The following is a 229,589-nucleotide window of genomic DNA, read 5'->3' as shown; positions in this document are numbered from 1 at the left end:
GAGCCGGGCGAGCTGGTCGTCATCGACGAGAACGGGTTGCGGACGCACCGCTTCGCGCCGGCCCAGCCCAAGGGCTGCGTCTTCGAGTACGTCTACCTCGCTCGCCCCGATGCGGTCATCAGCGGCAAGGTCGTGCACGAGGCGCGGGTCGACATGGGTCGCCAGCTGGCCCGTGAGCACCCGGTCGACGCCGACCTCGTCATCGGGGTGCCGGAGTCGGGCGTGCCGGCGGCGGTGGGCTACTCGCAGGAGTCGGGCATCCCCTTCGGCCAGGGCTTCGTCAAGAACGCCTATGTGGGCCGCACCTTCATCCAGCCGTCGCAGACCCTGCGCCAGCTCGGCATCCGGCTCAAGCTCAACCCGCTCGAGCACACCATCCGGGGCAAGCGGCTGGTCGTCGTCGACGACTCGATCGTGCGGGGCAACACCCAGCGGGCCCAGGTGCGGATGCTGCGCGAGGCCGGGGCCGCCGAGATCCACGTGCGCATCTCGAGCCCGCCCATCACGTGGCCGTGCTTCTACGGCATCGACTTCGCGACCCGGGCCGAGCTGATCGCGACCGGGCTCGGGGTGGAGGAGATCTGCGCCGCGATCGGGGCCGACTCCCTCGGCTTCATCTCGGAGGAGGGGATGACCGCCGCGACGCAGCAGCCGAGCGACCAGCTGTGCACCGCCTGCTTCACCGGCACCTACCCCATCGCCCTGCCCGAGGACGGCCGGATCGGCAAGCACGTGCTCGAGACGCTGCCGATCTCGGTGCGCACGGGCCACGACACCGATCTGCACCTCGGCGACGCCGAGGGCGTCTCGCTCGGGGTGGCCGGCGGCGCCGAGAACGCCCTGCTCCACCCCTGAGCGCCGTACGTCGGCGCTCCACCGTTGAGCCTCAGACGTGGGGAGCGTGCGGGCCGCCGGGAGTCGGCGTTTTACCCCTCTAGGTCAAGGGGGTGAAAGGTCGCTCCAGGCAGCGACGTTTTACCCCGGCGCCGTTTTACCCCGCCGCTTAGGGGGTAAAACGCGGCTCCTGAGGGCGACGGATCACCCCGCTGTGGCCCCGAAGCGGTGTCGTCCCCATCCTCCCTGCTCGGTGAGGCCGTCCACAGGGTCGAACGGCGGGGCTGGCACGAGTACCGTCGGCCTGGGCACGCTGCCCCGCATGGGAGAGGGACTCACACGGCGCGCAGTCGCTGCCGCTGTCGCGAGACCGTATGGGGACGTGCTGTCCCGCCGCCTGCTGAGGGGGCTGGGGATGACCCACGACCACGTGCGCCACGAGGTGGAGGCGGAGCGGTGGCGCCCGCTCGGCCACCAGACCGTCGCGCTGCACCGGGGCCCCGTGGATGACGTGGCCCGTCGGTGGCGGGCGGTCTGGGAGGTGGGACACCGGATCGCGGTCCTCGACGGAGTCACCGCGCTTCAGCATGCCGGGCTCAGCGGCTTCAGCAGCCCGATGCTGCACGTCTCCATCCCGCACGGGTGCCGGCCCTACCGTGTCTCCGGGGTCGTCACCCATACCGTTCCCGTCCGCATGAGCGACGAGGTCGTCGGCTCGGGCCTTCCGCGGACCGCCCCCGACGTCGCCGCGATCAGGGCTGCGCACTGGGCGGCCAGCGACCGTCAGGCGGCGTTGATTCTCTGCCTGACCGTCCAGCAGCGGCTGACCACGCCCGAGAGGCTCCTCGCGGCGGCCGAGAGCCTGCGGATCAGGGGTCGGGCGCGGCTGGTCGCCACCCTTGTCGCAGACCTCGCCGACGGTGTCCAGTCACTGGGTGAACTCGACTTCGCGAGGCTGTGCCGCGCGCGGGGGCTGCCGGAGCCGACTCGGCAGGCTGTTGTGCAGACGGCCACGGGCCGCGCATACCTCGACGTCCGCTGGTCCGGGATCGGGCTCGTGGTCGAGATCGACGGCCCGCAGCACCGCGAGGGTCTCGCCGTGAGCGAGGACAACCTCAGTCGCAATGAGATCGTGGTCCTCGGCGACTCGCTGCTGAGGATCGACCTCGTCGGGTTGCGGCTGCAGACCGCCGCCTTCATGGACCAGGTCTGTCGGGCCCATGCACGCCTGAGCGCCAGATCCGCGGCCTGACCCCGCTCCATCCGGGGCCCGTCGGACAACGGGGTGATCCGTCGCTCCCTGCCGCGACGTGTCACCCCATTGGCGCAGCGGGGTAAAACGCCAGCAGCGGGGTAGAACGCCACCGGCGGTGCGGGGCACGTGGATGCCCGACCCTCCCTCCGCCGATACCCTGAGCGGGTGACTGACGCTGCGCCCATCACCTACGCCTCCGCCGGAGTCGACGTCGAGGCCGGTGACAAGGCAGTCGAGCTGATGAAGGCCGCCGTCGCCCGGGCCCAGCGGCCCGAGGTGCTCGGCGGGCTCGGCGGCTTCGCCGGGCTCTTCGACGCGAGCGCTCTGACCCGGATGACCCACCCGGTGCTCGCGACCTCGACCGACGGGGTCGGCACCAAGGTCGCCATCGCGCAGGCGCTCGACCGGCACGACACCATCGGCTTCGACCTGGTGGGCATGGTCGTCGACGACATCGTCGTGTGCGGCGCCGAGCCGCTCTTCATGACCGACTACATCGCCACGGGCAGGGTCGTGCCCGAGCGCGTCGCGGCCATCGTGGGCGGCATCGCCGCGGCCTGCCAGCAGGCCGGCGTCGCCCTCGTCGGTGGCGAGACCGCGGAGCACCCGGGCCTGCTCGCGCCCGACGAGTACGACGTCGCGGGCGCCGCCACCGGGGTGGTGGAGCTCGCCGACATCCTCGGGCCGGGGCGGGTGCGTAGTGGAGACGTCGTGCTCGCGCTCGCCTCCAGTGGCTTGCACTCGAACGGCTACTCGCTCGTGCGCCGGGTCGTCGCGCAGGCCGGATGGGCTCTCGACCGCGAGGTCCCCGACTTCGGCCGCACCCTCGGGGAGGAGCTGCTCACCCCTACCCGGGTGTATGCCGCCGACCTCCTCGCGCTCGTGCGCACCGACGGGCTCGACGTGCACGCCCTCAGTCACGTCACCGGTGGCGGACTGGCCGCCAACCTCGCCCGCGTCCTGCCGGCCGGCCTGAGCGCGCGGATCGACCGGGCCACGTGGACGCCGCCCGCGGTCTTCAGCACGATCGGGGCCCTCGGCCGCGTGCCGCGGGCCGATCTCGAGCGCACCCTCAACATGGGGGTGGGCTTCGTCGCTCTCCTACCCGCCGACCAGGCCGACCGAGCCGTGGAGGTCGCGAGGACCCGCGGGCTGTCGGCCTGGGTAGCCGGTGGGGTCGGCGTCGAGGCCGACATCGCTCACGAGCCGAGCCACGAGGTGGTCCGTGGCGCCAAGGGCGTCGACGGAGGCGCGGTGCAGGTCGTCGGCGAGCACCCCTCCGCGAGCTGACCCGCTGACCGCCTGACGACCTGACGTCCGGACTCGGTCACGAGTCCGGACGTCAGGCCATGAGGCATCGGTGCGCGAGGCGGGCCGTGCGCTCGAGGGAGCGGAGTCCGTTCTCGTCGACCAGGGACCGGACCCCTGTCGGGGCGCCAGCCAGCGCACCACGGGTCACGTGGTCACGCATGAGGTGAAGTCAGGTGGGAGGAGCGAGGGCGTCAGCCGTCGCCCGACGCCCACTTGCTGTAGTCGTCGTGCTCTTCGACGTCATCGACATCCGACCGGTGGTCGGTGTCTCTGGACGTCGAAGTGTGGAGTTCTCGCTCAAGCGAACTGAAGTCGGTGTTGGGAGAGAAATACTTCAGCTCCCGAGCGACCTTGGTCTGCTTGGCCTTCGCCCGGCCGCGCCCCATGGCGTGACCCCCTCATGCGTCTGCCGGGGCGGCGGCGCGGCATCGGACGGCACAGGGCCGTTCGATGTCCCGCGAAGCGGCCCCGGGAATCGTGTGTAATCGTGTGGCTAACGCTACCTCAGCGCCAGACGATCTGCGCACCAGACCGGCAAGCCCGCCGACAGGACCACCCCACGGACGGCCGGGGCAGGCTGCCGGAGGTGGGGACGGCTCAGGGCCCAGGGTGCCGTGGCGTCACCCAGATCAGCCAAACGGTGGACATTTCGACACAGATGTACTAAATTGACCGATGTGGGGCGGACCCCCTAGGCACATCTCGTGCTCGTCCGCTGGGTCGTATGGGGACCTTGGAACTTATGGCGACATAAGCCTCCTTCTTCCACTTTGTCGATGTACGGTGGGTCCGGGGTAAGTCTGGTGGGGGCACCGGGTGATGGATCCGATGAGAGATGCGGGGAGAACAACCATGGCGATGGCCATTGACACACAGGAACACGAGAAGCTGCTGACGCCAGCAGAGGTTGCGGCCATGTTCCGCGTGGACCCGAAGACGGTCACACGCTGGGCGAAGGCAGGCAAGCTGACGGCGATCCGCACCCTCGGTGGACACCGGCGATACCTCGAGAGCGAGGTCAGCCGGCTGCTCGGTTCCCACTGAGGACGAGCAGAGCACGTTCGCGAGAAGCGGCCGGACCCGGGGGTGGGTCCGGCCGCTTCTGCGCGGGGAGCCCGGCGAACTACGCTGGCCTGATGAGTCCTGACGCCCCACGCCGTCCGATGTGGATCGCGCTCACGCCCGCGTCGGCCAAGCGCACCGCGACCACCGCGATCCTGATGGTGGCGGCGCTCCTGCTCGGGATCTGGGCCTTCGGGGCGCTCAGCTCGTTCCTCTTCCTGATCGTGCTGGCCTGGCTGCTGTCGATCGCGATGGAGCCGCCGGTGATCTGGCTGCTGCGCCACGGTGTGCGCCCCCGCGGTCTCGCCACGGGCATCGTCATGGTCGGGCTGCTCGTCATCGTCGTCGCCGTCCTCGCCCTCTTCGGCCAGGTGTTCTACATCCAGGCCACCGCGCTCGGCGAGCAGTTCCCGGCGTCGATGACCCAGGCGGTGGCGTGGATCAACCACCGGTTCGACACCGAGTTCGACCTCACCAAGATCCGCACCACGCTCGACCTGACCCCGACCAAGATCGGTGACCTGGCCGGGCGCTACGGAGGCGGTCTCCTCGGTGTCTTCGGCTCGCTGCTGACCTTCCTCTTCGACTCGCTGACCATCCTGGTCTTCGCCTACTACCTCTCGGCCGACAGCCCCAAGCTGCGTCAGAGCATCGGCTCGTGGCTGCAGCCGCGCTACCAGCTGGTGCTGACGCGGGTCTGGGAGATCGCTGTCGAGAAGACCGGTGGCTACGTGATCTCCAAGGTCGTGCTGGCCTCGCTGTCGGCCATCTTCCACGCTGGGTTCTTCTGGGCCATCAACGTGCCCTTCTGGCTGCCCCTGGGTCTGCTCGCCGGCATCGTCGGCCAGTTCATCCCGACCATCGGCACCTACATCGGCGTGCTGCTCCCGGCGCTGTTCACGCTGCTCGACAAGCCGATCAACGCGCTGTGGATCGTGCTCTTCGCCACCGTCTACCAGCAGATCGAGAACTACGTCTTCACCCCGCGCATCAGCCGTCGCACGATGGACGTCCACCCGGCCATCGCCCTGGCCGCGGTCTTCATCGGAGCCGCCCTGTTCGGGCCGATCGGGGCCATCATCGGCATCCCCGTCGCCGCGGCGGCGATCACCATCACCGACACCTTCCGGCGGCGACACGAGCTGCTGCCGGCCTTGGCCGAGCTGCAGGGAGGGCCACCGCCCGAGTCGCAGGAGGACGAGCCACCGCTCGAGCCACCGCAGCACCTGCCGACTCTCGGCGCGCCGGAGCCGTCCGGCTCAGCCTCCTGAGAGCCGCGCCCCCAGTGGAGCGGGAGCCTGGGGTCGCACCGCGTCGGGCAGGTTCGTCCACCAGGTGAGCGACGAGTGCCACTCGTGGTCCCGGCGCTCCGACGTCAGGTGCAGCAGGTCGGCGACGAGGTCGAACCGCCCCCGCATGCCCAGGGCGTAGGACACGCCCCAGGCGTTGCCGGCCGGCGCGGTCGGGTCGGTCCGGCGCGCCATGACCTGGGCGGCGGCATACGCCGCGAGGTCTGCGTCGAGTGCTTCACGGGCCAGCCCGGCCTCTTGCGTCGTGTTACCCACGGCGGCCCCCGCCTGGGCAGCCATCTCGAGGTCGCCTCCGCGTCGACCCATCGCGACGTCGCCGAGCAGCGACAGGTCCTCGGGCTGCGGGAGCCACGACAGCATGCTCACGTCGGACCCTGCCCGCCCGAGGTCGCGCGCGTGCAGGGCGCCGTCGAGGTCTTGGGCCAGCACCCGGCCGAGGGTGCGGCCCTGGGGGGAGAGGAGCAGGACAGCCAGGGCGGTGTCCCGCACGTCGAGGTGCGGCTCGCGCAGGGCGGTGTGCACGAGGGTGGACAGCGCGGCGTCGTCGGCGTCGGCGCGCTGGTCGCGGACGAGCTCGTCGATCGTGGCGGCGTGGATGCTGTCCTGTCGCTCCTGCTCGAGGGTCGTCCAGCTGAGCACCTCGTTGACCCTGCGCCGGTCGGCCGCGCCCAGCCGCAGACGCTTGAGCCCGCGGGAGGTGGCCGACCGCAGGGCTCGGCCGTCTGCCCGGAGGGCCGTGCTCGCCGCTGCCCGTCGGGTGCGCGTGGACACCTGCTCGTCGGCGAGCACCTCGAGCGCGACGGGCAGGACTGCTGCCGTGTTCTCGTGGCTCAACATGCCGTGGCGCACCAGGGTCGCGATGGTCGAGAACGAGGCCCACTGGGCCCGTCGGTTGGGGGGCGCGGTGATGGTGCGCACGAGGATGTCGTGCCCGCGGGGGTCGGAGCAGAACCGCAGTAGGTTGGCGTAGTCGGAGTAGACCTGCTCGCGGTCGTCGCTCAGCGCGGTCTCGATGAGGTCGATGACGACGTCGGTGACGTGCGGGTTGCTGACGATGCGCGCCGCGGCCTCCCACCGGTGCACGTACTCCAGGCCGGTGCTCACCGCGGTCTCGACCGAGAGCCGGTTCACCAGCGTGGCCCAGTCGCGCGACCGCACCAGCACGTGGGGGGTGAGCGCCATGAGCGTGGTCAACCGGTCCCACTGGAGCCCGGTCATCGACTCGTAGACGAGGGCCCGCTCGAGCAGCGGCATGGCCTCGCGCACGACGTCGGGCGAGGTCGGCGGAGGGACCGCAGGGAGCGCCATGAGGGGCGCGTCCTCGCGGGCCATCAGGTCGATCGCCCTCAGCAGCAACCCTTCCGGCAGATCGAGGGCCGACTCGTAGCGCCGGACCAGACCGTGGGTGAGGGCGACCCCGCCGCCCTCCCAGCGCTTGACCTGAGAGCGGTGGGGCTCGTCGGGAATCTGACGCACGAAACCGGCCGCCGAGCGGCGGTCGCGGTCAGCGGCGTGCAGGCGGGCGTTGCGCAGCACCCAGTGGAACGGCCCGATCACCTCTCCACCCCCTGCTCGGCCGCACGAACCACTGCCTCGATTGGCTCGAGCAGGTCGTCACCCCCGATCCCGTGGCGACCGCCACAGTATGGCGGTCCGGACACCTGCGCGTCCCACGGGGCGGAGAAATTCTCCGGAGACAGGGCGGGGGAGGGGGGAAGGCGGCGGCGGCATACGGCACAGTGGGGGCATGCATCTCGTCGGCGTCGATCTCGCCTGGGGTGGCCGTCGCCCCACGGGTCTTGCGGTGCTCGACGGCAACGGGCACCTCGTCCACCTCTCGTCCACGGTCAGTGACAAATCCATCGTGGCGAGCCTGCGGCCCTTCACCACGGGCGACGTCGTGGTGGGCTTCGACGCCCCGCTCGTCGTGACCAACCCTGCCGGCCGTCGCCCCGCGGAGGCTGCGTTGGGTGCCGACTTCGCCCGCTTCGACGCGGGCGCCCACCCGGTGAACACCTCGCGCCCCGGGTTCGAGGACACGCCACGCGCCAGCCAGCTCGCGGCCGCGCTGGGGCTGGCCGTCGGGGGCTCGTCGGCGCGCCGCGCGGTCGAGGTCTACCCCCACCCGGCGACCATCTCGCTCTTCCGCCTCGGGCGGGTGCTGCGCTACAAGCAGAAGCCCGGCCGCACCTTCGAGGCTCTGCGCACCGAGCTGCTGCGTCTGACCGGCCTGCTCGAGGGCCTGGCGGAGGCGAGCCCTCCGTTGCACCTGCAGGGGTCGGCGTCCTGGTCGGCGCTGGTCGAGAGGATCAGGGCCGCCGGTCGCAAGAGCGAGCTGCGGCCGGCCGAGGACGAGGTCGACGCCGTGGTGTGCGCCTACGTCGCCCTGCTCGCCGCCCGGGCGCCAGAGCGGGTCACGACGTACGGCGACCCGCGCACCGGTGAGATCCTCACCCCCACCCTCCCCGCAGGCCACGTGCCCACGCCGCGAGAGCCTCGCGAGATCGCCTCCGCTACAACGGTATCCGCGGATCCTACTCGGGTCGCCGTCGAGGCGTATGCCGCTCGCCACTCCTCGCTGTCCGCGGCCACCGAGTTTTTCGTCGACGTGGTGACCGGCCAGCTCGACGAGGCGGGCATCAACTACCTCAGCGTCACCGGGCGGGCCAAGGCGGTGACGTCGTTCGCGGGCAAGGCTGCTCGCACCCGGACCGACGGATCACCGCTCTACGCCGACCCGCTCATCGAGATCACCGACCAGGTGGGGCTGCGCGTGATCACCTACCTGCACGAGGACGTCGAGGCCGTGGCCGACCTGCTGACGGACGAGTACGTCGTGCTCGACGACCGGGACCTCGGCCGCGAGACTGCCGACGAGGGTCGCTTCGGCTACGCGAGCCGGCACCTGCTGGTGACCACCGACGCCGTCGAGGCCGACTCCGCGGCGGGACAGGCTCTCGGGGGGATCGCAGCGCAGGTCCAGATCCGCACGGTGCTGCAGCACGCGTGGGCGGAGTTCGAGCACGACATCCGCTACAAGGGGTCGGTGCCGCCCGAGCACGTCAGCGACCTCGACCGCCGGTTCACCCTGGCCGCAGGGCTGCTCGAGCTGGCCGACCGCGAGTTCTCCGCCATCCGGGGACGCCTGCTCAGCGGCTCGGCCGAGGTGCCTCACGAGGACGACACCACCGCGGAGGACCCGCGCATCGCGACCCAGGACCTCGCGAGCTTCCTCAGCGGCCGGTTCGCCGGAGCGGGCTGGTCGCGCACCGACCACTACGAGTGGATCGCGGGTCTCCTGCTCGAGCTCGGGATCACCTCGCTCGACGAGCTCGGCGGGCTGCTGTCCACGCTCGACGCCGCGTCGATCGACGACCGCATGGGCTACCGTTACCCGCCGGGTGCCGTGCGCCGTCTCGACGACGCCCTGCTCGCGATCTACGACGAGCGCTACGTGCACCTCCACGGCAACGTCCACCGCGTCGACCTGCTGGTTGCCCGACGCGGGCGTCTCCGTAGCGACGCCTGAGGCCTCAGCGCCTCGCGTCGAGAGGGGAGACGGTGCCGGTCCACTGACCGCGGGCGACCAGCACATCACGCAACAGGTCGGGGCGGTCGGTGATGACGGCGTCGACACCGCGGTCGAGCACGTGGTGCATGGTCGGGGCGTCGTCGACGGTCCACACGGCGATGCGCACCCGCAGCGCCGCCGCCATGTCGACGAGACGGGGCAGCACTCCCGGCCGGCGGACGAGCGCCCATGGCACGTGGGCGAACTCGCCGGTGGACAGCGCAGAGCAGGGTCGTATGCCGGTGCGCGCGGCGAGCACGAGTGCCGACAGGGCACTCCATCCGAGCGCCGTGGTCACCCCGGGCAGCTCACGCCGCACCTCGCGCAGCCACGGGTCCCAGGCGCCGGCGACGCAGACGCGGTCCGCGGCGCCCGCCCGCCGGATCGCCTCGACCAGCGGGCCGACCGCGTCGCGGTCCTTGACGTCGACCATGATCCGCCGGTCGGGGAACCAGTCGAGCAGCTCGTCGATCGTCGGGATGAGCTCACGGCGCGCGATGCGCAGGCGACGCAGCTGCTCGACCGAGTGCGACCGCACCCGACCGGGAGCACCGGTCACGCGCTCGAGCCGGGTGTCGTGGAAGCACGCCAGCCGCCCGTCGGCCGTGAGCCGCACGTCGGTCTCGAGGTACCTGACTCCGAGGGCGACCGACAGCGAGAAGGCTGCGTGGGAGTTCTCGGGGCCGAGACCCGCGCCGCCCCGATGAGCGACGGCGAGGGGTCCCGTCTCGGAGCCGTAGCGGGTCATGCGGCGGCGCCGTGGAGGGTGAGGAGCGCTGCGGTCGTGCGGGTCCAGGGGAACTCCTCGGCCCGGCGGCGCGCTGCTGCCCGCCGCTCGTCCTCCGGGAGCCCCAGGACGTGCGCGATGCCCGCAGCGACCGCCGCGCCCTCCGGAGCCACGAGCGCCCCGGCGCGGGGGACGACCAGCTCGGCGAGCGCCGAGGTCCGCGAGGCGACCACGGGCGTGCCGCAGGCGAGGGCCTCGAGCGCGGCGAGCCCGAAGGTCTCGATGGGTCCGGGCGCCACGACGACGTCGGCAGCGCCCAACAGGTGCGCCACCTCGCTGCGGACGCGTAGGTGGCCGACGAAGTCGACCGGCAGACCGCGCGCCATCCGCTCGAGCGACCGCCGCATCGGGCCGTCGCCGGCGACGACGAGGCGGGCGTGCACCCCCCGGGCGGCGAGGTGGGTCAGCGCCTCGACCGCGAGGTCGGGGCGCTTCTCGCGCGAGAGGCGGCTGCACAGGACCAGCAGCGGCTCGTGGGCCGGGCGCGTGACCCGCGACGGAGGCGGCGAGAAGCGCTCGAGGTCGACCCCGAGGGGCACGTGCAGCGAGGGGGCGCCGATGCGCTCGAGCTCCTGTGCGGCATACCGGGTCGTGGTCACGACGGTGTCGAAGCGCTCGACCGTGCCGGCGTTGTGCCGGTCGACCACCGCGCGCCAGCGCGTCGGGCCGAAGGGGGAGAAGGCGGCCAGGACCCCGGCGAGCTGCTCGTGCAGGAAGACGGTGGAGGGGATGCCGACCGAGCGGGCCCACGGTCCGAGGGCGCGCAGCGTCAGTCGGTCCGAGACCTCGAGCCGGTCGGGCTGCAGGGCCGAGAGCGCCTCACGCACCGGCGCGAGACGCGTGAGGGCACGGTAGCCGCCGGACCCGGGCACGGGGGTGCCGGTGAGCTCGACGTGCCTGCCCCAGTCGGACGACGACTCGCCTCCGGCTTCCCCGGGGGTGACGAGGACGAACTCGTGCCCGGCGGCGAGGTAGCCGCGACCGAGGGCACGCACGGCGGTGCGGATGCCACCACTGTGGGCGGCATACGCGTTCGCGACGTGGACGATACGCATCAGGTGCGCCGGGCCCTCACGGAGCGGACGGCCTCGTAGTGCTCGACGAGGTCCGCGCAGACGCTCTCCCAGGTGCGGTGGCGCACCGACTCGTGCGCGGCGGCGCCCATGGCCTCCCGCTTGCGCCGGTCGCCCGCGAGGTCGGCGACGTGGGCCCGTAGACCCCCGAGGTCGCCGGGCTCGTAGAGCCAGCCGGTGCGGCTGTTGTCGACGAGGTCGAGCAGGCCGCCGGCACCGACGGCGACCACGGGCACGCCGCTGGCCATGGCTTCCTGGGCGGCCTGGCAGAAGGTCTCGTGCGGGCCCGTCTGCACGGCGATGTCGAAGTCGGCGGTCTCCCGCGAGAGCTGGGCCCCGGTGAGCAGACCGGTGAACCGCGCTGTGGGCAGGGCCTGCTCGAGCGACTCGCGCTCTGGACCGTCGCCGACGACGACCAGCTCGACACCGGGGAGGTCGGCGACGGCGGCGAGGTGCTCGACGTGCTTCTCGAGCGCCAGGCGTCCGACGAAGCCCACGCGCACCGGCGGGGCGGGTGCGTCGCGCCGACGACGGCCGGGGTGGAACGCCTCGGTGTCGACCCCGCGGGGCCAGACCTGCACGCGAGGAACGCCGTGAGCCTCGAGGGAGCGAGCGACGGTCGCGGTGGGGGCCAACGTGACCTCCGCACGCTCGTGGATCGAGACGACGCGGCGCCAGGCCGCACCGGTGACGGCGGCGACGTTGTACTGGGCCGCGTAGCCGGGGATGTCGGTCTGGTAGACGGCGACGACGGGGACGTCGAGGGCGGCTGCCGCCCGCACCACCGGGCCGCCCAGCACGAACGGCGATGCGAGGTGGACGACGTCGGGTCGCAGGCGGGTCAGCTCACGGCCGACGCGGGTGGCCGTGGCGAGGGACACCCGCACCTGCGGGTAGCCGGGCAGAGCGAGCGACGGGAGTCCGGTGACGGGCACCCCCTCGCACGAGAGCGGGGGGTCGCCCGGTGTGAGCACATGGGCCTCGTGGCCTGCAGTGACCAGGTGGCGCAGCACCTGGATCACCGACCGGGTGACGCCGTTGACATGGGGCAGGAACGACTCGGTGACGATCGCGACCTTCACGCCGCCCATGACATCAGGGGCGGCCCCCCCGGACGGTGGTCAGCGGATGACTCCGCGGCGGCGGGGTCGTGAACGCTGTGCGTCGGGGTCAGGCGACGCGCCGGGACAGGTCGTCGAGGGGGGCGGGTCCGAACCGGGCCGGCGTCTCGCGGTCGAGCTGGTCGAGCAGGCCGCTCTCGGGGTGCGGGTCCATGGCGACGACGTTGCGAGCCCACCATCCGCGCAGCCCACGCTCGGCGCGGGCGGTCGGGACGGAGACGAGGTGGGTCGGGGTGGTGGTGCGAAGACGGAGAGCGTGAGGCATCGGGTCGTCCTTGGGTCGGGAAGGGGTCGAGCAGGATCAGGGTCGCGGGCCGCTGTTCGGAGGCGCTGTGGGGAGCCTGCGAGTGGGCGGTGGACGTGGCCGGTAAGGAAGACGCTACTGACTTATAAGTCCGAAATGATAGGTATAACCCGATAAGCGGCCGTTCGGATGAGGGGGTCTCCCGATCGGATGATGGAGTGTGAGCCCGCTGTCCGCGGCGCAGAGACGGGCTTGACGGCGCGAGGATGCTGGCGGGAGACACCACACCGTCCGGCCCGAGCGCCGGAGAATGCGAGGAGCCATGGCGCGCGTCGACATCCTGGTCACCGGCTACGTCCGCGAGGGGACGGGCGGCGCGCCGGTGCAGGGCACGATCTCGCTCGTCCGCTCGGGCGACGTCGTCATCGTGGTCGACCCCGGGCTGCTGCGCGACCGGGGTGACCTGGTGGCTGGGCTGGCGCAGCACCAGCTGGAGGTCGCGACGTCAGCCACGACTTCCTCACCCACCACCACGTCGACCACACGCGCAACGTCGGCATGTTTCCTCGGGCGGTCGTCGTCGACAGTGCCTCCACCTACGAGGGTGACCTCTGGGGCGAGCACTCGGGCGACGAGGGCGCGCTCGAGGTGAGCCGGCGACGCATCCTGACGCTCGCCGACGTCGTCGTCCCGGGGCACGGAGCCCCCTTCACGGTCGCCGCCTCCGATCGGCCGCCGTCGTGACCCGCGCGGCGTCGGGCGCGTCGGGCGCGTCGGGCGAGTCGGGCGAGTCGAGCGAGCCGAGCCCGACCCGGCGGGTGGCCGCCCTCTTCGACGACCTGGCCGACACCTACGACCAGGTGGGGGTCGACTTCTTCGTGCCCATCGGTGCCGGCCTCGTGCAGGCGGTGGACCCGCAGCCTGGCGAGCGGGCGCTCGACCTGGGCTGCGGACGCGGAGCGGCCCTGCTCCCGCTGGCCCGCGCGGTCGGGCCCGAGGGCCACGTCGTGGGGGCCGACCTGTCGGCGCGGATGGTGTCGCAGTGCCGCCGCGTGGTGGAGTCAGCGGACCTGCCGGGCGTCGACGGCGTCAGCCGGGTCGACCTCGTCGTGGCCGATGCCCAGGATCCCGCGTGGGGCGAGGCCGACGTCGAGGGTCTCGACGTCATCGTCTCGTCGCTCGTGCTCTTCTTCCTCCCGGACCCGCCCATCGCGCTCGTGCGGTGGTCACGCCTGCTGCGACCGGGGGGTCGCCTCGGCGTGGCCACCTTCGGCAGCCCCGACCTCGCCTGGTCGCGCGTCGACGAGGTGTTCCGCCCGTTCCTCCCGCCGGGCATGCTCGACGCCCGGACGAGCGGTGTCGCCGGCCCCTTCGCCTCGGACGAGGGGATGGAGCGGCTGCTGACCGGGTCGGGCTACGTGCAGCCGCGCACGAGCCACCTCGCGCTCGCGGTCGAGTTCGCCGACGCCGAGCAGTGGTACCGCTTCTCGATGTCGGTCGGCCAACGGGCCATGTGGCTGGCGGTGCCGGCCGGGCAGCGCGCCGAGGTCAAGGAGCAGGCCCTCGCCCGGCTCGCGGAGACCGCCCGCCCCGACGGGTCGCTCGGCTTCGTCCAGGACGTGCGCTACACCGTGGCCCAGAAGGCCGACTGAGGGTCTGTGGAGTCGCTCGGGGTGCGCGTCACTTCCCAGGACATCGCTGGGGCCCGCACATCCTGCCGACAGTCTGGGCGGCGATGGTGAGGACGACACCAGGGGCCGGCGCCATGCCAGCCCCGACCCCGGAAGGACCTATTCCCATGTCTCTCAAGAAGATTGGCATCGGAGCCGCACTCGCCGGCTCGGCCGTCGCCATCGTCATCGGTGGCTCCACCCTCGCGAGCGCCGGCACCCCCGCCACGGGCGCCGTCTCGTCGACGTCCGGCTCCTCCTTCGGTGCTGGCGCCCCCGGTGGGTCGTCCGACACCGCGGTCTCGGGGGCCGAGCTGACCAAGGTCACGGCGGCGATGACGGCCAAGGACCCCACGGTCACGGTCACGGCCGTGCGCCAGGACGCCGACGGCTCCTACGACGTGCTGGGCACCAAGGCCGGCGCCAGGGTCATGTACGACGTCAGCGCCGACCTCGCGACCTTCACCGCTCACACCGGGGGACCCGGCGGCGGCGGTCACGGTGGACCGGGCGGGTCGTCCGACACCGCGGTCTCGGGGGCCGAGCTGACCAAGGTCACGGCGGCGATGACGGCCAAGGACCCCACGGTCACGGTCACGGCCGTGCGCCAGGACGCCGACGGCTCCTACGACGTGCTGGGCACCAAGGCCGGCGCCAGGGTCATGTACGACGTCAGCGCCGACCTCGCGACCTTCACCGCTCACACCGGAGGACCCGGCGGCGGCGGTCGCGGCCACGGCGGTCCGGAGGGCGGCACCACGGGCACGCCCCCGGGGTCGAGCGGCACGGCGACGCCGTCGGCCTGAGGTCCGGACCCGCACCGGGGAGTATGGAGCCCCGGCGCCGCGGCGTCGGGGCTCCATACGGTCTCGTCCGACTGGTTCGGGTCGGGAACACTGGGCCATAATCCGTTGTTATGGGTTCCATGAAGTCAGCATTCACCTTTCCCTCCGTGGTCAACGAGAAGGCGGCTCGGGTCGTCGCGTCGGGGGTCGTCGTGCTCGCGGTCGTCGCCCTGGCCACCGGATGGCTGTGGCTGACCGCCCTGATGGCCGTCGGCTTCGCGCTCCGGGTGGCCAACGGGCCGCGCTGGAGCCCGCTGGGCCGGCTCGCCGCGACCGTCGTCGCGCCGCGTCTCGGGGCGCCCCGCATGGTGGCCGGTGCCCCCAAGCGCTTCGCCCAGGCGGTGGGGCTCACCTTCACCGTGGGCGCCTCCCTGGCCCTGGCCCTCGGGGCCCCCGTGGTGACGGTGGTGCTGCTGTCGGTCCTGCTGGTCTTCGCGGCGCTCGAGGGGGGTCTGGGCTTCTGCGCCGGGTGCTACGTCTTCGGGCTGCTCATCCGCGCCGGGGTCGTCTCGGACGACACGTGCGCAGAGTGCGCCGACATCTCGCTGCGACGCCGGCCGGGCGTCACCGTCTGACGGCCCTGAACTCCTTCGGGGTCACGCCGTACTCCCGACGGAACTGCCGGTTGAAGTTCGACAGGTTGGTGTAGCCGACCTCGTGGCTGATGGAGGCGACGGTGGCGTCGCTCTGCTGGAGCAGCCGGCAGGCCTGGGACAGGCGCAGCTGTCGCACCAGCTCGGTGAAGGTCAGGTTGCCCGCCCGCACCACCAGCTTGGAGAAGGCCGAGTCGCTCAGGCCCGCCTGCCGGGCCAGCGGGCTCATCCGGATCTCGCCGCCGAGGTTGGCCACGATGTATCTCAGTGTCAGGTCCATCACCTCGGCGGCACGGTCGCCCCGGGGGGTGAACCACTCGTGGGCGAGCGTCTTCCGGTCGCCCGATGGTGCGGTGGCGAGGATGGCGAACAGGTGGAAGAAGTGGGCCAGTCGACGTGGGCCGGTGCTGGTCCCCATGGCCTCGAGGTGCTCGGCGGCCTCAGCGGCCGCGTCCCCCGAGAACTCGATGCCGCGACTGGCCTGGTGGACGAGGCGTTGCACGGCGTCCAGCTCGGGGAGCACCGCCTGGCACGAGCGCAACCAGTCCTGCTCGAACTGGAGCACGGTGTCGCGCTTGTGCTGGGTCTGACCGGGCTCGAGGTCGCTGATCCACTCGTGCGGGAGGTCGGGACCGACGAGCACGAGGTGCCCCGGGCCGAAGGTCCCGATGCGATCCCCCACGATGAAGCGGCCCGTCCCGTGCCGGATGAGGTGGACCTCGAGCTCCGGGTGGTAGTTCCACTGGGCCTGCGGGTAGGGGTAGTCGTGCTGGTGCCAGCGCACCGAGCTGTCCGGGTCGGTGATCACGACCTCCCGCCCGGCCGGGCGGCCGACCAGCTGCTCGGCGACGAGCGTCGGCCGGGAGAGGTGACGGGCGCTGGTCATGTGGTCTCCTCCATCCCGCAGCGGGACCCGTCCACGCTCGGAGCGGGTGTCGACGGGAATCTGAGTACCACACTGCGGCACGGCGCACGCTAGCCGCCACCCAGAGCCGTGACTAGCCTGAGTCGATGGTGGTCGTGGCCGATCCGGGTCACTGCCCGCGACCGAGCAGCGCCGAGAAGGGGGCAGGCATGTCGGATCCTCACGGACAGAGCCCCGTCAGCGCGCTGCTCATGCTGGAGGGGCTGGCCTGGGCCCTCGAGCAGCTGGCCGCCCCTGCTCCGTCCCGGGAGAGGCGGTTGCGCGCCCATCTGGCCAGCGACGCCCGGGACGCTGCCCGCGCGGTCATCGACCAGCACGAGGAGTGGAGTGTCGAGCAGCTCCTGCGGGCCCGGGCCTGCAGCGGCGGCGAGTGGGGTCGCGAGATCCTCCGTGCGCTCTCGGGTGCCGATGGAGTCGACGGCCGCCTCCGGCACCCCTCCACCCACTGGACGTCCTGGTCGGTCGTGACGCCGGACTGACCAGACCCACACCCATTCGCCGCAGGGCACCCGCCCTGCGCCCGGACCGACAGGAGACGACGATGCGGGCCAGTGTGCTGCACGGGGTGAACGACCTACGGATGGAGGAGCGACCGGACCCGGTCGCTGGAGCGCGGCAGGTGGTGGTCAGGGTCGAGTCGGTGGGGGTCTGCGGGTCGGACATCCACTACTACGAGCACGGTCGCATCGGCAGCTACGTCGTCGACCGGCCGATGGTGCTCGGTCACGAGGCGGCGGGTGTCGTGGCGGCAGTCGGTGCCGGGGTCACGCGGGTCACGGTGGGCGACCGGGTCTCGATCGAGCCCGGCGTCCCCGACCTCGTCTGCTCGGAGTGCCTGGCCGGTCGCTACAACCTCTGCCCGGCCATGCGGTTCTACGCCACCCCCCCGTATGACGGCGCGTTCGCCGAGCTGGTGATCGCCCACGAGTCCTTCACGCACCCCGTGCCAGACGACATGGACCTCGACCGTGCCGCGCTGCTCGAGCCCGTCTCCGTCGCGGTGTGGGCCTGCCGCAAGGCCGGCGTGACGGCGGGGGACCGGGTCCTCGTGACCGGAGCCGGGCCGGTCGGGCTCCTGGCCCTGCAGGTGGCCCGCGCCTTCGGCGCCACCGAGACGGTCGTGACCGATGTCCAGCCCGCACGGTTGGCGGTGGCCTCGGCCCTCGGAGCCACACGGGTCGTCGACACGCGGTCGGACGACGGGGTCCCGCTCGGGGGAGGGCCCGAGCCGACGGTGCTGCTCGAGTGCTCCGGGCACCCCACAGCCGTCGGCCTCGGGCTCCGCTCGCTGGCCCGCGCCGGCCGGGCCGTCCTCGTCGGCATGGGCGGCGACGAGGCGACGCTGCCCGTGTCACGCATCCAGGAGCGCGAGCTCACGGTCACGGGGACCTTCCGCTACGCCAACACCTGGCCGACGGCCATCGCGCTCGTCGCCTCGGGCCGGGTCGACCTCGCGCCGCTCGTGACCGGGCACTTCCCGCTCGCCGAGGCCGAGTCGGCGTTGACGGCCGCCCGCACCGACCCCGGTGCCCTGAAGTCCGTCGTCCGCCCGCAGGAGTGAGGGCGGCTCTCCGTCCGAGACGATGGGCGGGGCGTCAACAGTTTGGTAGCTTCGCGGCTGACCCCCATCTGAGTCCAGGAGGCGACAGTGTCCCTCGCACTCCCACGGCCCGACGATCCCGCGGGTCGGGCGCCTCGGGCGATCGTGGTCGGAGCCGGCTTCGGCGGGGTCGCGGCAGCCGTGCGCCTCAAGCAGGCCGGGGTCGAGGACCTCGTGGTGGTCGACTCGGCGCAGGCCGTCGGCGGGGTGTGGCTGGCCAACCGCTATCCGGGCTGCGCCTGCGACATCCCCGCGCCGCTCTACTCGTTCTCGTTCGCTCCGAACCCGCACTGGTCCAGCCGATTCCCCCCGGCCGACGAGATCCAGGCCTACCTCGAGGCGGTCGTCGACCGCTTCGACCTGCGCCGGCACCTCGCACTGGGGACCGAGGTCGTCCGGGCGGTCTGGCACGAGGCGTCGACGACCTGGGCGGTCGAGACGGCCGACGGGAGGGTGCTCGAGTGCGACCTGCTCGTCACGGCCGTCGGCCAGCTGAGCAAGCCCGCCGTGCCACAGATCAAGGGTCTGGAGACGTTCGGCGGCCCGGTCGTCCACTCGGCCCGGTGGACGCCCGACCTCGACGTGGCTGGTCGTCGGGTCGCCGTGATCGGCTCCGGGGCGAGCGCGATCCAGATCGTGCCGGTGATCGCCGGCCCGGCCGAGCACGTCACGGTGCTGCAGCGCTCGGCGCCGTGGACGCTGCCGAAGCCCGCCCGTCGCTACGGCCGGGTGTCACGCGCCCTCAAGCAGCGAGTGCCGGCATCGATGCACATCGGCCGTGAGACGACCTGGCGGGTGACGCAGCTGATGGGGCTGGCGGTGACGGGTAACGCGGTCGCGAGCGGAGCGCTCCGGCTCGCCTCCACCGCCCAGCGCCGGATCCAGCTGCGTGACCCCGAGCTCAGGCGGCGCGCCACGCCCGACCACCGCATGGGCTGCAAGCGGGTGCTGTTCACCAGCACGTGGTTCCCCGCTCTGGCTCGCCCGGACGTCGACCTCGTCACCGAGGCCATCGACCGCGTCGAGGAGGAGGGGGTGCGCACCGCCGACGGGCGCCTGCACCGGGCCGACGTGCTGGTCCTGGGCACGGGGTTCGCGGCCACCGACCTCGTCGCGCCCCTCGAGGTCGTCGGTCGCGCAGGCACGAGGCTCGCCGACGCCTGGGCCGGTGGCGCGCACGCCTACCTCGGCCTGTCGGTGCCGGGCTTCCCCAACCTCTTCCTGGTCTACGGCCCCAACACCAACACGGGCAACACCTCGGTCGTCTACTTCCACGAGGCGCAGGCGGGCTACATCGCCCAGGCGGCGCGGCTGCTCGCGGCCCAGGGCGGCGGCGCCCTCGAGGTGCGCACCGAGGTCGAGGCGGCCTACGACACCGAGCTGCTGGCGAGGCTCGACCGCTCGGTCTGGGCCACCTGCTCGAGCTGGTACCGCGCCGCCAGCGGTCGCATCGTCACCAACTGGCCCGGGTCGGCCTCGGAGTACGCCCGGCGCACAGCGCGGCTCGACCCGGCCGACTTCCTCGTGACGGCGCGCGGGCCGGCCGAGGTCGGCGCCGAGTAGGACCGGACGGCTCGCCCGCGCCGCTGTCGCCACAACTCGAAGATCTTCGAGTTGTGGAGGGCCTTGCCCGATATGGGTCGCCACAACTCGAAGATCTTCGAGCGGGGGCGACCGCCGGAAGGAGCACCGTGGACGGCGACCGCAGCGGCACAGGTGACCCGGGCGTCGGTCGGTGGGAGCCGCGCACGACCCCTGCCCTGCGCGCCGTGCCGGTGACGATCGCCTGGGGCTCGCGTGACCTGCTGCTGACCCATCGCACCCAGTCGGCCCGGGCGCAGTGGCAGATGGCCTGGGCGCGGCACGTCACCCTGCCGGGCTGCGGCCACCTGCCCTTCGCCGACGACGCCGTGGCCTGTTTCGACGCGATCCTGCGGATCACGAGGGTCGCTGACTCCGCCCGCTGACTGCTCGTGAGTCCCGTCGCAGCGCGGATTCGGATATTCCGTCATTCCCCGGCGCTGAGGCGCCCGCGCGTCCTACAGTCGGGCTCGGCCCAGTCGGGGCCCGGCCAGGACACCGCGGCCGTCACTGCGCACGGGGGGACCTCATCCGCATGCCTTCGCTCTCGCACGACCCTGCCGCAACGCTCGGCACGACCGTCAGGCGCCTGCTCACGGTCGCCGTCGCCCTCGCCGCGCTCGCGGTGACGGTCACCCCCCTCAGCCCCACCGAGGCGTCGGCGACCACGGCCCTGCCGGGGCTCGCCACGGCGGCTCCCAACGGTGCCTACGTGCCGCTGGCGCCCCTGCGCATGATGGACACCCGTGACGGCACCGGGCTCTCGCGCGTCGGCAAGATCGGCCCCGGGGGGGTCGTCACGACGATGCTCGGTGGCACGGGACGGCTGCCTGCTGCCTCGGAGGTCAGTGCGGTCGTGCTCAACCTCTCGACCGTCCACCCGACCGCGGGCACCTTCCTCACGGTCTACCCCGCCGACGTGATGAGGCCCCCGACGTCGTCCATCAACATCGGCAGCCTCGACAGCCTGACCAACCTCGTCACGGTGCCCCTGCACGCCGACGGACGGGTCAGCATCTTCAACGCCGTCGGCTCGATCGACGCGATCATCGACGTCGTCGGCTACTACGCCGCGACCGACGCCGGGGCGCAGAGCGCCGGGATGCAGTACGGCGGCTTCACCGGGGTCGAGCCCTACCGCAAGCTCGACACCAGGACCACGAGCCCGGCGACCCCCTTCGGCGACTACTACTGGTACAAGCTCGTCTTCAACTTCACCGACCAGGCGTTCAACAACAGCATCACCGCGGCCGTCGTCAACATCTCGGCCGTCAGCGCGACCCGGTCGGGGTTCTTCACGGCCTGGGACGGCGACTCCGGGCCGGACAACCCGCCGGCCACCTCGAGCGTCAACTTCCGTCGGGGGGAGAACAAGTCCAACCTCGCCATCGTCAAGGTGGGCCACGACAACCCTGACGGCCTGCCGCAGATCATGGTGCTGGCCCGGGTGCCCGCCGGGACCGTGCACGGCATCGTCGACGTCGTCGGGCTGATGACGACCCCGGGCAGCACGCCGGACGGTGCCCAGGACGCTCGTTTCGTGCCGTTCATGAACTCGAGCCGCCTCATCGACACCCGTCGCGCCGAGCTGGGCGGGCCCGCCTTCGGGCCGGGCGAGACCCGGGCCCTCTCGGGCGCCCCGGTGGTGACGCCGACGACGGCGGGCATCGCCGGCAACCTCACCCTCGTGAGCCCGACCCGAGCGTCGTACCTCACCACCTGGCCCTCCGACCTGATCCGCCCCACGGTGAGCAGCGTCAACGCCAACGCCGGGGGCATCGTGGCCAACGGCGCGATCATCGGGCTCGGTCTGCCACCGCGCCCCGGCACAGACGCGTTCTTCGCGTTCAACGCGGCCGGCTCCGCCAACGTCGTCTTCGACGCGGCGGGGACCTTCGAGCTGGCGACGGCACCACTGGCCGCCGCCGCCCACCGGGCGCCACCCCTCGTCGACGCCGGGGCGTCGACGGGGGTGGCCCGGCCGGCCAGGCCGTAGCCGTCATAGCCGTCCTGCACCCTGGTGCTCGCGCCGCTCGACGTGCGTGCGCTCAGGGGGTGGGCCTCCCGCCGGTGACGCCGAGCGTCTCGCCGCTGACGTACAACGACTCGGCCGACGCGAGGAACACGGAGGCGGGGGCGCACTCGGCCGGCTGACCCGGACGGCCGAGAGGCGTGGCCCCGACGCGGATCCCCTGTGCACCCAGCTGCAGGGCCAGGGCCTTGCTGAAGGTGTTGATGGCCGCCTTAGTGCTGGCGTAGTGGACCAGGTCGGGGGAGGGCCGGCAGGCCCGGATCGACGACGTGGTGATGATGCTCGACCCGGGCCGCATGGGGGTCAGCGCCGCCTTGACGAGCCAGAAGGGGGCGCAGACGTTGGTCTTCATCACCGAGTCGAAGTAGTCGCTCGGGATGTCGAGGACGGAGTCGGAGGCTCGCTGCTCACCGGCGCCGAGGGTCACGACGTCGATGCGGCCGACGCGCTGCCCGGTGGCCTCGACGAGGTCGATGCACGCCTGCTCGGTCGTCAGGTTGCGGGCCCTCCTGCGGGAGGTGGCCTACCCGGGGGACCGGCCGCCGAAGCGTGCCGGCCCCCGCCCGGCCGGCTCAGCCGATGACGCGCACGAGCTTCTTGTTGACGAACTCCTCGATGCCGAGGCTGCCCAGCTCACGGCCGAAGCCTGAGCGCTTCACGCCTCCGAACGGCAGCTCGGGGCCGTCGGCACCGACGCCGTTGACGAAGACCATGCCGGTCTGCAGGGCGTTGGCGACCCGGTCGGCCTGCGCGGGGTCGGTGGTGAAGACATACGACCCGAGGCCGTAGGGAGTGTCGTTGGCCAGCTCGATCGCCGCCTCCTCGTCGGTGACCCGGTAGACCGTCGCCACGGGGCCGAAGAGCTCCTCGCGGTAGATGTCGTTCTGCGTCGTGACGCCCGTCAGCACGGCCGGTGGGAAGAAGCACCCGTCGCGCTCGCCCGAGGTGGCGAGCCGGGCCCCCTGGGCGACGGCCCGGTCGACCTGCTCGGCGAGGTTCCTGGCCGCCTGCGGAGAGGACAGCGGGGCCCCGGACCAGCCGGCCGCCATCTTCTCGGTGAGCTTGGCGGTGAAGCTGTCGTAGAGGGCGTCGGCGACGATGAAGCGCTTGGCGGCGTTGCAGGCCTGGCCGGTGTTCTCGAGGCGGGCGGCCACCGCGGCGTCGACGGTCGCGTCGAGGTCGTCGGAGCTGAGCACGATGAAGGGGTCGGAGCCGCCGAGCTCGAGCACGACCTTCTTGAGGTTGCGTCCCGCGACCTCGGCCACCGCCGCGCCCGCCCGCTCGGAGCCGGTCAGTGACACCCCCTGCACGCGCGGGTCGGCGATGATCGTCGCGGCCTGCTCGTTGGTGGCGTAGAGGTTGACGAAGACGTCGTCGGGGCAGCCCGCCTCGCGGAAGATCGCCTCGATGGCGGCGGACGACTCGGGGCACTGCGGTGCGTGCTTGAGCAGGATGGTGTTGCCGGTGACGAGGTTCGGGCCGGCGAAGCGGGCGACCTGGTAGTAGGGGTAGTTCCACGGCATGATGCCGAGCAGGGCCCCGACCGAGCTGCGGCGCATCACGGCCGTGCCCTCACCGGCCAGCAGCTCGATGGGCTGGTCGGCGAGGAAGGTCTCGGCGCGGTCGGCGTAGTACTCGTAGATCGAGGCGGAGTACTCGATCTCGCCCACGGCCTCGTCGAGGGGCTTGCCCATCTCGCGCTGGATGATCGCCGCGAGCTCCTGGGCCCGCTCGGCGTGCAGCGTCCCGATCGTGCGCACGACGGCGGCCCGATCGGCGACCGAGCGCGCCGCCCAGGCGCGGTGCGCGGCAGCGACCGCGTCGATCGCGGCCGACACCTCGGTGTCGGTCGCGGTGGGATAGCTGCGGACCACGTCTCCGGTGGCGGGGTCGAGGACTGCGTAGTCCATCTCGGGTCTCCTTGGCGTTGCGGGGTTGGGCAGGTCGGTGGGGCTCAGGGCGTGACGCTACTCCCACCACCGGGCCGGTCGTCAGGGTCCATCGGGCGGTAGGTTCGGCAGACGCCACCAGCCGATCCCCGCTCGAGGCCACGGCGTTCGTCGCCGACGGCACGCAGCTCGCCTGCGTCCGCGACGAGTCCGGGCTCTCGGTCACGTGATGGACGCGCTCGCCGACAGCGGCAGCGCGCTGTCTGCTCTCCGGTGGGCTCGTCGGTGCCCTCGAGACGGGTGAACGCCGTGCCCTGGGCCTGCGACTGCCGTTGGTGGGTCACGAGGAGTGCGAGCGGTGGTCAGGGAAGTTAGGGTCGAAGGCACTGAGCGGCAAGGGAATTCTCCCTTCCGCGCTCAACGGCGAGCCGACCTCGCGATCGATCCACAGGAGCATCTTCATGACCAGCAACGACACCTCCAACACCACGACCTTCTCCGACCTCGGCCGGGACATGTGGTCCTACCTGACCGGGCAGGAGGCCACGATCGACTACACCTTCGTCGACATGAAGATCGACGTCCCGAGGGCGGCTGGCGACGACAACACCGCCGCCACTTGGAAGCTCAACGGCACCCTGCGCATCACGACCTCCGACAAGGACAACCGCGGAGCCGCCGCCAAGAACGGTGGCTGACACCGGTCGCCGCCTCCAGGTCGTCGCCGACCTCGATCTCGAGGTGGGCGACGACCGGGGGGTCACGACGGCCCGGCTGACCAGCACCGACGGTCTGGTGCTCGACGTCGTCGATCCCGGCGTGCTCCTGCGGTGCGTCCCGGGGCTCGGCCTGCGCGGTGCCGGGCTCACCGACCTGCCGGACTGGCTCCCGCTGGATCAGGTCTCGGACCTCCCGGTGGCCGTGACCTCGCGCGGTCGGCGGCTGGGGGTCGTGCGTCTGTCGCCGGCCGGGGCCGTGCGGTTCACCCCCACGGTGGCCGGGCTCCCGACGATCATCCGGACGGCGACGGCATACGGCACCGGTCGTCTCGGTGGTCGGGTCGTGGTCGGCGCGGTGGTCGCAGCCGTGGCCGCGGTGTTCGTCGTGGTCGCCGCGAGACGCCGCCGCTGACTGGCCAGGCCGGGGCAGATGACGGGTTTGTGACGTGCGGGTGACGCAGGCCCCGGATCGGCTGCCGCGGCTCAGTGGTGGGACCCAGCGTCACAGGACCGCACAGGCCAGACCCCCCGAGAAGCTCGCGGTGACCGGCGGCACCCGCCCGGTCTATCCTCGGCGCACATCGGCAACCCTGGCGCTGGTGGCCGCCCGAGGCAGCACCCGAGGACCAGTCCCCGACCGATCGCCAGCTCGGCGACGGTGAGGAACCACCCGAAGAACCCGAGTTCGGCAGGACGACGTCGCGGACAAGACCCTCAGCGGCGCGATGGAGGTCTACGACGAGGCGATCTCGGCGACGCCCTACGCCACCCCGCGGCTGACCAGGATGAACGACAGGGAGCCGAGGTCGTAGGTCGCCCTGCCGATCAGCGTGGCCACGCCGTTGGTCAGCCAGACGAGCCCGGTGACGATGCTCAGCGCGGTGAGGGCCCTGGCCATCAGGGCGGCGTGGCCCGGAGACTCCTGGCTGCCGCTCGTGGTCGCTGCCCGACTCGTGGCACCACTCATGACCAAGCCTCTTCCAGGTGGGCCTGGACGACGTCCCGACCGGGCTGGTCGGGACGTCGGGATCCCGGCGAGCCTGACGCCCGCCGCTCGGGGTCGCGTCAGAAGGACAACGACGCTGCGCCCTTGGCCAGCAGGGCGACCAGGCTCGCCCCGCCGACGACCGTCGCACCCTCGATCAGGTCGTCCTCACCGATGCCACGCTTCTTGGCGCAGGGGCTGCAGACCAGGAAGGTGCCGCCGGCCTCGACATAGCTGGACACGAGGTCGCCGAGGGGAGCGAAGCCCTCTTCGTGCAGGGTCTCGGCAACGCCCTTCTGAGCGAGCCGCACCCCTTCGGAGGACAGGAACACCGAGGTCTGCTGGGCCGACGCGACAGCGGCGCCGGCGACGACCATGGCGACGCTGGTGCGATCCACGTCGTCGGAGGAGTGGGTGAGGTTGATGACCAGACCGTTCATGATGCGGTGGTTCCCTTCGGGGTGGGTGGAGGTGGGTCGTGGGCGACGCCGGGTGCAACGTCGTCGAGGTGCCAGGGACGGCCCGGTCGGGTGCGGCGGGCGGCCCCGGAGAAGATCAGGTCGAAGCAGGGACGGCCATCCGTGTGAGTCCCGGCGCCGACGTAGTCGTGGCCTGTGAGGTGGCACCAGGCCGGGATGTCGATGGGGGCCGCGGGGTCGGTGGCGACGACCCTCACCGCGGTCCCGTCGGCGACGTCGGTCAGGGCCTTGAGCAGACCCAGCAGGAGCTCGCCGCAGGCCAGGTCGCCACCGTCGAACACGGGGATCTCCGGGCTCGACGGCGCAGCCAGCATCGCGCCGGAGGCACCCCCGTCGTCGGCACTGCGCTGAGGCTCTGGCACGCCCGCCACAGTAGCGCGGCTCATCCCCTGGGGCCGGGTCGACACTCGCCCCCTGACGCCCGGTTGACACGCACGCCTAGGCTCGACCCATGCCTGACTCTCCGTGCAGCGACCCGTCGGTTCCTCATGAGCTCGGCTCGGTGGCGAGGCTGCTCGACGGAGGCGACATGGACTGCGGCAGTGGGCTGCTGCTGCTGATCACGCGGACGATGCGGCAGCTGGACGCCGGTGAGGTGCTGGCCATCCGCAGCCAGGAGCCGAGCGTGGCGGTCGACCTCCCGGTCTGGGCCGAGCTGGCGGGTCACCCGGTCACCGGTGAGCTCGCCGAGACCGCGTCCGGCCCGTGGTGGTTCGCGGTGGCCAAGTCACAGGCCGCGGTGCGTCCGACGAGCGTCTTCAGCCAGGGCGACCGCACACCGGTCGGCCACCGGCTGTGGGCCTACACCAACTTCGACTGCAACCTCGCCTGCCTCTACTGCTGCGCAGAGTCGTCGCCTCGGGCCGCTGCCCGTCGGCTGCCCGCCGAGGTGGCCCGGGAGGTGTTCCGCGAGTTCGCCGCGAGCGGTGGTCGCGAGCTGTTCCTGACCGGCGGCGAGCCGTTCATGCACCCCGACCTGGGTGAGCTGGTGGCCGCCGGAGCCGGGCTGTCGCGCACCATCCTCACCAACGCGATGGTCTTCGGTCGCGGTCGCCGCCGCGAGACCCTGGAGTCGCTGGACCGCGACGTGGTGCTGCAGGTCAGTCTCGACTCGGCGACCCCCGACGTGCACGACCGTCAGCGCGGTGCCGGGTCCTGGGCCCGCGCTCTGGACGGGATCGGCCTCGCCCGCTCGCTCGGTTTCCGGGTGCGCGTAGCCGCCACGATGTACGACGAGGACCTGTCGGGCGTCCAGGCTCTGCACGCCCGCCTCGACGGTGAGGGCATCGGGCCTGACGACCGGCTGATCCGTCCGGTCGCGCAGGAGGGATTCGCCGACTCCGGACTGCACGTCTCGATCGACACCCTCGAGCCTGAGCCCACCATCACCGCTGACGGCGCCTGGTGGCACCCGGTCGCCGTCACCAACCCGAACCTGCGGATCGCTGACTCACCCCTGCCGCTCGAGGAGGTCTTCGGCGTCGTCCGTGACACCCTCGCGGTGCAGGGGGCCGCCACGGCGTCCGGGCGTGAGGTGTTCCGGTGCGCGTGACTGTCGGTCAGCCCTGACCTGGCCCCTGCGCGCCCGGCGTCAGTGCTCCTGTCACCCCGTGCCGAGCAGCGGCACCCGGGGCATGACGAGGTCGACCCAGAGGTAGCGCACCGCCGGGGCGACGGCCAGGGTCCAGACGACCGAAGCGATCACGTCGCTCGGGAAGTGCACGCCGTTGGTGACGAGGGCGAGGGCGGCGACCGCGACCGCAGCCGCCCCGATGGCGGTGGCGGTGGCGTGCCAGCATCTGTCTGGGGCGCAGGATGCCGGCGCCCCGAGGTCCGAGAGCCGGGTCGGCGGGGCGTCATGGTGTGCGAGTCCGTTCTGAGGGCGGGTTGGGCAGTGGCGGGCGACCAGATCCTGCCGTGGGCAGTGCGGAGGCTGCTGGGGTGACGCCACCGGCAGGGTCTGACACCCTCTGCAGGTGCAGACGATCATGACCGGGCTCGACCTGACGGGGCGCGTCGCCGTCGTGACTGGCGCCGGAAGCGCCACCGGCATCGGCATGGCCGTCTGTCGGCGGCTCGGTGAGCTCGGTGCCGCCGTGGCTCTCACCGCCACCACTGACCGCGTCCACGACCGGGTGCACGACCTGCAGCAAGCCGGCGTCCGGGCAGCCGGTGTGGTCGCCGACCTCACGGACCCCGCAGCCGCGGACGACGTCGTCGCCAGGGTCATGGGACTCTGGGGCACCGTCGACATCCTCGTGAACAACGCGGGAATGGTGTCGGTGAGCGATGACGACGCCCTCTCCGGCGGTGTCGACGGACTGGCATACGACGCCTGGCAGCACGGCCTGCGGCGCAACCTGGACACAGCCTTCCTCATGACCCGCTCCGCCGTGCCGATCATGCGGGCCCACGGGTGGGGGCGGATCGTCATGGTCTCCAGCGTCACCGGCCCGGTGATGGCGATGCGCGGGGACGCGGCCTATGCCGCAGCGAAGGCGGGCGTCGTGGGCCTCGTCCGCTCTCTGGCCGTCGACCTGGCCGCTGACGGCATCACCGCGAATGCGGTGGCGCCGGGATGGATCGCCTCCGGTTCGCAGACCGAGGACGAAGCACGGCAGGGAGCGACCACCCCCATGCGCCGCAGCGGCACCCCCGATGAGGTCGCGTCGCCGGTCGCCTGGCTCTGCACGCCCGGAGCGGCGTACGTCACGGGCCAGTGCCTGGTCGTGGACGGGGGGAACTCTGTTGCGGAGCAGCGGGCGCCGTGACCAGCGGCTGCCGGGACGCCACCCTCGGTGGAGACGTCGAGGCCACGCTGGTGGTGGAGACCGAGGGCGAATGCCCTCGGGCACCTGGGGGGCGGGGTCGAGTCTCACGTGCGCGCCATCTCGACCGAGCTCGACCTCTGGGAGGACCCTGCTGGAAACCGCCGTGGCCGAGCGGTCATCCGGTGGCTCGACCAGACCTGAGGTCGTGGGCACGAGCGAGGCACGCTACCCCCTCCTGAGAGAAACGTGCGAGGGTCGTGGCCTGAGCGCGGTGGTCGAGTGCGCTCGACGCCGAGTCGAGGAGGGTCGCTGTGGCCGACGAATCGTCGTCGCCGTCGGGGCTGGTCGCGCGGCTGGTGTCTTTCAGTCCCGGCCGGCCCTGCGGCCAGGAGGAGATCCTCGAGGAGCTGCGTCGGGTGATCCTGGCCGGTGACGCCGCGCCCGGCACCGCCATCCCCCTGGGCGATGTCGCCTCGTTCTTCGCGGTGAGCGTCATCCCGGTGCGCGAGTCACTGAAGACCCTCATCGGTGAGGGACTGGTCGACCACGTGCCGCGCCAGGGCTACCGTGTCGCCGAGCTCACCCGTGACGAGCTGCGGGAGCTCTACGTGATCCGTGAGGTCCTCGAGGCAGCCGCGCTGCGGTCGGCGGTCGCCCGAGCCACCGACGACGACGACGCTGTCGCCGTCGAGGTGCATGCGGCACTGGCGGCGGAGCTGGCGGCGAACGACTACCGGGGATACCACCGGGACAGCCGCCGGTTCCACCTGGCTCTCCTCGCCCCGTCGCGGATGCACCGCCTGCTGCACATGTTCGAGCTGGTGTGGAACGTCACCGACCCTGCGCAACCCATGTCCACGGTCACGGCCGTCGAGCGGGAGCGCATGTACGCCGACCACAGCGCCATGCTCGCTGCCTTCCTCGCGCGCGACGCGGACGAGCTGGTCAGGCGTTCCCGCAAGCACTACAAGCGACTCGAACGGGCCGCCGGCGAGGTGTGACCTCGGGCGCGGGGACTGGGGTGGCGGAGGGCGACTGAGGCGTACCGCTCGTATATCCCACATATATGTCTGCAGCCCTTCAATCCCGTAGCGCGACGGGGCTAGCGTCGCTCCCACCGGGGCGCCCCCGGGCCAGTCCCACGGACGAAGGAGACCGACTCGATGATCCGTATCCGCGTGATCAACCCCAACACGACCTGGTCGATGACGTCGCTGATCGGGGAGAGTGCCCGAGCGGTCGCCGGGGCCGGCGTCGTCGTCGACGCGGTCTCCCCGGCGATGGGCCCGGCCTCGATCGAGAGCCACTACGACGAGGCGCTGGCCGTGCCGGGCATCCTCGCCGAGGTGGCGAGGGGGGAGGCCGAGGGCGTCGACGCCTACGTCATCGCGTGCTTCGGCGACCCGGGCCTCGACGCGTCCCGCGAGCTGGCGCGCGGCCCGGTGGTGGGGATCGCCGAGGCGGCGATGCGCACGGCGACCTACCTCGGCCGCTCGTTCAGCGTGGTCACCACGCTGGGCCGCACCCGGGGCCGGGCGTGGGACCTGGCCGAGCGCTACGGCGTCTCCACCGCGTGCCGTGGCGTGCACGCCTGCGAGATCCCGGTGCTCGAGCTCGAGACGTCGCCCGGCGCCCGTGAACGCATCACCGCTGCGTGCCGTGAGGCGCTGGAGCGCGACCAGTCCGACGTGATCGTCCTCGGCTGCGCCGGGATGACCGATCTCTGCGCCCACATCTCCGAGGCGATCGGGGCTCCCGTCGTCGACGGGGTCGCCGCCGCCACCGTCACCGTGCAGGGATTGGTCACGCTGGGCCTGCGCACCAGCACCGTCGAGGAGTTCGCCGGTCCGCGGGTCAAGGCGTACGAGGGGCTGCTCGCGGACTTCGGCCTCGGCTAGCGACCTGCCATCCCACACCGCCCAACTAGCCCGAACCAGCCCCGAACACCTCCCGAGAGGACCGTGACGATGACCCGTCCCACCCCCGGCCACGCCATCACGATGCGGGTCTCCGCACCCGCCGGCTACACCGCCACCTCCGAGCTGGCCGCCGCAGCGGCGGCCGCAGGAGCGGAGATCACCGCCCTGGACGTCATCGAGTCCACCCACCAGAGCGTCACCGTCGACATCACCTGCAACACCGGCGGCGACGAGCACGCCCAGCAGGTGGCCGCCAGCGTCGACGCGATCCCCGGAGTGAGCGTCGGCAAGGTCAGCGACCGCACGTTCCTGATGCACCTGGGCGGGAAGCTCTCGGTCGAGCCCAAGGTCGAGCTCCGCACCCGCGACGACCTGTCGCGGGCCTACACCCCCGGCGTGGCCCGGGTCTGTCTCGCCATCGCCGCCAACCCCGACGACGCGCGCCGGCTCACCATCAAGCGCAACACGGTCGCCGTCGTCACCGACGGGACGGCCGTGCTGGGGCTGGGTGCCATCGGACCGGCGGCCGCCCTGCCCGTCATGGAGGGAAAAGCCGCCCTGTTCAAGCGTTTTGCCGGTGTCGACGCGTGGCCGGTCTGTCTCGACACCAAGGACACCGAGGAGATCATCGCCGTCGTCAAGGCCATCGCGCCGGTCTACGGCGGCATCAACCTCGAGGACATCGCCGCCCCGCGCTGCTTCGAGATCGAGCGGCGGCTGCGGGCCGAGCTCGACATCCCCGTCTTCCACGACGACCAGCACGGCACCGCCATCGTCGTCCTGGCCGCGCTCGTCAACGCCCTGCGGGTGGTCGGCAAGACGATCGAGCAGGCGCGGGTCGTGGTGAGCGGCGCCGGCGCCGCAGGCCACGCCATCGTCCAGCTGCTGCACGCCCAGGGAGCGGGTCACATCGTCGTCTGCGACCGCTCGGGGGCCATCCACCGCGGCGACGGCTATGCCGACGAGCACCGCCAGTGGATCGCCGACCACACCAACCCCGACAACGTGTCGGGCACGCTCCACGAGGCGATGGTGGGCGCGGACGTCTTCATCGGCGTCTCCGCACCCAACGTCATCGCGGCCGAGCACGTGGCGAGCATGGCCGACGGGGCCGTCGTCCTGGCCCTGGCGAACCCCGACCCGGAGATCCACCCGCTCGACGCCGCCCAGCACGCCACCGTCGTCGCCACCGGGCGCAGCGACTTCCCCAACCAGATCAACAACGTGCTGGCCTTTCCTGGTCTCTTCCGCGGCCTGCTCGACGCGGGTGCGCGAGACATCACGACCGCGATGCTGGTGGCCGCGGCCCACGCGATCGCCGACTGCGTCAGTCCCGCGGAGCTCAACGCCAGCTACATCGTGCCCAGCGTCTTCGACCCACGCGTCGCGGTCGCCGTGGCCGAGGCCGTCGTGGCCACCTCCACCGACTCCACCACCTCCGCCGACTCCACCGACTCTGCGTCCGGTGCCGACCCCGAGGACCGTGATGACCGCTGACGTCGCCGGGACCCACCCCGCGCTCGCCGACGGCGTCCTCGACGACGTCGACCGGTCCCTCGTCTCCACCGACACCTTCCTGGCCGAGAGCTATCCGGGGGAGGACGGTCGTCGCCAGCCCGTCCACACCGTCTACGTGCCCGCCGACCGCTACGCTCCTGACCTGCCGTCCCAGTGGGGCCGCACCGCCCTCGACCTCGTCGCCGAGCACGGGGGCATGGCTGCCGTCTGCGCCGAGCTGGGGATGGCCGACGACCTCACCGCCCAGGTCGCCGACCGCGTCGTCGCCAAGCTGACCACGAGCCCGATCGAGGATCTTCGTCTCGACTTCGAGGACGGGTACGGCGATCGTGGTGAGGCGACCGAGGACGCCGACAGCATCGCTGCGGCCGCGGCCGTCGCCGCCGCCGTCTCCGGCGGGGTCTCGCCTGCCTTCATCGGCATCCGCTTCAAGTGCTTCGAGGCGCCGACGCGTCGTCGCGGCATCCGGACCCTCGACCTGTTCCTCGGCGGTCTGCTCGAGCGGCTGGGCGAGCTGCCACCCGGGCTGGTGCTGACCTTCCCGAAGGTGAGCACGGTCAGCCAGGTGGAGGCCATGGTGGCGACCTGCCGGGCCCTGGAGTCGGCCTACGGTCTGGCCGACCGGGCGCTCGGCTTCGAGATCCAGGTCGAGACCCCCCAGCTCATCCTCGGGGCCGACGGGTCGGCCCCGCTCGCTGCGGCGATCCACGCCGGGGACCACCGGGTGACCTCGCTGCACTACGGGACCTACGACTACAGCGCCTCGCTGCAGATCTCGGCCGAGAACCAGTCGTCCGACCACCCGGTCGCCGACCACGCCAAGCAGGTCATGCAGCTCGCTGCGGCCGGCACCGGGGTCCACGTCTGCGACGGGTCGACCAACATCCTGCCGGTGGGTGGGCCGGATCAGGTCCGCGCCGCCTGGAAGACGCACCACGACCTCGTCGCGCGGGCGTTGCGCCGGGGGTTCTACCAGGGGTGGGACCTGCACCCCGGGCAGCTGCCCACCCGCTACGCCGCGACCTTCGCCTTCTACCGGCAGGGTCTCCCCAGGGCGGCACGTCGCCTCGCCGACTACGTCGGCAACAGCTCGTCGGGCGTGCTCGACGAGCCGGCCACGGCGCGGGCGCTCGCCCGCTACCTCCACCGCGGCCAGGCCTGCGGCGCGGTCGACGAGACGGAGCTGCTCGACCTGGTGGGACTCACCGGGGAACAGCTCGACCTGCTGTCCCGCCCGCGGTCGGACACCGAGTCCATGCGCCGTCGTTCCTGACCGGCACCCCCAGCCCGCGGCGCGACCTGCGCGCACCCCTTCGAGAAGGAGCACCACGTGACCACCCCCAGCTACTACACCCCCGCCGGTGGGCTGCCGCCGCAGACCCAGCTGACGACCGACCGGGCCGTCTTCACGCAGGCCTACGCCGTCCTGCCGCGGGGCACCATGACCGACATCGTCACCAGCCTGCTGCCGTTCTGGGACAAGACGCGGCTGTGGGTGATCGCCAGGCCCCTGTCGGGCTTCGCCGAGACCTTCTCCCAGTACATCGTCGAGGTCTCACCCGGGGGTGGCAGCGACCAGCCCGAGCTCGACCCGGGCGCCGAGGGCGTGCTGTTCGTCGTGGCCGGCAGCCTGGCCCTGACGCTGGACGGCGAGACCCACGAGCTGGCGGCCGGAGGGTACGCCTTCCTTCCTCCCGGCCAGGTCTGGACCCTGCACAACACCAGCCAGGAGGTGGCTTCCTTCCACTGGATCCGGAAGGCCTACCAGCGCGTGCCCGGGATCGAGGTGCCGGCGGCGTTCGTCACCAGTGACCTCGAGGTCCCCGGTGGTGAGATGCCGGGCACCAACGGGGTCTGGACGACGCAACGCTTCGCCGACCCCACCGACGTGCGCCACGACATGCACGTCAACATCGTCACCTTCGAGCCCGGCGGGGTGATCCCGTTCCCCGAGACGCACGTGATGGAGCACGGGCTCTACGTCCTCGAGGGGAAGGCGGTCTACCTGCTCAACAACGACTGGGTCGAGGTCCAGGAGGGTGACTTCATGTGGCTGCGGGCCTTTTGCCCCCAGGCCTGCTACGCCGGAGGCCCCGGTCGCTTCCGCTACCTGCTCTACAAGGACGTCAACCGCCACGCCACGCTCAGCCGCCAGTTCACCTGAGGCACCACGTGACTCGTGACCGATAGCGAGTCTCACCCACCAGCACCGCTCGCAGAACCACGCCCGATCCAGGAGGTCTTCATGACAACGACGTCACACCCCCCGACGACCAACGTCCATCCCGTCGACGAGCGTCTCCCGCTCCCGCAGATGATCGTCTACGGCCTGCAGCACGTGCTGAGCATGTATGCCGGGGTCGTCGCCGTGCCTCTCATCGTCGGCAGCGCGCTCAAGCTGAGCGGGGGCCAGATCACCTACATCGTCTCGGCCGGCCTGTTCATGTCGGGCGTCGCGACGCTGCTGCAGACGCTCGGTGTCTGGAAGTTCGGTGCGCGGCAGCCCCTCGTGCAGGGCACCTCCTTCGCCGCGGTCTCGACGATCCTGGCCGTGGGCACCGCATCCGGCGGGACCGACGGCCTGAGGGCGGTCTTCGGCGCGCTGCTCGTCGCCGGCCTCGTCGGTCTGCTCATCGCACCCGTCTTCACCCGGCTGCTCCACTTCTTTCCCGAGGTCGTGACCGGGTCGGTCATCACCATCATCGGTGTCTCGCTGCTCCCGGTAGCGATCAAATGGAGCGCCGGCGGGGTCGGGTCCAAGACGTTCGGCGACCCCAAGAACATCCTGCTCGCGGTGCTCACCATGGTCATCATCGTGCTGATCTACCGCTTCATGCCGCCGTTCTTCTCCCGCATCGCCATCCTCCTCGGACTGGTCCTCGGCACCGTCGTCGCGATCCCCTTCGGTGTCACCCAGTTCAGCGCCATCAAGGACGCCGGCTTCTTCCAGGTCCCCGCACCGTTCCACTTCGGCCTGCCCACGTTCGCCTTCGGCGCGATCATCTCGATGGTCGTGGTCATGCTCGTGATCATGACCGAGACGACCGCCGACATCCTCGCCGTGGGTGAGATCATCGAGCGGCCGGCCGACCGCGAGACGGTCACGAACGGGCTGCGTGCCGACATGGTCTCCACCTCGATCGCGAGTGTCTTCAACGGGTTCTCGATCAGTGCCTTCGCCCAGAACGTGGGTCTCGTCGCCATCACCGGCATCAAGAGCCGATTCGTCGTCGCCGTGAGCGGGGCGATCCTCGTGTTCCTCGGCGTCTTCCCGGTCCTCGGCGCGATCGTCGCCGTCGTGCCACTGCCCGTGCTCGGAGGGGCCGGCCTGGCCCTGTTCGGCACGGTCGCCGCGAGCGGCATCCGCACCCTGAGCAAGGTCGACTTCGCCGGCAACTCCAACCTGGTCATCGTCGCCTTCGCGCTCGGCTTCGGCATCATCCCCATCTCGGTGCCGACCTTCTACGACAAGTTCCCCAGCTGGTTCCAGGTCATCTTCGACTCCGGTATCACCTCCACGGCCATCGTGGCCGTCCTGCTCAACATCGTCTTCAACATCCTCGGGCGGTCCTCGAGCACCGAGGGGCCGATCTTCTCGGAGGGGCCGCCGCCCGGGGCCATCTCGGATCGGGACGAGGCGCGACTGAACGAGCCCGACCAGCGCCGCAACGAGGTCGGCGGCTCGGCCGACAGGGCGCAACGTGGCTGACGCCGGGGCGCCGGCGGGGCGGGTCGCCGCCCCCACGGTGAGCCTGGCCAGCTTCAACGCCTGGGACCGTGCGGTCGCAGCCGCCTTCATCCGTCCGTGCCTGGACGTGGACCGGTGGGTGAACACGGTCGTGGACGGCCGCCCCTTCGCCGAGGTCGCCGACCTGGCGCAGGTCGCGGCGCAGGCCGCGACCGCCCTGTCGCACGACGAGATCGAGGCCGCAATGTCGCACCATCCACGCATCGGGGAGTCACCCTCGGGGACCTCCCGCGAGGCCACGCTCTCGCAGGGTGAGCAGTCCGGTCTGCAGGTCGACGACGAGCTCAGCCGGCGGCTGCGGCAGGGCAACGCCGCCTACGAGCGCCGTTTCGGCCGCGTGTTCCTCATCCGGGCGGCGGGGCGCTCGGCGTCCGAGATCGTGGCTCTGCTCGAGACGCGTCTGGGCCACGACGACGCGACCGAGGAGCGGGTCGTGGGCCAGCAGCTCGGTGAGATCGCGGTCCTGCGGCTGCAGGCCCTGGTGACTCCGTGAGCTTCCTCTCTGCGCACGTGCTCGACGCCAGCACGGGCACGCCAGCCGCCGGGGTCGAGGTCAGCCTGACCGGTGTCGACGGCACGCCGCTCGCGGCCGCGACGACCGACGCCAACGGCCGGGTGCCCGACCTCGGACCGGACACGCTGGCACCCGGTGACTACTGCGTGTCCTTCGCCATCGGCGCCTACTTCGCCCGACAGGAACAGGACTGCTTCTACCCCGTCGTCGAGGTCCACTTCACCGTCCGCGCCACCGAATCCCATTACCACATACCGCTCCTGGCCAGCCCTTTCGCCTACACGACCTATCGCGGCAGCTGAGCGGGCCCGTCCACCTCACCCCCGACGAAGACCGCACGACAGCACGAGACCACCGACACCACCGACACGACGACCGAAGGAGTCCGACATGGCTGAGGTCATCCTCACCGCCAACCAGTACGGCAAGGCAGAGAACCGGGTCGTGCGCGTCACCCGCGACACCGACCGCCACGAGGTGATCGACCTCAACGTGACGTCCGAGCTCCGGGGCGACTTCCTGGCCGCCCACACGGAGGGGGACAACGCCCACGTCGTCGCCACCGATACGCAGAAGAACACCATCTTCGCCTTCGCCCGCGACGGGATCGCCTCACCGGAGCAGCTGCTGGAGAGGCTCGCCGAGCACTTCACCACGCAGTTCGACTGGGTGACGGGTGGCCGGTGGGCGGCGGAGGAGTACGGCTGGTCGCGGATCGACGACCACGACCACGCCTTCTTCCGCAACACGCCGGAGACCCGCACGGCGGTGCTGGTGCGCGACGGTGACAGCACCACGGTGATCAGCGGGTTCTCCGGCCTGACCGTGATGAAGACGACGCAGTCGGGCTTCGTCGGCTACCCCAAGGACGACTACACGACGCTCCCGGAGACGGAGGACCGGATCCTCGCCACCGAGGTCACGACCCGCTGGCGCTACAACACCCCTGACGTCGACTACAACGCCGTCTACGCGAGCGTCAAGGCGACGATGCTCGAGGCCTTCGGGAAGGAGTACTCCAAGGCGCTGCAGCACACCCTCTTCCAGATGGGTGAGGCCGTGATCGACAAGCACGACTGCATCGACGAGGTGAAGTTCTCCTGCCCCAACAAGCACCACTTCCTCTCCGACCTGTCGTTCCGCGGTCTCGACAACCCCGGCCTCGTCTTCTGGGCGGCCGACCGGCCCTACGGCCTGATCGAGGCCACCTTCGCCCGCAAGGGCAGCGCACCCGCCGACGCGGCATGGGTCGGCATCGCCGGGTTCTGCTGACCCGGCCTCACTGACCGCAGACCGGCCCCAAGACCGACCGCAGACCGACGTCAGACCGACCCCAGACCGACCCCACCCCAGCAGAGGAGCACCGACGATGACCAGCCCGCACCCAGGAGCCTCGACCGACCAGGTCGACCCGGAGGAGATGTCCGAGTGGTCGGAGTCCTTCACCCAGCTGCTGGCGAGCAACGGCCCGTCTCGGGCGGCCGAGGTGCTGCGCATGCTCGGTGAGCAGGCGTCCGCGTCCGGCCTGCCTGCGGCCGCGGGGGGCGTCACGACCGACTACGTCAACACCATCGCCGTGGCGCAGGAACCGGCCTTCCCCGGCGACGAGAGCATCGAGCGGTCCTACCGTCGGCTCCTGCGCTGGAACGCGGCGGTGCTCGTGCACCGGGCGCAGCGTCCGGACATCGGTGTCGGGGGCCACATCTCCACCTACGCCGGCGCCTCGACGCTCTACGAGGTGGGTCTGAACCACTTCTTCCGCGGCGCCGGCCACCCCGGTGGCGGCGACCAGGTCTTCTTCCAGGGACATGCCTCGCCGGGGATGTATGCCAGGGCCTTCCTCGAGGGTCGTCTGGGCGAGGCCGACCTCGACGGCTTCCGGCAGGAGAAGTCTGCGGCCCCGCACGGGCTGTCCTCCTACCCGCACCCACGGCTGATGCCGCAGTTCTGGCAGTTCCCGACCGTCTCCATGGGCATCGGTCCGATGAACGCGATCTACCAGGCCCAGTCGAACCGCTACCTGGAGCACCGGGGGATCAAGGACACCAGCGACCAGCACGTCTGGGCCTTCCTCGGCGACGGCGAGATGGACGAGCCGGAGTCGCGCGGCTTCCTCCAGCTGGCGGCGAACGAGGGGCTCGACAACCTCACCTTCGTGGTCAACTGCAACCTCCAGCGGCTCGACGGTCCGGTCCGCGGCAACGGCAAGATCGTCCAGGAGCTCGAGGGGTTCTTCCGCGGTGCAGGGTGGAACGTCGTCAAGGTGCTCTGGGGTCGGGAGTGGGACCCACTCCTCGCCAGGGACACCGACGGCGAGCTCGTGCGGGTCATGAACGAGACGCTGGACGGCGACTACCAGACCTACAAGGGCGAGTCCGGAGGCTACGTCCGCGAGCACTTCTTCGGCCGGTCCCCCTCGACCAAGGCTCTCGTCGCCGACCTGACGGACGACCAGATCTGGAGCCTCAAGCGCGGTGGCCACGACTACCGCAAGGTGTATGCCGCCTACCATGCGGCGACCCTCGGCAACAGGACGGGGCGGCCCACCGTCGTCCTCGCCAAGACCGTCAAGGGCTACGGCCTCGGCGCCAACTTCGAGGCGCGCAACGCGACGCACCAGATGAAGAAGCTGACGACGTCGGACTTCAAGGCGTTCCGTGACCTGCTCGACATCCCCGTCACCGACACCCAGATCGACGCCGACCCCTACCGGGTGCCGTACCACCACCCCGGGTCGGAATCGGCAGAGATCCGGTACCTCCTCGCCCGGCGCCACGAGCTCGGCGGCTTCCTGCCCGAGCGGCGCCGGGCCCCCCGCGCCCTCACCCTGCCGGACGCCAAGACGTATGACGTGGCCCGTCGCGGCTCGGGCAAGCAGCAGGCGGCGACCACGATGGCCTTCGTGCGTCTGCTGCGAGAGCTGCTGCGGGACAAGGGGATCGGGAACCGCATCGTGCCGATCATCCCCGACGAGGCACGCACCTTCGGCATGGACTCGTTCTTTCCCACAGCCAAGATCTACAACCCGAACGGCCAGAACTACACCTCGGTCGACCGCGCCCTGCTCCTGGCCTACAAGGAGTCCCCCCAGGGGCAGATCCTGCACACCGGCATCAACGAGGCCGGCTCGATGGCGGCCTTCACAGCCGCGGGCACGGCATACGCCACCCACGGTGAGCCGCTGATCCCGGTCTACGTCTTCTACTCGATGTTCGGCTACCAGCGCACCGGCGACGCCATGTGGGCCGCGATGGACCAGATGACCCGCGGTTTCATCATCGGCGCCACCGCCGGGCGGACCACGCTCACCGGCGAGGGGCTGCAGCACGCGGACGGCCACTCGCCGGTGCTGGCTGCCACCAACCCGGCGACCAAGGTCTACGACCCCGCCTACGGCTACGAGATCGCGCACATCGTGCGCGCCGGGCTCGAGCAGATGTACGGACCGGACTCGACCGATCCCGACGTCATGTACTACCTGACCCTGTACAACGAGCCGATGTTGCAGCCGGCCGAGCCGGCCGACGTCGACGTCGACGGCATCCTGCGCGGCCTGCACCGGATCGCCACCGGTGCGGGCGACGGCCCCCGCTGCCACCTCATGGGATCGGGCGTGTCGGTGCCCTGGGTCCTCGAGGCCGCGCGGCTGCTGGAGCGGGACTGGGGGGTCTTCGCCGACGTGTGGTCGGTCACCTCGTGGACCGAGCTGCGCCGGGACGGCCTCGCCGCCGAGCAGGAGGCCTTCCTCCACCCCGAGCGGGCAGCGCGGGTGCCGTACGTCGCCGCCAAGCTGGCTGACGCCCCGTGGCCGGTGGTCGCGTCGACGGACTTCGTCTCCGAGGTCCCCGACCAGATCCGCCAGTTCCTGCCCCACCGCTTCGCCACGCTCGGCGCCGACGGCCATGGCTTCTCGGACACCCGGGCTGCCGCCCGCCGGTTCTTCCACATCGACGTCGAGTCGATCGTGGTCCGCGCCCTCCAGGTGCTCGCCGACGAGGGACGGGTCGACCCCGAGACGGCCCTGAGGGCATCGAGCCGCTACCGGCTGCTCGACGTCCGGGCCGGGACCACCGGCAGCGCCGGCGGTGACTCCTGACCAGCCGCAGGGTCGGCCACACGTAGCCCCCTGGCGGCCCCGTCCCGCTCTGCACCCTCCGACGTCGTCTCCCACCACCACCCAGTCTGAGAGGACCCCGATGACCGACCACGGACTTCGGTACCTGGCCAACTGCTCCATGCTGTTCACCGAGCTGCCGCTGCTGCAGCGGCCTGCCGCCGCCAAGGCGGCCGGCTTCGACGCCATCGAGCTCTGGTGGCCGTGGCCCGATCAGCCCGTGCCCTCCGACGCAGCCGTCGACGCCCTCGTCACCGCCGTGAGCGACAGCGGGGTCCAGCTCGTCGGGCTGAACTTCTTCGCGGGCGACCTGGCTGGCGCTGACTGTGGCGTCCTGTCGCTCCCGGACCGGTCACGCCAGTTCGTCGACAACATCGACGTGACCGTCGGCATCGGCGAGCGTCTCGGGGTCACGGCCTTCAACGCCCTCTACGGCAACCGCGTCGAGGACAGCAGCCCGGAGGCCCAGGACGCCCTCGGGCGCGTGAACCTCGGTCTGGCCGCCGTCGCTGCCGCTCGAGTCGGCGCCACCGTGCTCGTCGAGCCGGTGAGCGGTCCGAAGCCCTACCCGCTGCGGACCGCAGCCGACGCGGTCGCCGTCGTCGACGTGGCGCGGGCCGACGGCCACGCCAACGTGGGCTTCCTGCTCGATCTCTTCCACCTGGCCAACAACGGTGACGACCCCGCCGCCGCGGCGACGGCCTACGCCGACCGGGTCGGCCACGTCCAGATCGCCGACTGGCCCGGCCGTGGAGAGCCCGGCTCCGGAAGCCTCGACCTGCTGGACCTGCTCACGACCGTCAGCGACACCGGGTATGCCGGGTGGGTCGGCCTCGAGTACAAGCCCACCACCACGACCGACGAGAGCCTCGCCTGGCTCCCGCGAGGCCGCCGTGGCGCTCCCGCGCCCACACAGACCTGACCCGACCCGACTCGGCGCCGCGACGTCGATCCGCACCAGACCTCAAGGAGACACACGATGAGCACGATCGCCTTCATCGGCCTCGGCATCATGGGCAGCCCGATGTCCGTCCACCTGCAGAACGCCGGCCACGACGTCGTCGGCTACAACCCCACCCCCGAGCGCGCCCAGCCCCTGCTCGACGCCGGAGGTCGGGCGGCCCGCTCGACGGCCGAGGCCGTGCGCGAGGCCGACGTGGTCGCCATCATGGTGCCGGACAGCCCCAACGTGCGAGAGGTCCTGCTCTCTGAGGGCGGTGTCCTCGCCAACGCCAGGCCGGGCACGCTGGTCATCGACTTCTCCAGCATCCGGCCGGACGTCACCGTCGAGCTGGCGAGAACGGCCAAGGACAAGGGTTTCCGTCTGCTCGACGCCCCCGTGTCCGGTGGCGAGGCCGGTGCCCGGAACGCGGCCCTGTCGATCATGGTCGGCGGAGACCCTGATGACTTCGCCGCTGCCCGGCCGGTGCTCGACGTCGTCGGCAAGACCGTGGTGCACGTCGGTGGCAACGGCGCAGGGCAGACGGTGAAGGCCGCCAACCAGCTCATCGTCGCGGCCAACATCCAGGCGCTGGCGGAGGCCGTCGCGTTCCTGACGGCCTACGGTGTCGACCTCGATGCCGCCCTCGACGTCCTCGGCGGTGGGCTGGCCGGATCGAAGGTCCTGGAGCAGAAGCGGGGCAACATGACCGCTCACGACTTCACCCCGGGCTTCCGGATCGCCCTTCACCACAAGGACCTGGGCATCGTCACATCGGCCGCCCGCGAGGCGGGCGTCGTGGTTCCCCTCGGCTCCCTCGTCGCCGAGCTGATGGCCTCCGCCCTGGCCAACGGCGACGGACAGCTCGACCACTCCGGCCTGCTGAGGGGCGTGGAGCGGCTGTCCGGCACGCTCGCCACCCCGTCTCACTAGCCCTCCTGCGTCACCCACACCAACCAGCAAGGAACACTGACATGGCACGAATGACTGCCGCCCAGGCGGCCGTGGAGATCCTCAAGAAGGAGGGCGTCACCAACGTCTTCGGCCTCCCCGGCGCCGCCATCAACCCGTTCTACAAGGCGATGAAGACCAACGGTGGGCTGCACCACACCCTCGCTCGACACGTGGAGGGCGCCTCCCACATGGCCGAGGGCTACACCCGGGCCAAGGCCGGCAACATCGGCGTCTGCGTCGGCACCAGCGGTCCCGCTGGCACCGACATGATCACCGGCCTCTACTCCGCCAGCGCCGACTCCATCCCGATCCTGTGCATCACCGGTCAGGCGCCCGTCGCCAAGCTGCACAAGGAGGACTTCCAGGCCGTCGACATCGCCTCCATCGCCAAGCCGCTGACCAAGATGGCGGTCACGGTGATGGAGCCGGGGCAGATCATCGGCACCTTCCAGCAGGCCTTCCACCTCATGCGCTCGGGCCGCCCCGGCCCTGTCCTGATCGACCTGCCCATCGACGTGCAGATGACCGAGATCGAGTTCGACGTCGACACCTACCAGCCGCTGCCGGTCTACAAGCCCGTGGCCAGCCGAGCCCAGATCGACAGGGCGCTCGACCTGCTGGCCGCCGCCGAGCGCCCGTTGATCGTCGCCGGAGGCGGCATCATCAACGCCGACGCGTCAGCGCTGCTGACCGAGCTCGCCGAGCTGACCGGTGTGCCCGTCGTCCCGACGCTGATGGGCTGGGGCACCATCCCCGACGACCACGACCTCAACGCCGGCATGGTGGGGCTGCAGACGAGCCACCGGTACGGCAACGCGACGATGCTCGCCTCCGACTTCGTGCTCGGCATCGGCAACCGCTGGGCCAACCGCCACACCGGCGACGTCGAGACCTACACCGCGGGCCGCACCTTCGTCCACGTCGACATCGAGCCGACCCAGATCGGCCGCGTGTTCGCCCCGGACTACGGGATCGTCTCCGACGCCAAGGCTGCGCTCGCCCTCTTCGTCGAGGCCGCTCGCGAGCGCGCCGCCGCGGGGACCCTTCCCGACCGCACGGCCTGGGCGCAGGAGTGCCGGGAGCGCAAGTCGTCGATGTGGCGCAAGACCAACTTCGAGGTCACCCCCATCAAGCCGCAGCGGGTCTACCAGGAGATGAACAGGGCCTTCGGCAAGGACGTCCGCTACGTCTCCACGATCGGTCTCTCCCAGATCCAGGCCGCGCAGCTGCTGCACGTCTACAAGGACCGGCACTGGATCAACGCGGGCCAGGCCGGACCGCTCGGCTGGACGGTGCCAGCTGCCATCGGCGTGGCGACGGCAGCCCCCGACGACGTCGTGGTGGCCATCTCCGGTGACTACGACTTCCAGTTCATGATGGAAGAGCTGGCCGTCGGCGCCCAGTTCAACGTGCCCTACATCCACGTCCTGGTCAACAACGCCTACCTCGGTCTGATCCGGCAGAGCCAGCGGGGCTTCGACATGGACTACTGCGTGCAGCTCGCCTTCGACAACATCAACTCCCCGGAGGTCAACGGCTATGGTGTCGACCATGTCAAGGTCGCCGAGGGACTGGGCTGCAAGGCGATTCGCGTCACCGACCCCGAAGAGGTCTTCGCCGCCCTCGAGCAGGCCAAGAAGCTGATGGCCGAGCACCGGGTCCCTGTCATCGTCGAGGTGATCCTCGAGCGGGTGACCAACGTGTCGATGGGGGTCTCCATCGCCGGGGTGACCGAGTTCGAGGAGCTCGCCGAGTCCGGCGACGACGCGCCCACCGCGCTGTTCGTCAACCTCGACTGAGTAGGGCGCCGACATGACCCGAGTCCTCCTAGCCCCTGACAAGTTCAAGGGCACCCTGACCGCCGCCCAGGTCGCGGAGCACGTGGCCAACGGCCTGGTCTCCGTCCTGCCCGGGATCGAGATCGTCGTCGTCCCCGTCGCCGACGGTGGCGACGGCACGCTGGACGCTGCGGTCGGCGCGGGGTTCACCCGAGTCGCCCTCGCCGCGACCGGGCCGACCGGTGAGCCGGTGCAGACGGCATACGCGATCCGGGGTGGGGAGGCGGTCGTCGAGCTGGCCGAGGTGAGTGGGCTCGGGCAGCTGCCGGGCCAGCGCCCGGCGGCTCTCACGGCCACGAGCCGCGGCACCGGCGAGCTGATCGCGGCCGCGCTGGACGCCGGTGCGAGGCGGGTCGTCGTCGGCATCGGGGGGAGCGCGTGCACCGACGGTGGCGCTGGGCTGCTCGAGGCCCTGGGCGCTCGGATCCTTACGGCCACAGGCGAACCGGTGGGCCCGGGTGGGTCAGGCCTGGCCGCTGCCGCGCGTCTCGACCTGTCCGCGATGCACCCCGGCCTCGACGGCGCGGAGATCGTCGTCGCGTGCGACGTGGACAACGTGCTGACCGGGCCCGGCGGTGCGGCTGCCGTCTACGGCCCCCAGAAGGGGGCCTCGGCGCAGGACGTCACCGCCCTCGACTCCGCGCTGGCCCACTTCGCCGACCTCGTGGCCGAGGCCACCGGCCAGGATCGTCGGGGCGAGCCGGGGGCCGGTGCCGCTGGTGGGGTCGGCTTCGGTCTGGTCGCCGTGGCCGGCGCGAGCATGCGGCCGGGTGCCGAGCTCGTCTTCGAGCTCATCGGCCTCGGCGACGCCATGGCCGACGTCGACCTCGTCGTCACGGGTGAGGGCTCGCTCGACGAGCAGACGCTCAACGGCAAGGCGCCCGCCGCGGTCGCCGACCTCGCGCGGCGTCTCGGGGTCCGCGTCGTCGCCGTCGCCGGACGGGTGCTGTTGAGCCACGAGCAGCTGGAGGAGGCGGGCATCTGCGCCAGCTACTCGCTGCTCGATGTGAGCCCGTCGGTGGACGACGCGATGCGTGATCCCGGAACGCCGCTCGAGACGATCGGGGCCCGCATCGCCGTCGACCTCCTGGGGGCGAGCGTGACGTCACCGCCCCGGCGAGGGACTGCAGGCCTGACTCCTGACCTGGTGTTCAGGGCGCGAAGGGCCGTCGTCGGGGGCCGCGAGACGAGCGCCACCGTGTCCGTCGCCGCTGGCCGGATCGTGGCCATCGATCCCTACGACGCCCCGCTCCCGGACCTGCCCGAGGGCCGTCTGGTCGACCTCGCCGACGACGAGGTCCTCCTCCCCGGCCTGGTCGACGCCCACGTGCACGTCAACGAGCCGGGCCGCACCTCGTGGGAGGGCTTCGCCTCGGCCACGAAGGCCGCTGCGGCGGGCGGGGTCACCACGATCATCGACATGCCGCTCAACAGCATCCCCCCGACCGTCTCCGTCGCGGCGCTGGAGGCGAAGCGGGCCGTCGCGGTCGACCAGATCTACGTCGACGTCGGGTTCTGGGGGGGTGCCGTCCCGGGCAACGTCCCCGACCTGCGCCCCCTGCACGACGCCGGTGTCTTCGGCTTCAAGTGCTTCCTGCTCCACTCCGGGGTCGACGAGTTCCCCCACCTGTCGACCGAGCAGCTGCACGAAGCCCTCACTGCAACAGCGGTCTTCGATGGTCTGGTGATCGTGCACGCGGAGGACGCCGGGGTGATCGACTCTGCGCCCGCACCGGGCGGGACGGCCTACGAGACCTTCCTGGAGTCGCGGCCACCGGCGGCCGAGGAGCGGGCCATCGCCACGGTCATCGACGCGACCCGCGCCACGGGTGCTCGCACCCACATCCTGCACCTGTCGGACGCCGATGCCCTCCCGCTCATCGCGGCCGCCCAGTCCGAGGGGCTGCGCATCTCGGTCGAGACCTGCCCGCACTACCTCACCCTCGAGGCCGAGCAGATCCCTGACGGCGCAACGCAGTTCAAGTGCTGCCCACCGATCCGCGAGCACGCCAACCGCGACCGCCTCTGGGCCGGGCTCGAGGACGGCACGATCCGCACCATCGTCTCGGACCACTCGCCGTGCACCGTGGAGCTCAAGGCGCTGGAGTCCGGCGACTTCGGGCTGGCCTGGGGTGGGATCGCCGGGCTCCAGCTCGGCCTGCCCGCCATCTGGACCGAGGCGAGGGGGCGCGGTCACGACCTCGTCGACGTCGTCCGGTGGATGGGCGAGGGCCCCGCCGACCAGGTCGGGCTCACCGATCGAGGCCGGATCGCCGTCGGCGCGACGGCAGACCTCGTCGTCTTCGCTCCCGACGAGACCTTCGTCGTGGCTCCCGAGCTGCTCCACCACAAGAACCCGGTCTCGGCGTATGCGGGCCGCACGCTCGCGGGGGCGGTCCGTCAGACCTGGCTCCACGGCGAGCGCCTCGACCTCGCTGCGGCGCCCACGGGATCGATGCTGACGAGGGGATCGTCAGGACCAGGAGCGGCCTGACGATGACGCTCGGGTCACTGCAAGCTGGCTGCGGCGAAGCCGACCAGGCCCGAGGTGGGTGAGGTGATGCGCAGCTCCACCCCGGAGGTGTCGTCGGCGCCGACTCCGGCCCAGACCGTGAGGTCCTGACGACCTGGAGCGAGAGCGAGGGAGACGGTGAAGCCGGCGGGGGCACCCGCAGCCTTCCCGCGGGCCTGCCACCGGCGTCCGTCCACGCGGCCGACCCCGGAGCCTCCCTGGGCCCCCTCGAAGTCGACGACGAAGGGCCCGGGCCCCAGAGCCGACACCTGAGCAGCTGCAGCCTCTCCCGCTCTCACGGCGTCGAGCATCCGGCCTCGGTCCACCGGCACACGGGGCCGGCGAGCGTCCAGGCCGTGGTGATGGGGCCGCCGAGCCCGACAGGGGCGCGACGCACTGCCGCACCCACACCCGTACGCGTCTACCGGCTGTCGTCGACCGCGCTCCGATGGAGACGGAGCCCGGCCCAGTGGAGATCGTCGATGGGCTGGGGGGCGGCGATGTGGAAGCCCTGGGCGGTGTCGCAGCGCAGTGCGTGGAGGTGGTGCAGCTCGTCGTCGGTTTCGACGCCTTCGGCGCTGACCGTGCAACCGGCGCCGTGTGCGGTGGCGATGACGCCGCCGGCGATCGCTCGGCCGCGGTCAGTGCCGAGCCGGGCGATGAGGGTGCGGTCGAGTTTGAGCTCGGTGAGCTGGCCGTCGTGCAGCCACTGAAGCGACAGGTTGCCGACGCCGACGTCGTCGAGGGCGACCCGGACGCCGAGAGCAGCCAGGTTCCTGAGGTTGGTCTGGGCGATGTGGTCGTCACGGGTCAGGGTGCTGCCGGTGATCTCGAGGACCAGTCGGTCGGTGGGGTACTGGGCGTGGGCGAGGGTCTGGCGGACCCAGGTGGTGAAGTCGGGGTGGGTGATCTGGATGGCGGAGATGTTGACGTGCAGGTCGAGCCCGCGCACGGCGAGGGCGACGGTGGCTTCGCAGGCCTGCAGGAGGACCCAGGCCCCGATGGGCAGGATGGAGCCGGTGTCCTCGGTGATGGGGATGAACTCGGTCGGTTCGACGATGCCGAACTGGGGGCTGGTCCAGCGCAGCAGAGCCTCGAGAGCGACGGTGCTGCCGGTGTTGAGGTCGATGATCGGCTGGTAGACGAGGTGCATCTCGCCCCGGGTCTGCGCGTCGCGCAGGGCCCGGGCAATCTGGACCCGTCGGCTGGCCTGGACGGTCTCGCCGACCTCGGAGAACACGCACCGGTCCTTGCCGGCCCGCTTGGCCTCGTACATGGCCTCGTCGGCCCTGCGCAGGGCCTGCCTGGCGTCATGTCGTTGCTGCGGACCAGGGCGATCCCGATGCTGGCGGTCACCGCGAGCGAGGTCAGGCCCGTCAGGGGCTGGGCGATGACCTCGAGAAGTCGGGCGCCGAGCCTGCCCGCCTCGTCCGCGTCGTGGACGCTTTCAGCGACGACGATGAACTCGTCCCCGCCGAACCGGCCCACGAAGTCGTGGCCGCGCAGGGCCAGGGACAGCCGCCGGGCCTGGGTGCGCAGCATCTCGTCGGCCACGTCATGGCCCAAGGTGTCGTTCATCGCCTTGAGGCCGTCCAGGTCGATGAACAGGACCGCGACCGCGGCTCCCGGACGTACCTGACGCAGTGAGAAGTCGAGACGCTCGAAGATGGCGACTCGGTTCGGCAGACCGGTCAGTCCGTCGTGACGGGCATCGTGGGTGAGCTGGTCCAGGTGGCGGGACCTCTCGATCGCTGTCCCCACGACCCGGGCCCAGTCCTCCAGCAGGGCAAGGTGCTGTGGGCTCGGTGAGCGCGGCGAGCGCCCGTAGAAGGCCAGAGTGCCCAGCACGTCACCCGAAGCGCCTTTCGCCGGCATCGACCAGCAGTGCGCCGCACCGATCATCTGGGAGACTGACCGAACCAGGCCGCCGGCCCACAGGTGCCGATGCTCGGGCCGATCGGGGCGCCCTCGACGGCATCCAGGTACTCCTGGGGGAACGACGGCCCCACCCCGGAATGCAGGGTGTTGGACTCCGGGTCCAGCTGCAGCACCGAGGGCATCAACGACGGGTCGTACCGCTCGATCGCCGCACAGGCGGCGGTCAGCACCTCGCGCAGCGGGAGGTCACGGGCGATCATGTCGTGCACCTCGTTGTGCGCGGCCACCGGCTGCTGAACCCTCGACACCTCGACCATGGCGACACGAGTCTGGATCCACGCCGACACGACGTCTGCGGCCTCCGCCAGAGCGGTCAAGTCGTCCGCCGACCACTGGTGACGATCCCGGTCACCCATCCCGACCAGGCCCACGACGTGGCCGTCGACAACCACCTCGTGCTGCGCCACCACACAGCGTCCGCCCGCAGCCGACGTGAGCACCCGCAGCCGCTCGACGAAAGACTCACCCTCACCCAGCGATCTCGACCGCTGGCCCCCGACGGTGGTGGGGGAGTCGGCGGCCTGCGCGGCGTCCACGGAGAAGATGCTCGTCACCAGCTGCTCGTCACCGTCGAGCAGACACAGCGCAGCCAACACCGCACCCGTATGACGGCAGAGCGCCGCGACCGACCGACCGAGGTCGAGGTCGAGGCCAGGACTCAGGAGCCCGACGTCCGCTGACAGAGCCGTCTCCACGATGGCGCGCGGCGACGCCACCGCCGTGGTTCCGCTCTTCCCGCTCGACAGGCTCACGTCCTCAACATCGACGTCCCGCCGCGCGACATGAGATGTCCACACGCGCAACCCCAACGGACGTCCGCGGCGGCATACTGGCCGTGGTGTCCTGCTGGGTCAGCGGACATCAAGCTCGTGGTGCATCCCGTTGGCGTAGTGGTTCTTCAGGTTGCACACGAGCTCATAGCGACCCGGCGCGAGGGTGACGGTCGTCCAGCCCGCCGCGCCCGCGGTGATGCCCTCGCCCGTCCCCGCGGCACAGGAGGCCGACGCCTCGCCCAGACTGCCGGCCTCAGTGACCTTGCCGTCGGCACCGGGCACCCGCTGCCCGGCGGTCGCCCCAGTCGTCAGCGGGAGGATGACGAGCTCGTGGGTACGCCACCCGAGGTTCTGCGCCACGAGGCTCACTGCCCCGGCGGGGACGGAGTCAGGTGTCGGGGCAAGCGTCATCCGCGCCCCCATGGGGGCGTCACCGCCCATCATCTGGGTCATGCCCATGTCGGCCAGCACGACGTGAACAGTGCTGCCGGGCATCGTCGCCGGCGCTGAGCAGGTCGACGTCGAGTAGTGGACGCCCTCGTCGGTGCCGCCCATCATCCCACCCGGCCCGTTCGTCCCCGCACCTGGCGACCCGGGGGAGGACTGTCCGGTGGACGCGCAACCGGCAAGCAGCAGGAGGGTGGTGGCCGCGGTCAGCGCAGCTACGGGTAACGGGTGGCCAGGGCGTCTCATCCGGCCAGCCAACCGGCTTCCGGGCCAGCGTGGCGGACCAAAGGTCCCGCGATGTCGGACGAGGTCAGTGCCGCGTGCCCTCGTGCCTGGCCTCGTCCTCGACGCCCGCGGAAGCGCATCCGACAGCCGGCACCCCAGCCCCTGGACCGCGAGGCGGAGCGGACGGCTGGTCTCAGCGGGGCCTCAGGAACTCGGTGCGAGGGTGGCCGTCGCGACGTCGGACGTCAGGTCCGGCGCGTCACACGGTTCCCTTTCCCCAGGGGAGCACCGGTGGCCAGAGCGGCATGCGGTCCCGGGCGGGATGCCCCTCTCGTCCGGGACCCGCACCGCATCCGCCCGCCGTCATGAGGGACGAAGGGTCCGGGAGCGCCGGCCACCTCAGCGCACTGAGAGCCGGTAGCCGGCGCCCCGAATGGTCTGGATCGTCTCGAGGCCGAACGGTACGTCGACCTTCTTGCGGAGGTAGCCCACGTAGACCTCGACGATGTTGACGTCGCCGGCGAAGTCCGGGTCCCACACGCCGTCGAGGATGTCTGCCTTGGAGATGACCTGGTCGGGTCGCTCCATGAGGTAGTGGAGCAGCGCGAACTCCCGTGTGGTGAGGGTCACCTCGTGCGGGCCGCGGTGCACGCGCCGGGTCGTGGGGTCCAGGTGGAGGTCGCCGACCGTCAGGGCGGAGACCCGGTCCTGGCCGCCGCGCCGGACGAGGGCCCGGAGCCTCGCGGCGAGGACGACGAAGCTGAAGGGCTTGGTGAGGTAGTCGTCGGCTCCGAGGTCGAAGGCGTTGGCCTGGTCGTACTCGTCGTCGAGGGCGGTCAGCATGAGCACCGGGGTGAGGACCTCACGGGCGCGCAGGCGCTCGACGACCTCGTAGCCGTTCATCCCCGGCAGCATGATGTCGAGCACGACGACGTCGTACCCGGTCTCGGTGGCCGCCCACACGGCCTCCTGGCCATCGTGGAGCACGTCGACGGAGAAGCCCTCGCGGGTCAGGCCCCTGCGGATCACCTCCGCCAGAGGCCGCTCGTCCTCGACCAGGAGGATCTTCACCGGGTCACCGTCATCGGGCCATTGTGCGCCCCAGCACCAGGGTCACCGCGAGGGAGATGCTGCCGTGACCGGCGAGGCCCCCGGCGACGACCAGAGCCGTCTGCCCGGCCAGAACCAGGCCGCCCTGAGGGGGACGGATCCACCGCCTCGCTTCTCAGGTCGCTCTCGGGCGGCTCGTGCCACGCTGGGGTGGTGAGGGCCCTCAGCGGACTGCCGCGTCGTGCGATCCACCGTCTGCGCTCGATTCGCAGTCAGGCGGCGGCCTCAGCCGCGGTGGTCGTCGGTCTCGGCCTGGCCCTCGGGGGGCTCGTCGTCGTGCTCGTCCTGCAGGGACTGATCGTCTCGTCCTTGGAGGACACGGTCCGGGGGCGGCTCGACGAGGACACCCGGCTCCTGACCCAGGGCGGCCTCACGCAGCTGATGAGCGTGGAGAGCTCGAGGGGCCGCTCGGCGCTGGAAGTCGTCGTCCTCGACGCTTCCGGTGCAACGGTGTACGGCTCGGACGTCGGCGGAGACCCGAGCGATTTGGGGGTGTCCACGCTGCTCGACCCCGGTGCCGTCCGTGCCCTCGACGGGGCTGTCCACATCCAGGGCCGGTCGATCGTCCCGCTGCCGGGCCGCCTGCGCCAGCCCCTCATCGCCGCACGGTCCGTCCAGGTCGGGGCCCAGTCCTCCGTGCTCGCGGTCGCGGCCCCCCAGGACGACCAGCAGGATGCGGTGACGACGGCCGCCCTGTTGCTAGCGCTGGTCGCGCCGTTCCTCGTCGCGCTGGCGGCCTGGACGGTCTGGTGGCGCGTGGGTCGGGCCCTGGGGTCGGTCGACGACCTGCGCGCCCGGGTCGACCGGATCGGAGCGTCGCAGCTGCACGAACGTGTTCCGGTGCCGGCGACCGGGGACGAGGTGGCGGATCTCGCCACGACGATGAACCGGATGCTCGAGCGGCTGCAGCGCTCGCAGAAGGCCCAGCGACAGTTCGTCGCCGACGCCAGCCACGAGCTGCGCTCGCCGATCGCCACGCTGCTCGGGGTCGTCGAGCTGCTCGGCCCCGACGAGGAATCGGGGTGGCAGGAGCTGCGCCCGGTCGTCGGCAGCGAGGCCCAGCGGCTGTCCTCCCTGGTGGACGACCTGCTGCTGCTCTCCCGCGCCGACGACGACGCCCTGGCGGTGGTGCGCGACGAGGTCGACCTCGACGACCTCGTCGCCGGCGAGGTCCGCCGACTCCGGGGCGTGGGCCGCCAGCAGGTGGAGGCCCGTCTGGATGCTGCGCGCGTCGCCGGCGACTCCGGGCGCCTCGGTCAGGTGGTGCGCAACCTGCTGGACAACGCCGCCCGATACGCCGAGTCGACGGTCTCGGTCACTCTGCAGGCTCACCAGGGTCGTGCCCTCCTGCTCGTCGACGACGACGGCCCTGGCATCTCTCCCGGCGACCGGGAGCGAGCCTTCGAGCGCTTCGTCCGGCTGGACCCCAGCCGGGACAGGGGCTCGGGCGGATCGGGACTGGGACTCGCCATCGTCCGGGAGATCGTGCGGGCCCACGACGGGACAGTCTCGGTCGAGACCTCACCGCGGGGCGGGGCGAGGTTCGTCGTCGACCTGCCGCTGCTGGTGTCGCAGTCGTCGCCCCCGGCTTTGCGCGACAGCTGAGACTGGCCCCGGGAAGCGTGCGGGCACCTACGTCGACGCAGGGTCCTCAGGACAGGCTCAGAATGGCCCAGCCACAGTGGGGTCGTCAGCAGGCCAGACGACCCCGGAGGCCACCATCACCCTCACCTTGCACCGCACCGCCACGCCGTGGACAGAGCCCGCGTCCCCGCTGCTCCCGGTGTGGCGGGACCGACGGGTGCGAGCGGTCAGCCTCGTCCTGGTCGTCTGGACCGTGATCTGGGCCGCGGCGGCCGTGTGGCACGGGATGTACTCCTGGCACTACTTCGTCACGGGGGCCCAGGTCCTGGGGTCGCCACAGGGGGTGCACGTCTTCGCCGCGCACCCCGAGCTCCAGATGGGCCCGCTGTCGCTGGTCGCCGCCTTCGGCATCGTCTCGTCGGGCGGTGGCGCCGCCACAGCGGTGGCCAGTGCCGTGATGCTGGTGGTCGGCGCGCTCGTGCTCGTCATGGCCCTGGCGCTGCGCCCGGTCGGGTCCGGGACGGAGCGCGCGACGCGGCTGCTGGTCGTGGGTGCCCTCCTGGCCCCGGCGTGGACGGTGCTGGCGGTGCACTACGGGCACCTGGACGACGCCTTGGCCCTGGCCGCCACGGTCGGCGCCATGCTGGCCATGACCCGCTCCCGCCCGGGGCTGGCCGTGGTGGTGCTGGCGTTGGCCGTGGGGTTCAAGCCTTGGGCCGCACCCGTCGCCGTCATCCTCTTGGCCGGGCCCCGCGCGGCCCGCCACCTCGTGCTCTTCGCCGTCCTGGTCGTGGCTCCGTGGGCGGTCTTCGTCCTCGGGGACCCGTCCACCCTGCACCTCGGCTCGTTCGCGATCGCGGTGGCTCCCGACTCGGCCCTGCGGGCCCTGGGAGTCTCCGCGGGCACCACACCGGGGTGGGACCGCCCCCTCCAGCTGCTGCTGTCCGTCTCGGTGGGAGCGTGGGTGGTGAGGCGGGGGCGCCTGTTTGCCGTCCCCTTCGTCGTCCTGGCCACCCGGATGCTCCTGGACCCCGGGACCTACCCGTACTACACGACGGGCCTGCTGGTGGCGGCCCTGGTGCTCGACCTGGGAGGGAGCGGTCACCGACTGGTGCCGCGCTACACCGTCGGCGTGGCCGCCTGGCTGGTTGCCGTCACCGTGCTGAACGCGGCGGGGCTCCCGGCCGCCGCCGGACACCTCCGCGCGGCCTACCTCATGACCGCTCTGGCGATGGTGATGGTGACGTCGCGCCGCGATGACGACCGGTCGACACCACGGCCGTCGACGTCCTCGTTGACTCCGGTCGGAAGGGGCTAGCCCCGGATGCGTGTCCTCGTCGTGGAGGACCACCCGCGGATGGCCGCGCTGCTCCAGCGTGGTCTGGTCGAGGAGGGGTACAGCGTCGACGTCGCTGTGGACGGCGTCGACGCCGTCTGGCAGGCCACGGAGTTCACCTACGACGCGGTGGTCCTCGACGTGATGTTGCCCGAGCTCGACGGCTTCGAGGTCTGCCGACGGCTCCGTGCAGACGGCTGCTGGGCGCCGGTGCTGATGCTGACGGCCCGCAAGGGGGTGGCCGACCGGGTGACCGGTCTGGACGTGGGCGCCGACGACTACATGGAGAAGCCGTTCAGCTTCGTCGAGCTCGCGGCTCGCCTGCGCGCCCTCATTCGGCGTGGTTCGCCCGTGCGCCCATCCGTACTGCAGGTCGGGGACCTGCGACTCGACCCCGCCACCCACCGGGCCTGGCGCGGGGAGACCGAGCTGACACTGACCGCAAAGGAGTTCGCTCTGCTGCGGCTGTTCCTCTCCCACCCCGGCGAGGTGCTCTCGCGGACGGCGATCCTCGAGCACGGCTGGGACCTCGCGTTCGACGGGGTCTCGAACGTCGTCGACCAGTACGTGGCCTACCTGCGGCGCAAGATCGACCGCCCCTTCCACCGGTCCGACCTCGAGACGGTGCGCGGTGCGGGCTACCGGCTGAGGGCAACCCGCACCGCGCCCACCCGAGCCGGGTGACCGGCCGTGCCGTTGCGGGTCCGCCTGTCCCTCCTCGTCGGCGCCGCCGCCGCGCTCCTGCTCACCGTGGGCGGGGTCGTCTTCCTGCACCAGCTGCGTGACGGCCTCGACAACGCGGTCGACACCGCGCTGCGGGCGCGCGCGGACGCGCTGTCCTCGCAGCTCGTGTCGTCCTCGGGGGCCGGTTTCCAGGATGCGGGGGCGGCGGGTCTGCTCCCGCCTCACGAGGCCCTCGCCCAGCTGCTCAGCCCCTCGGGTTCGGTCGTGGACTCCAGCGAGGGAGCCACCGGTGCGCCGCTCCTGACGCCGCGGCAGGTGGCCGCGGCCCAGCGCAACCCCGTGAGCGTCACCTCGACGGCAGCCGGTGACAGCGTGCGGTTGCTGGCGGTCGCCGTGCCTGGCGCCGGGGTGCCGGCTCAGGTCCTGGTGGTCGGCACCACACGCGACCTGAGCGAGGCGGCGCTGACGCAGGCCCGCACGCTGTTGCTCGTGGCGGGTCCGCTGGTCGTGCTGGCCTGTGCGCTGGGGGCGTGGCTGCTGGCCGGGGCCACCTTGCGGCCCGTGACCCGGATGCGCAGGCAGGCGGACGCGATCACCGCCGGAGACGTGGGTGCCCGGTTGACGGTGCCGGCCACCCGCGACGAGGTCGCTCTCCTGGGGGCGACGATGAACGCCCTGCTCCAGCGCCTCCAGACGGCCGTCGCCCAGCAACGGGACCTGGTCGCGGACGCCGGGCACGAGCTGCGTACCCCGTTGGCCCTGCTGCGAGCCGAGCTCGAGCTAGCGGTCCGACCTCATCGCAGCCGTCACGAGGTCGACTTCGCTGTGCGCGACGCCCTCGACGACATCGACCGCCTGACCCGTCTGACCGATGACCTGTTGCTTCTGGCGACGGCCGAGGACGCGCGCGCGCCCGCGCGGGAGAAGCCGGTGCGGCTGGACCTCCTCGTCCTCGAGGGGGTCGAGCAGGTCCGCCGTCGTCAGGGCCTCGCGGGAGGGTCGACGGCCAGCATCGAGGTCCAGGTAGACGCCCGAGACGACCGAGAGGACGACCGCGGAATGACCATCGTGGCCGACGGGGACGAGGTGCTCCGCATCGTCATCAACCTCGTCGAGAACGCGCTGCACCATGCGCATGGTGCGTCCCGGGTGTCCCTGCGGCTCTCGACGAGCGACGGGCCGCCGATGGCGGTTCTGGATGTGACGGACGAGGGTCCCGGCTTCCCCGAGGCGTTCCTACCGTATGCGTTCGAGCGGTTCCGCCGCGCCGACCCCTCCCGGTCTGTCGGGCAGGGCGGCGTCGGTATCGGTCTCTCGATCGTCGCCGCGCTGGTGCACCACCACGGGGGGACGGTCAGCGCCACCAACGGTGCGTCGGGTGGCGCCCACGTCCAGGTCCGGCTTCCCCGACCGCCCACCGAAACGGTGGACGCGTAGCAGGGTCAGTCACATTCGTCGTACACGCCTGTCACATCGACCACGGAGCAGAGTGAAGGAGTCCGATCAACCCAGCACCACGGCCAGGAGGCCCACCCATGAACCGTCGTACGAAGATCGCCGCCTCGGCGGCCAGCGCCACCCTCGCCATCACGGCCCTCGGAGGGGTGTGGCTCACCAGCTCGGCCAACGCCGCCACCCCGTCGAGCACCACCTCGGTCTCGACCGCAGCCACCTCGCCGGCGGCCGAGTCCACCTCGCCCGACACCGACACCCTGCAGCAGGGGGACCAGAGCACCCCCGACAAGGCCGGAGCCGCAGACACGGCCGACCCCGCGGGCTCCGCCAAGGGGGAGGTTCCGGAGGGCACCACCGAGACGCCGGAGAGCGCCGCGGCCAGCGACGGTCCCGGCGGACACGCGGACCCGGCTGGTGACGTCCAGCACGAGGGTGGTGCCAACGAGCAGTGACCGAAGGGTCACGAGGTCAGCTCGTGACGTCGTGACCTCGGACTGAGGGTCCGGATGCCACACCCCGCCCTATCAGCGGGGTGTGGCACTGTCCGTGCACCCGTTCCGTCCCCCGACCGGTCGAGGTTGCCGTGCCCGCGTGGGGTTCGGCGCTCAGCTGCGGGCGCCGGGAGTCCGGTCGGTCGGTGACGGCACCGGTTGCTGGGGTTCGGCGGGCGGGGACGCGGCAGCGGGCAGGGTGACGGGCTGGGTCACGGGCAGGAGGAGGGTGAAGCGGGTGGGATCCGCGCTGGCCAGCGTGAGCCGGCCGCCGCTGGCCTCGGCGATGGAGCGACCAAGGGCCAGGCCGATGCCGGAGCCGCTACTGCCCGAGGTTCCCCGCCGAAACATCTCCGCGGGGGGCATCGTCACCTCGCCCTCGTCCGTGACGTCGACCGCGACCACGGTCGTGAGGTCCCGGAAGCACACCTCGACCCCTCCTCTCCCGTGCCGGGTGGCGTTGTCCAGCAGGATCGTCAGGACCTCGGTGACGGGGAAGATGGGCACGGTGGTCGCGGGGTCGATGTCGGTGAGGCGGACGACGAAGGGTCGTCCCGCTGCGGCCAGCGACCCGTGCCAGCTGCGCTCGAGGTCGTCGACGACCTCGGTCACCATGCGTGTCTGGGGCACAGTGTGCGCTTCGGTCTGCGAGCGAGCCAGAGTCAGGATGTCTTCGATGGTCCGCTCGAGGGCGCGTACGTGGTCTGCCGCGTCCACCAGAGCTGGCCGAAGCACCGCGTCGGGGTTGGTCTCGGTGGACCGGAGGGCGTTCTGCAGTCCGAGGGTCAGGCCCGTCAGGGGGGTGCGCAGCTGATGAGAGACGTCGGCGGTGAAGCGCCGTTCTCGGCCGATGAGGTCCGAGAGCCGCCCGAGCATGTCGTTCTGCGTCTGAGCCAGGCGCACCAGCTCGGGCACCCCCGTCGGCGGCGTCCGGATCTGCAGGTCTCCCGCGCCGACACGGGTCGCTGCTGCTGCCAGCGCCTCCAACGGCGCACTGAGCAGGCGGGCCTGGCGTCGGGCGACGAGGACGGCGACCGTGAGGGCCAGCGCGGCGGTGAGGGCCAGCACGGTCCACGCCAGCAGGACCCACCCCCAGATGAGACGTTGGGGTGTCGCCACCCGCACGACCGCCACCACGTTCTCGGCGACGGTGACGGGCACGGCGACCACGAGCTCACCGTCGACCTCGCCGTCGGCCTGGCTCCCTGCAGCGGCCACTCGAGTCACGGCGTCGGCCACGGCAGGACCGGTGCCCGCCGCCGAGCGCAGGGTGAAGCCGATGTCGTAGATAGCGACCTTCTTGTCGCTCTCGACGGGAGGGAGCTCGATCGGGTCACCTGCGCGGAAGTCCGGCCCGATCTGGCGCGAGGCGAGCAACGCGGCCCGCTCCAGCTCCCCCCGCTCCTCCGTCACGATCATGGCCCGGGCCACGACCGCCAAGGGGAGGCCGAAGAGGACCAGAGCGACCGTGACGGCCATGACGGCGACGTGCAGGACTTGGCGACGCATCCCGTCATCATCGCTGCCCAACCACCGGTGCGAGGCCGCCGAACGAATTCCCCGGAAAGTTTTACCGTCCTCTAACCCACGTGGCCCTCTCCTCTAACCGCCCCCTTCCTAGCGTGGAGATCACTGATCTGACCCCAGCCGGTACCGAGGAAAGAAGACCCACGATGAACGTCACGAGGACTCTCCTTCTGGGAGCAGCGGGGACGGGGGTGGTCCTCCTCACCGCGTGCGGCAGCTCCACCCCGGTGTCGTCTCCGGTCCTGGTCTCCCCCCAGTCGGGCACGTCGAGCGCGGTGTCAGGCGGCCCGGGGACAGCGCAGCCGCCGTCGTCCTCGGCCCCGCACCAGCCGAGTCCCGCGGCGACCGAGAGCAACCCGCCCGGCGACATCCCCGACAACCAGGCCTACGTCCCGTTCACGCCCCCGGGCGGCGCGGTCAGCGTCAAGGTGCCAGAGGGCTGGGCCCGGTCCACCACCTCGACGGGCACCGTGTTCACCGACAAGCTCAACCGAATCGAGGTCCAGACCTCGACGGTGGCCACGGCTCCCACGGTGGCGTCGGTCATGGCGGTGGACGTGCCCCGGCTGCAGGGCAGCGTGCCCCAGTTCGCTGCGCCCAAGGTCGTCACCGTGTCCCGCACGGCGGGGACCGGGACGCTGCTGACGTACCAGCGTGACTCGGCGGTGGACCCCGTCACGGGCAAGGTCGTGCGCGACGCCGTGGAACGCTACTCGTTCTTCCGGTCGGGGACCCGGGTGGACCTCACGTTGTCGGGCCCCACGAACGCCGACAACGTCGACCCCTGGCGCATCGTCTCCAACTCCGTGACGTGGTCGTGACCAGCGTCGTGACCGACTCAGCGACCACGTCGCCTCGACCCGCCGACCCGATCGGGCCGGACAGCCACGGTCCCCAGGGCCGTACCCATCCGGCCGCGTTGACGGCCGACCACCTCTACCGGTTCTTCCGCACCGGGGACGAGGAGACCCTCGCCCTACGGGGAGTCTCCCTGACCGTCGCCGCTGGCGAGACGGTGGCGGTGGTGGGACCGTCGGGGTGCGGCAAGTCGACCCTCCTGGCGTGCCTGGCCGGGCTCGATGAGCCCGATGGAGGAACGGTCCGGGTGGGTGGCGAACGACTGAGCCATCGCCCCGAGGCTCAGCGGGCACGCCTACGGGCTCAGCGGATCGGCGTGCTGCTCCAGGCGCGAAACCTGCTGCCTCACCTCGACGTCCGAGCCAACATCCACCTCGCGCGCACGGCAGGACGTCCCCCGGCCACGGGCCGGACGGCTGGGCGCGACGGTGGACGGATCGAGGTCGACGAGCTGCTTGACCGGGTCGGGCTCGCTCGCCGTGGCCGCGCACACGCGTCCGAGCTGTCCGGCGGAGAGCTGGCCCGAGCCGGCCTCGCGGTGGCACTGGCCAACGACCCGGACATCGTCCTGGCCGACGAACCCACGGGCGAGCTCGACGGGCACACGGAGGAGCAGGTCCTCGACCTCCTGCGGGAGCGAGCTGGCCAAGGCGCGGCACTGCTCGTGGTCACCCACAGCCCGCGCGTGGTGGCCATCGCCGACCGCGTCATCACCCTTCACGACGGGAGCGTCACCTCATGACCGCGAGCACCCACCCCACCCCCCACCCGATGTCCCACCCCATGTCCCACCCCATGTCCCAGCGCGGCCCCGTCGTCGAGTGCGTCGACGTGGCCCGCACCTTCGGTCACGGCGAACGGGCGGTGGTCGCCGTCCACGGCAGCACCTGTGAGGTGCACCCCGGGTCCCGCACCGCCATCGTCGGACCCTCCGGCTCCGGCAAGTCCACGCTGCTGCACATGCTCTCCGGACTGGAGCGTCCCACCACCGGGACGGTCACCTGGCCAGGACTGTCGGCGGACCCCGAGACTCGCGGACACCAGATCGGGGTGGTGTTCCAGAGCCCCAGCCTCGTCCCCGCCTTGACCGTGGTCGAGAACGCCGCTCTCCCCCTGGTCCTGGCGGGGGTCTCCGAGGCGGAGACCGAGGAGCGCGTCCGGCACGCCCTGCAGCTGGTGGACGTCGCCCAGCTCGCCGACCAGCTCCCCGAGGAGCTGTCGGGCGGGCAGGCGCAACGAGTGGCTGTCGCCCGGGTGCTGGCCCAACGGCCGGTCCTCATCCTGGCCGACGAGCCCACCGGACAGCTCGACCGGGCCAGCGGGCAGCACCTCGTCGACGTCCTGCTCGCCAGCGCGAACGAGATCGGAGCGGCCCTCGTGGTCTCCACGCACGACATCGAGGTGGCCGACCGTCTGTCCCAGCGGTGGACCATGCACGAGGGACGCCTGACCGTCGAGGACACCGCGTCCCCGGCACCCGGAGCGGACCCGGACCGCGTCCGCGCCACGACCACTGAGGGGGTGCGCGCATGACCGGCACCTGGGTGGCGGGGCTGCTGCGTCGCCGCGGGGGACGTCTGCTGTCCGTGTCCTTCGGCATCGCCGTGGCGGTCGCCCTCATCGCCTCCCTGGGGACCTTCCTGACCACCTCGCAGGCCACCATGACCGCGCGCGCACTGAGCTCGGTCGCCGTCGACTGGCAGGTCGAGGTCCAGACCGGCGCCGACCCGGCGGCCGTGCGACGCTCCGTCGCGGCCTCCAGCGGCGTGCGCGTCGCGCTCCCGGTGAGCATCGCTCGCAGCACGGGTCTGCAGGCCACCGCCGGAGGGACCACCCAGACCACGGGCGCGGCCGTGGTCCTCGGACTGCCCGACGGTTACCGGTCCCAGTTCCCGGGTGAGATCCGGCAGCTCAGCGGCACCGCGACGGGGGTCCTGCTGGCCCAGCAGACCGCCTCGAACCTCCACATCCGCCCCGGCGACCCCATCAGCATCGGGTTGGGGACGTCGAAGCCGGTCACGGTCACGGTCGCCGGGGTGGTTGACCTGCCGCAGGCCGACTCCCTCTTCCAGAAGGTCGGAGCGCCCGCCGGGGCCCAGCCGTCGGCCCCACCGGACAACGTCGTGCTCCTGCCCGCGGCCGTCTTCGCCGACCGCATCGGCACCTCAGGGACCCCGGTGACCACGCAGATCCATGTCGCGCGCGCTGCGCCGTTGCCGACCGACCCGGCGACCGCCTACACCGAGGTCGTCGGTGCCGCCCACAACCTGGAGGCGACGCTCGCCGGCGCCGGAGTGGTCGGCAACAACGTCGGCGCCGCCCTCGACGGTGCCCGCAAGGACGCGGCCTACGCGCAGATGCTGTTCCTCTTCCTCGGACTGCCGGGAGCCCTGCTGGCCGCGATGCTGACCGCCGCCCTGGTCGGCGCCGGCGCCCAGCGTCGGCGCGACGAGCAGGCGTTGCTGCGCACCCGCGGACTGCCGCCAGGTTCCATCGCGAGGCTCGCTGCCGCCGAGGCGGCGGTAGTCGCCCTCGGTGGGGGGGTCCTGGGGTTGGCGGGTGGGCTCGTCGCCTCCCGTTGGGCTTTCGGCGCCACCTCCGGCGGTGTCGGCCTGTCGCTGGTCTGGTCGATCGTCGCCGTGCTGACGGGCGCGCTCATCGCCGGTCTGACGGTGCTGGCCCCGGCGGCGCGTGACCTGCGCGTGCTGACCGTGAACGGCGCCCGGCACGGCGTGGGCCGGGCCCGTTCGCCCTGGTGGATGCGCTACGGCCTGGACTTCGTGGTCCTGGCCTCCGCGCTCGTGGTCTTCTGGGTCTCCAGCAGCGACAACTACACGCTGGTCCTCGCCCCCGAGGGAGTGGCCACGATCTCGGTCTCGTACTGGGCCTTCCTCGGGCCGGCACTGCTGTGGCTGGGCGGGGCGATGCTCCTCTGGCGACTGGCCACCCTGTTCCTGACCCACGGGCGGCGCCCCCTGGCCCGGCTGGTCGCACCCCTGACCGGGCGTCTGGCCAAGCCCGCCGCAGCGACCATGTCACGCCAGCGTCGTCCCCTCGCTCGTTCGGTGGTGCTGCTGGCCCTCGCGATCTCCTTCGCTGCCTCCACCGCGACCTTCAACGCGACGTACCAGCAGCAGGCGGAGGCCGACGCGCAGCTGACGAACGGCGCTGACGTGGCGGTGACCCCGGCTCCAGGCTCACCCCTGTCCGCATCGGCCGCGGCGACCATCAGCAGCACCCCTGGTGTCACCGGGGTGGAGCCTGTGCAGCATCGGTTCGCCTACGTCGGCGCCGACCTGCAGGACCTCTACGGGGTGCACCCAGCCAGCATCACGTCGGTGACGTCCCTGCAGGACGCCTACTTCCAGGGCGGGACCGCCAAGCAGCTGATGGCCGTGCTGGCCGCGAAGCCGGACTCGATCCTGGTCAGCGACGAGACGGTCAAGGACTTCCAGCTGGGGCTCGGTGACCTGCTCAACCTGCGGCTGGAGGACCGCACCACCCATCAGCTGAAGACGATCCCGTTCCACTACGCCGGCATCGTCAAGGAGTTCCCTACCGCCCCCAAGGACAGCTTCTTCGTCGCCAACGCCGACTACGTGGCCACGGCCACCGGATCAGCCACCGTCGGCACCTATCTCGTCGACACGTCGGGGACCCAACAGGCCCAGGTGGCATCGGCTCTACGCGCGAGCCTCGGCACCGGCGCCGCCATCACCGACGTCACCCAGACCCGCGCCGCGGTCGGCTCGAGCCTCACCTCGGTCAACCTCGCGGGCCTGACCCGGCTCGAGCTGGCCTTCGCCGTCCTGCTCGCTGCCGGAGCCGGCGGGCTGGTGCTGGCCCTGGGCCTCGCGGAGCGCCGACGCACCATGGCGATCATCGCGGTCCTCGGGGCCAGGAAACGGCAGCTGCAGGGGCTCGTCATGGCCGAGGCGTCCGTCGTGGCCGTCGGCGGCCTCCTCGGTGGCGCCCTGATCTCCTGGGGCCTGACCCTGATGCTGGTCAAGGTGCTCACCGGGGTCTTCGACCCACCGCCTGCGAGCATCGCGCTTCCTGTCACCTATCTCCTGGTGACCGTCGTCACCGTCGTGCTCGCCCTCGGCGTGGGCGCCGGATGGGGTGCTCGCACCTCGACCCGACCGGCGGTCGAGGAGCTGCGTGACCTCTGAGGAGATCCCTGCCAGGGGGACGGGAGCCGGGCCGCCCGGCAAGGGCGGCAGGGAGCCCGGCCCTAGGCTGCTGGGTATGGCGTCGGCGGGTCCCTCAGCGATGTCAGACCCGTCGGGGGTCGCGGTCCTGGTGGTAGAGGACGACGACACCATCGGTCGACACGTGGTGCAGGCCCTGGAGAACCAGCGTTACCACGCCACCTGGTGTCGCACCGGAAGACGGGCGCTGGACCACCTACGGTCCGCTCCCTGCGAGGTGATGCTCCTGGACCTCGGGCTACCCGACCTCGACGGAGTCGACGTCGCGCGTCGCGCCAGGGCCGAGCACCCTGGCCTGCTGATCATCGTCCTGACCGCGCGAACGGAGGAGATCGACGTCATCTCCGGGCTCGAAGCGGGCGCCGACGACTACCTGACCAAGCCGTTCACGATCACCGTGCTGCTGGCCCGCCTGCGGGCGCACCTGCGCCGGCAGGTCACGACGACGGGCAGCCAGGACACCGCCCTCGCGCTCGGCGACCTGGTGATCGAGCCCGCCTCGCGGCGGTGCTACGTCCGGGACAGCGAGGTGTCACTGCGCCCGAAGGAGTACGACCTGCTCGCCGCTCTCGCGGCGCAGCCGGACACCGCTCTCAGCCGCGCCGACCTGATGGCCCGTGTCTGGGACGAGAACTGGCACGGGTCGACGAAGACGCTCGACGTCACCGTCGCCAACCTGCGCACTTCGCTGACCGCCGCCGCCGAGGGCGGGTCGCTCGGCATGCCGACCATCACCACCTTGCGGGGGTTCGGCTACCGACTCGACAGCCCCCCGCGCCACGGTGACGAAACCTGAGAGCCTCCTCAACGGCGATCTTCTACGGTCTTACTCGTGATGACGACCTACGCCGCCGTGATGGCGCCCTCCCTCGGACCGAGCTGGTTGGACCCTAACTACCTCTTCACGACGTACGGAGCCGCGTTCTTCGCGCTCGCGCTCGTGTTCGTCTTCATCGAGTGCGGACTGCTGTTCCCGTTCCTGCCCGGTGACTCCCTGCTGTTCGCGATCGGCCTCTTCATCGCCTCGGGGAAGCCGAACCTGCCGTCCCTCGGAGTCGCCCTTCTCGCGCTCATGGCCGCGGCCTTCCTCGGCAACGTCACCGGATACGAGCTCGGCCGCGTCGTCGGGGCACCGCTCTACGAGCGCAACGGGCGGCTGGTCAGACGTCAGTACCTCGACCAGTCGCGCGACTTCTTCGACAAGCACGGCAGCAGGGCCCTGGTCATCGGCCGCTTCGTGCCGCTCGTGCGCACCTTCATCACGCTCGTCGCTGGCGCCAGCCGGATGCGTCGCCGGCACTTCTTGGTGTGGAGCGGTGTGGGTGCGGTCCTCTGGGTGCTCGTCGTCACGCTGCTCGGCTACTTCCTCGGCTCCGCGTTCCCCGCGATCGGCAAGAACCTCGACGTCGCCATCGTCGTCATCGTCGTCCTGTCGCTGGTGCCGGTCGCCATCGAGTGGTGGCGCCACCGCAGGGCAATCGACGACGCCATCTGATGACCCCGGTGAGCCGATCGGCCCAAAGATTCTGGCCATCGACCTGAGGGGTCACCTCAGGGAGGGCTAAGTGTCGCCGCGTTGACTCGGATCATGTCCTCGACCGCGCAGTCCACCCAACGACCTTCAGCCGCATCGGGCTTCCTCAACAAGGTGCCCACGATCACGGCCACGTTCTGGCTCATCAAGATCCTCTCCACCACGATCGGGGAGACCTTCGCCGACTACCTGTCGGTGCAGGTGGGCCTCGGGCCGGCCGTCACCGACGGGGTGATGATGTCGGTCCTCGCCGTCACCCTGGTGGCGCAGCTGCGGACCCGGCGCTTCGTTCCCTGGCTCTACTGGTCGACCGTCGTGCTCGTGAGCATCGTCGGGACCCAGATCACCGACTTCTTCACCGACATCCTGGGCGTGCCGCTGGTCGCGAGCACCGGGGTCTTCGCGGGGATCCTCGCCGTGGTGTTCACCGTGTGGTGGCGCCAGGAGCGGACGCTGGCCATCACCGCCATCGACTCCCCGGCCCGGGAGCGCTTCTACTGGGGCGCCATCCTGACGACCTTCGCGCTCGGCACCGCCGGGGGCGACTTCGCCACCGAAGCCCTGTCACTCGGCTTCCGCAACGGGGTGCTCATCTTCGGGGCCCTGATCCTGGCCGTGTGGGCCGCCCGCCGGTTCGGGATCCTCTCGTCGGTCCCCGCGTTCTGGATCGCCTACGTCCTGACCCGTCCGCTCGGCGCGTCGCTCGGCGACCTCCTGACCCAGGACCACTCGTACGGTGGGGTCGGCCTCGGCGCCAGCGTCACCAGCCTGATCTTCCTCGCCGTCATCGTCGCGCTCGTGACCCGCGAGCAGGTCAACGTCTCGCGCCACGGCGTCCTCGTCAAGGGGCAGGTCTCCGCCGTCAGCCCGCGCCACGACTACGCCTGGGCCGCCTCGGGCGCGGCGGTGCTCGTGGCAGCAGCGGCCATCCTCGCCCCGACCATGGCGACCTCTGCGCCGGCGGCGTCGACCCGCCCGGCTGGTGCGGCCAACGCCCCCGCGATCGAGACCGACGCGACGTCGCCGCTGGGTGACCTCCGGCCGCTGGCCGTGATCGTGGACGACGTGGCCGCACAGGTGAAAAAGGGAGACCTGGCGGGCGGCACCACCCGGGTCAAGGACCTCGAGGTCGCCTGGGACAGCTCGGAGGCGGCGATGAAGCCGGCCTCCCCGAGCGACTGGCACACCATGGACTCGGCCATCGACGGCGTCCTCACGAGCCTGCGCGCGACGCCCCCCTCGGCCGCAGCGTGCACGAGCGCCCTCACCACCATGCAGACCGTCCTCGCCGCGATCGAGCACAAGAGCTGACCAGCCGCCTCGCGGTCTCGTCAGGTCTGCCCTCCGGGGGCCCGAGGGGCGCCGGGAGGGCACGTGAGAGCGTCGGGCCAGCAGAGGGGACACTGTCCGGTATGCGAGTGCTGCTGGTCGAGGACGACCCCATGGTCGGAGCCGCCCTCAAGGGGCGGCTCGAGGACGACGCATACGCCGTCGACTGGGTGACCGCGGTCGAGCCGGGTCTCGAGAGCCTGCTCACCCACACGTACGACGTCGTCCTGCTCGACCTCGGGCTCCCGCAGGGTGACGGTGCGGACCTCCTGGTGGGGCTGCGTCGTCGGGGGGACCACACGCCGGTCATCGTCGTCACCGCCCGGTCGGAGGTGACCTCACGCATCACGAGCCTCGACCTCGGGGCGGACGACTACCTCGTCAAACCCTTCGACTCGGCCGAGCTGCTGGCGCGCATCCGGGCCGTCCTGCGACGACACGGTGCCGACCACGGGCATGCCGTCCTGACGAACGGGCGGGTCAGCCTCGACGTGACCGGTCACCATGCCTGGCTGACCGACTGGACCGACGCGTCGGGCGCGGCCGACCAGCCGCGGCGCACCACCATCTCCTTGTCCCGGCGCGAGTTCGCCGTCCTCCGAGCGTTGTTGACCCGGCCGGGGACCATCCTGTCGCGCGAGCAGCTCGAGCACCGCGTCTACGGGTGGGGAGGTGAGGTCGAGAGCAACGCGATCGAGTACCTGATCCACCGGTTGCGGGCCAAGCTCGGCGCCGACGCGGTCCGCAACGTCCGTGGAGTCGGCTGGGCCGTGCCTCGCGAGCCTAGTGGGTCGTCGTGACTCACCGGCCCTTCACCTCACTCACCGCTCGGCTCTCGATCGTCCTCGTGGCGGTGACCCTCGCGGTCGCCGCGGCCACGGCGGCGTGGTCCTACCGCCAGGCCCTCGAGGTGGCGCGGACCCTGCAGGACGACATCCTCACCCAGGTGGCGACGATTGCCGCGACCACGACGGCGACCTCGGCCGACGGGGGACCAGACCTGCGGCCCCTGACCAACCGGTTCGCCGACATCGACCTGGCGACCCTCCCGCAGCCGGGGGTGCCCGCTTCCAGCCCGGAAGGACTGCGGACCCTGACCGTCAACAGCCAGCAGCTGCGGGCAGTCGTCATCCACCGAGTGAGGGGTGGGGCCCTGCTCGTCTCCCAGCCCCTCGGGGTCCGCGACCAGATCGCCTCGGACGCGGCGCGCGCCACGGTCCTGCCCCTGGCGATCCTCATCCCCGTCCTGCTGCTCAGCATGGTGCTCGTCGTCCGTCGGGTGCTCACGCCCGTCAACCGGCTGGCTGAGCAGGTCCATCGTCGCGCGAGCACGGACCTTCGGCCGGTGGACCCCGAGCACGCCCCACCGGAGCTGCGGGGCTTCCTCTCGGCCCTGAACACCCAGCTCGCCCGCGTCCGTGCGGCCACGGAGCACGAGCGTCTGTTCATCTCGCAGGCCGCGCACGAGCTGCGCACCCCCCTGACGGCGATGTCGCTGCAGCTCGAACGCGCTGCGCGCGCCTCGGACCTTCCGACGGCGCACCTTCGGCTCCACGAGCTCGACCTGGGTATGCGCCGTTCACGGCACGTGGTTGACCAGCTGCTCGAGCTCGCGGGAGCGCGGGCCGAGAGCCACGACCGGGGCGGCGCCGGGCCCAGGCAGGTGGTGGCCACGCTGGACTCCATCCTGCGCGACGTCGTCGGCGAGCTCTTGCCGATCGCGGACGCCGCTGACGTCGAGGTCGAGCTGGTGGAGCGCCCACAACAGCGCGACGGCCTGGTGCTGGCGGTCGCGCCCATGGTCTCGATCCTGCGCAACCTCCTGGACAACGCCATCCGATACAGCCCGCGCGGAGGGCACGTCGTGATCGATGCCTCCGGCACCGATGAGCACCTCGTCATCACCATCGACGATGCGGGTCCGGGGATCGGCGACCCGGTCCGGGTGCTCGAGCCCTTCTTCCGCGAGACGGTCCAGGACGGCGCCGGCAGCGGCCTGGGACTCGCGGTCGTCGTCGCCCAGCTGCACCGCCTCGGCGGCGGGCTCACGCTGCTGCCCACTCCACGCAGCTCCGGCGGCACCCGAGCTCGGATCGAGATCCCGCTCGAGGGCGCTGGGCCGCCTGGGTGACCTACCTCAGGCGCCGGGGTGCGATCTCGTGCCCCACAGGGGCAGTCGGGGCATGACGAGGTCCACCCAGAGGTATCTCACCGCCGGTGCGACCGCGAGGGCCCAGACGATGGAGGCGAGCACGTCGCTGGGGAAGTGCACGCCGTCGACGACCAGGGACACGGCGACCACCGCCACGACCACAGCGGCGATCGACGTCGCGATGGACCACCAGCGGGTGCCGCCGAGCACCATGACCAGGGCGATGGCCAGCGAGGTGACGAAGGCGGTGTGCCCGCTGGGATAGGACGGGTCCGTCAGCGCCGGTGTGTAGGGATGGGCCAGCAGAGCGACCTCGGGCCGTGGCCGGTCCACGACCAGCTTGACCACCGCCAAGGGGAGCCAGGTGCCGGCGACGACGCCGGCGAACGCCGCCGCAGTGCGGAGATCTCTTGCCCTCGCCCAGATCAGGCCTGCGACCACCACCGTGATGAGCACCGCAGGCACGGGACTGAACACGTGGTAGATGCCGGTCGCGAGGGAGCCAACCAGCCCGGTCCTCAGTCGGTTCAGATCGACATCGCCGCTGACGTCGACGGGGTGCGCCTTCATGACGAAGCCGACCACCGTGACGAGCGCGGCGAAGACGACGGCGATGCCGATCGCCCGCGCGCCCGACGGGGTGGGCCGCAGGATACCGGGACCTGAGTGATCCGAGGTGCCTTCAGTGGCGGGGGTGGCGGGGGACGTCATGATCTCGAGGCCTCTCAGCGATACGTGGTGCAAAGGGGGGGATGGTGAATGGTGCTACGAGGCGGCTGAGAGACCGCTGAACGCCGTGATGTCGTCGACCATTAGGTCCCGTAGTTCCCGGGAGTCGGGCCTTCGGTTGTCGGTAGTCGAGGCCCCGAGCACCGGCGCATCCTCGAGCTCGAGGGCCTGCGGCAGTGGGTGCGCCCCCGGCTCGAGGGCTACCGCTCGCCCGAGGTCGCGATGCGAGGGCAGGAGATCCCGCTCGCGTGGTGAGTCTGGTGGCACCCGGTCGGCGCGACCGGCCCGGCCGTGCGGGTGAGCAGCGAGTCTCTGCCGCTCGGCCGAGCTTCCCGTGTGCGTAAGGTCCTTGTCATCCCCCCGGCCCACCGCAGCGTCTAGCGTAGGACCAGCAGGACCCCTGATCGCCCGGCCGTCTCGGCCGTGACGTCGTGGGGCCCGCACCTCGGAGGCTGGCAATGAGCAGTAACACAGTGGAACCTCGGACCGCCATGACCCGGCAGCCGGACTCAGCGGCGCTGATGGCCAAGGCCTTCACCGCGCTGCGCATCTTCACGGGGCTCGTGTGGCTGAGCAACGGCCTCGCCAAGCTGATCGGAAAGGCCACCTACGACCTCGGCTTCCTCTCCTTCAACCTCGTCAGCCGAGGCGTCGCCGAGAGCATCGCCAAGGACGCGTCCTCCAAGACGTACATCGCACCGCTCGGTGCCTTCTACCGCGACGTCGTCCTGCCGAACTTCGGCTTCTTCGGCTGGTTCCTGACCGTCGCCGAGCTCGCGGTCGGGCTCGGCCTCGTGCTGGGGGTGCTACCGAGAGCCGCGGCCCTGGCTGGCCTGCTGCTCATCGGGCCGGTCTACCTCATGCTGCTGCACACCAACCTCTACCTCTGGCAGTACCCCGCAGAAGACCTCCTCCCGTTGGTTCTGCTCACGATTGTGCCGACCTGGGGCCGGTGGGGCCTCGCCCAACGGATCCAAGCCGGCCTGCCTCAGCGCTGGCCCTTCTGATCGCCAGCTCCTGACCGGAGGGGGCCGCGTGAGCGCGGTTAGGTGCTGGGTTGGACGAGGCCGCTTTCGTAGGCGAGGACGACGAGTTGGGCTCGGTCGCGGGCGTGGAGCTTGGTTTGGGCCCGGTTGACGTGGGTTTTGGTGGTGTGGGGGCTGAGGTGCAGCTGCTGGGCGATGTCGAGGTTGGACAGACCGGCGGCGACCAGTGTCATGACTTCGCGTTCGCGTTCGGTCAGCGCGGCCAGTGACGGTGGGGCGCTGGGTGGCCGGTCGGGGCGGGCGGCGATGTCGGCGATGAGGCGACGGGTGACTCGGGGGGAGAGCAATGCTTCGCCGGCGGCGACGATGTGGATGGCGGCGAAGAGGTCGGCGGGTTCGGTGTCCTTGACCAGGAATCCGCTGGCTCCGGCCCGGAGTGCTTCGTAGACGAAGTCGTCGGACTCGTAGGTGGTCAGGATGATGACCCGGGTGCCGGCTGCGGTGGGGTCGGCGCAGATGGTGCGGGTGGCTTGCAGTCCGTCGGTGCCCGGCATCCGGATGTCCATCAGGACGATGTCGGGCCGGTGGGTGCGGGTTTGGCGGATGGCGTCGGCGCCGTCGAGGGCTTCGGCGATGACGTCGATGCCCTCGGCGGTCTCCAGGATGGAGCGGAACCCGGCGCGGATCAGCGCCTGGTCGTCGGCCAGCAGGACGCGGATCCCGGGCGGCGTCACCGTCAGGCCACCGTCAGCGGGAGGTCGGCGCGGACGAGGAACCGGCCGTGACCGTCGGGCGCGGCGTGCAGGGTGCCACCGACCGCGGCGGCTCGTTCCCGCATCCCGGCAATGCCCTGACCGGACCCGCCGAACCGCGGGTCGACTCCGGTGTCGATGTCGCTGTCGACCTGGACGCTGAGGTTGGCGTCCGCGTAGTGCAGCTGCAGCTGGACCGGCGCCGGACCGGCGTAGCGCATCACGTTGGTCAGGGACTCCTGGATGATCCGGTAGGCGGCCACGTCCACTGTCGACGGCAACGTCCGCCGGGTGCCGGATACGGTCAAGACGGTGTCGACACCGGCGTGGGCGGTGCTGGCCAGCATGGCGTCCAGGTCGGCCAGGCCGGGTGCGGGAGCGGTCGGGTCGGTCTCGTCGGCTTGCCGGAGGACCTGCAGGATGCTGCGCAGCTCCCGCAGCGCTTGCTTGCTGGCCGACTTGATCGCCACGAGCGCCTCCGTGGCCTCTGCCGGTCGGGTGGCGATGACGTGGGCACCCATGGTGGCTTGGACGTTGATCAGGGAGATGTTGTGCGCGACGACGTCGTGCAGCTCGCGCGCGATCCGGAGCCGTTCGGCATCCACCCGGCGCTGGATGTCGTACTCGCGGGCCTGCTCGGCGGCCGCCTGGCGTTCGAGGGTGCGTTGTCGTTGGCCGCGCCGCGCGGCGACGAGCTGTCCGGCGAACAACGCAGCGAGCACGGTGATGGGAAAGGCGATCAGCAGCGGTGAGGCGAAGCCGCCCGGGACGGCTAGGCTGCGCGCCCCCAGGAGCGCCAGGATCGCCAGCAGCCCCAGCCCGAGTGACTGCAGCCGGGCACCCCGGTGGGCGATCGAGTACAGGGCCAGCACGATCGGCACCGGCGCCGGGCCCCCGGGGAAGCCCGCGCCCTGGTAGCCGACGCCGAGGGCCACCGTCACCAGCACGGTGGTGGTGGGTGCGGCGTTGCGCCAGGCCAGGGCCAGCCCGGACGCGGCGACGAGCAGGTAGGCCAGCGGGCCCACGGGCCGTAACGGGGCAGAGACGACGTCCGCGCCCGCGGTCAACGCGGTCGCGACCACCACGCCGGCGCCGACCGTGACACCGGTCAACAGGTCTACCACCCGGGGGGAGGTCAACCCTGTTCGCCAGCGTGACCCGTTGCTCCTGGGCGCTCGAGGTCGGTGCATGGGTTCAGCGTAGGAGGAAGACCCTGGTGCGGCGTCACCCCACGGCGCCGTCTCGGGGTACCGCGATCGTGGTATCCGACGGCCGCCCTCACCGGTGCGGGCCACCGATAGATGCCTCCGCCGGGCGATTCGGCAGACGCGGGCGTCCCGCAGGCTCGGTGACGTCCCGGAGCACACCGCGCCGGACCCACCCAAGGAGAGCCCGATGCGCAGACTCACCGATCTGGTCCTGACCCACAAGCTGTTCGTCCTGGTGGGGTGGGTGGTGTTGGCGGTCGCCGGCATCGCCACCATCGGCACGACGACCGGCCGGCTGACCACCAGCTTCGCATTGCCCGGCCAGCCCGGGTACGAGACCACCAACGCCACGATCGAGCAGCTCTACCACGGCGGCGGATCCAAGGAGGTCTCCATCATCGCGGTCACCCTGCCCGCCGGAACCACGACCACGACCCCCGGGGTGCAGAGCCGGATCAACGAGGTGTTCGCGGCGGCCGCCTCGGGGGGGCACCTGCGTCTCCTCGACCAGGCCACCACCGGCGACCCGTCGTTCACCACCGCCGATCACCGCACCGCCTACGGGGCCGTCTTCACCCCGCAGGCCGGCGATCCGAACCTGCCCGACCCGACCGCGGGGATCGCTGCCGCCCTCACCCGGGCGGCCCCACCCGGCTGGCAGACCGGCACCACCGGCATCACCGAGCTGACCAGCAACGGCAGCGGCACCAGCGGTTCCGGGCTGCTCGTCGAGATCATCATCGGCGCCACCGGGGCGCTGCTGGTGCTCGCGTTCGTCTTCGCCAGCTTCCTGGCGGTCCTGCCGCTGCTGATGGCGGCCGCGGCGATCCCCACCACCTTCCTGCTCGTGCTCGCCCTGACCCGGGTCATCGACGTCAGCGCCGTCGTGCAGTTCCTCATCGGCCTGATCGGGCTGGGCGTGGCCATCGACTACTCCCTCCTGGTCGTCTCCCGCTGGCGGGAGCTCGGTGACTCCGGCGCCGACAACGACACCGCGGTCCGCGGCGCCATGGCCACCGCCGGGCGGGCGGTCATCCTGTCCGGGATCACCGTGGCGGTGTCCCTGCTGGCCCTGGCGGTGCTGCCGGTGCCGTACCTGCGCAGTATCGGCTTCGCGGGCTTCTTCATCCCCCTGACCTCCATCGCGGTGGCCGTCACCCTGCTCCCGGTCCTGCTGTCGAGCATCGGCCCGAAGCTGGACCGTCGCCGGCTGCGCCGGAACGCCTCGGTCAGCCCAGCATGGACCGGGTGGGCGCGACTGGTCGTGCGGTACCGCTACATCGCCGCCGCGGTCGGTGTCGTCGTCGTCGTCGTCATGATCATCCCGTTCTTCGCGCTCCGCACCGGCTCACCCGCCAGCTCCTCCCTCGCCCAGACCGGGCCCGCCCCGGCCACCTTGGCCACCCTGGCCCGGGCCGGGGTCCCCAGCGGCGTGATCACCCCCATCGAGGTGCTCACCCACGCCGACGCCGCCGACACCGTCCAGACCGAACTGGCCGCCATCCCCGGCATCCAGCTGGCCACCCAGCTGCGCGACCCACAGAGCCACCCTGCTGGCACCGCCATCGTCGATGCGTTCCCCGCCGCGGAAACCAGCACCCCCGCGGGGCGGGCCGCCCTGGCCGCGGTCTCCGCGCTGGCCACCCACGAACGCGGGATCGTCGGGGTCGGCGGCACCGGCATCGAGGACGTCGACTTCGGCCACGCCGTCTACGGCAACTTCTGGATCGTGCTGAGCATCATCGCCGTGATCACCCTGGCCCTGCTGACCCGGGCGCTGCGCTCCATCGTGCTCGCCGCGAAAGCGGTGCTCCTGAACCTGGTCTCGGTCGGAACCGCCTACGGCATCATGGTCTTCGTCTGGCAGCAGGGCCACGGCAGCAACGCCCTCTGGGGTGTCCCGGCGACCGGGTCGGTGACCATCTGGGTACCCATCGCGGTGTTCGCGTTCCTGTTCGGCCTGTCCATGGACTACGAAGTCTTCATCCTGACCCGGATGCGGGAGGCCTACGACGAGACCGGCTCCACCACGCAAGCCATCGTCACCGGTATCGGCCACACCGGACGGCTGGTGACCAGCGCCGCCCTGATCCTGTTCCTGGCGTTCGTGTCCCTGGCCTCCAACCCCGAAGTGAACATCAAGATCCTCGCCACCGGCCTCGGCGCCGGGATCCTGAACGACGCGCTGGTCATCCGCAGCATCCTCGTCCCCGCCTTCGTGTCGCTCCTCGGACGGTGGAACTGGTACCTCCCCCGATGGGCCGCCACTGCGTTGCGGGTGGACCCATCCCCTGGGCTGCCTCCCGTGAGCATCCCGGCCCTCTCGAAGGCGTCGAGGTAGGTGGTGGCCGACCGCCGGGCTTTGGTCCGGTCTCCCGTCGCCCCGTCACGATCAAGGACTCAGTGCACGCTGCTGGCGACCCAGATCCTGGGCGTCGCCGGACGGAGTGACCACACGTGTTGCAGACCGGTGCGGGTTTCCCTCGGCCTCGGCGTGCACTCCGTGGTCCATGCCAGCGTCTGTGGTGCCGTCTCCGTGGTGATGGGCCCCGCTTCGCCGAGGCCCCGGTCGGGTTCGTCCAAGCGGCCCCAGGCCTTCTCGCGGGTTACGGGATGCCGGCGGGTGGGCTACCTGGTGTCTCACCGAGGAGAGCGCGCCGGCCATCCGGATCCATGCTCTCGGGTACGACAGCGGGTACCTCCCGGTGGCCTTTGGCTGGGGGCCTATCCCGGAGACTGCGTCGTCGCTGGCGGCTCTTCATTCCCCGAAGGCCCTGCGGGGTCCCCGGCCAGCTCCCTGGGTCTTCGCTGGCTGGTCTACGGCCCCGTGCTCGGCGTGAGCCTCAGAAGGATGGCGGAATCAAAGGTCGCCTTCGACGCGACGAGTCGCCTACCTCGGCCCCGCGTGGCAGTCCTCCCCGACGACTCGAGGAGCGTCCGACTCCTCGGCTCGTCGCATCCGGAACAGTGCGCGGGCGACCGCGCAGCGACGCCGAGGCCGCCACCGACTGACCCGTTCGCTGGCCCTCGTCGGGCATTGAACCCGCTCTCAAACGGGCCACTGCTCCGTGCGCCACGCGGCATCCCAGAACAGCAGCTCGAACCGGGACGCGGTCGTGAAGGCGGTGTGCATCTGCTCGAGGACGGTCTCGGACGCCTCCGCGGCCAGCGCGTCGGTAATGTCCTTGGCCTGCTCGGTCGCCGCGGCGAAGGCGGGGTCGGCGTAGGTGGCGATCCAGGCGGCGTACGGGTGGTGCGGCCGTGTCGCCGCGGCCCCGAGAAGGCGGGTGCCGAGGTCCTGGTAGATCCAGAAGCAGGGGAGCACCCCGGCGACCAGCGCGGCATACGAGCCGCGGCCCGCCAGCGCCGTCAGGTAGGAGGAGTAGCCGAGGCAGGTGGGCGACCGCTCGATCGGGCTGGTGCCGGCGAGGTGGCTGCCGTGCAGGGCCTGCTCGACGGCGACCGCCCGCTGCGCACCGCCCGCCCAGAAGCTGAGGTCGGCCGCGTCGGTGGACTGCGCGGCGCAGGCGGCGAGCACGCGGGCGTAGGCGTCGAGGTAGTGCGCGTCCTGGGCCAGGTAGTAGGTGAAGCGGTCGGGCGGGAGCGAGCCGTCGGCCAGCCCGGTGACGAACGGCAGCTCGTCGATCGCGGCGCGGATCGACGCCACCCGGGCCCATGCCTCGTCGGTGAAGGTGGTCATCTCGCGCCCCAGGTCTGGTGGAAGTGGTGGACCGGCCCGTGGCCGTGCGGCCGGCCGATCTCGAGAATGTCGGCCGCGGCGATCGCGGCGTTCAGCCAGGTCTTCGCCTCGCTGACCGCCTCGACGTAGCCGGGCCGTTGCGGCAGCAGGGCGGCGATCGCTGACGAGAGGGTGCAGCCGGTGCCATGGGTGTTGCGCGTGGCGATCCAGGGCGCGCTCAGCACGTGCTCGCCCTCGGGGCCGACGAACACGTCGACCGCCGGCCCTTCCGTGTCGTCGTGCCCACCCTTGACGAGCACCCGGAGGGCGCCGGCACCCCGCAGGCGGTGGGCCTGCACGAGCATCTCGTCGACTCCCTTGGCCGTCTGGCACCCGAGCAGGGCGGCGCTCTCGGGGAGGTTGGGGGTGATCAGCGACGCCAGCGGCAGCAACCGGCGCAGGGCGTCGACGGCGTCGTCGTCGATCAGACGGTCGCCGCTGGTGGCGACCATCACCGGGTCGAGCACGACGTGCGCGGGCGGGTGGTTGACCAAGAAGGCACCCACGGCGTCGGCGGTGTCCCGCGACGAGAGCATGCCGATCTTCACCGCATCGATCCGCACGTCGGCCACGAGGGTCACCAGCTGCTCGGTGACGAAGGCCGCGGGGGGCAGGTGGACGCCCGTCACCCCGGTGGTGCTCTGGGCCGTGAGGGCGGTGATGACGGTGGTGCCGTAGGCGCCCAGGGCGGAGAACGTCTTGAGGTCGGCCTGGATGCCGGCACCGCCGGACGGGTCGCTGCCGGCGATGCTGAGGACGACGGGCGGGCGAGTGGTCACGACTCATCCCAGGCGCGGCGCAGGACGCTCGCGGCGGTGGCCGGGTCGGGCTGACCGCAGACGGCGCTGACGACGGCGACCCCGGCCGCCCCCCGCTCCCGCACCTCGGGGACGCGGTCGACGGTGACTCCCCCGATCGCCACGCAGGGCCAGGGGCTCGCCGACACGACCGCGGAGAGGGTGTCGAGGCCGGCCGGCGGGGCGGCATCCGACTTGGTCGACTGGGGCCACACCGGTCCGACCCCGAGGTAGTCGAGCTCGGCGTCGGCGGCCTCGGCGTGCCAGACGTGCTCGGGAGTCTGGACCGACAGCCCGAGCAGGGCGGCGGGGCCGAGCAGCCGGCGCGCCGCGGCCACGTCGAGGTCGCCCTGCCCCACGTGCGCCCCCTGGGCTCCGATCGCCTCAACCAGGTCGACCCGGTCGTTGACCAGCAGCGGCACCCCCGTGCCGGCCAGCGCCGCCACCACCGCTCGCCCGAGGGTCACGAGCTCGGCCTCGGTGGCCGCCGGGTCACGCAGCTGCACGGCGGTCACCCCACCCTCGACCGCTGCGCGGACGGTCTCGGGCACGCCCGCCGGGCCGCACATCGCGGTGTCGGTGACGAGGTAGAGGCGCAGGTCGAGTGGCCGGCTCACGACAAGATCACGTGCTCACCCAGCGCGTGGGGCGTCAGGGCAGCCAGCTCGTCGATCAGGGCCACGGCGAACGACCCCGGGCCGCCGCTGCGTCGCGCCGCCTCATCGGCGGCCACCGTGAGCACCGCGGTGGCGGCACTGGCGGCCACGAGCGGGTCCGGGACGACCGCCGCGAACGCGGCCATCAGGGCCCCGAGGGCGCAGCCCACCCCGGTCACCTGGGTCATCCACGGGTGCCCGTTGCCGATCCGGACGAGCCGCTCGCCGTCGGTCAGGTGGTCGACCGGACCGCTGACGGCAACGACCGTGCCGTGCGTGGCGGCGAAGCCGGCGGCGGCGTCCGCCGCCGACTCGGGCGAGTCGACCGAGTCGACCCCGCTGCCTCCTGAGCCACCGGCAGCCACCGCCAGCACCTCGGAGGCGTTGCCGCGCAGGATGGTCGGCGCGCCGTCGGCCACCAGCCGGTGAGCGAGCTCGGTGCGCCAGCCCAGGCCGCCGGCGGCGACGGGGTCGAGGACCCAGGGCGTGCTGACTTCACGGGCGGCGGTGGCCGCCAGCAGCATCGCCGTGGCGGTCTCTTCGTACGGCGTGCCGAGGTTGACGAGCACTCCTCCGGCAATGCCGGCGAACGACCCCGCCTCGCGCGGGTTGTCGACCATGGCGGGCGAGGCTCCGGTGGCCAGGAGCACGTTGGCGGTCCACTGGGCGACGACGATGTTGGTGAGGCACTGCACCAACGGCGGCCGTTCGCGCAGGCTCTCCAGGGCATTGGACAGATCAGATGGTGTGACAGGCGCGACCATGACGGCGACGTCCCTTCGCTAGTGCGAGCTAGATCAGGTTCTACGGGTGTCATCTCAGCCGCCGACAGTCATCGTGCGGCACCCCGCGTCAACCACGACCCTATGCCCGCCCGGTGCTGTCCGCGTCGCCGAGGGCTCTCCGCTCCCGCTGCCCGCAGGTGCGGGGGAGGTCTGACGCGATGTGGTCCGGCGGCCTAGCATGAGCTCGTGCGCATACTGGTGCTGGGCGGAACGGCCGAGGCCCGAGCGCTGGCGTCATCCCTCGACGCGGCCGGTGTGCCGTTCGAGTCCTCCCTCGCGGGCCGGGTCTCCCGGCCGAGGCTCCCGGTCGGACCCGTGCGGATCGGGGGCTTCGGGGGTGCGGAGGGGCTGGCCCGGTACATCGATGACCGTGGCGTCACCCACGTGGTCGATGCCACGCACCCGTTCGCCGTCACCATGTCGGCCCACGCCGTCGAGGCCGGACTGCAGACCGCTGCGCCGGTGCTCCGGCTCGCCCGGCCCGGGTGGGAAGGTCGACCCGACGCGTCGTCCTGGCACTGGGTGTCGACCCTCGACGAGATGCGGACGACCGCCGAGCGGCTGGGCTCTCGACCATTCGTCTCGACCGGGCGTCAGACGTTGGAGGCGTTCGGGTCCTGGGCCGGTCGCAACGTGCTGGTCAGGGTCGTCGAACCCCTGACCGGCACCCCGCCTGACTGCTGGACGGTGATCGAGGACCGGGGTCCGTACGTCGCCCCCGACGAGCGAGAGATGTTGTCACGTCATGGGATCGACGTCCTGCTGACGAAGGACTCAGGCGGGTCCTACACCAGCGCCAAGCTCGGCGCGGCAAGCGAGCTGGGGATCCCCGTGGTCGTCCTCCGCCGCCCCCGCACCCAGCCGGGAGCGGTCGAGCTCACCTCGGTCGAGGCGTGCGTCGAACGGCTCCTCGCAGCAGCACCCGGGCGCTGACGACGGCCAGCAGGCCGATCGCCCCGATCCGGCCCTGGAGGGCGACGGCGGCCGCGATGTCCGCGGCGGACACCGCCGGCCCGTCCCCCAGACGGCCCCGATCCTGCGCCACACCGCCGTAGGCGTTGCGCCCACCGAGCTGCCGGCCCAGAGCGGCGGCGAAGGCCGCCTCCACCGGGCCGGCGTTGGGGCTCGGGTGCGCGGGCGCGTCACGCCTCACGGTGGCCAGGGTGTGGCGGGCGCGCGGTAAGGAGCCGGTGGCGAGGGCGGTGCTCGCGACAGTGAGCCGGGCGGGCAGCCAGTTCGCCACGTCGTCGAGCCGGGCTGCGCCCCAGCCGAACTCGGCATACCGAGGCGAGCGGTGCCCGATCATGGCGTCGAGGGTGTTGACCGCGCGGTAGCCGAGCAGGCCGGGGATGCCGGCCACGGCCCCCCAGAAGAGCGGGCTGACCACGGCGTCAGCCGTGTTCTCGGCCACCGACTCCACGCAGGCGCGGGCGAGCTCGTCGCTGTCGAGGCCGGTGGGGTCGCGGCCCACCAGGTTGCGGATGCGGGCCCGTGCGCCGACGAGGTCGTCGCCCCGCAGGAGGGTGTCCATGGCCTGCGCCTCCCGGGCCAGCGACCGTCCGCCGAGGACCGTCCAGGTCGCGGCCGCGACGAGCGGGACCTGCGCGACTCGGGGGAGACGGGAAAGGACCGTCCCCAGGGCGACCGCGCCTCCGACGAGGGCCGCCTCGTGGACGACGCCGGCGCGACGGTGAGGTGCGTAGGTGTGCGCCTCGAGGGCGGCGGCGACCCGCCCGAAGCCCGCGACGGGGTGCCCCCGGCGAGGGTCACCGAGGAGCAGGTCCGCGGCGTAGCCGATCACCAGTCCCGTCGCGACGGTGTCGAGGCTCACGGGTGCTTCACCGGCACGACCTGTCCGGCGACGACGAGCAGCACGGCGTCGCTGACGGCGGCGACGCGCTGGTTGGTGAGCCCCAGCCAGTCGAGGAAGATCCGGCCTGCGCGGTTGTCGGGCACGAGGGTCAGGCCGGCCTCGTCGGAGACGAGGACGAGGGGGTGCCGGTGGTGCTCCACGGACCGAGCGAGCGCGGCTACCCGGTCCTCGATGGCGGGCTCCCACTCCGCGCGTGGAGCGTCCCAGGCGTGCATCTCGTTGAGCTGGGCGGTGAGCCACGTGCCGAGCCCGTCGACGATGGCCGGGCCGCCCAGGTCGGCGAGGGCCGACGGCAGGTCGGTCGACTCCACCGTGCGCCACGTGGACGGGCGTCGCCGCTGGTGAGCCGCGACCCGTTGGGCCCAGTCGGCGTCGTCGCGAAGGGGACCGGTCGCGACGTAGGTCACCGTCGACCCGGTGAGGGCGGCCGACTGCTCGACGAGACCCTCGGCCACGGCTGACTTGCCCGAGCGGATCCCGCCGAGCACGAGGGACGTCGGCGGCCGGTGCGGGCCCAGCGCGGCGGCGGGCTTCATACCCGCAAGCCCGCGGAGGCGACGACGAGCAGGACGCACTGGGCGACCTCGATGCCCGCCCCCATGACGTCGCCGGTCACCCCGCCGAAGCCGCGGCAGCAGCGCCGGACGAGCGCGAGCACGGCTGCAAAGGACGCCACGACGGCGAGGCCGCCGAGCCACGGGGAGAGACCGGAGATGAGGCCGGCGACGACGACGAGCACCCCGACTGCCCCCACGACGACCACCGACCCCGCGACCGGCACGGAGCCGGCCACGGCGACCCCAAGCCCGTCGGTGCGTGCCGGACCTGCCCGCCTGCTGGCGGTGAGCGCACATGCCCCGCGAGCCGCCACCACCAGGGCACCGGCGAGGAGGGGGCCCCGGGGGAGCTCCAGCACGGCTGCCAGGGCAGCGGTATCGACGAGGAGGACGAGGCCGAGGACGCCGACGGCGACGGGGCCGGCGTCACCACGACGCATGATGTCGAGGGCCCGCTCCCGGTCCCACGAGACGGCGAGGCCGTCAGCGGTGTCCGCGAGGCCGTCCCAGTGCATGGCGCGCGTCGCCCACCCCAGGAAGGCGAGGACCAGGCCGGCGGTGACCAGGGACGGAAGGTGGGCGAGGTGACCCGCCGAACCCGCCAGGGCGGCCCCGACGCCCAGTGGGATGGCTGCCACCGGGGCAAGGATCATGGCCCAGCGCGCGATGGGCACGGTGAGGGAAGGCAGGGGACCGACCGGGATGATGCTCAGGGTGCCGACCGCCAGCTGCATCCCGACCCTCAGGTCGCGCAGCCCGGTCATGGGCGCGACGCTGCCATTGCCGCGACTGCCGGGCCGATGATTGTCACGGCCGGGGGACGCAGGTCGGCAGCGGCCACGGCCGTCGCGATCTCCGACACAGGGGCGCGCACGTCTCGCTGGCTCGGGAGGCCGGCGTCGGCGACACACGCGGCCGGGGTGTCGCCCGGCATCCCGGCCGCGACCAGCGCCTCGACGATCGAGCTCAGGGTGGCGAGCCCCATGAGGACGACGACCGTGAGACCGGTGCCGGCCACGGCGCCCCAGTCGACGGTGCTGCGGGGGTCGCCCGGGCCGACGTGCCCGGACACCACGACGAAGCCCTGAGCCAGGTCCCGGTGCGTGACGGGGATCCCGGCCAGGGCCGGTGCCGCGATCGAGCTCGTGATCCCCGGGATGACGGTGACCGGGATCCCGGCCTCGACGCAGGCGTTCCACTCCTCGCCCCCGCGACCCAGCACGAAGCTGTCGCCACCCTTGAGTCGCACCACGGTCCGCCCTGCGAGGGCGTGCTCGACGAGCAAGGCGTTGATGTGCTCCTGGGGCGTGAAGTCGCCCCGGGGGATCTTGCCCGCGTGGATGACCCGCACGTCGCGGTCGAGCGAGTCGAGCAGGCCGAGTGGTGCGAGCCGGTCGCAGACGACGACGTCGGCCTCCTGCAGGGCGGCCAGACCGGCGACCGTCAGCAGCCCGGGGTCACCCGGACCACCCCCCACGAGCACCACTCGCCCGGCTCGCACCGGGGCTGCGACGTCGGGCGCCGCGGGTGCGGCGGTCAGGGGGTCACGCAGCACGACGTCGTATGCCGTGAGGTCAGGCTCGGCCTCGAGGGTCACCAGCCGACGTGACGCCAGGTCGGCGACGACGGCGGGGGCCTCGCTGTTCCCGGCCGGACCGGCGCTGACGGTGACGAGGGCGCCCTGGTCGACGAGCGCGTGGACCGTCTCGGCGATCCGGGGGCCGGGGGTGTGCACGAGGACGCGGCAGCCCACTGCGGACGCGGAGAGCCTCACGACGACACCCTTGCCGCGTCTTCAAGCGCGGACCGCACCTGCACGAGGGCGTGAACGAGCGCGTCGGTCGTGGCCGCGTCTCGGACGGCCAGGCGCACCCAGCCCTCGTCGAGCCCGGGAAATGTGTCTCCACGGCGAACAGCGAAACCGCTGTTCCGCAATTCTTCTCGCACCCCTCGGCCGACCTCGACGAGGACGAAGGGAGCCGCGCCCGGGACGGGTCGAAGACCGATCGTCTTCAGGCCGTGCACGAGATGAGCCCGCTGCCGTGTGAGCACCCGTGCCGCGTCCTCGGCCTCCCGCAGCGCCTCCGGGGTCGCCGTCGCTGCCATGACGGCCGCAGCCGGTGTGGACACCGACCACTGGGGCTGTTGCTCGGCCAGGGCGGCGACGAGTGCGGGGTCGCCGACGACGTAGCCGGCCCGCAACCCCGCAATGCCCCAGGTCTTGGTGAGCGAGCGCAGGACCAGCACGCCGGTGAGGTCCGTGCCGATCAGGCTCTCCCGCTCGCCGGGCACGGCATCCGCGAAGGCCTCGTCGACGACGAGCAGGCGTCCGGGTGCTCGCAGTCGACGCACCGTCTCTCGCGGGTGGAGGACCCCGGTGGGGTTGGTGGGGTTGCCGACGAAGAGCAGGTCGCACCGCGGGTCGACGAGAGACGCGTCCAGGGTGAAGCCGCGGCTAGCGGTGAGGACGAGGCGGTCGGGCACGCGACCGGCACGCCGCATCGCAGCCTCGGGCTCGGTGAACTGCGGGTGCACGACGATCGGGTGGCGACCCGGCACCGCCCTGGCGATGAGGGTGAACGCCTCCGCGCCGCCGCTGGTGAGCAGCACCATCTCCTCGGGGACGCCGTGGCGACGGGCGACGGCCGCGCGAGCAGCGGCGACGTCGGGATAGGAGCCGAGAGTGGCCGTCGTGGCCCGGATGACGTCGGCGAGCCAGGGTGGTGGGGCCGGGACCCGCACGTTGACGGCCAGGTCCACCAGGCCGTGGTCGCCGCGCACCTCGGCGTCGCCGTGGTGGTCGAGGTCGAGGGGGCCCGGGTCAGCGACCCGGAGGTTGGGTGGGGGCTTCCCGGGCGCGGGTGCGGCCGGCTCGGGGACCGCCTCCGACGCGGGAGCCACGGACCCCGCGGGACGCAGGGCGTCGAAGCGGTGCACGGCGTCGGCGAACGACCGCGCCAGGCTCGGGGTGCCGGCCCAGTGCACGTGGAGGTAGGACGCGTGCAGGGTCGGGCGGCCGGTGCGCGCGGGGTCGAGCGCGAAGCCGTTCAGCGTACCGTCGACGCTCCAGCCACCGACGGGGTCCGCGGTCGGGGACGTCGCCGTGCGGTGGAACTCGTGGGCGGTGACCGCCGTGCCGGCCGGCCCCAGCAGCCCGTCGGCCGTCAGGGTGGCCCTGACGTAGCGCAACGTCAGCCGTGGGCTCATGGCCGCAGTGGTCGGGATGGCTCCCACCATCGGCTGGTCGTCGAGCGACTGCGCGAGGTAGAGAAGACCGGCGCACTCCGCCACGGTCGGCATGCCAGCCGCGACGGCGTCACGGACCTGGCCGAGCAGTGTCGTGTTGCGGGCGAGCGCTGCGGCGTGCGCCTCAGGGAAGCCGCCGCCGAGATACAGCCCGGACGTGCCCGGCGGGAGCGCTGGGTCCACCGCGGGGTCGAAGACGACGGGCTCGCACCCCGCAGCGCGTAGCAGCTCGTCGGTCTCGGTGTAGCGGAACGTGAAGGCCCGCCCACCGGCCACGGCGACGACTCGCGGTGGCCCCGACCTCGTCACGAGCGGCGCACACCACGGTGCGCCGTCGAGGTCCGGCGCTGTGTGGGCGAGGTCGAGGATGGCGTCGAGCTCGAGGTGGGCGGCCGTCTGCTCGGCGAGACGGTCGAGGCTGTCCCTCGCGTCGTGCCGCTCGTCGGCTGGCACCAGGCCGAGGTGCCGTGAAGGCGCGGTGACTCCCGCATCCCGAGGAAGGACCCCGAGCACGGGGAGACCAGTGCGCTCGACCGACCGACGCACCTCCTGCGCGTGGCGCGGGCTGCCGGCCTTGTTGAGCACCACGCCGACGACACCCACCTCGGGGTCGAACGTGCGCAGGCCGTGGACGATCGCGGCCACGGTGCGGGAGGCGGCGGAGATGTCGACGACCAGCAGGACGGGCGAGCGGGTCAGCTTCGCGATGTGGGCGGTGGAGGCGAAGCCCTCGGTGCCGAGCTGTCCGTCGAAGAGCCCCATGGCGCCCTCGATGACGGCGACGTCGGCAGCCTCCGGCGTCCGGAAACCGTGCAGCAGCAACGGGACCACCAGCTCTGGCGAGGTGAGCCACGGGTCGAGGTTGCGTCCGGGACGACCGGTGGCCAAGGCGTGGTAGCCCGGGTCGATGTAGTCGGGACCGACCTTCGCGGGGGCCACGGTGTGACCCTGCCGGCTCAGGGCGGCCATGATGCCCACGGCGACGGTCGTCTTGCCGTGCCCCGAGGCCGGGGCGGCGATGACGAGGCGGGGGATCCTCACCACTCGATGCCCTTCTGACCCTTCTGGCCGCGGTCGAAGGGGTGGGCGACCTTCGTCATCTCGGTCGCGACGTCGGCGATGGCCACCAGCCGCGGATCGGGGTCACGCCCCGTGATGACCACGTGCTGGTAGCCGGGACGGGCCTTCAGCGCCTCGACGACGTCGTCGACGTCGACCCAGCCCCACTTCATGGGGTAGGTGAACTCGTCGAGCACATAGAGGGTGTGGGCCTGGCTGGCCAGGCGTCGCTGGATCTCGGCCCACCCCTCGCGAGCGTCGGCCGCGTGGTCCTCTTCCGTGCCGACCTTGCGCGACCAGGACCAGCCCGAGCCCATCTTGTGCCACTCGACCGGACCCCCCTGCCCCGTCGTACGGTGCAGCTCGTCGAGGGCCATCAGCGCCCCCTCCTCGCCGATGCGCCACTTGGCGGACTTGACGAACTGGAAGACCCCGATGGGCCAGCCCTGGCTCCAGCCTCGCAGGGCCAGCCCGAAGGCAGCTGTCGACTTGCCCTTGCCTGCGCCGCTGTGGACCACGACCAGCGGGCTGGCGCGGCGCTGGCGGGTGGTCTGGCCGTCGGCGGCCTCGACGGGTGGGCGTCCCTGGGCCATCAGGCGGCCTTCCTCTCACGGATGACGGAGACGATGGTCGCGGCGGCGACCTCGCCAAGGGGTAGGTGGTCGGCGCCCATCCGGTGGGCGATGTCCGCGGCGAGCCCCATCCGGAAGCGTCCGGCCTCGCAGTCGACGACCACGGCGTCGACTCCGGTGGCGCGCCACCGGTCGGCGACCCAGCGGGCACGGACCAGCGCGTCGGGGCCGCTCGTGGCCCGGCCGTCGGTGACGAGGACGAGGAGCGGCCGGAGACGGGAGTCACGGATCCGCTCGATCTCGAGGACCCTCGCGGCGGTCCGCAGGCCCTCGGCGAGCGGGGTGCGTCCACCGTGGGGCAGGTCGGTCAGGCACCGGGCAGCGGCCTCGACCGACGACGTCGGCGGCAGGGCGAGGACGGCACCGTCGCCCCGGAAGGTGACGACACCGACGCGGTCGCGTCGTTGGTAGGCGTCGACGAGCAGGCTGAGCACGGCGGTCTTGACGTCGGACATCCGCTGCTGCGCACCCATCGACCCTGACGCGTCAACGACCAGCAGGACGAGGTTGGCCTCGCGACCCTGGGTCACCCGGTGCCGCAGGTCGTCGGAGTGCAGGACGACCCGACCGGTGCGACCGCGCCCGGCCTGGTGGGGTGCCGCGGCTGCGATCGTCGCGGGGAGGTGGAGACGACCGGTGCCGGTCGTCGTCGCCCCGACGGTCCGGCCCCAGGAGGTGATGGCGCGGCTGCGCCGACCGGCGTCGCCCTCGCCGACCCCGCGCACCTGGAGGCGGCGCGCGCGGTAGGGGGGGCGTGAGTCGGCGACGACGGTCGCAGTCGGCTGCGGCCCAGGGGCCGCGTCGGAGTCCTGAGGGGTGCCCTCGGCGGGTGCAGGATCTGCCGGGCCGTCTGTCGTCCCGGGACTGTCGGGCGGTCGCGTGCTCGTGGCCGCAGGAGGCATGCGGGCGTCGGCTTGCGGGGCATCGCCGTCGCTGCCGTCGCTGCCGTCGGTGTCGTCGCTGTCCTCGGGGCCGATGCCTCCGGGGGGCGGGCCGTCCGGCTCGGGCTCGGGCTCCGGCTCGTGCTCGTCGTCACCGAGGAGGAACTCCAGAAGGTCCTCGTCGAGACCGGGGGCGTCGAACGGGTTGCGTCGACGACGGTGGGGGAGCGCGAGCCGGGCGGCGACGCGGATGTCCTCACGCGTCACCTCGGTGCGTGCCTCCCACGCGGCGTGGGCCCGCGCGGCGCGGGCGGTGACGAGGTCGGCCCGCATCCCGTCGACCTCGAAGCCGGCGCACACAGTCGCGATCGTGGTCAGGGCCCACTCGCTCAGACGGACGAGGGGCAATGCCGCCTGCGCCGCCAGGATCCGGTCGCGCAGGACGGACTCGGGCTCGGCGTACCCATGCGTGAACCCTTCGGGGTCGGCGTCGTAGGCCAGCCGCCGCCGCACGACCTCGACCCGCTCGGCCGGCTCGCGCGACGCGGTCACCTCCGCGGTGAGGCCGAAGCGGTCGAGCAGCTGCGGACGCAGCTCGCCCTCCTCGGGGTTCATCGTCCCCACCAGCACGATCTGGGCCGCGTGCGAGACCGACACGCCGTCCCGCTCGACGGTGTTGCGGCCCATGGCTGCGGCGTCGAGCAGCAGGTCGACCAGATGATCGTGCAGGAGGTTGACCTCGTCGACGTAGAGGATGCCGCGATGGGCCGCCGCGAGCAGCCCGGGCTCGAACGCGGTCTCGCCGGCGCCCAGGGCGCGGGAGAGGTCGAGCGAGCCGATCACGCGGTCCTCGGTGGCGCCGACGGGGAGCTCGGCCAGACGGGCCGGCCGGGTGGTCGTGGGGGCTTCGCGCGGATGAGGGCCGTCGGGGCAGGACGGGTCGGGGTGTGCGGGGTCGCAGCCGAACCGGCATCCGCTGACGACGAGCTGGCGCGGGAGGACGTCGGCCAGGGCCCGCACCATCGTCGACTTCGCGGTCCCCTTCTCGCCGCGGACGAGGACGCCGCCCACGTCGGGTGCCACGGTGGTGAGCACCAGGGCCAGCGCCATGTCATCGGCGCCGACGATGGCGGAAAAGGGGTAGCGGGGCACGCGTCGGACCTCCTGGGCGAGTGACCACGCTCGCCTGTCGCAAGGACGCCCGACCAGGGTTCCGGGCGGGCGTGACGCAGGATGACGTCCTGGCTCACGACCGGCGGACCGGTCGCTCACAGTGGCGGGACCGCTTCGGATTCACACCGAATTCCTCGTCCTGCGTCGGGCGGCATCATGTCACATAGGGTGACCGGCGTGATCGACGTCGTGGGACTCGGAGATGGTGGCTTCGCCGACCTGATCGCAGGATCGCGCCGCCTCGTGCTCGGCGCCGGGGTCCTCCTCGGCGGCCAGCGGCACCTCGCTCTCGTGCCCCCGGTCGAGGGTCAGGTGCGGGTGCCATGGCCGCGCCCCCTCGCCCCGGGCCTGGTCGGCCTCCTGGAGGAGCACGGGGCAGCGGGGGGCCCGGCGGGGGCGTCGGTCGTGGTCCTGGCCAGCGGTGACCCGCTGCGCTCCGGCATCGGGACCACCCTCGTCAACCTGCTCGGTGCCGACGCCGTGCGTTTTCACCCGGCCCTGTCGGCCGTGACCCTGGGCCGGGCCCGGATGGGCTGGTCGGCGGAGTCCACCGCGGTGGTCACGGTCGTCGGGCGGTCTCTCGCGCCGATCAGGGGCCACCTCGACCCGGGTCAGCGCGTCGTGGTGCTGTGCTCGGACGGTTCGACGCCGGCGGCCGTGGCGGCGTTGCTGTGCGAGGCAGGTTGCGGCGACTCGGTGCTCACGGCCTGGTGGCACCTCGGCGGCGCGGCCGAAGGAGGCCGGACGGCGACGGCGTCGCGCTGGGGACAGAGTCCGACACCGGATCTCGTGGTCCTGTGCGTGCTCGTCGACCCCGAGGGCGCGCTGGCCCGACCGTCGCTCGGACCGGCTCCTGGAAGGCCGGAGTCGGCCTTCGAGCACGACGGTCAGATCACCAAGCGTGACCTGCGTGCCTCCGCCGTGGCCCACCTGCGGCCCGTGCGCGGCGCCCACCTGTGGGACCTCGGGGCAGGGTCGGGCGCTGTGGGGATCGAGTGGGCGCTCGCCGCGCCCGGCGCCAGGACGACGGCAGTCGAGCGGGATTCTTTGCGCGCCAATCGAATCCGGGCCAACGCTGCTGCGCTCGGCGCGGATCCCGTCGTCCAGGTTGTCACCGCGGAGACGGCAGACGCCTTACCGGTGCTCGACCCACCTGACGCGGTCTTCTTCGGCGGCGGCCTCACGATTGCTCTGGTCGACCGGGCCTGGACAGCTCTGACACCCGGGGGGCGAATCGTGGCGCACGCCGTGACGCTGGCCACCGAGGCTGCGGTCGTCGACGCCTGCACGCGCCTGGGGGGTGTCCTGACCCGCATCGCGGTCGAGCACGCTCTGCCCCTCGGCGCCCATCTGTCGTGGACGCCAGCCCGGCCCGTTGTCCAGTGGAGCGCTACCAAGCCGCTACGCCCGGTCCGCGGGTCCCCCGACCACCACCCACCTCAGGAGAACTCGTGACCGTCCACTTCATCGGGGCTGGCCCCGGCGCCGCCGACCTGCTGACCCTGCGGGCGGTGCGGCTGCTCGCCCTCAGCCCCGTGTGCCTCTACGCCGGGACCTACCTCGACGCCGAGGTGCTCTCACACTGCCCCGAGGCGGTCGAGCTCGTCGACACGCAGCACCTCGACCTCGACGCCATCACCGAGCACCTCGTGCGAGCCTCGGCCGAGGGCAGGGACGTCGCCCGGCTGTGCTCCGGCGACCCGTCGGTCTTCTCCGCGGTGGCCGAGCAGACCCGACGGCTCGACGCCGCCGGTGTGCCGTGGGACATCACCCCCGGTGTGACTGCGTATGCCGCGACAGCCGCCCTGGTGGGCCGAGAGCTCACCGTGCCCGCAGTTGCCCAGTCGGTGGTCCTCACTCGGGCACAACAGGATTCGACGCAGATGCCATCCGGTGAGACCCTTGCCGCCTTCGCGTCGACCGGGGCCACCCTCGTCCTTCACCTCGCCATCCGACACACCCGTCGACTGGCCCGGGAGCTGGTGCCGCACTACGGCGCAGACTGCCCCGTCGTCGTGGGGTCACAGGTGAGCCAGCCCGGCGAGCTCGTCCTGCGGGCGACCCTGGCCGACGTCGCCGACCAGGTGGAGACGCACGGGCTGCGTCAGACTGCCGTCATCATCGTGGGCCGGGCGCTCGACGCCGAGGGTTTCCTCGAATCGCACCTCTACTCGCGTCGGCAGCGGCCGGACCCACCGACGGTGTAGCGTCGCGCGTGCTCGACGCCGTCGAGTGTGTGGTCCCGAGCGAAGTCCGGTGTGATTCCGGCGCTGTCCCGCAACGGTGGTCCCCCTCGAGCGTGAGGGGGCAAGTCCGGTCGCCTCGCCCACGTCCCGTGTGTTCCGTCCCGAGGAGGATGGGCTGTGGCCCCTTCGCACGACCCTGCATCGTCACCCGCCACGACCACAACAGTGCCGATACACGTGCACCCCCAGCGCACACGCTGGCGGCGGGAGGACTGGCTCGAGGTCGCGGCTTACGGGACGGTCATCGTCCTCATGCACGTCGTCGGGTTCGGTCTCCTGGTCTTCGTCGTCGCCCCACAGCACCTCGCCGTCGGCACCCAGGTCTTCGGTGTGGGTCTGGGGGTCACGGCCTACGTCTTCGGTCTGCGCCACGCCCTGGATGCCGACCACATCGCCGCCATCGACAACACGACCCGCAAGCTGATGGCCGAGGGCGGGCAACCCCGGTCGGTCGGCTTCTGGTTCGCCATGGGGCACTCCGGGATGGTGTTCGTGCTCACCGGGGTCCTCGCCTTCGGCTCGCACGCGGCCGCCACGCTGTCAGGCAACGACTCGGGCGTTCACATCGTGCTGAGCACCCTGGGCACCGTGGCGTCCGGAGGCTTCCTGCTCGCCATGGGGCTGTTCAACCTCATCGCGTTCCTGGGGATCTGGCGGGTCTTCCGCTCGATGCGGCACGGTCCGCTCGACGACGAGGCCCTGGAGCGGCACCTCGCGTCGCGCGGTCTCATCGTCCGGCTGCTCGGTCGCATCGGTCAGTCCATCCGGCACCCCTGGCAGATGCTGCCGGTGGGGATGCTGTTCGGGGTGGGCTTCGACACGGCCTCCGAGGTGACCGTCCTCGTCCTCGCCGGGATGGGGGCGGCGGCCGGGCTGCCCTGGTACGGGGTGCTGCTCCTCCCGCTCCTCTTCGCCGCCGGGATGTCGGCGCTGGACTTCCTCGACGGCCTGTTCATGACGGTGGCCTACGACTGGGCCTTCTCCCACCCGGTCCGCAAGATCTACTACAACCTCTCCGTCACGGGGCTGTCCGTGGCCGTCGCGCTGGTCATCGGGTCGATCGAGCTCGTCTCCGTGCTTCGCGAGCGGTTCGGTGTCGAGTCGTGGGCGACCGACTGGATCGCGGGAATCGACCTCGGCAACATCGGCGTCCTCGTCGTGGCGCTCTTCGTGATGGTCTGGGCGGTCGCCGTCTCCTACTGGCGGTGGGGTCGGGTCGAGGAGCGGTGGGCTCGTGCCGCCGACCCCGGCCGACAGGCGCGGCGGGACTGACTCAGCAGGGCACCGTACGAGGTGTCCACACCCGGCCTGACGGCGTCACCTGTGTCGAGGACGCGCCGACGATGACCAGGCAGGTCATGTCGACCTGGTCGGCGTCGAGCTCACCGAGGGTCGTGACGTGAAGGGCCTCGTCGCCGCGTCCGACGCCGCGGGCGACGACCACGGTCGTGTCGGGGGACTTGACCTGGAGGAGCACCTGCTGCGCGCGACCCAGCAGGTCGGGGCGGGAGCGGGACCGCGGGTTGTAGAGCGCCAGCACGAGGTCGGCCTGCGCGATGTGCCGAAGGCGGGACTCGATGACCTCCCACGGCTTGAGCCGGTCCGACAGCGACATCATCGACCAGTCGGCACCGAGGGGTGCCCCCGCGAGGGCGGCGGCTGCCGTCGCGGCGGTCACACCCGGGTAGACGTCGATGGGGACGGCGGAGTACCTCTCGTCCTGGGCCGCCTCGAAGACGGCGGTGGCCATCCCGAAGATGCCGGCGTCACCGCCGGAGACGACGGCCACCTCCTCCCCCGAGAGAGCGAGGTCGAGGGCGAGGCGTGCGCGGTCGACCTCCACCGTGTTGCCGCTGGCGTGACGGGTCAGGCCCTCGCGCTGCGGCACCCGCTGCACGTAGGGTCCGTACCCCACCACGTGGGTCACGCGGGCGAGGACCGCTGAGACGTCGGGGGTGAGCCAGCGCTCGGGGCCCGGACCGAGACCGACGACGTGCACGGTGCCGGCGACGCGCCCGGCGGGGGCGGAGGGCACGGGTGCCGGTGCCTGGGCCTCCGAGACGACGAGCGACGTCGGCGTGCCGGACGCGCGGCCGGCCGAGTCGGATCTCAGGTCCCGGCCCGGGACGACGATGATCGACATGTAGGGGACGGTGTCGGCGTCGACCTCGGCGACCGGTAGGACGCGCTGGCCGTCGCGCGTGGCGCGTTCGACGTAGATGGCGCGGTCGAGTACCCCGGCCTGTCGCAGGGCCTCCCGGACGCCGGCGAAGGTGCGACCGAGCTTCATGATCACCGCCGCCTCGGTGTCGGCGAGCCGGCGAGCGAGCTCCGGCACCGGCAGCGTCCCGGGTAAGACGGTCAGGACGTCTTCGTGGCGTGAGAGAGACTGTGCCGCAACGGCGGTCGCACCGGACAGCGCCGTGACCCCGGGGACGACCTCCGTGGGGTACCGGTGGGCGAGGCGGTCGTGGAGGTACATGAAGGACCCGTAGAACATCGGGTCACCTTCGGCGAGGACCACGACCGACCGACCGGCAGCGAGGTGCACCTCGAGACGCGCAGCGCACTCCTCGTAGAACTCCGCGAGCCACACGTGGTAGCCGCCGGGATGGTCGACCTTGCCCGTCGTGACGGGGTAGCGCAGCTCCTCCTCGACGGTTCCGGGGGGGATGAGGTCTGCGGCGATGGAACGCGCGATGGAGGATCGGACCGTGCCCGCGTGATAGGCGATGACGTCGGCTGCCGCGATGATCCGCGCGGCCTTGAGCGTGATCAGCTCGGGATCGCCGGGGCCGACGCCCACCCCGTAGAGACGCCCGGGAAGTCGGTCGTGGGGCGAGGTCATGCCAGCTCGGAGGGGTTCGCGAGGGCGTTGACGGTCGCGGCCGCCATCGCGGACCCGCCGCGGTGTCCATGGACGACGACCCAGGGGATCTGTCCGCCCTCCTGTAGCCGGTGCTCGGCCAGCGCGACCTTCGACTCGGCGGACCCGACGAACCCCACGGGCATCCCCACGACCGCAGCCGGACGAGGGCCGCCGTCGAGGATCAGCTCGAGCAGGTGGAAGAGCGCCGTCGGGGCATTGCCGATCGCGACGACGGCTCCCTCGAGCGCGTCTCCCCACAGCGACACGGCTGCGGCCGCGCGGGTCGTCGACCAGCGGCCGGCGAGCTCGGGCACGTCGGGGTGGCGCAGGGTGCAGATCACCTCGTTGTGGGCGGGCAGGCGTCGCCGGGTGATGCCGTCGGCCAGCATCACCGAGTCAGTGAAGACCGGGGCGCCGCCCTCCAGCGCGGACCGTGCTGCGTCGACGACACCGGGGGACGCGGCGATGTCGGCGACGATGTCGAGGTCTCCGCTGGCGTGGATGACCCGAGTGACCACCGTCGCGAGATCCGTTGGCAGGGAACCAAGCTCAGCTCTCTCGCGGATCATGCCGAACGAGCGTCGGTAGATTTCCATACCGTCGGTCAGGTAGTCGTAGTGCCGTCGGGGTGGACCCGTCTCGGGGTGAGAGGCGGGGGCGTCATGGAGCTGGGTCACGGGTTCTCTCCTGCAGCAGCGAGCACATCGAGCACGGACACGGGGTTGAGCACGGTGACGTGGTCACCGCTCGGGTGGCCGCAGCGACGCTCGCACCCGACGACGTGGATGCGGGGGCCACCCTGCGGCACGCTACCTGCCGCAGCCGTCGTCAGGTCAAGGGTGGGGGAGTCGGTGCGTCGGCACGACGGCGCACCGACACAGGCTGACAGCCGGGACCAGGGTGAGCGTGGTTCCGTGGCGAACCCGGCGGCCGCCAGTCCCGCCTCGTGCCCGGCCCCACCCTCGACGACGATGGACCGCCACGGCGTGACCGTTACCCGGGAGGTCATGGACGAGAGGGCGGCGACCTGGGCGGGACGGAGCATACCGAGCGGGACACCGGCGACGAGGTCGTCACCCTCGACGCCTGGGAGCGGCGGCTCGGCGGGGGAGGGGAGATAGGGGGTCATGCCCGCCTCGACGGGAGAGCCGGGCGGCAGGTCGCGCACGTTCCAGACCCGCTCGCTCGGCCGGTGGCGCAGGAAGAGGTGAGCTCGGCGGAGGAGCTCGGCGACGGCGTCCTCACGGGGGACCGCGACGCCGGAGGGCCCTGCCAGCACCCGTCCTCGCCGCTCGTCGATGACCTCGTAGGCCAGGTCCCACGGTTCGCCGAGCACGGCGCCGCCTGGGCTGCTGACCGCGAAGAGGAACCGGCCGGGCAGGGCGGCCAGCCCGGGGTCGGCCACGAGGGCGGTGTCCAGCTCGCCCACGAGCCGGGTGACGTCGGCGTCCGAGGGGGACGCGATGACGTTGCGCGTGTGCTCGTGCGACGCGGAGGGGAAGAGCCCCGAAGCCTCGAGCCGTCGCACCAGCGAGGGCGGCAGGGGGTCCGGCAACGCGCGGATCTGGAGGTTGCCCCGGCTCGTGAGCTGGAGCACGGGGGCGCCGTGCTCCGTGGCGATGGCCATCAGCTCGACGAGGGTGGCCACCGGCAGCCGCCCACCCGGCGCTCGCAGCCGCACGAGCGCGCCGTCGTCGGCGCGGAAGGGTCGTGCCAGGCTCGGGCATCGATCGAGCGCGGGGCGTTGACTCACGGCGCAGAGCATAGGTCGCCGTCGGGGGGTCGAAGGACCCCGACCGCTATGGTGTGCGCGGTGCCGCACGGCGGAACCCGGTGCGATTCCGGGACGGTCCCGCCACTGTGACCCACGAGAGTGGGAAGCCAGGAACGTCGTCGACACTGCCGCACCCGACCGGTGTGCGGCCTCATGGCAGCTGGAGCGCGGACTCCGGCGAAGGAGCTCGTCGATGCCCCGTATTGCCCTCTTCTCCACGTCGGACACAGATCTGCTCAGCGCGCGAGCGAGCGGTGGCGACTTTGTCTGGGCCAATCCCTCCCGGCCCGGGCACACCGACCTCTCCGACACCCTGGCCAGGGTGGACGTCGTCGTCGCCCGCATCCTCGGTGACCCGCAGGACCTCTGCTCCGGCTTCCGGCGCATCGCCGAGACGGGTGTCCCCGTCGTCGTCCTCGGCGGCGAGCAGGCACCCAACGCGGCGTTGATGGAGATGTCACGCAACGTCCCGGCAGGAGTCGTGCGCGAGGCCCACCGCTACCTTGCGCAGGGGGGCGCCGGCAACCTCCGCAACCTGCACGGGTTCCTGTCTGACACCCTCCTGCTGACTGGAGAGGGTTTCGAGGCTCCGGTCGAGCTCCCGGCGTGGGGCGTCCTCGACCGGCCGGCCACGACAGGGGAGGCGTCCGCGGTGATCGAGCGCCGGCCCCGCGTCGGCGTGCTCTTCTACCGCGCCCAGCACGCGGCCGGCAACACCGCCTACGCTTACGCCCTGTGTGACGCGGTCGACGCGGCGGGCGGCGAGGGGGTGCCGATCTTCGCGACCACTCTGAGGAACGCGCCCGGCGACCTGCTGGAGTGTCTCGGCACCCTCGACACGCTCATCACGACCGTACTCGCCGCCGGCGGCACCAAGCCGGCGACGGCCCAGGCAGGTGGGGACGACGAGGCGTGGGACGTGCAGGCACTGGCCGAGCTCGACATCCCGATCCTCCAGGGCCTGTGCCTGACCTGGAGCCGCGCCGACTGGCTCGAGTCCAGCGAGGGGATGACTCCGCTCGACGTCGCTACCCAGGTCGCCGTACCGGAGTTCGACGGCCGGATCATCACAGTGCCGTTCTCCTTCAAGGAGAACGACGCCGACGGGCTGCCCTACTACGCAGCCGACCCCGAGCGGTGTGCCCGGGTCGCAGGGATCGCCGTCAAGCACGCGCGCCTGCGGCACACACCGAATGAGGAGCGGCGGGTCGCCCTCATCCTGTCGGCTTACCCCACCAAGCACTCGCGCATCGGCAACGCCGTGGGCCTCGACACGCCGGTCTCCACCATCCGGCTGCTGCGGGCCATGCGGGAGGCCGGCTACGACCTCGGTGGGCGCGGCGGCATACCCGGTCTCGACGACGTGCCGGCGGTGGAGGGGGAGGCTCCTGACACGACTGCTGGCAACGCCCTCATCCACGCCCTGATCGCCGCCGGGGGCCAAGACCCCGAGTGGCTGACGCAGGAGCAGGTGAGCGGAGCCCAGGTGCGCATCTCCGCGGCGACCTACGCTGCGTGGTTCGATCGGCTCCCCGAGGACCTGCGGGAGGCCATGACGTCGCACTGGGGACCGGCCCCCGGGTCGCTCTACGTCGACCGGACCGTCGACCCCGATGGCGAGATCGTCTGCGCAGCCATGGTCTCGGGTAACCTCGCTATCCTCGTCCAGCCCCCGCGGGGCTTCGGAGAGAACCCCATCGCCATCTACCACGACCCGGACCTGCCGCCCACGCATCACTACCTCGCGACCTATCGCTGGCTCGAGGAGGAGTTCGGCGCGCACGCCGCCGTCCACGTCGGCAAGCACGGCAACCTGGAGTGGCTCTCGGGCAAGAACCTCGCGATGTCGGCCTCGTGCGGTACCGACGCGGCCCTCGGGTCGCTCCCGCTGATCTATCCGTTCCTCGTCAACGACCCGGGTGAGGGGACGCAGGCCAAGCGCCGCGCCCACGCGACGATCGTCGACCACCTCGTGCCGCCCATGGCTCGGGCCGAGACCTACGGCGACGTCGCTCGGCTCGAGCAGCTGCTCGACGAGTACGGCAACGTCGTGGCGATGGACCCGGCCAAGGCTCCCGCGCTCCGCGGCGAGATCTGGACCCTCATCCAGGCGGCCAAGATGGACCAGGACCTCGGCCTGTCCGAGCGGCCCGACGACGAGTCCTTCGACGACTTCATCCTCCACGTCGACGGGTGGCTCTGCGAGATCAAGGACGTGCAGATCCGTGACGGCCTCCACGTGCTCGGTGAGGCGCCGACGGGGGAGGGGCTGGTCAACCTCGTGCTGGCGGTCCTGCGGGCGGGGCAGGTCTTCGGTGGGCGCGACTCAGGGGTGTCGGGGCTGCGCTCGGCCCTGGGCCTGGTCGAGGGGGCCTCCACCGCGGAGACCGACCGGGTCGAGGAGCTTGCCCGTGACCTCGTCCACGGACTCGCGGAGTCGTCGTGGGACGCTGCCGCCGTGCCCGGCATCGTGCAGACCGTCTGCGGGCAGCCCTCGCCCGGGGTCGAGGCGGCACTGGTGTTCGCGTGCGAGGAGGTTGTCCCTCGTCTCGCGGCGACGACCCGGGAGCTGCCTATGGTGCTCCACGCCCTCGAGGGGGGCTACGTGCCCGCCGGCCCGTCAGGGTCCCCGCTGCGGGGACTGGTCAACGTGCTCCCCACCGGACGCAACTTCTACTCGGTCGACCCCAAGGCGATCCCGTCGCGGCTCGCCTACCAGACCGGTGCCGCGATGGCCCAGTCGCTCCTGGACCGCTTCGTCGAGGACGAGGGTCGTCTGCCGGAGTCCGTCGGGCTGTCGGTATGGGGCACCTCGGCCATGAGGACGTCGGGTGACGACATCGGCGAGGTCCTCGCCCTGATGGGAGTCGTCCCGGTATGGGACGAGCAGTCGCGGCGGGTCGTCGGACTGGAGACGCTGTCGCTGGAGGAGTTGGGGCGCCCCCGCGTCGACGTCACCGTGAGGATCTCGGGCTTCTTCCGTGACGCCTTCCCGCACGTCATCGCGCTGCTCGACGACGCGGTCGTGCTGGTGGCCGATCTCGACGAGCCGGTCGAGCAGAACTTCGTGCGCAAGCACGCTCTGGCCGACCTCGAGGTCCACGGTGACGAACGACGCTCTCGCACAAGAATTTTCGGCTCCAAACCAGGGGCGTACGGCGCAGGCATCCTCCAGGTCGTCGAGTCGGGCACGTGGCGTGACGACGCCGACCTCGCCGAGGTCTACACGACCTGGGGAGGCTTCGCCTACGGTCGCGGACTCGATGGTGTGCCGGCCCGCGACGACATGGAGCGCAACTACCGCCGCATCCAGGTCGCGGCGAAGAACGTCGACAACCGCGAGTCCGACATCCTCGACTCCGACGACTACTTCCAGTACCACGGGGGCATGGTCGCCACTGTCCGCGCCCTGACCGGTACGGAGCCGCGCGCCTATGTCGGCGACTCCACGTCGCCCGAGGCCGTGCGGACGCGGACCCTCCAGGAGGAGACCAACCGCGTCTTCCGCTCCCGCGTGGTCAACCCGCGCTGGATCGCAGCCATGCAGAGGCACGGCTACAAGGGTGCGTTCGAGCTCGCCGCCACCGTCGACTACCTCTTCGGCTTCGACGCGACGGCCGGGGTCGTGCCCGACTGGATGTACGAGTCGATCGCCCGGGAGTACGTCCTTGATGACACCAACCAGGCGTTCATGCGTCACGCCAACCCTTGGGCTCTGCGCGGCATCGTCGAAAAGCTCGGTGAGGCCGCGGAGCGAGGCCTGTGGGCCGAGCCGGACCCCGCCGTCGTCGAGGCCATGCAGCAGGTCTATCTCGATGTCGAGGGGCAGCTGGAGGCGTGAGCGGCACCTGGTCGCGGCCGGTCCCCGTCGTGGGAGACGCGACGAGCGCGCGCGAGCGGGCGCAGGACCCGCGGGGGTGGGCCATGGGCGACGACGTCGTCCGGGCGCTCGCGGCGGTCGTGTCCGGTCGCCGTGACATCCGACGCTACCGGCCCGACCCGGTGCCCGACGACCTGCTCGACGAGGTGCTGGCCGCGGGGCACCGCGGGCCGAGCGTCGGCCACTCCCAACCGTGGCGGTTCGTCGTCGTGCGAGATCGGTCCGTCCGTGAGCGAGCCGCGCACCTGGCCGACCGGGCGCGACTGGCCCAGGCCGAGCACCTCGACGACGACCGCGCAGCAAGGCTCCTCGACCTCAAGCTCGAGGGGCTGCGGGAGGCGCCGGTCGGGATCGTCGTGGCCTGCGACCGGCGGACGTCGGCCCGTGGGGTGCTAGGGCGGGCGACCTTCCCCGACGCCGACCTCTGGTCGAGTGCCTGCGCCATCGAGAACATGTGGCTGACCGCCCGCGCCCACGGCCTCGGCCTGGGCTGGGTGACCCTCTTCGACCCGAGCGAGCTGGCCAGCCTGCTCGAGCTCCCGCCGGGCGTGGAGACCCTGGGGTGGCTGTGCCTCGGGTGGCCGGACGAGCGCCCTCCGGACCCCGGTCTGGAACGTGCCGCCTGGTCCCGGAGGGTACCGCTGTCGGAGGTCGTGATGCACGACCGCTGGCCGGCCGCCGACCGGGCCACGGCGCCTCCCGAGTCACACCTGCGAGGGCCCACGCAGGCACGCCTCGTGGAGGCCACGGACGGTGCGGACGAGATCCTGGCCCCGCCCGAGGCCCTCGGCGTGCTCGACCGTGTGCTCAACCGGGTGGAGTCCGTGGCCGTGTGCCCGGTCGTCGGTGGGACGCTGGTGCTGGCCGCCTCCGACCACCCGGTGGCCGCGCTCGGGGTGAGCGCCTACCCGACCCACGTGACCCGCGACGTCGCAGCCGCAGCCGTCGCGGGCTCCTCGATGGGGGCGGTGGCCGCCGCCTCCGCCGGGCTGGATGTGACCGTTGTCGACGCAGGGCTGGACGGCCCCGCCCTGCCGGGTGCGCAGGCCTTGCGCCCCCTGGACCCGCGCGGTGACCTCGCCTCGAGCGACGCCCTCTCCGCAGCTGACGTGGAGCGGCTCGTCGAGGGTGGTCGCGCGGTGGGCCGACGCGCCGCGCGGACCGGGCTGGTCGTCCTCGGCGAGGTGGGCATCGGCAACACCACGGTTGCCGCGGCCCTGGCCTGCGCACTGCTCGGGCTCACTCCGAGCGAGGCCGTCGGACTCGGAGCAGGGGCTGACAGCGGCATCCTCGAGCGCAAGCAAGAGGTGGTTGCCGCCGCGCTGGCGCGCACCGCGCGTGTCCGGGCCGAGGCAGGTGCTCCCCGCGACCACGTCGACATCTGCCTGCGCACCCTCGGCGGTCCCGAGGTCGCCGCTCTCACCGGTGTCGTCCTCGGCGCGGTCGGAGCTCACGCGGTGGTGGTGCTCGACGGGCTGTGCACCTCACTGGCTGGCGTGCTCGCCGTCCGCCTCGAGCCGGCGGTGCAGTCCCACCTCGTCGCCGGCCAGGTGTCACGGGAGCGCGCCCACACGGCTGTGCTGCGCGAGCTGGGGCTGGAGCCCCTTCTCTCCCTGCGGTTGCGCGCCGGTGAGGGCGTCGGTGGCAGCTTCGCCGCGTCCTTGTTGCTGCAGGGGCTGAGGATGCGCACGATGGTCGCCCGGACCGTGCCCTGACGGTCACCAGTCAGTGAGTCAGTCAAGAGGCGGACAGCGTGTAGACGTCCATGATCCAGCCGTGACGTTCGCGCAGGGTCGCCCGCACGGCGACGAGCTCGTCGATGACGTCGGCGAGCCGGCCGGCCCTCAGCTCTTCCTGGGGCATGCCGAGGTAGGCGCCCCACCTGATCACCAGCTCCGGCGCGCGGGCGACGAGCTCACGGCAGGCGAGGCGCCCGTCGAGCATCACCACCACGGTCCCCAGGTCGGGCCGCCACTCCTGCGCCAGGCGCCGTCCGGTGGTGACGTGGACCGGCTGCCCGACTCCGTGCAGGACCATCTTGTGCGCTGCGGCCAGGGCCTGGAAGGCCGAGATGCCGGGCACGACCTGAACGTCGAGCGGCGTGCGCGCGGCGATGGACTCGACGATGCGGATCGTGCTGTCGTAGAAGGCGGGGTCGCCCCAGACGAGGAAGCCGACGACGGCATCCGGAGCCAGCCCCTCGATGATCCGCACGTAGGTCGCCGCCCGTGCGGCGTGCCAGTCGGCCACACCATGCTCGTATGCCTCCGTGCCCCGCCGGGCATCGGGCCCGCGCTCCGGGTCGGCCACGGTCACGAGCTCGTAGCTGCGAGAGGGGTCGATGAAGCGGTCGCACACCGCACGACGGAGCGCGACCAGCTGCCCGGTGGTTTCGCCCTTGTCAGCGACGAGGAAGTGGTCGACCTCGTTGAGGGCCGAGATGGCCTGCTGGGTGACGTGCTCGGGTGAGCCGGCCCCGATGCCGATGACCCAGACCCTCCGGGGGCCAACGGTGCTCATCCCGGCTCGCCCCTCGCCCACGCGAGCAGCCGGTCGAGGTCGAGGTGCGCGGTGACGGCGTCGGCGAGCAGGTCGATCATCGCCTCCCGGCGCGAGGCGAAGGACGGCGCTCCTGACTGCGGCTGCCACGCGGAGCCAGCTGCCGCGGCGACCTCGGCGAGCCAGGCCCGCCGGAAGTCGTCGCACTCCAGCGTCCCGTGCCAGATGGTGCCCCACACGGCCCCGGAGGTCGTCCCCCCGGGAAAGCTGGGCTCGGCCGCCACCACACCGTGGTGGATCTCGTAGCCGTTGACCGGGTGACCCTTCCAGGACCCCTGCGGGCGACCCAGCACCTTGTCGACCCCGAACCGGGTCGTCGCCGCGAGGTGGCCGAGCCCGGCGACGACGCCAGCCGACGACTCGACGGGGTCGTCGATGCTCGACCCGAGCATCTCGTAGCCCCCGCACACACCGAGGACAGGACGCTCCGCCGCTACCCGTGAGGCGACGACGTCGGCGAGCCCCCGAGCGCGCAGCCAGGCGAGGTCGGACACCGTGGCCCGCGAGCCCGGCAGGACCAGGAGGTCGGCGTCGCGGCATACGGACAGGTCGGTCGTCACCTGGACCTCGACCCCCGGCTCGGCGGCCAAGGCGTCGACGTCGGTGGCGTTGGAGGTGCGGGGAAAGCGCACCACGGCCACCCGCAGGGGATCGGGCGCCGAGGCGTCGGGCGCGGGCGTGCTCCAGCGCCCGACCGACAGGGCGTCCTCGGAGTCGATCCAGACGTCGTCGAGCCACGGGATCGTACCCAGCCAGGGCAGGCCGGTGCGGTCGGAGATGACTCCCAACCCCGGCGCGAGGACGTCGTGGTCTCCTCGGAACTTGTTCATCACATAGCCGCGCACCAGTGCCCGGTCCTGCGGGGACAGCAGGGTCCAGGTGCCGACGACGGCAGCCAGTGCGCCACCGCGGTCGATGTCCGCGACGACGAGGGTCGGCAGCCGAAAGCGTTGGGCCAGACCCATGTTGACGTAGTCACCGGCGCGCAGGTTGACCTCGGCCGGCGATCCCGCGCCCTCGCACACAACGACGTCGACCGAGCTGGCCAGCTCCTCGTAAGCCTCGTATGCCGCCTCGGACAGGTGCGCGCGCCCGGCGGCGTACTCACCTGCGCCCAGCTCGCCGGCCGGACGCCCGCGCAGCACGACGAAGGCGCGACGGTCCGAGCCGGGCTTGAGCAGCACCGGGTTGTGAAGCGACGACGCCACCACGCGGGCGGCCTGCGCCTGGAGGTACTGCGCCCTCCCGATCTCCGAGCCGTCGACGCAGACCATCGAGTTGTTGGACATGTTCTGGCTCTTGAAAGGTGCGACGCGCACGCCGGCACGGGCCCACGCCCGGCAGATGCCGGTGACGACGAGTGACTTGCCGGCGTCCGACGTCGTCCCGGTCACGAGGAGGCCAGCCACGCAGTGAGCCTACCGGTGCCCGGCTCACCTGCTGATCAGCCTCGGCCCTAGCCTGACCACGTGCCCACCGTCCACGTCCACCTGGTCCGCCACGGGCAGTCGACCTGGAACAGGGAGGGGCGCCTTCAGGGTCAGACCATCCACCCTCCCCTCACGGAGCTCGGCCGGAGTCAGGCGGTGAGGGCAGCCACCACGGTCGCCGGTCTGCTCGACGGTCCCGCGGTTCTGTGGAGCAGCGACCTGGTCCGTGCCGCCAAGACCGCCTCGGTGATCGGCACCCGCATCGGACTCCCGGTGCTCCACGACGAGGCCCTGCGTGAGCAGTCCCTCGGTCGCCTCGAGGGCAGGCTGGCCCGCTCCCTGCAGGCCGAGCCGACCCCGCCCGACATGCACGTCGGCGACATTCGCTGGGGTGGGGGAGAGAGCACCGCCGACGTCTATCGACGCATGGGCCGGTTTCTCGAGCGGGAGGTGCCGAGACCGACACGGGACTCCGGCCGAGGGCAGCACCTCGTGCTGGTGAGTCACGGCGACGCGATCAGGGTGGCACGGGCGTGGCTGCTGGGTCGTGGTCATCGTGACCTGCACTGGGACAGCTTGCCCAACGGGAGCGTGACGTCGGTCCAGCTCGGTCGACAGGACTGAGGGCGAGGTTGCGCTACCTCCTGAGAAGCAGCCCGAGCGTCATTGAGCTCCCGCAGATCGATCGTGAGGAGGTGTGTCCTGAGTGAGCAAGTCCCCATTCGGACACGATGACGGACACACGCTGCGGCGGCCGTAGTAGTGACGCGGCGCACAGCAGGGTCGTAGTGCAGCACGAGGTCATTGGACTCGTACACCGCCTGGGACTGCGCCCCGCTGGGTGGTGGGCTTCGAGGTGGTCCTCGGTGCCGACGTGCCGCTGGTGATCGCGCTGGTGTCAGTGTCGCTGGTCGGGGTGCCGTCGGGGTAGAGGTGGGCCATGGAGGCTTCGGAGAGATAGCCCCTCTCGTCGGTCTGCCATTCGTCGTGGGTGCCAGACAGGAGCGCGCTGATGGGGCGGATGACGGCGGACGCCAGCGGGCCCGCGGAACGTGGGGAACGCCAAAACCCCCGCTTTGCCGTCGTCCATCGGCGGCCCGATCTTGGGGAATCTGGAGGGGAGATGGTCCCGGACCCGGTCCCACGTCGCGGCCATCTCGACCTGACTTGGGGGACGTGGGCGAGCAGGTTGCAGGCGAAGTGGACCCGGCACCGCTGGTGCGTGACCCCTGGAACGCTCGCCCGAGAGCGGCGACAAGGCCGGCATGCTGGTCGGAGATGACCAGCCGCACCCCGGCCAGGCTGCTTCGTCAGCCCGGTCAGGAACGCCCGCCAGAACACCTCGTCCTCGCTGTCACCCACGTCGAGACCCAGGACTTCGCGACGACGACGGCCTGCGACACGACCTGCCCGCCGGCGCCGGGCTGGGCCGGCCCGCAGCTTCGGGATCGCGAGCTGGACGTCGCCGGCTTTCGTCGTGCACCCTCTCGGGCGGTGGCCGCTGCGGTCGGTGGTGTGGCCCTCGGTGCGTTCATAGCGGCGGGCGCTGATGACCTCAGCCGCTTCGGCCTCGATCAGCTCCTGCAGGACCAGGCGGACGGACTCGCGGATGAGTCCGTGGCGGCAGACAGCAACAGGACTTGCGCGCGCGCCCACACCACCGACGGGTCCGCCCCGCGCGGCCAAGGAGACGCAGGAGACGGGCCCCAGAGGGGTTCTTCCTACACCGCGCTCAAATCGGCCCCAGGATCCCCTGATCGGTGGGCTTAGTGCGTGCGCAATCGAGGGCGTTGATCGCCGGCGCTGGGGCGTCCCGGTGGAGGTTCGCCTTTCTCCATCGGGCATCAGTGCGGCTTCTCAGAGCATGGATCCGAGGTCGGATCCGACGGTGGGGTAGGCCGCAGTCGCGGACTTGAGCTGGCGGGTGGTGAGGCCGACCTTGATGGCCAGACCGAGGGTGTTGATCAGCTCGCCGTACTCGGGTCCGAGGAGGTGAGCGCCCACGATCTTGTCGGTTGACTGGTCGATGAGGATCTTCGCTGCCGCGGTGGTCTCCCCGATCCGGTAGTTGGAGTACCAGCCGCTGGTGTCGGAGTAGCGCACGGCGAGGTCGATCCCGGCGGTGCGGGCATCGGACTCGAGCATGCCGACGCGCGCGAGCTCGGGGATCGTGAAGACCGCCGTCGGGATGCCCGCGTAGTCCGGGGTTGTGGTGGTGTCCTTGATCATGTTGGACGCGGCGACCTTGGCCTCGAAGACCGCGACCGGGGTCAGCGGCATCCCGTCGGTGTCGGCAGAGTCCCCGGCGGCCCAGATCGCCGGGTTGGTCATGTTCTGCAGGTGGTCCGCGACCTGGATGCCGCGCTCTCCCCACTCGACGCCGGCGGCGTCGAGACCCAGGTCGGCGAGGTCGGCGACCCGTCCCGCGCCGTGGACGACCAGGTCGGTCTCGATCCTCTCGTGGGTGCCGGCGTGCTCGAGAGTGACCTGGTAGCCACCTTCGCAGGGCTGCACGTCCACGATCGTGGTGGTGCGACGCAGGTCGATGCCGACCTGCTGGCCGCGCTGGACCAGGAGCTCGACGAGATCAGGGTCGAAGCCCTTCAACGGACGCTCGCCACGGTCGACAATGACCGGCGAGCTGCCGGCCCGGGCCGCGATATGGGCGAACTCGAAGGAGATGAAACCACCGCCGACGAACACGATCCGGGCCGGGAGCTCATCGAGGTCCAGGAAGTCGGTGCTGTCGATCAGGTGCTCGTGACCCGGGAAGTCCAGGGGGCGGGGTCGGGCGCCGGTGGCCACCAGGAAGCGATCCGCGTCGTAGGAGACGCCATCGATCTCGAGCTGGCGTGAACCGGTGAACCTGGCGTGGCCGTGCAAGGTGGTGACGCCACTGCTCGTCAGCCCGTCTTCCATGTTCTGGGGAAGCGGGTCGGTGAAGCCGTGCTTGTGCTTCATCAGGTCGGCCCAGTTGATCGAGAGGTCCACGTCGTCGATGCCCTTGCCGCGCATCAGGCGTGCGCTGTCGATGATCTCGGCTCCTCGACGCAGGATCTTCTTCGGATCGCAACCCCGCAACGCGCATGTGCCGCCGTAGGGGAGGGCATCGACGATGGCCACCTGCCACCCCTGGGCTGCGCACTTGTTCGCGGCCGCGACACCGGCCATGCCGGCGCCGATGACGATCAGTTCGAAGTGCTGGCTCATGGGTGGTTCTCCCTCTTCGTCGCGGTGGTGCTGATGTCGGCGGTGCCGCCTGTGGTCTGGGCGGTCCCTGCATTGATGGATGCGGCCGCTCTTGACTGTTGACAGGACTTGTCATGTCGTCGGCCTCGGACCACTCGTGCCCACCCGAGGGGGGCGAGCACGAGGCCGAGCCCGATCAGGGCCCAGCTCTGCAGTGACCATCCGGCGATCGCGCCGGCGACCCCCAGCGAGAGCAGGACCGGGAGGCCGCAGCAGAGTCCGAGCGCTCCGGCGACTGCTGCGACCGGCGCGATGGTGGCGCTCCGGTCACGCATCGTCGAGGACCGCCTCTGCCCGGGTGTTGACCAGATGATGAGTCACGCGAGAGCCGGGGCGCTCTGCGCCAAGGGCGGTCAGCCATTCGTCCGCGACCATCCGGTTGGGGCAGTCCTCTAGGTAGAGGAGGGTGATGTCCATGCCCGCGACGCTAGACCTTGATCCGCGGTGCAAGGTCAAGTCGTAGGGTGAGGTCATGCGCATCGGAGAGGTAGCCGTCGCGGCGGGCGTGCCTACGCAGACCATCCGCTTCTACGAGCGCCGGGGTTTGCTTCCCCCACCGCTGCGGGGCCCCAACGGGTACCGGGAGTACGACGCCTCGGTCCTGGGACGGCTTGCGTTCATCCGCAGCGGGCAGGCAGCGGGCCTCACCCTGGTCGAGGTCGCCAGCATCCTCGATCTGCGCCGCGAAGGCGCTGTTCCGTGTGCCCACGTACAGTCGTTGCTGGCGACGAAGCTAGGTGACGTTGAGGCGCGACAGCGCGAGCTGGCCGCTCTCGAGACGGAGCTCAGGCAGCTCCTCGGTCGTAGTCGGCTGCTTGACCCAGCGGACTGCACCGACCAGCAGATCTGTCACATCATCGCCCCGCCAGACTGACGTGCCGCCGGCCAGCGGTCGAGCCGAGTCGTGGTGGAGTGTTGACTGATGCGGGTGCCCTGGGTCAGAGACCCGTCCTCCCCGGCGCGGCTGACCGCGACGTTCCTCGTGCTGTGCTGACCGTGGTCGAGGATCGAGGCGAGGTCGGCCCAGGACCTGCTCGATCGCGGCCAGGATCGCAGCCTCGTTGTTGACCACCTTGCTCGACCACAGCCTCGAGCCCGTCTGGTCGATCAGACGCACTCAGTGGTGGCCCCGTCCCGACGTCGATACTCGCCCAACCCCGGGCGACCCGCCGATGCACCTGCTCCGTGGTTCGAAGGGGGTTGCCCTACCTGATGGCCCGGGAGCCACCCCGCCCGCCGTATCCGTATGCAGCGACCAGAACGCCCAGCTCACGGATGGGGGCTCAGGTCTGCCTCCGAGGTGCCGAATGGGTCGGTGGACCAGCTGAGGGGACGACGATGAGGACCACGATTATCACGAGTAGCACGAGTAGTTCGAGCACGCCGGTGACGGGTCAACGTGCGGCTGACTGCGGCGACGACCGCGACGCCGCGACCTTCGCGGCCGAGGGGGCCCGGCTGGCGGCGTTGGCACGGTACGACGTCCTCGACACCGCACCGGAGGAGGCGTTCGACGACCTGTGTCAGCTGGCGGCGCAGCTGTGCGGGACGCCGACTGCTCTGGTCAGCCTGGTCGACGAGGGCCGGCAGTGGTTCAAGGCGCGTCTCGGGTTGGACGTGTGCTCGTCCGACCGGGACATCGCCTTCTGCGCGCACGCCCTGGACGGCCAGGACGTGCTGGTCGTCCCCGACGCCACCGCCGATCCCCGCTTTCGCCACAATCCTCTGGTCACGGGCCCACCGCACATCCGGTTCTACGCCGGTGCCCCTCTGATCACCCCTGACGGTCTCGCGCTGGGCACCTTGTGTGTCATCGACACCATCCCCCGCCAGCTGGACGGGCAACAGCTGGGTCAGCTGGCGGTCCTGGCACGCCAAGTCATGACCCAGCTGGAGCACCGGCGCCAGGCTCAGGCACTGGCGCTGGAGATCGCGGCACGTGAGGTCGCCGAGACGGCCCACGCTGCGACCCGGCGGGTGCTTGACGGGGTTCTCGAGCACACGGACGTCATGGTCTACGTCAAGGACGCCGACGGCCGGTTCCTGTTGGCGAACGGGGCCCTGTGCTCGGTGATCGGCAAGTCCGCCGCCCAGGTGCTTGACCACACCGATGCTGACCTCTTCGGAGCCGAGGAGGCACGAGTCTTCCTGGAGAACGATCGAGCTGTCGCGACCAGCGGGAGTCGGCAGGTGCTGGCCGAGACGCTGACTCATCCCGACGGGTCCGTGCACTCCTATCTGTCCACGAAGTTCCCGCTGCGCGACAACGACGGGCAGGTCTACGGCGTCGCTGGTGTCTCCACTGACGTCACCGAGATCACGCAAGCCCGGACCGAGATGGCCGAGTCGAAACAACGCTGGAAGAGCCTGGTCGAGAACAGTCCGGTCGCCGTCGCTGTCTACGGGGCCACCGACCTGCGGTTCCGCTACGCCAACGAGCCCGCCGCCCGTCTATACGGCGCCGAGTCCGCGCGCGAGCTGATCGGCCGCAGCTTCCTGAGCCTCTTCGCTGACGAGCACCGCAGCGCGTACCTGCGCCGACAGGCCTCCATCCTCGTCGGTGAGACCGTCCTGGCCGCTGAGGCCACGATCCACGGGGTCGATGGGTGCCTGAGGGACGTCGAGGTCAACGCTGGCCTGGTCACCTGGAACGGTGAACCCGCTGTCCAGGTGGAGATGCATGACATCACCACACGAGTAGCGGCGGCCAAGGCGCTCCGCGCCGGCGAGGACCGGTTCCGGGTGCTGTTCGACACCGCACCGATCGGCATGATGGAGGCGCTTCCGGACGGGACCCTGTTGGCGGTGAACCCGACGTTGTGCACGATCCTCGGCTACCAGGCGCACGAGCTCATCGGGCGCCCACTGTCGATGGTAGTCGACCCGACCGACCATGCGCCGATGGACGCCGCTCTGAGCACGCTGCTCGGTCACAGCGCACCGACCAGCTCCAGCGTGCAGCGGATCTACCGTCGCAAGGACGGCACCGCCCTTCCGGTGTTGCTGGGCGTCAACTCGGTCTGGGACGCCGACGGCCGGGCGCTGCGAGGCGTCGGAACCGTCGTGGACATCTCCGCCAGGGTGGCGGCTGAGGACCGACTCCGCGAGACCACCGCCGAGCTCGCCCGCCGACAGGCGTTCACCGACGCACTGCTGGACACCGTGCAGGTCGGCATCGTCGCCTGCGACGCCGACGGGCACCTGACGACGTTCAACAACGCCGCGCGCACCTGGCACGGCGTCGACGCCGACACCCGCCTGGACCCGACCGAGCTGGCCCGTCACTACGACCTGTTTCACGCCAACGGGACGACACCGCTGCCCATGGAGCAGATCCCGCTGCTGGTCGCACTGCGCGACGGCGTGGTCAAGGACCTGGAAATGGTGATCGCCCCGAAGGGACGTCCGGCCACGCGGGTGCTGTGCACCGGTCAGGTGCTGCGCGACGAGCACGGCACCGTCCAGGGTGCTGTCGTTGCCATGCACGACGTCACGGTGCTGCGCGCCGACGAGCAGCGGCTGCGCGAGCACGCCGCGTTCCACGATGGCGTCCTCGCGGCCAGCCCCGACCTGATCTACCTCCTCGACCCCGTCCAGGGCAGAAATTTGTGGAGCTCACGCAACCTGCTGGACATGCTCGGCTACACCACTGAGCAGGTCCACGCCCTTGGATCCAGCATCTACGCGACCTTGGTGCACCCCGACGACGTGCCGCGGCTGCGCGCGTCGAACGTGGCCGGTGCTGACCTCGCCGACGGGCAGGTCGTCTCCATGCGCTATCGGGCCATGGCCGCTGATGGTGGCTACCGCTGGCTGTCCAGGCGCGCCACGCCCTTCCGGCGGGATGATGAGGGCCGTATCACCCAGCTGCTGGCCATCGCCCGTGATGTCACCGACCTGGTCGAAGTCGAGGAGCGACTGACCAAGGCCGCCCTGCACGACCCACTCACCGGCCTACCCAACCGCACGCTGCTGACCGACCGCCTCGAGCTGGCCTTGCGTCGCTCCGCGCGCACCGGGACCAGCGTGGCGATCTTGTTCTGCGACCTCGACGGGTTCAAGAACGTGAACGACACCGCCGGTCACGCCGCCGGTGACGCCGTCCTGCGCGCCACAGCCGACCGCCTGCGTGGCGTGCTTCGCCCCCAGGACACCGTCGCCCGAGTTGGCGGCGACGAGTTCGTCGTCATTCTTGAGGCGGCCGCAACCGCAGGCAGACTGGACGACGAGTTAGCTAACGACCCCCTGCCGGGCACCCCAGGCGGCGGCGCACCCGACGCCGTCACCGCCTCGTACCGGGAGGCCGTCGCGATCGCCGGCCGGATCAAAGCAGTGCTGGCCCAACCGGTCGCCATCCACGACCACGAGCACATCGTCACGGTCAGCATCGGCCTGACGTTCGGTCGGGCCGGTGACGACCCTGAGGAGGTGCTGCGCGACGCCGACAGCGCCATGTACAAAGCCAAGTCACGCGGCAAGGACCGACACGAGATCTTCAGCACCAGGTGAAGCGCCTGTCAGTGTCGGGGTGGCTCACCGGTGGCTGGCTGGGAGACTACGCGCCCGAATCATGCGCGCGGGCAGACGATGCGGTGTCGACCCGTACGGGATCCACTCTCAGAACCAGAGGCGAACGGGTTGGAGACCGGTGAGCCCGTCGAGGAGCGCAGGCTCGCACTACGGCGCGGGGTGCGTGTCTCAAGAGCCCGTCAGGTCACCCACGGCTGCAAGTACGTGATCGCGTAGCCACTGGGAAGGGCGGTCGCCGTCTAGACGGCGGTGCCACCGCTGGTCGACCCGCACCTCGGGCAGGGTGAGCGGCACCTCGTGCGCTCGGATTGGGACACCGCGGGATGCCAGCTGGTGAGCCAGCACTCGGGGCACGAGCGCGATGACGTCTGGCTCGAGGGCTTGGAGGGCGGCTGCGGCGTAGGTCGGGACGACGGCGATCACTGTCCTCGGGCGACCGAGCTCCTCGAGTGCGTCGTCGAGGGGGCCGCGGCTGAGGCCGCGGCGGGACGCGGAGATGTGCGGGTAGTCGCAGAGGTGGTCGATCGTGAGCTGCGGGGCGCGGCCCATGGTTGAGTCCGCGGCAACCAGGGCGACGAGGTGGTCGACGAAGAGGCGTCGCACGGCGATGTCAGGTGTCGTCGGCACCTCGGCGCCAACGTCTAGGTCGATGGTCCCGAGCTGCCCGCCGATCCGCGAGCACGCCCCCGATCGTGAGGCAGGGTCCTCGCGTGCGTCCAGCGTCAACCGGATGGCGCGCTCCCGAAGCTCGTCCGGGTACTTCCGTGGTGCGGCCACACAGACCTCCGAGGGTTGATGGTGTCCATCAAACCCGGTACGAGACACTGCTCGACTCCACTCGCGTTCTGGGCGCCCCCATAGCAGACGTTGTGCCAACGTCCAGCAAGGACGTCGAACATGCTGTCCTATGGGACGCCTCGCTGAGCACCGCAGTGCACTTCGTTCGGCGCGGCTGCTGACGGCTGTCTATGCGCTGGCCACGGTCGTGTCCCTGTCGCTGACACTGTTCGACTCCAAGGGGACCAGCAGTTCGTGGGCGGCGATCTTCGGTCTCCTCAACGTCCCGGTCGGGCCGACCTTCGTCTCCGTGGTTGTGCTGGCGCTCGTCACTCGGGCCCTCCTTGGCCGCAAACGCATCGGGTTGTGGCTGGTCGCCCTGTTTCAGCTCGTCGCCATCTACCTCGGGGTCACCGAGCTCGCGCCGGCGACCAGACTGCCCCTGGCCGAGCTGTGGGAGGCTCGGGGTGACGTCGGTCGGGGGCTCGACGTCGTGGCCATGCTCGTCGCGCTGGTCGTCCTGGGGTGGCTGACCCGGCTCCGTCACGAGTTCACCGGGCGGGTCACGCCTGGGTCGTGGTGGCTGTCCCTAGGGGCACTCGTGGCGGGGTCGGTGGTGACGCTAGGGGTGGCTTGGGTGCTGCTGGGCGTCGTCCATGCCTCCCGGTCGCAGGTGAGCCTCGTGGTCGGCACCGTCCTCGCGGTGTTCGGCGGTGTGAGCCGGCGGTCCCTGGTCGGCGTCCCGGTGTGGGTCATTGATGTAGTGGCCGTCTGCGCGGCGGCCACCATCCTCGTCGCGGTGGTGCTCTTTCTCGCGTCCTCCCGGTCGTCGAGCAGGTGGTCACCGGACCGCGAGGTGGTCCTGCGTCGGCTCCTGGCCGAGCACGGTGCGGACGACTCCCTGGGGTACTTCGCCACGCGTCGTGACCGGGCGTCGGTGATGTCTCCAGACGGTCGTGCAGCCGTGACCTACCGTGTCCACGCCGGCGTCTCGCTCGCGGCGGGAGACCCGGTTGGTGACCCGGACAGTTGGCGGGCGGCCATCATCGCCTGGAGGGCGGAGGCTCGCCGTTACGGCTGGTTGCCCGCCGTCCTGTCGGCGAGCGAGTCCGGAGCGCGAGCGTATGCCGCCACCGGGCTGCGCGTCCTGCTGCTCGGCGACGAAGCCCTCCTCGATCCGCGCCAGTTCGACGTGCGGCGTGCCTCGCTCTCCGGTGTGCGACGAGCGGCCAAACGGGCGTCCCGGGCGGGCCTCGTCGTTCAGGTGCGCCGGCAGCAACAGCTGTCATCGGCCGATCTGACCGAGATCAGCGAGCAGGCCCACGCCTGGCGGGCTGGTCACCCCGAACGTGGTTTCTCCACGGCCCTCGGCCGGACGGCCGACACTGCCGACACTGCCGACGCTGACGTCCTCTACGGCACGGCGACCGACTCCGATGGCCACCTCGCCGGAGTCCTGTCCTTCGTGCCCTGGGGGCGCTCCGGGTTGTCCCTCGACGTCATGCGTCGCTCGCCGTCGGCGCCGAACGGGGTGACCGAGCTGATGGTCACCACGCTGATGGCACGGGCAGCCGACCTGGGAGTCGTGCGGATGTCGCTGAACTTCTGCATGTTCCGGCGTGTCTTCGAGGATGCCGAGCTGATGGGCTCACGCTCCCTCACCCGACTCAACGCCTCGGTGCTCGGGCTCTTCGACCGATTCTGGCAGCTCGAGCGTCTCTACCGATCCAACGCCGGGTACGAGCCGACGTGGTCGCCACGGTTCCTGTGGTACGACGATGCCGTCTCGCTGCCTCAGGTGGCGCTGGCCGCCGGCATCGCCGAGGGATTCCTTCCCTCACCGCGTTCCACCATCGGTCGCGGCGGTGCGCTGGATGCCAACCACCTCGCCCATATCGTCACCCTCGGCTCACGCAGACAACGGGCCGCTGTCCTGACATCCATTCGGGAGACGCTGGCGGATGCGGGCTTCCTCGAGATGGAGACACCCATGCTGCACAGCACCCATGGTGGGGCAACCGCACGGCCATTCCGTACGTTCAGCAACTCCTACGGCGTCGACCTCTCCCTACGTATCGCCCCGGAGCTCTACCTGAAGCGCCTGCTCGTCGGTGGTCTCGGGCCTATCTACGAGATGGGCCGTAGCTTCCGCAACGAGGGGGCGGACGCGACCCACAACCCAGAGTTCACGTCGCTCGAGGTCTACCGGCCCCACGCCGACTACACGACGATGCGACAGCTGACCGAGCGGATCATCACGCAGTCCGCGATCTGCATACACGGCAGGAAGGCGTTGCCGATCCCTGCCATCGGTCGAGGACGCACCGGCTCGGAGGGTGTTGATCTCGTCGACATCAGCGCGCCGTGGCCCGTCGTGCCGGTGCTGGACGCGGTGTCCCGGGCCATCGGGCGGACGGTCACCCTGGACACCGACATGGACGTGCTGATGGGGATTGCCGGCGAGCACGGCGTCGTTGTCCATTCGGCGATGGGCCCGGGTGCCGTGATCGAGGGACTGTACGAGGAGCTGGTGGAGCCGGTCACGATGACGCCCACCTTCTACACCGACTTCCCCGTCGAGACCTCACCGCTGGCCCACCGCCATCGTTCGGCCCCAGGTCTCGCGGAGCGCTGGGACCTCGTGATCGGTGGCATGGAGATCGGCACGGCCTACAGTGAGCTCACCGACCCCGTGGACCAGAGGGCGCGACTGACCGCGCAGTCCCTCAAGGCAGCAGCAGGTGACCCGGAGGCGATGGAGATCGATGAAGACTTCCTGATGGCACTCGAGACGGGGATGCCCCCGAGCGGGGGTCTGGGTATCGGCATCGACCGCTTGGTCATGGTCTTGACCAACACCTCGATCCGGCACGTCCTCACTTTCCCGTTCGTGCGGCCCGCCCCGTCGGACCTGCGTGCTCGGGTGGTGTCGACGCCGTGGCACTGACCGACACGAGTCTCCTCGTGCTGCTCGCCGTCCTCGGGCTCGTGGTCTTCGGTGCCATCGTCGCCGGGCTGCCCCGTCACGGCCCACCCGTGTGGCGCGGCGTCGGACGCGCGACTCAGGTGCTGATGCTCAACGTCCTGGTCGTCGCGCTCGCCGGCGCGGCGCTCAACGACCAGTACCTCTTCTACTCCAGCTGGGGCGACTTGATCGGGTCGCGCTCGCCCTCGCTCCAGGAGCATCGAGGTGGCACGCCTCCGGCCGGTGTTGCCGTGACGGTGCCCGGTCCCGGATTCACGGGCATGACGACGCCAGCGCATTTGCCACCACTGCCTTCGCCGGGCTCGCGCCTGCAGACCTACACGGTCGAGGCCGCGCACTCGAAGGCGGGAGGCCAGGTGCTCGTCTCCCTGCCGGTCGGGTACGACGCCACGTCGCCTCGGGTCTACCCGGTCATGCTGGGGCTGCACGGCTTCCCCAGCGCACCCGCGTCATTTCTCGGGCTCCCGTTCGTGAGCTCTGCCGACACCCTCACGCGTCAGCACGAGCTCGCCTCGTCGATCGTGGTCATGCCGCGCATCGACACGCCTGCCTCCCTGGACACCGAGTGCGTTAACGGTGGTCCTGGTCAACCGCAGACCGACACGTGGCTCGCCCACGACGTCCCGGCGTGGGTGGCCCAGCACTTCAGAGCCAAACTCTCCCGGAGCGCGTGGGCGGCGGTCGGCTACTCGTACGGCGGGTGGTGCGCCGCCTCGGTGACCATGCGTCACCCCGACGTCTTCGGCGCGGCCATTGTCATGCAGGGGTACTTCCGACCTGACTTCAGCCCCGGTTACGACCCCCTGACCGGCTCGACTGCGCCAGGCTACGACCTGGTGCGGATCGCCCGCACGACCCCTCCGCCCGTGGCGATCTGGGTCCTCGCGTCGCGGCAGGACAGCCTGTCCTATCCCACGACGTCAGCGTTCCTCAGCGCGGCTCGAACCCCCCTTGACGTTACCGGGACTGTCCTCGCAACGGGTGGCCACCGTGGCTCGGTCTTCTCCCCGTACATTCCCGCGGCCATGCGCTGGCTCGGTCAGACCCTGCCCGGGTTCCGTGGCTGACCACGGCGGGCGGTCCCGTCGACGCTGGTCCGTCCTCGGTGCTGCCCTGCTCGGGCTCGCGGGCCTGCTGACGATCATGGCAGTGGTCGTCACGACTCGTGCCGCCCCCGGCTCCTCGCGTGCGCCGAGGTCCGCGGCGACGGCCGCTTCGACGACGACGGCGGTCGGCGACGTCAGCACCCTGGTCGCGCTGGGCGACTCCGTGCCTTCGGCCGACACGTGCGGCTGCCGGAGCTACGTCGCCCAGGTCGGTGACCGCCTCGAGGCGGCGACGCACGTCCCCTGGGTGGTGCACAACGACGCGACGGGTGGGTGGACCACCGCCGACGTCGAGTCCGACCTGAGAGATCCCACGACCCGGACCCACCTGGCCCAGGCCGACCTCGTCCTCATCGAAGCAGGCGCGAACGACCTCGACCTTGGCCGCGTCGACGACTCGTCGTGTGCACCGGTGTCCACGTCGAGCTGCTGGACGTCACAGATCAACGGCATCCGCGACGGCCTCATCCGCATCATCGACGGAATCCACCGTATCGATCGCCGACCCGACCTGCGGATCGCTCTGGTCGGCTACTGGAACGTCACCCTCGACGGTGCGGTCGGCCGGGCACGGGGTCCCAACTTCGTGACGGGAAGCGACCAGCTGACCCGACTGGTCAACACCTCGGTCGAGCACGTGGCGACCACCTCGGGGGCCGTCTACGTGGACGCCTACACGCCGCTGAAGGGTGAAGCGGACACACGTGACCCCACCCCAGACCTCTTGGCTGATGGGGACCACCTCAGTGCCAGCGGCCATACCCTCCTGGCGGGCGCCGTCATTCACACCCTGGGGCTCGTCGGCGCCATCGCGGCCTGGCCGGGAGGAGGCGGATGATCGACACACGCGGGCGTCTGGTCGTCTTGTGGCGTCGGTGATGAGCCGGCGGTGCAGTTCTGGGATGGGCATCTGGATCTGACGGGTGAGGTCTGTGTTGCGTTGGCAGCTCTAGCTCTTGGTGGACGCCGTCGTTGCCCCAGTACTTCTGATGGCCTGCGGGTCGGGGACACCAATCGGTCGGACCGCTCACAGGTTCTCCCTCTGACCTGATGACGGCCCACAGCGATCGCGGACACTCCGGTCAGCCCCACCTACGTGCGGGCCTTCGCCGGATGGGTCGACGCCGCGTTCATCCTCGACGTCGTCAGCCGATGCGTCGTGGGGTGGCAGCTGTCGGCCTCACCGCGCACCGACCTCGCCCTCGACGCACTCAACATGGGCCTGCGGACCCGGCACCACGGGCACGACACGACCGCTCTGATCCGCCAGTCCGACCATCCGTCAACAGGAGTCCAGTACGTCGATATCCGCTACACCCAGCGTCTGGCCGACGCCGACGCTGTCGCCTCGGTCGGCACCACTCGGTAACGCCCCGGCGGCACTCACCGAGGAGTTGAATGAGCGGCAGGCACCGCCGCCCACAGCACCCGGGAGTCGAGATGGGCAACAACCCGCGCGTCGCACCGCCATACGACCTGAGCCCTGAGCACACCGTCCTGCTCGGCGTCGACTTCCAGCTCGGCTTCAGCGACGGCGGGTGGGAGCACACCCCCGACGCCCCCGCAGCGGTGGCCAACTTCATCAGGGCCGCCTCGAGCTGGCGCACCGCCGGGGGCCGGGTCATCCTCTGCCGGGAGATCTACTACCCCAGCGACTACCCCGGTCCCGACGGTCAGCCGGTCGCGGAGGTCGTCGCGCGTCACCCCCTGATGTCCGGCCGCCACAACGCCGAGTTCTATCCCGGCCTGGTGGAGTCGGGTGACCTCGTGATGCGCAAGACGGGGTTCTCCGCCGTCGCGGCCGGCAACCTGCTCGAGATCCTCGACGAACACGGCTGGGACACCGTGGTCATGGGTGGGCTGACCACCCCTATCTGCGTGGGCACCACCTCCGACGGGCTGAGCATGGCCGGCGTCAAGGTGGTCATCCTCGACGACGCCTGCGCCTCCCAGCCCTTCGACGGGTTCTCGGCGCAGGACGCCCACGCCTTCGCCATCGCCCGGTTCCGATACCAGTTCGGGCAGACGATGACGACCGAGCAGTTCGACGACTATGCCCAGGGGCTGGCCGCCGCCTCGTCGGCACCTTAGTGCAGCCGTCGAGCTCCGACCGGGAGGAGCGGCCAGGGAGGTGGGACGTCGACCGGCAGCGCCCACGCCGCCGCAGCGAGCGGAAGCAGGTCCAGGAGTAGCGGCTGGGCACGAAAGGCCACTTCAGCGCCGCCCAGCAACGGCGTCGCGGAGGCATCGACGTGCACACCCCCCTTGACTTCCCTCTTCGGCCCGAGGACCGTGGACAGCGCAGGGGACCTGCACCACGAGGAGGTCCGATGAGGCGTGCCCGCCGAGTGCTGTGTCTCGTCATCACCCACCGCTGGCGCAGGGACCGCCAGCCCGACGGCAGGGTGCTGCTCACATGCCGCACCTGCGGCAAGGTTGATGCCGTCGATTCGGACATGGGCGGCCGCGGCATGGGGTGGGCGTCGCTCGGCTGACTGGAGCGGTCCAACTGCCCTGCCCCCGGACGACAGTGAGTTCCCCGGTAGTGGTGGAGAGCCAGTGGTGACAACCTGATCGGTCGCCCACGGATCGTAGGAAGTTTGCAAAGTTGGCGCAGGCCAACCGATCTGCTTGAGGAGGATGTCATGGCGTCACGCGGCAAGCCCCTGTTGTGCAGGACGAAGATTCACCACTGTTGGGAGGTCGCCCGGACCCCGGACGGCACCCGGTACGAACGCTGCGCCCGGTGCCTCAAGGAGCGGCCGGACGGCCTCAGCCCCGGCGCCAAGTCGCAGATGGGGATCGGTGGGTACCTGTAGCGGCACGTGTTCGTGCCGGTCGGAGGAGGTGGCTGGTGTCGTTATGGATCGGTGTGGCCGTCGTGATCGTCATCGCCCTCGTCTGGGGTCTGCTTGCGGCCGTCGCCGCCACCGTGGCCGACCGGGTGACGGGTCAGACGCCCGGGGGAAGACCCGGGACAGCGGGCAGCACGAGCAGTACCCACCTCCCGGGTGGGGCGGCGGCGGCTGAGCGGGGCGGCGCGAGGACCCTCCGCCATCCATGGCCCGCCACCCGCGCCGACCCGAGCACACGCTGACCCGGCCGCGACCGCGCGGCCTGCGCTGACCCGCTACTCATGCACCCGTGGGCGGCTGGGGTCGTCACCCACCGGTCCGGTACCGACGGGGGCGGGTCTCCAGTTGAGTTGAGCCATAGGGTGACGGCGCGTAGGACGACACCGGCGCGGTAGGTCTGGGCGGGCTTGTCGTAGCGGGTGGCCAAGATCCGCCACTGCTCGAAGGTGGTGAACCGCGCTCGACGGGGTTGCGGCCCTTGTACGCGGCCGGGCCGAGCGCGGGCGGGCGGCCACTGGCCCCGGAACCGCCGACGGCGTGGTGGCCGACGCTGTCGACGTTGCCGCAGATGCCGCCGACGCTCTGACAGACGGGAGATGTCACGTCACCCGGTGGGAGCGTGGCACCGCGGTCCGGCACTACTCGAGCATGGCAGCATCCGCTTTGAGTCAACCTGGAGTGTGTCGCCAACACCCTTCGGGGTGGAAAGGCGCCTTTCAGGTTTCCTTGACGGCCCGTTGGTCCCCTGCCAGCCTTCTGAGATGGTTGCGCCGTCGCAGAACAGGGAGCCAGGCCAAGAGGTTCGTCGTCGGGGCCGCCTCACCTGTCGGCTGCACATCTGGCATCGGTGGAGGACCCACCGCTACCCCAACAGTACGGAGGCCGGTGGGAGGTTCCAGGAGTGCCTCGACTGCGGAAAGCAGCGCGACGTGCCGATCGGGGTCGGCATGGTCTGACCTTCGTCCCTGCCCGTCCTGCTTCTGCTCGCTGCCCTCGTCTCCGGTAAGGCCGTCCTCGGGATCGACAGCATCGCCGTGCTCGTGCTCTACGTCGTCGGCGTCCTCGGACTCGTCGTCCTGCGCCAGTAGAGCCAGGGGGACCACCCCGGCCGTTGCCGGTCCCGACCCCTTTGGGTCGGACTCGGGCAGGTCCGGGTGTGTCCCACGACAAGGGCGACTTGACCAAGAGGCCTCGGCGCAGCAAGCGACGTCAGCGACGATGATCGACAACGAGGTGGCGTGTCACGACCTGGACCATCGCCCGCGCCACGACCGGTCTGCGCTCGCCGCCGCTGCTGCCCCCGCAGCACCTCCTCGAGCTGGTGGTCGACCGACACCCGGTCCCCGACCCGGTCTGGGAACCAGCCCAGCAGCACCGCGTTCCAGTCGGCTAGGTCGGCCTCCCACATCAGGTCCTGGTGGTCACTGGTCGTTCCACCCACGGGACAGGTTCATCGGCTTGGCCCGTGATTGTGACCTCAACCGCCGCGTGAGTCGGCACTAAGGTCAACCCAGTCGGGTCGGTCAGCGCATGTTTCCCGTGTGGCCCAACGAGATTCGTCCCGGCTGTGGCCACACCAGCAGGCCGTGGGGCCCGCTGTCGACCGGGATCTTGTGCGTGACGGCGCCGGTCCGGGTGTCGAACACGTAGACGACAGAGCTGTACCGGCCAGAAAGCCACAGCTCCTTCCCGTCGGCGGATACGCCGCCCATGTCGGGGGAGCCGCCACCCGGGATCCTCCACCGTGTTGTCTGGGCCAGGGTGGTGGCGTCGAGCACGGAGATCGTGCCCTCGTCCCGGTTGGAGACGTAGACCTTGCTCGCGTCACGGGAGAAGTAGATGCCGTGAGCGCCCAGGCCGGTGTGCAGGAAACGGGAGACGGTGAGGGTCCGCGCGTCGACCACCCAGATGCCGTTGCGGAGCATGTCGGCGCAGAGGAAGTACCGACCGTCGGGGCTGAGCCGCACGTCCTGGGGCATGGCCGACGCACCCGGTTCGAGGGACCCCGCGGGCCCGCCCTTCGAGCGTGCCATCTCGGGGTCGGTGGCGCCGGGGGTCGCGACCGCGTTGAGGTCGATCCTCTTGACGACGTGGGTCAGGCCGGGGTCGATGGCCACGAGCGTCCCGGAGAACTCACAGCTGGCCACCATCGTGCGTAGGTCGGCGCTGAAGTCGCCGTGGTTGACCCCGGCGCAGCCGACGGGCACGTCGCGCACCGCCGCCATCGTGTGGGCGTCGCGGATCTCGAGCGCCTGTGCCCGCTCGGCCATGACGATGGCGTACTTCCCGTCCGGGGAGAAGTAGAGGTTGTAGGGGTCGAAGACGTGGATCGGTGTCCCCAGCGCACCCGTGCGCGGGTCGATCGGGGTCACCGTGTCACCGGTGTCGCTGTTGACCCACAGGGTCGACAGGTCGTGCGACGGCACGACGTGCTCCGGGGACCGGGCGACCCGGTGCCGGCTGATGACCTGGTACGTCACCGGGTCGATGACCTGGACCGTCCCTGCCACCTGGCTCGGGACGTAGACCAGGGGTCGGGCGGAGCGGGCCGCGCCGGTGAGCATCCCAGCGCCGTCGGCGGCGTAGGGGGCGGGGTTGCGATCTTCGGAGTTCTTCGTGGTGGGCGCCGGCGTCGCCGGTGCAGGGATCGTGGCAGGAGCCGCCGCTGCGGGGTGGTCCGCGGTGGGTGACCCCGCCCGGGACTGGCAGGCCGCGACGCCCGCGGTGACGGCCACGACGACGGACGCGAGCACCGTCACCGTACGGCGACGCCGTACCGCCATCGTGGTCATGCGACACCGTGCAGGAGGTCAGGGACGGTCACCGGCTGCAGCTGCGCCCCGGCCAGGGCGTCGAGGATCCGCGGAAGCGCTGCGATGGTGTGTCGATGCCCAAGGTGGAGGCTGATGATGGCTCCAGGATGCAGCGCGGCGGTGACCGTGGCGACGACGGCGGCGGCCCCGGGGTCGGTGTAGTCGAGCGAGTCGAGGTCGTACGAGATGCTCCGGGCGTACCCGGCCGCGAGGGCGGCGGCTCGGATGGTCGCGGTGCTGCTCGGGGTGCCGGAGGGGCGGAACAGCGCCCCAGCCGTGCCGACGGCTGCGGCGACGGCGTCGGCCCCGCGACGGACCTCGTCGGTGGCTGCGGCCAACCCGAGGTGGGTCAAGGTGGGGTGGCTCCACGTGTGATTGCCGAGGGCGTGGCCGGCGGCGACGATCTCGCGCCCGATCGAGGGCGTCGCGGCCAGCCAGCTCCCGACGGCGAACACCGTGACCCGGGCTCCGCGCGCGGCCAGAAGATCGAGCGCGGCGTGGGCGAGGGTGAGGTCACCGGCGCCGTGGAAGGTGAGGGCGGCCCTTGGTACGGTCGCCGGCCCGCTTCGAATGTCGGCCCCGGGAGTCGTGAGGACGGCAGGCGTTGCGGAGGTGGCCGGTGTCGACGCGTGGACCGCAGCCGTCGCCGACGCCCCGTCCGGCCCGGTCGGATTGGAAGGCGGTGGAGCCGTGGTCGTGGGGGGAGGCGCCGGAGGAGTACTGGCGCTGCTGCAGGCCGTCGCGGTGAACGCGGCGCCGGCGAGCAGGCCCGAGACGACCGTCCGACGCGGCACCGAGGAGGAGGAGGGGTTGGAGCTCACGCATCGAGCATCCCACCACGCGCCGCTGCTGCTGCGACACCGCTCCGCAGAGCACAGGGCCAACGCGCGGGTATGCCTTCGCCCCCGGCCCTCCATCACCCCCCTGCCCCCCTGGCGCTCCCGGGGCCGGGTTGCCGAGAACACTGACATTGATCAGCATGTGGGCGAAGTGGAGGTGCAGCCCGTCCTCCGGGAGGGCTTCCGAGGAGGACGGCTTCAGCGCCGTTGGTCGTCACAGAGCGGCGACCCCGGCGGGCCGCCCGACGCGCGTGAGGTGGGTGCGGGTTGAACCGATGCGTGGGAACGGGCCCACCCGGGGCTGATCCCGCGGATCTCATTCGGACGCATCAGCTTTCGCGACGGTCTTACGGGAGACGACCTCACCTGCGTCGTGTGGGTCAGCCACGATCCGCGGGGCCCCGAGCATCTCGGCCATCCGCCCCAGACCCGGCAGGCTCCGCTCACACCGGGTGACCCCGGCGCCTCGGACCGTCGTCGCACGCGGGCCGCTGATGGTCTTGGGGGTGACGATCGGCGCCGAGCGCCCCCAGCTGCGGGATCGGGTCGACCGCGGCTCCTGACTGGTGGGGCCGGCTGTCCCATCAATCCTGTTGCACGGACAGCGTCGGGCTGTGATCCGAGGACAGGAGGGTGTCCCGTCCTCGGCGAAGCTGCCCCGGGGTAGTGCCGCGACGGCGCCTGAGGAGGGTGCCGAGGGTGGTGGCGTCCTGGTAGCCGACGGCGTGGGCCACTGAGGCAATGCTCAGGTCGGTGGTGCGTAGCAGTGTGGTGGCGCGTTCGAGGCGTACCTGTTGGATGTAGCGCACGGGGGTCATGCCGAGCACGGTCGCGGTGAGACGTTGCAGCGTGCGTTGGCTCACGCCCAGCTGTCGGGCCAGCTGGGCGACCTCAAGGGGGCCGGCGACTCCGTGACGGACCGCTCGGTCGAATGCGGACAGCACCGGGTCGGTGACCGGGAGGAGGGCGGGACGCATGACGCTGCTTTGGCGGGGTCGCTCTCCGACGGCGAGGTAGTCGGCGGCGGCGGCACTGAGGGCGGGGCTGGCCTGACGCACCAGAGACAAGGCGAGGTCGAGGTGGGCAACGGCGGCGCCTGCGGTGGTGACGCCACTGCTGACGACGAGGGTTTGTGACTCGTCCAGCCGGACGCGGGGATACCGGGCCCGGAAGGTGGGTGCCAGCCACCAGCTCGTGGTCGCGTCGCGGCCATCCAGGATGCCTGCTTCGGCCAGGAAGAACGTGGCGCTGCACGCGCCGGCTGTGTTGGCGCCTCCCTGGTGCGCCGCCCGCAGCGTGGCGACGACGCTGTCGGCTTCGACCGCGGTGAGGATCTGCTCACTGGTGAGCAACCCGAGCGAGGGGGCAATGAGGACGTCGGGTGGGTCGTCGAGTGCCGCCGTCATCGGCTGCGCGTCGACCGTGAGCCCGTAGGCGGTGCGGATCTCGTCCTTGGGGGCGTGCAAGGTCACCACGAAGCGGTCGACCTGCTGGTCGATCTGCTCGGCGAGCAGGTTGGCCACGGCGAAGACGTCACGCATCAGAGCCAGCCCTGAGTCACCGACACCGTCGACGATGAGCAGCCCAATCCGCATGTCGCAAATGCTAAGCCTTTTGTCGACCTGGCCAGACCACCCGCGCCAGATTCAGGCGCACCCTTTCTCGTAGACGGCAACGGGGTCCATCAGGGTCCTGAGGGGGGCGTCGAGTTGATACGAAGGAGTGTCATGACTGAGGTGACGGCCCACTCGGGTCTGCTGAGCACGACCAAGGTGCACGTCGAGGACAGTGGCGGATCCGGGCGTCCGGTGGTGCTCATCCACGGGTGGCCGTTGTCGGGCGCGTCCTGGTCCGAGCAGGTCGGCGTGCTTCAGGCTGCTGGCTACCGCACGGTGGCCTACGACCGGCGCGGCTTCGGAGCCAGCGACAAGCCGCATGGCGGCTTCGACTACGACACCCTCGCCGCCGACCTGAACAGCCTGTTGAACGAGCTCGAGCTGACCGATGTGACCCTGGTGGGCTTCTCCATGGGAGGCGGGGAAGTCGCCCGGTACGTCGCCACCTACGGCGAGGAGCGCGTCCGCAGTGTGGTGTTCGCCGCGGCGGTCCCGCCCTACCTGGCCAAGACCGACGACAACCCGGACGGCCCGCTCGATGACGAGACCGCGGGGCAGATGAAGAGCGGCCTGGAGAACGACCGCGACACCTTCTTCGACCAGTTCACGACGCAGTTCTATTCCGTCGGGGATGAGCTGAAGGTGAGCGAGCAGCAGCGTCAGGACGCGATCGTCCTGTGTCAGCAGTCCGACCAGCGCGCCGCCTTGGGGTGCATGCAGGCGTTCGCGACGACCGACTTCCGCGACGACCTGGCCAAGGTCACCGTGCCCACCCTGGTCATCCACGGTGACGGAGACGGGGTCGTGCCGTTCGACGGCTCCGGCGCCCGCACCCACGCTGCGATACGCCAGTCTGAGCTCGTCGTGCTCGCGGGAGCGCCGCACGGCTGCAACGTCAGCCACGTGGCGCAGTTCAACGAGGCACTGGTGAGCTTCCTCGCCACCTGAGAACGTCCGCGTCCAGCCGGCCCCAGGAGGGGGGCGCCAATCCGGTGGTCTCTGTGACACCGACCTCGCTCGACCGCATCCGCGGCCGGGTGTTTCACGTCCTTTACCCCGGCCGCGCCCAGGTGGACCTGTTCAAAGGAGAACAGATGAAGCGCCTAGTGGCAGTGGGCATCTCGATCGGCATACTCGCCGGTCTGTTTACCTGGTTCGCGTTCGGCGTCCTGACGCAGGTCGGTGACTGGAAGACACCACTGGTGGTCTGGGTCGGGTTCGCCGCCTGTGCCTGCTTCTACGCCGTCGGCGGTGGTACCACGGGGTTGGTCACGAACCTCGGCTCGGCAGTCGCAGGACTCTCCTCGGGCCGGCCGGGTAGGACCGTGTGTGCCGGACCGCCCGCCTCCAGCAACCTCATCACCCTGACGCGCCTGCCGTGTCAGCCGCACGAAGTCTTCACTCACCCACGAAAGGACCACCCATCATGACCCTCGACGTTCCCGACACCCGCCGGCTCGCTCCCGCGGCCGACCCGTCGACCGCCGCCCAGGTGCACCCGGACGACGCCACGCTCTACGAGCGTCTCGGCGGCTGCTACGGCATCGCCGGTGCCGTCGACATCCTGGTCGACAGGCTCTTCAAGAACGTCCGGGTGAACGCCAACGCGCAGGTCCACGAACACCACGGCAACAGCGCGAACGCCGCGGGCTACAAATTCCTCGTCACCGCATGGTCCATCGAGGCTACCGGGGGCCCCTCGTGCTACATCGGTCACGACATGACCGTCGCGCACGAGCACCTCAGCATCGACCAGGACGGGTTCGATGCCGTCTACATGGAGATCAAGTCCACCCTCTTCTACCTCGGCGTTCCCGCCGCGGAGACCGACAAGTTCATGAACATCATCGAGCGCTACCGCTCACAGGTCGTCTCCTCCTAGCCCTTGTCGCTCAGGGTCGACGTCGCCGTGGCGACCGACAGGGGAGGCTGGCGGGCCTTCGTGGCCCCGCAGACCGAGGACGAGCGCCACCACGCCCACACGGGGAGGACGACGGTGGCCGCCGTGGCAGCGATGCTGCTGCGGCGGCCACCGAGCCGACTCACGTCGGCCATCAGTGGGCTCAGGCCGCGACGCGGCGACGACGAGCCGCGACGACGCCGGTGCCCGCCGCACCGAGCAGGGCCGTGCCACCGAGCGCGGTAAGCGCGCCGTTGGTGCCGGCGGCGCCGCCCGGGCCGGTGGCCAGGCCACCGGTCGGAGCGGAGGTCAGCGCGCCACACAGGGCCGGGTCGGTGGCCACGGTGGGCAGCGACGGGTCGAGGTCGCTCTTGGTGGTGCCGGGCGTGACCGTATGCTGCCGCGCCCGTAGGAGATCCTGCCGGCCGCGGCGGTGTCGAAGCGGTCGATGGCGAGCCCGCCCTGGGGCTGATGTCACCGAGGTCACCGAGGTCACCGAGGTCGACGCCGGTCCAACCCGGTCGAGCCCACAGTCTGCTCAGTGATCGGGGTTGCCCAGGAGTGAGGACCGGAGGCGTATCGCCGACCACGTCGTCCTTCACGGTGAGGATCTCGAGGTCCGTCAGGACGGCAAGCCATCAGAGGGGGGTCCCCCTGCGCTGCGTGAGCGTGCGGTCTCAGGCAGCTCCTCGCGCGGGGTAGTGCGCCTTGTGCGCGAACTGCAGGCCGGCGATCACGTCGTGGAGGGCCGGGCGGCCGAACGGCATCGAGGACACGTTGCTCCAGTACAGGGTCCCGTCTGCGTCGAGGACGAACATGCCAGGCTCGTTGAACACCGGCGCCTCGCCGTCCTTGATCGAAGTGGAGACGAACAGGCCCCACTCGCGCGTGGACACCTCGCTGAGGCTATGGGCTACCGGCAAGTCACCCAGGTGCCACTCCTGCACCAACTGGGCGCTGCGGTCGGGTGTCTCCATGCTGACCGCGAGAACCCGGCCCACTCCGGCCTCACGCAGGTCGCCGAGACCTCGATCGAGTTCAGCGAGCTGCTTGCGGCACACGGGGCAGTGCAGCCCGCGGAAGAACACCACCAGCGAGAAGCGTCCGTCGGCGCCACTGCCCAGCGCCAGGTCATCGGTGCTCCCCCCGCCGGTGAGCGGCAGCGACAGCGCGGGTGGGGTCTGCGTCGGGGTGAGGGTCATACGCGAGGCAACCGCGGCGACCGCCGCGAGCATTCCGAGGACGTCCTGACGACCTCAGAGATCGCCGCCCACGCGGCTGGAATGAGCACCTCGTGAATATGACGTGGCAGCGGCTTGGGGTGGCGGCCCAGAGCCGCTTCGCTCGGCCGGAGAGGTGGGCTGCGTACACGCCCGCGCGTCATCTGCCTGCGCTGACGGCGGTCTCGACACTCGTGGCCTGGTGCGCGCCAAACAGACCGAGATATGCGTGAGGTAGCGTCTCGGTGTGACGTTGAATCATGTCCGACGCGGTCGCGGCAGGCCGCTGTTGCTTGTGCACGGCCTGGGCGCAGGCTGGCGGTCGTGGTCGCCGATTCTCGAGCAGCTGGCGGAGCGGCGTGAGGTCATCGCCGTCGACCTCCCTGGGTTCGGCGAGACGCCACCTTCGGCAGGCGAGGTCTCCATCGCGACCCTGACCGACTCCGTCGCGGACTTCATCCGCGAACAGGGGCTGGACGGGGTGTCGACTGTCGGCCAGTCGATGGGCGGGCGAATCGTGCTCGAGCTCGCGCGTCGGGGAGTCGGCGGCGACACCGTGGCCTTGGACCCCGGCGGTTTCTGGAGCGACCGCGAGCTGGTCGTCTTCGGTGCCACCTTGCGGCCCTCGATCATGTTGGTCCGAGCGCTGCGCGGCAGGTTGCCCTCACTGCTCGGCAGCGCCGCGGGGAGAACTGTGCTGTTGGCTCAGTTGTCGGCGCGACCTTGGGCGGTCTCGCGCGAGATCGTGCTGCCGGACGTGGCCGGGCTGGCCGATGCCCCGGCAACTGGCGCCGCGATGGACGCCCTGACCAAAGGGCCCAAGCAGCAGGGCGCCCCAGCAGGTACGGTCCCCGGCCGCATCACGATCGGTTGGGGGCGCCGTGACCTGGTGACCGTGCCGAGACAGGCGGCCCGTGCCACGGAGCTGTTTCCCGACGCCGTGCTGCACTGGTTCGAGCGGTGCGGTCACTTCCCGCAGTGGGACGCATCAACCGAAGCCGCCCAACTGATCTTGGACAGCACTGACTGAGGTCGCCACGGCAGTTCGGTGAAGCGGCTTATGGCCCGCCGCAGCGACGGCCAGCATCCGTGGTCCGTCATCGACCCCTGACCGACCGGCCCCGACGGTTGACGCGCGGACTGGCCAGGCCGTAAGGAAGCGTTGGGATCAAGCCCCCCACGGCTTCGTGGACGACGCGTGTCAAGGCCATTGAGCTCTACCCCAGCGCGGTCCGTGCAACTTGCCCGGTGACGGTCAAGAAAGGTGTCAGTAGTGGCCAGGGGATGTCCCCCATCCGCGGTGCCTTCACCGAAGGATCCTGAGGTCCTGGCGGGTGAATCAGGCGACCTTCACCCCTGCTCGACGGCGTGCTGACCCTAGGCCTCCGGCAGGAACGTCCTGCCCGTGCCGGAGGGTCCACACAAGACGAGAGCAGGCGGCCAGATGGGCCTCTCCAGGGCGCTCTCGTCACGACGCACGTGCTTGGCGCGGCCGCGCAAGAGCCGAAACGGGTGGGGCGGCGGGGCAGCGCTGCCGCCCCGCCGCCCCACCCATTCGGGGTCAGGGCTTGGGTGTGCCCGGGAGTGACTCCGAGCCGCTGGCGGGGTGCCCGAGGTAGGGGAACACGTTCAGCGTGCGGAGGTTGGTGTTGGTCGTGCCGTCCTTGATCGCCGAGGTGGCGCCGTCCGGGGTGAACGACGGGTCGACCAGCGGGATCGTCAGGCCGGCGATGGCCCGCAGCTCGATGGTGACGACGTCGTCGGCGATCCGGCGCCCGTTGGGGAAGCCGGCTGCGTCACCGGCGACGAGCCCGAGGTTGTTGGGCTTGGCCGTCGGCTTGACCGCGACGTTGAGGCGCAGCATGTCGGCCTTCACCGTGCCGGTGAAGTTCTGGAAGCCGGGGACGACGCCCGTGGGGATACCGGTCAGCAGGATCGCCGCCAGGTCTGCGCGGGGCTTCTTGTAGGCCGCGAGGTTCGGGAAGACCCCCGGGTAGAGCACGGGCAGCAGGCCCCCGAGCTCGGGCGCGGTCACGTACTCGGCGTACTGCCCGTCCGCGACCGGGGCCTGGCTGTTCCACCGGTCTTTCTCGGCCATGGGGACAATGACCTCGTTGAACAGCGGGTTGGCCAGGCGTGAGACCTGGACCCAGCCACCGTGGTCGTCGCGTGTGCCGGTCTCCTCGTCCCACACCGAGGACTTGCGGCGGTACGCGGCGGCCCATACCCCGATGGTGGACTTGGCGTCCATGACGTCGGTGGGCACGCTGCCGTCGCGGGTGAGGTCCGAGATCGGCACCTGGATCGCGACGGTGTGCACGTTGAAGCCCTGCAACCCGTTGACACCGGCCGCGGCGGCGGAGGGGATCAGGTGGAGGTTCTGGAAGGGGCGCAGGGCGCCGAGGTCGAAGATCGAGCCGGTGTCGACGAAGAAGGCGTCCGAGCGCTGCCCGGCGAAGACCGTGCGACCGCCCTTGATGCCGTGCACGGCCTGCTGGCCGAGCTTGGCGTAGTTCGGGGTGCTGCGGACGCCGACGTTGCACGGGGGCACGGACAGGTTGCGACCGAGCACCTCGCCGCCGCTGCCGTCACGCGTGTAGCGACGCACGACGTAGCTCTGCGGGCGGTTGAAGTTCGGGTCGTCGATCGAGTTGATCGGGCCGGTGTTGTAGAGGAACGTCTTCGGGTTGCGGATCGTGGTGTTGAAGTTGAAGGCGTAGGAGATGTCGGGGATGCCGTCGCCGCTGTTGCAGATGTGGATCTTGTAGGTGACGTCGTCGCCGAACTCGTAGAAGTTCGGGCCGCCGCTCGGCGCCTGGAGCGGGATGAAGTTGGCGATGAGGGTGACGGTGTCGGGCTTGTCGGGGGAGACGAACGCGTAGACGTCGGTGTTGTCGGCGACCGGGTCCTTGGAGATCTCCGGTGCTTCGCGGTGGCTGCTCATGGCGTCACTTCCCCATCTTCGCGGCGTGCTTGGCCAGGGCGCGCACCAGGGCGGCGTCGCGGACCACGATCTCGTTCTCGCCCTTCATCAGGGTGACCTCACCCTTGGAGGCGTCGTGCACGTAGGCCAGCATCGCTCCGGATGCCGCGGCCTGCTCCTGCTTGCTGTCGGCGGCCGGTCGTCCGGCTGCCATGGCGCTGGGGGCCACCGCTGCTGCGGCCACCCCTGCTCCGCTGATGGCGAGGAACCCTCGCCGCGTCGCGTCCTTCATTGCAACTCCCTTGTTGTGAAGAGCCCCTTGCCTCACGGGGCACGCCAAGTTTAACGACCCCGGTGCACCCGGCGAGCCGGATTGGTCTGTGCTACAACGACTTTCGCATACCCTTTCGGGGCCTATAAGGACATTTGTGCCACGGTGGGAAGGCTCGGGACCGCGCGGCGGGCGGATCCGCTAGCTGACCGAGCGGTCGCACCTCGTTCGAAAATGGATTGTGAGTAGGGAGGCGACGGCTTGCCGGCGGAGCGGAGCCGGGCTGGGGTCGGGCGACGGCTGCCTCGGTCAGGGAGGTGCCAGATGATGAACAGGCTGGACCGGCCGACCGCGACGATGGCTTTCTTCTTCCCTCGGTGGCGTGCGATGCGGCGGTAGCGCTCGCCCTGGCCCGCCACGGACGACGGGTCCCGCTCCACATCAAGGACACCGCCCTCTGGGTCGACGTCGTCCTCGGCGGCCATAGCCGCCTCCTCGAGCTCATGGTCTCGACCTGACCGCCGTGTGCTCGTGCCTGACCCTCCGACTGACCGGACTGAGGTCCCTCGGATGCTGGCCCTTCCCGGTCCGAAAGAAGATTCCGGGGCACTCCCGGGCACTCTCGACGCGGACCGTCATACCGGAACGTTGGTTGGGGCCGGTCAGGCAGGTGCGGCGCGCCCAACCATGCTGCTTCCAGCGGATGCGCACGGCGCTGCGTGGTGCTACTTCTTGAGTCGGCGGCTGCCGCCGTGCCAGTCTTCCTCGACGCCGACGGAGCCGTCGGTGACGCCGAATGCGGCCAGCTGGGGCTGTTCGCGCAGGCTGCGTTTCAGCTCGGCGAAGCCGGGGAAAGAGGCCAGGCCCACGACGTGGTCCCACAAGGCGGCAGCGTCGGCCTCGTCGGGGAGGCGGCTGATGACCGGGCCGAAGAACGCCACCCCCGTGGGGGGCTGGAAGTGAATGATCGGGGTGCCGACGTCCCGACCGGTCAAGGTCAGCGCCTCGTCGGTCTCGGAGCGGATCACCGTGTCGTAGCTGACGTCGTCCAGCGCCTCGGCCAACCGGTCGGGGAGGCCAGCCTCGGCCAGGATGGGCTGAACGAACGCGGCCGTGCCGCGGCGCTCCCTCGCAGCCAGGTCATCAGCCCCTGCCGGGGGTGTCTCGAAGATGTGCGCCCCGAACGCCTCATACAACCGGCCGACCGCCGCCGGCCCGAACTCGGCCCGGGCCGCGGCGGCGACCCGCAGCAGCCTCAGCCCGGCGGTGTGCCCCGCTTCGTACTCGGGCGGGAACTGCGCGTCGTAGTCCACCTCGGCGTTGATCAGGCGCAAGGAGATGAAGCGCCAGTCCACGCTGTAGTCGCGCTGTTGCATGACCTGGCGGACCCACTTGCTGGTCATCCACGCGAAGGGGCAGACCGGGTCGAAGTAGAAGTTGATGTCGCTCATCCATCGAGGCTAACGCGCGACGTGACGTCCCCACCTCGTAGGGGGTGGAGGTGCGGGCCGTGGGCAGCAGTGCCCCCGGGACCTCGAGGACCCAACGCGTGGCGCTGGCGGCCTCGCCCGTCGTTCGGAGGGGGATGGGCAGCCGCCGGCCGTCCAGGGACCTCGGTCGCGGCACGTTCCGGCACGGTGACGCCCTGATACGTGCACCGCTCGGGCACCGTGGCCAGGCACTTGCGACGTTTGGCATGGACCACAGGTAACCGGGCTCACTCCTGCCAGCAGGCGAGCACATCCGTGGCGACCGTGTAGGCGAATTCGCCGCGGGAGGTTCGCTGGGGCCCGACTGTTGCCGTCAGGGCTGTCGCGTCGACCTTGAGGGTGAGGTTGTCCTTGACGAAGGAGACGATGCCGCTGTCGCTTTGGAACGCCGGCAGGCCTAGGGCGGTCAGACCGGTGAGGGCCGCAGCATTCCGAGTGCGGTTGCGGAGGGTAGCGAAGTACGTCATGGCTGCCGCCGGGTCGGCTGACTGCTGGACGGACAGCACTAGCCGCCCCTGGGGGAGGGTGTAGGTGCAGGTGAACAGACCGTCACCCCAGGTGCTCGTGCCCGCTGGCCGGCCGGGGAGGGCGAGGAGGGTCTCGATGCTGCCTTGTATTTCCTCGCCGCAGACCATGCTGGCCGTCGGTGGGGGCTGGCTGGCGACGCGGTCAGCCATCGTCCCCCCCGGCGCCATGCTCATACCGTCGGCCAGCTGCGGGCCGGCTGACGACGGGGTCGCCCCAGTGCCCGTCGTAGTCGTCGTGGCCGTCGTGGTGGCGGCCACGGCCTCGCTGGTGTGGGTGGCGCTGGCTTTGGTCCCGCAGCCGGCGAGAAGTAGGGGCAGTGCGAGGAGCGCAAATCGGGTCGGGGGGCGGGCTCTCATGGGCTTTCCGTACGCGAGTATCGAGTCAGACCGGCTGGCTGCTGACGAGGTGGGCGTAGGCGACGATGTTGTCCTGGTAGTGGCCCTTGTCCGCGATGTAGGGGCCACCGCAGGTGATCAGCCGCAGGCCGGCGTGGTCGATGTTCCCGTAGACCTGCAGAGTGGGGAACTGCGCCTTGGCGTACGTTTCCACGCTGTCGACGGCGAACACGGCGACGGTGTGGTCCACCCGGGTCACCTCGACACGGTCCCCCGGTCGCAGCTCGGACAGGTGGTAGAACACTGAGGGGCCGGCCGCTGCCGAGTCGACGTGTCCGACGATCACCGACGGCCCGACCTCGCCGGGTGTCGGAGGCGCCCGCGGTGGATGATGACGCACATCCCGCCAGGCCAGTACCTCAGGTCGAGGCTGCCGGTAATCTCGACGTCGTCGCCGTTGGCGCGGGCGTCGCCCTCGGGGTCGATCGTGGGCGCCCCCACACGCTCGGGGACCTTCGCGATTGCGTTGCGGACCTGGCCCCTACGCATCCGAAGGTTAGGGGTTCGAAGCCCTTCCGGGTCGGGTCGTCACCGGTCGGACCAGGGTGTCCTCGGGTGCTGCACCGGTGGAGGCTAACGGGATACTTCGTCGATCCGCACGGGACGGTGCTCACGCACCGACAACGCCGCGGCTTCGGCCACCCAGGCCCTGCTCATGGCGTCCTTCACCGTGCAGGGGGAAGGACGCTCTCCGGCGGCCACGGCGCAGAAGGCGCTGAGCTCAGCGCGGAAGGCCTCGGCCAGCCGGTCCATGAAGAACGTGTGCGGCGGCCCGGCAGGCCAGGTCACGCCTGGCTGCGTGGAGCGCACCGGGAGGCCGTCGTCGTACCCGGCGGCCACGCTGTCGTGCGTGCCGTGCACCTCGAGCCGGACGTCGTAGCCGCGAGCGTTGGTACGGGTGTTGGACACGACCCCGATCGTGCCGTCCGCCATCGTCAGGACGGCGGTGGCGGTGGTCAGGTCGCCGTGGTCGCTGTACATCGCTGCGTCGGGTCCCGGGTCGATGGCCCCGACCGCGTAGACCTCGATGACCTCCTGCCCGGTCACCCAGCGGATCGCGTCGAAGTCGTGCACGGCGCAGTCACGGAAGATGCCACCGGACACGGCAAGGTACGAGGCCGGCGGCGGCGAGGGGTCCAGCGTGGTCGATCGCACCGTGTGCAGTCGACCGAGCCTGCCGTCGCGGACCGCGTCTCGGGCGGCGACGAACGCCGGGTCAAACCGTCGGGGGTAGCCGACCTGCACCGGGACCCGGGAACCGGCGAGGGTGTCACGGACGGCCACCGCCTCAGTCGCCGTGCCCGCAATCGGCTTCTCGCAGAACGTCGGGAGCCCCCTCTCCACGCACGCGAGCACCAGCTCAGCGTGGGCGTCGGTCGCCGCCGCGACGACCACGCCGTCGAGGTCAGCGTCGAGCAGGGCCTGCGGCGAGGGGGCTGCCCGGGCCTTCGGGATCCGTCGCACGACGGCGTCGACGGCCGCGTCTACCGGATCGGTGACCACGAGCTCGTGCACCCTCGCGAGGTCGCCGAGCGTGCTGGCGTGGACGGCGCCGATGCGGCCCAGTCCGATCAGTCCGATGCGCATGGGTCGTGCCTTCCTCGCAGAGTGGGGGTCTCGTCGACTCGGTGTGGTCAACGGGTGCGGCGGCGGGCGGAGTGCTCGTCCAGTCGCGCGTGCAACGTCTCCGGCGGTGCGGACTCACCGAGCGCCCGGTGGACCAGGTCGGCCTGGGTGAGCGGTGACATGCCGTCGAGCGGCGGGTCGCGGTCCAGGTTGGTGGGGAAGGCGTAGCCCTCGGCGGTGGCTGCGACGACCGCCGCGACCTGCGCGGCCGACAGCCGGCCGCCCTTGCCAGCGAGCAGCACCGGGTACACCGCCTCGACCACGAGCTGCCGGTCGACGGTCTCCATTGCCCGCCCGAAGGCGGAGGACACTTGCAGCAGATTGGCCATCCGGCGCACGTGGGTGGTGTGGTTCGCGCCTGCGGCGTGCAACAGCGCCGGGTTGAAGAACACGGCGTCACCCTTGGCCAGCGGGAGCTGGACGTGATGGTCGTGGAAGTAGTCTTGGAACTCGGGCAGCCAGTACGCGAGGTATCCGTGCGAGTACTTCTGTGAGTGCGGGAGGTAGAGGGTCGGGCCGGACTCCACCGGCATGTCGCAGTGCGCGACCGCACCCTGCAGGGTGAGCGCGGGTGAGAGTGCGTGGACGCGTGCGGGGAACTCCTGCGAGACCTTCGGGCTCTGGAAGCCGAGGTGGTAGTCGCGGTGCACCGTCTGGCTCCGACCGCCCGGGTTGACCACGTTGACCTGGCTGGTCACCTGGTACCCGGGACCGAGCCAGGCCGCGGACGCCAGCGCCAAGATGTCGTTGGCGTAGTAGTCAACGAAGGCCTCAGGGTCAACCAGGGCCAGCTTCTCCAAGGCGTTCCAGACCCGGTCGTTGGCACCCGGTGCGGCGAAGTGGTCCCCACCACCACCTCCGCCCACCTTTTCAGTGGCGATGATCTGGTCGAAGGCGGCGGTGACCGGGTCGAGGACGCCGTGCTCGAAGGCGCCGGCGAACACCACGATGCCCGGGCCGTCGGACAGGGCCTGAGCGACCTCTGCCCGCAGCTCCCGGAGCCGTTCGTGGTCGGTCGCTGCGCGCACCGTTCGTGCCTCGTAGACCAGCACCCCGTGCTCGCTGCGGTCGGCGTTGGGGTAGGCCTGCAGGCGGTCGGACGCGCCGATCTCCAGCAGGTGCACCAGGTCCGTCAGGCGGCACTCCTCGGCGCGTAGATAGCCGTGCATCGTCATCTCATCCCTCTCGCGTCGGTGTGGCCACGGTGTGGCCGTACGTGACCCTGTGGCGGTGGCGCCGAGCCGAGCCGTGGCGATCATGGCTGAGGCAGCAGGACGTCCCGGACGATCTGGTCCAGCTCCTCGTCCGCGGTGAGGAAATGGTGCATCGCGAGTCCGCGCCGCGCTTGATCGCCTCGCCCGCCGCGACCGCCTGCGACACCGAGAAGGACACCGTCACGTTGATGGAGACACCTCGGTAGGTGGCCTCCTCGATGGCATGCAGCCCCACCGAGGTGGCGAGCATCTTCACGATCACGTTGGGGGCCAGGAAGCTGCGTTGTGCATCGGGTCACCCCGCTGCTTCGCGGGTGGCGCGGGCCCGCTCGAAGTCGAGCCCGGTCGCCGCCCTGACCTGGTCCATCACCTCGAGGGTCTGCACCGTGTCGGCCCATGGTCGAAGCGGCGACCCGGTCTCGCCCGCGACGACCCGCCGAGCGACCTCGGCGGCCTCGAAGTGCAGGGCCTCGTGCTCCACCATCGGTTCGGCCCACGGAAGGGACGTTCCCCGGCGCTGGTGCAGCGTCATCGGGCCCGGTAGGTAGAACCGGGTGCCCAGGTCGATCCGGCCCTCGGTGCCGATGACGCTGGCCGTCGTCGCAGTGTCTGCGAGGATCGTCGTGTGCAGGGAGGCGGTTCCACCGGACGGCGTGCTCCAGGCGATGGCCAGCTGTCCGTTGATGCCGTTGGGTGCCGGCGTCGCGACTGCGGTGACCGCGTCGGGAGCGCCCAAGGTCCACGTCGCGAAGGTGGCGGCGTACGTGCCGAGGTCGAGGAGCGGCCCCCCCGCCAGGTCCGGGCGCAGGATGCGGTGCGGCTCGTCGAAGCGTTCACCCATGTCGGCGTGCACCGCCACGACGCGGCCGAGGACCCCGTCGTCGAGGACCTGGCGCACGACGTCGAACTTCGGCAGGAACAGGCTCCACATGGCCTCCATGCAGAACACGCCGGCGCCCGCGGCTGCCTCCCCTATGACGCGTGCCTCGACCGCGTCGAGCCCGACGGGCTTCTCGACGAGCACGTGCTTACCGGCCTCGATGGCGAGCAGGGCGTGCGGCAAGTGGTAGTTGTGCGGTGTCGCCACGTAGACGACGTCGACGGCCGGGTCGGCCACCAGCGCCTCGTAGGTCCCGTAGGCCGCCGGCGCCCCCCACGCCGTGGCCGCCCGACGCGCGGACTGAGTGCTGCGTGAACCCACGGCGTGGACGACCTGGCGCGTATGCCGTCGCAGCGAGGTGACGAACATGTCGGCGATCCACCCCGTGCCCAGGATCCCCCAGCGCAGGGGCGGGGCGTCGGCCGAGTCCGCGGTGCGCGGGGTGGGCAGGGACGTGAGGGGCATGCGACTACTCCTTCACTCGTCGAGACGTGGCAGTGGAGGGCTGGTCCGGTGGTGGGCGGCGGCCGCGTCGAGGTCGGGCGCTGCCCGATCCCGCCGTCGGGTCGGCGCTGCCCTGCGACCTCGGTGGCGCGGTCGTCCGTCGGGCGACGAGGGCTGGGGCGAGCCGTGTGGACGGTCCCCCGGACGGTTCTCCGTCGAGCTGACCGCACAACAGCGCAGCCGCCGCGGTCCCGAGCTCCTGCAGGGGCTGGGCGACGGTGGTCAGCGCCAGGGGCCGCATCCCGGCCAGTCGGGTGCCGTCGTAGCCGACGATCGACACGTCCTCAGGCACCGTCAGGCCGCGGTCGGCCACCGCCGCCATGGCGCCCATCGCCGCGAGGTCGTTGACGACGAAGAGGGCGGTGGGGGGGATGGGAGCGTCGAGGGCCAGCGAGGCCCCGCGATAGCCGCCGTCGTCCGTGAACGACCCCTTGACCACGGCGAGGTGATCGCCCAGTCCGTGTCGCCGCATCGCGGCGCGGTACCCGCGACGTCGGTCTCGGGCGACGCCGCTCGGGCCGCCGTCCACGTAGGCGATTCGCTCGTGACCCAGCGCGACGAGGTGGTCCACGGCGAGACGGGCACCGAGGACGTCGTCGTTGAGCATGGACGCGAGGTGGGGGATGCCGAGCTGCTCGCTGCCGATGATCACCGCGGGGCAGTTGCTCGTGATCGCCTGCGACGCCCCGTCGGGCAGCCGGTGCCCCACCGCGATGATTCCCTCGACCCGGAACTCGAGCAGCTTCTCGAGCTCGGCCCGCTCGGCCGTCGCGTCCTCACCCCCGACGACGACGATCGTGCGGTAGTCCCGCCGTCGCGCCTCGGCCTGCACCGCGTCGAGCAGGTCGGCGCTGATGGGGTTGTGCAGGTCCAGGACAAAGACCCCGATGGTCCGCGTGCGGTGCGCCACCAGAGCGTGCGCCGCGGCGTTGCGCCGGTAGCCGAGCTCCTCGGCGGCCGACAGGATCGCGTCGCGTGTCGCGGGCGCGACACGGGGCGCGTTCTGGAGCGCGAGGGACACCAACGACTTGGAGACACCGGCGCGGGCCGCCACGTCGCGAATCGTGGGGTGCGCCGTCGGGGCCGTCTGCCGGGTGCCTCCCGCCGCGCCGCTGGTCCCGGTCGACGTCACACGCCCCGGCGCTGGGATGCCGTCCCCGTCTCGTGGACGGCCCTGGCCGCGGCCACCGTGTCGAGCTCGCTGACCTCGGGCACTCCGACCTGCCAGAACAGGCCGCTCTCGGTCCAGTCGGACTCCCGCACGTCGACGACCACGACACTCGTCCGGTCGTGGGTGCGTGCCCGCTGGAGGGCGGCCTCCAGCTCGGCGATGGAGGACGCCCGCGCCGCGTGCGCGCCCAGGGACCTGGCGTGGGCGACGAAGTCGACGCGGACGTCGCTGTGCGGTCCGCGTGAGTCGCGCAGCATGTTGTTGTACGAGGCGCCGCCCTGGTTCGTCTGGAGCCGTTCGATGACCGCGAAGCCTGCGTTGTCGCAGACGACCAGGATGAACTTCTTCCCCGAGAGGACCGAGGAGTAGATCTCGCTGTTGAGCATCAGGTAGGAGCCGTCCCCGACGAGGCACAGGACCTCACCGTGGGTGCGCGCGAAGGCCGCCCCCCAGGCACCGGACGTCTCGTAGCCCATGCAGGAGAAGCCGTACTCGCAGTCGAAGCTCGCGGTGGACTTGCTCAGCCAGTTGACGTTGAGCTCGCCCGGCAGCCCACCGGCCGCCGTCATCACGTAGTCCTCCTCGGTGGCCGTCCGGTGCAGCGCGCCGACCACCTGCGCATAGCTCAGCGGCATCGCGCCGTCGTCCGCGACCCGTTCGGCGACGAAGCCCGCGAGCCGCCCACGCAGCTCGGTCCCGTAGGCGGTCCACTCCTGCGGAGCCGACCAGTCGCCGAGCAGCGCGGAGAGCTCGGCGAGGCTCTCTCTCGCATCGCCGACCACCGGTGTCGACCGGTGCTTGGTCGTGTCGTAGCGCGCCGTGTTCACCGCCACGATCTGAGCCTGGTCGTCGAACAGGGTCCACGACCCGGTGACGAAGTCGTTGAGCCGAGTGCCGACGGCAAGCACGACGTCGGCTGATCGACACGCCTCGTTGGGCTGAGGCGCGCCGGTCACGCCCACCGGCCCGGTGTACCGCGGGTGATCGGCCACGAGCGACGACTTGCCGGCGACGGTCTCGACGACCGGGATGCCGTGCCGCAGCGCGAAGTCGGCGAGCTCGACCTCGGCGAGGGAGTAGTGGACCCCGCCGCCCGCGATGAGCACCGGACGCTGGGCGCTGCGCAGCGCGGAGGCGGCCCGCTCGAGCTCCTCGCGGTCCGCTCGCGGCCGAGGCACGCGCTGCACGACCGGCTCGAAGAACCTGGCCGGGTAGTCGTATGCGGTCGCCGCGACGTCCTGGGGCAGCCCGAGGAAGACGGGTCCGCAGTCGGCGGGGTCCAGCAGGGTGCGGGTCACCTGCGGGAGCGAGGCGAGCAGCTGAGCGGGATGGGTGATGCGGTCCCAGTAGCGCACGACGGACCGGAAGCTGTCGTTGACGGTCGTCGTCGGGTCCCCGAAGTGCTCGACCTGCTGAAGCACGGGGTCAGGCAGACGCGAGGTGAAGGCGTCGCCCGAGATGAACAGCACGGGAATGCGGTTGGACATGGCGACTCCGGCTGCCGTGACCATGTTCGTCGCGCCGGGACCGATGGAGCTGGTCGCGACCATGACCTGACGGCGGCGGGTGGCTTTCCCGAAGGCCACCGCCGCCAGGCCCATGCCCTCCTCGCTCTGCCCGCGCCAGACCGGGATCTCGTCGCGATGCTGGTGCAGCGAGTGCCCCAGGCTGGTCACGTTGCCGTGGCCGAAGATCGCGAAGACGCCGGGGAAGAGCGGCACCTCACGGCCGTCGACCACGGTCCGCTGAGCGACGAGGTAGCGCACCAGGGCCTCGGCGGTGGTGATGTGGACGGTGCTCATCGCAGCGTCTCCTTCAGGTCCCGCACACTCTGCCAGCCGCGCGACTCCCACGAGTCGATGAGGGCTTGCTGCACGCTGACGACGTCGACGGCCTCCGCGAACCCCGGAGTGAACCGCTCGCCGGTGCACAGCGCCTCCAGGAAGGCGAAGTCCTGGATGGTGACGAGGTCCTCGAAGCCGATGCTGTTGGCCTGCCCGGGGACGAAGGCTCCGTGGAAGGGGAACCGCTCGCCTCCGAAGATCGTGGTGTAGCCGGAGTTGGGTGAGTCGGTGACCGCGTAGTACTGGAGCTCGTTGATCCGCTCGTGGTTCCAGCTCAGTGAGCCCTTGGTCCCATAGACCTCGAACGCGTTCTGGCTCTCGGGACCCACCACCGTGCGGCTGGCCTCGAAGGTCCCGGTAGCGCCGGCCTCGAAGCGACACAGCATCGAGGCGAAGTCCTCGTTCTCGACCTCGCCCGTCGGGTCCCCGGGGTCGCCCCGGCCGTAGTGGCTGGCATTGCCCGTCGCGAGCGGGCGGTGGGTGATGGTGGTGTTCGCCATGCCGACGACCTCGGTGATGGGGCCGACGAGGAACTGGGCGAGGGCGACCGAGTGGCTGAGGATGTCGCTCGTGACGCCGTACCCGGCTTGGTCGAGGAAGAACCGCCAGGTCAGCAGGCCGAGCGGGTCGCTGCCGTACATCGACAGGAAGCGCCCGCGGTAGTGGGTGATCTCGCCGAGGGCACCGCTGGCGATGAGCTCGCGAGCGTGCAGGACGAGCGGCGACCACAGGTAGCAGTAGCCGACCCCGGTCGCGACGTCGGCTGCCCTGGCGTGGCCCAGAGCCGTGACGGCGTGCTCGGGCTTGCCACCGATCGGCTTCTCGCTGAAGACCGCCTTGCCCGCGGCGGTGGCGGCCTCGATCATCGGCAGGTGCAGCATGTTGGGTGCTGTGACCCAGACCGCGTCCACGTCGGGTGAGGTGACGGCCTCGCGCCAGTCGGCGGTCGCTCGTTGGAAGCCGAAGTCGTCGACGGCCTGGGTGCGACGCTCCACCAGCGGGTCGGCGCACACGACGAGCACCGGGTCGAACGACCGCTGCGGGAAGTGGCCCGGGATGCGCCGCGCCGAGCGGGAGTGGGCCTGGCCCATCCAGCCCAGGCCCAGCACGGCGATGCCGATGCGTCGCCTCATCGGACCACCCGGCCGGAGGCCGAGGTCATCGGGAGCCGGGGGTCCTGGCCCTGGGTGGTCCAGGCCTCACGGATCCAGTGGTGGTCGGGATCGTCGCAGAACGCCATGGTCCGCTCTGCACCCGGGCCCGCGAGGACGTTGAGGAAGTACATCGGGTACTCCGGCTGGGCGGTCGATGGTCCGTGGTAGCCGGCCGGAACCAGGTACACATCACCATCGAGCACCGTCACCGTCTCGTCCGACGACCCGTCGACCGTGTAGACGCGGAACAGGCCCTGCCCGTGTGGGTGACCGTGCGGTGCGTCGAGGCGGCCCATCCGGAAGTAGTAGATCTCCTCGTTCGTCGGGGCGCAGTCCCCGATGCCGTCGTGTCGGTGCGGGGGCCACGACGAGACGTTGCCCCCCGGGGTGATCACCTCGCAGACGTTGATCCTGTCGGCACCGGTGAAGGAGTCCGGTGTGGCGATGTTGGTGACCTGGCGCGAGGCGCGCCCCGCGCCGCGGACCTCCACCGGCACGTCCTCGGCCCTGGTGACGCACACCGGGAACCGCTCGGTCGCCCGGGCCGTGCACAGTGCCACCTCGCCGTCCACTGCAGTGACCTCCACCGCGGAGCCGAGGGGCAGGTAGATCCAGTCGGTGACGGCCTGGAAGACGCCTTCCCGACCGCGCAGGGTATGGGTCACCCCGTCGACGTCGACCCGCAGGTCGCGCGCAGACAGCGGCACCAGGACCCCCTCGATGCCGTCGAGCACGCGAACCGCCGGGCCCGCAGCGAGGTCGAAGACCTCCAGCCCGCTGTAGGCCCATCCAGCTCGTTCGGGTGTCACGGTCGCCAGGCTGTCGGCTGTCGACAGGGTGCCGGCGCGGTGGAGGTTGGTCATGAACGGTTCTCCTGAGTCAGCGGGGTCGTAGTGGGGTGGACGAGGCTGGCGGCGCGCGCAACGGCGTCCGCGACGCTGAGGACCTCGGGGTAGAGCAGGGCGCGCCCGGGGACCAGTCCCCGGATGGTCGGTAGCTGCAGTGCGCGCTCCCAAGCCCGGAAGACCTTCTCGTGCTCGCGGCCGACGTCTCCGCCCAGCAGAAGCACCGGGCAGCTGCTCGCGGCAGCCACCCGCCGGGGGTCGGCCGTGGCGGGCAGCTTCAACCACGTGTGCGACGACGAGGAGCCCAGGCCGCTGGCGATGGCCACCATGCGGACCAGCGCGTCCTCGGAGGGGTCCAGCTCCACCCCCCCGTCGGGACGCGTGCGGTAGGGCAGCGGCTCGATCAACGCCATGGTGGCGGAGTCCGCCAGTGCGGTCGTCAGCCGCGCCACGGTCTCGAGGGTGCGTGGCACCTGCGGGTCGGTGGGCTCGATCCGCAGCAGCATCTTGCCCCCGTCCAGGCCCATGGACACCACGTGCTCGGCGTCGTAGGCGGTGAGCCGGTCGTCGAGCTCCCAGCGCGCGCCGACGATGCCACCGCGGTTCATGGTGCCGACGGCCAGTCGTCCGTCGAGAGCCCCCAGGAGGGCGAGCTCCTCCAGGACGTCGGCGCTGCCCAGCACACCGTCGACCCTGGAGTCGGCCAGACCCGTCAGGATCCGGTCCAGGAGGGAGCGCCGGTCGGCGGCGGCCATGGGATCCGACCCGATCGACAGCTTTCCCCGCGACGTGTGGTCGGCAGCGAGCAGGAGCATCTGACCGTCCGCGCCGACCAGCGGTCTGCGCCGACGCTGGGCGAGCGCCGTGCGAAGGCGACCCGGCTCACGCACCCGCACCTCGGTGAGAGCGTCGAAGTCGCTGTCGCTCAGCACCTTCTGCCGCTCAGCCACGGCTGAGACCCGGCTCGACGGATGCGCCCCGGCCCGCCAGGAAGGTCTCGAGCTCCGGCAGCGTCGGCATCGCGTCAGCGCAGGTGAGCCGCGAGGTCACCAGAGCGCCGGCAGCGTTCGCGACCTCCCCGATCCGCGAGAGCGTCCACCCCTGGACCAGGCCCAGGGCGAGCGCACCACCGAACGCGTCGCCCGCTCCGGAACCGCAGCGCACCGTGACGGGGATCGGCGCGACGACGACGCGCTCGTCGGCGGAGGCGAGCAGCACGCCGTCCGCTCCCATCTTCACGACGGCCAACGACACCCCTCGTCGCAGCAGCGCATCGGCCGCGTCGTCAGGGTCACTGGCCCCCAGCGCCATCGCGCACTCCGCACGGTTGCCGATCACCACGCTCGAGAGCTCGATCGCGCTCGCTGCGGCGGCGGTCGCCTCGGAAGGATCGGCCCACAGGCTCGGCCGCAGATCGAGGTCGAGGACGGAGTGCGAGCGACGTGCGCGGTGCTGCAGCCAGAGCATGGCGGTTCTCGCCGTCGAGCCGGCCGACAGCGAGGCGCCGCTCGTCCACAGCACCTGACAGGTGGCCACGGTGTGCGCGTCGACGGTGTCGGGCTCGATCGTGGTGTCGGGAGCGTCAGGGTTGCGCAGGAACGTGATCGTGGGGTCAGCGGGATCGTCCAATGCGACCAGGACCACCGGGGTCCGCCCGTCGTCCCGGACGGCGACGTAGCGCGTGTCGACGCCGAGCGCCTCGAGCCTGGAGACCGCGTACTCCCCGAGCGGATCCGCGCCCACCGCCGTCACGATCGCCGACCGCAAGCCGAGGCGGGCGGCGGCGACGGCGACGTTGCTCGGGCTCCCGCCGACGGACTTGACGAAGGTCTGCGGCTCGAGGAAGGACGCCCCTGCCTCCTGGGCGTACAGGTCGACGCTGATGCGCCCCAGGGCGAGAAGGTCCAGCGGCCGGTCGTCAGGCATCCTGCTCCACCAGGGGCGCGACGACCTCACGCAGGTAGCGCATGGAGTCGCGGACCTGGGTGAGCGGCCCCTCCCCCTCCGCCGGGAGGGCCCCGGTGAGGGCGGTGTCCTGCTCGATGACGTACCAGCCCTGGTAGCCCGCGCGTTCGAGGGTCATGACGACGTCGGCCAACGCCAGGTCGCCCTCCCCGAGAGACGGGAACAGCCCTGCCTGCACGCCTTCCATGATCGACGACGAGCGATCGAGCAGGGCTGGTACGAGGTCCATCCGGACGTCCTTCAAGTGCACATGACCCACTCGCTCGGCGGCGTAGCGCGCGAACTCCACCGGGTCCGTCCCGCCGATCGCCAGGTGGCCCGTGTCCAGGCACCAGGCGACATCGCAGCTGTGCAGGACCCGTTCGACGTCGTCGGAGGTCTCGACCACCGTCTGGACGTGCGGGTGCAGCACCTGGCGCAGGCCGGCGTCCGCGCAGATGGCGTCCACCTCGCCGAGCATCCGCACCAGGTGGGCGTGCTCGTCCCGGTCGAGCGGGCGCGGGACCGACCAGTCGTCGTCCATGACGGGGCAGCAGACAAAGGTCGTGGCCCCGGCCGCGCTGAACAGGCCAGTGACCGCCCGGGCGCGGGCGAGAGCCTCTTCGCGGCGGGCGGGATCGTGCAGCACCAGTGGGGTGAAGCCCCCGATCAGGGACATCTCGTGGCTGCCGAGCACCTCACGGATGCCGGCCGCGTCGGTGGGGAGGAATCCGGGGGCTCCGTACTCCGTCGCGGACAGCCCTAGCTCCTTCATCTCGGACAGCACCCTGTCGGTGGGCAGCATGTGTCCCCAGTCGGGGACCTCGCAGATGCCCCACGAGATGGGCGCGGACGCGACGCGATCGAGGAATGTCACCAGTTGGCTCCGTTGTCTGCTGGAACAGTCCAGCAAGATTCGCACAGCGCCGTGTGATCGCGCAAGAGATCGGCGCCACCAACTTGGCAAGACGAGGCCGTGGCTCAGGTTCATCGCTGTAATCCGTTGAAAGACAGCGGAAACCGTTGACATCGAGCACTGCGTCCTGTGATGCTCGCCTTCACCTTCGGGTGGCGGCCTCAGGCTGGTTGCATTGAGTTTGCCCTCTGCTGCCGGCGAGCGATGCGGTGACCATCCGGGTCATGGCCCAGCGATGTGGCCAGCGCAGACACGGTTCACCCACCCACCGATGAAAGGCTCAACGATGCGCCCATCTACGCGGAGGCTCAAGGTCCTCACCGCTGTCCTAGCGGTTCCGCTCGCTCTCGCCGCCTGCACCTCGTCGACCTCCGACGGCAAGGGGTCAGGCAGCAGCTCCATCGCCGCTGCCGGGTCCGGCGGCGGAGCCGGTAAGTACGGCTACAAGTTCGCGGTCGTCACCCACGGCGGTTCCGGCGACACCTTCTGGGACGTGGTCAAGAAGGGCGCGCTGAAGGCCGGCGAGGACGAGGGCGTCACCGTCGACTACCAGAGCGACGGCGACCCGGCGAAGCAGTCACAGCTCATCGACGCCGCGGTGCAGCAGAAGGTCGACGGGCTAGTGGTGTCGATGGCCAACCCGGATGCGCTCAAGGCCTCGATTGGGAAGGCCGTGGTTGCTGGCATCCCGGTCATCACGATCAACTCGGGCCAGGACAAGTCGGCCGAGTTCGGCGCAGTGGCGCACGTGGGCCAGGACGAGACCATCGCCGGCGAGGGCGCCGGTGAGAGGATGAAGGCAGCTGGGGTGACCAGCGCGCTGTGCGTCATCCACGAGGCCGGCAACATCGGTCTGGAGCAGCGGTGCGCCGGGTTCAAGCAGGGTCTCGGTGGCACGGTCACCAACCTGCAGGTCAACATCAACGACCCGGCCGGGGCTCAGGCGACGATCAAGGCCAAGCTGGCCGCGGACACGACGATCAACGGCGTCCTGACCCTTGGCCCGGTCATCGGTGCGGCGGCGATCCCGGCGGTCAAGGGCACCGGCGTCAAGCTGGCGACCTTCGACCTGAACGCGGACGTGACCAACGCCATCATCGCCGGTGACGTGCTCTTCGCGGTCGACCAGCAGCAGTTCGTGCAGGGCTACCTCCCGATCGTGATGCTGACTCTCTACAAGTCCAACCTGAACACCGTCGGTGGCGGCCACCCCGTCCTGACCGGTCCGGGCTTCGTCACCAAGGACAACGCCGCGCAGGTCCTGAAGCTCGCTGGCGCAGGCACTCGCTGACGGTCCGCGGGGGGAGGGTGAGGTCGGCCCTCCCCCTCCCCTCGCTGCCGGCAGCCCGATGATGGAGGTTGATCAAGATGAGCACAGAGACTGCGCAACCGGTGGTGCTCGACGAACGCGTAGCCAGCGTCGGTGTCCTGCGCGCGCTGCTCCTGAAGCCGGAGTTCGGCTCCGTCGTCGGCGCTGTGGTGCTGTTCGTGTTCTTTGCCACGCAGAGCGGACCTTTCCACTCGCTCGGTGGCATCGCCAACTGGCTCGACCCCGCCTCGACGTACGGGATCATGGCGGTCTGCGTCGCCCTGCTCATGATCGGCGGCCACTTCGACCTCTCCGCCGGGGTGCAGCTGGCCACAGCCGGCCTCGTCACGTCGGTGCTCACCGTCAACTTCCACCTGTACGTGTGGGCCTCGCTCGCCGTGTCGCTGGCGGTCTGCCTCGGCATCGGCTTCCTCAACGGCTACCTGGTGATTCGCACCAAGCTGCCCAGCTTCATCATCACGCTGGCGTCCTTCCTGATGTTGCAGGGCCTCAACCTCGGGGTGACCAAAATCGTCACCGGGACGGTGTCGGCCAGCGGGATCGCTCAGGAGCCTGGCTACAGCGGGCCGCACGACCTGTTCGCCCACGAGTTCGTCGTGCAGGGTCAGTCGTTCTACATCGCCATCCTGTGGTGGGTCGTGTTCACCGTCGTCGCGTCGTTCATCTTGACCCGGACCCGTTTCGGCAACTGGGTGTTCGCCGTCGGAGGTGACGAGAACGCTAGTCGCAACGTGGGTGTGCCCGCGATGCGCACGACGATCACGCTGTTCATGTTCGTCTCCTTCTGCGCGTGGTTCGTCGGCAACATCTATCTGTTCCGGCTGACCTCGATGCAGGCCAGCACCGGGATCGGCTTCGAGCTGTACTACATCGCGGCTGCCGTCATCGGGGGCTGCCTGCTCACCGGCGGCTACGGCTCAGCGATCGGGGCCAGCGTCGGCGCCGTCATCATCGGCATGACCCAGCAGGGCATCGTCTACGCACAGTGGAACAACGACTGGTTCAAGCTCTTCCTCGGCGCCATGCTCCTGCTGGCCGTCCTCACGAACCAGTTCGTCCGTCGGTACGCCGAGCAGAACCGGAAGTGATGCCATGACAGGGACGACGACAGGATCCGCAGCGCCCGACGGGGGGAGGGCTGAGCCGCTGCTGGAGATCCGCGGCGTGTCGAAGAGCTTCGGCAGCGTCATCTCGTTGCAGGAGATCTCGACGACGGTCCGGGCCGGGCAGGTCACCTGCGTGCTGGGGGACAACGGGGCGGGCAAGTCGACGTTCATCAAGATGCTGTCCGGTGTGCACCAGCCTGACGAGGGCACGTTGCTGATGGACGGCGCACCGGTCTCGTTCGCCACCCCGAGGGACGCACTCGACGCGGGTATCGCCACGGTCTTCCAGGACCTGGCGATGATCCCCCTGATGTCGATCTGGCGGAACTTCTTCCTCGGCTCCGAGCCGACCAAGGGGTGGGGGCCGCTGAAGACCTTCGACAAGAAGAAGGCCCAGCGGATCACCAAGAGGGAGCTGGCCGACATGGGCATCGACATCCGGGACCCGGACCAAGCGGTCGGCACGCTCTCGGGCGGGGAGCGCCAGTCGGTCGCGATCGCTCGCGCGGTGCACTTCGGAGCCCGTCTGCTGATCCTGGACGAGCCGACCTCTGCGCTCGGCGTGCGGCAGGCGGGCGTCGTCCTGAAGTACATCTTGGCAGCACGAAACAAGGGACTCGGCGTCATCTTCATTACTCACAACCCGCACCACGCCTACCCGGTGGGTGACCGGTTCCTGCTGCTGAAACGAGGCCGCTCGCTCGGCGACTTTGCCAAGAGCGAGATCAGCCGGGACGAGCTGACCCAGATGATGGCCGGTGGCGCCGAGCTCGAGCAGCTCCACCACGAGCTGTCGCGTGTTGAGGGGGGTGCGCCCGCCGCACTGAGAGAGGTCGTCGGCGAGATCGAGTCGGATCTTCGCGACCACGCCATCAAGCCGACAGAGCTCTGACCCGACCCATCCCCCGGGGCGGCCCACGTGGCCTGGCCGTCTGCGTGGCGTACGCAGTGGTCGTAGGGCCCCTCGCATGCCCATGTCGTGTGACCGGTGTTGCAGCAACGGGGGAAGCCTCGGTCATGCGGGACAGCCACCACGGCCCACCACCCACGACACGAACGGCACCCAGATCCTGATCGCGGACAAGGGCTACTACGGTGCCGCGTTCGAAGCCGACCTGGCCGCGCAGGGGGTCACGCTGCTGTGCCCGGCCCGCAGGGGCGAGGCCCCCCGACCCGGTGAACGCTTCCTCAAACCCCTGCGCCAGATCAGCGAGTCGATCTTCGACCCGTCCTCCGTTCCCTGACCGCCCACGACCACTGAACCGGGAATCATTCATCTAGGGTCGGCGATGCAGTTGACCCGTTGCGGCAGTTCGTGCCAGCCTGCGGCCGTGTGCCGAGTGGACGCCGCACACGGTGTCGACCTGCGCCGACAGCAGCGTGTTGATGAACGTCGAGAGCATCTTTCGCATCAGGTCCGGGGAGCCCGCACCGCATCGGGGACCTGTCAGGTCTGCGACCGGACGACCCCGAGGAGCGGTTGATGGCCTCCCTGCACCTACGAGAGGTCGCTCGAGGAATCAAAGTCCTCGCGTTCCTCGAGAGCCTGTAACTATTCGCCAGAGGCGAGGTCGCTCGGGCAGCGAACAGCGCGTCCCCACCCCTCGGCATAGTCGCGGTGTCGGCATAGGTCGATGAGGATGACGTCGTGGCGTAGCAGGGTCTCGATGGTCTTGCCGACGCTGTTGTCCGCGAGTCCTGGGTAGAGGGTCTCGACGAGGTCGGCGGCGGCGGCGTACCTGATCGTGTACCCGGCGTGGACCGCGGCGTGCCACAGGACGATGAGGGTGTGCGACTTGCCGGTGCCGGCCTCCTGTGGGGAGATCACGATCATCTGTTCGTGGGTGTCTCCAGGGGCCTCTATCCGGGATGCAGCGGTTTGAGCGTCGGACGGTGCTGCGGGGCTACTTGACCTCGGCTCGGAGGACGAGCCTGAGCCCGATGGTCAGAGGGATGACCACCCAGATGATGGCGCTGACCCCCAGATGAGTCCATTGCTGGCTGGTCAGGGTGCCGTCGATCAGCGTGCCACAGGCGTACTTGAAGTCGATCCAGGGCTGTAGGTGTCGGAACCAGTCCTGTGAGGTAGCCAGGATGGTGGACAGGGTCGGTAGTACGAAGGAGTAGACGAAGTAGCCCACCAGCGCCCCGGCCGAGCTTCGGATCACCACGCCGAGCATGAAGCCGACCAGGAGGGCAAGGACGTTGGCCAAAAGGAGCGTGAGCATGTTGGTCGCTGTCAGGTCCCAAACGGGCTTGACGCCGGCGATCCCGGCTCCGAGGAGGTTCGCGAGGGCCCCGGCCGCGAAGGCGAGAGGGATGGTGGCGGTGGCGAGACCCACGCAGGCGATGGCCTTGGCGTAGATGATCCGGCCACGGTGCGGCACCAGGGTGAAGGTGGTCAGCCCGCTGCGTTGGCTCCATTCGCTGGTCACGGACAGGATCGCGATGATGGGCAGGACCACCGTCATCGTGAAGCTGATCGCGATGGCGAAGGAGGTGTAGACCGGGCCATCCGTGGAGGCGACCGCGATCACGGCCGCGCTGGCGAGCACTGCCAGGATGCCGACGCTGGCCAGCAGCCAGAGCCCGGACCGGGTGTCGACCATCTTGCGCAGTTCTGTGCTGGTGAGACGACCGAGGGGGATTCGCCGGTGGCTCCCCTGCGTGCCCGTCATCGTTCGGGGACCGTCCGTGGTGGCGGTGTTCAAGGTGGTCATGTGACTGCTCCTGGGGAGTGGTTGGTGCTGTCTCGTTGGGTCTCGGCGGTCAGGGCAAGGAACATCTCCTCAAGCCCCGCTCCATCGGCGGGGCGCAGCTCGAGGAGCGGTATGCCGGCGGCGAAGGCGATGCCACCGACGTGTCCTGCTTCGGCGTCAGCGAGCAGCCCGTCGGTCCCGACGGGAGTGGAGGTGACCCCGGCGTCCAGCAGTGCCCGGGCGACACCATCGCGGTCGAGGGCGCGCAACGAGGAGCCAGCGGTTCGAAGGAGGTCGTCCTTGGCGCCCTGGGCCACGATGCGGCCGTTGCCGATCACCACGAGGTCGTCGGCGATGACCTCGATCTCGTGGAGCAGGTGCGAGGAGAGCAGGACGGTGCCGCCTCGGTCGGCGTAGTCGCGCAGCAGACCGCGCATCCAGCGGATGCCAGCGGGGTCGAGGCCGTTGGCAGGCTCATCAAGGATCAGGACTCGGGGCTTGCCGATGAGGGCGGTCGCGATGCCGAGGCGTTGCCGCATCCCCAAGGAGTAGTCCCGGACCCGTCGTGAGGCCTCCCGAGGGGACAGGCTGACGACGGCAAGCATCTCCTCGACCCGGCTGCGCGGAAGCCCCATGAAGCGTTGGGCGACGGTGAGGATCTCTCGGCCGGTTCGGCCGGTGTGCTGGGCGGAGGCGTCCAGGAGAACGCCGACCTCGAGGCCCGGGTTGGGCAGGTCGACGTAGTTGACCCCGGCGACGGTGGCGGTTCCCGACGTTGCTCTGGTCAGTCCGACCAGGATCCTCATGGTGGTGGATTTCCCGGCTCCGTTGGGGCCGAGGAACCCGGTCACCCGGCCGGGATGGGCGGTGAAGCTGACGTCGTCGACCGCGGTGAAGCCGCCGTACATCCTGGTAAGTGATTCAACGGTGATCATGGGCTGGGTCCTTGGGGATGAGGGTGGCTGTACAGGGGGTCGGCCCGGCCTGGCGGGTCTGAGGTGAGGCACGTCAGGTGTCGGCGTCGACGGCTTTCACGCAGAGGAGGGTGACGCCGAGGTCGCGCACCTTGGCGAGCAAGCCGTGGAGCTCGGCCTGGTCGGTCACGGGTACGCGCAGGGTGGTGATGCCGTCGTCATGGGTCAACGTCAGGCCGCCGAACCAGGCCGCCCAGTGCTCGTCGAGGTGACCGTCGATGCGCAGCTCGTAGGTGCCCGGTGGGTGTGGTCCGCCTGGGGTGCTCATGACGACCCGGCCAGGGCTGTGCGGGCCGGCGTGCTGTGTGACTGCCGGCCCGTCGGGCGACGAATGATGATCTCGGCGACGGCGAGGTTGATGACCCAGCCGGCGCCCATCAACAGGTCGTGGCTGGGGACGCTGACACCGAACAGGACTTCGCCGAACCCGACGGTGAAGGCTTGGGTGCCGGCGCCGAGTCCGAGGGCGTAGGCGCGGGTCATCCAGGCGCGGTGCCGGGCGATGTCTCGACGACGGATCGCGGCCAGCCCGAGGACGAGGGCGGTGGCCATCCCGGACGCGAAGAGGAGCCGGAACGCGTACAGGAGGTCGCCGGTGCCCTCCTTCTGCGGGTAGGCCAGCGTCAGCAACAGCGCTGACAGTGCCACCACGAGACCGACCGCGACCAGGGCGCGCCCGGCTTGACGGTGCCATCTGGGGTGACGCCGGCGGATGCCGGCGGAGAACTGGAAGGCGCCGAGGAGGGCGTAACCGATGGCCGACACGACGTGGACGACGACCGGGACCGGGGAGGCGGCGAAGCGCGCGTCGGTGGGGATGAGCTGTGGTCCGCCGAGCATCTCGACGAGCCGGGCGGTGCCGGCGACGACGGGCACCGCGGCCAGGGCGATCAGGCCTACCGGCACCCACCGGCTGGTGCGCCGGGTCATGGTGCGCCGGTCGCGGTCAGGACCGAGGTGCCGAGAGTCGTGGGGCGTGTCCGGGGGCGCAGGGTCGACCACAGCGAGTAGCCGAGGGCGATCATGGCGATGCCGTTGGGGACGGCCAGCAGCCGGAACCACGGGTCGGGCATCAACGAGAGCCCGGCGGCCGCGAGGCCACCGACGGCCAGAAGCGCGGCCGCCCAACGGGTCAGGACCCGGGCCCGGTACAGCGCGATACCGAAGAGGAGCCCGCCACCGATGTACAGGGCGCCGTCGAGCAGGAGCGCGGTTCCCAGCAGGCCGATGTCACCTGACGCGTGGCCGCCGGAGGCCGCGGCGAGGACGTCCTTGACGTACGACGGGCTGGTGGCGTCGATGGAGGGGAGCACGGAGGCGGCCACGAAGGACGTGCCGAAGATGAGGAGGTAGTTGGTCGCGAACACCAGGTAGCCGACGAGGCCCAGCACGCCCATCCTCTTCATCTGGTGCAGGTACATTCCGGTGATGCCGATCAAGGCCAGGGCGGCCATCAGCACCTTGAGGGAGCTGCGCACCACCCATTCGGTGGTGTTGACTCCGGCGACGGTCAGCTCCGGGTGAGCGAGCTGCACGCCGATGAAGATGGCTCCGGCGGCAACGGCCGCGAGGCCGGCTGCCCGGGTCAGCGTGGCGGGTGTGATGGTCATGTCCCACTCCTTTTCTGGGTGCTCCGCGACGAGCGCCGCGGGGATAACCGGAACCTAGGAGTTGAGAGGGTGACCTGGCGTCACCCGATGAGGTGATGGAGGGGGTGATTGTGCGTCGTCGTGGTCGGCCGGAATGTGGTCGTAGGCCGACTGCGGGGCAGCAGGCAAGAGCCCGCCGAGCATCACTCGCGGCGTGACTAGCTCGTCAGCCCCATCTGATGCGCACGGGTCACTGCCGCGCGCCGGTTGTTGACCTCGAGCTTGGTGTAGATGTGCCTGGTGTGGGTCTTGACGGTGTTGAGTGAGACCACGAGATGGCGCGCGATCGCCGGCCCGTCGAGATCGGAGGCGAGCAGCCGGAGGACATCGAGTTCCCGGTCGCTCAGCGGGTCCAGGAGGGTGGGCGCGGCTGGGGTCGCCGGTCCTGGGTCGGGGCGCGGGGGCGTGCTCGCAGCCTGCAGCTCGCGGATGAAGGCCGAACGCGGCCGGCGTCGGGACAGTGCCTGCAGGACCGGGGCGGTCGTCGCGTGGTCGTTGGCGAGGACCCGGATCCAGCCGTCCGGCTCGGCAAGATCGACTGCGCTCTGCATGGCGCTGAGGGCGCTGCGGTCGTCGCCAAGCGCATGAGCGGCCACGGTGCGCAGGACCTCCACCTCGATGACGCTCCCGATGCGTCCGCCGTCGAGGGCGTTCGCCAACAAGCGGTCGAGGAGTGCGGCGGCGGCGCGTGCCTTCTGCGGGTCGTGTCCGGCCAGCAGGATCCGGCACAGCGTGAGGTGCTCGTACTCGTGGAGGTAGGTGAGGTCGCTGTCCGTGCGCACGTCGTGCGCGCGGGCCCAGGCCTCGGCTGCTCCGAGGTCGCCGGAAGCGGTGAGGATGCGCGCCCGGGTGGCGTGCAAGGGGTGCACCGCGGGAGAGAAGTCACTCACGTAGACCCGTTCGGCCTCATCGACCAGTTCCAGGGCGGAGGCGAGATCGCCCTCAGCCGCCCTGAGGCGGGCCAGAGCGACCCGCCAGCGGTAGGGATGCTGCGGCAACCCTGCTGGTTCCCCTAGCTCGTCAGCGCGACGAAGGTAGTCGGCCGAGGCGCTGAGATCGTTTCGGTGCCAGGCCGTGCGACTGAGACCCACCAGCATGTCGGCCGTCCCGCGCACGACCTGTGCAGGATCTGGACGGTGTCGTTCAGCCAGACTGAGGGCGTCCACCAAGGTGCGTTCGGCGTCGCTGAGCCTGCCGAGGACGAGCTCCAGGTCCGCGAGGGACAGTGAGCACCCGAGGACATCGGCAACATGTCCGGCCTTGGTCAGGCCTTCAGCGCAGGTCCGGTAGGCCAGGTGGGCGGAGACTACGTCTCCACCCGCCCAGGTCGCGAGGCCGCCGATTCCGGCGGCTGATGCGCGCATGAGGTGGTCGCCGTCGATGACCGCCGCCTGGGCTCGCGTTGCGTGATCGACCGCCCCCGTGAGGTCGCCGGCAACCAGGGCCAGCCCGGCCCGGAAGTTCTCGATCGCGGCGGGCAACCGCGGCAGCTCGCGCACGTCCACGACCACCAGCTCCGACCGAGGAAGGGTGAGCATGGCCTCGAGCTCGAGCAGCCGCTGTGCGACGTCGTCGAAGTCGTTGCTGGCCATGAGTCCCCCACGAGACCGATGGCGAGCACCGGCCGACGGCTCACGATGCCCGGCGGAAGCTGGTCCGCCCACTGCCGAACCAGGTTCTCGCGACGGTCGCGGCGCAGGTCGGGCAGTGCGAGCTCGATGAGGTCTGCGGCGGCGTCGGGGTCGTCGGCGGCGAGCGCGTGCCGAACCGCCTCCTCGGTGTGCCCGCTCTCGGCGTACCAACGGCTCGCCCGCTGGTGCAGCCCCTTGAGGGCGTGAGGTCGCTCGCGGAGTAGGTGTGCGTGGAGCACGTCGGCGAACAGGTGGTGGTAGCGGTACCAACGCCGTTGGTCGTCGAGGGGGACGACGAACAGGTTGCGTCGCTCCAGCCGCGTCAGGGCCTGGTCGCCGCCGTCAGCCGTCGTGACTGCGTCGCAGAGGGGGCCGCAGAGTCGGTCGAGGATCGAGGTGTCGAGCAGGAAGCTGCGCACGTCGGGAGGTTCGCGGTCGAGGACCTCCTCGACGAGGTAGTCCACGACGTATCGGTCGGTGCCGGTGAATCCAGCGATGAAGCCGGAGGTGTCGGTGCGGTCGCGCAGCGAGAGGGCGGCCAGCTGGAGCGAGGCGATCCAGCCCTCAGTGCGGGTGCCCAGAGCGGCTACCTCCTCGGCGGGTAGGTCGCGGCCTGTCGCCGTGCTCAGGAAGCGTGCCGCTTCGGCGTCGGTGAACCGCAGGTCCGCCGCCCGCACCTCGGTCAGCTCCCCTCGCACCCTGAGTCGAGCCAGAGGGAGCACCGGGTCAGCGCGGGTGATGATGACCAGGCGGACCTGGGGAGGAAGGCGGTCCACGAGGAAGGTCATCCCCGGCTGGATCCCCGGGTTCTCGGCGAGGTGGTAGTCGTCCAGGACCAGGACGACGTCCTCGGGGAGGACACTGAGCTCGTTGAGCACGGCAGCCAGGGCCGCCTCGACGGGTTGTCCGCTCGTGACCAGCTGCAGGCCCGCGGACCCGCTGCCCGGGGCGGCCCGTTCGAGCGCCGTCAGGACGTAGGTCCAGAACGTGTGCGGGACGCGGTCGCCCTCGTCCAGTGACAGCCAGGCGATCAGGAGGTCCGCGCGTCGGGCCTGCGTCCTCAACCACTGGGCGAGCAGGGTCGTCTTGCCAAAGCCGGCGGGTGCCGAGAGCAGCGTCAGCCGTGTCGTTCGGGCTGACAGGACCTCGTCGAGACGATTCCGGGCGATGAGTCCGGCGCGCGCGGGCGGAAGGAAGAACTTGGTCTCGACCAGGGCCGGAGCCATCACGTCGCCCGCGACCTGGCAGGGACCTGGATGCGTTCGCCGGGGCGGCCGAAGATGCTCAGGACCTCGGCTGGCTCCTCGCCTGTGCTGCCGAACCAGTGCGGCGTCTGGGTGTCGAACTCGGCTGCGTCACCCGCACCGAGGACGAGGTCCCGCTCACCCTGGATCAGGCGCATCCGCCCCGTCAGGACGTAGAGCCACTCGTAGCCGTCGTGGGTGCGCAGCTTGGGCGTGGACTGACCCACGGGGATGATGATCTTCCACGCCTGGATCCCGTCCGGGTGCCGGGTGAGCGGCAAGACCGTGCGCCCGTTCACCCGTCGGGCCTTGAGCCGGATCCGGGGGTCGCCCACGTCCGGTGCGCCCACGAGGTCGTCGAGCGGGACACGGTAGACCTGCGCCAGCGGCAGGAGCAGTTCGAGACTGGGCTTGCGCTGGCCGTTCTCCAGACGCGACAGCGTGCTCTTGGAGATCCCGGTCCGCTCGGCCACGACGGTCAGGGTCACGCCGCGTTGCTCGCGCACCTTGCGCAACCGCGGCCCCACGAGGTCCAAGGCGGAGGTGATGGCCGTCGGTGCGCTCGAGCCGTTCTTCACCTCTGCATTGCACCGAGGATTCCCATGAATAGCAACCCCTGTTGCCCGAGAGCGCGGGGCAGCGAAGACCTCAGGGCACCTACGCTGCCACCACCGGCGGCGGGGCTGCCGCCCCCGTCAGCTGTGGTCGTCCGCGCGCGCCCGCCGACAGGTCAGAGGACCACGTTCTGCCCCCGTGCATTCCCAGGAACGGCAACAAACGTTTCCACGGGCGCAGCGTCGGCCGCACAGTGGCGACATGAACACCTACGACGTCCTGGTCATCGGCGGCGGGGCCGCCGGCCTCTCCGCAGCATTGGTCCTGTCCCGAGCCCGCCGCCACGTCCTGGTCGTGGACGCCGGCGCACCGCGCAACGCTCCCGCCGCCAACATGCACGGGTTCCTGTCCCGCGACGGCATGCCGCCCGCCGCACTCCTTGCCGCCGGCCGGGAGGAAGTCACCGGGTACGGAGCGACATTCATCGCCGGCACCGTCACCGAGCTCATCCGGTGCGGGCCGTCGAGCTTCCACGCCCTTCTCGACGACGGACAGCGGGTCAAGGCCCGCAAGGTTCTGGTCACCACAGGTCTACGCGACGAACTGCCCGACCTCCCCGGGCTCGAGCAACGGTGGGCCAAGGACGTGCTGCACTGTCCGTACTGCCACGGCTGGGAAGTGCGCGACCAGCAGCTCGGAGTGCTGTGGAACGGCCCGGAGAGCGTCCGCTACGCCCAGGTCGTGCGGCAGTGGACCGATGATCTGGTGTTCTTCGTTCCCGATGACACCCTCACGCCGGCAGACCGTTCCCAGCTGGTCGCGCGTGCCATCGGCGTCGTCGAGGGAGACGTCGAACGCGTTGTGGTGCACGACGACCAGCTGACCGCGGTGGCGATGGTCGACGGGCGCAGCATCCCCCGGCAGGCGCTCTTCATCCCCCCGCGATTCGTCCCCCACGACGCCCTCTTGACCGGCGTCGGCTGCCAGGTCGACGAGCAGGGTTGGGTCGTCACCGGACCCAACGGCACGACCAGTCTCCCCGGGCTGTGGGTCGCTGGCAACGTCACCAACGCCCGCGCGCAGGTCATCACCGCCGCCGGCGAAGGGTCAGCCGCAGCCATCGCCATCAACACCGACCTCGTCGGCGACGACGTGCGCACCGCCGTCGCCTACTTCAACCAAGGATTCCCCGCCTGACCCCGTCGCACCCGCGACCACCACCTACACATCCCTCAAAGAGGAGCTCCACCATGTCCAACTACGCGACCGGCCCAGCCTCAACCACGGCATCGAGCCCCACAGCCCCGCCGCGGCCAGGCCCACCGAGCAAGCACCAGCTGGCGCTCATGATCTGGATCGCCGTCTTCCCGACACTGACCATCATCAACCTCACCCTGGGGGACTGGCTACGCCTCCTGAACCCGCTACTGCGCACCTTCATCCTGGCCACCATCGCCGTGCCCATCGTCATCTACGGACTCATGCCCCAGCTGCACAAGGTCCGGGCACGCCTGGTAGCACGTTCCGCAGCAGGCTAGGAACTGGCTCATGACACAAGCTCCACCTTGCGCCAAGTACCAGTCTGAGCCGCCCCGGTGAGTAGTGGAGTCCTGCAGAGTGGTGTACGACGATCCGAGCGGTGAGCGTGTCCTGCTGACGTAGGCGCGGTCACCGCTGGATCCTTTCGAGTGATCTCTCACAACCGCCTCGAACGGAGCACCACGATGACCGCTAGACCCATTATCGACCCTGACGTCTTCCTGCACGAGCAGCTCGCGCAAGCGTCACCCGACCTGATGCGCGAGATGCTCGCGACGTTCATCAACACCCTGCTGTCGGCGGAGGCCGACACCGTGTGCGGCGCCGAGTACGGCACCCGCTCGCAGGCCCGCACGAACCGCCGCAACGGGTACCGCCACCGCGACCTCGACACCAGGGTCGGGACCATCGATGTGGCGGTGCCGAAGCTGCGGGAGGGCTCGTACTTTCCCGACTGGCTCCTGCAACGCCGCCGCCGGTCCGAGGCAGCGCTGACCTCGGTGGTGGCGACCTGCTACCTGCTCGGGGTCAGCACCCGCCGGATGGACAAGCTGGTCCAGTCCCTCGGCATCACGGGCCTGTCCAAGTCCCAGGTGTCCGAGATGGCCAAGGACCTCGACGAGCAGGTCGAGCAGTTCCGCACCCGGCCCCTGACCGACGGCCCGCACACGTTCGTCGCGGCCGACGCCTTGATGATCCGTGTCCGCGAGGGCGGGCGGGTGGTGAAGGTCGCGGTCATGGTCGCGACCGGTGTCAACGCCGAGGGCTACCGCGAGATCCTCGGATCCACACCGCGACAACGGAATCCGCCGCCGGCTGGTTGGCCTTCTTCCGCGACCTCAACGCCCGGGGTTTGACCGGGGTGGGCCTGGTGACCTCGGACGCGCACGCCGGCCTGGTCGAGGCGATCGGGGCGACCCTGCCTGGCGCGTCCTGGCAGCGGTGCCGCACTCATTACGCCGCGAACCTGATGTCGGCGACCCCGAAGAGCTCCTGGCCCTGGGTCAAGCCCTGCTGCACTCCGTGTACGACCAGCCCGACACCGACGCGGTGGAGGCCCAGTTCGACCGGGTCATCGAGGCGCTGACCGAGAAGCTACCCGCCGTCGCCGCCCACCTCGAGCGCGCCCGGGCCGACATCCTCGCGTTCACCGTCTTCCCGAAGGACGTGTGGCGTCAGATCTGGTCGAACAACCCCAACGAGCGCCTCAACCGGGAGATCCGCCGCCGCACCGACGTCGTCGGGATCTTCCCGAACCGGGCCGCGATCACCCGCCTCATCGGCGCGGTCCTGGCCGAGCAGCACGACGAATGGGCCGAGCAACGCCGCTACCTCGGCCTCGAGCTCATGGGCCGCTGCCGGGCCGCCTGGCAGCCGAAAGAGACCGAGGAGGCCATCACCGCAACGATTCCCGGCGCTATCAGCGCCTGACCAAGGTCACCACGGGATCACGATTGTCGTACAGCAATCCAGCGGACTTGACCAGAGCGCTCGCCTGAGAGCCACCTAGGTTCTATCGCGATTCTGGTTGCCCAGGACGCCAGACCGCCGTCGCACGGCGTCGCGGCAGGTCACCCCTTGAGGGGACCGCCGATGAGCCAGTGATGCCCGAACCGGTCGACCACCCGTCCCTGACGCATCCCGTACGGCTGGTCGGCCACCGGGAACACCAACCGAGCTCCGGCCGACACCGCCCGCGCTGCCACGACGTCGGGATCCTCGACGTCCAACGAGACCCGGACCGTGGTGGCCCCCACCGTCTCCGGGCTGGGCGTGTCGAGGTCGGCCGCCTCGGTGGCGACTCCAAGGCGGCGGCCGCCAATGGTGAGCAGCGCTACCTGTGGCCCGTCGGGAGCCCGTACGCGGTCACCCGGTTCAGTGGCTCCGAAAGGCCGCTCGTAGAAACGCGACCGCGGCGCCAACGTCTCTGACGGACAGGAACGGATAGAGGCCGCTCACAGGCAGACTCTAGGCTCGGCTCGCCAGGATGTCTCCTCCTCGGCAATGGGCTGGCGCCCGGCTGGCGGTCCGACACGGCCGCTACGCGGCTAAGTGACTCACCTTTCATAGGGCCTCTTTGTGCGTCAGAGGAGTCGGGCCCAGCGGTCCTCCGTCGTCACGAGCCCGACCGGCAACCGTCCGGTCTCGGCGGGGATGGTCAAAATCGATTGCGCCGTTCAGCTGGGCGGTGTGTCGAGGGTCCAGCTGTCAGGTCTGGGTGGTCCGCGATCGGTGTTTTCAGGGCGGGTCGCCGGCGCATCCAGAGCGCGGCCACGAGCGTGGTCAGGACCGCGATGATGGCCGCGGCCGTGATCTGGGTGGTGTGCTGCTGGAGGAAGTTGCTGAGCGCCGAGGTCAGTGGACTGGCGCCGCTGGCCAAGGTTTGGTTCGCCCGGCCGCTGTTCAGGGCCGGCGCCCAGTAGGCGATGAGGTAGAGCCCGGAGGCCACGAGGACAACGCCGGCGATGCGGGGGAGGTAGCGGCTGACGCGTCGCAGTCCGGTGGCCAGGGCTGAGCTGGCGAGTGCCGTGGACAGGGCGAGCAGGATCAGGACGGTGCTGGCCCCGGCAGCGTAGGCCGCGAAGACGGCCACGAGGGTCGTCAGGCTGCTCGCGGCCAGCGCCTGGGCGATCACCGCCAGCAGCACAGCGAGGGTGCACGACAAGGAGGCGATGGCGTAGGCGGCGCCGAAGGCGAGCATCCCTGCGGGACCCCGACGGGGGTGGGCGCCTGTCCTCCTGCTGCTGACCGTGACTCCGAGGTGACGACCAGCGGCGATGGCTACCCCGAGGCCGACGAGGACGATGCCGATGATGACCGCGACCCAGGGGACGGCGCCGATGATGCTGCGCAGCCCAAGGGCGACAAGCAGTCCGGTGACGGTGAAGACTGCGGCGAAGCCGACACTGACCATCGCTCCGGTCGCCAGCCCGTTGATGACTTTGCGGCCAACGGCCGAGGACGGTGTCCCTAAGGCCGGTGTGGGCGAGTTGTCCGAGCCGAGGTGGTAGGCGAGGAAGGCTGGCAGCAGGGCGAACCCGCACGGGTTGACCGTGGAGAGCATGCCGGCGCCGAAGGCGAACGCGACCAGTCCGTTCATCGCGCGCCGGCCTTGGCGAGCTCGGACTGGATCTGCGCCGCGTTGGGGTCAACCGCCCGGTAGACGACCTGCCCGGACGCGTTGAGGATGAGGGCGGTGGACAGCTGGTTGACCTGGTAGGCCTGAAGGAGGTGCGCGTCGGTGTCCTTGATGAGGGCCAGCCCTTCGGCGTGGTTGTCGCGCAGGAAGCCGCTGATGTCGCCGGCGGTGTCGCCCGGGTTGACGTTGACGGCCACGAAGTTGGCCTTGGCGCCCACCGCCTTCTGGACTTGCGCCAGGGACTGCGCTCCGGGGCCGCACGCCCCGCACTCGACGGAGTAGAAGAACAGGGCGCTCGGCCGGGATCCAGGCACGTCCACGCCCGCACCGTCCAGGGTCCGAGCCGTGAAGGCGCCCGCGGCCTGGGCGGGTGCGGCGCCCCCCGCGGCCGGTGACGCGGCGGTCGAACCGTTGGTGGACGAGCGTGCGGCGAACAGCACGAACACGACCGCCAGGACGGCGGCCACGGCCGCGATAGCCACCAGAACCGTGCGCCGCGGACCTGACCGGCTGGGTGAGCGGGGCGGGGCGGGTGCGGATAGGTGGGGCATCGGTCAGCGCTCCTGGGGGTAGCTGGCGCGATCCTGAGGGGGGAGGGAGTCACGGCGGTCGGTCGGCCCGGGCGTACAACAGTCGCTGGCGCGATCCTGCGGGAGCGACGGGTCTGCGGCCGCGGCTGGCCCTGAGCGGCGGCGGTGAAGGGCGTACAGGACGGCGCCGACCAGGGCCAGGGCGGCCATGGCGAGGACAGCCGGACTGCGCAGGAGGCCGCCGGCCACGCCGAGCGCCCCGGCGGCGATCAGCGCCGGCCCGGCGCAGCAGGTGACGGCGAGCAGGACCGCTCCGCCAGCGGCGAGGCCGCCGCGCAGCCCTGAACCGGGATTCTTTTGAGTGTGGGGCATGTGCGTTCTCCTATGGTGCGGTGGGGATCAGGTCAGGAGTCGATGCGGACGCAGGCGGCCAGCGCCGCGGCGTTGTCTGCGGTCAGGGCGCGGGCCAGGCCGAGCAGCTGCACCACCCGGGGGTCGGTGACCTGGTAGCGGGTGAACCGGCCGTCGCGGCGGACGGCGACGAAGCCGCAGTCGGCCAGACACGCCAGGTGCGAGGACACCCGGGACTGGGACAGCCCGACGTGCTCGATGCACTCGGTGACGGTGCGTTCGCCGCTGAGCAGGAACTCCAGCAGCAGCAGCCGGGTGGGGTCGCCGATGGCGCGGAAGAACTTGGCCATGATCTGGCGTCCGGCGGGCTCGGCCGGGACCAGGGGGCTGCCGGCGGGCAGGCCGAGCCGTTCGACCTCGCGTGCGGCGGTCAGTGCGGGCATGTGGACAGCTCCTTCGATGGTGTGAGAGTCTGACACTACATCCGGTTATCCGGATATGACAAGCCACTGCGCAGGCGTTTGAGAGCGTTGCCGGGGCCACGAGGTTTCGAGGAGATGTTGATGACGAGGTACGACCTGGCGATCATCGGTTCCGGCGGGGGCGCGTTCGCCGCCGCCATCCACGCCATCGGGCTCGGTAAGAAGGTGGTGATGGTGGAGCGGGGGACCGTCGGGGGAACCTGCGTGAACACCGGGTGTGTCCCGTCCAAGGCGCTGCTCGCCGCGGCCGACGCCCGGCACGTCGCCTCCGACTCCCGGTTCCCGGGGATCTCCACCTCGGCCGATCCGGTGGACATGGTCGCCCTCATCGGCGGCAAACGGGACCTGGTGGAGTCGATGCGGGCAGAGAAGTACGCCGACCTGGTCACCGAGTACGGCTGGGACCTGCTGCCGGGTACCGCCACGTTCACCGGCGCACCCGAGAGCCCGGCGCTACAGGTCACCCGCACGGATGGCCAGGTGGAGCAGGTCGAGGCGCAGCACTATCTGGTCGCGACCGGCTCGGCGCCGTGGGCACCCCCGGTCGACGGGCTGCAGGAGGTGGGGTATTTGACCTCCACGACGGCGATGGAGCTGGAGGAGCTCCCGGTTTCCCTGCTGGTCCTGGGCGGCGGATACGTCGCCCTGGAACAGGCGCAGCTCTTCGCTAGGCTCGGCAGCACGGTCACGGTCCTGGCCCGGTCGCGGCTGGCCTCGGGCGAGGAGCCGGAAGCGGGCGAGGTCATCGAGGCAGTCTTCACCGACGAGGGCATCACCGTCGCTACCAACGCCTCGATGACCGCGGTCCGGCGGGATGAGGCCACTGGTGAGGTGGTCGCCACCGCGGTCGTCGACGGCGCCGCCCGGGAGTACCGTGCGACGCATCTGCTGGTGGCGACCGGTCGGCGCGCGGTGACCGACGGGCTGGGCCTGAGCGGGGTCGGGGTCAACGTCGGCGACCGCGGCCAGGTCGTCGTCGACGACGGCCTCGGCACCAGCAACCCCCGCATCTGGGCCGCCGGTGACGTCACCGGCCACCCGCAGTTCGTGTACGTCGCCGGCGCGCACGGCTCGCTCGCCGTGGACAACGCCTTCACCGGCGCCGACCGGACCCTCGACTACACCCACCTGCCCCGGGTTACCTTCACCACCCCGAACATCGCGGCCGTCGGAATGACCGACGAGCAGGCCACCGCGGCCGGGATCCGCTGCGACTGCCGGGTCCTGCCCTTGCAGTATGTGCCCCGGGCGCTGGTCAACCGGGACACCCGCGGCTTCGTGAAGATCGTCGCCGACGCCGACACCGGGATCATCGTCGGGGTAACCGCCGTTGCCCAGGCCGCGGGCGAGCTCGCCGCCGCTGCCGTCTACATCCTCAACGCGGGGATGACCGTGGAGCAGGTCACGGACCTGTGGTGCCCGTACCTGACCATGACCGAAGGCATCAAGATCGCCGCCCAGTCCTTTACCACCGACGTGTCCAAACTGTCCTGCTGCGCCTCCTGACCAGCTCGTCCGAGAAAGAGGGACCCCATGACCGCCGACCTAAATCACCTCACGCAGCGCCTGACCGCCGCCGAGGCTGGCGCGGTGCCGTGGCTCTGGCAGCCGCTGCTGGTCCTCCTCGCCCAGGGGAGCCCGGTCACCGTTGAGGACCTCTCGGCCGTCACCGGCCGCAGCGTCTCCGACGTGCGCCAGGGGCTGACGGCGATGGGCGACACCGAGTACGACGCGGACGGCCGGGTCCTCGGCCACGGCTTGACCCTGGTCCCTACTGCCCACCGTTTCGAAGTGGCCGGCCGGCCGTTGTACACCTGGTGCGCCCTGGACACAGTCATCTTCCCCTCCATCCTGGGGTTGCCCGCCCGCGTGCAGTCCCCCTGCCACACCACCGGTGAGCCGGTCCGCCTGAACGTCGACGAAGCTGGCGTCGCCGGCGTCACCGGCCTCGCACCTGAGGCCGCCGTCGTCTCCCTGGTCGACCCTGAGGACCTGACGTCGGTGCGGTCCGCGTTCTGTAACCAGGTCCACTTCTTCGCCTCCGCTGAAGCGGCTCAGGCCTGGTTGGACAAGCACCCCGGCGCGGCGGTGCTCCCGGTCGCGGAGGCCTACCAACTCGCCAGACCCCTGGCCAAGGGCATGGCCGCGGAGCAGTTCTCCGGCCCCGGTCCGGCCTGCTGCTGAGCCACCGAGCGACGGCTTTCCCCATGTTGACAGATGACCATCCGCGACCCGACGGGCCGAACCCTTCCGCCGCCGGCATCGACACCGGACCCGTCCGGGGCGCCCGGCTTTGTGCGTCTGCTGCCTCCCGGGGCGGCCCTCGGGGCCTTATCGCCACGGCTGTCGGCGCCGTCCCGGTCGTCGGGCCGTGGCTGCTGAACTCGCTGCTGGTCGCATCCTGCTGCGGCGTCGGCGCCAGTGCTGCGGCGACCGCGGCCACCGCGTCGGCCGGTGCGGCCGGGTCACACGCGGTCGGGTTCGGCGCATGGTGGCTGCTGCCGGCGTTGCTGGCCCTCGTCCTGGCCGGGCAGACGCTGCGCGGCAGGCGACGGCACCTGACATGGGCACGGATCGGCTCGGCGGCGGCCACGACCGTGCTGCTCAGCGGGGCAGCGTATTTCGCCACCGTGCTCATCGTGGCCGGCAACCCGTGACTCTGGGTTCGGGCGCTGTCACCGGGGCACCCGCGGTTCGTCTACGTCGCCGGTCCGCCTTCTGCCAACGATGTCCACCTCTTCGCCTCACCGAAAGCCGCGCGGCCGCTGGCTGGAAGAGCATCCCGGCGTAGCCGCGCGCCAGCGGCGCTCCCGGTCGCCGCGGCCTACCACCTCGCCAGCCCCCTGGCCGAGCCTGCTCGGTGGCCTTGGGCTGAACCCCGGCTGTGACGACCCCCGGGCATCCGAGCCTGGGCACAAAAAACGCTCACGACCTCAGCCCCACCGAATGGAGAAACTCATGCGCATACGCCACCTGATGACCGACCTGGCCATCACTACCGCGGCCAGCTACCTGGCCACCACCGCGATGGAACGGGCCAGCCTGAAGCTCTATGAGCTTCAGGCGCCCGCCGACCGGGACCGGGAAGACGCCGCCAGGCCTGGACCGCCGGACCGGATCGCCGCCCAGAAGAGCACGGAGCTGCTCGGCCTGCACCTCAGCGACGCCGCCCTGGACAAGGCCGCCCTCGTCTTCCACTACGGCTTGGCCGCGTCCTGGGCGCCGCTCTACCCGATGCTGCGCCGCGCCACGTCACTGGGGCCGGTCCCCGCCGGGTTACTGACCGGGGCGTCCATGTCCCTCCTGGTCGACGAGGGCCTCACCCCGCTGCTCGGATTCTCCGCGCCCAATCGGGCCTACCCGCTCGCCACCCATGCACGGGGAGTCGCGGTCCATCTGGTCTTCGGGGTGGCTGTGGCCGCGGTCACCGAAGCCGCCTGGACGCTCCTTGGGCGCACTCCCCATGATGACTAGCTGATACGCAGATGCTGTGTGTCAAGGGGGCAGCACTGAATTCGTCGGATGAGTCTGTGCTCATCGACGCCTGGATCAAGGGGGGTCGTTCGGAACCATATCGACATGCGCGTCAGGGCGACGCGCGGTCAGTGTCGAGCCCCCCCGCAGGCACTGCAGCCGTGACACCGTCGGCTACCACTGCGGCTCGTGGGCCATCTCGATGTTCGCCTTGTCGAGCCGGGCCCGCCGTGAGGTCGCCAGCGGCACGGTCTCCAAGGTCGTGTCGTACGCGGCCTGCAACCCGGGCAGCTCGAGAGCTAGGCACTGAGCCGTACGGGGTCGAGCCCGGTTGCCCCGTCCGCGACGACAGTGCCGGTGGTCTGAGGTCTTCGACCAGGCGCCGTACGTCGGCCAGACTCGTGTGCACTTCCTGCTTGAGCTGCTCGGCCAACCGGGCGGCCTCGTCGGATCGGGAGTGGACCAGATGGCTGACCGCATCCAGGCCGAGTGCCACGCCGGCCAGTGCCGGGCCGAGGCCGTCGTGCAGGTCCCGCCTGATACGCCGGCGTTCCTCCTCCCGAGCGGTGACCAGCTCCTCGCGCGAGCGTTGCAGGTCACGGGTAAGGAGCATCGCGTGCGCGGCGACCCCGACCTGCCGGCCCAGGTCGTCGAGCAGTCGCAGCTCTGATGAGCTGAACCTGTCGTGCGGGGTCCGCCTGGCCGCGTAGAGCGACCCGACCCGTTCGCCCCGGAACGTCAGGACCACCTCGTGAAGCTCGGCCGACACGTCTCCCCACTCGGCCGCCATCGTGCTGTCCGAGGGACCGTCCATCGAGACCTCGACCCGCACGAACGGCAGTCGCAGCGATGTCGCAACCGTCTCGGTGATCTCTGCGAGCGCGTCGGCGCCGAAGCTGGCTCCGCCGTCGAGCCTGCGGCCGACACCGGGGAGTGCGGCGTAGGGGTTGGCGCGGTCGCCGTACAGCAACCGGTCAGCCGCGCGTTGAAGTCGCTCCCGCAGTGGGGCAAAGGCGACCGCGACCACGGCGGTGCCGACGAGGGTGACGGCGGGGCTGGTGCGGTCACGCACGAGGGCCCCGAGGAGGGTGACCACGACGCCGTAGCCGATCAGCAGGACCGCGTCAGCACGGCGGTTTTGGCTGCATCTTGGGGTTGCCAGCAACTACGGCGGCACGTCCCTGACGCCGACGCCGCAGCCGACGCCGGCCGCTGTCCGGTTGCGGGCCGGCCACGGTGAACCGTCAGGTGGGCGGGCCGCGGCACCGGCTGGCCGGTGGCGCTCACGGATCGTTTGTGTTTGCGGTGTGTCCTCGTCGGGCCAGCCACCAGCCGATGATCGCGCCCAGTGGGGCCGATGCTGCCGCCTCGGTGGCCGCGTGGTGACCTCCGGTCAGGTCGGGGCCGGCGAGTAGTCCCTGCCAGTCGAGGATGCCGGTGGTGAGGAGGGCGATCGCTAGTCCTGTCGCGGTGGCTGCCCCGGTCGGGAGGGCCCGGCCGCGGGTCTCCTTGATGAAAGTCGTGAGGGGGGCGGAGGCGGCGAGGAGCATCGGGGCGAGGTGGTACGTGACGGTCGGGGATCGGGCAGCAAGGATGCCCCACAAGCAGGCCACGGCGAGCGGCGTGATCACCGGTGACCACCCACCCGTGACCCCTGCGGTGGTCTCGGAATTCTGCGGGGGATCCTCCAGGCTCCGGGGCAGAGGAACTTCAGGCCCCGATTCCCGCGCCGTTCGGCCCGGGGGCCACAGACCGGCCTTTTGCAGCCAGCCCGCCAGCCGGACACGCAGGCTGGGGCCCGAGGGACGGGGGCCGTGGAGGCTCACCGTGCACACGTCGCGGTGCCCGGGAGCGAACCGCGGGTCTGGGGGGCGACCCAGGCAGACGTCGAGACCAGAGAGCGTCTGGCCCCGTCGGCCTCGTCGGCCCAGGGCAACGGGCGGCACGGCAGGTGGTACGAGGTCACTGCTGCGAGCGCCCTTTCGGGTGTCTTCTCGCGCGCCCAGGGCGGGCCTGGCCGCCAGCCTTGGTCGCGACCGTCCAGCTCGACGTTGAGGCAGGCGTCATCTACTGGCGGTTCGACGTCCGTCGCGGTCCCGTGACATTCCGGCTCGGTCGTCACTGGTAGTCGTCGGCGGCTTCGTCGGGTGCGCAGCCGCCGGAGCCGCCTCGGGCCGGGCAGACACCGGTGGTGACATGGCGGCGCCTGTGCCCGAGGGCGAAGATGCCGATCGTGGCCGCCGCGGTCAGCAGGATGAGACCGCCGCCTAGTCCGACGAGTCCTGCGGCGCCTGCTCCGGCGAGTCCGGCCAACACCCCGGCCGACAGCAGTCCCGGCAGGGCGCAGCAGGCCACCGCTGCCAGGGCCACCAGCGCGGGCCACCATCGGTGGCGGCCACCGGGGCGCCGCTCGGGACCGGCGGGTCCGGGATCGTCGGGCACGGGGTCGTCGGGCACGGTGGACCCGTGTTCAGCCTCGGAGGGGCGGAGGTCGCGCTGATCGGCTGGGTGGGGAGTCGACATCTTTTTCACTGTCCTGTCGGTGTGGGGTAGGTGCATGGGGTGGTCTGTTCGCCCGAGGTGCGGGTCGGTTGTGCGGCGAACCGGGCGTGGGTGGTGCCGTAGAGGAGGACGAGCACGCCGTAGCCGGCCAGTGGGGCCGCGGCGGCCGGGCCGTAGGCGGTGGTGGCGATGCCGGCGGCGATGGCGAAGTCACGCATCCCGACCGGGAGCGCGAGGGCCACCTTCTCGGGGCGGGGCCGGCCGACGCCGAGCAGCGACCCGAGTGCGATCGAACCGGTCAGGAACAACGCCAGGACGCCGGTGGCCTGCGCGTAGGCCGCGGTGAGCTGGATCTGGCCGGAGACCTGCCACAGCAGGGTCAGCAGGGCCATGACTCCGAGCAGGCGGGCGATGGCGAGTGGTGCCGGCCGGTCGCCGAGCAGGGTGCGGAGCAGGCTGCCGGCGAGCAGCGGCAGAGCGACGATGAGCAGCAGTTGGACGAGCAGGCCGGCCAGGTTGAAGCTCGCCGCGGGCCCCAGCAGGCTCAACACCGCTCCGGCGCTGAGCACCGCCAGCAGGACCGATCCGGCGACGATCATCACGGTGACCGCGGCCCGGCCGCCGGCGATCGCCACCAGGGCCACCGAGGCGACCTCGGCGGGTGCCACTCCGGCGGCCAGCACGCCGTGGCGCAGCACCGGGTTGGGCAGCAGCAGGCCGACCGTCCAGGCCAGCACCGGCAACACGGCGGCGGCGACCAGCACGCTCGCGGTGATGCGCGGTAGCGCAGGGCGCAGGCCCCGCCACGCCGCGGGGGCCAGGGTGACCCCGGTGCTCAGCACCAGGACCACCAGCGCGGTGGTGATGCCCCCGTGGGCGCCGGCGCTCACCGCTGGCGTCGAGAACGTGAGCCCGAGGAGCGCGGCGGCGACCACCCCGGCCAGCAGCCACCGCTCCACCAGGTCGGCGAGCGCCGGGAGCCGCCCGCTCAGCAGCACCCGGACCCCGTGTTCGCACCGGTGGCGGGCTCACCGGAGGGTGTGCAGGCCAGGCAGGACAGCAGTCCCTCCAGGCTGCTGGCCGCGTGCACCTGGACCGCGTCCAGCAGCTCGACGATCTGGGGTCCCTGGAGGCGGTAGATCGAGCGGCGGCCCTCGCGACGTACCGCGGTGTAGCCGCAGTCGGTCAGGCAGCGCAGGTGCACCGAGACTCGCGGCTGGCTCACCGGCAGCTCCTGGGTCAGCTCGCCCACCGTCATCTCCTCGTGGGCACGCAGCAGGCCCAGGATCTGCAGCCGCACCGGGTCCGCCAGCGCGGAGGCAGTCTTGGCCAGCACCAGCAGCCGTACGTCGGCGGCGAGGCCGTCCAGCGTCACCGCGCCCGCCCCGACCGTGCCAGCGGCGACGCCGCCGGTGTGTCTCATCGTCACAGTCATCGGAGCGCTCCCTCGGTTGCATTCATTTGGCTAAGCGAATATGGTATCAAACCATTCGCCCAACCGAATGATAGAGGAGAGTTTCCATGACGGACACCCAGACGCACCTGACCAGCACCCAGTCCCGGAGCCATCGCGTCGTCGTGGGTGCTGGCTGGGGGGTGGTGGCCACCCTGGCGATGAGCGTGCTGATGATCGCCGGGGTCGCGACCGGGATCTCCCCGATGCCCAAGCCGATCCCGGAGGCCCTGGTCGCCCACACCCTGGGCTCGATGCCCAAGCCGGCCCTGATCGGGCTCGCGGTATTGGCGCACCTCGGCTACGGAGCGACGGCCGGTGCCGTCCTCGCCTTGGTGCTGCGCCGGGTCACCGTGGCCACGGCCATCGGGTACGCCGTGGTGTTGTGGGCGCTGATGGGCCTGGTCTGGCTGCCCTACCTGGGCTGGGGCCCGTTCGGGACTGCGGTCACCGCCAAGATCGCTGCGGCGACCCTCCTGCTGCACCTGGTCTACGGCACCACCCTGGGCCTGCTGCTCGACCGAGGACGCGCCCGCTGACCCTCCGGATGGGAGGCGAGGACTGAATGACCCACTTGGTGTGAACTAATTGAAGTGAGATGAGGACGATCGTGAACGATGTTGAGGTGTTCTTCGACTACACCTGCGGGTTCTCCAACCGGGCCCGGCACTGGCTCGACGCCGTGGACGGTGTGCGGGTGGTGTGGCGGCCGTTCTCGCTGCTCGAGCAGAACCGGGCCGGGGACGGACCGCCGGTCTTCAGCCAGCGCGCGTTGGGCGAGAACGTGTCGCTGATCGCGCTCGCGGTCCATCTGGCGGTCGGTGCCGATGACGGGGACGTCGATCAGTACCGTCGGCGGATGTTTGACGCCTGGCACGAGGAGACCGGCCGGCTCTCGACCGAAGACATCGTGGGGTTCGGTCGCAATGCCGGGCTGGGCGACTTCGACCACGACCGGGCGTTCGAGGCACTGGCCGGGGAGCACGCCGCGGCCAAGCGGCTGGGTGTGTTCGGCACCCCGAGCCTGGTGCTCGATGAGGACCACACGGTGTTCGTCAAGCTCGACAGCGTCCCGAGCGCGGACCGGCGGTGGCCGCTGTGGGACCAGGTACACCAGCTCGCCTCGGGTGCGCCGGACCTGCGGGAGTGGCACCGGGTGCTCCCCGAGCCCAAGGCCGCCAGATGAGACAGCGGCTGGTCGTGGTCGGCGGGGACGCGGCGGGGATGAGCGCGGCCTCGGCGGCCCGCCGGGAACGCGACCCGGATGACCTCGAGATCGTCGCGTTCGAGCGTGGAAGCTACACCTCCTACTCGGCCTGCGGCATCCCCTACTTCATCGGCAACCAAGTCGGTGAGCTGGACGCCTTGATCGCCCGCACGCCGCAGCAGTTCGCCCACGACCACGCGATCGACGCCCGGGTCCGTCACGAGGTGATGGCCATCGACCTGGACCGGCGCGCAGTCCTGGCCCGCGACCTCACCACCGGTGGTGAGACCTGGGAGGCCTTCGACCAGCTGATGATCGCCACCGGCGCGGTGCCGATCCGTCCGCCGCTGCCCGGGATCGACGCCGGGGGGATCTTCGGGGTGCAGACCCTCGATGACGGGCTGGCCGTTCGTGCCGCGCTCGAGGCCGAACCTCCCCGCAGCGCGGTCGTGGTCGGCGCCGGATACATCGGCCTGGAACTGGCCGAAGCCCTGTGCGCGCGGGGGATCCCCGTCACCGTCATCCAGCGGGGCCGCACCCCGATGGACACCCTGGACCCCGACATGGGCGGCCTGTTGGTCGAGGCGATGCGGCGGTTCACGATGACGCTGCGGCTCGAGGAGACCGTGACCGGCTTCGAGACCGACACCGGCCGCGTCCGCGCGGTGGTGACCGACCAGGGCACCGTCCGCGCCGACCTGGTCATCCTCGGCCTAGGGGTGCGCCCCCACACCGCGCTCGCCGCGTCCGCCGGCATCCCGCTGGGTCCCACCGGCGCCATCGCGGTCGACCAGCGGATGCGGACCCGGGCGCCCGGAGTGTGGGCTGCGGGGGACTGCGTGGAGAAGTTCCACCGGGTCTCGCGCCGGCCGGTCACGATCGCGCTGGGCACGCATGCCAACAAAGAAGGCCGCACCGCGGGGATCAACCTCGGCGGCGGATACGCGACCTTCCCCGGCGTGCTGGGCACGGCGGTGACCAAGATCTGCAACGTCGAGGTCGGCCGTACCGGCCTGGGAGAGGCCGACGCCGAGGCCGCCGGGTTCGAGGCCGTCAGCGTCTCGGTCGACTCGACCACCCGAGCCGGGTACTACCCGGGCGCCAAACCGATCCGCACCAAGCTCGTCGCGGAGCGGGGCACCGGGCGGCTGCTGGGCGCCCAGATCGTCGGCGAGGAGGGCGCCGCCAAACGCATCGACGTCCTGGCCACGGCACTGTGGCACGAGACGACCGTCGCCGAGCTGCTCAACCTCGACCTGTCCTACGCCCCACCGTTCTCCCCAGTCTGGGACCCCGTCCTGATCGCCGCCCGCAAAGCCACCCAGGCCGTCGAAGCCGACCGGGAGACCAACGAGGGCTCGACCCGCCCCACCCGCTGAGGACGAGTCACCATTCACTGGCGGCTCGGCACGGTCCTCGACCCAGCAGATGCCGGCTGCGACGACTCTCACTCCTCCAATCGAAGCCGCCATACAGCTCGGCTCGGGAGAGCGTGAGCGGTTCAGCCTCTCCCGACGCGGGCGGGCGCCCGCGCGGAACCCCTTGGGGTCAGCGAGCGGGTGAGGTGGACGCGGATTCGATGATCTGGCACACGACGGCGGCGTTGCCGTCTCGCCGGGCGGTGGCCGCCGCGCGACGTGCGTTGCGCAGGGATGCGCGCAGCTTGCGGAGGTCGGCGAGCTTGCGGTCGAGGTCGGCCAGGTGGGTGTCGAGCATCGCGGTGACTCGTTGGCACGGCTGCTCGCCGCCTCGTTGGAGATCAAGGATGTCCTTGATCTCGTCCAGTCCCAGGTCCAGGGTCTTGGCGCGTCGGATGAAGACCAGGACCGCGATGTCGTCGGGGGTGAACAGGCGGTACCCGGCCTCGGTCCGGTCGGCTTGCGTGAGCAGTCCCTTGCGTTCGTAGAGACGGATCGCTTTGGCGCTGAGCCCTGTCTGGTCGGCAGCGCCTCCGACGGTCACGAGTTGCATCATCGTCCTCCTCGTGCGTGATCACGCATCGGTTTGACCTTACCCCGGGGGCAAGGTTCTACGGTAGTCGTGTTCACGTTGGACGAGGCTTTTCCAGGAGGCGAACACCGATGACCGACAGTAATCCGCAGGCCCTGAGACTGCAGGTGCAGGGCATGAGCTGTGCCGGCTGTGAGCAGCGGATCGGTACCGCGCTGCGTCGTCTGGACGGGGTTGCGGAGGCCACTGCGGACCATCTGACGGGTGAGGTGAGGCTGCGCTTCGACTCCGCCAGCACGGACCGCGGGGCGGTGGTCGATCGGATCGTCCTGGCCGGCTACACCGTCGAGACCGACACAAACACGAAGATCGACACCGACACGAACCTCGATACCGAGCCGGTCGAGCGGGGGGAGGGATGACGGCCGCCGCGGAGGCCGCCGAGGACTTGTGGGCGTCCGAGCCCAGTGGCACCGAGGGCCAGGCGCGGATCCGGGCCCGGATCGCGGGTCTGCACTGCTCGCTGTGCACCGGCACCATCGAGAAGGCATTGGGCCGCATGCCGGGGGTGCAGCAGGTCGCGGTCAGTCTGACCCACGAGCAGGCGTTGATCGACTACGAGACGGCCGTGATCACCCCCGAGGAGATCCTGGGCACGCTGCGTGACATCGGCTACGACCTCTACGACCCGCGCAAGCTGCGTCCGTTCGAGGATGAGGAAGCCGACCTGGTCCGCGAGGGCGTGCGGCTGCTGGGTGCGGTCACCGCGAGCCTCGCCGCGATCGCGTTGATCCTCTCGGTCTCCGGGCTCTGGTCGTTGCTGGTGCCGGCGTCGGTCGTCGCGCTGATGGTGCCGGTCTCCTACGCCGTGCTCCGACCCGCCGGGCGCCGAAAGGCCCTGCTTGGCTCGCTGGCTGTCCTTAGCCCGGCGGCGTTGCTCTACACCGGTCGAGCGGCAGCGCCGATCGGGGATCCCGCGGCTGGATGGTTGACCGGTGTGCTCGCGCTAATGGTGGTCTTCGGGGTCGCGCCGCACATCTTGCGGATGGCCTACCAGGCCGCCCGACGCGGGATCCTCAACCAGAATGTTCTGCTCGAGGTGGGTGCGTTCTCCGGTATCGCCGGGGGAGTGATCGGCCTGTCCGGCGTCTTCCGCGGCTATCCGACCGCGTCGTTCTTCGCGGTCACCGTGCTGGTGGCGAACTACCACATCTTCTCCGAGTGGCTCTCGCTGCTGGTCAAGACCCGCTCGAGCCAGTCGGTGAAGAAGCTGTTGGACCTCCAGCCCGACACCGCTCGCGTCGTCCATGACGGCGCCGAGCGCGACGTCGCGATCGCGCAGGTCGCGGCGCGGGACCTGGTGCGGGTCCGCCCGGGCGAGCGGATCCCGGTCGACGGACAGGTCCGCGAGGGCTTCTCGGTTGTGGACGTCTCACTGGTGACCGGGGAGCCGGTGCCGAGCGAGGTCGGCCCCGGTGACGAGGTGGTGGGCGGGTCGATCAACGGTGCCGGCAGTCTGCTGGTCACCGCGACCAGAGTCGGCACCGAGAGCTTCCTGGCCCAGGTCGTGCGCCACGTGGAGGACGCCCGGGCCCTCAAGCCCGGCATCTTGCACCTCGTGGACCGGGTCCTGCGGGTTTACACCCCGGCCGTCCTGGTCGTCTCGGGACTGGCGTTGGTCGGCTGGTTGGTCGGCAGCTGGGCGCTGACCGGGCAGCCGGACGTACGCCGGGGTGTGTTCGCCGCGCTCGGGGTGCTGGTCATGGGCTACCCGTGCGCGATCGGGATCGCCGCACCGCTCGCGATCGTCCGGGCCGCTGGGGAGGCCGCCGACCGGGGCATCATCATGCGCACCGGGGAGGCGTTCCAGACCTTCGGCCAGGTCAGGACCATCCTGCTCGACAAGACCGGGACCCTGACCGAAGGGCGTCCCGACGTCCGGGCGATCGAGGCCCTCGACCACGAGGAGGACCTGTTGCGGTTCGCGGCCGCTGCGGAGTGGTCCTCCGAGCACCCCCTGGCCCGCGCCGTCGTTGCCTTCGCAGACAACCACGGACTGAGCCTTCCCCCGGCCCAAGACTTCACCTCACTCACCGGGCTCGGCGTGACCGCACGGATCGAAGGCCGCGACATCCTGGTCGGCAGACCGCAGCTTCTCACCGACCGCGGTGTCGACCTCGCACCGCTCACCGAATCCATCGGCCGACTCGAACAGGCCGGGCACACCGTGATCGCCATCGCGGCCGACCTGGCCCCGGTCGGGGTGATCGCGCTTGGCGACCAGCTGCGCACGGACGCCGTCGAGGCCCTCGCCCAGCTGAAGGGTGCCGGGCTCACCCCGGTCCTGGTCACCGGCGACAACCCCCGCACGGCCGCGATCATCGCCGCCCAGCTGGGAATCGACGACGTCCGGGCCGGGGTGCTCCCCGAGGACAAGGCCGCCATCGTGCGGGAGTTCCAGACCGGGGGCGCCCGCGTGGCCATGGTCGGGGACGGCATCAACGACGCCCCAGCCCTGATGCAGGCCGGCGTCGGCGTGGCGATGGGCGGCGGCACCGACATCGCCGTGGAGTCCGCCGACGTCATCATCGTGCGCGACGCCCACGGTGCTCTCGCCGCCCGGGACCTGTCGCGCTTCGCCTACCGGCGTACCCGCCACAACGTCGCCCTGGCGTTCACCTTCAACGGCATCGGCATCCCGCTGGCGACTACGGGAATCGTCCAACCGGTCTGGGCGATGATCGCGATGGCTGCCTCAGTGACCGCCATCTTCGCCAACTCGATCGGCGCCCGTCCCTCCCTGCTGTTCGACGCGATCGGCAGCGTCGCCCGCCGCACCAGCGAGGCCACCCCCGGGCACCAGCCCTCCTGATGTCCCCTTCCTCTCCATGGAGTCCCATGACCTCCTCCTTCCACCCCCTCGACTACACCGACCTGAGCGCCGCGTTCCGAGGCGCCGGGCCTCGTGCTGCTGGACTTCTGGCTGGCCTCGTGCGCGCCGTGCCGAGCACTGGAGCCTCGGCTGGCGCAGATCGCGCGCCGGTGACGTCGACGTGCAGTCCATCCCCTGTGATCCTGCCTCGCGACGGCCGCGAGGTGGCCCGCCTCGACGGACCGATCCCGGGTCACGAGGTTTGGCAGCCGCTGGATGCGCACCGGCCACGCACCTGCCCACGGTCCCCCCAGTGAGGCAGCAGTCCCGCCACGGAGCAGGATCCAGGTCAGCGCGTCAGGCGCAGTTGCGCGATGCCGAACCACCGCGCCCCTCGGCCCGATTGGCATGGGTGCGCCCGCTCACCCTGGTCGCGATCCTCGTCACCGCGGGAGTGACCGCCATCATCTGGGGTCTGCCGGACGCGCAGGAGGTTCGTGCACGCATCGACGGGGCCGGCCCGGCCGCGCCCGCCCTGTTCGTGCTGCTCTACACACTGGTGACCCTACTGCCACTGCCCAAGAACGTCTTCGCCGCACTCGCCGGCGTGCTGTTCGGGCTGCTGCTCGGAGTCGTGGTGGTCCTGGTGGCGGCACTCCTCGGGGCGGCGGCAGCGTTCGCCCTGAGCAGGGCGCTGGGGCGGGACGCCGTAGAACGGATCACCGGCACTCGGGTCGCTCGCGTCGACGCGTTGCTGAACCGGCGGGGGACACCCGCGGTCATCGCGGTGCGACTGGTCCCCATCCTGCCGTTCACCGTCGTCAACTACGCCGCCGGACTGACGTCGGTCCGGACCAGGGACTACGCCATCGGCACGGTGGTGGGCATCGTTCCGGGTACGGCCGCCTTCGTGGCGCTCGGCACCTTCGGAACCGCACCGGGCTCGTGGCCGTTCCTGACCTCGGCCGCCGTCCTGGTCGTCCTCACCGCTGGCGGCCTCCTCGCCGCCCGAAGATCTTGCCGACGCCACAGCTGTTCCGCCGAGCAGGTATGCCGCCAAGGTTCGAGTCTTCACCCTAGGACAAGGTCGTAGTTTGATGACGCACTTCACCGCCCGTCGTACGAGCCGACCACGAAAGAGGCCCCGCACCATGGGGCCCGCTCCGAGCGATCGCGATGACATCACGCCTGGGGTCGCGTCCCGATCCGCCGGGGTGCTCGGGATCGGGGGAACCCTGGCCTGCACGGTGGCGATGACGCTGCCCGCGATCGGTGTGGGCGCCGCGGGAGGGATGGCCGCCATGTCGGGGTCGACCGCGCCCACCCAAGGCGGCTTCCTGGGCTTCCTCTTGGAGCACGGCCCGGTCATCCTTCTCGTATCGGTCGCGCTGGTCACGATCGGGCTCGCGCTGCGCCGCCCATGGGCCGCCGCGCCTTCCCTTGCCGCCGGAGGCGTCCTCTACTGGGGCATGTACGCCCAGCCCGACTACGTCGTCATGTACGTGAGCCTCGCACTCGGCTTCACCGCGTGGGCGGCCCTCTACCGATGGACCCTCTCTGGCCAGCGAAAAGCATTGCAGCTCCCGCTCGGCAGGTGACGGACCGCAGTCGACCGTACGGGTAGCGTGCAGCACCGTAGCGGTCATGAACCGCTGGCCCAGGATTTCAGAATGATGCAGGGGGTCTGCTGCACGATCGAGTGCCATGCGGATATGCCCTCCCGTACGCAGCGGGACTTGCACGGGAGCGTTCGGTTCACCGAGATTGTCCGTTTATTGTGCGCCATCTCTCACCCAGCGGTTGACCACCGCAGACCGATGAGCGGTGAGTCTGAGTGGGTGCTCGGTTTCGGGTGGAGACGTGTGAACTGCTTCATCGGGTCGCTCGCTGTTGGGCATGAGCGCCAACTACGTCGGGCTTCCCGCGGTGATGTTCACCCGACCCCAGCTCGCCTCCGCTGGACCCACCGATCAGCAGGCCCTGGACGCCGGGTACGACTGCGACTGGCGCACCTTGGACCTCCCTGACGTTCCCCGGGCCCTGGTCAACTCCGCGACACCCTCGGCGCCGTCAAGCTCGTCGCTGAAGGGAACACCGGGCGGCTGCTTGGGCTCCACGCCGCCGCCGCCGGTGAGCTGATGCTCGCGGCCACCTACGCCATCAAGACCGGTATGACCGTGCACGACATGGCCGCGACCTGGGCCCGGTACCTGACGATGAGCGAGAGCCTGCGCCTGGCCGCCAAGCTCTTCGAACCCGGTGAGCAGCTCCCCACCTCCTGCTGCGCCTGAACCACGTACCGTTCCCGAGGGCCCCACACACGCAGGTGCCGGGAACAGGCGAACACACCGCGGTAACAAGGTCCGAACTCATCGACGGCCCTGCGCTCCCCGGGCAGGCGAATCTCGGGACGTGGCTTCGTGTACCCGAGGCTCCACGCCGCGGCAGACTGAGCCAAGGGCGGCACCGGCGCCGCACCGGTCGTCCGGCCTGGACACGCACCGGGACCACATGCATCGCGCCGGCGATCCCGCGGCCCCAGACACTCAGCTGAGGCAGTGTCGGGGGAACGGATGGTCGTGGTCGGCGGGGGATGCTGCCGGTATGAGTGCTTCCAGTCAGGCGCCCGAACGGCGCCTGCTGATGATCTGCACATCGTGGCGTTCGAGAGGGGGCGGCCCACCTCGTACTCGGCATGTTGGAATCCCCGACTGGATCAGCGGAACGGTCGCCCACAGGACGCTCTGATCTCGCGGAGCGCCACCCAGTCCCGGCGTGAACGGGATCGACGTGCGGACCCGCACCGAGGTGGTGGGGATTGACCTGTGCGCCCGGACCGTGAGGGGCCGCGACCTCGAGGAGCGACAAGCTCTTGTCGCTGGAGCGGTCCTACGCCCCGCCGTTCGCCACCGTGTGGGACCCGGTCCTCATCGCTGCCCGCAAGGCGTTCGACGCGGTCGAGGCCGACAGCGAGGTCTGAGCAAGCCGGAGCCGGGGCCCCGGCAACATCGCCCACATTTGTGGCACACCTCGGGGTCGCGATCACCGCAGCCGAACCCCACCGCAGGTAGGGGCTGGCAGCTGCGGCCAGGCCGGGGCAGCCACCTCCGTCGTACCTCTCAGAGCATGGAGCCCAGGTCGGACCCGACCGTGGGGTAGGCGGCGGTTGCCGACTTGAGCTGGCGGGCGGTGAGGCCGAGCTTGATGGCTAGGCCGAGGGTGTTGACCAGCTCGCCGTACTCGGGTCCAAGGAGGTGCGCGCCGACGATCTGGTCGTTCGACTTGTCGATGAGGATCTTCGCGGCGGCGGTGGTCTCGCCGATCCGGTAGTTGGAGTACCAGCCGCTGGTGTCGGAGTAGCGGACGGCCACGTCGATCCCGGCCGCGCGGGCTTCGGACTCGAGCAGACCGACGCGTGCGAGCTCGGGAATGGTGAAGACCGCGGTGGGGATGCCCGCGTAGTCGGGGGTCGTGGTGGTGCCCTTGATCATGTTGGAGGCGGCGACCTTGCCTTCGGAGACCGCGACCGGGGTCAGTGGCATCCCGGCGGTGTCGGCGGAGTCCCCGGCAGCCCACAGGGCCGGGTTCGTCGTGCTCTGCAGGTGGTCGGCGACCGTGATGCCGCGCTCGCCCCACTCGACGCCGGCGGCGTCGAGACCCAACGCTGCGAGGTCCGCGACCCGTCCCGCGCCGTGGACGACGAGGTCGGTCTCGATAGTCTCCTTGACGCCGGCGTGCTCGAGGGTGACTTGGTAGCCACCCTCAGATGGGTGCACGTCGACGATGCTGGTGGTGCGGCGCAGCTCGACGCCGACCTGATGGCCTCGCTCGACCAGGAGCTCGACGAGGTCGGGGTCGAAGCTCTTCAGCGGGCGCTCCCCGTGGTCGACGATGACCGGCGAGCTGCCGGCCCGGGCGGAGATGTGGGCGAACTCGAAGGAGATGAAACCGCCTCCGACGAACAGGATCCGGGAAGGCAGGGTTTCGAGATCCAGGAAGTCGGTGCTGTCGATGAGGTGCTCGTGGCCTGGGAACTCCAGGGGGCGGGGTCGGGCGCCCGTGGCAACCAGGAAGCGGTCGGCCTCGTAGGCCGCGCCTTCGATCTCCAGCTGACGAGGACCGGTGAACGTGGCGTGCCCGTGCAGCGTCTCGACACCGTTGCCAGCAAGGCTTTCCTCCATCTGCTGAGGGACAGGGTCGGTGAAGCCGTGCTTGTGCTTCATCAGGTCCGCCCAGTTGATCCTCAACCCTGCGTCGTCGATGCCCTTGTCGCGCATCAGGCGGGCGCTGTCGATGATCTCGGCCCCCCGGCGAAGGATCTTCTTCGGATCGCAACCCCGCAACGCGCAGGTGCCGCCGTAGGGCAGGGAGTCGACGATGGCCACCTTCCATCCCTGGGCAGCGCACTTGTTCGCGGCCGCGACACCGGCCATGCCGGCGCCGATGACAATCAGGTCGAAGTGCTGGCTCATAGGTTGTTGCTCCTCATGGTGACGTCGGTTGTGTTCTCAGCGGACTGGAGGGCGCTGCATCCACGGGTGTGGGTAGTACCGGGCACTGGCAGGAAAACAGGTCGCCGTCATGAGGCCCACCGTGCCCAGCCGACGCGCAACGACCGTTAAGCCATTCGTCCGCGACCTTCCAGTTCGGGCAGGACTCGAAGGAGAGCGCGTGATCTCCATGGCCGCTACGCTAAACCATGATCTGCGGTGCAAGGTCAAGTCCTAGTGTCGCGTGTCGTTGAAGACTTTCTGGTCTCGGGTTGAGATAATGGCTCATGTCGCGTGTGGAGCCGTTGGTGTTGCGGGCCGGGGACGAGAAGGTCCTGAGGGGTTGGCTGCGGTCCTCGAGCGTGTCGGCGGGGTTGGCGCAGCGGGCGCGGATCCTGGTGCTGGCGGCCGAGGGTCACAGCAACGCAGAGATCAGTCGACGGGTCGGGGTGAGCCTGCCGACGGTGCGGTTGTGGCGGAACCGTTACACCGCAGGCGGGTTGGAGCAGCTGCAGGACCTGCCCCGGCCGGGACGTCAGCGGGTGCACGACGAGCATACGATCATCGCGGCGACGTTGGAGCCGCCACCGGAGAAGCTCGGGGTGACGCACTGGTCGGCCCGGCTGTTGGGCGACCACCTCGGCGTCAGCTTCGCGACGGTCGCGCGGATCTGGCGGCGGTGGGGGCTGAAGCCGTGGAAGGCCGAGACGTTCAAGTTCTCCACCGACCCCGAGCTCGAGGCGAAGATCCGCGACGTCGTGGGGCTGTACCTGAACCCGCCGGAGAAGGCCGTCGTCGTGTGCATCGACGAGAAGACCCAGATCCAAGCATTGGACCGGACCGCGCCGATCCTGCCGCTGCGCCCCGGGATCCCGGAGAAGCAGACGCACGACTACAAGCGCAACGGGACCACGACGTTGTTCGCGGCGCTCGAGGTCGCGACCGGGCTGGTGACTGACCAATGCTTCCAGCAGCACACCAACGTCGAGTTCCTCACCTTTCTCAAGCAGGTCTCCAAGGCCTACCCCCGAGTCCAGCTGCACGTCGTGTGCGACAACTACGCCACCCACAAGCACCCCAACGTCAAGGCCTGGCTGGACAAGAACAAGCTGGTGCACCTGCACTTCACCCCCACGTCCGGGTCCTGGCTGAACATGGTCGAGATCTTCTTCGGGATCATCACCCGCCAAGCGATCCGCCGCGGCACGTTCCACTCCGTCGCCGACCTCGAAGCGGCGATCGCCAGCTACATCGACGGCTGGAACGAACGCGCCCACCCCTTCACCTGGACCAAGAACGCCGACGAGATCATCGCCCACGCCAAGCCCTCACCCCACCCGAGGAAGTCCTACGGCACGCGACACTAGGTCCGGACGTCTTCCTCATGAGCACCTTGGGGCGGTCCGCTGCGAATAACACGCCAGGCGATGCAGGCGACGACGACGAGAAGCAAGGTCCAGAGCAGGGCGAGCAACCATTGTTGGCGGCGGATCGCTCCAACGAGGCTGAGGAGGGCTCCCAGGGTGAACACGCTTCCGAAAACGGCGTTAACGCATCCACGCATCTGCCGGGCCGTGCTCGCGCTCAACCACACGACAACCAAGACACCGATACAAGCCGCTGTCGCCAACGCAACGCCGATGTCGCCATTCCCCCAGTGCACGTGGCTCATGAGATCAGGGCCACGCGCGAATGTCCAGCACTGCTATCAATTGCAGATGTCAACCGAGTCCGTCGGGCGGGTGCCCCAATCAACGAGAGTCTGTGACCTGCGGGTTTGCTGGTGGCCAGGGGCGGGGTCGAACCGCCGACCTTCCGATTTTCAGGAAGAGCAATCCGCGCAGGTCAGGCGCCATTTAGAGGGGCTCGTGCAACATCTCGTGCAACATCTCGACGTGCGGGCAGGCCTCAGAACGACTTGGGAAGCCGGGTCGGGTCGCCGCCCTCGGCGAGCTGGGAGAGGGCCTCGGCGATGTGGGCGTCCCGGCCCTCGACGGCGTGCATGTACCGCTGCGCGGCCGCGGTGGAGGAGTGGCCGAGCCGGGTCTTGAGGTCGACCAGGCTCGCCCCGGTCGCGGCGGCCAGGCTCTGGCCGGTGTGCCGCAGGTCGTGGAACGCGAGGGTGACTCCGACCTCGCGGCGGGCGCGGACGAACGCCTGGTAGATCGCGTTCCCCCGCACCTGCCGGCCGTGGCGGTCGGCGAGGAAGGACTCCTCGCCCGCGAACGAACGCGCGTGTTCGCGCAGGAGGGGGAGGATGTGCGGGGGGATCGTCACGGTGCGCTTACCGGCCGCGCTCTTGGGGTCCTTCTCGAACCTGCGCGGGGTCTCGAGGAGCTCGACGTAGTTCCTGCGCACGGTGACCCGGTGACGCTCGAGGTCGACGTCGGTCATCCGCAGCGCGCAGAGCTCGCCGCGGCGCAGGCCGCACCACGCCGCGAGCGCGACAGCCGCGCGGTACCTCGGGGTCGTTGCGTCGATGAGCGCCGCGACCTCGGCCGGGGTGGCGATCCCGCGCTCGGGTGCGCGCTGGGTGCCGGCGCCCGGGATCTGGCAGGGGTTACGCGGGATCGCGCCGTCCTGGACCGCGACGTTGAGCACGGACCGGATGAAGCGGTACGACTGGCTGATCGACGTCCGGCCCCCCGACCCACGCAGCGCCTTCGCGTGCCAGGCCCGCACCACCGGCGGGGTGATGGCGACGACCGGCAGGTCCAGCATCTCGGCGAGGTGGAGCCGCATGTTGCGGCGGCAGGTCTCCGCCCAACGTTCGCCGACGCGGGGATTCTCCTCGAGGTAGCTCTCGCAGCACTCCCGCAGCGTCCGGCGCCCCAGACGAGCATCGGGCAGCCAGTGCCCCCGCTCGATCTCCTGCTGCATGCGGTCGAGGTAGCGGGCGGCGTCGGCCGCCGTCCGGAAGGTCTCGGGAGCGGACTCTCGCTTCCCGTCCGGTGTCTGGAAGCTCGCCTGGTACCGCCCGGAAGGAAGCTTCCGGATCGATCCGAACCGGCGCCGGACCATCACTGTCGCCACCGATGATCCAGCTCGATCGGGTCGACTGTGCCGTCTGCGATGTATGCCGAGAGCTCGGACTCGGGAATCCGAACGTGGCGGCCTACGCGGACAAACCTGATCCGCCGCTCGGCGATCAGACGCCGTGGGAACCTCACGGTGGTCCCCAGGATCTCGGCGGCGGCGTCGACGGTGAGAAGTCGCTCCACGCTGGCCCCTTTCGTAGCGTAGCGAGGGCGGCTCGTGGCGGGCCCAGGAGATCACTGACCAGACACCACTTGCCCAGGACCCGGTCGACGGGATCGCTGGGTCACCATTCGACGGGACTGGAGACCCTGGCCGAGGCGGTCGCAAGCGCCTGCACCTTTGGCCGCATAGGGCAGGCATGCGAAGAGCCGCTCGCGCCCCTGACCGCTGTCAGGGTGGTTGGCAGGCGGCGAAGAGCCGCAAGGGTAGAGACCCGGTCTCGGTCTCCACTTCTTCTGGGAGGCTGATGACGTGACGGGAGCAGAGCGGGATCGGGACATTGAGGGTCGTGCTCGTCAGGCGAGGCCTCGCGACGCGTTGGGCCGGCCATTGCCCTATGGCGCGGTGGGTGTCGAGCCGGTGTCGGAGGAACCGCTGCCGCCGCACGAGGCGCTCAACAAGGCGAGAGAGCTCATCGCAGTCGGCCGCCCCTTCGCGGCCCACGAGGTCCTCGAGGCACGGTGGAAGGCGGGACCGGCCGAGGAGGGGGATCTGTGGCAGGGACTGGCGCAGGTCTGCGTGGCTCTCACCCACGCTGCCCGCGGGAACCTGGTCGGGGCGGAGCGGCTGTTCGAGCGGGCCGGGGACACGTTGACCGCGTTTGCGTCGACGGGCGGCGAGGCTTACGGCGTCGACGTGACGGAAGCTGCGCGGCAGGCGCGAGACCACGAGGGCAAGTTTTAGGCTCACGGTTCCTGCCTCGGCCGGCTTCGTCAGTCATCCACCGTGGAGCCCATTGCGGCGCAGAGACGGCAGGTGGCGGTAGGGGATGGCTGCACACGCGGCGATGTGGGACGGCCGCACTCGCGGTGGTAGGACGCAGGTTTCCGCCCCGGGTCGAGGCGGAACCGGCATGATCGTTCGATGACGGTGGGGGCCCGCCTAGGACCTTTCAGCCCGCGGCCCGCTTGAGGATGTCGGGCGGGAACGCGCCGGCCTCGATGCAGCGGGTCGACCACTGCTCGAGCTGTGCACACACCTCGTTGACTCTGTCACCCAGCGCATCCACGATCGAGTGCTCCTGCGCGTCGGTGTCGGCCTCGATCGAGGCTCGCAGCGCCCGCCCGCTCTCGGTGAGCTGTCCGCCGTTGATGCAGCCGCGTGCTGTTAGCGCATCGATGGCCGCGTGCATGGCCTCGGGTGACCAGCCGCGGGTGGCGGTGTAGGACAACAGCGGCATGCCAACCCACAGCTCGGTGAGGACGTTCATCTCGACCGGGCCGAGGCAGGCGCGGTTAACGGCCGCAACATGGCTGTCGCCCCGGTGCTCGCGCACCAGGTCGCAGGCCCACCACAACCGGTGCACCGGGTCGCTGGGTCGACCACGCTGGAGCAGGCCGCTGAACAAAGGCCGGCCGGCGCCTTCGGCGCTCTCTACGGCTGCCGCCAGCAGGTCGGCCTCCCTGGAGGGGTCATCGATACCCAACGCGGCGCGTAGGCTCGCGACGGTTGCCTCCTCGCGGATCGAGACCAACTCGGCGTGGGGCAGGGCGGCGGCTGCCGCGTCATACAGCGTCGCGACCAGGGCTGGCTCGAACCACGCGAAGGCGCTGGCAACCACAGCGCCGTTCGGTTGGCCCAACGATGTCGCGCGTCCACCGACGTAGCTGCTCATGAAGTCGAGTCCGTGCGCGGCCAGCGCGGCGTTGGTGCCGGCGCTCCACACGGCGTGCATGGCCACCGGCTCGCACGCGTCGCGCAACCGCCGGGCTGGGCCGCCCCCAGCGACGACTTCAGGGACGGGGGTGCCTGCCGGCCGCGGGAGGAAAGCCGTGGCAATGACGTCGCTGTAGTCCATGTCGCACTGTCTCAGAGTGGCGTCGGCCCTGCCACCACACTGACCATGTCAGAAGTGCCAGACGTTGATCATGGCCAATCAGCGCCACAGCCCTATCCGCGTATCGGGCCCGATAGGCGGCGAAAGGACGCGACTCCGTCTCTCGCGCATCATTACCGGGTTAGAGCCCATGGCCGGTGTGTGACAGCACTGAGGTCGAGTGGTCCGACTAAGCTCGAGATTCGGCGTAACCGCTCCAGTCTCGATCTGCCCCGGTCAGCGAGCTCAGTCTTCAGAAGATCTCGGGGCACGTTGAGGTGGGCGACCAGGACCAGGCGAGCGAAGCGGCGGCGAGGGCGCCCGGAGTGTGCTCGTGGACGCGCCCCGCCAGGGCGAGATCTGCCAGCTGTGTGGCGCCGAGGTGAGCCGCGCCGAGGTCAGAGATATCAAGTGACAGATCGGCGTCGTCACAGGTGGGCCTGGCCACGCCGGGTTCCCCCGCCGCGTTCACGCTCACGCGCCACCGCCCAGCGTTGGCGGGAAGCACGGCGTCGGTGACCTCGAGGACCAGGTCGATGGGGGCCGCGAAGGCCCGTTGTGCGAGGGCGCGGGGGAGGTCGACGAGTCGGACCCAGAGGGCGTCGTCGATGGTGGCGTGCAGGTGGCGCACGTCGAGGAGCAGGTGCGCCAGCGGATCGGGGAGGGGCCGGTGAGCCGACAGGGTCCGCATCAGGTCGAGTCCGAGCAGGTGGCGCCACAGCTGTGCGTGCGTCGCCGGGTCTGCTGCGCTGATCTCTTGGACCTCCACCTCGCCACCCGGCGTGTCGGGGGACTGCCCGGGACGGATCCGGTAGGCGATGTAGCCGACCGGTCCCTCGGGACCCAGGGCGACCACGACCTGCGGCTCGCCGTCCTCGAGGCGCATCAGGAAGTTCCAGCGGCTCTGCGAGCGCGACAGCCCACCCGGCCTCGAGCCGACGATCTTCTCGTGGATGACAGCGAGGTGTGGCAGCGCATCGCCGACGGACAGGTGTCTCAACCGCGCAGAGGACGACGACGCGAGTGCCTCTGCCCGCGGCGAGAACCTTACCTGTGCCAGGTCGAGCGTGATGCGCGAGCGCCACGTCGCGAGCCCGTACCCGAAGCGCTGGTAGAGGGCGGGGTCGGTGGTCCACAGGGCAGCAACGGCCTCTCCACCGTTCACGAGCCCCTCCAGCTGATGACGCATCATGGATGACATCACGCCGCGCCTGCGGTGAGTGGGCTCGACAGCCACCAGGTACACGCCGGCGACGGGTACAAGAGCTCCTCCCGGCATGGTCATCGTCAGTGAGTAGGCACTGGTCGTCCCCACGATCTCGTCCGAGTCGGTGTTGAGGGCCACGACGGTGCGTTCCAGCTCGATGGCGCGATCGGCGAACACCGCGTCCGTGGTCTCGGTGCGCGCTCCCCACCCGAAAGCACGCCAGAACATGTCCAAGGCGGGTCCACGATCCCCAGGGGCCATCGGCCGTAGGGAATAGGACGACGCGGCCCCTGAGGACATGCATTCCTTTCTGACAGAACTGTGCAGCGAATATCGGCAAGAAGTTGACCGGTGAAGGCGGGCTCGACCAGCTCCGCTGAATCAGCAACACGCGTATCCGGAGGTGAGGTGCGTTAGGGTTCGATGCAGTAGCGGACCTGGGTGTCCTGGATGACGAACCCGGCACGCTCGGCGAATCCGAACCCTCCGCTCGTGCTGTCGGCGGTGACCCGGAGGCTGGCGCGTCCGAAACCCTGGTCCTGGGCGACGCGAAGGGTGTGGGAGATCAAGGCATGAGCGATGCCGCGCTTGCGGTAGGCGGGCCGCGTGCCGATGACCCCGAAGTATGCGTCGCGGATGCCGGTCGCCGCCGTCTCCGCCTCCCAGCAGACGGTTAGCACCAGCCCCGCCGCCGTCCCGGTCCGGTCGTCACGGAGCAGGAAGCTCAGCTCCGGCCGGAAGTTCGCGTTCACGGTCCACGTCTTCCATTCCTCGGCACTGAGTCGGGCCGAGCCGTCGGTCTGGAAGGCGTCGTTACGAACCGCGCGGAACTCCTCGTCGGTCTCGGCCGACCAGCCCTCGAGCCGCAGGCCGTCGGGAATCGGGGCGACCGGAGTGGCGGCGCCCAGCGGATGCCGCATGTGGAGGTTTATTTCCGTCGCCGTCATCCCCGCCGCACGGTACAGGGCGACTGCCCCGTGAACGTGCTCGCCGTAGAGGGACTCCACGACCAGCTGGCACGTGGGGTGGTGCTGCGCGTGCAGCGTCTGCGCGGTCTCCAGCCCGTGGCGGAGCAGTGTCGTCCCGAGTCCCTGACGACGATGGGTGGGGTCGACCGCGCCCGCAGCCTGCATCCGGTGGACGCCCTCGGCTGCCGGGGTGTCGTGGACCGCCGAGAAGCCGAGCATCACCAGGCCGTCGAACACCGCCAGGGTGGACGTCGCGAGGTCGACGGTCGGCGCGGCCAGCTCGTCGGCCGCGTCCTGCACGGTGTAGCGCCCCCAGACGTGGTCCTCCGCGTCGATCGCGTTGAGGAGGTCAGCCATTGCTGCGTCGTCGGACGCAGCCAGAGGCCGCCATGTGAGGTTCTGCGATTCGGTCACCATGATCGCCACCATACGGAGCCCGCCGAGGGCTGTCATCACGATTTCGGGCTCGGCGCGGCAGGAGCCGGTTAGACCAACCTGTACGTCGTTGGGGCATCCTGCCAGACGTGGCGGGACAGGGCTTCCGGCCAGGGTCTCGAGAATCGACGCCCTGAAGATGGCGCGATGGCGCGACCAACCCTCCTTGATCCACACAACGATGAACCCAGGTTCACCCGACTGGCAGCGGCCACGAGAAACTGCCCGGAGGCGGCCATATAACTGCCCGGTAGCGGCCACGAAATGTGCCCACTGACGGTCACGGGATCTGCCCGACACGAGTTCGCTGGCCTCACCACGTCCGGTGGTTGAGGCCCCTCCTGGGGTGCGGTGGCGGTGCTGATGCGCCGACCGCCCCCAGGAGGGACACCATGAAGTCTGCCGAGGAGATCATGAACATGTTAGAAGCATTCGACTTGACGGGGTCGTTGCGGGACGCCGGGGAGCTGTCCGGGGTCTCGCACCACACCGTCGGCAGGTACGTCGCCGCCCGCGAAGCGGGGGCCCTGTCCGACCGTCCCGCCGCGAGACCGCAGCTGATCGACGAGTTCCTTCCCAAGATCGAGGAGTGGATCGAGCGCTCGAGGGGGAAGCTTCGGGCGGACCGCGCCCACGAGAAACTGGTCGCGCTCGGGTACACCGGGTCCGAGCGCACGACCCGGCGCGCGGTCGCCGCCGTGAAGAAGGACTACCGCCTCGGCCGGATCAGAGTCCACCGCCCCTGGGTCACCGAGCCCGGGATGTGGCTCCAGTACGACTTCGGCGACGGCCCCGTCATCGACGGCAGCAAGACCACGTTGTTCATCGCGTGGCTGGCGTGGTCGAGGTTCCGGGTGGTCCTGCCGATCCGGGACAAGACCATGCCATCGGTGATGGCCGCGCTCGACGTCACCCTGCGCCGCCTCGGTGGCGCCCCGACGTACGTGTTGACCGACAACGAGAAGACCGTCACCACCGAGCAAGTCGCCGGGGTGCCGGTGCGCAACCCGGGGATCGTCGCCTTCGCTCGGCACTACGGTCTCACCATTCACACCTGCGTCCCGGCTGACCCGGCGTCGAAGGGTGGGTCGGAGTCGTCGGTGAAGATCGCCAAGGCCGACCTGGTCCCCAAGGACACGAACCTGCGCGAGGAGTACACCTCGTTCGCGCAGCTCGAGACCGCGTGCGAGGAGTTCTGTGACCACGTCAACACGAGGGTCCACCGAGTCACCCGCCGCGTCCCGGTCGAAATGCTTGCCGAGGAACACACCCGCCTCCACCCGATCCCCGCCGTCCCGCACACCGTCGCCTTCGGGGTCACCCGGACCGTCCCGCCGAGCACCCCGATGGTCTCGTTCGAGGGCGGGCAGTACTCCGTCCCGGCCCGGCTGCTCGGTCAGACCGTGTGGGTCCGCGTCCACGGGCAAGGCGCCGACGAGGTGATCGTGCTCGTGCACGTCGGCCCGACCGGGCCGCTCGAGGTCGCCCGGCACGCCCGGGCCACCCCGGGCAGCCCCGAGATCAACGACGACCACTTCCCCCACGCCCCCGTGGGGGCGCTGGAACGGAAACCGTTGGCCCGTAACACTGCTGAGGTCGAGTTCCTCACCATCGGTGACGGCGCCCGACTGTGGCTCAGCGAGGCCGCGGCCGCGGGGACGACGAAGATCCGGGTCAAGATGGCCCAAGCGGTGACGCTCGCGAAGCTGTTCGACACCAAGGACGTCGACTGGGCGCTCGGGCACGCCGCGGTCCACGCCCGGTTCGCCGAGGCCGACCTCGCGTCCATCCTCGACCACCATCAGCACACCGGCAGCAGCACGCGGAACGCCGCGGTCAACCGTGCCGGGGAAGACGGCTCCCTGACCCAGGGCACCGCCAGCTGGGCCGCCCTCGGCGCCACGCCGCCGACCCCGAAGACCTCGACGACGGCGGACAGTGACCTTGCCGTCACGCTCGACAACGGCCGACCGGAGGTGACCTCGTGAGCCCGGGGACGAAGACGACCGCAGCCCCGGCCCTGGGTGTCCCGGCCCCACCGCCGCTGCCCGACGACCTCGAGGCGCTGCTGCGGCGGTTACGCCTGCCGCACATCCGGCGCCACGCCCCTGAAGTCGTCGCGACCGCGAAGGCCCAACGGTGGGAACCCGTCGAGGTCCTGCGGGCCCTGCTCGGCGAGGAAGCCGCCGGCCGGGAACGGTCCGCCCTCGCGACCCGCCGCAGCACCGCCGGGTTCCCCACGGGCAAAACGTTCGACGCGTGGGACCCGCAGGCCTCCTCGATCCCCGCCCCGACCCAACACGCCCTGCGGACCCTGGAGTGGGTCCACCGCCGCGAGAACCTCGTCGTGTGCGGCCCCTCGGGCACCGGCAAGACGTTCCTGCTCGAGGCCCTCGGGCAGCAGGCCGTGGAGCAGGGGCTGAAGGTCGCCTGGTTCACCCTCGAGGACCTCGGGATCCTGCTGCGACGGCACCGCGCCGACGACACCGTCACCCGCGCCATCGCCCGCGTCCTCCGGGCGGATCTCGTCGTGGTCGATGACATTGGCCTGCTCCCCGTCGCTCACGACGCCGCCGAGGGCCTGTACCGCCTCGTTGATGCCGCGTACGAGAAGCGGTCCATCGCGATCAGCTCCAACCTTCACCCTGCCTCCTTCGACGAGCTGATGCCCAAGACCCTCGCGACCGCGACCGTCGACCGGCTCCTGCACCACGCCCACATCTGTCAGACCACCGGCGACAGCGTCCGACTGACCCAAGCCCTCGCCGGCCAGGGGGTGAACCCCTTGACCTGCCCCCCCCTGAGCCGAGGTGGCCAGCACTGGGCAGATCCCATGGCCACCACCGGGCACTTCTCGTGACCGTCACCGGGCAGGTCTCACGACCGCCTCTGGGCAGATCTCAATGGCCCTTGACACCCGACCAATTCAGCCGTGTCCCTTAACAAGCAGCACCTCTACATCACCCAGTGGGGCCCACGCCATAACTGTCCGGTAGCCGAGCTTCGATCGAGACCCGCGGCGGCAACAACTGGCCGCTTGGTCGCTGGCAGGCCAAGCCGTTCTCGCCTCGTCGTGAGCACGCGTCCATGGGTCAGTCGGCCGGGTTGACGATCGTCTCAAACTGTGGCGGCCACCCCGGCCGTGGCAACCATCCCCCGGCACCAGCCACGCGCCACCCGTCGGGCCCGTGCTGCAACAGCAGGGACAATCCACTGACCGACTGCCCCGGCTGCCACACGTGAACCCCATGCTCGTCGAGATCCAACTGATCCTGCGGGATTAGCAGGATCAGCTCCAAGTCCAAGCCCATCGGCCGCGGCTGCGTAGCCGCACCGAGCTTCTCACCGCCAACCACCTCCGTCGTCACGCTGCGTACCGCCCGCTCCGATACCCGCGCCACGTGTACCCAGAGGGGATGCGTCGGCGAGGGTGCTGCGAGTTCCGCTGCAAGGTCGTCACGTGTACCGGTCACCGACGGGTCGGACATAACCGCCGGATTCTATATAATCCAGTCTTGCACGCACACCAGACGGAAATCGTCAGCCATCGCCGTCCACGCCGCATCAAAGCGGCCGTGGCGGATCGTCTGCACCCAAGCCAACGCCGCGGTCGCCGCCGGCGCGGTCCCGAGCGCACCAGCCAGGTCGAAGTCGTCGTCCATCAATCCAGTGTGACAGCCGCCGAGATGGAGCGAGGGTCTCACCGGACCTACCCCGTCCCGGCTCTGATAGCTGTCCCGATAGCCGAACCACGTTCGCAATGAGGTTGTCTCCATCCTTAAGGTCGTCGACGTCTGCGGTCTCGTCCCGCAGGGGATCCCGATGTGGCACGCCCGCGTGCCGATCGGCGCTGGCCAGACTCAGGCTGGCTTGCGCCAGACTGAGACGTGGGTCTCGCTGTCGTTGGTGAAGGGGTTGCCGTTCCAGTCGGCGACTCGGGACTCGAGATCCATCCCGGCCAGCTGGGCCATGAGGTCGCACTCGGCCGGCCAGATGTAGCGGAAGTTGCTGGCGCCGTAAGTCACGGTGTCGTCGGGGTGTCGTGAGTAGTGATGGGACGTGCCCTGCTGGGTGGTCATGTCGTACGTGTCGAAGCCGACGTGTCGTTGCCCGACGTGGAAGGGCACGGCTTCCTGACCGGGCGGGAAGCGTCGGATGCCAGGGACCCACAGCTCGATGACGAATCGTCCCCCCGGCGCGAGATGGCGCGCCGCGTTGCGGAAGCAGGCGACCTGCTCGCCCTGGGTCCGAAGGTTCCCGATGCCGTTCCACGCGATGTAGACGAGCGAGAACTGCCCGGGCACCGTGCTGGTCGCCATGTCACCGACCACGACGGGGATGTCCGTCCGCTTCTCTCGCAGCTTGTCGACCATCGGCTGCGAGAGCTCGATGCCGCTCACCGGGACACCCCGTTCAACCAACGGGATCGCGACCCGTCCGGTCCCGATCGCGAGCTCCAGCACCGGGCCCTCACCGGCCAGCTCGGCCAGGAAGCGGACCGCCGGCTCCAGGACCTCCGGCGCGAACATGAAAGCCGAGGTCTCGTCGTAGTGCTCAGCCGTCTCGGCATCCCAGAGGTCGCTGCTCGTCATGGGGGCAGACTGGCACATGACGACCCGTCCGGAACACCCAGTTTCGTCACGATGGACGACTCCCCGGTAGCGGGCTCGGTGTCGGCGTTGCCGGGTGCGGCGCGCAAGAGCATCTCGTGGTCTCGCAGCCGCGGGGTGCGACACCGGGCTGCTGTCAGTCGTCCCGATAGTCCGCAATGACGTCGTCGAGCGCGCGCGCCTGGTGCGGGTACAGCTTGCTGGTCGGGTCGCACAGCGTCACCAGCGCCTTCCACAGCGCCCACCCTCTGCCCCGCGCCCACGCGTCGTCGGGAAGCGCGGCCGCGTCCCGGAAGATGCCGCGCTCGGCGTCGGTGAACATGGTCCAGGCGATCACCAGGTCGCACGCGGGATCGCCCACCCCGCAGGTGCCGAAGTCGATCACCGCGACCAGGCGCCCGCCGTCGGTCAGGATGTTGCCCAGTGCGACGTCTCCGTGGAACCAGACCGGGTCGCTCGGCCACGCCGTACGGACGACTTCGGCCCAGATGGCGTGGCAGGCCTCGACGTCCACCTCGTTCGCGAGCTGCCCGAGAGCCTGCTGGACCTGGTCGCCGTAGACGCTGGGGTGAGTGCCGCGGTAGAAGGAATGCGCCCCGGCTGCTGGCCCCTGGCCCGTCGGGACCGCCCTCAGCTCGCGCAAAAACACGCCCAGCTCCTTGGCCAGGGCGACACGGTCGAGGTCGGGGTCTCGGTCGGGTGTGGTGCCGGTGATCCAGCGCCGTACCGACCACGGGTACGGGTACTGTTCGCTCGGCACCCCGGTCGCGACCGGGACGGGGACACCGGTGGTGAGGTGACGCGCCATCACCGGCAGGCACAGGTCCTCCTTGACGACGCCCGCGACGTACCCCTCGGCGCTCGGCAGGCGCACCGCCAGCTCCTCACCTAGCCGGAACGTGCGGTTGTCGTTTCCCTGCTCGGGCACCGGGGTCACCGTGAGCTCGGCCCACTGCGGAAACTGTTGCCTGATCAACTTGCGCACGGTCTCGCGGCTGATCTCCATGGGGGCGAGTCTCCCGCAGCAACCCTTCGGGCCATCCGGGTGAGGGACCTGACCGCCACCGCTAGGGTCAAACCATCCCACAACGACACCGACCAGGGGCTCCGGTCAGACCCGTCGACGGGTCGGGATGGGCCTTTACGTCATCGCGCTGACGCTCAGCGTCGCGGCCGTGGTGCAGGCGTTCCGTGATGCGCCGACCACGGTGTCGTCGTCCCTGACGTTCCTCGACGTCGTCTGTGGTCTTGCCGGCCTCGGATTAGCACGCACTGCACACCGGTAGACCGTCATCGCGCCGTCGGGACCCTGCGCCGCTGTGGGCCGGGCCACGGCAGGAGCCATCCAAGAAGTCACGCAAACTCGGCTCGAGAGTGGCTGAGGCGCAACATGTCAGGGCGCCGGGCACCCGGTTGGCGGTGGCGTGTGGTCAGACTCAGCGCCCGGGGGCGGTCGCGGTGGCCAGCACGCGGCGCAGCGCGTCATGGGTGGCCAGGGCGCGCACCCCCTCGTCGTGGAACGACCGAAGCGCGGCGTCGTTGTCCCCGGGGTCGAGGGCCACCGCCTCCATCCACATCGCGTGCTCGGCCGTACGCCAGGCCTTCCGCTCGACGACGACGACGTCGGTGAAACCGGCGTGGGTCAGTCCTTCGCGCAGGTCGAGCGACCGCAACCTGGCGGGCACCGTCGGGTCGTCGGGGATGCGCGCCTCCCAGCAGGTCAACGCCACCCGGCCACCGGACCGCACCACCCTGGCCAGCTCGCCGTACGCCGCCTGCGCAGGATCAGCGAACTGAACAGCGTCGACGACGATCGCCGCGTCGACCGAGGCCGACGCCAGCCCGGTGGCCTCCAGCCGGCCGACAGCGAACTCGGCTGCCGCTGGAGGTGGGCGGCCTGCCCCCGGGCCTGCCGCACGGCCTCGGGCGAGAAGTCGAGCCCCAAGAGTCGCGCTCCCGTCCGGGACGCGATCTCGAGTCCGTAGCCGCCGCGACCACACGCGAGGTCCAGCAGCAGGTCACCAGGAGATAGCCGGAGCGAGGAGACGACCTCGGCAATCCCCTCCCAGGTCAGCAGGCTCGTCGAGAGCAGCTGCGGCGGGAGTCCCAGGTGGCGCTGCTCGATCTGGTCCTTGAGGGGTGTTCTGCCCATGTCGGTGTACCAGCCGTCGAAGTAGGCAGCTCTGTCAAGGCTGGTCGGCATCCCCCTACCCTGTCCTATTGTCCCCTCACCGTGGTTCCCCCCTGGTCCGGTGATCCTGGGCATCTTCTCACGAGCGCCTCGGATAGCACCCGCAGCCAATTCGCCCGCAGCGGCGTCCCAATGGCGGATCCCCCTAAGGCCAAGACCACGCCTAGGAAGGGCACCATCGACCCGGCCATATAGCGCTGCAAGAACCGCGCCATCAACCGCTGCAAGTCACAACCGGATCTGCCGCTGAGCGTGCCGGGTCTCCACTCTTGATGGCGTCCGCGATCTGGAGGGCGGCCTGACCGGGTGTGAGGTGCGTGGTGTCGACGACCTCGGCCTCGCCGTGCAGCCAAAGTGCGGGCCGCTTCGGCGTAGGGCTCGAGATAGTTCAGACGGAATGAGGAGGGCCCGAGGCGGGTGTCGCCCTCGATGCGTTTGCGGAGGGTGTCTTGCTCAGCGTGGAGGACGAAGTGCCGCACCGGGATGGCATGTTGGGCGAGGCCCGAGCTGATCTCGCGCCAGTACTCCTCCACCAGCACGGTCATAGGCATCACCAAGGTGCCGCCGGTGAAGTCGAGTACGTGGCGGGCGGTCTCGACCACGAGCGGTCGCCACGGCGGCCAGTGCTGGAAGTTGTCCGTGCTGGGCAACCCTGGCGTGATGTCCATGAGTGTCTCGCCGACCTTCTCAGCATCGAAGACTCGTGAGTTCGGGATCAGCTCCTGCACAAGGGCGCTGGTCGTAGTCTTGCCTCCGCCGTAGGTGCCGTTGAGCCATATGATCACGGATTCCGACGCTACCAGCGTCCGGGCGAGACGCACTCACATGCCGCGTTGGGAGCGCGTTCCCGGTCCGGGGTTCTCCAGTGGTACGTCGGCGACAACCACCCGACACGAACGGATATGCCGATGACAGGGCATCGACTCGACGTAGCGTGACCGCATGGTTTCGTTCATCAAGTCGGTCACCTTCGACTGCCGCGAGCCTCTGCGGATGGCGGCATTCTGGGCCTCGGCCTTAAGTTCGAATGTCGATGAGGACAGCACCCCTGACCGGGCCTGGGTTGAACCTGCTGGTTGGGGCGGACCCTCTCTCTGGTTCGTACGCGTTCCTGAGGGCAAGACGGCGAAGAACCGTCAACACTTCGATCTACGTCCCGCGTCAAGCCACGAAGAGGAGGTTCGTCGGCTGCTGTCGCTTGGAGCAAATCTGACCCGCGACGACGGCGACCTCGCCGTCATGACTGACCCTGAGGGCAACGAGTTCTGCGTCGGGTGAAGCCTCGGCCGCGCCTCACATGCCGCGTTGCGCGCGCGTTCCCGGGCAGGGATCCGCGTACGGCGATCGGAAGACGTGGCGTCGAGCGGTGTCCGCTGCTCTCGCGAACAGTTCCGCCTGCGAGACGGGCCTTGCCGGCCACCGGCCTCTGACGCGCCGGCTTGACGGTCATAGCGACGGAAGGACGCAGCCTATGACCTGGGGCATAGCGCACGGATCACAGCAGATGCGGGCGTACGTCCTCCACGCGGTGTGAGGGTTCGCCTGCTGTCGACCGGGTTCGGACGGCGTCGACTCTGCGCGGACCGGTGGCGCGGTGGGCCAGGAAGACGAGCTCCTTTCCCGGGCGGTCAGGTGCGTCGCGCACGTCGACGAGGTCGAAGCCGTGCTCGCTCAGATCCTGCTCGATCTCATCGCGGCCCCGGAAACGCAGCGTGGACGCCGACGCGATGACCTGGCCACCCACCGTCGTCTGCGACTCGAAGGTCACCAGCGGCGGAGCGACCTCGGTCACAGTCCGCCCCACGATCACGCTGTTTCCGTCAGCCAGGTCAATCGTCGTCAGCGCGACATGCCATTGTTCCCAGTCGCGGACCTCCGGTCGGCGGGTCTCGAACACGAACCAGCCACCGAGGTGCAGGCAGTCGTGCACGGCTTCCAGCGTCGTGCTCCAGTCTGCGTCGGAGACGAACACCTGCGCGACGTTCCCTGTCATCACCACGAGGTCGGCTCCGACTTCCCGTCCCACGAGGGCGGTGGCGTCACCCTGCACCCAGGTCACGCTCTCCGCCAGCGGCTTCGTCCGGGCGATGTCCAACGAGGCACCGGCAGGGTCGACGCCGATCACGGTCCTGCCGGTCCGCGCCAACCGGACGGCCAGTGAACCCGTCCCGCACCCGATGTCGACCACCCGGCCGGCACACAGCTCGTCAGCGAGGTCGACATACGCATCGAGGTCGCAGCGGTCGTCGTCGAGGACGTCGTACAGGGCGGCGAGGCGTGGGTCCGCAAAGACGGGGTCGGGTGGGCGCACCCCAACAATCTAGGGAGTCGTCCCCGAAGCGGCACCTGCTCATCCTGGATGCGGTACAGCGCGCGCCCCGGGACGGGCGCGCTTGCGAGAAACACAGACCCAACAGGAAAACCGTTGGCCAGGGCTCGCTGAGGACGGCCCAACCGGAGGAGCAGCCGGTGTTGACTAGGGGTGTGACTCTGGTCCTGATCGGTCCGCCGGGAGCGGGTAAGTCGACGGTCGGCCCCTTGGTCGCGTCGGCCCTGGGCGTGGCGTTCGTCGACGCCGACGAGGCTTCACTTCCGTACTACGAGGAGGCCGGCTGGCCGCTGACCCGTTTCGCCGACCTCATCGAGGTCGCCGGCTACGAGCGGGCGCATCTGGCGTGGGAGGAGGCGCTGGCCCATGCCGTCCCACGGCTCCTGCACGAGCATCGTCACGCCGTCATCGCGTTCGGAGCGGGCCACACCCACGTCACCACCCCGGCCGGGCGAGCCATCATCGAACGGACCCTGCAGGATCACACGGTCGTCCTCCTCCGCCCGGCCCACGACCCAGCCGCCTCAGTCGCCGAACTGCGGTGGAGGTGCGTCGCCGGTAAAGGGCGCGACTGGATCCGCGACGGGGTCGACTGGCTGGACCGGTGGAGCAGGGATGGGCTGGACGACCACCTCGCGACTAAGACGGTCTACACGATGGGCAGGTCGCCGACGCAGGTCGCGTCCGACGTCCAGCTAGCCATGACAAGCGCCATCGCCAAGCCATTCTGACCAAGGGGAGGTCGGTCGGCGCGCCGTGGTCCGCAACGTGCCCCGAAGCGGACGTTACGATCCCCGCCCGCCCCTGACTGTCGCGGTGAGACGAGACCGAGGGTTCACCCTCCGCGGCGGAGCAGGACCCGCCGCACCCGCGGCGGTAGGACGCATCGGCGATCTCCCCATCCCGAGATTCCGGACGCTCGAAGGAATGCGCTGGCGTTCTCGATTGCTGGGCGTCTAGGTTCGCCAGCGTGCCCACCGTTGCCTACCGGCCCCTGCCCATCGACCAGGCCGAGGTGCGTGACGACTGCGGCCTGACTCGCAGCGCCGAGCCGACGTCGTCTCGGGAGAGAGCGTCGAGCTCGTCCTGCCAGCCAGCGCGATCTATCCGGGCACGACGCGTCGGGTCTGGATGCATGTCCCGGCCGGGCACGACGCCACGGCGCCGACCCGGGTGGTCGTGTTCCAGGACGGGTGGTGGTACCTCGACCCCGAGGGTCAGGTGCGGGCCGGCATCGTGCTCGACAACCTCGTCGCCTCCGGCGAGCTGCCCGCGACGATCGGCGTCTTCGTCGACCCGGGGGTCTTCGCCGGCGTGCAGGACCCGGATGAGCGCAAGAACCGCAACGCCGAGTACGACGCGTTCGACGGGCGCTACGTGAGGTTCCTCCTCGAGGAGGTCCTGCCGCTGGTCGAGGCCCGGTGGGTGCTGAGCCACGATCCCGCCGAACGGGCGATCTGTGGTGGCAGCAGCGGGGGCAGCTGCGCCTTCACCGCCGCCTGGCTGCGGCCGGAGCAGTTCGGCCGTGTCATCGCGTTCCTGTCCAGCTTCGCCCAGATGCCCGACGGCAACCCCTACCCCGAGCTCATCCCCGCCACGAAGCGCAAGCCGCTGCGGATCTTCCTGCAGGCGGGCCACCGCGACCTCAACTGGGACCAGCCGAAGCGGAACTGGCTGGCGCACAACCTGCGCGTCTCGGCGGCCCTGGCCGAGGCAGGCTACGACTTCCGGCTCGTCCTGGGCGACGGCGGGCACAACCCGAATCACGGCGGGGTCCTGCTGCCGGACGCGCTGCGCTGGGCCTTCCGCACGGCCAACGCCGGGACCCGGGTCGCATGACCACCCCCGAGGCGTGGCCCAGTCCGCTCGATGGCGGGCGGGCCGCGGTGCTCATCACCGGCACCCCCGGGGCCGGTAAGACGACCGTCGCCCAAGGTGTGGCTCGTGCACTGTCCCGGTCCGCGGTCGTCAATGGGGATGCCGTCGCGCGGCTCGTCGTCGGTGGCTACGTCTGGCCGCTGGGAGATCCGCCGGCCGAGGCGGCCCACCAGGTGGCGCTGTGCAACGACAACATCTGCTCGCTCGCCACCAACTTCATGGCCGCCGGCTTCACCCCGGTCATCGACTGGATCGTGCCGGACGCCGACCAGCTGGACGTCTTCCGCGCGTCGCTCGGTTCACGGCTGCGACTCGTCGTGCTGGATCCAGATGCCGCCACCTGCGTCGCCCGCGACCTGCAGCGACCACCGCTCGAGCAGTTCGCCTTCGACGGTCACGACCAATTGCGGGCGACCATGTGGAAGGGCATCGCCTCACGAGGCTGGTGGCTCGACTCGTCTGACCTCGACGCCGACAGCACCATCCGCCATATCCTGCACAGCGCGTACGACGTCGGGGACTGCTGATGACCCATGACCCCACGTTCCTGAGGGTGAGGCTTCCTTTGGATCTGTTGCCGCTGGGGTAGTCGCTACGCGGCGGTCTGCAGCAGGTCTCTACGTCGGATGAGATCTCCCGGAATTGCCGATAAGCGCCCTCTCGTCGTCAGAGGGGATCGGTGAAGGTGATTGGCTTGCCCGCTGCTTGGGCGTAGGAGATTTCTCTCCGCGTCGACTCCCCGACGTACCCGCCGAGGTTGACGATCAAGACTCGGTCGGCCAGGTCGATCTTGCGCAGGTGGAGAGCGTCCAGGACGGCGTTCTGCTTGGAGGTGGGCGACTCGTCCACCTCGCTCGGGGCGACGACGAGGGCTCCGGCGAAGGTCAGCTCACGGTTCACCGCACGCATCTCGGTCATGAACCTTGCCGACCCACAGATACAGACGATCTCAGGACGCTTGGCCACGACTCGACCCTATCGACGTAAGCCCATGCCGCGATCCGGGGGCGGTCGACAGGCGGCGGAGTCGGACAGCCAAACTTCCGGCGATACCACGCCGTCCAGGTGCGGCCGGGTCCTGAGGCTGCTGGGACCACGGTGCTCGGGTGCAGGTGCACCCCGTCACGGAGGGGGAAGGCAGATGCCCGGCGACCGTTCATCTGGGCCCCAGCCGCGCCGGGCCTGGGCGCCACGGGGCAGGTTACGCCCGCTCTTGACGTGGGGTACTGAAGTCGCGGGTGGCTGACCCGGGATGAGGTCACTATTCGTCATGTGAGGCGGCGTGTGACTGTGGGTGAGGCGCGGATGCACGCGGCGGCAAGGAGGGCGGCGGCCAGCGGCACCACGACGACCGGCACGAGGAGGTCGAGCCACGGCAGGACGACGGTGGGCCCGACTTGCAGGGTGTCGTAGTGGTGCGGAGAGGTGTCCAACCGGGCCGTGAGCAGGCCCGGCACCAGCCCCACGACGATCCCGAGGAGCACCCCGGCCAGGGCGAGGAAGCCCGCCTGCGCCCCGGCGATCCGACGCCGGGTGCCCCGGGTCGCACCGACCGCGGCGAGGGTGCCGGAGAAGGCCTGGCTCTCAGTCTGCGAGAGGGCGGTGGCGATGAGGGTCGCGACGAGGGTGAGAAAGGCGACTACGCCGATGGCGATGAGCGACACGAGCCGCAGGGTCTGGTCGCCGTCGTAGCCGCGCTCGACGGAGATCCGCGCCCCGGGCAGCTGCCGGTCGAGGGCAGCCTGAACAGAGCCCTCTACGGCCGGGCTGATCGACCCGGCCGGGTCCCAGGCGGCCGTGTAGCTGAGGGTAGTGGGCCAGCCGTGCGCCGTGGCCGTGGTGGGGGTCAGGACGGCCCCGGGCGCGTGGAGGGTGGTGAACCGCGACCGGTCGATGGCGAGGGCCGGCACTTTCGTCATGGTGGGGGTCCCGTCGACCCGGGTGGCTGGCTCGGCGACAGCGACACCGTTGCTGGCCCCGGCGCCGCCGGCTGAGGCGGCGACCAGGCGGGCGTCGACCATGGCCACGGTGCCGTCCACGATGTCGACGGTGGCCTCTGCGGGCTCCACGGACGCCGTCGTCCCGGGAGTCTCGATTGTGCGGGGTGGGCGGCCCGGGCCGGCGACGACGAGCATGGAGCCGTGGTCAAGGGCGTCGCGCTCACGCTCGTTGAGGTCGAGCGCCCGCGCGAGGTAGTCGGCGTCGGCCACGAGCATGTGGCTCGAGGGAGCCGTCATCAGGCTGCTCAGCGAGGTGCACCGGCCCATCGTCGGGGTGTCGACCGGCATCGGTCCGGTCACGTCGCGGGTGACGACCGAGACGGGACACCCGGTGCGCAGGGCGGCGACGACCCGTGACGGCCCGGTGGGGGAGTCGCCCCCGCTCACGTCGGCAATCGCCGACACCCGCAGGTCCGGCGCCGCACCCCTGACCACCGTCGCGAGGGTGAGGGCACCGGCAGTCCCTTCGAGTGCGCCGTCGACGTTGCCGTCGCCCAAGGAGAGGCTGGCTGTGCCGGGAGGCACCGACGGCTGGTAGGCCAGCCGGTCGTGGCGGGCGCTGCTCGCGGTGACAACGAGCACCGTCGTGAGGACTGCGGCGGCCGCCATCACGGCCGCGACGGTCGGGGTGGCCCGCCCGCGCTGGCGGGCGGCGTCGCGGGTGGCCATGCGCACGGTGACCGGCAGCTCACGGGTGAGGCGACCCAGCCCGGCGAGGGCGGCCGGGATGACGGACAGCGCACCGACGACCAGCATCAGCACGCCGCCCGTGATGCCGATCAGCGCCTGCGGCTGGGAGGTGTTGCCGGCGTAGGTGAAGCCCCAGGCCATGACACTGGTGCCCCCCAGCAGGAGTAGGGCACCGACGACCGGCAGCCCGCGGTGCAGCCTGGCCGGCATCTCCTGCCCGCGCATGACCTGCACGACGTCGAGCCGCCCGAGACCACGGGCCGGCAGCACGGCGGCGACGACCGAGCTGATCACGGCGGAGCCGACGACGATAGCGACCGGCGCGGTCGGCACGTCGTACGGCCCCCACCAGGTGCCGGGCTGGTGCTGGGCGAGCCACCGCAGCAGCAGCCAGGAGCCGCCGAGGCCGACGGCTGCGCCTAGGAGGGCGGCGAGGACGCCGAGGACGAGGGCCTGGCCGAGCATTGTGCGACGCAGTTGTGCGGTGGTCGCGCCGTTGGCGGCGGTCAGGGCGAGGGTGCGGCGCTGACGGGCCGCGCTGACGGCGAAGGCCGGGCCAGCCAGCAGGCTGGTCAGGAGCAGCAGCCCCACCGCGACCAGCGCCGTGTACGCGGAGAAGGCGCCTCCGTTCGGGTCGTCGGGATAGCCGGAGCTGCCGGCGTTGAGGCGCTCGTCAACCACGCCCAGGCCGTGGTCGTTCAGGGCGCTCACCTCCGCAGAGGTGAGGGGCGCAGGGCGGTCGAGGAGGTACTGCACCCCCAGGGGCTCGACGAAATTGCGGGTGCCTCCGGTCGCGGGGTCGACGCGCCCGAGGGCGTCGGGCAGGGTGACGAGGTCGGCCGGTTGGACATTGCCCGTGTCGTCGCTGGTGAAGGCGGTGGCCGTGCCCACGACGGTGAGGGCGCGCGGCTCGACGGCCCCGGTCGGTGTCGTCGCGGCCTTGTCCGCCTTGTCGGGGGACGGGATCGCGGTGACCCGGCCCGTGGTCGGCAGGCCGTGGCCCGACCCCACCGGGGTGACGACCACCTCGTCTGCGCTCGAAGGCCAGCGCCCACTCAGCAAGGTCGCGCGACCGCCCAGGAACGGGTGGGCCGCAACGTCCGCCCCGAGGACGGAGACCGACACCCGACGCGAGCCCAGCACCGCCCGGGCACTGCTCGAGGTCACCCGGGCGACCGCCCCTCCGGTGAGGGCCTGCAGCGCCGTCGCTTCGTGGCCCGCTGACCACCCGGGGACGGGTGTGGCACGACGGGCCGGTGGCTCGCTGTCGAGGCACTGGGGCTGACAGTGCTGCGCGTAGAACTCCTGGTTGCTGGCGACGGTCCCGTCACCCTCGATCCTGACCATCCCGACGGCGCCGCCCAACGCGAGCTGCAGCTGCTCCGACGACGACACCTGCTCGCTCGAGATCAGGACGACGCCGCCGATCACCGCCACGACGGGCAGAAACACCATGACGACGATAAGCGCAGACCGCCCCCGGTGGCGGCGCACGTCGCGCCGCCCCATCCGGATAGCGACCCGCCACGACGACCACCAGCTCGCGAAGCGCGAGTCCTCCCGCTCCGACCCGACGGCTTCCCGTCTCGTGAATGCGGCCGTCGCGGTCACGTCAGGCCCCCCGTGGTGCTCGAGGTCAGCAGCTGTTCGGGCTGGTCGCGCTCACCGGTGGAGTCGACCACCCGCCCGTCGCGCAGGAAGACCACCCGGTCGGCCCAGGCGGCGTGCCGGGCCTCGTGAGTCACGAGCAGACCGGCTGCCCCCTCGTCGCAGCGGCGGCGCAGCACAGCGAGCACCTCGTCGCCGGTGTGCGAGTCGAGCGCGCCGGTGGGCTCGTCGGCGAGGACGAGCCGACGCCGTCCGACCAGGGCCCGGGCGATGGCGACGCGCTGCTGCTGCCCACCCGACATCTGGTCGGGGAAGCGGTCGGCCAGCTCGCGCAGGCCCAGCTGGTCCAGCGCGTCGAGCGCGTTGCGGCGGGCGTGCCGCACCGAGTCGCCGTCGAGCTCGAGCGGCAGCCCGATGTTCTCGACCGCGGTGAGGCTGGGGATGAGGTTGAGGTCCTGGAAGACGAAGCCGACCCGGCGTCGCCGCAGCCGAGCGAGGTCACCGGACTTGAGGCTGCCGACGTCGGTGCCGTGGATGCGCACGCTGCCGCTCGTCGGGCGGTCGAGCCCACCCGCGAGGTTCAGCAGCGACGACTTGCCCGACCCGCTGGGACCCATCACGGCCACGAGCTCGCCGGCGCGCACGGTGAGGCTGACCCCGTCAAGCGCCCACACCTGCGTAGCGCCGCCGCCGTGCACCCGGGTGACGTCGTCCAGCACGAGGACCGCGTCGGACGACGGCTCCTGCGTGCGGGTCTGCTTGCTCATCGGTGGCTCCCCCGAGTGGTCGATGTCGTCGTGGCAGTGGCGATTTCCGTATGCAGCTCCGCCCCCCGTCGTCGCGCCACCGGTCGGCTGAGGGCCTCCCGGGCCACCCGGCTCTCCACGTGGTCGAGCCACCGCGCCTCCGCCTCCGCGGCGAAGAGGTGGTGCTCCAGCACCAGCGCCCAAGCCAGGGTGTCGTCCGCGGCACCAGCCCGGGACGCCGCGCCGTCGGCCTTGAGGCGGGTGAGGTCGCGCAGGTGGCGCAGGGTCGCCGTCCGCTGCGTCTGCACGACGGCGGCCACGTCGACGCCCGGCGCGGCCACCGCCAGCGCGAGCTTGATCACCAGCTCCTCGCGCGGGGTGTCGCTGCGCGCGACCGGCGTCATCCACCACTGCCTGGCGGCCTCCTGCCCTGCGTCGGTCAGCTGGTAGACGATGCGGCCCTCGTCGTCGGGACGGGTGGTCGTGCCCCCGAGCGGCTCGACCAGCCCGTCCCGCTCCAACCGGGCGAGGGTCGTGTAGACCTGCCCGACGTTGAGCGGCCACGTTCCCCCGGTGCGGGTCTCGAACTCCGCGCGCAAACGCGCGCCATACATCGGCTCCTGCGCAAGCAGTGCCATCAGTCCCTGACGAACGGACATCGTCGACCCCCTATACCCGGTATGTAACCGCCAGCTCGTACGGTATACCGGGTATCCACCTGGGGGCAAGGGTGGGTGCGCACCGCCCAGAATGAGCTTCGCCCAAGCCGTAGCGGAAGATCTGGGCATCCCGAGTGGCGCGTCTATCTGGGCCGGTGTGACGCTACCTAACGTGGGCGCTATGTCCCCCCCCCGGGCACTGGGCTGAACGGGCGAGTCAAAGCTTGATGTGCGCCCGTGGCAGCGCCCAAGTCGTCGTGGTGTCGGGTCCTGCCCGTGCTACCCATCAGTCAAGGTCAGCCGTGTCATGGCTTCGGGTGACCTCCCGGAGCCGGCCGACGAAGTCATCGAGAGCATCGATCGGGATCCTCCGCAGACGCCCGATCGCGATCGACTCAATGTCGCCGCAACGGACCAAGGCGTACACCATGGTGCGGCCGATTCCGAGGCGTTCGGCGGCTTCCTTGACCGTGAGGACGATTCGCTCCGCCTGAATGGTCATGGTTCCTCCTGAACTCGGGCGACCTTGTGCACCGACCACGTCGCGTTGGAGGCACCCGTGGCCGTCGGCTGCCCTCCAAGGAGCGATTCAGAGGAGGGCGAATCCCCGCGGAGCGACGTCAGGACCCCGACGTCCAGGATGCCTCACCGCCAGCTGGTGGGCGGCGGCCCGGGAGGCACTCCCGGCCTCGAACCATCGCGCCTGGAGGTCGGGTGCGTCGAGGATGCCGAGGGAGACAGCCCTCGTCCCGGTTCGCCGTTTCAGGCGTTCGAGGGGGTCGGCCAGGCGGTCAACGGGGCCGAAGAGAAGGTGGGATCTCAGCAGTCGGATCGGCAGGTCGCTGGTCTCGGCCGCCAGTTCGGCTGTGGTGATCGCGAGGGCAACCAGGTCGCTGAGGGTCCGCTCCGGGTCCAGCTCGGCCGTGGCAGCCAGGGTGGGGGGCGCTGCCACAGCTTTGAGCGCGTCCAGGAGCCGTCGGCTCTCGGAGAGGAACTCATGGGTGGGGCGGGTGAGCGTCGTGAGCCCGGCCCATTGCCGGTCGGCGGCCCGGAAGGCCCGGGCGGCGTCCGCGAGGTCGGGCACCAGCTCAGCTTCGCGGGCGAGGCCTGGGCCGTTTTGAACCATCTCGGCGGTCAGGCCGTAGAGGTGGGCGCCTTGGTTGGCGATCACGCGCAGGACGTCCACGCTAGGGATCAGCCTGCCCACCTCGGCCTGTGCTGCGTTAGTCCAGTCGACTCGGGCAGTTTCGAGGCGGTCGTTGACTCCGTGAGAGGCCCGATCCGGGAGGGTCGCGGTGACACGGTTGAGGGTTGCCGTGGTGGCGGATCGTTCGCCGATGAGGCGTATCGAGCGCTCGGCCCATTGTCCGACGGCTAGGACGCGGTCGGCGTCGTCGAGGTTGCCGACGGAGAGGGTGTGCCGGCCAGCGACGGCGGCCACGCTGAGAACCCTGGTGGTGGCATCAGCCAGGTCGCCCTGCCCGGAGGTGACGACCCAGGGGGATGCGTCGACGAGGAGGTCGGCGAGGGCTCCGAGGGTGCAGGTCAGCCGTGCGAGAGGGTCCGGGTCGGTGGCGGACGGGAGGTCGAGGTCGGGGAGGGTCGCCGTGGACGTGCCGTGGTCATTCGTGGCATCCAGGTGACCTCCAGCCGCAGTTTCGGGGACCAGGCCGAGGCCGGTCGGCCTGGCCGACCGGGGAGCCAGGTTCACGGCAGTGGTTCTGCCCCGCGACGGTTGTGGGTAGGTCAGTGCCGCGCTCAGGAGCTGGTTGCGGCGTTCGCTCCGGTGGGGGATGTTGCACCCCCGCCGGCCCAGGAGGTTGGTCAGCAGCCGGTGGACGGTGTGGTCGAACGCGTCCCACTGGCCTCGGGTGGGGGTGTTGTCGCTGCGGCGAAGGTCCCGGGTCAGGGCGTGGGCCCGGTCGAGAAGGTCGGCGGCGGTGGTGGTGCTCATGGTCGTGCCTGGGTGGCGATACCGGTGGCGATACGGCGCAGGTCGTGGATGTGCCATTCCAGGAGCGGCAGGTCGGCTGGCCCGTCGCCGGGCTCGATGGACTCCAGTGACTCCAGGCTGGCGGTGAGGCTGGACGCGACGTCGGCGTCGGCGTCGGGCTGGGCTGGGGTTGGCGAGATGAGGGCGGCGGTGGCGCGGGCCAGGGCGGCGATCGTCAGCAGCTCGGGGGCGGGGCTGTCACCGGCCTGGTGTTCGGCTGCGGCTGCCGCCAGGTACAGATATCCCGCGGCCTCGTGCAGGCGTTGGTCGGTGCTGGTCATGAGGGTGCTCTTTCGATCGGCTGCCGGGGTGTCCGGCGTCAGCGAAGGGTGGGCGTGCGTGCGGTGGTGAAGACGTGGACGACGTTCCGGGCGGCGTGCGGTGTGGCGACGGCCGTCGCTGGCCGCGGTTGGGCCGGGCCGGGCTGCACGTTGAGGCCGGTGTGGCGGGCGTCGGGGTCGAACGCGGCCAGGCCGTCGGGTCCGTGGAGGGCCAGCCAGTCAGCGGGGTCGAGCCCGTCGGGCAGCCGGGTGACCAGTGCGGGCCGGTGATGGCCGCGGCCTACGGCGTCGACCCACCGCTTCGTGCCCTCGAGGCCGGCGGGGTCTGCGTCGAGGGCGATGACGATGTGCCCGGGGGCGTGGGTGACGACCTGGTTGACCTGGGCGGCGGTGGCGGTGGTCCCCAACGCGCTGACAGCGGTGATCGCCCCGGGCCGGTTGGCCGTCGCGCTCGACGCGGCGATGGCGAGGGCGTCGAGGGGCCCTTCGACGATGATGGTGGTGCGAGCCCAGCGGCCGGAGCGTGGGGTGTAGAGCGCGCTCGCCTTGGCGAAGGTGGGGGTGTGGGTCGGGTTGCGGTACTTGGGTGCTCGTGGGTTGCCGGCGGTGTCCCGGCCGACAAACCCCGTGAGGTCATCGTGGTGGTCCCTGATGGGCAGGATGAGCCGGTCGCGCAGGGTGTCGATCAGGGTGCCTCGTCGGGTCGTCTGGGCCAGGTCCACGGCCAGCAGCTCCGCGTCGGTGATCCCTTCGCTACGCAGGTGATCGGTCAGGCCGGTCCAGCCGGATCCGCTGTGTCCTGCCATGGCAGCGCCGGCGTGGGATTCGAGGGCGTCGATGTCGATGCTTCGGTGGTGGCGCAGCCAGCTGAGGGCGACGGCGTGCCCGACGGGCCGGGTGTAGTACGACCAGGCGAGCTCGTTGATGACCCGTGCCCGCTGGGCCGAGATGTCGGCGGTGGGCGGGCCGGGTCGCAACGCGATGACCGGCGCAGTGCGGGCTGGCGTGCTGGCCCCGTTCAGGCGGGCGACGGCGTCGCGGAAGGGCAGGTCGTAGCGGAGCCGGACGAAGTCGATGACGTCGCCGTGCGCTCCGCACCCGAAACAGTGGAACCGGTCGGCGACGCCTCCGACAGACAGGGACGCGGTGGCGTCGTCGTGGAAGGGGCATCGGCCCATCCAGCCTCTACCCGCCCGGTGGAGGTCGACGCCGGCGTCGGCGACGACGTCTTCGATGGGGTGCTGGTCGCGCACCCGGTCGACGTCGACCGTGGCGGTGCTCATCAAAGCACCGGTCCTAGATCCGGCGCCGCTCCGTGGGCCGACCGCCCGGCCCTGATGTCGTGCACCACGTGGGCGAAGCGGTCGACCGGCAGGTGCGGATCGAGGGCCAGCGCGGCGGCTACCGCCGTCTCCACGGTGTTGGCGTCGATGCTGTCGGCGAGGACTGTGTACTCGTCCCAGGTGCGGTCGTAGGCGTAGAGCAGACCGTCGGTGCCGTCGCGGGGTCGCCGATGGGAGAGGCGGATGTCCTGCTGTACGCCCCACCGGGCGCCGAGGGCGTGGTCGATGCCGGGGTATGTGGAGGTGACCTGTTCGAAAGAGACCGGGCCGGTCCAGGTCAGACCGTTGCGGGCCTCGGCCTCGGCCTGCGGCCTCGGGTCGAGCGCGGCCATGAGGTCGGCGACGTCCTGTGCCCCGTTGGTGATGAGGTCGTCGACACGGCCGTCGGCGGCTCGGGCCGAGTCGCCGAGGCAACCGGTGGCCAGCACGGCGACCGCATAGATGCCCGCGTTGCGGGTGCCCTTGAGGTACCAGTAGTCGGCGGGGTGGTCGTGGTTCATCCCGCGTTGGGCGCCGAGGGCCAAGCTCAGCAGCTGCGCGCGCTGGTGGCCGTGCTCAGGCGTGGTGTCAAACATGGTGGCCCTTCCCACACGGCCCGGTGCCGCGTTCCTCTACGTCCACCGTGGTGAGGGGGCACCAAGCGGGCCGTTGGGCACTGGAAACTGTTGCCCGCCAACCCATTGCGCACTCAGCTCACGGGTTACCGACGCCGGCCCGCGTCGCGGTGCTCCTGGACTGAGCACTGGGTCAGTGCGGCTAGCTCCTTGAGCAGGGCCTCGATCTCGCGGTAGGCGCGGAACCAGTCGACCGCCTCGGTTGGTGCCGCGGTCAACGCGAACGAGGCGCGTTCGTGGTCGCGGAGCGCCGCCAGCGCCTCGAGCATGCCGTTGTGTCGCTCCCAGCACGGCGGGATGACGCGGACCTCGATCGAGAACCGGTCGACGAGCTGGGCGACCCATTCGCGCAGGTCGGTCAGGAGGGCGTCGCGCTGGTACTCGTCCAGAGACGGCACGTGAACGGCGGCGGTGAGCCGGAACCCGTCTGGTTCACCGTGCCCTGGGGCACTCATCGCGCTCCCTGTTGTCGCTGTGGCGGGCGACGAGCGGGGTGTCCGTCGGGGAGTGACGCCCGGACGGCATACGCGGCTGGCGGGTCAAGCACGCTGGCCCGCACGCAGATCCTCTTCGACGGCGGCTCGGTCGGCGGTGAGCTGGGTGGCGTCCGAGCGGGCGGTCCACCGGCGCAGGGTCAGGTGGATCGGTGGCGCGGAGCGCAGCAGCAGGATCGCGGTGCTGAACGGCAGGGTCCGCAACGCGGCAGGCTCGAGGATCGGGACCTTGTGGGTGGAGGTTGAGGTGGAGCGGTGTCCATCCCCGGTGTGGCTGCTGGTGGTGGTGTGCTCGTCACGTTGTCCGACCAGGGTGGACAGGTCCTGCAGGTCGCGGGCGTTGGAGCCGCCGCCGAGGATGACCTTGACGATGGCGGCCTCCCAGATGGCCGACGCGGCGTGTTCGCCCCACACGTCTCGCGCCTGGGCCAGGGACTGCAGGACGACCGCGGTGCTGATGCCCGTCCCGCCGCCGTCGGACATCAGGGAGGGCAGAGAAGGCAGCGAGTAGTTGGCCGCCTCGTCCAGGACCAAGGTCAGCGGCGGGTTGAGCCGGGCGGCCGGGGATCTGGCGGCGAGACGGCGTGCGGTCTCGACGACGTCCTCGACGAACGCAGCAACCAGGCCGGCGGTGGCAGCGGTACCGGTGGAGGTCCCCAGGAGGTAGACGGTTCCGCCCCCCCGTAGAAACGTCTCGGGGTCGAACTCCTCACCTGGGGTCGGCGAGAGGGCGTCCAGGACCTTCGGGTCGGCGAGGGCAGTGAAGGCGATCGTCACCATGGCCCAGACCGAGTCCCGTTGGCGGGAGTCGGAGTTGATGATCGCGTCCAACGCCTGGTGCCACGCGGTGGCCGCGTCCGGGTGGGTGGCCAGGATCATCGTCGCCTCCCGCGCCTGGACCGCGGACAGGGACCACCGGTAGAGGTCGGCGGTGGTGACCTCGCCGAGTCCGGCGGCGTGCAGCAGACAGCGGACGGCCTGCTCGGCGGAGGCTTGCCAGAACGTCGAGTCCGTCGTGCCGGCAGCGGTTCCAGCGGTGAGCGCCTTGGCACGGACCATGGCGACGTGGGGGTCATGGCAGCCACGAATAGGGGACCAGCGCGTCGCGGAGGGGATGCCGGGCGCGAGGCCCTGCGGGTCGAACACCGCCACCGGCCCCCTTCGGCTGCGGTCGTGCAGGGTGACGGCGAGACTATCCGGGCGGGTGCTCGTGGTGAGCACGGCACCGGGTGCGTCGAGGATCATCGGGATCGCCAGGTGGAGGCCCTTGCCCGATCGCGGCGGTCCGAGGACGATGACCGAGTCCTCGATGGAGGAGAAGCACCGGATGCCTCGGGACGTGCCGAGCTGGAACCCGACACCGGTGATCGTAGACGGGGCCCATCCGGGCCGCAGGATGTGGGCGCGGGCCGACAACTGCCGGTCCCCGGCCACCCGCCGGACGATCCGCGCCGGGGCGCAGCCCTCGGGGATGTCCGGGACCCGCGGTGTCGCGACCCGCAGGCGATACGCCAAGGCGGCCAGCGCCACGCCGACCAGGACAACCGCGATGGTGCAGGACCAGTACAGCCAAGGGGGCGCCATCGGATGGCCCCAAGCGCGTGCCGGGTCGCCGGGGGTCAGGAGTGCCAGGAGCGGAGCCGCAGACGAGACCGCCGGAACCCCTCGCCCAGTCAGGACGGAGGACAGGGCTGCACCAGACCACAGCGCTCCCCAAACGACAAGGACACCAGGGATGGCGCCCGCAAAGACGCGGTCGTCGTATCTCAGTGGTGTGCCCTGGTGCACGATGTCCTCCGATGCTCCGTTTCAGAGCACACGGATGCGACGGGTCACCATCGGCGCCGCTCAGCTGAACATGGCCGGCCTGGACATCAGCCTCAACGACTCTTGGATCGACCCCGCGCCCAGGGCCCCGGAAAGGTCGCGTTTTAGCAGGTCAACAGGCATGTGAGGGCTCGTTCGGGGTTGCGCGGGCGTGGTGTCGTAGGGCTTGAGCGATGTTGTCCCAGCCGGTCAGGCGCAGGACGCTGATGGCGGTGTTCCGCAGGGTGGCCATGATCCGGGGTGTGTGGCCGGTGCGGACCTGGGAGCGGTCTTCGTCGAAGGAGACGTCGCGCACCCAGTGCAGCCGGTTCTCGATGGCCCAGTGGTTTTGGACCCAGGAGGCGAGGACGGCCGGTGGGGCGGTGGTGTGGGTCGCGGACGTGATCAGGTACACGACCTCGACGGTCTTTGTCCCGGCGCGGGTCACGGTCCGGCGGAGCTGGGCGACCTGGGCCGCGCCGGCGAAGCCGATCCAGGTCGGGGCGGTCAGGGACTTGATGGTGCGGGTCGCCCGCCGATCACGGTTGGTCACGGTCGTGGTGTGCGGCGGGACGTCCTTCCAGGGCAGGGCCTTGAGCTGCCGCTGGAGGGTGGGGGTGTTGCCCTTGACGGTGAAGACGTACGCGCCGCCGGCGGTGGTGATCGCGTCTGCGGTGTCGGTCTGGGTGTGCATGGCGTCGACGGTCACGACGACACCGGTGAGGTCGAAACACGCGAGCAGGTCTCGTACGGCGGGGATCTCGTTACTCTTCACCGCGACGGCGACCTGCCCGACCACGGTCCCGGTGGTGTGGTCGAGCGCGGCGACCAGGTGCGGTGCGCTCGTCGTCGCGGTGCGGGCACCGCGGACGGTTTTCCCGTCGAGGGCGATGACCCGCTGCCCGTTCACGTCGTCCGTGCGGGTCCACAGCCACGCCCCGAGGACGCGGTCCAGTGCGTCGGCGTCGACGCGGGCGAAGAGCTTGCGCAGGGTCGGCTCGTCCGGGCTGGCCACGACGCCCAGCCCGATCCTGGTCCGGTGGTCCAGGGGTAAGTCACCAGCCCATTCAGCGATCGCGGCGAACGACTGCGCTCCAGCCATCACCGCGGTCACCGCCACCGCGAGGATCCCCGCCAACGGGTAGCGCACCCCCCGGGGATCACGCGGGTCGGGCACCGTCTCGAGCAGCTCCAGAAGGTGGGTGACCCGAGTGCCCCGCTCGGGTTGCGTGGCGGCAGGGGTGATCGGCGAAGATGACATCGGCGGGTGTGGTCCTTGCTGAGACGGTGGCCTGAAGAACTTCCATCTCAGCCCCTGGGGCCACACCCGTCCCACACGCCACGCCGGTCACACCCACGTAAAGACCCAGGTCACAGCCCTACCGACCGACCTTTCCGGGACCCTGACCCCGCGCCGTTCCCACTACGGCGCCTCCCGCGGGACCACTACCCCAAAGCGTGGCTGGCCGTCAGCTCCACGTCAGGGCGCGTCGATCGGCCAATGCAGGCATCGCGGAACCGCTTCCCGCCGGAGGCTGACGGAACGGCAGTCCGCACTCCGCCCTCCGACACGTCCGGAGGCGCCTGCGTCCTACCGCCCACTATGACGCAGCAGCGAGCGGCCGCGAGGTGCCCAGATGGATTATGCTCGCAGCGCTTCAGTCAAGGGATATTCCCAAACGCAAAGCAGCCTCACGAAGCGCGTTCCAGTCGCCCGGTCGCTTAACTAAACCGGAGAGAAGGGGGCGCAGATAGTAGTCGCCGTAGAACGGCTCTACGGTGCGTTTGATAAGTGCCGTCAAGAAGGGTGACAGCAGCTCAGATGACTGCTTGAGAAAGTCTTCCGGCAGTCTTGAAAGAAAGTCCGCATGGGCGTTTAGCCTTGCAGGCGACTCCACGGTCAGGGCTACTCCTTTCCCCAACTCCGCTGCTGGCAGCCAAGGCACACACTCGGCGAGTTCGGAAGCCTCGTTGGCAGTGAGAACCATAGGGTCTGCCCGGTTCCTTTGGGCCCAATAGTCGCAGATCCAGATCTGCCAAGCTTGTCCCCTGGCCTCAAGGGGCAGCTCACGGAATTGCTCACTGATGGACTGAAGCCATGCGGTTCGTTGTTCCACGGAGGCGGCCGCCGTCAGCCGATTCACCCAGACGGGCTCCGCTGTGGGGTCGGCTGTGAGGGCAACCGATGCGAGCATGCCGGCCCACCGTTGCCGCTGATCATTGCCGAACTCAGTGAGTCGGGCCGTCGTGGACAGAAGGCTATCGAGGAGTCCATCGTCGAGGAGCTTGAGATTCCATCGGCCAAAGCTAAGTACGCCCCACCAGAAAGCCGCCGCTGTGCGTGGGTCGGTATCCCAATTGCCGAGTGGGAGCAAAGCGCTGCGGCACCACTCTGGGTCGACGTCGTAGAGGTGATGGATTCGTCCCGCTATCTGGGTAAGCGCTGTGAGGCGTTGCGGTGAATTGCCGCTGAGGACCATGTCCAAGAACGCGCTGTGATCTTCTCGAAGACCAGTCCAGTGATCGCGTTCCTTGGCCCACGCCTGATAGAAGGTTTGGAACCAGAAATCAACGATGCAGCCCGCTGGGCTGTTGATCACCCGGCTAACCCAGTCTCCGGTCGGGTCATCCTCGGATTTGGCGACTGTTGCCTCCCATGTGGTCCAGAGCAACTCCTCTGTGAACGGATTGCCAACCCATCGCTCGGGGGCGTCACGATTAGCGCTCATAAAGAACTGAGTCATGGCGTTCAAGTGAAGAGTTAGGTCTAAGTCAAGGAGCAGGTTTATGATCTGGACTTGATCGTCCGGGTTATCGACGAACGTCCATGCCCTAATGATCGTGTCCTGCAGTTCTGGTGCCCCGTGGACATGGGGCCAAAGCGCAAAGCCGTCGCCCGGATGCATGCGGATTGTGTCGGCGAGCATGCTCAAGGCGTCCTCCAGGCTCGACACGTCCTGACGCGGATATGGAAAGGGCTCGAAGGTCTGGACGTACGCCGTCGCGGCCTTGGGATCGTCACGGACCTTGCGGTGGAAGTCCTGCGTGGTCATGGGCGGGGCGCTCTCCCGCCACCCAACCTCCATCCAGCTGCGGAAGCCCGGGTGTTCCTCGGGCGTGAGCGTGGGGTCGATCTCTTGCATCTGTGCGATTGCCGCAGTGAGCCTTTCGGACCTAGCGCCATGCTTATGAAGCCAAGCGAACAACTGAAAGCGCGTGTAGCGGGTGACGTCATCTGTCCCTTCAAGAGGCAGCTTCAGAACCAAAGAGTCGATGGCCTCTCGCCCCGCCTGCGGGGCTGCGGCGCCGACAAGTTTGTAGAGCTCTTGGGCCACCTCACGATCGGGGAGCAAGTCATTGGCGACAACTAGACCCAGCTTTTGGTCGGGCGTGAGCAGATCGGAGACCGTGTATGCATGCAAAGCGAGACGTTTGTACAACGCCTGTCGGCTCGCGGACCACCTTTGCAGCACGCGGGCAGCTTCTGCGGGCCGATCAGATGCCATCGAAACGATGCTATCGCGCGCGGCGTCGATGACGGCGTCAAGTGGCTTGCGATACTGATCCTGCGCGTGGGGCTGGATGGCTGAGCGTCGAAATGCGAAGTGGTCCCAGGATTTGCCCGCAATGGCGGTCTCAAGGGTGTAGTGCTTCCGAATGGACGCCTCGGCAAGGGCAAGGATGTCAGTTGCGCGAGAGGGAAGCATCGGCCTGATGACCTTGATCCAGCTTTCGGTCAACCAGTATTCAGAGCCGCGTGTGGCTGCTTCCAAAGTGGGGCCGAACAGCCCGTAGCCACGTTTGGGAAGCAACCGGGGCTCGATGAGATGCTCAAAGAGCTCAAGGGCGATCTCGGGGTCCTCCTCGGGGTCGGTATCTACGAGGGCGTACTGGAGGAAGTCAACTTGACATTCAGGTCGGTCCTGCCACATGAGGAGCCGGAGCCACCGACGGAAGTGCGCTGGTCGAGGGCCCTCTTTGGTGGAGTGCAGCGCTTGTGCAAGCGCGTGCCACAGGGTGATGCTGACTTCTCCGCCAGCACTGGTGAGGGTGCTCCAAGCAGCTTCGCTGTGCTCTGCTGTCGAGGCGGCGTAGGTGTGTGCAAACCATTGGGCAAGCCCGCGGAGGACCTCGTCGTCAGGCTGATCCGCACTGAATAAGGCCTGAAAGACAGGCTGGTTCGCGGCCCATGAGAGCCATTGGAGGCTCTTGGCGCCGGAGCAAAAGAAGTCAACGCGGTCGTGTCGGCGAATCGATGCCTCGAGATAGGACTGTTCCGGGGGCGAGAGTTCCGAGGCAGTGTCAATGAGACTCCTGATGCGTTGTCTGTGGTCTAACAGCCCCATCTCTGCGAGATCAGCCCACGCGGCTAGACACTCGGTTAGCGCACTGTGGTCATGGTTTACCACTGGGTAACCCACCGCGGTGATACCTAAACGCGCCCACATTGGGTCCTGAGGCTGATGGGTGAGCACGTACCGCGCTGTATCTCGACCCAGAGCGAGGCCTAAGTAGCGCATCACAAGATCGCTGTGGCTGTAGCCGACGAAGAGCACGGTGTAATTGCGGAACAGTTCGCTGAGGAACCGGGTAGCCCAAGCTTGACGCAGGTAGGCATGACCAAAATCGCGGTCCGTGACAACTAGGCGATCGGAAGGCCCATCCGCGGCGCCATGGAGATAGACGAGGCCGCCAAAGTCATGACCGAGTGGTAGGGCAGGCGCGCGATGCGTTTCAAGGTGAAGGCTTAGCGAGTCCGCGACTGTCGAGAGGTGCAGATCATAGTTGGTAGTCACCATACGTGGAACCCCGCGGGCGGCGAGTCGTACCAACGCTTGATGGTTGGCGTTCGGCCGAGAGCCAGGTGTGCTAACCAGCAGCCGGGCGAGGTCGTGGACCGCGATGCCGGAATCTTCATCTAACTGGCCGAGCAGTGTGTCCAGCCGGTCTCGCCACTCAATGGAGTTCGGGACGATGTCGGATTGCACGCGTTCGACGATGCTCTCCGCCAGCCCGAGGAAGGTCGGAAGGGACGAGGGTGCGTCCAGCGAGATGCCAGCGCCGGTGAAGATGACCAAGCGCTCATCGTCGAGGGCCGATAAGACCTCCTCGGGCATTGAAACCTGTCCTAGCCGCACAGCGGGCTCCTTCCGTATGTGTCGCCTATCAAACCACCGGTCGGTCCACCATGAAGCGAGCCACTCGCTGCCCAAGACCGCCGATAAGCAGCCGTGTCCTTCCGCCGCGCGTGCGGCCGTCCCCCACCGCCGCGAGAGCGGCCGTCCCCCACCGCCGCGAGAGCGGCCGTCCCCCACCGCCGCGAGAGCGGCCGTCCCCCACCGCCGCGAGAGCGGCCGTCCCCCACCGCCGCGAGAGCGGCTGACCCGTTTCGCCGCCTGTCGACCATCTGAGAGGGGAAGCCATGGGTCTAGATGCTGGGACGCGCGGTCGGCCGCGCGGCTCGGCGCCACCATTCGACGTCGACGGCCAGTTGATCGCCGAACGCCAGCTGCGCCTGTACGTGATCTACGAACCGCTCCGCCCCCGCAGCAGGGACCGAAATGCCAGCAACTGCTGAAGGTGTTCCCGTGACGCCGCCACGTAAGCGTCCTCGAGCGGCTTTAGCCCGCTCAGGTCGACCACAGAGGGGGGAATGTTCATGTCGGCGTCGGTGGTCGCGGCCGGCGCGAGCCACGCGTCGTGACAGGCCGTCCCGGCGACCCGGCGAAGCTCCTTGATCAGGTGGGCGTACGCGTCGCCGACCTGCGCAGACTCCGCAGTTGTCCACGCGAGGTAGTAGGACAGCTTGGCTTGGACGCCGGACATCGCCTCGGCGATACGAACCCGTTCGGCTTCGGGCTCGTCGTGGCGCCGACGGCGAATTGCGTAGGGGAACTCCTTGTAAGCGGCAACCGCCTCGAACGCCTCGGCGAAGACGCCCCGCACCCGGGCACGTTCTTCCTCCAGGCTCTTGCGCCGAGCCAAGGCGGTGTTCACGATGGCGCCGATGACGGCGGCCAGGACGGCGCCGGTCAGCAGCAGCCCCAGCACCCCGCCCCCGGCACCTTCGGTGCTTGCCGTTGTCGCGGCCGGCGGGGCTGACGGGACCTCCGTTGTGGTCATGGTGACGGTAGAAGCCGTGGTGGTGGGCGAGGGTGTCGCGGTCACAGGGTGTCTCCCTTCGTGTGGTCCGGTCGTGCCTGGTTCAGTCGACATTGGTCTGGGCGTGCAGGGTGCGGGGCTTCGTCCCCGACCCACTGCCCACTCTCGCGCCACCACGCTTCCTTGAGCAGGTGCGTCTGCACCATGCCGAACAGGCGCAGCAGTCCGTCGTCGGGGACCCAGCGACGCTCCGGCGGGTCCGAGTGATACCAGACGCATAGGCGTGTGCCACCGCGACCGTCGAACCGGTGCGGCGACTCAGTCGGCCCGTCCGCGTACACCTCGGGGTGACTGGCGAGGCGGCGGTCGAACTCTGCGGTCACGACGCGCGACGGGTAGCCGGGTACGGCCACCGTGGCGGTGTACACGTGGATCCAAGAACGTTCGGCGCGGCGACGCCGAACGCGCAGGTCGGGGTAGGCGGCACGCAGTTCGGCCTCCACCCGCGACCGGGTGGGGTAGTCCTGCAGCCACGACTTCGGGTGCCGTGCCCGGGGCGGGCGACCCCTCAGCGGAGCGTCCCGTACGACCGCGGGCTCTTCAGTCCCAGCCCACTGCTGACGCTGAGAATCCCACCTGTGGTGACCGATAGCGGTGACGCACCCTTCAACGCGGCCAGAGCGCGGGCCTTGGTGACCTCCCTGCCGTTGCCGGCCACGAACTCCGGCCACAGGGCGGCAAGCTGCTGACGGACCCAGCTCTCGTTCTCGTCGTGGGCCAGCGCCGCCTCCAGGCGGGACGCAGCCGTGTCGAGCCGGTCAGCGGCCGCGTACCTGTCGAGGCACTTGATCGGTGCCGACACCCCGGCTGGGTCCGGGGTGAGCCGGGCCCGCAGGTCAACAGCACCGTCTTGCCACAGTCGCACCAGGGCCTGCGGGACCCCGGCGCCGGGGGCCACGAACATCAGGGCGAGGGCCTCAATGTTGAACGAGCACAGCAGCGGGTCCGGGACGCGCTTGTTCTCGGCCTTGGCCAGGCGGATGGTCCGCGCCCGGGTGACGCGCAGGCTCTTGGGCTCCCCCGTCAGCAGGCTGGTGTGCCCCTCGGGGTCCGAGGCGTTCCACTCGTTGGTCTCGGTGTTCGGAATCCACAACCCCTGGGCGCTGACCCGGTCCAGGCCGAGGACGAGGTCGACCGTGGGGTCCGGCCCGCTGGCCAGCGGCTCGTGAAACGCCAGCAGGATGGCGCGCTTGGTCGTGGCGACCTCCACCTTGGGGTAGGTACGTGCCACCTCGTTCTGGATGTGGAACTGCAGCTCCTCCACGATCTCGTTCGGGCCCTCACCCGAGGAGGAGTCCGGCCCCAGCCAGGGGTAGACGCGACGGTCGAGGACGACGCCGCAGTCGGCATCCAGCCCCTTGTCCCGCAGGTGGACGGGGCAGTTCGCGGTTGCGTGCGCCAGGGAGCCGGAGGCGAACGTGCGGCGACCGCCGTTGAAGCTCAGCGCTGCGGCGCGGACCGCTTCGCGGCGGGCCCGGGCCTCGTCCAGCGAGTCCTGGTCGGGTGCCAGCTGGGAACGGATGTCGTCCAGGAGCTGTGCGGTGAAACCCATCGGATGTCCTCGTCTCTACACGTGGGCGGAATAGTGCCGCCTCCACGCTGAGACGCCAGACCCTGGCGCAGCGACCCCGGAGAGGGGTGAACTACAACCATGTGATAAAGGTACCCCGCCCCGCCGACAGGCCCCGCGTCATCACGGCCCGAGCCGTTCAGGCGTCTGGGATGGCCCAGTCCTGGGCCCCCGAGGTTCGCTAGGTTTGTGGTGCGTCGTGGGGGCTACTTCACGGTGTCGCCGGAGGTGGCGGCCGTGTACTCGTTGTCGCCGCCAAGCGGCCGTCCCCTTCCGCGAGTGCCGCCGTCTCACACCGCCGCGAGAGCGGCCGTCCCACACCGCCGCGAGAGCGGCTGTCCCCCTCCGCCGCGAGGGGGGCCGGTTCTACTACTCGCGTAAGGCGCACTGTCCCACCGCGGCCTTTCGTCAGGCTCGATCGTCCGTGGAATCCTGACCCTGTGGATCGAGAGGACCTGGCGCTGCTGACCGATCGGACCTGCCGCCTCGCCGGGACGTTCACCCTGCGGTCTGGCCAAACATCCAGCGAGTACTTCGCCAAGTACCCCTTCGAGGCGCAGCCACCGATCCTGCGGGCAGTGGCCGAAGCGATGGTCTCGCTCCTTCCAGCGGGTGTCGAGGTCCTCGGCGGCCTCGAGTTCGGGGGGATCCCTTTCGCGACGGATGGTGCGCTCGGTCATCGGCCTTCCCGCGGTGTTCCTCCGGAAGAGGGCCAAGCGCTACGGCAGCTGCCGGCTCGCCGAAGGCCTGGACGTCTCTCAACGACGAGGCACCCTGATCGAGGACGTGCTGACCACCGGCGGTGCCGTCCGCGCCGCCATCATCGCCCAGCGTGACCTTGACGCGACCGTCTCGGCCGTCGTGTGCGTCATCGACCGCAGCGGACAACCCGAAGGACCGTTGACCGACGTCGGCGTCGAGACCAGAGCGGTGCTGACCAAGGCCGACCTCGACGACGCCAGGGCACACCAGGCCGGTTGACACGATGCGTCTTCCGCCGCGTGAGCGGCCACCCCACATCGCCGCGCGAGCGGCCGTCCCACTCGGATGGGGAGGTGGATCCGGAACCCGGCGAGCGGGGCGTGGGACTTCAGCGCAGAAAGCCTTGACGGTTCATGGCATCAAGAGGACATTTGGCGGGTGACCGACGATCGGACTCCGGGGGAAGTGGCAAGCATGTCGTCTTCGCACTGCCCAGTCTGCGAAAAGGGTTACAACCGAGAGTTGCCTTCGGAGTGTCCGAAATGTCACGTCAGTCTTCAGCAGGGCCCACCACGCGCTGGGGGCGTTCGCTAGGTCGCCGCACTCTCGGTGGCTTGGTCCATGACCCGCAGGATGGTGCAGTACCCCCTCGCACTGGCGATCGCCGCACGATAGGCAGCGAATGCCAGAAGCAGGTTGCTCATTGGCGCTATCAGCCATAGTGCTAGGTCAGCAGGCAAGCCGTGGGGCACCTTCCATGTGAGGGTTGGCCATGCCACTGCGACAAGCAGGGCGACAAAAACTAGAATGCAGTACATATCAAGACGGGTACGGAACTGGTCGTGCTGTAGTTGGATTCGCGAGTCGACCAAATTCCTTCTTCGCATTGCGAATGTTCCTACGTCTCCGCGGCCGTTCTGGAGTTTAGACTCGGTGGCCCGCAACACATTGCCCAACTTCATAGGCATCACCAGCCCGTCCTCAGGATATTCAAGAAGTGCAGCTCGGATCCGGTCCAACTTTGACACAAGCACCGGGTCTCCGTAGTTCCTCCAAGCGGTGTTCGCCAGAATTCGCTCGGAGATAGCATCGAGATCGTTCCGCTCAAGTTCAAGCAGATCTGCCTCGATGGCGTCTACTACAGCTCTGGGGCGGTGGTCCAGGAGCATTGGGCCGCGAGCAGACGCGAACGCGCTTTCGCGCGACGAGCGAAATCGGGTGCGGAGTGAGCGCTTGTGCCTCATACGCATCCGAACTAAGCCGTCGTGAAGCCACCCCAAGAGCCATCGACGCTGCCAGTAGCCCTCAAGTGCGCGGATGGCTTCAAAAGAGAATGACTGCGTCACTAAGGTTGATAAGACGACGATAGGAATCGTCACTACGAGTAATGTCACGGGATCCGCGGTCAGGGCTACCACAACGGCTGCCACGTCGAGGTTTCCTTGCTGCCCCAGCCGGTAGATGACTGCGAGCGCCACCGTGAGATAGGCAGCGGGGAGCCAGGCGCTGAGCGATAACTGGTCGAGAATTCGCGCTAGGAGGGCCGAGAGCTTGTCTGGGGGCGCAGTCAACCCCGGGCCTCCACCGGTTCCCTGCACTTCGTCAGGCACCAGCCAAGCCTCCAGCAGCTTGGGCGGTTCGGTGGCGAGGCTCGCCGGGCCATCGTTTGTGCTAGCGTCACATGTTCCTGACGAGAACACCACACTCTAGGACATTCTCCCCACAATTTACGAAGTCGGCCCTCGAGGCGTTTGATCATCGCGCGATCGCAGGAAAGTTGACCTGCTGCGACTTCCAACTCGACAGGGACGGCGCGCTTGTCCCACTGGCTGTATGAGCAGCCGTCCCACTCCGCCGCGAGAGCGGCCGCGTGCTTCCGCCTGTGGACGCCGCCAGGTTGCCCCAAGGTGTGCCGCGTGGGCTCGGGGAACGTGTCGGGTCTAGCGTCGATCCGTCCAGGTGCCTCGCCGTGCTGGCGGCGAGCGGGGTGTAGGCGGTCGGTCAGGTCGCCGCGAGAGGTGACGTCATGTCCAGTCCCACTACCCTCCTGCCGTTCCAGCCAGCCACGATGTCCACCGCGCAGCTGGCGGCCGTGTCCTACCTCGCCCGCCACGCCGGGCGCACCCACACCCTGTACGCCTACCAGCTGCGGGAGTGGTTCACCTGTGGTGAGACCCACGGGTTGGACCCGCTGGTGGGGATCCAACGCGCCCACGTCGAGCTCTACATCCGCCAACTCGGCGAGCGACCCATGATGGACTCCTCGGTCAACACGATGATGCACGCCGTCCGCGGCTACTTCCGCTTCGCCCACATCGACGGCCTCATCGCCTCCGACCCAGCCGTCTACGCCCGGCTGCCGAAGATCCACCAGGACGAGTCCCGCACCCACGGCCTCGACCGGCTCGAGCTCATCCGCTTCCTCCAGGTCGCCCAGACCGTCACCGTGCACCACGGCGCCCTCGCCTACCTCCTCGGCATCAACGCCCTCCGCGCATCGGAAGCCGCCGCGGTCCGGATCGAGGACTACGCCGACACCCTGCGCGGCTACGGCGTGCTCCACCTCGTCGGCAAAGGCAACAAACCCGCCACCATGCCGATCACCGTCCCCGCGCTGCGGGTGCTCGAGGCCTGCCGCGGGCAGCGCACCAGCGGGCCCCTGGTCCTGCGTCCGGTCTCGGGCCGGCCCGTCGACCGGCGAGACGTCTACCGCATGGTCACCCGCATCGCGACCGCTGCCGGCATCCCCCGCCACATCAGCCCCCACTCCCTGCGGCACGCCGCGATCACCAACGCCCTCGACGCCGGCGTCCCGCTCCGCGACGCGCAGATCCTGGCCCGCCACGCCGACCCCCGCACCACCGAGCACTACGACCGCGCCCGCGGCAACCTCGACCGCCACGGGGTCCACTTCCTCACCGCCTACGTCGCCGGCGTTTGAACGGGCAGAAGCCAGCGTCCCTTCCGCCCAATGCGGGCTACGACCCGTGGTCCATGAGGGTCGTGCGAGTCAACCAGTGGCCGGACCCCGCGAGCGCGAGTTTGGGTAGACGGCGCCACCGTCAGGGCTGAGCTGCGTGGGACTTCCACCTTGGCCCCCAGATGCCGGTCGCGGGCTGACATAGTGTTAGGAGCGACGGTGGTGGACGGAACTGAAGGGAGTGGGCAGTCATGACCGAGCAGACTTGGACGCCGCTATTTCGAACACCCACGCCCACTGTCACCAAAATTGTACGGAGCCACGCCTTTCTGCGCTCCCGAGAGCGCTCAGTCACCATCATCGAAAACTCAGAGGAGCTTCGTGCCCTCGCAGACCTGGTCGACACCGTGGACCAGGCAAGCGGGCCGCTCGCGGCGGTAGCAGACCGAGTCGCCGCGGCTGTCCGCTTTCTTCGTGACCGGGCCAACCGTCTCGACGATGCCGCCGCATTGACCCACAACAGCCCCCATATGGACGATCCCAAGAACAGCGACGCCCCCAGCGCAGGCGTCGCGACGCGGGAACGACTCCTTGTCGCCAGCCTTCACTACCTGGTGACCCCCGATGACCTCGTCCCAGACTTTCGAGCGGGTGGGTATATCGATGACGTACTCCTCCTGGCCTGGGTGTTCGGCGTCGCCACCAACGAACTCACGCGATACCTGGCCGACGAACCCGAAGATTCAGGAACGGCACCCTTAAGGACCTGGCCTGACGGCGTAAGCGGATGAACTCTTCGCTCGGGCTCATCTTCGACACCCTCTCTGACTGCCACGTCTTAAGAGTGCGAACTCGTGGAAGGCGGAGGCGTTGGGGAAGGTCGCAGACACCGCGGGCTTCGAACATCTGTCGGCCTCAGCCCGGATCCACCAACCCTGATTTCTGGGGTGTCCGCTGACGTCGTCGGCCGGTGATCCCGGGCCTTGCCGGACGGTGGCGCGGTGGAGCCGCCGGTCTGTCCGGCTTTTCCACGTCGGGTCGTTCCTCGGGGCCGGGTGGCCGGATGGTCAGGAGGTAGCGGTGGCGGTGGCCCAGAGGTTGTCCCAGGCATCCGCCCAGGGCCAGTTCGTCGGCAGGTGCAGCATCAACCGTCGGGCCGAGGACGCGACCCTGCCCGGGACCGCGACCAGGTGGGTGCGCAGGGTGGTCCACCTCGCCCTTGCGTGGCGGGTCGAGGCGGCCACTCCCGCGGCGCGCAGGAGGTTGAACGCAAGGCAGGCCAGGGCCAGCCACGCTGCGTTGGCGTCGAACCTTCCCGATGGGGCGTGGGCCATGGCCCCGCTCTTGAGCTCGGCGATGACCTGCTCCACGATGGCGTGGTCACGGTGGGTCTCGTCCGCCGTGATCGCGGTCAGGGTCGAGTTGGTGACGAACCCGTGATGACGCCAGCTGGGGAACAGCTCGTCTTGTCCGGCGGCCATGGCGGTCTTGTTCAGGCGCTGGACCCGGCGCACGACGAGCCGGCACGGGACCTGCTCGGCCTTGCGTGCGGACGAGAACGCGGTGAACCAGGTCTCGGCGACCTGTGCTTCGGAGATCCACCGCTTCTCGTCGTCGTCCCAGATCGCGCGGGGGTACTCGATCGTGGTCCACGCCGTCTCGGGAATGCCCGCGATCGCCCGGACCACAGCAGGATTCATTCGGACGGTGACCGAGAACCACGCCTTCGCCTTCAGCGCGGCGGTGATCAGGTCGCGGCGGTAGTACCCGGAGTCGGCCCGCACCATCACCTGCCCGCCCGCCCCGGCCCGACGAGCGGTGGCGACGGCGTCCCCGACCAGCTTCGCCCCGCCCTGCCCGGAGATCGTGTTGCCTTTGCGCAGCCGGGACGCGGCGATGACCGGTGCACAGGTCGGCGACGACAGCACCGCCAGCTGCGCGTTCAACCCCTTGACGCCGGAGTACCCGTACGCGACGCCCTGCTTCTTGTACCCGTGGACCTCGCGGATCGTGTCGTCGATGTCGACGAACGCCATCGCATCAGTCCCGGCCAGGAGCCGCGGGACCACACCCGCGAGCCCGGCCAGGACCTGGGAGGAGATCGCGTCGAGCTGACGGACGTGCCCGAACGTGAAGGTGCGTAGGAACGTCCCGACCGTCGACGGTGCCCGCACCCCGGACACGACCTTGGCCATCGCGCCGTGGCGCAGCACGTCGAGGTCGTCGATGCTGTCGGCGCCGGCGATCATCCCCGCGACCACACACCCCGCCTTGACCGCGGCGTTGGGCGAGGACACGCTTAACCGCTCCGCCAGCAGCTGCTGCAACCCGGCCCGCTGCGCCAACCGCATCACCGGGACCAGACCCGCCGCACCGATCAGGTTGGGGTCATCGAAAACCGCGTCGATCGTGTGGAATGCTTGCATCTGTCGGATGCCCCTTCGGTCACGGTGAACTGGTGTCTTGGTAAACCCAATTCTCCCGCCCCACAGGGGCATTCGCGTGTCACGACCCGCCGCTACCGTCGACCGGTCGGTGGATCAGGGCTCAGTCAACGGGGTGCCGCACGCTTTCACGCTGCGGGCGACGGCGACTAGTGGCGTGAGGATAGCCAGTGTCTGGTTGTGCAAGAAAACGCGAGCGCGCACCACCTACTTGACCCTCTGCGCGAGGACGGCAACTGCGTCACACCGCCGCGTAGCGGGCATCGTGTTCACCGGTGGCTGCCACAGGGGGAGGATCACGTTCACCCTCGCAGCAGGCGTCGCGGCAACACGTACTCAGCTCATTCGGCCGTCGGTGTCGAACAGACTCTCCTCGATCTTGGTCGACGTATGTCTGACAACGAACGCGCGTTGCCCGACCCGCCAGAGGCCCTCTCCACGTTGCAGATCGGGGAGTTGGTCTCGTTCGGCGGTCGAGAGGCCGAGGGCGGCGGCGGTTCCGGGGGCTTCGCTGGTCTCCTGCTGGTAGATGATCTTGGTCGAGCAGTCGGCGAGCAGGCCGCGGGCCAGGGCGCGCGCTTCGGAGCCGGCGTCGCCGACGGCATCCAGGTCGGAGAGCCTGTGGACGATGAGGAGGTTGGCGATGCCGAGGCCGCGGGAGAGCTTCCATTGCGACTGCATGCGCGCGAGGAGAGCGGGTTGCCGCATCAGCCGCCAGGCTTCGTCATAGACCACCCATCTTTGACCGCCGTCGCCGGCCGCGAGGGCGGACTCCATCCACGCGGACGCACAGGTCATGACCATGGCGATGAGCTGGTCAGAGCCTTGGATCGCGGACAGGTCCAGGGAGACCATCGGCAGGCTCGGGTCGAAGGTGACGGTGGACGGCCCGTCGAAGAGTCCGGCGAGGTCGCCAGCCACGAGCCGCCGCAGCGCGTGGCCAAGGTCACGACCGTCGCGGGTGAGCTCGACGACGCTGGCACCAGTGAGTGCATCACGGGGCTCGAGGAGGGCGTCCACGACCGCGGGCAGGGTGGGGGTGGTGCTGCTCGAGATGCTGGATCGCAGAGCGGCGTCGAGGGCGGTGTGCTCGACCGCCATCAAAGGATGGCCGAGCGCCGCGGAGGCCAGTGACCCGAGCAGGGTCCGGCGCCGGGTGCCGACGAGCTGGGCCCAGGCGGTATCGGTGAGGGTGGTGTCCCGAGGTCCGGGGTCGAGCGGGTTGAGCCGGTTGGTCGATCCGCCGCCGAGCTGGATCGCGGCGCCCCCGACGGCCTGCGCAACGGCGCTCCATTCACCTTTGGGGTCTCCGGGGACGTAGACGCGCCGGCCGAAGGCGATGGAGCGCATGGCGATCGACTTGGCCAGGAACGACTTGCCCTTGCCGACAACCCCGGCGAGGAGGCAGTTTGGGTTGGTGATGACGCCCTTGCCGTAGAGCACCCATGGGTCGAAGCAGAAGCCCCCGCCGGACCAGGCGTCCTGCCCGATGAAGACCCCTTCGGTGCCGAGTCCAGCCTCGGCCAGGAAGGGGTAGGCGCCGGCGACGACGTCGGAGGTGGCCCGGTGCGGCGGGACGTGCAACCGCCGCCAGGACCGCCCGGCCTCGGGACCGTCCTCACCGCCTGCCGGCAAGTTGTCCATCCGCTCCTCCTCGATCGCTGCCGCATCGACCCTCGGGTCAGCCGTGGCGACGCGAGATCCCAGGGACGTCCGTCGCGGCGACGGCATACGCCGCTGTTGTCCGGAGGGGGAGTAGAAGGCCACCTCCCCGCGCAGCCGGGCCATGTCAGTTCACCTTCCGGGCGAGGGGGAGCGCGGCGGCGGTAAAGGCGCGACCCTGTTGGCCGGACAGGCGCCGGGTCTCACACCCGCACTGGATCGCCGCCCGGCTGACCTCGGCCACGGCGCCCTCCAACTCCTCGCGGGTCGGCGCGGTGACGGTGAGGAGGCCGGTGAAGCGGATGTCGGCGTGGCCGGCGATCAGCGCGCGTTCGCGGTCGACCACGTCTTCGCGTTCGACGGTGTCGGACAGGTCGGCGATGGCGCCGATCTTGGCCTTCTGCGCCGCCTCCGTGGCGTACTCGACCTTCGCCTTGCGGATGTCGCGCATGGCGGCGTCGACAGGGATCGGTTCGAAGGTCAGGGAGAGGGTCTTGCGGATGCCGGGCTGGAAGACCAGGGCGTGGAGGAAGAAGGTCGGTGCCGAGACCCGCGGCCATTCGCTGATCCAGAGCACAGCTGAGAAGGACGAGTCGTGCCGCAGGTAGTCCCAGTGCTCGTCGATAGCGATTGGGCCGGCGGTGGCCAGCTTCGCCGTCGGGCGCGGGTCCTGGAGGGCAAAGCCGGGGTCGTATGCCGTGCGGAGGGTCGCGGCGAGGGCGGACTCGTCGAGCCAGGAGCCCAGTCGGAGTTCGGCCGCCCTCATGCTGGCCTCGAGGGAGGCCACTTCCTGGTGAAGGAACGCGACGGCGCCGCGCATTCCGCGGCCCGTCCGCCGGATCCAGGTCCTGCTCTTGCGCAGGTCCAGCGAGAGAGCGATAAGCGTGCGGTGCGAGGCGCTGCCGACGACGCGGGTTCGCATCAGCTCCCCATACGCGTCCGCGGCAAGTGTGCCGTGGGCGCTGGCTCGGTGGGTATCCCACCATCCAGTGATGCCGCGGCCGGAGTCGGGCAGGGTCAGCTCGAGAACCTGCAAACGGGTTCCGGTCCCGGAGGCTGCCACCGCAGCCAGCCCTCGTCCCCAGGCGTGCACCCGGCGGGCCTGCTCGTCGGCGGACAGCAGAACGAATGCCGGGTGCGAGACAACCCCGACGACGGTCAGCGTCTGGGCGTGCGGGTCATGAAGGATCGCCGGCCCGCCGTGGTCGTCAACAAGGAACCGGAGCCTGGCGCCGTCCCCGGGCAGCGCCACGGTCCCCGCCGGTCGCGGCCTACCGGGCCGGACCCGGTAGCGGGTCTGCCCGCTCGCCCGGCGAACCAGGTAGTGGACTGCGGTGGGGGCGGCCTCGACGGCGATGCGACCACCGACCCGGACGAAAGCGAGCGCGACGAGCCCGCCCCAGAGGGGGAGGGTGAGCGCGGCACCGAGGGCGCCGGTGGTAAACATCGCCGGGATGAGGACGCTCACAGCGACCGCCAGGCAGGCGACGCGGGGTGCCGACAGTCCGAGGAGGAGACCCCGACGGGGTCGCCGGGCGAAGCGGACGGTCATCGGGGTGCCGGTGTCGGTCATGGCTGGGGTCCTCGCGCGGGTGGTAGCTGGGTTCCCGGGGGTGGCGGCGGTTCCGGCGGGGGCCCTCCCGGTGGCCCGGCGGTCGTGGCCGACTGGGTTGCTACCCCTGCCTGCTGCACGGTGGTCTCGACAGCACCGGCGGCGGCGGTTCCGACGGCGATTGCTGGGGCGGCCGGACCGGTAGCGGCTGCGGCGCTACCGGTGGCACCGACCGCCCCAGCGGCTCCCGGCTCCCCGGCGGGCGCCGTCCCGACGCCAGGCACCCCGGGCCTGGCGGTCTGGACGGCCGCGGCGGTCGGCTGGTTGCCACCCGCCCAGGGTGGGGTGGCATGCGAGGCGCGTGATCCGGCCGATATGGCGCGAACCTGTCCGTGCAGGGCAGCGGCCTTCTGGGGTGCCGCGATGGCGGCCTGCCCGCCGGCCTTGGCGTGCCCGACGGCCGCGTGCGCGGCATACAGGCTCTCGCCGGCGAAGCTGAACATCTTGATCGACGCCCACGGGGCGAACCCGCCGAGCATCAGGATGAGCGAGCCCGCGGCCAGTTGAGTGGTGGCCTGTCCGGTGCCGCCACCGGCCTGGCCGGCCGTGTCGAGCACGGCGACGCCGATGCTGAGGATGATGACGAGCAGCAGCTTGGATGCGACGAGCGCGCACACCAACTCGACCCACTTGCGGGCCCAGCTGCGGGTGATGTCGGCAGTCGCGCCGGAGAACGCCAACGGCGCCAGGACGGCAGCGATGAGCAGCGTCATCTTGCGGATCATCATGGCTGCCCAGACCACGACGACGGCAGCGATGATGACCACCGCGAACAGGAGCGTGGTGACGGGGCTCTGGATGTTGCTCAGGGCCACGAACTGGAGCTTGCTGCCGAGGCCGGCGACGTTGGTGCCAGCGGTGTACTGGACGAATCCGGCGCTCAGGGAGTCGACGGCGCCCAGGCCGATGCGGGTGGTGCCCAGCGCTAGAGCTGAGCCGACAAAGCTGATCACCAGTCCGGTGAAGGCTCGACCGAGAGCGCCCGGATCCCGTCGCAGCGTCCCGGTGATGACTTGGATGGTGAACAAGGCCAGGCACAGCACGACGGCAACGGAGGCGGTTGCGGCGATCTCCGTGAGCAGGGCGGGCGACGACAGGTCCAAGGCGGTGGCCTCGTCGAGCTGCTGCCATAGCCAGGAGGCGGCGTTGCCCGCGGTGACGCCGAAGGCGCCGGCCATGTGTGAGAAGGCGCTGTCGGCGATCGATGAGGGGAGGTTGACCGCGGCGGTGGCCACGCAGACCGGGCTGAGGCTGAAGATTCCGTCGCAGCTCATGGCGTCGCCATCGGCAGGATCGTGACGTCGACGGCGGCGACGAACGCCCACGTCGGCCGGGTGGGTGGTCCCTCGAGGTTGAGGGTCACCGAGACGCTGGACTTCGTCGTCCTGTCCCTGTCGTTGACACGTTCGTGACGGGTCACGGTGACCGCGACAATGCGGCAGGTAACGCCCGGGTCGCTGACCCGGCCGGCGGCGACCGCGTTGCGCCACGCGAGTGGCTCGATCACCTGGTCCACCGTCGCGGTGTCGTATGCCGCGCGAGCGGCGAGGGCTTGCCACGCGCCGGCCGGTGGGACGAGCGCTGAGCCGTCACCGTTGTCGGTGATGGAGAAGAGCGCGAGCCGGTCACGCAGATCGGCCGGGACCAGTCCGACGACGAGCGGCTCGTTCGTGCTCGCTGACTCGGACTGCACCCACGCCAGATGACCGTCGCGGGGCGTTCCAAAGTCCTGGGTCAGGAGGCGACGAACGAACTCTGCCGCGAAGAGATCCGGCTGTGTCGTGGGGTCGCCGGTGATGAGTGGTGCCGCTTTGGTGGGTGGGCTGATGGGCGGGAGGTGCCGGATCCGGTCCAGCTGGGCGGCGGCGACGGTGTTGCCACTTGCCTCGGGCTGCGACGCCGATCCGGTCGGTGACCGGCCTTCTCGCAGCGGGATGGCCACCGGCGATACGACCGCATGCGCCGGTGGCTCGGGGGTCCGCGTCACGACGTGGCCGCCGAGAACCACCGCTGCGGCGACGAGGAGGCCGAGTACGAACGCTGTCACGCCTCGCCGGCGGAGGCGCGGGGGAAAGGTGAGTGCCCGCATGGTCATTGGACCGTGTGACCGACGGTGTTGAAGAACGTCACCAGCGCATTCGCGGCGCCGATCAACAGTGCGGCGCCACCCGCCACCAGAACGCCGGTCTTGCCCTTCCCGGCGACGTGCGGGTTGGACGAGTGCGACCCGATTGCCCAGGCGATGGAAGAGATGGCGATCCCGGCGACTGCGGCGACGAGGCCAAACGTGAGCAGGGCGCCCACCATCGACTCGAGGGCGCCAAGGCCGGGCAGACCATTCGTGTTCGGTGGGATGTCGATGCTTGGCGCTGACATGGCGAGGACCTTTCGCAACTCGCGCGGGGCCATCCCGCGCGTGTCAGCCCAACTTCTGGCTGGGGGCACCATGCGCCGAGCGCCGTACGGGGGCTGTCTTGGTGTTGCAGGCCGGCAGGTCAGGCGATGTGTCGGAGGGCGGAGACGCCGCCGGCGGTGAAGCCCCTCAGTGTCACGACCTTGACCACGTCCCCGGTCTGGGGTGCCTCGACGATCAGGCCGAGGCCGATGGACATGCCGACG

The 229,589-nt window shown here is 70.5% G+C and carries 221 protein-coding genes, 5 pseudogenes and 3 riboswitches (2 of these 229 running past the window's edge); of the genes and pseudogenes, 104 read left to right on the top strand and 122 right to left on the bottom strand.

The features are described from left to right. The 3 genes from purF to purM form a co-directional block, all read left to right on the top strand. A protein-coding gene (purF, locus tag V3N99_09755) for an amidophosphoribosyltransferase (protein ID MEO3937028.1) crosses the window boundary here: on the top strand, positions 1-855 show its 3' portion. The gene continues 729 nt to the left of window position 1, outside the view; 855 of the gene's 1,584 nt are visible here — the last part of the coding sequence; its start codon lies beyond the left edge, outside the window; the stop codon is at positions 853-855. A 394-nt stretch (positions 856-1,249) separates the two neighbouring features. Beyond that, positions 1,250-2,086 carry a hypothetical protein gene (locus tag V3N99_09750; GenBank protein ID MEO3937027.1) on the top strand — a complete coding sequence of 279 codons (837 nt, stop codon included), beginning with the start codon at positions 1,250-1,252 and terminating at the stop codon, positions 2,084-2,086. 168 nt (positions 2,087-2,254) lie between these two features. Beyond that, the gene (gene purM / locus V3N99_09745) at positions 2,255-3,379 is read left to right on the top strand and encodes a phosphoribosylformylglycinamidine cyclo-ligase (GenBank protein ID MEO3937026.1); all 1,125 of its coding nucleotides are present in this window, start codon (positions 2,255-2,257) and stop codon (positions 3,377-3,379) included. Between the two features lie 212 nt (positions 3,380-3,591). On the opposite strand, the gene V3N99_09740 is transcribed toward purM, so the two are convergent. Then, positions 3,592-3,786, bottom strand: coding sequence for a DUF3073 domain-containing protein (locus V3N99_09740; protein MEO3937025.1), 195 nt, complete (start codon positions 3,784-3,786; stop codon positions 3,592-3,594). 472 nt (positions 3,787-4,258) lie between these two features. Between V3N99_09740 and V3N99_09735 the strand changes: the two genes are divergently transcribed. Together V3N99_09735 and V3N99_09730 are read left to right on the top strand one after the other, a co-directional pair. Beyond that, the gene (locus tag V3N99_09735) at positions 4,259-4,444 is read left to right on the top strand and encodes a BldC family transcriptional regulator (protein MEO3937024.1); all 186 of its coding nucleotides are present in this window, start codon (positions 4,259-4,261) and stop codon (positions 4,442-4,444) included. Between the two features lie 92 nt (positions 4,445-4,536). After that, positions 4,537-5,733: an AI-2E family transporter gene (locus tag V3N99_09730; GenBank protein ID MEO3937023.1), complete on the top strand. Its 1,197-nt coding sequence runs from the start codon at positions 4,537-4,539 to the stop codon at positions 5,731-5,733. On the opposite strand, the gene V3N99_09725 is transcribed toward V3N99_09730, so the two are convergent. Next, positions 5,722-7,329 carry a hypothetical protein gene (locus V3N99_09725; GenBank protein ID MEO3937022.1) on the bottom strand — a complete coding sequence of 536 codons (1,608 nt, stop codon included), beginning with the start codon at positions 7,327-7,329 and terminating at the stop codon, positions 5,722-5,724. The two genes, V3N99_09730 and V3N99_09725, sit on opposite strands and share 12 nt — an antisense overlap. Positions 7,330-7,519: 190 nt before the next feature. Between V3N99_09725 and V3N99_09720 the strand changes: the two genes are divergently transcribed. Further along, positions 7,520-9,301 carry a DUF429 domain-containing protein gene (locus V3N99_09720; protein MEO3937021.1) on the top strand — a complete coding sequence of 594 codons (1,782 nt, stop codon included), beginning with the start codon at positions 7,520-7,522 and terminating at the stop codon, positions 9,299-9,301. Positions 9,302-9,305: 4 nt separating this feature from the next. Here V3N99_09720 and V3N99_09715 read toward each other — a convergent pair whose 3' ends face one another. From V3N99_09715 to V3N99_09700, 4 genes are all read right to left on the bottom strand, one after another. Continuing rightward, the gene (locus tag V3N99_09715) at positions 9,306-10,091 is read right to left on the bottom strand and encodes a glycerophosphodiester phosphodiesterase family protein (protein MEO3937020.1); all 786 of its coding nucleotides are present in this window, start codon (positions 10,089-10,091) and stop codon (positions 9,306-9,308) included. Beyond that, the gene (locus V3N99_09710; protein MEO3937019.1) at positions 10,088-11,185 is read right to left on the bottom strand and encodes a glycosyltransferase; all 1,098 of its coding nucleotides are present in this window, start codon (positions 11,183-11,185) and stop codon (positions 10,088-10,090) included. The genes V3N99_09715 and V3N99_09710 overlap by 4 nt, the downstream gene beginning before the upstream one ends. Continuing rightward, positions 11,185-12,285, bottom strand: coding sequence for a glycosyltransferase family 1 protein (locus V3N99_09705; protein MEO3937018.1), 1,101 nt, complete (start codon positions 12,283-12,285; stop codon positions 11,185-11,187). Before V3N99_09705 ends, V3N99_09710 begins: the two co-directional genes overlap by 1 nt. 88 nt (positions 12,286-12,373) lie before the next feature. Then, positions 12,374-12,589 (bottom strand): hypothetical protein, encoded by a 216-nt coding sequence (locus V3N99_09700; GenBank protein ID MEO3937017.1) that lies wholly within the window; start codon positions 12,587-12,589, stop codon positions 12,374-12,376. A gap of 537 nt (positions 12,590-13,126) precedes the next feature. Here V3N99_09700 and V3N99_09695 point away from each other — a divergent pair. The 4 genes from V3N99_09695 to V3N99_09680 all read left to right on the top strand — a co-directional run bounded on the left by V3N99_09695 (position 13,127) and on the right by V3N99_09680 (position 15,658). After that, on the top strand, positions 13,127-13,312 hold the full coding sequence (locus V3N99_09695; protein MEO3937016.1) for a hypothetical protein: 186 nt from the start codon (positions 13,127-13,129) through the stop codon (positions 13,310-13,312). Beyond that, positions 13,309-14,220: a methyltransferase domain-containing protein gene (locus V3N99_09690; GenBank protein ID MEO3937015.1), complete on the top strand. Its 912-nt coding sequence runs from the start codon at positions 13,309-13,311 to the stop codon at positions 14,218-14,220. The genes V3N99_09695 and V3N99_09690 overlap by 4 nt, the downstream gene beginning before the upstream one ends. 146 nt (positions 14,221-14,366) lie before the next feature. Continuing rightward, complete coding sequence (locus V3N99_09685; GenBank protein ID MEO3937014.1) at positions 14,367-15,044, top strand: hypothetical protein; 678 nt, start codon at positions 14,367-14,369, stop codon at positions 15,042-15,044. Between the two features lie 119 nt (positions 15,045-15,163). Further along, positions 15,164-15,658 carry a DUF4395 domain-containing protein gene (locus tag V3N99_09680; GenBank protein MEO3937013.1) on the top strand — a complete coding sequence of 165 codons (495 nt, stop codon included), beginning with the start codon at positions 15,164-15,166 and terminating at the stop codon, positions 15,656-15,658. Here V3N99_09680 and V3N99_09675 read toward each other — a convergent pair. Continuing rightward, positions 15,648-16,562 carry an AraC family transcriptional regulator gene (locus tag V3N99_09675; GenBank protein MEO3937012.1) on the bottom strand — a complete coding sequence of 305 codons (915 nt, stop codon included), beginning with the start codon at positions 16,560-16,562 and terminating at the stop codon, positions 15,648-15,650. The genes V3N99_09680 and V3N99_09675 overlap by 11 nt on opposite strands. Before the next feature lie 188 nt (positions 16,563-16,750). Between V3N99_09675 and V3N99_09670 the strand changes: the two genes are divergently transcribed. The 5 genes from V3N99_09670 to V3N99_09650 all read left to right on the top strand — a co-directional run bounded on the left by V3N99_09670 (position 16,751) and on the right by V3N99_09650 (position 21,778). Further along, entirely contained in the window at positions 16,751-17,080 is a 330-nt protein-coding gene (locus V3N99_09670; protein MEO3937011.1) for a hypothetical protein, read from the top strand. A 62-nt stretch (positions 17,081-17,142) separates the two neighbouring features. Then, entirely contained in the window at positions 17,143-18,162 is a 1,020-nt protein-coding gene (locus V3N99_09665) for an NAD(P)-dependent alcohol dehydrogenase (GenBank protein MEO3937010.1), read from the top strand. Between the two features lie 87 nt (positions 18,163-18,249). Next, positions 18,250-19,764: an NAD(P)/FAD-dependent oxidoreductase gene (locus V3N99_09660; protein MEO3937009.1), complete on the top strand. Its 1,515-nt coding sequence runs from the start codon at positions 18,250-18,252 to the stop codon at positions 19,762-19,764. 128 nt (positions 19,765-19,892) lie between these two features. Then, positions 19,893-20,168, top strand: a complete 276-nt coding sequence (locus tag V3N99_09655; protein MEO3937008.1) for an alpha/beta hydrolase — start codon at positions 19,893-19,895, stop codon at positions 20,166-20,168. A 149-nt stretch (positions 20,169-20,317) separates the two neighbouring features. Next, entirely contained in the window at positions 20,318-21,778 is a 1,461-nt protein-coding gene (locus V3N99_09650) for a hypothetical protein (protein ID MEO3937007.1), read from the top strand. A 52-nt stretch (positions 21,779-21,830) separates the two neighbouring features. Here the strand turns inward: V3N99_09650 and V3N99_09645 are convergent, their stop codons facing one another. Together V3N99_09645 and V3N99_09640 are read right to left on the bottom strand one after the other, a co-directional pair. After that, positions 21,831-22,310, bottom strand: a complete 480-nt coding sequence (locus V3N99_09645) for an SDR family oxidoreductase (protein ID MEO3937006.1) — start codon at positions 22,308-22,310, stop codon at positions 21,831-21,833. Positions 22,311-22,386: 76 nt separating this feature from the next. After that, on the bottom strand, positions 22,387-23,724 hold the full coding sequence (locus V3N99_09640; GenBank protein MEO3937005.1) for an NAD-dependent succinate-semialdehyde dehydrogenase: 1,338 nt from the start codon (positions 23,722-23,724) through the stop codon (positions 22,387-22,389). A gap of 440 nt (positions 23,725-24,164) precedes the next feature. Between V3N99_09640 and V3N99_09635 the strand changes: the two genes are divergently transcribed. Together V3N99_09635 and V3N99_09630 are read left to right on the top strand one after the other, a co-directional pair. Further along, complete coding sequence (locus tag V3N99_09635) at positions 24,165-24,401, top strand: hypothetical protein (protein MEO3937004.1); 237 nt, start codon at positions 24,165-24,167, stop codon at positions 24,399-24,401. Next, positions 24,394-24,834 carry a hypothetical protein gene (locus V3N99_09630; GenBank protein ID MEO3937003.1) on the top strand — a complete coding sequence of 147 codons (441 nt, stop codon included), beginning with the start codon at positions 24,394-24,396 and terminating at the stop codon, positions 24,832-24,834. The genes V3N99_09635 and V3N99_09630 overlap by 8 nt, the downstream gene beginning before the upstream one ends. A gap of 348 nt (positions 24,835-25,182) precedes the next feature. Here the strand turns inward: V3N99_09630 and V3N99_09625 are convergent, their stop codons facing one another. The 3 genes from V3N99_09625 to V3N99_09615 all read right to left on the bottom strand — a co-directional run bounded on the left by V3N99_09625 (position 25,183) and on the right by V3N99_09615 (position 26,248). Continuing rightward, positions 25,183-25,389 carry a hypothetical protein gene (locus V3N99_09625; protein ID MEO3937002.1) on the bottom strand — a complete coding sequence of 69 codons (207 nt, stop codon included), beginning with the start codon at positions 25,387-25,389 and terminating at the stop codon, positions 25,183-25,185. 98 nt (positions 25,390-25,487) lie between these two features. Further along, positions 25,488-25,847, bottom strand: coding sequence for a DsrE family protein (locus V3N99_09620; GenBank protein ID MEO3937001.1), 360 nt, complete (start codon positions 25,845-25,847; stop codon positions 25,488-25,490). Further along, positions 25,844-26,248, bottom strand: a complete 405-nt coding sequence (locus V3N99_09615; protein MEO3937000.1) for a sulfurtransferase TusA family protein — start codon at positions 26,246-26,248, stop codon at positions 25,844-25,846. The genes V3N99_09620 and V3N99_09615 overlap by 4 nt, the downstream gene beginning before the upstream one ends. Before the next feature lie 89 nt (positions 26,249-26,337). Between V3N99_09615 and V3N99_09610 the strand changes: the two genes are divergently transcribed. After that, positions 26,338-27,438, top strand: a complete 1,101-nt coding sequence (locus V3N99_09610; GenBank protein MEO3936999.1) for a radical SAM protein — start codon at positions 26,338-26,340, stop codon at positions 27,436-27,438. 51 nt (positions 27,439-27,489) lie between these two features. Here V3N99_09610 and V3N99_09605 read toward each other — a convergent pair whose 3' ends face one another. Beyond that, positions 27,490-27,837: a phosphatase PAP2 family protein gene (locus tag V3N99_09605; protein MEO3936998.1), complete on the bottom strand. Its 348-nt coding sequence runs from the start codon at positions 27,835-27,837 to the stop codon at positions 27,490-27,492. A gap of 25 nt (positions 27,838-27,862) precedes the next feature. On the opposite strand from V3N99_09605, the gene V3N99_09600 reads away from it, so the two are divergent. The 16 genes and pseudogenes from V3N99_09600 (at position 27,863) to allB (ending at position 46,696) form a co-directional block, all read left to right on the top strand. Next, positions 27,863-28,657 (top strand): SDR family NAD(P)-dependent oxidoreductase, encoded by a 795-nt coding sequence (locus V3N99_09600; protein ID MEO3936997.1) that lies wholly within the window; start codon positions 27,863-27,865, stop codon positions 28,655-28,657. Positions 28,658-28,968: 311 nt separating this feature from the next. Then, complete coding sequence (locus V3N99_09595) at positions 28,969-29,658, top strand: GntR family transcriptional regulator (protein ID MEO3936996.1); 690 nt, start codon at positions 28,969-28,971, stop codon at positions 29,656-29,658. Between the two features lie 162 nt (positions 29,659-29,820). Next, a complete protein-coding gene (locus tag V3N99_09590) occupies positions 29,821-30,555 on the top strand; it encodes an aspartate/glutamate racemase family protein (protein MEO3936995.1) in 735 nt (244 codons plus the stop codon). A gap of 69 nt (positions 30,556-30,624) precedes the next feature. Further along, positions 30,625-32,073 (top strand): NAD-dependent malic enzyme, encoded by a 1,449-nt coding sequence (locus V3N99_09585; protein ID MEO3936994.1) that lies wholly within the window; start codon positions 30,625-30,627, stop codon positions 32,071-32,073. Beyond that, entirely contained in the window at positions 32,063-33,367 is a 1,305-nt protein-coding gene (locus tag V3N99_09580) for an aldolase (protein ID MEO3936993.1), read from the top strand. Before V3N99_09585 ends, V3N99_09580 begins: the two co-directional genes overlap by 11 nt. A gap of 57 nt (positions 33,368-33,424) precedes the next feature. Continuing rightward, positions 33,425-34,258 (top strand): bifunctional allantoicase/(S)-ureidoglycine aminohydrolase, encoded by an 834-nt coding sequence (locus V3N99_09575; protein ID MEO3936992.1) that lies wholly within the window; start codon positions 33,425-33,427, stop codon positions 34,256-34,258. An 81-nt stretch (positions 34,259-34,339) separates the two neighbouring features. Then, positions 34,340-35,803, top strand: coding sequence for a nucleobase:cation symporter-2 family protein (locus V3N99_09570; protein MEO3936991.1), 1,464 nt, complete (start codon positions 34,340-34,342; stop codon positions 35,801-35,803). Next, positions 35,796-36,335, top strand: a complete 540-nt coding sequence (uraD, locus tag V3N99_09565; protein MEO3936990.1) for a 2-oxo-4-hydroxy-4-carboxy-5-ureidoimidazoline decarboxylase — start codon at positions 35,796-35,798, stop codon at positions 36,333-36,335. The genes V3N99_09570 and uraD overlap by 8 nt, the downstream gene beginning before the upstream one ends. Next, the gene (gene uraH, locus V3N99_09560) at positions 36,332-36,658 is read left to right on the top strand and encodes a hydroxyisourate hydrolase (GenBank protein ID MEO3936989.1); all 327 of its coding nucleotides are present in this window, start codon (positions 36,332-36,334) and stop codon (positions 36,656-36,658) included. Before uraD ends, uraH begins: the two co-directional genes overlap by 4 nt. An 88-nt stretch (positions 36,659-36,746) precedes the next feature. Then, positions 36,747-37,628 carry a urate oxidase gene (gene pucL / locus V3N99_09555; GenBank protein ID MEO3936988.1) on the top strand — a complete coding sequence of 294 codons (882 nt, stop codon included), beginning with the start codon at positions 36,747-36,749 and terminating at the stop codon, positions 37,626-37,628. A gap of 97 nt (positions 37,629-37,725) precedes the next feature. After that, on the top strand, positions 37,726-40,452 hold the full coding sequence (gene aceE, locus V3N99_09550) for a pyruvate dehydrogenase (acetyl-transferring), homodimeric type (GenBank protein MEO3936987.1): 2,727 nt from the start codon (positions 37,726-37,728) through the stop codon (positions 40,450-40,452). 100 nt (positions 40,453-40,552) lie between these two features. Then, positions 40,553-41,392, top strand: a complete 840-nt coding sequence (locus V3N99_09545) for a TIM barrel protein (protein MEO3936986.1) — start codon at positions 40,553-40,555, stop codon at positions 41,390-41,392. Positions 41,393-41,437: 45 nt separating this feature from the next. Continuing rightward, positions 41,438-42,343: pseudogene (locus V3N99_09540) on the top strand (2-hydroxy-3-oxopropionate reductase). A gap of 41 nt (positions 42,344-42,384) precedes the next feature. Beyond that, positions 42,385-44,163, top strand: coding sequence for a glyoxylate carboligase (gcl, locus tag V3N99_09535; protein ID MEO3936985.1), 1,779 nt, complete (start codon positions 42,385-42,387; stop codon positions 44,161-44,163). Between the two features lie 13 nt (positions 44,164-44,176). After that, a pseudogene (locus V3N99_09530) lies at positions 44,177-45,268 on the top strand (glycerate kinase). A gap of 33 nt (positions 45,269-45,301) precedes the next feature. Further along, positions 45,302-46,696 (top strand): allantoinase AllB, encoded by a 1,395-nt coding sequence (gene allB, locus V3N99_09525; GenBank protein ID MEO3936984.1) that lies wholly within the window; start codon positions 45,302-45,304, stop codon positions 46,694-46,696. A 14-nt stretch (positions 46,697-46,710) separates the two neighbouring features. On the opposite strand, the gene V3N99_09520 is transcribed toward allB, so the two are convergent. Together V3N99_09520 and V3N99_09515 are read right to left on the bottom strand one after the other, a co-directional pair. After that, positions 46,711-47,013: a hypothetical protein gene (locus V3N99_09520; GenBank protein ID MEO3936983.1), complete on the bottom strand. Its 303-nt coding sequence runs from the start codon at positions 47,011-47,013 to the stop codon at positions 46,711-46,713. 122 nt (positions 47,014-47,135) lie between these two features. After that, positions 47,136-47,990 (bottom strand): EAL domain-containing protein, encoded by an 855-nt coding sequence (locus V3N99_09515; GenBank protein MEO3936982.1) that lies wholly within the window; start codon positions 47,988-47,990, stop codon positions 47,136-47,138. Between the two features lie 161 nt (positions 47,991-48,151). On the opposite strand from V3N99_09515, the gene V3N99_09510 reads away from it, so the two are divergent. Next, positions 48,152-48,361 (top strand): hypothetical protein, encoded by a 210-nt coding sequence (locus V3N99_09510; protein ID MEO3936981.1) that lies wholly within the window; start codon positions 48,152-48,154, stop codon positions 48,359-48,361. A gap of 251 nt (positions 48,362-48,612) precedes the next feature. Here the strand turns inward: V3N99_09510 and V3N99_09505 are convergent, their stop codons facing one another. The 3 genes from V3N99_09505 to V3N99_09495 form a co-directional block, all read right to left on the bottom strand. Further along, positions 48,613-49,404, bottom strand: a complete 792-nt coding sequence (locus V3N99_09505) for a hypothetical protein (GenBank protein MEO3936980.1) — start codon at positions 49,402-49,404, stop codon at positions 48,613-48,615. Positions 49,405-49,503: 99 nt separating this feature from the next. After that, on the bottom strand, positions 49,504-49,983 hold the full coding sequence (locus V3N99_09500) for a hypothetical protein (GenBank protein ID MEO3936979.1): 480 nt from the start codon (positions 49,981-49,983) through the stop codon (positions 49,504-49,506). Positions 49,984-50,496: 513 nt separating this feature from the next. Then, positions 50,497-51,168: a response regulator transcription factor gene (locus V3N99_09495; GenBank protein ID MEO3936978.1), complete on the bottom strand. Its 672-nt coding sequence runs from the start codon at positions 51,166-51,168 to the stop codon at positions 50,497-50,499. Between the two features lie 192 nt (positions 51,169-51,360). Here V3N99_09495 and V3N99_09490 point away from each other — a divergent pair, with 192 nt between their 5' ends. The 5 genes from V3N99_09490 (at position 51,361) to V3N99_09470 (ending at position 56,718) form a co-directional block, all read left to right on the top strand. Then, the gene (locus V3N99_09490; protein MEO3936977.1) at positions 51,361-52,812 is read left to right on the top strand and encodes a HAMP domain-containing sensor histidine kinase; all 1,452 of its coding nucleotides are present in this window, start codon (positions 51,361-51,363) and stop codon (positions 52,810-52,812) included. A 76-nt stretch (positions 52,813-52,888) separates the two neighbouring features. Beyond that, complete coding sequence (locus V3N99_09485; protein MEO3936976.1) at positions 52,889-54,109, top strand: hypothetical protein; 1,221 nt, start codon at positions 52,889-52,891, stop codon at positions 54,107-54,109. 6 nt (positions 54,110-54,115) lie between these two features. After that, the gene (locus V3N99_09480; protein MEO3936975.1) at positions 54,116-54,811 is read left to right on the top strand and encodes a response regulator transcription factor; all 696 of its coding nucleotides are present in this window, start codon (positions 54,116-54,118) and stop codon (positions 54,809-54,811) included. Positions 54,812-54,817: 6 nt separating this feature from the next. Beyond that, positions 54,818-56,248, top strand: a complete 1,431-nt coding sequence (locus tag V3N99_09475) for an ATP-binding protein (GenBank protein MEO3936974.1) — start codon at positions 54,818-54,820, stop codon at positions 56,246-56,248. A 98-nt stretch (positions 56,249-56,346) separates the two neighbouring features. Continuing rightward, the gene (locus tag V3N99_09470) at positions 56,347-56,718 is read left to right on the top strand and encodes a hypothetical protein (GenBank protein ID MEO3936973.1); all 372 of its coding nucleotides are present in this window, start codon (positions 56,347-56,349) and stop codon (positions 56,716-56,718) included. A 153-nt stretch (positions 56,719-56,871) separates the two neighbouring features. On the opposite strand, the gene V3N99_09465 is transcribed toward V3N99_09470, so the two are convergent. Then, a complete protein-coding gene (locus tag V3N99_09465; protein MEO3936972.1) occupies positions 56,872-58,266 on the bottom strand; it encodes a HAMP domain-containing sensor histidine kinase in 1,395 nt (464 codons plus the stop codon). A 164-nt stretch (positions 58,267-58,430) separates the two neighbouring features. On the opposite strand from V3N99_09465, the gene V3N99_09460 reads away from it, so the two are divergent. The 9 genes from V3N99_09460 (at position 58,431) to V3N99_09420 (ending at position 68,347) form a co-directional block, all read left to right on the top strand. Beyond that, a complete protein-coding gene (locus V3N99_09460; GenBank protein ID MEO3936971.1) occupies positions 58,431-59,105 on the top strand; it encodes a hypothetical protein in 675 nt (224 codons plus the stop codon). Between the two features lie 8 nt (positions 59,106-59,113). Beyond that, a complete protein-coding gene (locus V3N99_09455; protein MEO3936970.1) occupies positions 59,114-59,884 on the top strand; it encodes an ABC transporter ATP-binding protein in 771 nt (256 codons plus the stop codon). Continuing rightward, positions 59,881-60,675 carry an ABC transporter ATP-binding protein gene (locus tag V3N99_09450; GenBank protein ID MEO3936969.1) on the top strand — a complete coding sequence of 265 codons (795 nt, stop codon included), beginning with the start codon at positions 59,881-59,883 and terminating at the stop codon, positions 60,673-60,675. The genes V3N99_09455 and V3N99_09450 overlap by 4 nt, the downstream gene beginning before the upstream one ends. Beyond that, a complete protein-coding gene (locus V3N99_09445) occupies positions 60,672-63,314 on the top strand; it encodes an FtsX-like permease family protein (GenBank protein MEO3936968.1) in 2,643 nt (880 codons plus the stop codon). The genes V3N99_09450 and V3N99_09445 overlap by 4 nt, the downstream gene beginning before the upstream one ends. A gap of 163 nt (positions 63,315-63,477) precedes the next feature. After that, positions 63,478-64,149, top strand: coding sequence for a response regulator transcription factor (locus tag V3N99_09440; GenBank protein ID MEO3936967.1), 672 nt, complete (start codon positions 63,478-63,480; stop codon positions 64,147-64,149). Positions 64,150-64,188: 39 nt separating this feature from the next. Next, on the top strand, positions 64,189-64,848 hold the full coding sequence (locus V3N99_09435; protein ID MEO3936966.1) for a VTT domain-containing protein: 660 nt from the start codon (positions 64,189-64,191) through the stop codon (positions 64,846-64,848). A 93-nt stretch (positions 64,849-64,941) separates the two neighbouring features. After that, positions 64,942-66,198, top strand: coding sequence for a hypothetical protein (locus tag V3N99_09430; protein ID MEO3936965.1), 1,257 nt, complete (start codon positions 64,942-64,944; stop codon positions 66,196-66,198). Positions 66,199-66,299: 101 nt separating this feature from the next. Beyond that, on the top strand, positions 66,300-67,016 hold the full coding sequence (locus V3N99_09425; protein MEO3936964.1) for a response regulator transcription factor: 717 nt from the start codon (positions 66,300-66,302) through the stop codon (positions 67,014-67,016). Next, positions 67,013-68,347: an ATP-binding protein gene (locus V3N99_09420; protein MEO3936963.1), complete on the top strand. Its 1,335-nt coding sequence runs from the start codon at positions 67,013-67,015 to the stop codon at positions 68,345-68,347. The genes V3N99_09425 and V3N99_09420 overlap by 4 nt, the downstream gene beginning before the upstream one ends. 6 nt (positions 68,348-68,353) lie before the next feature. Here the strand turns inward: V3N99_09420 and V3N99_09415 are convergent, their stop codons facing one another. Continuing rightward, entirely contained in the window at positions 68,354-69,079 is a 726-nt protein-coding gene (locus V3N99_09415; protein ID MEO3936962.1) for a phosphatase PAP2 family protein, read from the bottom strand. 509 nt (positions 69,080-69,588) lie between these two features. Here V3N99_09415 and V3N99_09410 point away from each other — a divergent pair. Beyond that, positions 69,589-70,104 carry a hypothetical protein gene (locus V3N99_09410; protein ID MEO3936961.1) on the top strand — a complete coding sequence of 172 codons (516 nt, stop codon included), beginning with the start codon at positions 69,589-69,591 and terminating at the stop codon, positions 70,102-70,104. 38 nt (positions 70,105-70,142) lie between these two features. Here V3N99_09410 and V3N99_09405 read toward each other — a convergent pair whose 3' ends face one another. Together V3N99_09405 and V3N99_09400 are read right to left on the bottom strand one after the other, a co-directional pair. Continuing rightward, complete coding sequence (locus tag V3N99_09405) at positions 70,143-70,817, bottom strand: response regulator transcription factor (GenBank protein MEO3936960.1); 675 nt, start codon at positions 70,815-70,817, stop codon at positions 70,143-70,145. A gap of 2 nt (positions 70,818-70,819) precedes the next feature. Next, positions 70,820-71,959: a histidine kinase gene (locus V3N99_09400; GenBank protein MEO3936959.1), complete on the bottom strand. Its 1,140-nt coding sequence runs from the start codon at positions 71,957-71,959 to the stop codon at positions 70,820-70,822. A 271-nt stretch (positions 71,960-72,230) separates the two neighbouring features. Here V3N99_09400 and V3N99_09395 point away from each other — a divergent pair, with 271 nt between their 5' ends. Then, a complete protein-coding gene (locus tag V3N99_09395; GenBank protein ID MEO3936958.1) occupies positions 72,231-74,384 on the top strand; it encodes an MMPL family transporter in 2,154 nt (717 codons plus the stop codon). A gap of 708 nt (positions 74,385-75,092) precedes the next feature. On the opposite strand, the gene V3N99_09390 is transcribed toward V3N99_09395, so the two are convergent. The 4 genes from V3N99_09390 to thiM all read right to left on the bottom strand — a co-directional run bounded on the left by V3N99_09390 (position 75,093) and on the right by thiM (position 77,999). Then, complete coding sequence (locus tag V3N99_09390) at positions 75,093-75,743, bottom strand: TenA family protein (protein MEO3936957.1); 651 nt, start codon at positions 75,741-75,743, stop codon at positions 75,093-75,095. Next, positions 75,740-76,561 (bottom strand): bifunctional hydroxymethylpyrimidine kinase/phosphomethylpyrimidine kinase, encoded by an 822-nt coding sequence (gene thiD / locus V3N99_09385; GenBank protein MEO3936956.1) that lies wholly within the window; start codon positions 76,559-76,561, stop codon positions 75,740-75,742. Before thiD ends, V3N99_09390 begins: the two co-directional genes overlap by 4 nt. Further along, positions 76,558-77,196 (bottom strand): thiamine phosphate synthase, encoded by a 639-nt coding sequence (gene thiE, locus V3N99_09380; GenBank protein ID MEO3936955.1) that lies wholly within the window; start codon positions 77,194-77,196, stop codon positions 76,558-76,560. Before thiE ends, thiD begins: the two co-directional genes overlap by 4 nt. Beyond that, on the bottom strand, positions 77,193-77,999 hold the full coding sequence (gene thiM, locus V3N99_09375; GenBank protein ID MEO3936954.1) for a hydroxyethylthiazole kinase: 807 nt from the start codon (positions 77,997-77,999) through the stop codon (positions 77,193-77,195). Before thiM ends, thiE begins: the two co-directional genes overlap by 4 nt. Beyond that, a riboswitch (TPP riboswitch) is annotated at positions 77,993-78,095 on the bottom strand. (Overlaps the previous gene by 7 nt.) A 111-nt stretch (positions 78,096-78,206) precedes the next feature. Here thiM and V3N99_09370 point away from each other — a divergent pair. Next, the gene (locus V3N99_09370; GenBank protein ID MEO3936953.1) at positions 78,207-78,953 is read left to right on the top strand and encodes a cobalt-precorrin-6A reductase; all 747 of its coding nucleotides are present in this window, start codon (positions 78,207-78,209) and stop codon (positions 78,951-78,953) included. Here the strand turns inward: V3N99_09370 and cbiB are convergent. The 7 genes from cbiB to V3N99_09335 are packed head-to-tail and all read right to left on the bottom strand — an operon-like array spanning position 78,898 to position 87,420. Then, entirely contained in the window at positions 78,898-79,851 is a 954-nt protein-coding gene (gene cbiB / locus V3N99_09365) for an adenosylcobinamide-phosphate synthase CbiB (protein MEO3936952.1), read from the bottom strand. The genes V3N99_09370 and cbiB overlap by 56 nt on opposite strands. Beyond that, positions 79,848-80,429 carry a bifunctional adenosylcobinamide kinase/adenosylcobinamide-phosphate guanylyltransferase gene (locus V3N99_09360; protein ID MEO3936951.1) on the bottom strand — a complete coding sequence of 194 codons (582 nt, stop codon included), beginning with the start codon at positions 80,427-80,429 and terminating at the stop codon, positions 79,848-79,850. The genes cbiB and V3N99_09360 overlap by 4 nt, the downstream gene beginning before the upstream one ends. Then, the gene (locus V3N99_09355) at positions 80,426-81,214 is read right to left on the bottom strand and encodes an adenosylcobinamide-GDP ribazoletransferase (GenBank protein ID MEO3936950.1); all 789 of its coding nucleotides are present in this window, start codon (positions 81,212-81,214) and stop codon (positions 80,426-80,428) included. Before V3N99_09355 ends, V3N99_09360 begins: the two co-directional genes overlap by 4 nt. After that, positions 81,211-82,224: a uroporphyrinogen-III C-methyltransferase gene (gene cobA, locus V3N99_09350; GenBank protein ID MEO3936949.1), complete on the bottom strand. Its 1,014-nt coding sequence runs from the start codon at positions 82,222-82,224 to the stop codon at positions 81,211-81,213. The genes V3N99_09355 and cobA overlap by 4 nt, the downstream gene beginning before the upstream one ends. Further along, on the bottom strand, positions 82,221-84,737 hold the full coding sequence (locus tag V3N99_09345; GenBank protein ID MEO3936948.1) for a cobyrinate a,c-diamide synthase: 2,517 nt from the start codon (positions 84,735-84,737) through the stop codon (positions 82,221-82,223). The genes cobA and V3N99_09345 overlap by 4 nt, the downstream gene beginning before the upstream one ends. Then, complete coding sequence (gene cobO, locus V3N99_09340) at positions 84,734-85,348, bottom strand: cob(I)yrinic acid a,c-diamide adenosyltransferase (GenBank protein ID MEO3936947.1); 615 nt, start codon at positions 85,346-85,348, stop codon at positions 84,734-84,736. The genes V3N99_09345 and cobO overlap by 4 nt, the downstream gene beginning before the upstream one ends. Continuing rightward, complete coding sequence (locus V3N99_09335) at positions 85,348-87,420, bottom strand: VWA domain-containing protein (GenBank protein ID MEO3936946.1); 2,073 nt, start codon at positions 87,418-87,420, stop codon at positions 85,348-85,350. Before V3N99_09335 ends, cobO begins: the two co-directional genes overlap by 1 nt. Positions 87,421-87,485: 65 nt before the next feature. After that, a riboswitch (cobalamin riboswitch) is annotated at positions 87,486-87,615 on the bottom strand. 3 nt (positions 87,616-87,618) lie between these two features. On the opposite strand from V3N99_09335, the gene cbiE reads away from it, so the two are divergent. From cbiE to V3N99_09320, 3 genes are all read left to right on the top strand, one after another. Then, positions 87,619-88,896, top strand: a complete 1,278-nt coding sequence (gene cbiE / locus V3N99_09330; GenBank protein ID MEO3936945.1) for a precorrin-6y C5,15-methyltransferase (decarboxylating) subunit CbiE — start codon at positions 87,619-87,621, stop codon at positions 88,894-88,896. After that, the gene (locus tag V3N99_09325; GenBank protein MEO3936944.1) at positions 88,893-89,648 is read left to right on the top strand and encodes an SAM-dependent methyltransferase; all 756 of its coding nucleotides are present in this window, start codon (positions 88,893-88,895) and stop codon (positions 89,646-89,648) included. The genes cbiE and V3N99_09325 overlap by 4 nt, the downstream gene beginning before the upstream one ends. Before the next feature lie 204 nt (positions 89,649-89,852). Then, entirely contained in the window at positions 89,853-90,959 is a 1,107-nt protein-coding gene (locus V3N99_09320; GenBank protein MEO3936943.1) for a HoxN/HupN/NixA family nickel/cobalt transporter, read from the top strand. 1 nt (position 90,960) lies between these two features. On the opposite strand, the gene V3N99_09315 is transcribed toward V3N99_09320, so the two are convergent. Genes V3N99_09315 through V3N99_09305 form a run of 3 tightly spaced genes read right to left on the bottom strand, consistent with a single transcriptional unit; the run spans position 90,961 to position 94,309 of the window. Beyond that, on the bottom strand, positions 90,961-92,535 hold the full coding sequence (locus tag V3N99_09315) for a precorrin-2 C(20)-methyltransferase (protein MEO3936942.1): 1,575 nt from the start codon (positions 92,533-92,535) through the stop codon (positions 90,961-90,963). Beyond that, a complete protein-coding gene (locus V3N99_09310; GenBank protein ID MEO3936941.1) occupies positions 92,532-93,233 on the bottom strand; it encodes a precorrin-8X methylmutase in 702 nt (233 codons plus the stop codon). Before V3N99_09310 ends, V3N99_09315 begins: the two co-directional genes overlap by 4 nt. After that, positions 93,230-94,309 (bottom strand): cobalamin biosynthesis protein CobG, encoded by a 1,080-nt coding sequence (locus tag V3N99_09305; protein ID MEO3936940.1) that lies wholly within the window; start codon positions 94,307-94,309, stop codon positions 93,230-93,232. The genes V3N99_09310 and V3N99_09305 overlap by 4 nt, the downstream gene beginning before the upstream one ends. 41 nt (positions 94,310-94,350) lie before the next feature. Next, positions 94,351-94,466: riboswitch (cobalamin riboswitch) on the top strand. 57 nt (positions 94,467-94,523) lie between these two features. On the opposite strand from V3N99_09305, the gene cobN reads away from it, so the two are divergent. Both cobN and bluB read left to right on the top strand, forming a co-directional pair. Beyond that, on the top strand, positions 94,524-98,171 hold the full coding sequence (gene cobN / locus V3N99_09300) for a cobaltochelatase subunit CobN (protein ID MEO3936939.1): 3,648 nt from the start codon (positions 94,524-94,526) through the stop codon (positions 98,169-98,171). Continuing rightward, positions 98,168-99,925: a 5,6-dimethylbenzimidazole synthase gene (gene bluB, locus V3N99_09295; GenBank protein MEO3936938.1), complete on the top strand. Its 1,758-nt coding sequence runs from the start codon at positions 98,168-98,170 to the stop codon at positions 99,923-99,925. Before cobN ends, bluB begins: the two co-directional genes overlap by 4 nt. A 22-nt stretch (positions 99,926-99,947) precedes the next feature. Here the strand turns inward: bluB and cobF are convergent, their stop codons facing one another. Further along, entirely contained in the window at positions 99,948-100,730 is a 783-nt protein-coding gene (gene cobF, locus V3N99_09290; GenBank protein MEO3936937.1) for a precorrin-6A synthase (deacetylating), read from the bottom strand. Beyond that, on the bottom strand, positions 100,727-102,178 hold the full coding sequence (locus V3N99_09285) for a cobyric acid synthase (protein MEO3936936.1): 1,452 nt from the start codon (positions 102,176-102,178) through the stop codon (positions 100,727-100,729). The genes cobF and V3N99_09285 overlap by 4 nt, the downstream gene beginning before the upstream one ends. A gap of 60 nt (positions 102,179-102,238) precedes the next feature. Here V3N99_09285 and V3N99_09280 point away from each other — a divergent pair, with 60 nt between their 5' ends. Then, complete coding sequence (locus V3N99_09280; GenBank protein ID MEO3936935.1) at positions 102,239-102,823, top strand: histidine phosphatase family protein; 585 nt, start codon at positions 102,239-102,241, stop codon at positions 102,821-102,823. A gap of 297 nt (positions 102,824-103,120) precedes the next feature. On the opposite strand, the pseudogene V3N99_09275 reads toward V3N99_09280, so the two are convergent. From V3N99_09275 to V3N99_09265, 3 genes and pseudogenes are all read right to left on the bottom strand, one after another. Beyond that, positions 103,121-103,813 (bottom strand): annotated as a pseudogene (locus V3N99_09275) (transposase). 243 nt (positions 103,814-104,056) lie between these two features. Continuing rightward, the gene (locus tag V3N99_09270) at positions 104,057-105,409 is read right to left on the bottom strand and encodes an NAD(P)/FAD-dependent oxidoreductase (protein ID MEO3936934.1); all 1,353 of its coding nucleotides are present in this window, start codon (positions 105,407-105,409) and stop codon (positions 104,057-104,059) included. Positions 105,410-105,715: 306 nt separating this feature from the next. Then, positions 105,716-105,865, bottom strand: coding sequence for a hypothetical protein (locus tag V3N99_09265; protein ID MEO3936933.1), 150 nt, complete (start codon positions 105,863-105,865; stop codon positions 105,716-105,718). Between the two features lie 55 nt (positions 105,866-105,920). On the opposite strand from V3N99_09265, the gene V3N99_09260 reads away from it, so the two are divergent. Together V3N99_09260 and V3N99_09255 are read left to right on the top strand one after the other, a co-directional pair. Continuing rightward, positions 105,921-106,322, top strand: coding sequence for a heavy metal-responsive transcriptional regulator (locus tag V3N99_09260; GenBank protein MEO3936932.1), 402 nt, complete (start codon positions 105,921-105,923; stop codon positions 106,320-106,322). 512 nt (positions 106,323-106,834) lie between these two features. Then, the gene (locus V3N99_09255) at positions 106,835-109,957 is read left to right on the top strand and encodes a PAS domain S-box protein (GenBank protein ID MEO3936931.1); all 3,123 of its coding nucleotides are present in this window, start codon (positions 106,835-106,837) and stop codon (positions 109,955-109,957) included. Positions 109,958-110,146: 189 nt separating this feature from the next. Here the strand turns inward: V3N99_09255 and V3N99_09250 are convergent, their stop codons facing one another. After that, on the bottom strand, positions 110,147-110,755 hold the full coding sequence (locus V3N99_09250; protein ID MEO3936930.1) for a LysR substrate-binding domain-containing protein: 609 nt from the start codon (positions 110,753-110,755) through the stop codon (positions 110,147-110,149). Positions 110,756-110,885: 130 nt separating this feature from the next. Here V3N99_09250 and V3N99_09245 point away from each other — a divergent pair, with 130 nt between their 5' ends. The 7 genes from V3N99_09245 (at position 110,886) to V3N99_09215 (ending at position 117,944) form a co-directional block, all read left to right on the top strand. Then, the gene (locus V3N99_09245; GenBank protein ID MEO3936929.1) at positions 110,886-113,702 is read left to right on the top strand and encodes a phosphatidylglycerol lysyltransferase domain-containing protein; all 2,817 of its coding nucleotides are present in this window, start codon (positions 110,886-110,888) and stop codon (positions 113,700-113,702) included. Then, entirely contained in the window at positions 113,693-114,808 is a 1,116-nt protein-coding gene (locus V3N99_09240) for an alpha/beta hydrolase-fold protein (GenBank protein MEO3936928.1), read from the top strand. The genes V3N99_09245 and V3N99_09240 overlap by 10 nt, the downstream gene beginning before the upstream one ends. Continuing rightward, on the top strand, positions 114,801-115,685 hold the full coding sequence (locus V3N99_09235; protein MEO3936927.1) for an SGNH/GDSL hydrolase family protein: 885 nt from the start codon (positions 114,801-114,803) through the stop codon (positions 115,683-115,685). Before V3N99_09240 ends, V3N99_09235 begins: the two co-directional genes overlap by 8 nt. A gap of 258 nt (positions 115,686-115,943) precedes the next feature. Next, on the top strand, positions 115,944-116,216 hold the full coding sequence (locus V3N99_09230) for a hypothetical protein (protein MEO3936926.1): 273 nt from the start codon (positions 115,944-115,946) through the stop codon (positions 116,214-116,216). Between the two features lie 29 nt (positions 116,217-116,245). Next, positions 116,246-116,938 (top strand): cysteine hydrolase, encoded by a 693-nt coding sequence (locus tag V3N99_09225; protein ID MEO3936925.1) that lies wholly within the window; start codon positions 116,246-116,248, stop codon positions 116,936-116,938. A gap of 239 nt (positions 116,939-117,177) precedes the next feature. Continuing rightward, positions 117,178-117,342: a hypothetical protein gene (locus tag V3N99_09220; protein MEO3936924.1), complete on the top strand. Its 165-nt coding sequence runs from the start codon at positions 117,178-117,180 to the stop codon at positions 117,340-117,342. A gap of 359 nt (positions 117,343-117,701) precedes the next feature. Continuing rightward, entirely contained in the window at positions 117,702-117,944 is a 243-nt protein-coding gene (locus V3N99_09215; protein MEO3936923.1) for a hypothetical protein, read from the top strand. Positions 117,945-118,054: 110 nt separating this feature from the next. On the opposite strand, the pseudogene V3N99_09210 reads toward V3N99_09215, so the two are convergent. The 4 genes and pseudogenes from V3N99_09210 to V3N99_09195 all read right to left on the bottom strand — a co-directional run bounded on the left by V3N99_09210 (position 118,055) and on the right by V3N99_09195 (position 122,949). Next, positions 118,055-118,215, bottom strand: a pseudogene (locus tag V3N99_09210) (IS5/IS1182 family transposase). A gap of 1,010 nt (positions 118,216-119,225) precedes the next feature. Then, positions 119,226-120,494 (bottom strand): hypothetical protein, encoded by a 1,269-nt coding sequence (locus V3N99_09205; GenBank protein MEO3936922.1) that lies wholly within the window; start codon positions 120,492-120,494, stop codon positions 119,226-119,228. Beyond that, the gene (locus tag V3N99_09200) at positions 120,491-121,336 is read right to left on the bottom strand and encodes a polysaccharide deacetylase family protein (GenBank protein ID MEO3936921.1); all 846 of its coding nucleotides are present in this window, start codon (positions 121,334-121,336) and stop codon (positions 120,491-120,493) included. The genes V3N99_09205 and V3N99_09200 overlap by 4 nt, the downstream gene beginning before the upstream one ends. Positions 121,337-121,938: 602 nt before the next feature. Further along, complete coding sequence (locus V3N99_09195) at positions 121,939-122,949, bottom strand: helix-turn-helix domain-containing protein (GenBank protein ID MEO3936920.1); 1,011 nt, start codon at positions 122,947-122,949, stop codon at positions 121,939-121,941. Between the two features lie 132 nt (positions 122,950-123,081). On the opposite strand from V3N99_09195, the gene V3N99_09190 reads away from it, so the two are divergent. The 3 genes from V3N99_09190 to V3N99_09180 are packed head-to-tail and all read left to right on the top strand — an operon-like array spanning position 123,082 to position 124,852. Beyond that, positions 123,082-123,918, top strand: coding sequence for an alpha/beta hydrolase (locus tag V3N99_09190; protein MEO3936919.1), 837 nt, complete (start codon positions 123,082-123,084; stop codon positions 123,916-123,918). A 53-nt stretch (positions 123,919-123,971) separates the two neighbouring features. After that, positions 123,972-124,400: a DUF1097 domain-containing protein gene (locus V3N99_09185; GenBank protein ID MEO3936918.1), complete on the top strand. Its 429-nt coding sequence runs from the start codon at positions 123,972-123,974 to the stop codon at positions 124,398-124,400. Beyond that, positions 124,397-124,852 carry a group 1 truncated hemoglobin gene (locus V3N99_09180; protein MEO3936917.1) on the top strand — a complete coding sequence of 152 codons (456 nt, stop codon included), beginning with the start codon at positions 124,397-124,399 and terminating at the stop codon, positions 124,850-124,852. The genes V3N99_09185 and V3N99_09180 overlap by 4 nt, the downstream gene beginning before the upstream one ends. Here the strand turns inward: V3N99_09180 and V3N99_09175 are convergent. The 3 genes from V3N99_09175 to V3N99_09165 all read right to left on the bottom strand — a co-directional run bounded on the left by V3N99_09175 (position 124,849) and on the right by V3N99_09165 (position 126,072). Further along, positions 124,849-125,025, bottom strand: coding sequence for a hypothetical protein (locus V3N99_09175; protein MEO3936916.1), 177 nt, complete (start codon positions 125,023-125,025; stop codon positions 124,849-124,851). The genes V3N99_09180 and V3N99_09175 overlap by 4 nt on opposite strands. A gap of 8 nt (positions 125,026-125,033) precedes the next feature. Further along, entirely contained in the window at positions 125,034-125,213 is a 180-nt protein-coding gene (locus V3N99_09170) for a hypothetical protein (GenBank protein ID MEO3936915.1), read from the bottom strand. A 334-nt stretch (positions 125,214-125,547) separates the two neighbouring features. Then, positions 125,548-126,072: a redoxin domain-containing protein gene (locus V3N99_09165; GenBank protein ID MEO3936914.1), complete on the bottom strand. Its 525-nt coding sequence runs from the start codon at positions 126,070-126,072 to the stop codon at positions 125,548-125,550. Between the two features lie 265 nt (positions 126,073-126,337). On the opposite strand from V3N99_09165, the gene V3N99_09160 reads away from it, so the two are divergent. Continuing rightward, positions 126,338-127,120, top strand: coding sequence for an alpha/beta fold hydrolase (locus V3N99_09160; protein ID MEO3936913.1), 783 nt, complete (start codon positions 126,338-126,340; stop codon positions 127,118-127,120). A 531-nt stretch (positions 127,121-127,651) separates the two neighbouring features. Here the strand turns inward: V3N99_09160 and V3N99_09155 are convergent. Continuing rightward, a complete protein-coding gene (locus V3N99_09155) occupies positions 127,652-129,034 on the bottom strand; it encodes a DUF4331 domain-containing protein (protein ID MEO3936912.1) in 1,383 nt (460 codons plus the stop codon). A gap of 4 nt (positions 129,035-129,038) precedes the next feature. Beyond that, positions 129,039-129,305, bottom strand: a complete 267-nt coding sequence (locus V3N99_09150) for a hypothetical protein (protein MEO3936911.1) — start codon at positions 129,303-129,305, stop codon at positions 129,039-129,041. A gap of 356 nt (positions 129,306-129,661) precedes the next feature. Here V3N99_09150 and V3N99_09145 point away from each other — a divergent pair, with 356 nt between their 5' ends. Further along, positions 129,662-129,802, top strand: coding sequence for a hypothetical protein (locus V3N99_09145; protein ID MEO3936910.1), 141 nt, complete (start codon positions 129,662-129,664; stop codon positions 129,800-129,802). 207 nt (positions 129,803-130,009) lie between these two features. On the opposite strand, the gene V3N99_09140 is transcribed toward V3N99_09145, so the two are convergent. From V3N99_09140 to V3N99_09075, 14 genes are all read right to left on the bottom strand, one after another. Next, positions 130,010-130,735, bottom strand: a complete 726-nt coding sequence (locus V3N99_09140) for a hypothetical protein (GenBank protein ID MEO3936909.1) — start codon at positions 130,733-130,735, stop codon at positions 130,010-130,012. A gap of 266 nt (positions 130,736-131,001) precedes the next feature. Beyond that, on the bottom strand, positions 131,002-131,658 hold the full coding sequence (locus V3N99_09135) for a hypothetical protein (GenBank protein ID MEO3936908.1): 657 nt from the start codon (positions 131,656-131,658) through the stop codon (positions 131,002-131,004). A gap of 25 nt (positions 131,659-131,683) precedes the next feature. Further along, on the bottom strand, positions 131,684-132,037 hold the full coding sequence (locus V3N99_09130; protein MEO3936907.1) for a sortase: 354 nt from the start codon (positions 132,035-132,037) through the stop codon (positions 131,684-131,686). 233 nt (positions 132,038-132,270) lie between these two features. Continuing rightward, a complete protein-coding gene (locus V3N99_09125; protein ID MEO3936906.1) occupies positions 132,271-133,284 on the bottom strand; it encodes a Gfo/Idh/MocA family oxidoreductase in 1,014 nt (337 codons plus the stop codon). A gap of 47 nt (positions 133,285-133,331) precedes the next feature. Further along, on the bottom strand, positions 133,332-134,498 hold the full coding sequence (locus tag V3N99_09120; protein ID MEO3936905.1) for a phytanoyl-CoA dioxygenase family protein: 1,167 nt from the start codon (positions 134,496-134,498) through the stop codon (positions 133,332-133,334). Position 134,499: 1 nt separating this feature from the next. Continuing rightward, entirely contained in the window at positions 134,500-134,793 is a 294-nt protein-coding gene (locus tag V3N99_09115; GenBank protein ID MEO3936904.1) for a transaldolase family protein, read from the bottom strand. A 39-nt stretch (positions 134,794-134,832) separates the two neighbouring features. Next, positions 134,833-135,882: a Gfo/Idh/MocA family oxidoreductase gene (locus V3N99_09110; GenBank protein MEO3936903.1), complete on the bottom strand. Its 1,050-nt coding sequence runs from the start codon at positions 135,880-135,882 to the stop codon at positions 134,833-134,835. Between the two features lie 4 nt (positions 135,883-135,886). Continuing rightward, the gene (locus V3N99_09105; protein ID MEO3936902.1) at positions 135,887-136,975 is read right to left on the bottom strand and encodes a LacI family DNA-binding transcriptional regulator; all 1,089 of its coding nucleotides are present in this window, start codon (positions 136,973-136,975) and stop codon (positions 135,887-135,889) included. Between the two features lie 74 nt (positions 136,976-137,049). Next, complete coding sequence (gene iolD, locus V3N99_09100; protein MEO3936901.1) at positions 137,050-138,894, bottom strand: 3D-(3,5/4)-trihydroxycyclohexane-1,2-dione acylhydrolase (decyclizing); 1,845 nt, start codon at positions 138,892-138,894, stop codon at positions 137,050-137,052. Next, the gene (locus V3N99_09095; protein MEO3936900.1) at positions 138,891-140,069 is read right to left on the bottom strand and encodes a Gfo/Idh/MocA family oxidoreductase; all 1,179 of its coding nucleotides are present in this window, start codon (positions 140,067-140,069) and stop codon (positions 138,891-138,893) included. The genes iolD and V3N99_09095 overlap by 4 nt, the downstream gene beginning before the upstream one ends. Beyond that, positions 140,066-140,953: a 5-deoxy-glucuronate isomerase gene (gene iolB / locus V3N99_09090; GenBank protein ID MEO3936899.1), complete on the bottom strand. Its 888-nt coding sequence runs from the start codon at positions 140,951-140,953 to the stop codon at positions 140,066-140,068. Before iolB ends, V3N99_09095 begins: the two co-directional genes overlap by 4 nt. Further along, the gene (locus V3N99_09085; GenBank protein MEO3936898.1) at positions 140,950-141,885 is read right to left on the bottom strand and encodes a deoxyribose-phosphate aldolase; all 936 of its coding nucleotides are present in this window, start codon (positions 141,883-141,885) and stop codon (positions 140,950-140,952) included. The genes iolB and V3N99_09085 overlap by 4 nt, the downstream gene beginning before the upstream one ends. Next, positions 141,878-142,861, bottom strand: a complete 984-nt coding sequence (iolC, locus tag V3N99_09080; GenBank protein ID MEO3936897.1) for a 5-dehydro-2-deoxygluconokinase — start codon at positions 142,859-142,861, stop codon at positions 141,878-141,880. Before iolC ends, V3N99_09085 begins: the two co-directional genes overlap by 8 nt. Further along, entirely contained in the window at positions 142,854-143,756 is a 903-nt protein-coding gene (locus V3N99_09075) for a TIM barrel protein (protein ID MEO3936896.1), read from the bottom strand. The genes iolC and V3N99_09075 overlap by 8 nt, the downstream gene beginning before the upstream one ends. A 325-nt stretch (positions 143,757-144,081) precedes the next feature. On the opposite strand from V3N99_09075, the gene V3N99_09070 reads away from it, so the two are divergent. The 4 genes from V3N99_09070 to V3N99_09055 all read left to right on the top strand — a co-directional run bounded on the left by V3N99_09070 (position 144,082) and on the right by V3N99_09055 (position 147,475). After that, the gene (locus V3N99_09070) at positions 144,082-145,086 is read left to right on the top strand and encodes a sugar ABC transporter substrate-binding protein (protein MEO3936895.1); all 1,005 of its coding nucleotides are present in this window, start codon (positions 144,082-144,084) and stop codon (positions 145,084-145,086) included. Between the two features lie 77 nt (positions 145,087-145,163). Continuing rightward, complete coding sequence (locus tag V3N99_09065; protein MEO3936894.1) at positions 145,164-146,213, top strand: ABC transporter permease; 1,050 nt, start codon at positions 145,164-145,166, stop codon at positions 146,211-146,213. A 4-nt stretch (positions 146,214-146,217) separates the two neighbouring features. Continuing rightward, positions 146,218-147,123, top strand: a complete 906-nt coding sequence (locus V3N99_09060; protein ID MEO3936893.1) for an ATP-binding cassette domain-containing protein — start codon at positions 146,218-146,220, stop codon at positions 147,121-147,123. A 76-nt stretch (positions 147,124-147,199) separates the two neighbouring features. After that, a complete protein-coding gene (locus tag V3N99_09055) occupies positions 147,200-147,475 on the top strand; it encodes a hypothetical protein (GenBank protein ID MEO3936892.1) in 276 nt (91 codons plus the stop codon). Positions 147,476-147,783: 308 nt separating this feature from the next. Here the strand turns inward: V3N99_09055 and V3N99_09050 are convergent, their stop codons facing one another. From V3N99_09050 to V3N99_09015, 8 genes are all read right to left on the bottom strand, one after another. Next, complete coding sequence (locus tag V3N99_09050) at positions 147,784-148,065, bottom strand: ATP-binding protein (GenBank protein MEO3936891.1); 282 nt, start codon at positions 148,063-148,065, stop codon at positions 147,784-147,786. 70 nt (positions 148,066-148,135) lie between these two features. Then, a complete protein-coding gene (locus V3N99_09045; GenBank protein ID MEO3936890.1) occupies positions 148,136-148,951 on the bottom strand; it encodes an ABC transporter permease in 816 nt (271 codons plus the stop codon). Continuing rightward, on the bottom strand, positions 148,948-149,865 hold the full coding sequence (locus tag V3N99_09040) for an ATP-binding cassette domain-containing protein (protein MEO3936889.1): 918 nt from the start codon (positions 149,863-149,865) through the stop codon (positions 148,948-148,950). Before V3N99_09040 ends, V3N99_09045 begins: the two co-directional genes overlap by 4 nt. Before the next feature lie 73 nt (positions 149,866-149,938). Beyond that, positions 149,939-150,172 (bottom strand): hypothetical protein, encoded by a 234-nt coding sequence (locus V3N99_09035; GenBank protein MEO3936888.1) that lies wholly within the window; start codon positions 150,170-150,172, stop codon positions 149,939-149,941. Next, positions 150,169-150,834, bottom strand: a complete 666-nt coding sequence (locus tag V3N99_09030; protein ID MEO3936887.1) for a DUF2306 domain-containing protein — start codon at positions 150,832-150,834, stop codon at positions 150,169-150,171. The genes V3N99_09035 and V3N99_09030 overlap by 4 nt, the downstream gene beginning before the upstream one ends. Continuing rightward, complete coding sequence (locus V3N99_09025; GenBank protein ID MEO3936886.1) at positions 150,831-151,514, bottom strand: hypothetical protein; 684 nt, start codon at positions 151,512-151,514, stop codon at positions 150,831-150,833. Before V3N99_09025 ends, V3N99_09030 begins: the two co-directional genes overlap by 4 nt. Before the next feature lie 197 nt (positions 151,515-151,711). Further along, positions 151,712-153,091: a LuxR C-terminal-related transcriptional regulator gene (locus V3N99_09020; protein ID MEO3936885.1), complete on the bottom strand. Its 1,380-nt coding sequence runs from the start codon at positions 153,089-153,091 to the stop codon at positions 151,712-151,714. A 1,318-nt stretch (positions 153,092-154,409) separates the two neighbouring features. Then, a complete protein-coding gene (locus tag V3N99_09015) occupies positions 154,410-155,006 on the bottom strand; it encodes an XRE family transcriptional regulator (GenBank protein ID MEO3936884.1) in 597 nt (198 codons plus the stop codon). 238 nt (positions 155,007-155,244) lie between these two features. Between V3N99_09015 and V3N99_09010 the strand changes: the two genes are divergently transcribed. The 3 genes and pseudogenes from V3N99_09010 to V3N99_09000 all read left to right on the top strand — a co-directional run bounded on the left by V3N99_09010 (position 155,245) and on the right by V3N99_09000 (position 157,953). After that, positions 155,245-156,180: an NAD(P)/FAD-dependent oxidoreductase gene (locus V3N99_09010; protein ID MEO3936883.1), complete on the top strand. Its 936-nt coding sequence runs from the start codon at positions 155,245-155,247 to the stop codon at positions 156,178-156,180. 53 nt (positions 156,181-156,233) lie between these two features. Beyond that, the gene (locus tag V3N99_09005; GenBank protein MEO3936882.1) at positions 156,234-156,521 is read left to right on the top strand and encodes a hypothetical protein; all 288 of its coding nucleotides are present in this window, start codon (positions 156,234-156,236) and stop codon (positions 156,519-156,521) included. A gap of 186 nt (positions 156,522-156,707) precedes the next feature. Then, positions 156,708-157,953: pseudogene (locus V3N99_09000) on the top strand (IS256 family transposase). A 140-nt stretch (positions 157,954-158,093) separates the two neighbouring features. Here V3N99_09000 and V3N99_08995 read toward each other — a convergent pair. From V3N99_08995 to V3N99_08975, 5 genes are all read right to left on the bottom strand, one after another. Continuing rightward, positions 158,094-158,444 (bottom strand): VOC family protein, encoded by a 351-nt coding sequence (locus V3N99_08995; GenBank protein MEO3936881.1) that lies wholly within the window; start codon positions 158,442-158,444, stop codon positions 158,094-158,096. Positions 158,445-158,680: 236 nt separating this feature from the next. After that, positions 158,681-159,622, bottom strand: a complete 942-nt coding sequence (locus V3N99_08990; GenBank protein MEO3936880.1) for a cytochrome c biogenesis protein CcdA — start codon at positions 159,620-159,622, stop codon at positions 158,681-158,683. Further along, positions 159,619-160,143 carry a thioredoxin-like domain-containing protein gene (locus V3N99_08985; GenBank protein MEO3936879.1) on the bottom strand — a complete coding sequence of 175 codons (525 nt, stop codon included), beginning with the start codon at positions 160,141-160,143 and terminating at the stop codon, positions 159,619-159,621. Before V3N99_08985 ends, V3N99_08990 begins: the two co-directional genes overlap by 4 nt. 72 nt (positions 160,144-160,215) lie before the next feature. Next, positions 160,216-160,563 (bottom strand): hypothetical protein, encoded by a 348-nt coding sequence (locus tag V3N99_08980; GenBank protein MEO3936878.1) that lies wholly within the window; start codon positions 160,561-160,563, stop codon positions 160,216-160,218. A gap of 32 nt (positions 160,564-160,595) precedes the next feature. Further along, positions 160,596-160,985: a metalloregulator ArsR/SmtB family transcription factor gene (locus V3N99_08975; GenBank protein MEO3936877.1), complete on the bottom strand. Its 390-nt coding sequence runs from the start codon at positions 160,983-160,985 to the stop codon at positions 160,596-160,598. Between the two features lie 117 nt (positions 160,986-161,102). Between V3N99_08975 and merA the strand changes: the two genes are divergently transcribed. The 4 genes from merA (at position 161,103) to V3N99_08955 (ending at position 164,498) form a co-directional block, all read left to right on the top strand. Next, the gene (merA, locus tag V3N99_08970; protein ID MEO3936876.1) at positions 161,103-162,530 is read left to right on the top strand and encodes a mercury(II) reductase; all 1,428 of its coding nucleotides are present in this window, start codon (positions 161,103-161,105) and stop codon (positions 162,528-162,530) included. Between the two features lie 27 nt (positions 162,531-162,557). After that, positions 162,558-163,208 carry an organomercurial lyase MerB gene (gene merB, locus V3N99_08965; GenBank protein ID MEO3936875.1) on the top strand — a complete coding sequence of 217 codons (651 nt, stop codon included), beginning with the start codon at positions 162,558-162,560 and terminating at the stop codon, positions 163,206-163,208. Between the two features lie 23 nt (positions 163,209-163,231). After that, positions 163,232-163,681 carry a hypothetical protein gene (locus V3N99_08960; GenBank protein ID MEO3936874.1) on the top strand — a complete coding sequence of 150 codons (450 nt, stop codon included), beginning with the start codon at positions 163,232-163,234 and terminating at the stop codon, positions 163,679-163,681. Between the two features lie 301 nt (positions 163,682-163,982). Beyond that, positions 163,983-164,498 (top strand): DUF1440 domain-containing protein, encoded by a 516-nt coding sequence (locus tag V3N99_08955; protein ID MEO3936873.1) that lies wholly within the window; start codon positions 163,983-163,985, stop codon positions 164,496-164,498. 112 nt (positions 164,499-164,610) lie between these two features. On the opposite strand, the gene V3N99_08950 is transcribed toward V3N99_08955, so the two are convergent. The 5 genes from V3N99_08950 to V3N99_08930 all read right to left on the bottom strand — a co-directional run bounded on the left by V3N99_08950 (position 164,611) and on the right by V3N99_08930 (position 168,423). Then, positions 164,611-165,594, bottom strand: a complete 984-nt coding sequence (locus V3N99_08950; GenBank protein MEO3936872.1) for a histidine kinase — start codon at positions 165,592-165,594, stop codon at positions 164,611-164,613. A gap of 187 nt (positions 165,595-165,781) precedes the next feature. Further along, a complete protein-coding gene (locus V3N99_08945) occupies positions 165,782-166,129 on the bottom strand; it encodes a hypothetical protein (GenBank protein ID MEO3936871.1) in 348 nt (115 codons plus the stop codon). A gap of 487 nt (positions 166,130-166,616) precedes the next feature. Continuing rightward, positions 166,617-167,021: a hypothetical protein gene (locus tag V3N99_08940; protein MEO3936870.1), complete on the bottom strand. Its 405-nt coding sequence runs from the start codon at positions 167,019-167,021 to the stop codon at positions 166,617-166,619. A 5-nt stretch (positions 167,022-167,026) separates the two neighbouring features. After that, positions 167,027-167,998, bottom strand: a complete 972-nt coding sequence (locus V3N99_08935) for a hypothetical protein (protein ID MEO3936869.1) — start codon at positions 167,996-167,998, stop codon at positions 167,027-167,029. Next, a complete protein-coding gene (locus tag V3N99_08930) occupies positions 167,989-168,423 on the bottom strand; it encodes a metalloregulator ArsR/SmtB family transcription factor (protein MEO3936868.1) in 435 nt (144 codons plus the stop codon). The genes V3N99_08935 and V3N99_08930 overlap by 10 nt, the downstream gene beginning before the upstream one ends. 98 nt (positions 168,424-168,521) lie before the next feature. On the opposite strand from V3N99_08930, the gene V3N99_08925 reads away from it, so the two are divergent. The 3 genes from V3N99_08925 (at position 168,522) to V3N99_08915 (ending at position 171,039) form a co-directional block, all read left to right on the top strand. Continuing rightward, positions 168,522-168,992 (top strand): hypothetical protein, encoded by a 471-nt coding sequence (locus V3N99_08925; protein MEO3936867.1) that lies wholly within the window; start codon positions 168,522-168,524, stop codon positions 168,990-168,992. A gap of 71 nt (positions 168,993-169,063) precedes the next feature. Then, positions 169,064-169,639: a DsbA family protein gene (locus V3N99_08920; GenBank protein ID MEO3936866.1), complete on the top strand. Its 576-nt coding sequence runs from the start codon at positions 169,064-169,066 to the stop codon at positions 169,637-169,639. After that, positions 169,636-171,039: an FAD-dependent oxidoreductase gene (locus V3N99_08915; GenBank protein ID MEO3936865.1), complete on the top strand. Its 1,404-nt coding sequence runs from the start codon at positions 169,636-169,638 to the stop codon at positions 171,037-171,039. Before V3N99_08920 ends, V3N99_08915 begins: the two co-directional genes overlap by 4 nt. A gap of 169 nt (positions 171,040-171,208) precedes the next feature. On the opposite strand, the gene V3N99_08910 is transcribed toward V3N99_08915, so the two are convergent. Then, complete coding sequence (locus V3N99_08910) at positions 171,209-171,634, bottom strand: MerR family DNA-binding protein (protein MEO3936864.1); 426 nt, start codon at positions 171,632-171,634, stop codon at positions 171,209-171,211. Between the two features lie 143 nt (positions 171,635-171,777). Here V3N99_08910 and V3N99_08905 point away from each other — a divergent pair, with 143 nt between their 5' ends. The 7 genes from V3N99_08905 to V3N99_08875 all read left to right on the top strand — a co-directional run bounded on the left by V3N99_08905 (position 171,778) and on the right by V3N99_08875 (position 176,773). Then, positions 171,778-172,032, top strand: coding sequence for a cation transporter (locus V3N99_08905; GenBank protein ID MEO3936863.1), 255 nt, complete (start codon positions 171,778-171,780; stop codon positions 172,030-172,032). Then, positions 172,029-174,482, top strand: coding sequence for a cation-translocating P-type ATPase (locus V3N99_08900; protein ID MEO3936862.1), 2,454 nt, complete (start codon positions 172,029-172,031; stop codon positions 174,480-174,482). The genes V3N99_08905 and V3N99_08900 overlap by 4 nt, the downstream gene beginning before the upstream one ends. Positions 174,483-174,575: 93 nt before the next feature. Then, positions 174,576-174,656 carry a hypothetical protein gene (locus V3N99_08895; protein MEO3936861.1) on the top strand — a complete coding sequence of 27 codons (81 nt, stop codon included), beginning with the start codon at positions 174,576-174,578 and terminating at the stop codon, positions 174,654-174,656. Positions 174,657-174,894: 238 nt separating this feature from the next. Next, on the top strand, positions 174,895-175,575 hold the full coding sequence (locus tag V3N99_08890; protein ID MEO3936860.1) for a VTT domain-containing protein: 681 nt from the start codon (positions 174,895-174,897) through the stop codon (positions 175,573-175,575). A 58-nt stretch (positions 175,576-175,633) separates the two neighbouring features. Further along, a complete protein-coding gene (locus tag V3N99_08885; protein ID MEO3936859.1) occupies positions 175,634-176,080 on the top strand; it encodes a hypothetical protein in 447 nt (148 codons plus the stop codon). A gap of 298 nt (positions 176,081-176,378) precedes the next feature. Beyond that, positions 176,379-176,621, top strand: a complete 243-nt coding sequence (locus tag V3N99_08880) for a hypothetical protein (protein ID MEO3936858.1) — start codon at positions 176,379-176,381, stop codon at positions 176,619-176,621. Next, a complete protein-coding gene (locus V3N99_08875; GenBank protein ID MEO3936857.1) occupies positions 176,585-176,773 on the top strand; it encodes a hypothetical protein in 189 nt (62 codons plus the stop codon). Before V3N99_08880 ends, V3N99_08875 begins: the two co-directional genes overlap by 37 nt. 828 nt (positions 176,774-177,601) lie before the next feature. Here the strand turns inward: V3N99_08875 and V3N99_08870 are convergent. After that, a complete protein-coding gene (locus V3N99_08870; GenBank protein MEO3936856.1) occupies positions 177,602-178,954 on the bottom strand; it encodes an NAD(P)/FAD-dependent oxidoreductase in 1,353 nt (450 codons plus the stop codon). A 305-nt stretch (positions 178,955-179,259) separates the two neighbouring features. Here V3N99_08870 and V3N99_08865 point away from each other — a divergent pair, with 305 nt between their 5' ends. Next, entirely contained in the window at positions 179,260-180,339 is a 1,080-nt protein-coding gene (locus V3N99_08865; GenBank protein MEO3936855.1) for an IS630 family transposase, read from the top strand. Positions 180,340-180,880: 541 nt separating this feature from the next. Here V3N99_08865 and V3N99_08860 read toward each other — a convergent pair. Further along, complete coding sequence (locus tag V3N99_08860; protein ID MEO3936854.1) at positions 180,881-182,005, bottom strand: tyrosine-type recombinase/integrase; 1,125 nt, start codon at positions 182,003-182,005, stop codon at positions 180,881-180,883. After that, positions 181,993-182,193, bottom strand: coding sequence for an excisionase family DNA-binding protein (locus V3N99_08855; protein MEO3936853.1), 201 nt, complete (start codon positions 182,191-182,193; stop codon positions 181,993-181,995). Before V3N99_08855 ends, V3N99_08860 begins: the two co-directional genes overlap by 13 nt. A 397-nt stretch (positions 182,194-182,590) precedes the next feature. Between V3N99_08855 and V3N99_08850 the strand changes: the two genes are divergently transcribed. Next, on the top strand, positions 182,591-182,914 hold the full coding sequence (locus V3N99_08850) for a DUF309 domain-containing protein (protein MEO3936852.1): 324 nt from the start codon (positions 182,591-182,593) through the stop codon (positions 182,912-182,914). 208 nt (positions 182,915-183,122) lie between these two features. Here V3N99_08850 and V3N99_08845 read toward each other — a convergent pair whose 3' ends face one another. The 3 genes from V3N99_08845 to V3N99_08835 form a co-directional block, all read right to left on the bottom strand. Then, the gene (locus V3N99_08845; protein MEO3936851.1) at positions 183,123-184,028 is read right to left on the bottom strand and encodes a hypothetical protein; all 906 of its coding nucleotides are present in this window, start codon (positions 184,026-184,028) and stop codon (positions 183,123-183,125) included. 271 nt (positions 184,029-184,299) lie between these two features. Further along, positions 184,300-185,514, bottom strand: a complete 1,215-nt coding sequence (locus V3N99_08840; GenBank protein MEO3936850.1) for a GNAT family N-acetyltransferase — start codon at positions 185,512-185,514, stop codon at positions 184,300-184,302. Between the two features lie 152 nt (positions 185,515-185,666). After that, the gene (locus V3N99_08835; protein MEO3936849.1) at positions 185,667-186,833 is read right to left on the bottom strand and encodes a GNAT family N-acetyltransferase; all 1,167 of its coding nucleotides are present in this window, start codon (positions 186,831-186,833) and stop codon (positions 185,667-185,669) included. 215 nt (positions 186,834-187,048) lie between these two features. On the opposite strand from V3N99_08835, the gene istA reads away from it, so the two are divergent. Continuing rightward, positions 187,049-188,644: an IS21 family transposase gene (gene istA, locus V3N99_08830; GenBank protein ID MEO3936848.1), complete on the top strand. Its 1,596-nt coding sequence runs from the start codon at positions 187,049-187,051 to the stop codon at positions 188,642-188,644. Beyond that, a complete protein-coding gene (gene istB, locus V3N99_08825; GenBank protein ID MEO3936847.1) occupies positions 188,641-189,516 on the top strand; it encodes an IS21-like element helper ATPase IstB in 876 nt (291 codons plus the stop codon). The genes istA and istB overlap by 4 nt, the downstream gene beginning before the upstream one ends. 232 nt (positions 189,517-189,748) lie before the next feature. Here istB and V3N99_08820 read toward each other — a convergent pair whose 3' ends face one another. The 7 genes from V3N99_08820 to V3N99_08790 form a co-directional block, all read right to left on the bottom strand. After that, positions 189,749-190,144, bottom strand: a complete 396-nt coding sequence (locus V3N99_08820) for a hypothetical protein (protein MEO3936846.1) — start codon at positions 190,142-190,144, stop codon at positions 189,749-189,751. 12 nt (positions 190,145-190,156) lie between these two features. After that, on the bottom strand, positions 190,157-190,318 hold the full coding sequence (locus V3N99_08815; protein ID MEO3936845.1) for a hypothetical protein: 162 nt from the start codon (positions 190,316-190,318) through the stop codon (positions 190,157-190,159). A 198-nt stretch (positions 190,319-190,516) separates the two neighbouring features. After that, a complete protein-coding gene (locus V3N99_08810) occupies positions 190,517-191,248 on the bottom strand; it encodes a class I SAM-dependent methyltransferase (protein MEO3936844.1) in 732 nt (243 codons plus the stop codon). A gap of 154 nt (positions 191,249-191,402) precedes the next feature. After that, positions 191,403-192,272: an aminoglycoside phosphotransferase family protein gene (locus V3N99_08805; GenBank protein MEO3936843.1), complete on the bottom strand. Its 870-nt coding sequence runs from the start codon at positions 192,270-192,272 to the stop codon at positions 191,403-191,405. A 430-nt stretch (positions 192,273-192,702) separates the two neighbouring features. Next, positions 192,703-192,996 carry a hypothetical protein gene (locus tag V3N99_08800; GenBank protein MEO3936842.1) on the bottom strand — a complete coding sequence of 98 codons (294 nt, stop codon included), beginning with the start codon at positions 192,994-192,996 and terminating at the stop codon, positions 192,703-192,705. Further along, the gene (locus tag V3N99_08795) at positions 192,987-193,469 is read right to left on the bottom strand and encodes a methyltransferase domain-containing protein (GenBank protein ID MEO3936841.1); all 483 of its coding nucleotides are present in this window, start codon (positions 193,467-193,469) and stop codon (positions 192,987-192,989) included. Before V3N99_08795 ends, V3N99_08800 begins: the two co-directional genes overlap by 10 nt. A gap of 14 nt (positions 193,470-193,483) precedes the next feature. Beyond that, positions 193,484-194,242 (bottom strand): hypothetical protein, encoded by a 759-nt coding sequence (locus V3N99_08790; protein MEO3936840.1) that lies wholly within the window; start codon positions 194,240-194,242, stop codon positions 193,484-193,486. 157 nt (positions 194,243-194,399) lie between these two features. On the opposite strand from V3N99_08790, the gene V3N99_08785 reads away from it, so the two are divergent. Continuing rightward, the gene (locus V3N99_08785) at positions 194,400-194,735 is read left to right on the top strand and encodes a VOC family protein (GenBank protein MEO3936839.1); all 336 of its coding nucleotides are present in this window, start codon (positions 194,400-194,402) and stop codon (positions 194,733-194,735) included. Between the two features lie 217 nt (positions 194,736-194,952). Here the strand turns inward: V3N99_08785 and V3N99_08780 are convergent, their stop codons facing one another. Then, a complete protein-coding gene (locus V3N99_08780; GenBank protein MEO3936838.1) occupies positions 194,953-195,768 on the bottom strand; it encodes a class I SAM-dependent methyltransferase in 816 nt (271 codons plus the stop codon). Between V3N99_08780 and V3N99_08775 the strand changes: the two genes are divergently transcribed. The 3 genes from V3N99_08775 to V3N99_08765 all read left to right on the top strand — a co-directional run bounded on the left by V3N99_08775 (position 195,735) and on the right by V3N99_08765 (position 198,191). Continuing rightward, entirely contained in the window at positions 195,735-196,517 is a 783-nt protein-coding gene (locus V3N99_08775) for a shikimate kinase (GenBank protein MEO3936837.1), read from the top strand. The genes V3N99_08780 and V3N99_08775 overlap by 34 nt on opposite strands. Positions 196,518-196,917: 400 nt before the next feature. Then, positions 196,918-197,625, top strand: coding sequence for an alpha/beta hydrolase-fold protein (locus tag V3N99_08770; protein MEO3936836.1), 708 nt, complete (start codon positions 196,918-196,920; stop codon positions 197,623-197,625). Next, entirely contained in the window at positions 197,622-198,191 is a 570-nt protein-coding gene (locus V3N99_08765; protein ID MEO3936835.1) for an AAA family ATPase, read from the top strand. Before V3N99_08770 ends, V3N99_08765 begins: the two co-directional genes overlap by 4 nt. A gap of 139 nt (positions 198,192-198,330) precedes the next feature. Here the strand turns inward: V3N99_08765 and V3N99_08760 are convergent, their stop codons facing one another. The 16 genes from V3N99_08760 to V3N99_08685 all read right to left on the bottom strand — a co-directional run bounded on the left by V3N99_08760 (position 198,331) and on the right by V3N99_08685 (position 217,612). Further along, a complete protein-coding gene (locus tag V3N99_08760) occupies positions 198,331-198,582 on the bottom strand; it encodes a hypothetical protein (protein ID MEO3936834.1) in 252 nt (83 codons plus the stop codon). A gap of 350 nt (positions 198,583-198,932) precedes the next feature. Beyond that, entirely contained in the window at positions 198,933-201,809 is a 2,877-nt protein-coding gene (locus V3N99_08755; GenBank protein ID MEO3936833.1) for an FtsX-like permease family protein, read from the bottom strand. A 152-nt stretch (positions 201,810-201,961) separates the two neighbouring features. After that, on the bottom strand, positions 201,962-202,729 hold the full coding sequence (locus tag V3N99_08750) for an ABC transporter ATP-binding protein (protein ID MEO3936832.1): 768 nt from the start codon (positions 202,727-202,729) through the stop codon (positions 201,962-201,964). After that, on the bottom strand, positions 202,726-203,367 hold the full coding sequence (locus V3N99_08745; protein ID MEO3936831.1) for a PadR family transcriptional regulator: 642 nt from the start codon (positions 203,365-203,367) through the stop codon (positions 202,726-202,728). The genes V3N99_08750 and V3N99_08745 overlap by 4 nt, the downstream gene beginning before the upstream one ends. Positions 203,368-203,653: 286 nt before the next feature. After that, positions 203,654-203,869: a helix-turn-helix domain-containing protein gene (locus V3N99_08740; protein MEO3936830.1), complete on the bottom strand. Its 216-nt coding sequence runs from the start codon at positions 203,867-203,869 to the stop codon at positions 203,654-203,656. An 87-nt stretch (positions 203,870-203,956) separates the two neighbouring features. After that, entirely contained in the window at positions 203,957-205,321 is a 1,365-nt protein-coding gene (locus tag V3N99_08735) for a hypothetical protein (GenBank protein ID MEO3936829.1), read from the bottom strand. After that, a complete protein-coding gene (locus V3N99_08730) occupies positions 205,318-205,641 on the bottom strand; it encodes a hypothetical protein (protein MEO3936828.1) in 324 nt (107 codons plus the stop codon). Before V3N99_08730 ends, V3N99_08735 begins: the two co-directional genes overlap by 4 nt. Positions 205,642-205,679: 38 nt before the next feature. Next, on the bottom strand, positions 205,680-206,924 hold the full coding sequence (locus tag V3N99_08725) for a CHC2 zinc finger domain-containing protein (GenBank protein ID MEO3936827.1): 1,245 nt from the start codon (positions 206,922-206,924) through the stop codon (positions 205,680-205,682). Continuing rightward, positions 206,924-207,559 (bottom strand): hypothetical protein, encoded by a 636-nt coding sequence (locus tag V3N99_08720; protein MEO3936826.1) that lies wholly within the window; start codon positions 207,557-207,559, stop codon positions 206,924-206,926. The genes V3N99_08725 and V3N99_08720 overlap by 1 nt, the downstream gene beginning before the upstream one ends. Before the next feature lie 125 nt (positions 207,560-207,684). Then, positions 207,685-207,996 (bottom strand): hypothetical protein, encoded by a 312-nt coding sequence (locus V3N99_08715; GenBank protein MEO3936825.1) that lies wholly within the window; start codon positions 207,994-207,996, stop codon positions 207,685-207,687. 141 nt (positions 207,997-208,137) lie between these two features. Continuing rightward, positions 208,138-209,676, bottom strand: a complete 1,539-nt coding sequence (locus tag V3N99_08710) for a TraM recognition domain-containing protein (protein MEO3936824.1) — start codon at positions 209,674-209,676, stop codon at positions 208,138-208,140. Positions 209,677-210,031: 355 nt separating this feature from the next. Beyond that, on the bottom strand, positions 210,032-211,159 hold the full coding sequence (locus V3N99_08705; protein MEO3936823.1) for an ISAs1 family transposase: 1,128 nt from the start codon (positions 211,157-211,159) through the stop codon (positions 210,032-210,034). 397 nt (positions 211,160-211,556) lie between these two features. After that, positions 211,557-215,015 (bottom strand): SIR2 family protein, encoded by a 3,459-nt coding sequence (locus tag V3N99_08700; GenBank protein MEO3936822.1) that lies wholly within the window; start codon positions 215,013-215,015, stop codon positions 211,557-211,559. Between the two features lie 409 nt (positions 215,016-215,424). Continuing rightward, positions 215,425-215,949: a hypothetical protein gene (locus V3N99_08695; GenBank protein MEO3936821.1), complete on the bottom strand. Its 525-nt coding sequence runs from the start codon at positions 215,947-215,949 to the stop codon at positions 215,425-215,427. Between the two features lie 113 nt (positions 215,950-216,062). After that, on the bottom strand, positions 216,063-216,503 hold the full coding sequence (locus tag V3N99_08690; GenBank protein MEO3936820.1) for a hypothetical protein: 441 nt from the start codon (positions 216,501-216,503) through the stop codon (positions 216,063-216,065). 65 nt (positions 216,504-216,568) lie between these two features. Continuing rightward, positions 216,569-217,612, bottom strand: a complete 1,044-nt coding sequence (locus tag V3N99_08685; GenBank protein ID MEO3936819.1) for a hypothetical protein — start codon at positions 217,610-217,612, stop codon at positions 216,569-216,571. A 711-nt stretch (positions 217,613-218,323) separates the two neighbouring features. On the opposite strand from V3N99_08685, the gene V3N99_08680 reads away from it, so the two are divergent. Continuing rightward, positions 218,324-218,611, top strand: coding sequence for a hypothetical protein (locus V3N99_08680; protein MEO3936818.1), 288 nt, complete (start codon positions 218,324-218,326; stop codon positions 218,609-218,611). Between the two features lie 311 nt (positions 218,612-218,922). Here V3N99_08680 and V3N99_08675 read toward each other — a convergent pair whose 3' ends face one another. After that, entirely contained in the window at positions 218,923-219,942 is a 1,020-nt protein-coding gene (locus tag V3N99_08675) for a hypothetical protein (protein MEO3936817.1), read from the bottom strand. Positions 219,943-220,358: 416 nt separating this feature from the next. Here V3N99_08675 and V3N99_08670 point away from each other — a divergent pair, with 416 nt between their 5' ends. Next, positions 220,359-221,273 (top strand): tyrosine-type recombinase/integrase, encoded by a 915-nt coding sequence (locus V3N99_08670; GenBank protein MEO3936816.1) that lies wholly within the window; start codon positions 220,359-220,361, stop codon positions 221,271-221,273. 230 nt (positions 221,274-221,503) lie between these two features. Beyond that, positions 221,504-222,043: a YkvA family protein gene (locus tag V3N99_08665; GenBank protein MEO3936815.1), complete on the top strand. Its 540-nt coding sequence runs from the start codon at positions 221,504-221,506 to the stop codon at positions 222,041-222,043. A gap of 276 nt (positions 222,044-222,319) precedes the next feature. Here the strand turns inward: V3N99_08665 and V3N99_08660 are convergent, their stop codons facing one another. The 7 genes from V3N99_08660 to V3N99_08630 form a co-directional block, all read right to left on the bottom strand. Continuing rightward, the gene (locus V3N99_08660) at positions 222,320-223,678 is read right to left on the bottom strand and encodes an IS1380 family transposase (GenBank protein MEO3936814.1); all 1,359 of its coding nucleotides are present in this window, start codon (positions 223,676-223,678) and stop codon (positions 222,320-222,322) included. A gap of 354 nt (positions 223,679-224,032) precedes the next feature. After that, a complete protein-coding gene (locus tag V3N99_08655; GenBank protein MEO3936813.1) occupies positions 224,033-225,484 on the bottom strand; it encodes an ATP-binding protein in 1,452 nt (483 codons plus the stop codon). Between the two features lies 1 nt (position 225,485). Next, entirely contained in the window at positions 225,486-226,931 is a 1,446-nt protein-coding gene (locus V3N99_08650) for an SCO6880 family protein (GenBank protein MEO3936812.1), read from the bottom strand. Further along, positions 226,928-228,244 (bottom strand): type IV secretion system protein, encoded by a 1,317-nt coding sequence (locus V3N99_08645; protein ID MEO3936811.1) that lies wholly within the window; start codon positions 228,242-228,244, stop codon positions 226,928-226,930. Before V3N99_08645 ends, V3N99_08650 begins: the two co-directional genes overlap by 4 nt. Then, positions 228,241-229,017: a hypothetical protein gene (locus V3N99_08640; protein MEO3936810.1), complete on the bottom strand. Its 777-nt coding sequence runs from the start codon at positions 229,015-229,017 to the stop codon at positions 228,241-228,243. The genes V3N99_08645 and V3N99_08640 overlap by 4 nt, the downstream gene beginning before the upstream one ends. 44 nt (positions 229,018-229,061) lie before the next feature. Next, positions 229,062-229,379: a DUF6112 family protein gene (locus V3N99_08635; GenBank protein MEO3936809.1), complete on the bottom strand. Its 318-nt coding sequence runs from the start codon at positions 229,377-229,379 to the stop codon at positions 229,062-229,064. Positions 229,380-229,465: 86 nt separating this feature from the next. Further along, positions 229,466-229,589, bottom strand: the end of a protein-coding gene (locus tag V3N99_08630; protein MEO3936808.1) for a C40 family peptidase. It continues 950 nt past the right edge of the window; only the last 124 of its 1,074 coding nucleotides appear in the window; the start codon falls outside the window, past its right edge — the gene reads right to left on this strand; the stop codon is at positions 229,466-229,468.

The organism is Dermatophilaceae bacterium Soc4.6 (assembly GCA_039889245.1).
Taxonomy (GTDB): domain Bacteria; phylum Actinomycetota; class Actinomycetes; order Actinomycetales; family Dermatophilaceae; genus Lapillicoccus.
Note: the sequence above shows the minus strand (reverse complement) of the source record. Positions and strands in the feature narration are given on the sequence as shown.

Bases quoted from the DNA above. Each gene is read 5' to 3' on its own strand.
- V3N99_09750 (MEO3937027.1), top strand. From the start codon at position 1,250: ATGACCCACGACCACGTGCGCCACGAGGTGGAGGCGGAGCGGTGGCGC.
- V3N99_09740 (MEO3937025.1), bottom strand. From the start codon at position 3,786: ATGGGGCGCGGCCGGGCGAAGGCCAAGCAGACCAAGGTCGCTCGGGAG.
- V3N99_09735 (MEO3937024.1), top strand. From the start codon at position 4,259: ATGGCCATTGACACACAGGAACACGAGAAGCTGCTGACGCCAGCAGAG.
- V3N99_09730 (MEO3937023.1), top strand. From the start codon at position 4,537: ATGAGTCCTGACGCCCCACGCCGTCCGATGTGGATCGCGCTCACGCCC.
- V3N99_09720 (MEO3937021.1), top strand. From the start codon at position 7,520: ATGCATCTCGTCGGCGTCGATCTCGCCTGGGGTGGCCGTCGCCCCACG.
- V3N99_09715 (MEO3937020.1), bottom strand. From the start codon at position 10,091: ATGACCCGCTACGGCTCCGAGACGGGACCCCTCGCCGTCGCTCATCGG.
- V3N99_09710 (MEO3937019.1), bottom strand. From the start codon at position 11,185: ATGCGTATCGTCCACGTCGCGAACGCGTATGCCGCCCACAGTGGTGGC.
- V3N99_09700 (MEO3937017.1), bottom strand. From the start codon at position 12,589: ATGCCTCACGCTCTCCGTCTTCGCACCACCACCCCGACCCACCTCGTC.
- V3N99_09695 (MEO3937016.1), top strand. From the start codon at position 13,127: ATGTTTCCTCGGGCGGTCGTCGTCGACAGTGCCTCCACCTACGAGGGT.
- V3N99_09685 (MEO3937014.1), top strand. From the start codon at position 14,367: ATGTCTCTCAAGAAGATTGGCATCGGAGCCGCACTCGCCGGCTCGGCC.
- V3N99_09680 (MEO3937013.1), top strand. From the start codon at position 15,164: ATGAAGTCAGCATTCACCTTTCCCTCCGTGGTCAACGAGAAGGCGGCT.
- V3N99_09675 (MEO3937012.1), bottom strand. From the start codon at position 16,562: ATGACCAGCGCCCGTCACCTCTCCCGGCCGACGCTCGTCGCCGAGCAG.
- V3N99_09670 (MEO3937011.1), top strand. From the start codon at position 16,751: ATGTCGGATCCTCACGGACAGAGCCCCGTCAGCGCGCTGCTCATGCTG.
- V3N99_09665 (MEO3937010.1), top strand. From the start codon at position 17,143: ATGCGGGCCAGTGTGCTGCACGGGGTGAACGACCTACGGATGGAGGAG.
- V3N99_09650 (MEO3937007.1), top strand. From the start codon at position 20,318: ATGCCTTCGCTCTCGCACGACCCTGCCGCAACGCTCGGCACGACCGTC.
- V3N99_09640 (MEO3937005.1), bottom strand. From the start codon at position 23,724: ATGGACTACGCAGTCCTCGACCCCGCCACCGGAGACGTGGTCCGCAGC.
- V3N99_09635 (MEO3937004.1), top strand. From the start codon at position 24,165: ATGACCAGCAACGACACCTCCAACACCACGACCTTCTCCGACCTCGGC.
- V3N99_09625 (MEO3937002.1), bottom strand. From the start codon at position 25,389: ATGAGTGGTGCCACGAGTCGGGCAGCGACCACGAGCGGCAGCCAGGAG.
- V3N99_09620 (MEO3937001.1), bottom strand. From the start codon at position 25,847: ATGAACGGTCTGGTCATCAACCTCACCCACTCCTCCGACGACGTGGAT.
- V3N99_09610 (MEO3936999.1), top strand. From the start codon at position 26,338: ATGCCTGACTCTCCGTGCAGCGACCCGTCGGTTCCTCATGAGCTCGGC.
- V3N99_09590 (MEO3936995.1), top strand. From the start codon at position 29,821: ATGATCCGTATCCGCGTGATCAACCCCAACACGACCTGGTCGATGACG.
- V3N99_09585 (MEO3936994.1), top strand. From the start codon at position 30,625: ATGACCCGTCCCACCCCCGGCCACGCCATCACGATGCGGGTCTCCGCA.
- V3N99_09580 (MEO3936993.1), top strand. From the start codon at position 32,063: ATGACCGCTGACGTCGCCGGGACCCACCCCGCGCTCGCCGACGGCGTC.
- V3N99_09570 (MEO3936991.1), top strand. From the start codon at position 34,340: ATGACAACGACGTCACACCCCCCGACGACCAACGTCCATCCCGTCGAC.
- pucL (MEO3936988.1), top strand. From the start codon at position 36,747: ATGGCTGAGGTCATCCTCACCGCCAACCAGTACGGCAAGGCAGAGAAC.
- aceE (MEO3936987.1), top strand. From the start codon at position 37,726: ATGACCAGCCCGCACCCAGGAGCCTCGACCGACCAGGTCGACCCGGAG.
- V3N99_09545 (MEO3936986.1), top strand. From the start codon at position 40,553: ATGACCGACCACGGACTTCGGTACCTGGCCAACTGCTCCATGCTGTTC.
- gcl (MEO3936985.1), top strand. From the start codon at position 42,385: ATGGCACGAATGACTGCCGCCCAGGCGGCCGTGGAGATCCTCAAGAAG.
- V3N99_09515 (MEO3936982.1), bottom strand. From the start codon at position 47,990: ATGTACGAGGCCAAGCGGGCCGGCAAGGACCGGTGCGTGTTCTCCGAG.
- V3N99_09500 (MEO3936979.1), bottom strand. From the start codon at position 49,983: ATGATGGGCGGCACCGACGAGGGCGTCCACTACTCGACGTCGACCTGC.
- V3N99_09480 (MEO3936975.1), top strand. From the start codon at position 54,116: ATGCGTGTCCTCGTCGTGGAGGACCACCCGCGGATGGCCGCGCTGCTC.
- V3N99_09470 (MEO3936973.1), top strand. From the start codon at position 56,347: ATGAACCGTCGTACGAAGATCGCCGCCTCGGCGGCCAGCGCCACCCTC.
- V3N99_09465 (MEO3936972.1), bottom strand. From the start codon at position 58,266: ATGCGTCGCCAAGTCCTGCACGTCGCCGTCATGGCCGTCACGGTCGCT.
- V3N99_09460 (MEO3936971.1), top strand. From the start codon at position 58,431: ATGAACGTCACGAGGACTCTCCTTCTGGGAGCAGCGGGGACGGGGGTG.
- V3N99_09450 (MEO3936969.1), top strand. From the start codon at position 59,881: ATGACCGCGAGCACCCACCCCACCCCCCACCCGATGTCCCACCCCATG.
- V3N99_09445 (MEO3936968.1), top strand. From the start codon at position 60,672: ATGACCGGCACCTGGGTGGCGGGGCTGCTGCGTCGCCGCGGGGGACGT.
- V3N99_09435 (MEO3936966.1), top strand. From the start codon at position 64,189: ATGACGACCTACGCCGCCGTGATGGCGCCCTCCCTCGGACCGAGCTGG.
- V3N99_09430 (MEO3936965.1), top strand. From the start codon at position 64,942: ATGTCCTCGACCGCGCAGTCCACCCAACGACCTTCAGCCGCATCGGGC.
- V3N99_09425 (MEO3936964.1), top strand. From the start codon at position 66,300: ATGCGAGTGCTGCTGGTCGAGGACGACCCCATGGTCGGAGCCGCCCTC.
- V3N99_09415 (MEO3936962.1), bottom strand. From the start codon at position 69,079: ATGACGTCCCCCGCCACCCCCGCCACTGAAGGCACCTCGGATCACTCA.
- V3N99_09410 (MEO3936961.1), top strand. From the start codon at position 69,589: ATGACCCGGCAGCCGGACTCAGCGGCGCTGATGGCCAAGGCCTTCACC.
- V3N99_09395 (MEO3936958.1), top strand. From the start codon at position 72,231: ATGCGCAGACTCACCGATCTGGTCCTGACCCACAAGCTGTTCGTCCTG.
- V3N99_09390 (MEO3936957.1), bottom strand. From the start codon at position 75,743: ATGACCACCTTCACCGACGAGGCATGGGCCCGGGTGGCGTCGATCCGC.
- thiM (MEO3936954.1), bottom strand. From the start codon at position 77,999: ATGGTCGCGCCTGTCACACCATCTGATCTGTCCAATGCCCTGGAGAGC.
- V3N99_09360 (MEO3936951.1), bottom strand. From the start codon at position 80,429: ATGAAGCCCGCCGCCGCGCTGGGCCCGCACCGGCCGCCGACGTCCCTC.
- V3N99_09355 (MEO3936950.1), bottom strand. From the start codon at position 81,214: ATGACCGGGCTGCGCGACCTGAGGGTCGGGATGCAGCTGGCGGTCGGC.
- cobO (MEO3936947.1), bottom strand. From the start codon at position 85,348: ATGGCCCAGGGACGCCCACCCGTCGAGGCCGCCGACGGCCAGACCACC.
- V3N99_09315 (MEO3936942.1), bottom strand. From the start codon at position 92,535: ATGACCTCGCCCCACGACCGACTTCCCGGGCGTCTCTACGGGGTGGGC.
- cobN (MEO3936939.1), top strand. From the start codon at position 94,524: ATGCCCCGTATTGCCCTCTTCTCCACGTCGGACACAGATCTGCTCAGC.
- cobF (MEO3936937.1), bottom strand. From the start codon at position 100,730: ATGAGCACCGTTGGCCCCCGGAGGGTCTGGGTCATCGGCATCGGGGCC.
- V3N99_09270 (MEO3936934.1), bottom strand. From the start codon at position 105,409: ATGAGCCAGCACTTCGAACTGATCGTCATCGGCGCCGGCATGGCCGGT.
- V3N99_09265 (MEO3936933.1), bottom strand. From the start codon at position 105,865: ATGGACATCACCCTCCTCTACCTAGAGGACTGCCCCAACCGGATGGTC.
- V3N99_09260 (MEO3936932.1), top strand. From the start codon at position 105,921: ATGCGCATCGGAGAGGTAGCCGTCGCGGCGGGCGTGCCTACGCAGACC.
- V3N99_09245 (MEO3936929.1), top strand. From the start codon at position 110,886: ATGGGACGCCTCGCTGAGCACCGCAGTGCACTTCGTTCGGCGCGGCTG.
- V3N99_09225 (MEO3936925.1), top strand. From the start codon at position 116,246: ATGAGCGGCAGGCACCGCCGCCCACAGCACCCGGGAGTCGAGATGGGC.
- V3N99_09220 (MEO3936924.1), top strand. From the start codon at position 117,178: ATGAGGCGTGCCCGCCGAGTGCTGTGTCTCGTCATCACCCACCGCTGG.
- V3N99_09205 (MEO3936922.1), bottom strand. From the start codon at position 120,494: ATGACCACGATGGCGGTACGGCGTCGCCGTACGGTGACGGTGCTCGCG.
- V3N99_09195 (MEO3936920.1), bottom strand. From the start codon at position 122,949: ATGCGGATTGGGCTGCTCATCGTCGACGGTGTCGGTGACTCAGGGCTG.
- V3N99_09190 (MEO3936919.1), top strand. From the start codon at position 123,082: ATGACTGAGGTGACGGCCCACTCGGGTCTGCTGAGCACGACCAAGGTG.
- V3N99_09180 (MEO3936917.1), top strand. From the start codon at position 124,397: ATGACCCTCGACGTTCCCGACACCCGCCGGCTCGCTCCCGCGGCCGAC.
- V3N99_09175 (MEO3936916.1), bottom strand. From the start codon at position 125,025: ATGGCCGACGTGAGTCGGCTCGGTGGCCGCCGCAGCAGCATCGCTGCC.
- V3N99_09165 (MEO3936914.1), bottom strand. From the start codon at position 126,072: ATGACCCTCACCCCGACGCAGACCCCACCCGCGCTGTCGCTGCCGCTC.
- V3N99_09155 (MEO3936912.1), bottom strand. From the start codon at position 129,034: ATGAGCAGCCACCGCGAAGCACCGGAGATCTCCAAGGACCCGGTCGCC.
- V3N99_09150 (MEO3936911.1), bottom strand. From the start codon at position 129,305: ATGAAGGACGCGACGCGGCGAGGGTTCCTCGCCATCAGCGGAGCAGGG.
- V3N99_09140 (MEO3936909.1), bottom strand. From the start codon at position 130,735: ATGAGCGACATCAACTTCTACTTCGACCCGGTCTGCCCCTTCGCGTGG.
- V3N99_09135 (MEO3936908.1), bottom strand. From the start codon at position 131,658: ATGAGAGCCCGCCCCCCGACCCGATTTGCGCTCCTCGCACTGCCCCTA.
- V3N99_09125 (MEO3936906.1), bottom strand. From the start codon at position 133,284: ATGCGCATCGGACTGATCGGACTGGGCCGCATCGGCGCCGTCCACGCC.
- V3N99_09120 (MEO3936905.1), bottom strand. From the start codon at position 134,498: ATGACGATGCACGGCTATCTACGCGCCGAGGAGTGCCGCCTGACGGAC.
- V3N99_09110 (MEO3936903.1), bottom strand. From the start codon at position 135,882: ATGCCCCTCACGTCCCTGCCCACCCCGCGCACCGCGGACTCGGCCGAC.
- iolD (MEO3936901.1), bottom strand. From the start codon at position 138,894: ATGAGCACCGTCCACATCACCACCGCCGAGGCCCTGGTGCGCTACCTC.
- V3N99_09095 (MEO3936900.1), bottom strand. From the start codon at position 140,069: ATGAGGCGACGCATCGGCATCGCCGTGCTGGGCCTGGGCTGGATGGGC.
- iolB (MEO3936899.1), bottom strand. From the start codon at position 140,953: ATGACCAACCTCCACCGCGCCGGCACCCTGTCGACAGCCGACAGCCTG.
- iolC (MEO3936897.1), bottom strand. From the start codon at position 142,861: ATGCCTGACGACCGGCCGCTGGACCTTCTCGCCCTGGGGCGCATCAGC.
- V3N99_09070 (MEO3936895.1), top strand. From the start codon at position 144,082: ATGCGCCCATCTACGCGGAGGCTCAAGGTCCTCACCGCTGTCCTAGCG.
- V3N99_09065 (MEO3936894.1), top strand. From the start codon at position 145,164: ATGAGCACAGAGACTGCGCAACCGGTGGTGCTCGACGAACGCGTAGCC.
- V3N99_09060 (MEO3936893.1), top strand. From the start codon at position 146,218: ATGACAGGGACGACGACAGGATCCGCAGCGCCCGACGGGGGGAGGGCT.
- V3N99_09055 (MEO3936892.1), top strand. From the start codon at position 147,200: ATGCCCATGTCGTGTGACCGGTGTTGCAGCAACGGGGGAAGCCTCGGT.
- V3N99_09050 (MEO3936891.1), bottom strand. From the start codon at position 148,065: ATGATCGTGATCTCCCCACAGGAGGCCGGCACCGGCAAGTCGCACACC.
- V3N99_09045 (MEO3936890.1), bottom strand. From the start codon at position 148,951: ATGACCACCTTGAACACCGCCACCACGGACGGTCCCCGAACGATGACG.
- V3N99_09040 (MEO3936889.1), bottom strand. From the start codon at position 149,865: ATGATCACCGTTGAATCACTTACCAGGATGTACGGCGGCTTCACCGCG.
- V3N99_09035 (MEO3936888.1), bottom strand. From the start codon at position 150,172: ATGAGCACCCCAGGCGGACCACACCCACCGGGCACCTACGAGCTGCGC.
- V3N99_09030 (MEO3936887.1), bottom strand. From the start codon at position 150,834: ATGACCCGGCGCACCAGCCGGTGGGTGCCGGTAGGCCTGATCGCCCTG.
- V3N99_09025 (MEO3936886.1), bottom strand. From the start codon at position 151,514: ATGACCATCACACCCGCCACGCTGACCCGGGCAGCCGGCCTCGCGGCC.
- V3N99_09020 (MEO3936885.1), bottom strand. From the start codon at position 153,091: ATGCTCACCCTTCCTCGGTCGGAGCTGGTGGTCGTGGACGTGCGCGAG.
- V3N99_09010 (MEO3936883.1), top strand. From the start codon at position 155,245: ATGAACACCTACGACGTCCTGGTCATCGGCGGCGGGGCCGCCGGCCTC.
- V3N99_09005 (MEO3936882.1), top strand. From the start codon at position 156,234: ATGTCCAACTACGCGACCGGCCCAGCCTCAACCACGGCATCGAGCCCC.
- V3N99_08990 (MEO3936880.1), bottom strand. From the start codon at position 159,622: ATGAACGGACTGGTCGCGTTCGCCTTCGGCGCCGGCATGCTCTCCACG.
- V3N99_08980 (MEO3936878.1), bottom strand. From the start codon at position 160,563: ATGCCCCACACTCAAAAGAATCCCGGTTCAGGGCTGCGCGGCGGCCTC.
- V3N99_08975 (MEO3936877.1), bottom strand. From the start codon at position 160,985: ATGCCCGCACTGACCGCCGCACGCGAGGTCGAACGGCTCGGCCTGCCC.
- merB (MEO3936875.1), top strand. From the start codon at position 162,558: ATGACCGCCGACCTAAATCACCTCACGCAGCGCCTGACCGCCGCCGAG.
- V3N99_08960 (MEO3936874.1), top strand. From the start codon at position 163,232: ATGTTGACAGATGACCATCCGCGACCCGACGGGCCGAACCCTTCCGCC.
- V3N99_08955 (MEO3936873.1), top strand. From the start codon at position 163,983: ATGCGCATACGCCACCTGATGACCGACCTGGCCATCACTACCGCGGCC.
- V3N99_08940 (MEO3936870.1), bottom strand. From the start codon at position 167,021: ATGTCGACTCCCCACCCAGCCGATCAGCGCGACCTCCGCCCCTCCGAG.
- V3N99_08930 (MEO3936868.1), bottom strand. From the start codon at position 168,423: ATGAGACACACCGGCGGCGTCGCCGCTGGCACGGTCGGGGCGGGCGCG.
- V3N99_08925 (MEO3936867.1), top strand. From the start codon at position 168,522: ATGACGGACACCCAGACGCACCTGACCAGCACCCAGTCCCGGAGCCAT.
- V3N99_08915 (MEO3936865.1), top strand. From the start codon at position 169,636: ATGAGACAGCGGCTGGTCGTGGTCGGCGGGGACGCGGCGGGGATGAGC.
- V3N99_08910 (MEO3936864.1), bottom strand. From the start codon at position 171,634: ATGATGCAACTCGTGACCGTCGGAGGCGCTGCCGACCAGACAGGGCTC.
- V3N99_08900 (MEO3936862.1), top strand. From the start codon at position 172,029: ATGACGGCCGCCGCGGAGGCCGCCGAGGACTTGTGGGCGTCCGAGCCC.
- V3N99_08885 (MEO3936859.1), top strand. From the start codon at position 175,634: ATGGGGCCCGCTCCGAGCGATCGCGATGACATCACGCCTGGGGTCGCG.
- V3N99_08880 (MEO3936858.1), top strand. From the start codon at position 176,379: ATGAGCGCCAACTACGTCGGGCTTCCCGCGGTGATGTTCACCCGACCC.
- V3N99_08870 (MEO3936856.1), bottom strand. From the start codon at position 178,954: ATGAGCCAGCACTTCGACCTGATTGTCATCGGCGCCGGCATGGCCGGT.
- V3N99_08865 (MEO3936855.1), top strand. From the start codon at position 179,260: ATGTCGCGTGTGGAGCCGTTGGTGTTGCGGGCCGGGGACGAGAAGGTC.
- V3N99_08845 (MEO3936851.1), bottom strand. From the start codon at position 184,028: ATGGACTACAGCGACGTCATTGCCACGGCTTTCCTCCCGCGGCCGGCA.
- V3N99_08840 (MEO3936850.1), bottom strand. From the start codon at position 185,514: ATGGCCCCTGGGGATCGTGGACCCGCCTTGGACATGTTCTGGCGTGCT.
- istA (MEO3936848.1), top strand. From the start codon at position 187,049: ATGAAGTCTGCCGAGGAGATCATGAACATGTTAGAAGCATTCGACTTG.
- V3N99_08820 (MEO3936846.1), bottom strand. From the start codon at position 190,144: ATGTCCGACCCGTCGGTGACCGGTACACGTGACGACCTTGCAGCGGAA.
- V3N99_08815 (MEO3936845.1), bottom strand. From the start codon at position 190,318: ATGGACGACGACTTCGACCTGGCTGGTGCGCTCGGGACCGCGCCGGCG.
- V3N99_08810 (MEO3936844.1), bottom strand. From the start codon at position 191,248: ATGACGAGCAGCGACCTCTGGGATGCCGAGACGGCTGAGCACTACGAC.
- V3N99_08805 (MEO3936843.1), bottom strand. From the start codon at position 192,272: ATGGAGATCAGCCGCGAGACCGTGCGCAAGTTGATCAGGCAACAGTTT.
- V3N99_08795 (MEO3936841.1), bottom strand. From the start codon at position 193,469: ATGCCGACCAGCCTTGACAGAGCTGCCTACTTCGACGGCTGGTACACC.
- V3N99_08785 (MEO3936839.1), top strand. From the start codon at position 194,400: ATGGTTTCGTTCATCAAGTCGGTCACCTTCGACTGCCGCGAGCCTCTG.
- V3N99_08770 (MEO3936836.1), top strand. From the start codon at position 196,918: ATGCATGTCCCGGCCGGGCACGACGCCACGGCGCCGACCCGGGTGGTC.
- V3N99_08765 (MEO3936835.1), top strand. From the start codon at position 197,622: ATGACCACCCCCGAGGCGTGGCCCAGTCCGCTCGATGGCGGGCGGGCC.
- V3N99_08760 (MEO3936834.1), bottom strand. From the start codon at position 198,582: ATGACCGAGATGCGTGCGGTGAACCGTGAGCTGACCTTCGCCGGAGCC.
- V3N99_08755 (MEO3936833.1), bottom strand. From the start codon at position 201,809: ATGGTGTTTCTGCCCGTCGTGGCGGTGATCGGCGGCGTCGTCCTGATC.
- V3N99_08750 (MEO3936832.1), bottom strand. From the start codon at position 202,729: ATGAGCAAGCAGACCCGCACGCAGGAGCCGTCGTCCGACGCGGTCCTC.
- V3N99_08745 (MEO3936831.1), bottom strand. From the start codon at position 203,367: ATGTCCGTTCGTCAGGGACTGATGGCACTGCTTGCGCAGGAGCCGATG.
- V3N99_08740 (MEO3936830.1), bottom strand. From the start codon at position 203,869: ATGACCATTCAGGCGGAGCGAATCGTCCTCACGGTCAAGGAAGCCGCC.
- V3N99_08735 (MEO3936829.1), bottom strand. From the start codon at position 205,321: ATGAGCACCACCACCGCCGCCGACCTTCTCGACCGGGCCCACGCCCTG.
- V3N99_08730 (MEO3936828.1), bottom strand. From the start codon at position 205,641: ATGACCAGCACCGACCAACGCCTGCACGAGGCCGCGGGATATCTGTAC.
- V3N99_08725 (MEO3936827.1), bottom strand. From the start codon at position 206,924: ATGAGCACCGCCACGGTCGACGTCGACCGGGTGCGCGACCAGCACCCC.
- V3N99_08720 (MEO3936826.1), bottom strand. From the start codon at position 207,559: ATGTTTGACACCACGCCTGAGCACGGCCACCAGCGCGCGCAGCTGCTG.
- V3N99_08710 (MEO3936824.1), bottom strand. From the start codon at position 209,676: ATGGCGCCCCCTTGGCTGTACTGGTCCTGCACCATCGCGGTTGTCCTG.
- V3N99_08705 (MEO3936823.1), bottom strand. From the start codon at position 211,159: ATGTCATCTTCGCCGATCACCCCTGCCGCCACGCAACCCGAGCGGGGC.
- V3N99_08700 (MEO3936822.1), bottom strand. From the start codon at position 215,015: ATGCCCGAGGAGGTCTTATCGGCCCTCGACGATGAGCGCTTGGTCATC.
- V3N99_08685 (MEO3936819.1), bottom strand. From the start codon at position 217,612: ATGGGTTTCACCGCACAGCTCCTGGACGACATCCGTTCCCAGCTGGCA.
- V3N99_08670 (MEO3936816.1), top strand. From the start codon at position 220,359: ATGTCCAGTCCCACTACCCTCCTGCCGTTCCAGCCAGCCACGATGTCC.
- V3N99_08665 (MEO3936815.1), top strand. From the start codon at position 221,504: ATGACCGAGCAGACTTGGACGCCGCTATTTCGAACACCCACGCCCACT.
- V3N99_08660 (MEO3936814.1), bottom strand. From the start codon at position 223,678: ATGCAAGCATTCCACACGATCGACGCGGTTTTCGATGACCCCAACCTG.
- V3N99_08655 (MEO3936813.1), bottom strand. From the start codon at position 225,484: ATGGCCCGGCTGCGCGGGGAGGTGGCCTTCTACTCCCCCTCCGGACAA.
- V3N99_08650 (MEO3936812.1), bottom strand. From the start codon at position 226,931: ATGACCGACACCGGCACCCCGATGACCGTCCGCTTCGCCCGGCGACCC.
- V3N99_08645 (MEO3936811.1), bottom strand. From the start codon at position 228,244: ATGAGCTGCGACGGAATCTTCAGCCTCAGCCCGGTCTGCGTGGCCACC.
- V3N99_08635 (MEO3936809.1), bottom strand. From the start codon at position 229,379: ATGGCCCCGCGCGAGTTGCGAAAGGTCCTCGCCATGTCAGCGCCAAGC.